The 230,686-nt window shown below is 53.8% G+C and carries 220 protein-coding genes, 5 tRNA genes, 3 rRNA genes and 1 riboswitch (2 of these 229 only partly in view); of the genes, 78 read left to right on the top strand and 150 right to left on the bottom strand.

The window, feature by feature from the left end:
- The 4 genes from AC5TBW_RS01375 to AC5TBW_RS01360 form a co-directional block, all read right to left on the bottom strand.
- On the bottom strand, positions 1 to 219 hold the 5' end (the start) of the coding sequence (locus AC5TBW_RS01375) for a metallophosphoesterase family protein (protein WP_495510376.1). 1,701 nt of this gene lie to the left of the window's left edge; only the first 219 of its 1,920 coding nucleotides appear in the window; it begins with the start codon at positions 217 to 219; the stop codon falls past the left edge of the window.
- Positions 220 to 234: 15 nt separating this feature from the next.
- The gene (locus tag AC5TBW_RS01370; RefSeq protein WP_495510375.1) at positions 235 to 1,611 is read right to left on the bottom strand and encodes a sensor histidine kinase; all 1,377 of its coding nucleotides are present in this window, start codon (positions 1,609 to 1,611) and stop codon (positions 235 to 237) included.
- Entirely contained in the window at positions 1,608 to 2,282 is a 675-nt protein-coding gene (locus tag AC5TBW_RS01365; RefSeq protein ID WP_495510374.1) for a response regulator transcription factor, read from the bottom strand. Before AC5TBW_RS01365 ends, AC5TBW_RS01370 begins: the two co-directional genes overlap by 4 nt.
- Before the next feature lie 75 nt (positions 2,283 to 2,357).
- The gene (locus AC5TBW_RS01360; RefSeq protein ID WP_495510373.1) at positions 2,358 to 2,717 is read right to left on the bottom strand and encodes a PepSY domain-containing protein; all 360 of its coding nucleotides are present in this window, start codon (positions 2,715 to 2,717) and stop codon (positions 2,358 to 2,360) included.
- A gap of 146 nt (positions 2,718 to 2,863) precedes the next feature.
- Here AC5TBW_RS01360 and AC5TBW_RS01355 point away from each other — a divergent pair, with 146 nt between their 5' ends.
- Complete coding sequence (locus AC5TBW_RS01355) at positions 2,864 to 3,343, top strand: PepSY domain-containing protein (protein ID WP_495510372.1); 480 nt, start codon at positions 2,864 to 2,866, stop codon at positions 3,341 to 3,343.
- Between the two features lie 135 nt (positions 3,344 to 3,478).
- Complete coding sequence (locus AC5TBW_RS01350; RefSeq protein ID WP_495510371.1) at positions 3,479 to 4,492, top strand: DUF1853 family protein; 1,014 nt, start codon at positions 3,479 to 3,481, stop codon at positions 4,490 to 4,492.
- 20 nt (positions 4,493 to 4,512) lie between these two features.
- Here the strand turns inward: AC5TBW_RS01350 and proB are convergent, their stop codons facing one another.
- The 4 genes from proB to rplU all read right to left on the bottom strand — a co-directional run bounded on the left by proB (position 4,513) and on the right by rplU (position 7,750).
- Positions 4,513 to 5,652 carry a glutamate 5-kinase gene (proB, locus tag AC5TBW_RS01345; protein WP_495510370.1) on the bottom strand — a complete coding sequence of 380 codons (1,140 nt, stop codon included), beginning with the start codon at positions 5,650 to 5,652 and terminating at the stop codon, positions 4,513 to 4,515.
- A 104-nt stretch (positions 5,653 to 5,756) separates the two neighbouring features.
- A complete protein-coding gene (gene cgtA / locus AC5TBW_RS01340) occupies positions 5,757 to 6,944 on the bottom strand; it encodes an Obg family GTPase CgtA (RefSeq protein WP_495510369.1) in 1,188 nt (395 codons plus the stop codon).
- 207 nt (positions 6,945 to 7,151) lie between these two features.
- Positions 7,152 to 7,409 (bottom strand): 50S ribosomal protein L27, encoded by a 258-nt coding sequence (gene rpmA, locus AC5TBW_RS01335; RefSeq protein ID WP_008957069.1) that lies wholly within the window; start codon positions 7,407 to 7,409, stop codon positions 7,152 to 7,154.
- 29 nt (positions 7,410 to 7,438) lie between these two features.
- Positions 7,439 to 7,750, bottom strand: coding sequence for a 50S ribosomal protein L21 (rplU, locus tag AC5TBW_RS01330; protein ID WP_176304985.1), 312 nt, complete (start codon positions 7,748 to 7,750; stop codon positions 7,439 to 7,441).
- A 337-nt stretch (positions 7,751 to 8,087) separates the two neighbouring features.
- Here rplU and ispB point away from each other — a divergent pair, with 337 nt between their 5' ends.
- The 3 genes from ispB to AC5TBW_RS01315 all read left to right on the top strand — a co-directional run bounded on the left by ispB (position 8,088) and on the right by AC5TBW_RS01315 (position 10,728).
- The gene (ispB, locus tag AC5TBW_RS01325; RefSeq protein ID WP_495510368.1) at positions 8,088 to 9,092 is read left to right on the top strand and encodes an octaprenyl diphosphate synthase; all 1,005 of its coding nucleotides are present in this window, start codon (positions 8,088 to 8,090) and stop codon (positions 9,090 to 9,092) included.
- A gap of 90 nt (positions 9,093 to 9,182) precedes the next feature.
- Positions 9,183 to 9,259 (top strand) — tRNA-Pro (locus AC5TBW_RS01320).
- Between the two features lie 443 nt (positions 9,260 to 9,702).
- The gene (locus AC5TBW_RS01315) at positions 9,703 to 10,728 is read left to right on the top strand and encodes a helix-turn-helix domain-containing protein (protein ID WP_495510367.1); all 1,026 of its coding nucleotides are present in this window, start codon (positions 9,703 to 9,705) and stop codon (positions 10,726 to 10,728) included.
- 70 nt (positions 10,729 to 10,798) lie between these two features.
- Here the strand turns inward: AC5TBW_RS01315 and AC5TBW_RS01310 are convergent, their stop codons facing one another.
- The 12 genes from AC5TBW_RS01310 to AC5TBW_RS01255 all read right to left on the bottom strand — a co-directional run bounded on the left by AC5TBW_RS01310 (position 10,799) and on the right by AC5TBW_RS01255 (position 31,987).
- Positions 10,799 to 11,083, bottom strand: coding sequence for a transposase (locus AC5TBW_RS01310; protein ID WP_495510366.1), 285 nt, complete (start codon positions 11,081 to 11,083; stop codon positions 10,799 to 10,801).
- 211 nt (positions 11,084 to 11,294) lie between these two features.
- On the bottom strand, positions 11,295 to 13,355 hold the full coding sequence (brxL, locus tag AC5TBW_RS01305) for a BREX system Lon protease-like protein BrxL (protein WP_495510365.1): 2,061 nt from the start codon (positions 13,353 to 13,355) through the stop codon (positions 11,295 to 11,297).
- A gap of 11 nt (positions 13,356 to 13,366) precedes the next feature.
- Positions 13,367 to 15,700 (bottom strand): BREX-1 system phosphatase PglZ type B, encoded by a 2,334-nt coding sequence (gene pglZ / locus AC5TBW_RS01300; RefSeq protein ID WP_495510364.1) that lies wholly within the window; start codon positions 15,698 to 15,700, stop codon positions 13,367 to 13,369.
- A 3-nt stretch (positions 15,701 to 15,703) separates the two neighbouring features.
- Positions 15,704 to 17,389 (bottom strand): DUF262 domain-containing protein, encoded by a 1,686-nt coding sequence (locus AC5TBW_RS01295; protein WP_495510363.1) that lies wholly within the window; start codon positions 17,387 to 17,389, stop codon positions 15,704 to 15,706.
- Positions 17,390 to 17,532: 143 nt separating this feature from the next.
- A complete protein-coding gene (locus AC5TBW_RS01290; protein WP_495510362.1) occupies positions 17,533 to 19,365 on the bottom strand; it encodes an Hsp70 family protein in 1,833 nt (610 codons plus the stop codon).
- A 1-nt stretch (position 19,366) separates the two neighbouring features.
- On the bottom strand, positions 19,367 to 20,674 hold the full coding sequence (locus tag AC5TBW_RS01285) for a hypothetical protein (protein WP_495510361.1): 1,308 nt from the start codon (positions 20,672 to 20,674) through the stop codon (positions 19,367 to 19,369).
- Complete coding sequence (locus tag AC5TBW_RS01280; protein WP_495510360.1) at positions 20,667 to 21,773, bottom strand: hypothetical protein; 1,107 nt, start codon at positions 21,771 to 21,773, stop codon at positions 20,667 to 20,669. The genes AC5TBW_RS01285 and AC5TBW_RS01280 overlap by 8 nt, the downstream gene beginning before the upstream one ends.
- A gap of 36 nt (positions 21,774 to 21,809) precedes the next feature.
- Entirely contained in the window at positions 21,810 to 25,250 is a 3,441-nt protein-coding gene (locus tag AC5TBW_RS01275; RefSeq protein ID WP_495510359.1) for an Eco57I restriction-modification methylase domain-containing protein, read from the bottom strand.
- Positions 25,251 to 25,382: 132 nt separating this feature from the next.
- Positions 25,383 to 27,095: an RNA-binding domain-containing protein gene (locus tag AC5TBW_RS01270; RefSeq protein ID WP_495510358.1), complete on the bottom strand. Its 1,713-nt coding sequence runs from the start codon at positions 27,093 to 27,095 to the stop codon at positions 25,383 to 25,385.
- 12 nt (positions 27,096 to 27,107) lie between these two features.
- Positions 27,108 to 30,542, bottom strand: a complete 3,435-nt coding sequence (gene brxC, locus AC5TBW_RS01265; protein ID WP_495510357.1) for a BREX system P-loop protein BrxC — start codon at positions 30,540 to 30,542, stop codon at positions 27,108 to 27,110.
- A 78-nt stretch (positions 30,543 to 30,620) separates the two neighbouring features.
- On the bottom strand, positions 30,621 to 31,172 hold the full coding sequence (locus AC5TBW_RS01260) for a BREX protein BrxB domain-containing protein (RefSeq protein ID WP_495510356.1): 552 nt from the start codon (positions 31,170 to 31,172) through the stop codon (positions 30,621 to 30,623).
- On the bottom strand, positions 31,169 to 31,987 hold the full coding sequence (locus AC5TBW_RS01255) for a hypothetical protein (RefSeq protein WP_495510355.1): 819 nt from the start codon (positions 31,985 to 31,987) through the stop codon (positions 31,169 to 31,171). Before AC5TBW_RS01255 ends, AC5TBW_RS01260 begins: the two co-directional genes overlap by 4 nt.
- 1,966 nt (positions 31,988 to 33,953) lie before the next feature.
- Here AC5TBW_RS01255 and AC5TBW_RS01250 point away from each other — a divergent pair.
- Positions 33,954 to 34,385, top strand: a complete 432-nt coding sequence (locus tag AC5TBW_RS01250; RefSeq protein WP_495510354.1) for a hypothetical protein — start codon at positions 33,954 to 33,956, stop codon at positions 34,383 to 34,385.
- Positions 34,369 to 34,950: a conjugative transfer protein MobI(A/C) gene (gene mobI / locus AC5TBW_RS01245; protein WP_495510353.1), complete on the top strand. Its 582-nt coding sequence runs from the start codon at positions 34,369 to 34,371 to the stop codon at positions 34,948 to 34,950. Before AC5TBW_RS01250 ends, mobI begins: the two co-directional genes overlap by 17 nt.
- Positions 34,951 to 35,182: 232 nt before the next feature.
- Here the strand turns inward: mobI and AC5TBW_RS01240 are convergent, their stop codons facing one another.
- The 4 genes from AC5TBW_RS01240 to AC5TBW_RS01225 form a co-directional block, all read right to left on the bottom strand.
- On the bottom strand, positions 35,183 to 35,761 hold the full coding sequence (locus tag AC5TBW_RS01240) for a hypothetical protein (RefSeq protein ID WP_495510352.1): 579 nt from the start codon (positions 35,759 to 35,761) through the stop codon (positions 35,183 to 35,185).
- Positions 35,762 to 35,977, bottom strand: coding sequence for a hypothetical protein (locus AC5TBW_RS01235; protein ID WP_495510351.1), 216 nt, complete (start codon positions 35,975 to 35,977; stop codon positions 35,762 to 35,764). It lies immediately after the preceding gene.
- A 221-nt stretch (positions 35,978 to 36,198) separates the two neighbouring features.
- Positions 36,199 to 36,510, bottom strand: coding sequence for a hypothetical protein (locus AC5TBW_RS01230; RefSeq protein ID WP_495510350.1), 312 nt, complete (start codon positions 36,508 to 36,510; stop codon positions 36,199 to 36,201).
- Between the two features lie 311 nt (positions 36,511 to 36,821).
- Positions 36,822 to 38,180: a site-specific integrase gene (locus tag AC5TBW_RS01225; RefSeq protein WP_495510349.1), complete on the bottom strand. Its 1,359-nt coding sequence runs from the start codon at positions 38,178 to 38,180 to the stop codon at positions 36,822 to 36,824.
- 396 nt (positions 38,181 to 38,576) lie between these two features.
- Between AC5TBW_RS01225 and AC5TBW_RS01220 the strand changes: the two genes are divergently transcribed.
- Positions 38,577 to 39,767: an MFS transporter gene (locus AC5TBW_RS01220; RefSeq protein WP_495510348.1), complete on the top strand. Its 1,191-nt coding sequence runs from the start codon at positions 38,577 to 38,579 to the stop codon at positions 39,765 to 39,767.
- A gap of 10 nt (positions 39,768 to 39,777) precedes the next feature.
- Here AC5TBW_RS01220 and AC5TBW_RS01215 read toward each other — a convergent pair whose 3' ends face one another.
- The 14 genes from AC5TBW_RS01215 to AC5TBW_RS01150 all read right to left on the bottom strand — a co-directional run bounded on the left by AC5TBW_RS01215 (position 39,778) and on the right by AC5TBW_RS01150 (position 58,858).
- Entirely contained in the window at positions 39,778 to 40,560 is a 783-nt protein-coding gene (locus tag AC5TBW_RS01215) for a TSUP family transporter (protein WP_495510347.1), read from the bottom strand.
- A gap of 21 nt (positions 40,561 to 40,581) precedes the next feature.
- The gene (locus AC5TBW_RS01210) at positions 40,582 to 42,891 is read right to left on the bottom strand and encodes an ATP-dependent DNA helicase (protein WP_495510346.1); all 2,310 of its coding nucleotides are present in this window, start codon (positions 42,889 to 42,891) and stop codon (positions 40,582 to 40,584) included.
- Positions 42,888 to 44,579, bottom strand: coding sequence for a VRR-NUC domain-containing protein (locus AC5TBW_RS01205; RefSeq protein ID WP_495510345.1), 1,692 nt, complete (start codon positions 44,577 to 44,579; stop codon positions 42,888 to 42,890). The genes AC5TBW_RS01210 and AC5TBW_RS01205 overlap by 4 nt, the downstream gene beginning before the upstream one ends.
- Positions 44,580 to 44,622: 43 nt before the next feature.
- Complete coding sequence (locus AC5TBW_RS01200) at positions 44,623 to 46,443, bottom strand: M14 family metallopeptidase (RefSeq protein WP_495510344.1); 1,821 nt, start codon at positions 46,441 to 46,443, stop codon at positions 44,623 to 44,625.
- Positions 46,440 to 47,294, bottom strand: coding sequence for an ABC transporter permease (locus AC5TBW_RS01195; RefSeq protein ID WP_495510343.1), 855 nt, complete (start codon positions 47,292 to 47,294; stop codon positions 46,440 to 46,442). Before AC5TBW_RS01195 ends, AC5TBW_RS01200 begins: the two co-directional genes overlap by 4 nt.
- 2 nt (positions 47,295 to 47,296) lie before the next feature.
- The gene (locus tag AC5TBW_RS01190; RefSeq protein WP_273195084.1) at positions 47,297 to 48,220 is read right to left on the bottom strand and encodes an ABC transporter permease; all 924 of its coding nucleotides are present in this window, start codon (positions 48,218 to 48,220) and stop codon (positions 47,297 to 47,299) included.
- 94 nt (positions 48,221 to 48,314) lie between these two features.
- Positions 48,315 to 49,844: an ABC transporter substrate-binding protein gene (locus AC5TBW_RS01185; RefSeq protein WP_495510342.1), complete on the bottom strand. Its 1,530-nt coding sequence runs from the start codon at positions 49,842 to 49,844 to the stop codon at positions 48,315 to 48,317.
- Between the two features lie 35 nt (positions 49,845 to 49,879).
- The gene (locus AC5TBW_RS01180) at positions 49,880 to 51,796 is read right to left on the bottom strand and encodes an ABC transporter ATP-binding protein (protein WP_495510341.1); all 1,917 of its coding nucleotides are present in this window, start codon (positions 51,794 to 51,796) and stop codon (positions 49,880 to 49,882) included.
- 170 nt (positions 51,797 to 51,966) lie between these two features.
- Positions 51,967 to 52,302, bottom strand: a complete 336-nt coding sequence (locus AC5TBW_RS01175) for a hypothetical protein (RefSeq protein ID WP_495510340.1) — start codon at positions 52,300 to 52,302, stop codon at positions 51,967 to 51,969.
- 81 nt (positions 52,303 to 52,383) lie between these two features.
- Positions 52,384 to 53,442 (bottom strand): histone deacetylase family protein, encoded by a 1,059-nt coding sequence (locus AC5TBW_RS01170; RefSeq protein WP_495510339.1) that lies wholly within the window; start codon positions 53,440 to 53,442, stop codon positions 52,384 to 52,386.
- A gap of 48 nt (positions 53,443 to 53,490) precedes the next feature.
- Positions 53,491 to 53,787, bottom strand: coding sequence for a GIY-YIG nuclease family protein (locus tag AC5TBW_RS01165; RefSeq protein ID WP_495510338.1), 297 nt, complete (start codon positions 53,785 to 53,787; stop codon positions 53,491 to 53,493).
- A complete protein-coding gene (locus AC5TBW_RS01160; protein ID WP_495510337.1) occupies positions 53,787 to 57,287 on the bottom strand; it encodes a sensor domain-containing protein in 3,501 nt (1,166 codons plus the stop codon). Before AC5TBW_RS01160 ends, AC5TBW_RS01165 begins: the two co-directional genes overlap by 1 nt.
- Positions 57,288 to 57,323: 36 nt before the next feature.
- Positions 57,324 to 58,352, bottom strand: a complete 1,029-nt coding sequence (locus tag AC5TBW_RS01155; RefSeq protein WP_495510336.1) for a tripartite tricarboxylate transporter substrate binding protein — start codon at positions 58,350 to 58,352, stop codon at positions 57,324 to 57,326.
- A gap of 32 nt (positions 58,353 to 58,384) precedes the next feature.
- Positions 58,385 to 58,858, bottom strand: a complete 474-nt coding sequence (locus AC5TBW_RS01150; RefSeq protein ID WP_495510335.1) for a YchJ family protein — start codon at positions 58,856 to 58,858, stop codon at positions 58,385 to 58,387.
- Positions 58,859 to 59,043: 185 nt separating this feature from the next.
- Here AC5TBW_RS01150 and AC5TBW_RS01145 point away from each other — a divergent pair, with 185 nt between their 5' ends.
- Positions 59,044 to 59,355, top strand: coding sequence for a hypothetical protein (locus AC5TBW_RS01145; RefSeq protein ID WP_008957053.1), 312 nt, complete (start codon positions 59,044 to 59,046; stop codon positions 59,353 to 59,355).
- 64 nt (positions 59,356 to 59,419) lie between these two features.
- Here AC5TBW_RS01145 and argE read toward each other — a convergent pair whose 3' ends face one another.
- A complete protein-coding gene (gene argE, locus AC5TBW_RS01140; protein ID WP_495510334.1) occupies positions 59,420 to 60,583 on the bottom strand; it encodes an acetylornithine deacetylase in 1,164 nt (387 codons plus the stop codon).
- A gap of 219 nt (positions 60,584 to 60,802) precedes the next feature.
- On the opposite strand from argE, the gene ugpB reads away from it, so the two are divergent.
- The 8 genes from ugpB to AC5TBW_RS01100 all read left to right on the top strand — a co-directional run bounded on the left by ugpB (position 60,803) and on the right by AC5TBW_RS01100 (position 67,669).
- The gene (gene ugpB / locus AC5TBW_RS01135; RefSeq protein WP_495510333.1) at positions 60,803 to 62,128 is read left to right on the top strand and encodes a sn-glycerol-3-phosphate ABC transporter substrate-binding protein UgpB; all 1,326 of its coding nucleotides are present in this window, start codon (positions 60,803 to 60,805) and stop codon (positions 62,126 to 62,128) included.
- 66 nt (positions 62,129 to 62,194) lie between these two features.
- A complete protein-coding gene (ugpA, locus tag AC5TBW_RS01130; RefSeq protein ID WP_495510332.1) occupies positions 62,195 to 63,079 on the top strand; it encodes a sn-glycerol-3-phosphate ABC transporter permease UgpA in 885 nt (294 codons plus the stop codon).
- A gap of 38 nt (positions 63,080 to 63,117) precedes the next feature.
- A complete protein-coding gene (ugpE, locus tag AC5TBW_RS01125; RefSeq protein ID WP_491383789.1) occupies positions 63,118 to 63,960 on the top strand; it encodes a sn-glycerol-3-phosphate ABC transporter permease UgpE in 843 nt (280 codons plus the stop codon).
- A 2-nt stretch (positions 63,961 to 63,962) separates the two neighbouring features.
- On the top strand, positions 63,963 to 65,018 hold the full coding sequence (locus AC5TBW_RS01120) for a sn-glycerol-3-phosphate import ATP-binding protein UgpC (protein ID WP_495510331.1): 1,056 nt from the start codon (positions 63,963 to 63,965) through the stop codon (positions 65,016 to 65,018).
- 119 nt (positions 65,019 to 65,137) lie between these two features.
- Positions 65,138 to 66,367, top strand: a complete 1,230-nt coding sequence (locus AC5TBW_RS01115) for an RNA polymerase sigma factor (RefSeq protein ID WP_495510330.1) — start codon at positions 65,138 to 65,140, stop codon at positions 66,365 to 66,367.
- Between the two features lie 79 nt (positions 66,368 to 66,446).
- Positions 66,447 to 66,920 (top strand): VOC family protein, encoded by a 474-nt coding sequence (locus AC5TBW_RS01110; protein ID WP_495510329.1) that lies wholly within the window; start codon positions 66,447 to 66,449, stop codon positions 66,918 to 66,920.
- The gene (locus AC5TBW_RS01105) at positions 66,917 to 67,279 is read left to right on the top strand and encodes a YciI family protein (protein ID WP_495510328.1); all 363 of its coding nucleotides are present in this window, start codon (positions 66,917 to 66,919) and stop codon (positions 67,277 to 67,279) included. Before AC5TBW_RS01110 ends, AC5TBW_RS01105 begins: the two co-directional genes overlap by 4 nt.
- Positions 67,280 to 67,300: 21 nt before the next feature.
- Positions 67,301 to 67,669: a DUF1428 domain-containing protein gene (locus AC5TBW_RS01100; protein ID WP_495510327.1), complete on the top strand. Its 369-nt coding sequence runs from the start codon at positions 67,301 to 67,303 to the stop codon at positions 67,667 to 67,669.
- A 50-nt stretch (positions 67,670 to 67,719) separates the two neighbouring features.
- Here the strand turns inward: AC5TBW_RS01100 and AC5TBW_RS01095 are convergent, their stop codons facing one another.
- Both AC5TBW_RS01095 and AC5TBW_RS01090 read right to left on the bottom strand, forming a co-directional pair.
- Complete coding sequence (locus AC5TBW_RS01095) at positions 67,720 to 69,357, bottom strand: bifunctional metallophosphatase/5'-nucleotidase (protein WP_495510326.1); 1,638 nt, start codon at positions 69,355 to 69,357, stop codon at positions 67,720 to 67,722.
- Between the two features lie 292 nt (positions 69,358 to 69,649).
- Positions 69,650 to 70,654 (bottom strand): porin, encoded by a 1,005-nt coding sequence (locus tag AC5TBW_RS01090; protein ID WP_495510325.1) that lies wholly within the window; start codon positions 70,652 to 70,654, stop codon positions 69,650 to 69,652.
- 330 nt (positions 70,655 to 70,984) lie between these two features.
- Here AC5TBW_RS01090 and AC5TBW_RS01085 point away from each other — a divergent pair, with 330 nt between their 5' ends.
- From AC5TBW_RS01085 to AC5TBW_RS01060, 6 genes are all read left to right on the top strand, one after another.
- The gene (locus tag AC5TBW_RS01085) at positions 70,985 to 72,148 is read left to right on the top strand and encodes a glycosyltransferase family 4 protein (protein ID WP_495510324.1); all 1,164 of its coding nucleotides are present in this window, start codon (positions 70,985 to 70,987) and stop codon (positions 72,146 to 72,148) included.
- The gene (locus AC5TBW_RS01080) at positions 72,111 to 72,650 is read left to right on the top strand and encodes a phosphatase PAP2 family protein (RefSeq protein ID WP_495510323.1); all 540 of its coding nucleotides are present in this window, start codon (positions 72,111 to 72,113) and stop codon (positions 72,648 to 72,650) included. The genes AC5TBW_RS01085 and AC5TBW_RS01080 overlap by 38 nt, the downstream gene beginning before the upstream one ends.
- A gap of 971 nt (positions 72,651 to 73,621) precedes the next feature.
- Positions 73,622 to 73,753: an entericidin A/B family lipoprotein gene (locus tag AC5TBW_RS01075; RefSeq protein ID WP_495510322.1), complete on the top strand. Its 132-nt coding sequence runs from the start codon at positions 73,622 to 73,624 to the stop codon at positions 73,751 to 73,753.
- Between the two features lie 5 nt (positions 73,754 to 73,758).
- Complete coding sequence (locus AC5TBW_RS01070) at positions 73,759 to 74,289, top strand: YqiA/YcfP family alpha/beta fold hydrolase (RefSeq protein ID WP_495510321.1); 531 nt, start codon at positions 73,759 to 73,761, stop codon at positions 74,287 to 74,289.
- Positions 74,290 to 74,375: 86 nt separating this feature from the next.
- Positions 74,376 to 74,549: a DUF6435 family protein gene (locus AC5TBW_RS01065; RefSeq protein WP_240718681.1), complete on the top strand. Its 174-nt coding sequence runs from the start codon at positions 74,376 to 74,378 to the stop codon at positions 74,547 to 74,549.
- 31 nt (positions 74,550 to 74,580) lie between these two features.
- A complete protein-coding gene (locus AC5TBW_RS01060; RefSeq protein ID WP_495510320.1) occupies positions 74,581 to 75,402 on the top strand; it encodes a ChaN family lipoprotein in 822 nt (273 codons plus the stop codon).
- A gap of 3 nt (positions 75,403 to 75,405) precedes the next feature.
- On the opposite strand, the gene ntrC is transcribed toward AC5TBW_RS01060, so the two are convergent.
- From ntrC to glnA, 4 genes are all read right to left on the bottom strand, one after another.
- Complete coding sequence (gene ntrC, locus AC5TBW_RS01055; RefSeq protein WP_495510319.1) at positions 75,406 to 76,833, bottom strand: nitrogen regulation protein NR(I); 1,428 nt, start codon at positions 76,831 to 76,833, stop codon at positions 75,406 to 75,408.
- Complete coding sequence (gene glnL / locus AC5TBW_RS01050) at positions 76,826 to 77,887, bottom strand: nitrogen regulation protein NR(II) (RefSeq protein WP_495511892.1); 1,062 nt, start codon at positions 77,885 to 77,887, stop codon at positions 76,826 to 76,828. Before glnL ends, ntrC begins: the two co-directional genes overlap by 8 nt.
- Before the next feature lie 243 nt (positions 77,888 to 78,130).
- Entirely contained in the window at positions 78,131 to 78,682 is a 552-nt protein-coding gene (locus tag AC5TBW_RS01045; protein WP_495510318.1) for a DUF4124 domain-containing protein, read from the bottom strand.
- Between the two features lie 139 nt (positions 78,683 to 78,821).
- On the bottom strand, positions 78,822 to 80,228 hold the full coding sequence (gene glnA / locus AC5TBW_RS01040) for a glutamate--ammonia ligase (protein WP_064235054.1): 1,407 nt from the start codon (positions 80,226 to 80,228) through the stop codon (positions 78,822 to 78,824).
- A gap of 532 nt (positions 80,229 to 80,760) precedes the next feature.
- Here glnA and AC5TBW_RS01035 point away from each other — a divergent pair.
- Entirely contained in the window at positions 80,761 to 81,384 is a 624-nt protein-coding gene (locus tag AC5TBW_RS01035; protein WP_495510317.1) for a hypothetical protein, read from the top strand.
- Between the two features lie 80 nt (positions 81,385 to 81,464).
- Here the strand turns inward: AC5TBW_RS01035 and AC5TBW_RS01030 are convergent, their stop codons facing one another.
- Entirely contained in the window at positions 81,465 to 82,493 is a 1,029-nt protein-coding gene (locus AC5TBW_RS01030; RefSeq protein WP_495510316.1) for an acyltransferase family protein, read from the bottom strand.
- Positions 82,494 to 82,607: 114 nt separating this feature from the next.
- Between AC5TBW_RS01030 and AC5TBW_RS01025 the strand changes: the two genes are divergently transcribed.
- The 7 genes from AC5TBW_RS01025 to AC5TBW_RS00995 all read left to right on the top strand — a co-directional run bounded on the left by AC5TBW_RS01025 (position 82,608) and on the right by AC5TBW_RS00995 (position 87,829).
- The gene (locus AC5TBW_RS01025) at positions 82,608 to 83,603 is read left to right on the top strand and encodes an alpha/beta hydrolase (protein ID WP_495510315.1); all 996 of its coding nucleotides are present in this window, start codon (positions 82,608 to 82,610) and stop codon (positions 83,601 to 83,603) included.
- Positions 83,604 to 83,648: 45 nt separating this feature from the next.
- Positions 83,649 to 83,951, top strand: a complete 303-nt coding sequence (locus AC5TBW_RS01020) for a hypothetical protein (RefSeq protein WP_495510314.1) — start codon at positions 83,649 to 83,651, stop codon at positions 83,949 to 83,951.
- A gap of 200 nt (positions 83,952 to 84,151) precedes the next feature.
- On the top strand, positions 84,152 to 84,823 hold the full coding sequence (locus AC5TBW_RS01015) for a hypothetical protein (RefSeq protein ID WP_495510313.1): 672 nt from the start codon (positions 84,152 to 84,154) through the stop codon (positions 84,821 to 84,823).
- A 166-nt stretch (positions 84,824 to 84,989) separates the two neighbouring features.
- On the top strand, positions 84,990 to 85,139 hold the full coding sequence (locus AC5TBW_RS01010; protein ID WP_495510312.1) for a hypothetical protein: 150 nt from the start codon (positions 84,990 to 84,992) through the stop codon (positions 85,137 to 85,139).
- Positions 85,136 to 85,870 carry a metal ABC transporter ATP-binding protein gene (locus tag AC5TBW_RS01005; RefSeq protein WP_495510311.1) on the top strand — a complete coding sequence of 245 codons (735 nt, stop codon included), beginning with the start codon at positions 85,136 to 85,138 and terminating at the stop codon, positions 85,868 to 85,870. The genes AC5TBW_RS01010 and AC5TBW_RS01005 overlap by 4 nt, the downstream gene beginning before the upstream one ends.
- On the top strand, positions 85,854 to 86,744 hold the full coding sequence (locus AC5TBW_RS01000; RefSeq protein ID WP_495510310.1) for a metal ABC transporter permease: 891 nt from the start codon (positions 85,854 to 85,856) through the stop codon (positions 86,742 to 86,744). The genes AC5TBW_RS01005 and AC5TBW_RS01000 overlap by 17 nt, the downstream gene beginning before the upstream one ends.
- 35 nt (positions 86,745 to 86,779) lie before the next feature.
- On the top strand, positions 86,780 to 87,829 hold the full coding sequence (locus AC5TBW_RS00995; RefSeq protein ID WP_495510309.1) for a metal ABC transporter solute-binding protein, Zn/Mn family: 1,050 nt from the start codon (positions 86,780 to 86,782) through the stop codon (positions 87,827 to 87,829).
- Between the two features lie 30 nt (positions 87,830 to 87,859).
- Here AC5TBW_RS00995 and AC5TBW_RS00990 read toward each other — a convergent pair whose 3' ends face one another.
- The gene (locus tag AC5TBW_RS00990; protein WP_495510308.1) at positions 87,860 to 88,741 is read right to left on the bottom strand and encodes a LysR family transcriptional regulator; all 882 of its coding nucleotides are present in this window, start codon (positions 88,739 to 88,741) and stop codon (positions 87,860 to 87,862) included.
- 177 nt (positions 88,742 to 88,918) lie between these two features.
- Here AC5TBW_RS00990 and ampC point away from each other — a divergent pair, with 177 nt between their 5' ends.
- Together ampC and AC5TBW_RS00980 are read left to right on the top strand one after the other, a co-directional pair.
- On the top strand, positions 88,919 to 90,115 hold the full coding sequence (gene ampC, locus AC5TBW_RS00985) for a class C beta-lactamase (RefSeq protein WP_495511891.1): 1,197 nt from the start codon (positions 88,919 to 88,921) through the stop codon (positions 90,113 to 90,115).
- 166 nt (positions 90,116 to 90,281) lie between these two features.
- On the top strand, positions 90,282 to 90,947 hold the full coding sequence (locus AC5TBW_RS00980; protein ID WP_495510307.1) for a cupin domain-containing protein: 666 nt from the start codon (positions 90,282 to 90,284) through the stop codon (positions 90,945 to 90,947).
- 14 nt (positions 90,948 to 90,961) lie between these two features.
- On the opposite strand, the gene AC5TBW_RS00975 is transcribed toward AC5TBW_RS00980, so the two are convergent.
- Both AC5TBW_RS00975 and gloA read right to left on the bottom strand, forming a co-directional pair.
- Positions 90,962 to 91,330 (bottom strand): DUF6164 family protein, encoded by a 369-nt coding sequence (locus AC5TBW_RS00975; protein ID WP_495510306.1) that lies wholly within the window; start codon positions 91,328 to 91,330, stop codon positions 90,962 to 90,964.
- A 9-nt stretch (positions 91,331 to 91,339) separates the two neighbouring features.
- On the bottom strand, positions 91,340 to 91,876 hold the full coding sequence (gene gloA / locus AC5TBW_RS00970; protein WP_495510305.1) for a lactoylglutathione lyase: 537 nt from the start codon (positions 91,874 to 91,876) through the stop codon (positions 91,340 to 91,342).
- A 127-nt stretch (positions 91,877 to 92,003) separates the two neighbouring features.
- Positions 92,004 to 92,102: riboswitch (TPP riboswitch) on the top strand.
- Positions 92,103 to 92,125: 23 nt separating this feature from the next.
- Between gloA and thiM the strand changes: the two genes are divergently transcribed.
- The 5 genes from thiM to AC5TBW_RS00945 all read left to right on the top strand — a co-directional run bounded on the left by thiM (position 92,126) and on the right by AC5TBW_RS00945 (position 95,759).
- Positions 92,126 to 92,935, top strand: a complete 810-nt coding sequence (gene thiM / locus AC5TBW_RS00965; RefSeq protein ID WP_495510304.1) for a hydroxyethylthiazole kinase — start codon at positions 92,126 to 92,128, stop codon at positions 92,933 to 92,935.
- The gene (gene thiE, locus AC5TBW_RS00960; protein ID WP_495510303.1) at positions 92,925 to 93,548 is read left to right on the top strand and encodes a thiamine phosphate synthase; all 624 of its coding nucleotides are present in this window, start codon (positions 92,925 to 92,927) and stop codon (positions 93,546 to 93,548) included. Before thiM ends, thiE begins: the two co-directional genes overlap by 11 nt.
- Positions 93,545 to 94,465: a LysR family transcriptional regulator gene (locus tag AC5TBW_RS00955; RefSeq protein WP_495510302.1), complete on the top strand. Its 921-nt coding sequence runs from the start codon at positions 93,545 to 93,547 to the stop codon at positions 94,463 to 94,465. Before thiE ends, AC5TBW_RS00955 begins: the two co-directional genes overlap by 4 nt.
- 64 nt (positions 94,466 to 94,529) lie before the next feature.
- Positions 94,530 to 94,964: a DoxX family protein gene (locus AC5TBW_RS00950; RefSeq protein WP_495510301.1), complete on the top strand. Its 435-nt coding sequence runs from the start codon at positions 94,530 to 94,532 to the stop codon at positions 94,962 to 94,964.
- A gap of 57 nt (positions 94,965 to 95,021) precedes the next feature.
- Positions 95,022 to 95,759, top strand: coding sequence for a DODA-type extradiol aromatic ring-opening family dioxygenase (locus tag AC5TBW_RS00945; RefSeq protein ID WP_495510300.1), 738 nt, complete (start codon positions 95,022 to 95,024; stop codon positions 95,757 to 95,759).
- An 8-nt stretch (positions 95,760 to 95,767) separates the two neighbouring features.
- On the opposite strand, the gene AC5TBW_RS00940 is transcribed toward AC5TBW_RS00945, so the two are convergent.
- From AC5TBW_RS00940 to AC5TBW_RS00705, 48 genes are all read right to left on the bottom strand, one after another.
- Positions 95,768 to 96,643: a DMT family transporter gene (locus tag AC5TBW_RS00940; RefSeq protein ID WP_495510299.1), complete on the bottom strand. Its 876-nt coding sequence runs from the start codon at positions 96,641 to 96,643 to the stop codon at positions 95,768 to 95,770.
- Positions 96,644 to 96,787: 144 nt separating this feature from the next.
- Positions 96,788 to 98,119, bottom strand: coding sequence for a D-alanyl-D-alanine carboxypeptidase family protein (locus AC5TBW_RS00935; protein WP_495510298.1), 1,332 nt, complete (start codon positions 98,117 to 98,119; stop codon positions 96,788 to 96,790).
- 333 nt (positions 98,120 to 98,452) lie between these two features.
- Positions 98,453 to 98,839 (bottom strand): 50S ribosomal protein L17, encoded by a 387-nt coding sequence (rplQ, locus tag AC5TBW_RS00930; protein ID WP_008959150.1) that lies wholly within the window; start codon positions 98,837 to 98,839, stop codon positions 98,453 to 98,455.
- 39 nt (positions 98,840 to 98,878) lie between these two features.
- A complete protein-coding gene (locus tag AC5TBW_RS00925) occupies positions 98,879 to 99,874 on the bottom strand; it encodes a DNA-directed RNA polymerase subunit alpha (RefSeq protein WP_009288137.1) in 996 nt (331 codons plus the stop codon).
- Between the two features lie 98 nt (positions 99,875 to 99,972).
- Entirely contained in the window at positions 99,973 to 100,593 is a 621-nt protein-coding gene (gene rpsD, locus AC5TBW_RS00920) for a 30S ribosomal protein S4 (protein ID WP_008959152.1), read from the bottom strand.
- A gap of 12 nt (positions 100,594 to 100,605) precedes the next feature.
- Positions 100,606 to 100,992, bottom strand: a complete 387-nt coding sequence (gene rpsK, locus AC5TBW_RS00915) for a 30S ribosomal protein S11 (protein WP_007111985.1) — start codon at positions 100,990 to 100,992, stop codon at positions 100,606 to 100,608.
- Between the two features lie 39 nt (positions 100,993 to 101,031).
- A complete protein-coding gene (rpsM, locus tag AC5TBW_RS00910) occupies positions 101,032 to 101,388 on the bottom strand; it encodes a 30S ribosomal protein S13 (protein ID WP_007111986.1) in 357 nt (118 codons plus the stop codon).
- A gap of 123 nt (positions 101,389 to 101,511) precedes the next feature.
- Positions 101,512 to 101,625 (bottom strand): 50S ribosomal protein L36, encoded by a 114-nt coding sequence (gene rpmJ, locus AC5TBW_RS00905; protein WP_008959154.1) that lies wholly within the window; start codon positions 101,623 to 101,625, stop codon positions 101,512 to 101,514.
- A gap of 66 nt (positions 101,626 to 101,691) precedes the next feature.
- Positions 101,692 to 103,023, bottom strand: a complete 1,332-nt coding sequence (secY, locus tag AC5TBW_RS00900; protein ID WP_495510297.1) for a preprotein translocase subunit SecY — start codon at positions 103,021 to 103,023, stop codon at positions 101,692 to 101,694.
- Entirely contained in the window at positions 103,024 to 103,458 is a 435-nt protein-coding gene (gene rplO / locus AC5TBW_RS00895) for a 50S ribosomal protein L15 (protein ID WP_008959156.1), read from the bottom strand.
- A 3-nt stretch (positions 103,459 to 103,461) separates the two neighbouring features.
- Positions 103,462 to 103,644 carry a 50S ribosomal protein L30 gene (gene rpmD / locus AC5TBW_RS00890; protein ID WP_008959157.1) on the bottom strand — a complete coding sequence of 61 codons (183 nt, stop codon included), beginning with the start codon at positions 103,642 to 103,644 and terminating at the stop codon, positions 103,462 to 103,464.
- 6 nt (positions 103,645 to 103,650) lie between these two features.
- Complete coding sequence (rpsE, locus tag AC5TBW_RS00885; RefSeq protein WP_078089853.1) at positions 103,651 to 104,151, bottom strand: 30S ribosomal protein S5; 501 nt, start codon at positions 104,149 to 104,151, stop codon at positions 103,651 to 103,653.
- 11 nt (positions 104,152 to 104,162) lie between these two features.
- On the bottom strand, positions 104,163 to 104,513 hold the full coding sequence (gene rplR / locus AC5TBW_RS00880; protein WP_008959159.1) for a 50S ribosomal protein L18: 351 nt from the start codon (positions 104,511 to 104,513) through the stop codon (positions 104,163 to 104,165).
- A 9-nt stretch (positions 104,514 to 104,522) separates the two neighbouring features.
- Positions 104,523 to 105,053: a 50S ribosomal protein L6 gene (rplF, locus tag AC5TBW_RS00875; RefSeq protein WP_495510296.1), complete on the bottom strand. Its 531-nt coding sequence runs from the start codon at positions 105,051 to 105,053 to the stop codon at positions 104,523 to 104,525.
- Between the two features lie 9 nt (positions 105,054 to 105,062).
- Positions 105,063 to 105,455, bottom strand: coding sequence for a 30S ribosomal protein S8 (gene rpsH / locus AC5TBW_RS00870; RefSeq protein ID WP_495510295.1), 393 nt, complete (start codon positions 105,453 to 105,455; stop codon positions 105,063 to 105,065).
- Positions 105,456 to 105,487: 32 nt separating this feature from the next.
- Positions 105,488 to 105,793, bottom strand: a complete 306-nt coding sequence (gene rpsN / locus AC5TBW_RS00865) for a 30S ribosomal protein S14 (RefSeq protein WP_008959162.1) — start codon at positions 105,791 to 105,793, stop codon at positions 105,488 to 105,490.
- Positions 105,794 to 105,803: 10 nt separating this feature from the next.
- Positions 105,804 to 106,343 carry a 50S ribosomal protein L5 gene (gene rplE / locus AC5TBW_RS00860; RefSeq protein ID WP_007111995.1) on the bottom strand — a complete coding sequence of 180 codons (540 nt, stop codon included), beginning with the start codon at positions 106,341 to 106,343 and terminating at the stop codon, positions 105,804 to 105,806.
- 18 nt (positions 106,344 to 106,361) lie between these two features.
- Positions 106,362 to 106,676, bottom strand: coding sequence for a 50S ribosomal protein L24 (gene rplX, locus AC5TBW_RS00855; RefSeq protein ID WP_007111996.1), 315 nt, complete (start codon positions 106,674 to 106,676; stop codon positions 106,362 to 106,364).
- Positions 106,677 to 106,690: 14 nt separating this feature from the next.
- Complete coding sequence (gene rplN / locus AC5TBW_RS00850; protein WP_008959163.1) at positions 106,691 to 107,062, bottom strand: 50S ribosomal protein L14; 372 nt, start codon at positions 107,060 to 107,062, stop codon at positions 106,691 to 106,693.
- 49 nt (positions 107,063 to 107,111) lie between these two features.
- Positions 107,112 to 107,372 carry a 30S ribosomal protein S17 gene (rpsQ, locus tag AC5TBW_RS00845; protein WP_495510294.1) on the bottom strand — a complete coding sequence of 87 codons (261 nt, stop codon included), beginning with the start codon at positions 107,370 to 107,372 and terminating at the stop codon, positions 107,112 to 107,114.
- Position 107,373: 1 nt separating this feature from the next.
- On the bottom strand, positions 107,374 to 107,565 hold the full coding sequence (gene rpmC, locus AC5TBW_RS00840; protein WP_007111999.1) for a 50S ribosomal protein L29: 192 nt from the start codon (positions 107,563 to 107,565) through the stop codon (positions 107,374 to 107,376).
- Positions 107,565 to 107,978 (bottom strand): 50S ribosomal protein L16, encoded by a 414-nt coding sequence (rplP, locus tag AC5TBW_RS00835; RefSeq protein WP_007112000.1) that lies wholly within the window; start codon positions 107,976 to 107,978, stop codon positions 107,565 to 107,567. Before rplP ends, rpmC begins: the two co-directional genes overlap by 1 nt.
- Before the next feature lie 15 nt (positions 107,979 to 107,993).
- Positions 107,994 to 108,695, bottom strand: coding sequence for a 30S ribosomal protein S3 (gene rpsC, locus AC5TBW_RS00830; RefSeq protein ID WP_009288141.1), 702 nt, complete (start codon positions 108,693 to 108,695; stop codon positions 107,994 to 107,996).
- Between the two features lie 10 nt (positions 108,696 to 108,705).
- Complete coding sequence (gene rplV, locus AC5TBW_RS00825) at positions 108,706 to 109,038, bottom strand: 50S ribosomal protein L22 (protein WP_007112002.1); 333 nt, start codon at positions 109,036 to 109,038, stop codon at positions 108,706 to 108,708.
- A gap of 18 nt (positions 109,039 to 109,056) precedes the next feature.
- Positions 109,057 to 109,332: a 30S ribosomal protein S19 gene (gene rpsS / locus AC5TBW_RS00820; RefSeq protein ID WP_009098993.1), complete on the bottom strand. Its 276-nt coding sequence runs from the start codon at positions 109,330 to 109,332 to the stop codon at positions 109,057 to 109,059.
- Positions 109,333 to 109,365: 33 nt separating this feature from the next.
- Positions 109,366 to 110,196, bottom strand: a complete 831-nt coding sequence (gene rplB / locus AC5TBW_RS00815; protein WP_008959166.1) for a 50S ribosomal protein L2 — start codon at positions 110,194 to 110,196, stop codon at positions 109,366 to 109,368.
- A gap of 17 nt (positions 110,197 to 110,213) precedes the next feature.
- Positions 110,214 to 110,510 (bottom strand): 50S ribosomal protein L23, encoded by a 297-nt coding sequence (rplW, locus tag AC5TBW_RS00810; RefSeq protein WP_008959167.1) that lies wholly within the window; start codon positions 110,508 to 110,510, stop codon positions 110,214 to 110,216.
- The gene (gene rplD, locus AC5TBW_RS00805) at positions 110,507 to 111,112 is read right to left on the bottom strand and encodes a 50S ribosomal protein L4 (RefSeq protein WP_176303387.1); all 606 of its coding nucleotides are present in this window, start codon (positions 111,110 to 111,112) and stop codon (positions 110,507 to 110,509) included. The genes rplW and rplD overlap by 4 nt, the downstream gene beginning before the upstream one ends.
- Positions 111,113 to 111,127: 15 nt before the next feature.
- Positions 111,128 to 111,766, bottom strand: coding sequence for a 50S ribosomal protein L3 (gene rplC / locus AC5TBW_RS00800; RefSeq protein WP_240718646.1), 639 nt, complete (start codon positions 111,764 to 111,766; stop codon positions 111,128 to 111,130).
- A 161-nt stretch (positions 111,767 to 111,927) separates the two neighbouring features.
- A complete protein-coding gene (rpsJ, locus tag AC5TBW_RS00795; RefSeq protein WP_007112007.1) occupies positions 111,928 to 112,239 on the bottom strand; it encodes a 30S ribosomal protein S10 in 312 nt (103 codons plus the stop codon).
- A gap of 159 nt (positions 112,240 to 112,398) precedes the next feature.
- Complete coding sequence (tuf, locus tag AC5TBW_RS00790; protein WP_101147113.1) at positions 112,399 to 113,592, bottom strand: elongation factor Tu; 1,194 nt, start codon at positions 113,590 to 113,592, stop codon at positions 112,399 to 112,401.
- 29 nt (positions 113,593 to 113,621) lie between these two features.
- Entirely contained in the window at positions 113,622 to 115,745 is a 2,124-nt protein-coding gene (gene fusA, locus AC5TBW_RS00785) for an elongation factor G (RefSeq protein WP_495510293.1), read from the bottom strand.
- A 196-nt stretch (positions 115,746 to 115,941) separates the two neighbouring features.
- Complete coding sequence (gene rpsG, locus AC5TBW_RS00780) at positions 115,942 to 116,412, bottom strand: 30S ribosomal protein S7 (RefSeq protein ID WP_008959172.1); 471 nt, start codon at positions 116,410 to 116,412, stop codon at positions 115,942 to 115,944.
- Positions 116,413 to 116,606: 194 nt separating this feature from the next.
- Positions 116,607 to 116,981, bottom strand: a complete 375-nt coding sequence (gene rpsL / locus AC5TBW_RS00775) for a 30S ribosomal protein S12 (RefSeq protein WP_008959173.1) — start codon at positions 116,979 to 116,981, stop codon at positions 116,607 to 116,609.
- A 210-nt stretch (positions 116,982 to 117,191) separates the two neighbouring features.
- Entirely contained in the window at positions 117,192 to 121,406 is a 4,215-nt protein-coding gene (gene rpoC, locus AC5TBW_RS00770; protein ID WP_495510292.1) for a DNA-directed RNA polymerase subunit beta', read from the bottom strand.
- A gap of 10 nt (positions 121,407 to 121,416) precedes the next feature.
- Positions 121,417 to 125,493, bottom strand: a complete 4,077-nt coding sequence (gene rpoB, locus AC5TBW_RS00765; RefSeq protein ID WP_495510291.1) for a DNA-directed RNA polymerase subunit beta — start codon at positions 125,491 to 125,493, stop codon at positions 121,417 to 121,419.
- Positions 125,494 to 125,763: 270 nt separating this feature from the next.
- Entirely contained in the window at positions 125,764 to 126,132 is a 369-nt protein-coding gene (gene rplL / locus AC5TBW_RS00760; protein ID WP_008959176.1) for a 50S ribosomal protein L7/L12, read from the bottom strand.
- A gap of 112 nt (positions 126,133 to 126,244) precedes the next feature.
- A complete protein-coding gene (rplJ, locus tag AC5TBW_RS00755) occupies positions 126,245 to 126,751 on the bottom strand; it encodes a 50S ribosomal protein L10 (RefSeq protein ID WP_495510290.1) in 507 nt (168 codons plus the stop codon).
- Positions 126,752 to 127,074: 323 nt separating this feature from the next.
- A complete protein-coding gene (gene rplA / locus AC5TBW_RS00750) occupies positions 127,075 to 127,767 on the bottom strand; it encodes a 50S ribosomal protein L1 (protein WP_495510289.1) in 693 nt (230 codons plus the stop codon).
- A gap of 2 nt (positions 127,768 to 127,769) precedes the next feature.
- Positions 127,770 to 128,201: a 50S ribosomal protein L11 gene (rplK, locus tag AC5TBW_RS00745; RefSeq protein ID WP_007112017.1), complete on the bottom strand. Its 432-nt coding sequence runs from the start codon at positions 128,199 to 128,201 to the stop codon at positions 127,770 to 127,772.
- A gap of 86 nt (positions 128,202 to 128,287) precedes the next feature.
- The gene (gene nusG, locus AC5TBW_RS00740) at positions 128,288 to 128,821 is read right to left on the bottom strand and encodes a transcription termination/antitermination protein NusG (protein ID WP_101147119.1); all 534 of its coding nucleotides are present in this window, start codon (positions 128,819 to 128,821) and stop codon (positions 128,288 to 128,290) included.
- An 8-nt stretch (positions 128,822 to 128,829) separates the two neighbouring features.
- Positions 128,830 to 129,213 (bottom strand): preprotein translocase subunit SecE, encoded by a 384-nt coding sequence (secE, locus tag AC5TBW_RS00735; RefSeq protein WP_008959179.1) that lies wholly within the window; start codon positions 129,211 to 129,213, stop codon positions 128,830 to 128,832.
- Between the two features lie 73 nt (positions 129,214 to 129,286).
- Positions 129,287 to 129,362 (bottom strand) — tRNA-Trp (locus AC5TBW_RS00730).
- Between the two features lie 190 nt (positions 129,363 to 129,552).
- A tRNA-Thr gene (locus AC5TBW_RS00725) sits at positions 129,553 to 129,627 on the bottom strand.
- A 13-nt stretch (positions 129,628 to 129,640) separates the two neighbouring features.
- Positions 129,641 to 129,714, bottom strand: a tRNA-Gly gene (locus AC5TBW_RS00720).
- A 126-nt stretch (positions 129,715 to 129,840) separates the two neighbouring features.
- Positions 129,841 to 129,924: transfer RNA gene (locus tag AC5TBW_RS00715), tRNA-Tyr, on the bottom strand.
- Positions 129,925 to 130,075: 151 nt separating this feature from the next.
- Complete coding sequence (locus AC5TBW_RS00710; protein ID WP_495510288.1) at positions 130,076 to 130,915, bottom strand: type III pantothenate kinase; 840 nt, start codon at positions 130,913 to 130,915, stop codon at positions 130,076 to 130,078.
- A complete protein-coding gene (locus tag AC5TBW_RS00705) occupies positions 130,912 to 131,907 on the bottom strand; it encodes a biotin--[acetyl-CoA-carboxylase] ligase (protein ID WP_495510287.1) in 996 nt (331 codons plus the stop codon). The genes AC5TBW_RS00710 and AC5TBW_RS00705 overlap by 4 nt, the downstream gene beginning before the upstream one ends.
- A 235-nt stretch (positions 131,908 to 132,142) precedes the next feature.
- Here AC5TBW_RS00705 and typA point away from each other — a divergent pair, with 235 nt between their 5' ends.
- From typA to AC5TBW_RS00675, 6 genes are all read left to right on the top strand, one after another.
- Complete coding sequence (typA, locus tag AC5TBW_RS00700) at positions 132,143 to 133,993, top strand: translational GTPase TypA (RefSeq protein ID WP_495510286.1); 1,851 nt, start codon at positions 132,143 to 132,145, stop codon at positions 133,991 to 133,993.
- Positions 133,994 to 134,260: 267 nt separating this feature from the next.
- Complete coding sequence (locus tag AC5TBW_RS00695; protein WP_495510285.1) at positions 134,261 to 135,706, top strand: sodium-dependent transporter; 1,446 nt, start codon at positions 134,261 to 134,263, stop codon at positions 135,704 to 135,706.
- 49 nt (positions 135,707 to 135,755) lie between these two features.
- Positions 135,756 to 136,526, top strand: coding sequence for an ABC transporter ATP-binding protein (locus AC5TBW_RS00690; protein ID WP_495510284.1), 771 nt, complete (start codon positions 135,756 to 135,758; stop codon positions 136,524 to 136,526).
- Between the two features lie 77 nt (positions 136,527 to 136,603).
- Complete coding sequence (locus AC5TBW_RS00685) at positions 136,604 to 137,323, top strand: ABC transporter ATP-binding protein (protein WP_495510283.1); 720 nt, start codon at positions 136,604 to 136,606, stop codon at positions 137,321 to 137,323.
- A gap of 16 nt (positions 137,324 to 137,339) precedes the next feature.
- Positions 137,340 to 138,344, top strand: coding sequence for a branched-chain amino acid ABC transporter permease (locus AC5TBW_RS00680; protein WP_495510282.1), 1,005 nt, complete (start codon positions 137,340 to 137,342; stop codon positions 138,342 to 138,344).
- The gene (locus tag AC5TBW_RS00675; RefSeq protein WP_495510281.1) at positions 138,344 to 139,669 is read left to right on the top strand and encodes a branched-chain amino acid ABC transporter permease; all 1,326 of its coding nucleotides are present in this window, start codon (positions 138,344 to 138,346) and stop codon (positions 139,667 to 139,669) included. Before AC5TBW_RS00680 ends, AC5TBW_RS00675 begins: the two co-directional genes overlap by 1 nt.
- 77 nt (positions 139,670 to 139,746) lie before the next feature.
- Here the strand turns inward: AC5TBW_RS00675 and AC5TBW_RS00670 are convergent, their stop codons facing one another.
- Positions 139,747 to 140,955, bottom strand: coding sequence for an ABC transporter substrate-binding protein (locus AC5TBW_RS00670; RefSeq protein ID WP_495510280.1), 1,209 nt, complete (start codon positions 140,953 to 140,955; stop codon positions 139,747 to 139,749).
- 299 nt (positions 140,956 to 141,254) lie between these two features.
- On the bottom strand, positions 141,255 to 141,509 hold the full coding sequence (locus AC5TBW_RS00665) for a hypothetical protein (protein WP_495510279.1): 255 nt from the start codon (positions 141,507 to 141,509) through the stop codon (positions 141,255 to 141,257).
- 116 nt (positions 141,510 to 141,625) lie between these two features.
- Here AC5TBW_RS00665 and AC5TBW_RS00660 point away from each other — a divergent pair, with 116 nt between their 5' ends.
- Positions 141,626 to 142,429: a redoxin family protein gene (locus AC5TBW_RS00660; protein ID WP_495510278.1), complete on the top strand. Its 804-nt coding sequence runs from the start codon at positions 141,626 to 141,628 to the stop codon at positions 142,427 to 142,429.
- 113 nt (positions 142,430 to 142,542) lie between these two features.
- Positions 142,543 to 145,488, top strand: coding sequence for an RNA polymerase-associated protein RapA (gene rapA / locus AC5TBW_RS00655; protein WP_495510277.1), 2,946 nt, complete (start codon positions 142,543 to 142,545; stop codon positions 145,486 to 145,488).
- Here the strand turns inward: rapA and AC5TBW_RS00650 are convergent.
- Positions 145,485 to 146,387: a TIGR01777 family oxidoreductase gene (locus AC5TBW_RS00650; protein ID WP_495510276.1), complete on the bottom strand. Its 903-nt coding sequence runs from the start codon at positions 146,385 to 146,387 to the stop codon at positions 145,485 to 145,487. The genes rapA and AC5TBW_RS00650 overlap by 4 nt on opposite strands.
- Before the next feature lie 147 nt (positions 146,388 to 146,534).
- On the opposite strand from AC5TBW_RS00650, the gene AC5TBW_RS00645 reads away from it, so the two are divergent.
- From AC5TBW_RS00645 to AC5TBW_RS00605, 9 genes are all read left to right on the top strand, one after another.
- Entirely contained in the window at positions 146,535 to 147,593 is a 1,059-nt protein-coding gene (locus AC5TBW_RS00645) for an NAD(P)/FAD-dependent oxidoreductase (protein ID WP_495510275.1), read from the top strand.
- A gap of 206 nt (positions 147,594 to 147,799) precedes the next feature.
- On the top strand, positions 147,800 to 148,720 hold the full coding sequence (locus AC5TBW_RS00640; RefSeq protein ID WP_495510274.1) for a MerR family transcriptional regulator: 921 nt from the start codon (positions 147,800 to 147,802) through the stop codon (positions 148,718 to 148,720).
- A gap of 85 nt (positions 148,721 to 148,805) precedes the next feature.
- Positions 148,806 to 150,218 (top strand): deoxyribodipyrimidine photo-lyase, encoded by a 1,413-nt coding sequence (gene phrB, locus AC5TBW_RS00635; protein ID WP_495511890.1) that lies wholly within the window; start codon positions 148,806 to 148,808, stop codon positions 150,216 to 150,218.
- A 45-nt stretch (positions 150,219 to 150,263) separates the two neighbouring features.
- The gene (locus tag AC5TBW_RS00630) at positions 150,264 to 150,695 is read left to right on the top strand and encodes a nuclear transport factor 2 family protein (RefSeq protein WP_495510273.1); all 432 of its coding nucleotides are present in this window, start codon (positions 150,264 to 150,266) and stop codon (positions 150,693 to 150,695) included.
- Between the two features lie 36 nt (positions 150,696 to 150,731).
- Positions 150,732 to 151,517, top strand: coding sequence for an SDR family NAD(P)-dependent oxidoreductase (locus AC5TBW_RS00625; protein WP_495510272.1), 786 nt, complete (start codon positions 150,732 to 150,734; stop codon positions 151,515 to 151,517).
- Positions 151,514 to 152,878 (top strand): NAD(P)/FAD-dependent oxidoreductase, encoded by a 1,365-nt coding sequence (locus AC5TBW_RS00620; protein WP_495510271.1) that lies wholly within the window; start codon positions 151,514 to 151,516, stop codon positions 152,876 to 152,878. Before AC5TBW_RS00625 ends, AC5TBW_RS00620 begins: the two co-directional genes overlap by 4 nt.
- Positions 152,875 to 153,639 (top strand): DUF1365 domain-containing protein, encoded by a 765-nt coding sequence (locus AC5TBW_RS00615; protein ID WP_495510270.1) that lies wholly within the window; start codon positions 152,875 to 152,877, stop codon positions 153,637 to 153,639. Before AC5TBW_RS00620 ends, AC5TBW_RS00615 begins: the two co-directional genes overlap by 4 nt.
- The gene (locus tag AC5TBW_RS00610; RefSeq protein WP_495510269.1) at positions 153,636 to 154,904 is read left to right on the top strand and encodes a class I SAM-dependent methyltransferase; all 1,269 of its coding nucleotides are present in this window, start codon (positions 153,636 to 153,638) and stop codon (positions 154,902 to 154,904) included. The genes AC5TBW_RS00615 and AC5TBW_RS00610 overlap by 4 nt, the downstream gene beginning before the upstream one ends.
- Positions 154,905 to 155,411 (top strand): DUF2878 family protein, encoded by a 507-nt coding sequence (locus AC5TBW_RS00605; RefSeq protein ID WP_495510268.1) that lies wholly within the window; start codon positions 154,905 to 154,907, stop codon positions 155,409 to 155,411.
- Here the strand turns inward: AC5TBW_RS00605 and AC5TBW_RS00600 are convergent.
- Positions 155,408 to 157,240, bottom strand: a complete 1,833-nt coding sequence (locus AC5TBW_RS00600; protein ID WP_495510267.1) for a putative bifunctional diguanylate cyclase/phosphodiesterase — start codon at positions 157,238 to 157,240, stop codon at positions 155,408 to 155,410. The genes AC5TBW_RS00605 and AC5TBW_RS00600 overlap by 4 nt on opposite strands.
- A gap of 347 nt (positions 157,241 to 157,587) precedes the next feature.
- On the opposite strand from AC5TBW_RS00600, the gene fabA reads away from it, so the two are divergent.
- A complete protein-coding gene (gene fabA / locus AC5TBW_RS00595) occupies positions 157,588 to 158,103 on the top strand; it encodes a 3-hydroxyacyl-[acyl-carrier-protein] dehydratase FabA (protein WP_495510266.1) in 516 nt (171 codons plus the stop codon).
- Between the two features lie 13 nt (positions 158,104 to 158,116).
- Positions 158,117 to 159,334 (top strand): beta-ketoacyl-ACP synthase I, encoded by a 1,218-nt coding sequence (fabB, locus tag AC5TBW_RS00590; protein WP_495510265.1) that lies wholly within the window; start codon positions 158,117 to 158,119, stop codon positions 159,332 to 159,334.
- Positions 159,335 to 159,443: 109 nt separating this feature from the next.
- Here the strand turns inward: fabB and AC5TBW_RS00585 are convergent, their stop codons facing one another.
- The 4 genes from AC5TBW_RS00585 to AC5TBW_RS00570 all read right to left on the bottom strand — a co-directional run bounded on the left by AC5TBW_RS00585 (position 159,444) and on the right by AC5TBW_RS00570 (position 163,251).
- The gene (locus AC5TBW_RS00585; RefSeq protein WP_495510264.1) at positions 159,444 to 160,190 is read right to left on the bottom strand and encodes a lysophospholipid acyltransferase family protein; all 747 of its coding nucleotides are present in this window, start codon (positions 160,188 to 160,190) and stop codon (positions 159,444 to 159,446) included.
- Positions 160,187 to 161,077, bottom strand: coding sequence for a sugar nucleotide-binding protein (locus AC5TBW_RS00580; protein ID WP_495510263.1), 891 nt, complete (start codon positions 161,075 to 161,077; stop codon positions 160,187 to 160,189). Before AC5TBW_RS00580 ends, AC5TBW_RS00585 begins: the two co-directional genes overlap by 4 nt.
- Positions 161,078 to 161,129: 52 nt before the next feature.
- Positions 161,130 to 161,771: a single-stranded DNA-binding protein gene (locus tag AC5TBW_RS00575; RefSeq protein ID WP_495510262.1), complete on the bottom strand. Its 642-nt coding sequence runs from the start codon at positions 161,769 to 161,771 to the stop codon at positions 161,130 to 161,132.
- 100 nt (positions 161,772 to 161,871) lie between these two features.
- Positions 161,872 to 163,251, bottom strand: coding sequence for an MFS transporter (locus AC5TBW_RS00570; protein ID WP_495510261.1), 1,380 nt, complete (start codon positions 163,249 to 163,251; stop codon positions 161,872 to 161,874).
- Between the two features lie 183 nt (positions 163,252 to 163,434).
- On the opposite strand from AC5TBW_RS00570, the gene uvrA reads away from it, so the two are divergent.
- Together uvrA and AC5TBW_RS00560 are read left to right on the top strand one after the other, a co-directional pair.
- Positions 163,435 to 166,281 carry an excinuclease ABC subunit UvrA gene (uvrA, locus tag AC5TBW_RS00565; protein ID WP_495511889.1) on the top strand — a complete coding sequence of 949 codons (2,847 nt, stop codon included), beginning with the start codon at positions 163,435 to 163,437 and terminating at the stop codon, positions 166,279 to 166,281.
- 165 nt (positions 166,282 to 166,446) lie between these two features.
- Complete coding sequence (locus AC5TBW_RS00560) at positions 166,447 to 167,190, top strand: Crp/Fnr family transcriptional regulator (RefSeq protein WP_495510260.1); 744 nt, start codon at positions 166,447 to 166,449, stop codon at positions 167,188 to 167,190.
- A gap of 54 nt (positions 167,191 to 167,244) precedes the next feature.
- Here AC5TBW_RS00560 and AC5TBW_RS00555 read toward each other — a convergent pair whose 3' ends face one another.
- Together AC5TBW_RS00555 and AC5TBW_RS00550 are read right to left on the bottom strand one after the other, a co-directional pair.
- A complete protein-coding gene (locus tag AC5TBW_RS00555) occupies positions 167,245 to 168,039 on the bottom strand; it encodes a ribonucleoside-diphosphate reductase (RefSeq protein WP_495510259.1) in 795 nt (264 codons plus the stop codon).
- A gap of 57 nt (positions 168,040 to 168,096) precedes the next feature.
- Positions 168,097 to 170,208 carry an adenosylcobalamin-dependent ribonucleoside-diphosphate reductase gene (locus AC5TBW_RS00550; RefSeq protein WP_495510258.1) on the bottom strand — a complete coding sequence of 704 codons (2,112 nt, stop codon included), beginning with the start codon at positions 170,206 to 170,208 and terminating at the stop codon, positions 168,097 to 168,099.
- 209 nt (positions 170,209 to 170,417) lie between these two features.
- Between AC5TBW_RS00550 and AC5TBW_RS00545 the strand changes: the two genes are divergently transcribed.
- Positions 170,418 to 171,020, top strand: coding sequence for a hypothetical protein (locus tag AC5TBW_RS00545; protein ID WP_495510257.1), 603 nt, complete (start codon positions 170,418 to 170,420; stop codon positions 171,018 to 171,020).
- 11 nt (positions 171,021 to 171,031) lie between these two features.
- Here the strand turns inward: AC5TBW_RS00545 and AC5TBW_RS00540 are convergent, their stop codons facing one another.
- From AC5TBW_RS00540 to AC5TBW_RS00405, 28 genes are all read right to left on the bottom strand, one after another.
- Complete coding sequence (locus AC5TBW_RS00540; protein WP_495511888.1) at positions 171,032 to 173,038, bottom strand: sensor domain-containing diguanylate cyclase; 2,007 nt, start codon at positions 173,036 to 173,038, stop codon at positions 171,032 to 171,034.
- A gap of 28 nt (positions 173,039 to 173,066) precedes the next feature.
- Positions 173,067 to 173,738 (bottom strand): OmpA/MotB family protein, encoded by a 672-nt coding sequence (locus AC5TBW_RS00535; RefSeq protein ID WP_495510256.1) that lies wholly within the window; start codon positions 173,736 to 173,738, stop codon positions 173,067 to 173,069.
- 5 nt (positions 173,739 to 173,743) lie between these two features.
- Positions 173,744 to 174,565 (bottom strand): motility protein A, encoded by an 822-nt coding sequence (locus AC5TBW_RS00530; RefSeq protein WP_215090133.1) that lies wholly within the window; start codon positions 174,563 to 174,565, stop codon positions 173,744 to 173,746.
- Positions 174,566 to 174,606: 41 nt separating this feature from the next.
- A complete protein-coding gene (locus AC5TBW_RS00525; RefSeq protein ID WP_495510255.1) occupies positions 174,607 to 175,308 on the bottom strand; it encodes an RNA polymerase sigma factor FliA in 702 nt (233 codons plus the stop codon).
- 26 nt (positions 175,309 to 175,334) lie between these two features.
- Positions 175,335 to 175,763: a flagellar protein FlhE gene (locus AC5TBW_RS00520; RefSeq protein WP_495510254.1), complete on the bottom strand. Its 429-nt coding sequence runs from the start codon at positions 175,761 to 175,763 to the stop codon at positions 175,335 to 175,337.
- A 25-nt stretch (positions 175,764 to 175,788) separates the two neighbouring features.
- A complete protein-coding gene (locus AC5TBW_RS00515; protein ID WP_495510253.1) occupies positions 175,789 to 176,361 on the bottom strand; it encodes a hypothetical protein in 573 nt (190 codons plus the stop codon).
- Positions 176,358 to 178,541 carry a flagellar biosynthesis GTPase FlhF gene (flhF, locus tag AC5TBW_RS00510; RefSeq protein WP_495510252.1) on the bottom strand — a complete coding sequence of 728 codons (2,184 nt, stop codon included), beginning with the start codon at positions 178,539 to 178,541 and terminating at the stop codon, positions 176,358 to 176,360. Before flhF ends, AC5TBW_RS00515 begins: the two co-directional genes overlap by 4 nt.
- 59 nt (positions 178,542 to 178,600) lie before the next feature.
- The gene (flhA, locus tag AC5TBW_RS00505; RefSeq protein WP_495510251.1) at positions 178,601 to 180,688 is read right to left on the bottom strand and encodes a flagellar biosynthesis protein FlhA; all 2,088 of its coding nucleotides are present in this window, start codon (positions 180,686 to 180,688) and stop codon (positions 178,601 to 178,603) included.
- Positions 180,685 to 181,851 carry a flagellar biosynthesis protein FlhB gene (gene flhB / locus AC5TBW_RS00500; RefSeq protein ID WP_495510250.1) on the bottom strand — a complete coding sequence of 389 codons (1,167 nt, stop codon included), beginning with the start codon at positions 181,849 to 181,851 and terminating at the stop codon, positions 180,685 to 180,687. The genes flhA and flhB overlap by 4 nt, the downstream gene beginning before the upstream one ends.
- A 103-nt stretch (positions 181,852 to 181,954) precedes the next feature.
- Positions 181,955 to 182,650, bottom strand: a complete 696-nt coding sequence (cheZ, locus tag AC5TBW_RS00495) for a protein phosphatase CheZ (RefSeq protein WP_495510249.1) — start codon at positions 182,648 to 182,650, stop codon at positions 181,955 to 181,957.
- A 42-nt stretch (positions 182,651 to 182,692) separates the two neighbouring features.
- Positions 182,693 to 183,082 (bottom strand): chemotaxis response regulator CheY, encoded by a 390-nt coding sequence (cheY, locus tag AC5TBW_RS00490; protein WP_009097747.1) that lies wholly within the window; start codon positions 183,080 to 183,082, stop codon positions 182,693 to 182,695.
- 70 nt (positions 183,083 to 183,152) lie between these two features.
- Positions 183,153 to 184,844, bottom strand: coding sequence for a methyl-accepting chemotaxis protein (locus tag AC5TBW_RS00485; protein ID WP_495510248.1), 1,692 nt, complete (start codon positions 184,842 to 184,844; stop codon positions 183,153 to 183,155).
- Between the two features lie 128 nt (positions 184,845 to 184,972).
- Positions 184,973 to 186,034, bottom strand: coding sequence for a protein-glutamate methylesterase/protein-glutamine glutaminase (locus tag AC5TBW_RS00480; RefSeq protein WP_495510247.1), 1,062 nt, complete (start codon positions 186,032 to 186,034; stop codon positions 184,973 to 184,975).
- Between the two features lie 91 nt (positions 186,035 to 186,125).
- Positions 186,126 to 186,998, bottom strand: a complete 873-nt coding sequence (locus AC5TBW_RS00475; RefSeq protein ID WP_495510246.1) for a CheR family methyltransferase — start codon at positions 186,996 to 186,998, stop codon at positions 186,126 to 186,128.
- Positions 186,995 to 189,142 carry a methyl-accepting chemotaxis protein gene (locus AC5TBW_RS00470; RefSeq protein ID WP_495510245.1) on the bottom strand — a complete coding sequence of 716 codons (2,148 nt, stop codon included), beginning with the start codon at positions 189,140 to 189,142 and terminating at the stop codon, positions 186,995 to 186,997. Before AC5TBW_RS00470 ends, AC5TBW_RS00475 begins: the two co-directional genes overlap by 4 nt.
- Positions 189,143 to 189,202: 60 nt before the next feature.
- Complete coding sequence (locus AC5TBW_RS00465; protein WP_495510244.1) at positions 189,203 to 190,468, bottom strand: methyl-accepting chemotaxis protein; 1,266 nt, start codon at positions 190,466 to 190,468, stop codon at positions 189,203 to 189,205.
- Between the two features lie 132 nt (positions 190,469 to 190,600).
- A complete protein-coding gene (cheW, locus tag AC5TBW_RS00460) occupies positions 190,601 to 191,098 on the bottom strand; it encodes a chemotaxis protein CheW (RefSeq protein WP_495510243.1) in 498 nt (165 codons plus the stop codon).
- The gene (gene cheA, locus AC5TBW_RS00455) at positions 191,095 to 193,164 is read right to left on the bottom strand and encodes a chemotaxis protein CheA (RefSeq protein WP_495510242.1); all 2,070 of its coding nucleotides are present in this window, start codon (positions 193,162 to 193,164) and stop codon (positions 191,095 to 191,097) included. The genes cheW and cheA overlap by 4 nt, the downstream gene beginning before the upstream one ends.
- A gap of 51 nt (positions 193,165 to 193,215) precedes the next feature.
- Entirely contained in the window at positions 193,216 to 194,142 is a 927-nt protein-coding gene (motB, locus tag AC5TBW_RS00450; protein ID WP_495510241.1) for a flagellar motor protein MotB, read from the bottom strand.
- Positions 194,139 to 195,008, bottom strand: a complete 870-nt coding sequence (gene motA, locus AC5TBW_RS00445) for a flagellar motor stator protein MotA (protein ID WP_495510240.1) — start codon at positions 195,006 to 195,008, stop codon at positions 194,139 to 194,141. The genes motB and motA overlap by 4 nt, the downstream gene beginning before the upstream one ends.
- A gap of 252 nt (positions 195,009 to 195,260) precedes the next feature.
- On the bottom strand, positions 195,261 to 195,803 hold the full coding sequence (flhC, locus tag AC5TBW_RS00440; RefSeq protein WP_495510239.1) for a flagellar transcriptional regulator FlhC: 543 nt from the start codon (positions 195,801 to 195,803) through the stop codon (positions 195,261 to 195,263).
- Positions 195,800 to 196,132, bottom strand: a complete 333-nt coding sequence (gene flhD / locus AC5TBW_RS00435; RefSeq protein ID WP_495510238.1) for a flagellar transcriptional regulator FlhD — start codon at positions 196,130 to 196,132, stop codon at positions 195,800 to 195,802. The genes flhC and flhD overlap by 4 nt, the downstream gene beginning before the upstream one ends.
- Before the next feature lie 106 nt (positions 196,133 to 196,238).
- On the bottom strand, positions 196,239 to 196,532 hold the full coding sequence (locus AC5TBW_RS00430; protein ID WP_339884437.1) for an EscU/YscU/HrcU family type III secretion system export apparatus switch protein: 294 nt from the start codon (positions 196,530 to 196,532) through the stop codon (positions 196,239 to 196,241).
- The gene (gene fliK, locus AC5TBW_RS00425) at positions 196,516 to 197,769 is read right to left on the bottom strand and encodes a flagellar hook-length control protein FliK (RefSeq protein ID WP_495510237.1); all 1,254 of its coding nucleotides are present in this window, start codon (positions 197,767 to 197,769) and stop codon (positions 196,516 to 196,518) included. Before fliK ends, AC5TBW_RS00430 begins: the two co-directional genes overlap by 17 nt.
- Positions 197,766 to 198,176 (bottom strand): flagellar protein FliT, encoded by a 411-nt coding sequence (gene fliT, locus AC5TBW_RS00420; RefSeq protein ID WP_495510236.1) that lies wholly within the window; start codon positions 198,174 to 198,176, stop codon positions 197,766 to 197,768. The genes fliK and fliT overlap by 4 nt, the downstream gene beginning before the upstream one ends.
- A 7-nt stretch (positions 198,177 to 198,183) precedes the next feature.
- Entirely contained in the window at positions 198,184 to 198,600 is a 417-nt protein-coding gene (gene fliS / locus AC5TBW_RS00415) for a flagellar export chaperone FliS (protein WP_495510235.1), read from the bottom strand.
- 205 nt (positions 198,601 to 198,805) lie between these two features.
- Positions 198,806 to 200,500, bottom strand: coding sequence for an HD domain-containing phosphohydrolase (locus AC5TBW_RS00410; RefSeq protein ID WP_495510234.1), 1,695 nt, complete (start codon positions 200,498 to 200,500; stop codon positions 198,806 to 198,808).
- 7 nt (positions 200,501 to 200,507) lie between these two features.
- Positions 200,508 to 200,831 (bottom strand): hypothetical protein, encoded by a 324-nt coding sequence (locus AC5TBW_RS00405; protein WP_495510233.1) that lies wholly within the window; start codon positions 200,829 to 200,831, stop codon positions 200,508 to 200,510.
- Here AC5TBW_RS00405 and AC5TBW_RS00400 point away from each other — a divergent pair.
- Positions 200,830 to 201,192, top strand: coding sequence for a flagellar protein FlaG (locus AC5TBW_RS00400; protein WP_495510232.1), 363 nt, complete (start codon positions 200,830 to 200,832; stop codon positions 201,190 to 201,192). The genes AC5TBW_RS00405 and AC5TBW_RS00400 overlap by 2 nt on opposite strands.
- A 38-nt stretch (positions 201,193 to 201,230) precedes the next feature.
- On the opposite strand, the gene fliE is transcribed toward AC5TBW_RS00400, so the two are convergent.
- Positions 201,231 to 201,563 carry a flagellar hook-basal body complex protein FliE gene (fliE, locus tag AC5TBW_RS00395; protein WP_495510231.1) on the bottom strand — a complete coding sequence of 111 codons (333 nt, stop codon included), beginning with the start codon at positions 201,561 to 201,563 and terminating at the stop codon, positions 201,231 to 201,233.
- Between the two features lie 254 nt (positions 201,564 to 201,817).
- On the opposite strand from fliE, the gene fliF reads away from it, so the two are divergent.
- The 13 genes from fliF (at position 201,818) to fliR (ending at position 213,184) form a co-directional block, all read left to right on the top strand.
- Positions 201,818 to 203,593 carry a flagellar basal-body MS-ring/collar protein FliF gene (gene fliF / locus AC5TBW_RS00390; protein ID WP_495510230.1) on the top strand — a complete coding sequence of 592 codons (1,776 nt, stop codon included), beginning with the start codon at positions 201,818 to 201,820 and terminating at the stop codon, positions 203,591 to 203,593.
- Positions 203,586 to 204,593: a flagellar motor switch protein FliG gene (fliG, locus tag AC5TBW_RS00385; protein ID WP_495510229.1), complete on the top strand. Its 1,008-nt coding sequence runs from the start codon at positions 203,586 to 203,588 to the stop codon at positions 204,591 to 204,593. The genes fliF and fliG overlap by 8 nt, the downstream gene beginning before the upstream one ends.
- Positions 204,586 to 205,359 carry a flagellar assembly protein FliH gene (locus tag AC5TBW_RS00380; RefSeq protein WP_495510228.1) on the top strand — a complete coding sequence of 258 codons (774 nt, stop codon included), beginning with the start codon at positions 204,586 to 204,588 and terminating at the stop codon, positions 205,357 to 205,359. The genes fliG and AC5TBW_RS00380 overlap by 8 nt, the downstream gene beginning before the upstream one ends.
- 11 nt (positions 205,360 to 205,370) lie before the next feature.
- Positions 205,371 to 206,765 (top strand): flagellar protein export ATPase FliI, encoded by a 1,395-nt coding sequence (fliI, locus tag AC5TBW_RS00375; protein ID WP_495510227.1) that lies wholly within the window; start codon positions 205,371 to 205,373, stop codon positions 206,763 to 206,765.
- Positions 206,762 to 207,214 (top strand): flagellar export protein FliJ, encoded by a 453-nt coding sequence (fliJ, locus tag AC5TBW_RS00370; protein ID WP_495510226.1) that lies wholly within the window; start codon positions 206,762 to 206,764, stop codon positions 207,212 to 207,214. The genes fliI and fliJ overlap by 4 nt, the downstream gene beginning before the upstream one ends.
- 19 nt (positions 207,215 to 207,233) lie before the next feature.
- Positions 207,234 to 208,547 carry a flagellar hook-length control protein FliK gene (locus AC5TBW_RS00365; RefSeq protein ID WP_495510225.1) on the top strand — a complete coding sequence of 438 codons (1,314 nt, stop codon included), beginning with the start codon at positions 207,234 to 207,236 and terminating at the stop codon, positions 208,545 to 208,547.
- Between the two features lie 161 nt (positions 208,548 to 208,708).
- A complete protein-coding gene (fliL, locus tag AC5TBW_RS00360; RefSeq protein WP_495510224.1) occupies positions 208,709 to 209,185 on the top strand; it encodes a flagellar basal body-associated protein FliL in 477 nt (158 codons plus the stop codon).
- A 21-nt stretch (positions 209,186 to 209,206) separates the two neighbouring features.
- Complete coding sequence (gene fliM / locus AC5TBW_RS00355; RefSeq protein ID WP_495510223.1) at positions 209,207 to 210,262, top strand: flagellar motor switch protein FliM; 1,056 nt, start codon at positions 209,207 to 209,209, stop codon at positions 210,260 to 210,262.
- The gene (gene fliN / locus AC5TBW_RS00350; RefSeq protein WP_495510222.1) at positions 210,259 to 210,789 is read left to right on the top strand and encodes a flagellar motor switch protein FliN; all 531 of its coding nucleotides are present in this window, start codon (positions 210,259 to 210,261) and stop codon (positions 210,787 to 210,789) included. The genes fliM and fliN overlap by 4 nt, the downstream gene beginning before the upstream one ends.
- On the top strand, positions 210,786 to 211,229 hold the full coding sequence (gene fliO, locus AC5TBW_RS00345; protein WP_495510221.1) for a flagellar biosynthetic protein FliO: 444 nt from the start codon (positions 210,786 to 210,788) through the stop codon (positions 211,227 to 211,229). Before fliN ends, fliO begins: the two co-directional genes overlap by 4 nt.
- 8 nt (positions 211,230 to 211,237) lie before the next feature.
- Positions 211,238 to 212,050, top strand: coding sequence for a flagellar type III secretion system pore protein FliP (fliP, locus tag AC5TBW_RS00340; protein WP_495510220.1), 813 nt, complete (start codon positions 211,238 to 211,240; stop codon positions 212,048 to 212,050).
- A 68-nt stretch (positions 212,051 to 212,118) separates the two neighbouring features.
- Entirely contained in the window at positions 212,119 to 212,388 is a 270-nt protein-coding gene (gene fliQ / locus AC5TBW_RS00335; RefSeq protein ID WP_101145845.1) for a flagellar biosynthesis protein FliQ, read from the top strand.
- Positions 212,389 to 212,392: 4 nt separating this feature from the next.
- Positions 212,393 to 213,184: a flagellar biosynthetic protein FliR gene (gene fliR / locus AC5TBW_RS00330; protein WP_495510219.1), complete on the top strand. Its 792-nt coding sequence runs from the start codon at positions 212,393 to 212,395 to the stop codon at positions 213,182 to 213,184.
- Between the two features lie 63 nt (positions 213,185 to 213,247).
- Here the strand turns inward: fliR and flgL are convergent, their stop codons facing one another.
- The 11 genes from flgL to flgB all read right to left on the bottom strand — a co-directional run bounded on the left by flgL (position 213,248) and on the right by flgB (position 223,950).
- A complete protein-coding gene (gene flgL, locus AC5TBW_RS00325; protein ID WP_495510218.1) occupies positions 213,248 to 214,507 on the bottom strand; it encodes a flagellar hook-associated protein FlgL in 1,260 nt (419 codons plus the stop codon).
- Positions 214,508 to 214,523: 16 nt separating this feature from the next.
- Positions 214,524 to 216,425 (bottom strand): flagellar hook-associated protein FlgK, encoded by a 1,902-nt coding sequence (gene flgK, locus AC5TBW_RS00320; protein ID WP_495510217.1) that lies wholly within the window; start codon positions 216,423 to 216,425, stop codon positions 214,524 to 214,526.
- Positions 216,426 to 216,498: 73 nt separating this feature from the next.
- Positions 216,499 to 217,533 carry a flagellar assembly peptidoglycan hydrolase FlgJ gene (gene flgJ / locus AC5TBW_RS00315; protein ID WP_495510216.1) on the bottom strand — a complete coding sequence of 345 codons (1,035 nt, stop codon included), beginning with the start codon at positions 217,531 to 217,533 and terminating at the stop codon, positions 216,499 to 216,501.
- On the bottom strand, positions 217,533 to 218,603 hold the full coding sequence (locus tag AC5TBW_RS00310; RefSeq protein ID WP_495511887.1) for a flagellar basal body P-ring protein FlgI: 1,071 nt from the start codon (positions 218,601 to 218,603) through the stop codon (positions 217,533 to 217,535). The genes flgJ and AC5TBW_RS00310 overlap by 1 nt, the downstream gene beginning before the upstream one ends.
- A gap of 120 nt (positions 218,604 to 218,723) precedes the next feature.
- Positions 218,724 to 219,413: a flagellar basal body L-ring protein FlgH gene (locus AC5TBW_RS00305; RefSeq protein ID WP_495510215.1), complete on the bottom strand. Its 690-nt coding sequence runs from the start codon at positions 219,411 to 219,413 to the stop codon at positions 218,724 to 218,726.
- 50 nt (positions 219,414 to 219,463) lie between these two features.
- Positions 219,464 to 220,246: a flagellar basal-body rod protein FlgG gene (gene flgG, locus AC5TBW_RS00300; protein ID WP_495510214.1), complete on the bottom strand. Its 783-nt coding sequence runs from the start codon at positions 220,244 to 220,246 to the stop codon at positions 219,464 to 219,466.
- A gap of 50 nt (positions 220,247 to 220,296) precedes the next feature.
- Positions 220,297 to 221,055, bottom strand: a complete 759-nt coding sequence (locus tag AC5TBW_RS00295; protein ID WP_495510213.1) for a flagellar basal body rod protein FlgF — start codon at positions 221,053 to 221,055, stop codon at positions 220,297 to 220,299.
- A 31-nt stretch (positions 221,056 to 221,086) separates the two neighbouring features.
- Positions 221,087 to 222,325 carry a flagellar hook protein FlgE gene (gene flgE, locus AC5TBW_RS00290; RefSeq protein WP_495510212.1) on the bottom strand — a complete coding sequence of 413 codons (1,239 nt, stop codon included), beginning with the start codon at positions 222,323 to 222,325 and terminating at the stop codon, positions 221,087 to 221,089.
- 54 nt (positions 222,326 to 222,379) lie between these two features.
- Positions 222,380 to 223,069 carry a flagellar hook assembly protein FlgD gene (locus AC5TBW_RS00285; protein WP_495510211.1) on the bottom strand — a complete coding sequence of 230 codons (690 nt, stop codon included), beginning with the start codon at positions 223,067 to 223,069 and terminating at the stop codon, positions 222,380 to 222,382.
- A gap of 3 nt (positions 223,070 to 223,072) precedes the next feature.
- A complete protein-coding gene (gene flgC, locus AC5TBW_RS00280; RefSeq protein ID WP_495510210.1) occupies positions 223,073 to 223,483 on the bottom strand; it encodes a flagellar basal body rod protein FlgC in 411 nt (136 codons plus the stop codon).
- A gap of 32 nt (positions 223,484 to 223,515) precedes the next feature.
- The gene (gene flgB / locus AC5TBW_RS00275; protein ID WP_495510209.1) at positions 223,516 to 223,950 is read right to left on the bottom strand and encodes a flagellar basal body rod protein FlgB; all 435 of its coding nucleotides are present in this window, start codon (positions 223,948 to 223,950) and stop codon (positions 223,516 to 223,518) included.
- A gap of 266 nt (positions 223,951 to 224,216) precedes the next feature.
- On the opposite strand from flgB, the gene flgA reads away from it, so the two are divergent.
- The 4 genes from flgA (at position 224,217) to AC5TBW_RS00255 (ending at position 226,499) form a co-directional block, all read left to right on the top strand.
- Positions 224,217 to 224,867: a flagellar basal body P-ring formation chaperone FlgA gene (gene flgA, locus AC5TBW_RS00270; RefSeq protein WP_495511886.1), complete on the top strand. Its 651-nt coding sequence runs from the start codon at positions 224,217 to 224,219 to the stop codon at positions 224,865 to 224,867.
- A gap of 86 nt (positions 224,868 to 224,953) precedes the next feature.
- Positions 224,954 to 225,220 carry a flagellar biosynthesis anti-sigma factor FlgM gene (gene flgM / locus AC5TBW_RS00265; RefSeq protein WP_495510208.1) on the top strand — a complete coding sequence of 89 codons (267 nt, stop codon included), beginning with the start codon at positions 224,954 to 224,956 and terminating at the stop codon, positions 225,218 to 225,220.
- Between the two features lie 12 nt (positions 225,221 to 225,232).
- Entirely contained in the window at positions 225,233 to 225,682 is a 450-nt protein-coding gene (locus AC5TBW_RS00260) for a flagella synthesis protein FlgN (protein ID WP_495510207.1), read from the top strand.
- 76 nt (positions 225,683 to 225,758) lie between these two features.
- The gene (locus AC5TBW_RS00255; protein WP_495510206.1) at positions 225,759 to 226,499 is read left to right on the top strand and encodes an SDR family NAD(P)-dependent oxidoreductase; all 741 of its coding nucleotides are present in this window, start codon (positions 225,759 to 225,761) and stop codon (positions 226,497 to 226,499) included.
- 196 nt (positions 226,500 to 226,695) lie between these two features.
- On the opposite strand, the gene rrf is transcribed toward AC5TBW_RS00255, so the two are convergent.
- From rrf to AC5TBW_RS00240, 3 genes are all read right to left on the bottom strand, one after another.
- Positions 226,696 to 226,811 (bottom strand): 5S ribosomal RNA (rrf, locus tag AC5TBW_RS00250).
- 139 nt (positions 226,812 to 226,950) lie between these two features.
- Positions 226,951 to 229,842: ribosomal RNA gene (locus AC5TBW_RS00245) — 23S ribosomal RNA — on the bottom strand.
- Between the two features lie 309 nt (positions 229,843 to 230,151).
- Positions 230,152 to 230,686: ribosomal RNA gene (locus tag AC5TBW_RS00240) — 16S ribosomal RNA — on the bottom strand (it continues 998 nt past the right edge of the window).
- Together the 16S, 23S and 5S rRNA genes form the textbook arrangement of a ribosomal RNA operon.

The following is a 230,686-nucleotide window of genomic DNA, read 5'->3' as shown; positions in this document are numbered from 1 at the left end:
TTCAACATCAATTAGATAGATAAAAGCGTGCTGGCCGATGGGAATGCACTGGTAATGATGCGCCAAGCCTATCGATTCGGCATCACTCTGCCCAGGTCGCAGGATCAGCGTCATATTCAATGCCCGGGAAGCCACTACCCAGAGCACTAGTCGTGTGGTGCTGATGCGTCTTAGTAAGGGACCAACTAAAATATCGGGCAGCGTATGAGTGTCATTCATCCAATCAGTTATCCGTTATCCAGGTGCCACAACAGGCAGTTTCACAACCACCTCCAACCCGCCTGCCTTGGCGCGATCCAGATGCATTTGGCCGTTATACAAGGCGACAAGATCCGTCACAATGGCCAGCCCGAGGCCACTGCCAGAGCGCTGTTCATCTAGTCGTTTGCCCCGTTGAACCGCCTGCTGACACTCCGCTTCAGACATGCCAGGGCCATTATCACTAACGGTTAAGATCAACTGCTGACGGTCAACCTGCGCATGTAGCTGGACCTCGCTATGCGCCCAGCGCAATGCATTATCCATCAAGTTACCCACCAGCTCTTGGATATCTTGCTCATCCATGTGCACCCTGATTTCCTGTTCCAGGATTTGACGCAGCACAATACCACGCCGCTGGGCGAGCCTAGAGAGTCCGTTAAGCAGTGGTGCCAGGGTAGTGGGTAAATCAATAGGTGCAAAACGCACGCCTTCGCCCGCCGCTGAGGCCCGCGCCAGATGGTGGCGTACCGCGCTATCAACCCGCGCTAGTTCAACCTCCCAGGCACCACGTTTTGCTTCAGGTAACTGGCGCAACTGTAGGCGCATAACACTCAGGGGTGTTTTCAGCGCATGGGCGAGGTTACCCGCCGTATGGCGTCCGCGCTCGATTAAGCGTTGGTCGCGGGCTAACACCGCGTTCATTGAGGCGGCTAGCGTCGCTAACTCTTCCGGCAAATGGGTATCTAACTGTTCGCTGCGGCCCTGCTCTACGTCGTGGAGGTTAGCACGCATGCGGCGAAGTGGTGCCAACCCCCAACGGACTTGGAGTGCTAACACGCCGAGTAGCACTACGCCTAAGCCTATCAAACCACCCCACAGTAGATGCTGAAATTCACGGATATCTTCGGTGAGCACAACGTCCCGGGCGGCCACGCTGATATGCAGCGGCGCCTCTAGCGGGGCCAGATAGATATCCCGCTCCACCACGCGCAGCGATTGCTCACGAGGGCCGCTAATTGAGCGGGCGCTAAGGCTTTCATTTTCAACCACCGGCAGGCGCTGGTCCCATAACGAGCGTGAGGCCAGCGTGTGCTGCCCCTGATCAGTAATTTGCCAGTACCAGCCAGAGTAGACATTCTCGAAACGCGGGTCGCCCAGCGCTCGATCGTGGACCAACTGCTCGGCTAAACGGTCATACGTCACGCCTGCTATGATGACGTTAAGCGTGGCGGCCAAACGCTCATCAAAGGCCTGGGTGGCGGATGTACGGTAGTGGTGAGAGAGGAACGTGCCAGCAATGGGCAGCGCTAGCCCCACCATCACCAGCACGGCCAGCAATAGTCGCAGGCTGATGGAGCGCTTTGCCCACCGTCTTTGCCATTGATGACGCCACGCTGCCTTGGCGCTCATTCGGTCGCGGGCTCTTCTTCTAATAGCCGATAACCCTGGCCCCGTTGGGTGGCAATTCGCCAGCTGCCCAATTTACGACGCAGGCGGCTGACCTGGACATCAATCACGTTGGAGTCCGGTTCATGGTCGCGGTCGTAGACGTGCTCTGAAAGCTCGGTACGACTCACCACCCGCGGTGCCGCGTGCATTAAGTAACCAAGTAGCCGGGTTTCTTGCGCGGTTAAGCCGACCGGCCGCCCTGCCAACGTCACGTGCTGGGTGTGGGTGTCTAAACTGAGTTCGCCCACTTTCAACACGGGGTGGGCGTGACCATGACTGCGGCGCACAAGGGCACGCAGGCGAAATAACACTTCGGCTGGTTCAAACGGCTTAGTGACATAATCATCCGCGCCTGCGGTAAAACCCGCGGCTTTATCCGCCCACCGCTCACGAGCCGTTAGGATCAGTACAGGCAGATCTATGCCGTCTTCCCGCCACGCCGCCAACCAGCGTGTGCCGTCGCCATCGGGTAGCCCTACATCTAAAATCAGTGTGTCGTAAGCTTCAGTACGCACTAGAAAATCAGCGTCCTGACCGGTCGCCGCATGCTCCACCAGCCAGTCACCGTCGCGCAACGCTTGGCTCAGCTCACGCGCTAGCGCCTGGTCATCCTCTACCAGCAAACACTTCATTGGTTAACTACCCTTTTCGACAACGTCTTGGCAATCCAAAGCGTGATATCGCAGCGATACGGGGTGTGATGACACCTAACGGCGCATATCATTAATACGCACACCCTCAATAGACATCAGTTGGCCATTATGGCCATCAAATTCAAACTCAACGACTTGGCCCTGAGGGCCAAGCAGCTTGATTTCGTACTCTACATATCCCCCTTCACGCTCTACTTCAACCTCCAGCACCTCACCTATATAGTGAGCTTCCAGCCAGTCCAAAATAGTATCGAGCGGAACGACCTCGCCCCGGCTAACCTCGCCGTGCAATGACCCCCAATGCTGGTCACCCACTGCGCTACCCGCTAGCAACAGCACCAAGGCTAACCCAGTGACGTTGCGGCAAGGGACGCTGCGCAGTAGCGCTTTAAAGTGGCGTAGGATTTTACTCATAGCGTCAGCATGCCAAAGGCAACATGAACGTTAGATGAACAGCTTTGTCAGCTTAAGGAAAGTTTCGTGGTGGTATAAATTCCCTGTCGCATTCGCTGAATGCCGTTTATTCGTTTTCGTACAGATACGTAAAGAAGGAATTTGCTATGAACACCATGAAAAAAATGCTGCTGATCCCGACCTCTGCTCTGCTGCTTGCCGCGGCGGCAGGAAGTGTGCAGGCCGACGATTCGCTGCCGATGGATCGCATTGATGACGTATTGACCCACGCCAATGACTACGGTTTCAGCCACTACGAAGAAGTTAGCATTAAAAGCCGTGGCCGCGTAGAGGTAGAAGGTTGGCTGGACGATGAGTGGTACGCCGATGTGGAATTCTCTCTCGATAACGGTGAAACGCTGCAAGAGCAACGTGAGCGCCTGATTACCGGTGCCTGGGGTATGAGCGAAGACGATATCCGTCAAGCACTGGACGTCGCTAGCCAGGAGGGTATGGTTGAGTTTGAAGATCTCGATATCGATAAAAGCGGCATCATCGATATCGAAGGCCGCGGTGACGATGGCCGTGAGCTAGAAATCAGCGTGCGTCAGGGCTCTTCCGAAGTGACTCAAATTGACCGCGATTAATTTTTCCAGCTAATCGCTTTGCGGGCTCCCTAAGGGGAGCCCGCTGCGTTTATGGTAGGCTGCCAAACTATGCAGCTAAAAATCATGTCGCTAAATTGATCGTGCCGACGTTATCAGGTTGCTGAGGAGATATCTTTGCTGAACGAAGGCGTTGACGGCGCGCTGGAGAAAGTAGCACTCGGCAACACGGCGTCGGTGCTAAGAGACTTGGCCTGGCTGGTCGCCACACCTGATCTTGTGGCGCTTCCTCCGCCGATTCCCTGTGGAGGACGGCCCACCATTAAAGAGTTAGGGCTGGAGAACGCGCTACTGCCCTGGCTACTTAAGCTTGGCCGACCACCACTCACCGCGTTGAACGGCAGTCGCGCAACGCGCATGGGCCATTACCACGAACGCCTGTGGCATACGCTATTAGATCACGCACCGAATACGCGGCTGCTCGCACGGAATGTGCGCATCACCCGCCAGCGCAACACCCTGGGTGAGCTGGACATGCTGTACAGAACCCGTGACAACCCGGCGCCGATACATTTAGAAGTCGCTATTAAGTTCTACCTGGGGCTGCCTGAAGGGCCTGGGGCCGCCAATAGTCAAAGCCGCTGGATTGGCCCCGGTGGGTTAGACAGCCTAGCGCTTAAGTGCTCTCACCTACGACGGCACCAGCTTCTCCTTTCCACTACAGCGCCAGCGCTGGAAACCCTAGCGCATTGGCTTATGCCACGGGACCTGGGGGTTTCTGCGCTGCGTTTAGGCGAACAGCTAACCCAGCGGCTGGCGATGCCCGGCGTACTTTACTACCCCTGGCATGCTGCAATGCCAGCGCCCGAAGGCGCGACGCCAGACCATCGTCGAGGAACCTGGTGCTACTTACGCGATTGGCCTGAGATGGCAGCCCGGTTAACCACCATGCCTCGCATCGCGTGGTTGGAAAAACCTCACTGGATGGCACCCCCGCCCCTCAGCGCTTTTCGACCTGCAGCGGAGCTGTTGCCCGCCATTATCGAAAAGGTTCACGCTTGGCGATCCCCCCAGCAAGTCATGCTGTTTCACTCAGATAGAGAGCACCATGAACAATGCTACGAGCGGCTATTTTTGGTACCTGATGACTGGCCCCGGCAAGTGCCTTTACCGCCCCGCATTCGGGACTGAAAAACGACCAGAAACAGCCTCTATATAACGACAAGATTATCGCGATGAATCAGCTCATGGGCTTCTACGTAACCAAGGATCGCTTCGATCTGGTGGCTGGGTTGGCCCGCCAACTGGCGCGCTTCATCAGCGCCATAATTCACTAAGCCTTTGGCCACTGACGCGCCCTGTTCATCCACGCACACCACCATATCACCGCGTTTAAAGCTGCCCTGCACATTACGCACACCCACCGCTAATAGACTAGAGCCTTTATCGCGCAGTACTTTCACCGCACCGGCATCCAGCACCAGTGTGCCACGCACCTGAAGTTGACCCGCCAGCCAACGCTTGCGCGCTGCCATGGGCGCTTGGTCAGGGCGTAACAGAGTGCCTAGCGCTTCGCCTGCCATTATCCGGTTGATAACGTCAGGCTGGCGGCCGCTAGCAATCACCGTGACCGCTCCGGAGCGCGCCGCCAGTTGCGCCGCGCGCACCTTGGTGCTCATGCCGCCACGCCCCAACGCCCCGCCGCTGCCTGCCACGGCGGCTAAGCGTGGGTCGTCGGCGCGCCCTTCGCCAATCATCTGGGCGTTGGGGTTGTGGCGCGGATCGGCATCAAACAAGCCCTCTTGATCAGTCAGTAACAGCAACGCATCCGCTTCCAAAAGATTAGCGACCAGTGCACCTAAGGTATCGTTATCGCCAAAACGAATCTCATCGGTAACGACGGTGTCGTTTTCATTGATCACCGGCACCACGCGCATCTCTACTAACGTGCGTAGCGCAGAGAGCGCATTCAGATAGCGCTTGCGGTTGGAAAGGTCGTCGTGGGTGAGCAGAATCTGCGCGGTGAGCATGCTGTGACGGGCAAAATGCTGCTCGTAGCACTGGGTCAGGCCATTTTGACCTACCGCAGCGGCCGCCTGCAGTTCATGCACGGCGCTGGGACGCACCTGCCAGCCAAGACGCACCATGCCTGCGGCCACGGCGCCGGAAGAGACCAGCACCACCTCAATTCCCTGCTGGTGCAGGGCGGCGATTTGATCCACCCAGCCACCAATGGCGGTTTCGTCCAGGCCACGGCCATCGTTAGTTAACAGCGCACTGCCGATTTTCACGACTACTCGCCGTGCACGGCTAAGCGCGCCGCGCCCTAGGATTTGCTCGTTACTTTCCATGCGACCCCACCTTAATCAGACAATCACAAAAGGGGCCGCGCGAACGCAGCCCCTTTTTAGCTTATTAACTTAAGCTTACTACTGAATGCACCCGCTCAATACCACTAAGGGGCGTATTCGACTTCAACATCGTAATCATCGTCGTCGAAGTCTTCGTCATCTTCATCGTCGCGCTTACGCCGACGACCCAAACGATCTTCGGTACGCGCAACCGACTCTTCTTCCATGCGGCGGCGCATTTCTTCTTCACGGGCCAGCGCCTCTTCATCTTCGTTCTCAAGGCGACGCTGCTCGGTCAACCAGCGGTAAGCCGCCTGAACCAGCTTATCGGTGCCGTCGCTGCTGATCGCCGAAATGCGGAACACCGGGCCTTCCCAATTGAGCGCCTGGATAATCTTCTGGGCGCGCTCTTCACGCTCATCTTCCGGCAGCAGATCAAACTTGTTCAGCACCAGCCAGCGCGGGCGCTCAGAAAGCGCAGGCGAAAACTGCCCCAGCTCGTGGACAATCGCCTTGGCCGCTGCCACCGGATCAGACTCGTCAAACGGTGCCACGTCGACCACATGGAACAGCAGCCGCGTGCGGGTTAGGTGCTTCAAAAAGCGTAGCCCTAAACCTGCCCCTTCAGAGGCCCCTTCGATCAAGCCGGGTACGTCGGCCATGACGAAGTGCTCGTGCATCCCAAGTTTTACCACGCCCAAGTTGGGCACCAAGGTGGTGAACGGGTAGTTAGCAACCTTGGGTTTGGCAGCCGACACCGAGCGGATCAGCGTCGATTTACCCGCGTTGGGCATGCCTAGCAGGCCAACATCGGCCATCACTTTCATTTCCAAACGCAGGTTGCGGCGATCGCCATCGGTACCCGTTGTGGTGCGGCGGGGCGCGCGGTTAGTCGAGGACTTAAAATGAATATTACCCAGCCCACGTCGACCACCTTCGCCCACCAAGACCACTTGACCGATTTCGGTCACATCAGCGATGACTTCCAGGGTGTCTTCATCAATCACCGTGGTGCCCACTGGCACTTTTACGTGCAGGTCTTCACCGGCCTTGCCGCTCATTTGACGACCCATGCCGCCCTGCCCATTCTGGGCTTTATAGAAGCGCTGGAATTTAAAGTCGATCAAGGTATTTAGTGCATCGTCACCAATCAGGTAAACGCTGCCGCCATGACCACCATCGCCCCCATCGGGGCCGCCCCTGGGCACATATTTTTCGCGGCGAAAGCTAAGACAGCCATTGCCGCCTTTGCCCGCCTCAACAATAATCGAGGCTTCATCGACGAACTGCATTGGATTCTCCCGGCCGCTTCCGCCGCCCTAATATGCACTGCTTTTTTCCCAACCTTTTCCCACCAGCATACTGGCCAAGACGTACCGGTAAAGTCATAGTGGAAAAGTGTATTGGAAAAGAGATTTAACCGACAAAAAAGCCCCGCCATAGCGGGGCCTTTTTTTCTCGTAACTTTTTCTTACCGTTACGAGCGCAACGCTGGCCGTTTAGGCAGAAACGATGCTTACAAACTTGCGGTTTTTCGGACCTTTGGTCTCAAACTTCACGAAACCGTCGCTCAGAGCGAACAGCGTGTGATCGCGACCTAGGCCTACGCCGGTGCCCGCGTGGAAACGCGTGCCGCGCTGACGCACGATGATGTTACCTGCAGTCGCCGCTTGGCCACCGAACAGTTTCACACCTAAGCGTTTGGACTCGGAATCGCGACCGTTACGCGTGGAGCCGGCTGCCTTTTTATGTGCCATTGCAAAATCCTCCTAGGGGAATTGACTGCTTACGCAGAAATTCCGGTAATTTTGACTTCAGTGAACCACTGGCGGTGGCCCTGACGCTTCATGTGGTGCTTACGGCGACGGAACTTGATGATAGTGACTTTATCGCCACGGCCGTGAGAAACCACTTCGGCAGAAACTTTAGCACCACCGATCATCGGCGCACCAATGTTGAAGTCATCACCGTCTGCGACCATTAGCACTTCATCAAACTCAATCGTTTCGCCGGTAGCGACTTCGATTTTTTCAAGCTTGAGGGTTTGACCTTCTTGAACACGGTACTGCTTGCCACCGCTTTTAATAATTGCGTACATGTCGCTCTCCGGACTTGTCGTTAATGCCGGTTACGCCCCGCGTAACCAACGCTCATCGCCTTCCGCTCTTATCGACCTGCTGCGAGTGGCGCCCCTTTTGGAGCCATCTGACAGGGAGCATGATGAGTGGGTCGCGGATTATAACGACTATCGCTGCTTACCACAAGACCACAGGCACTTGTCAATTGTTGCGGCCTTCCACTACCACAGCGTAACCGCAGCGCGTGTCTTGACGCCCAACAGGCAGCCCCATAGCATGACCCCAACACATGACCACATCTAATCCACAAATACGGGCGGCACTTACCGCCTCCCTCTGCCGCGATGAACGGATCCCATGACTGCTAACGTCTCCTCAGCCCAGCCCGTCAGCCCAACGCCTTCACCGCTGCACGCCGTGGTGGCCGATGACTTCGCAGCCGTTAACCGGACGATTGTCGAGCAACTCAACTCTAAAGTGCCATTGGTCGAAACGATCGGCCAGTACATTACCGAAAGCGGCGGCAAACGGTTGCGCCCTTTACTGGCACTTCTAGCCGCTCGCTCGCTCGACTACTCCGGCGACAAGCATATTCCGCTGGCCACCTTAATAGAGTTTATGCACACCTCCACGCTGCTACACGATGACGTGGTGGATGAATCACATATGCGGCGCGGCAAAAAAACCGCCAATGACGCTTGGGGCAATGCACCCTCGGTATTAGTAGGTGACTTCCTCTACGCCCGCTCGTTTCAGATGATGGTCGATGTGGGCTCGATGCGTATTATGGCGATCCTTTCCGGCGCTACCTGCATCATCGCGGAAGGCGAAGTGCTGCAGTTGACCAACATCGGCAACCCCAGCATCTCTGAAGAGGATTACTTCGAGACCATTTTGGGTAAAACCGCCATGCTGTTTGAAGCGGCTTCCCACAGCGGTGCGGTGCTGGCAGAGGCAACGCCGGAACAGGAGCAAGCCCTCCAGTATTACGGCCGCTATCTGGGTCTCGCCTTTCAGTTGATTGATGACCTGCTGGATTACCAGGGCGATGCCGATGCCATGGGCAAAAATGTCGGGGACGACTTGGCGGAAGGCAAGCCAACGCTGCCGCTGATCCACGCCATGGAACAAGGCACGCCGGAACAGGCCAAGCTGATTCGCCAAGTGATTCGCGATGGCGGGCTTGAGCAGCTAGACGCCGTGCTGGAAATTATTCACGCCACCGGTGCACTCGCCTATACCCGCCAGCGGGCCGAAGAAATGGCTGATAAAGCCCTGCAGCAGTTGGAAGCCTTGCCGCCCAGCGCCTACCGCGACAGCATGGCCCAACTGGCCCGCTTAGCGGTTGATCGCCAAGCATAAAAATTGCTAGATCACACCGCCGAGGACTTGAAAAAACGCGTCTGGCTAAGTATGATCCACCTCCGTTGTTGAGCACAGCTCGGCAACCTTCGGAATATAGCTCAGCTTGGTAGAGCGCTGCCTTCGGGAGGCAGAGGTCGTAGGTTCGAATCCTGCTATTCCGACCAAAAATTCCATGAAAAACGGCCACTTAGCTTACACAGCAAGTGGCCGTTTTTTGTTGGATTGGTTCTAGGTAGCAAATAGGTAGCAAGTAGCGGAAATCTGCATTGCTGTAGATAAGGCTAATTCCTTGCTTCTTGGTTTCCATGCCCGACGTCCTAGATATAACCCTTTATTTATCGGAATCCTACTGCCGAGATCGGCAAGAGTTTCGCAATAAATTTATTCCTATTGGCTATAAAAGTGACAAAAGTTTTAAAAAAGGTGGGTAATTCGACATTTAGGCTAATTAGCCATCACATGCAAGGTGCATAGTTCTTTAACTTATCCATATCAATCAATGTTTTAGGTGATTCTTAATGGATAGGTATTTTTCGTTTTTCAGGCTTACCAATAACTACGGAGTCACTCGGCTCCCTATCTGGCACTGGGTGTGGGAGGATCAGGAATGAACGTAGATCCCTCACGGGTCCCCCCTTATGGTCGGGTTCCATCTGGTGTTTTTATGGACAAGCGGTTAAATGCTCGGCACCTCCGAGTGCTTGGTATTTTGTATGCTCATGCAAATAAAGCGTTTGTCTGCTGGCTATATCTTAGCACCTTGATTGGCTTGACGGGCATTGATCGTCGAGACTTGCAGCGCACCCTAAGGAGCTTAGAGCAGCTAGGCTGGCTTCACACTCAGCATGGCGTTGGGCGCGCAAAGCGATCAATGTATCGCCTTCCCCCTCCTCGCTATCTTGATAAAGAAGAGCTCGAACATGGCGAAGGGGAGGCGGGCTGGGAAACCGCGGGCAGCTTGCCCCCCCATAACTTTGAAATGGCGGGTGGTTTATCTGCAAAAGGCGGGGCTTTTGGGCACAAAGAAACGGGTGAATCACCCATTCAGAACAGATTAAGAACAAAAAAAGAACAAACTACTTCTTCTGCATCACCGGAGTTGATGAAAGAGAAAAGAGAAGTTTCTGCTCCTGCCAGTACATGTGTTGCGCTCCTGCAAGATCCCGTCCAGCAAAAGCGGTTTAATCGATTCTGGAGCGCATATCCGAAAGGTCGTGGCAAGCGCGAAGCTGTTGAAGCTTGGAAAATCATTGCGCCTGATGAAACGCTCATCGAAAAAATGCTGGAGGTACTTGAGCAGGCGAAGAACTCTCACGACTGGTGCAAAAATGGTGGTCAGTTCATCCCCTTCCCCGCTAAATGGCTGGAGAGCTACGGGTGGGAGGATGAATGGTCAACGCGTGCCGGGCCAATTAAAGAAAGCAAAAACGATATTCACCCTGTCTCCGCTGAGAGCTCTAGACAGGGCAAGAGCTCAACGCAGAAAACTGCCTGTTCAGCACCTGAGGCTCCTCACCGAGTGGATAACTCAGCTGCCCTGGAGGCCCTTAGAACAATGAAGCTGGCGGTCAGTAGGGGTAACAATGGCAGGGCGCAGTTTGGTAGTTATAGTCCAAAGGCAGAAGATATTTGAGGTTCTTTGACACTTCATGTGGACTTGGCTTGATCGAACAGGCGGCCCACCGGGCTGCCAATCAGGTAGATCATGGCGATGAAGTTGGCCTCGTTCCGGTAGCCACGTGCGCTGACCGAGCCACCTGAAACAGGCCGTTCATCCCTTCCAGTCTTGCGTTCGTCAGGCCCGAGTGCCAGCGTCTAACCACCGCATCGGCATGTCGCTCAAGCGTTGCCAGGGCCTTACCTATCGACTTCAATAGTGGCTTTTCAGAAACCGCCGCCTGCATGACCTTGAGGTAGTTCGTGATGCGCCATTGAGCCGCTCTGGGTGCCGGGGCCTTCTGGATCCAGCGTAGCTTTTCCTTGATCACCTAGGTATCGACAGTGGCGCTCTGATCGGCCACTAGCGCAGGGAATGCCGCCAACTGTTAGGGTGTTAGGTTCTCGTTTTTATTGGCTGTGAATCTGAGACAGTCACTCAACGAAAATGGCTGTTCATACTTAGCCAGTAAGTGCTCTTATCAGCGATTAGCATGCCTTGTTACAACACCCGTAGTTAGTTACGGGTGTTGTAACGCTTTCCTACTCGCCTAACGACTTCAAAAGTGCATCCCTGGCATCTAGGTAGAACTGAATATCGACTTTGGTGGCCATCTCATCGGACAAGTCAAACAGCATCTTTCGAGAAGTCACTGGCATGAGAATAGCTGTCGCGCCTTTTTCAACAGCGATCTCTACTAACGTGACAGGGTTATGAATTGGCTCGATTGACCCACCAAGGTTAATCTCCCCTACTACGATAAGACCACCTCTCACGCTTCTTTTTAATAAAGCGGAACTCATGGCTATTAAAGAAGCCACACCTAACTTACTGCCTGATTTAGCAGCATCAAATGCTCGGAGCTGAATAGTAAACTCATGTTGCCTTGGTTCTTTGTCGCCTACTAATTGCCCAGCGCGCGTGTAAAGATTTTGCTCGGCATAACCCACACTTTCGCGAAAAGCCGGTGGCACAGGTTTATTAAGTATCTTAACACCAGTACCAGGCCCCTCATTCACTTCAATACGAAATAATCCAGGGTGTTCTTCTTGTCCGTTTGCTGTTTGTCCCCCAGGCGTAATTGACCATACCTGCCCCGGCTCTAAAGGATCATTTCCAATACTGCTATCACTCTGCAGCTCAGGAGTTGCAACAAACTTCTCTACACCATCTTCCCCCATTGTGTAGCTAAAGTGCGTATTTCTAAACTCGGCGGCACCAATACGTTTTTGCTGCTCCTTGACCCGTCGGCGTGCTTCCATCGCAATATGAATTGCCCACTCTATATCTTCTTCACTCGGTGTTAAGTCATCTCCAGGATATAACAACTTCAAGAGACCACTTGCTGTTTTATTAACCGCGTTAGTGTCACGCCCAGATAACGCTCCGCCAAAAAAGACACGCCCCTGCCATTGCGATACACGGCTTTGATTACGCAACTGACTCCAACATTCAGAAAGAAAATCACTCACTAAACCAAAGTGATCGGTCAAGAGTTCCTTGCTAACCTTGGGTACGTCCCAGCCTGGTAGAAAGGCATGAATGCGGTCCATAAAGGCAGTATCGTTACGCATCTCCTCGGGCAGGGGTCCAAACAGGTGCCCGATGCGCTGCTGATGTTCAACATCGACATCGAAGTTGCCTACCAGCACGATAGAGCCATCAGCGCGGATGCTCTCTTTGCCACGGGAAAACTCGCCACTTTCCATGTAGCCCTTCATGATATTGACGCCGTCCTTGTTATCGAACGAGATACCGGATACCTCATCGAAGCAGACCACATCGTACTGGCACACCAGGCCGCGCTGGCCGTTGGCGTTGTTAACGAACATCTTGGCCACGGTGGCCTTGCCACCGGAAATCAGGTGGGCATAAGGCGATACCTGCTGGAACAAGTGGCTCTTACCGGTACCACGGGGGCCAAGCTCCACCACGTTATAGTTGCGCTCCACAAAGGGCACCATACGCAGCAGCATGGCATCTTTTTGGCGCTCGCTCAGCCCAGCTGCTTCAATACCGGTTGAACGGAGTAAGAGGGCTTTCCACTCCTCAGTGCTAAAATGCCGACGTGCACGGCCTAGTTCATCGAGCACATCACGTTTTGATAACTGGATCTCTCGCAGGGCGCGGATACCGAAAGGGCGGCCTCCTTGCTCCTGAGCGATGCTAGCGTCGTACTCCAGTGTCAGCTCCGCGTAGAAGCCACCAGTCAGCATGCGCTCGTGCTCGCTAACCAACTCGTCAGGAATCCGCACATCGTTAAGGCGTAAGCTAGGCAAGCTCGCCATATAGGTGTCATTTTTCGTATCAAGTCGCGCTTGTATAAGGTCTATAACCTTGATTTCGCCCTTCTCACGAGCGCGGGCTTTGAACAGTTCTTCCTCGCCAGCCTTGATGGTGCGTGACTTGAGCTGCCGCTGCACTACCTCCAGGCCTTCCTCAATTTCTTCTGGATCGGTGCTGGCACAGTAGCGGCCGAGCAGAAACTCAACCACGTACGTTGGTACAGGAAACTGGCGAGCAAACGTACGCACCAGATCTTTGCGAACCAAGAAACCATCCAATAGTTCGGCGGCCTTGCGATCCAGATCATCGAGCTCCATGGCAATTCCCTTCAGTCATCAGTACCAATGGTGGTTAAGCATTGTGCAACCACATGTCCCGCTTCATTCACGATCACTACCTGGGCAGCCTCACCTTCTAGGTCGTCATCATCAACCACAACCGATGCTTTTCCTCCTGCCTTAAACGGCTTAGAAGACAACACCAAGCTAGTACTGGGATCTGCCGCATGACGGCGTAGGTCCAACATTAACCCATCAGTTTCGCCTTCCACGAGCACGGTGCAGCGCATCCCTTTCCAAACTAACTCGTCGATCACTACAAGAGGTGTGATTTCAGCTGATCCGTTAACTATTAGCTCCGGCGTAACGCACTCTTGCAGAGTCAAACCACCATGGGTGTACGACTCACCCGCTTTGAAGCAATAGACGCCCTCAGCTAACGCAAAGTGCATCTGTTCATTCCAGTACCAAGGAAAACGTGCTGTCGCCGTATTAGCCCCTGATTTTACCGAGGCACAGCGCCCCCACTTAGAGTCCACCAGGCTAGCGGAAAGCTCTGTTTTTGGTAGCTCACCAGGCATTAGCAGCCAGCCATGATCAGTCACTACCCTCACTTGCGCCCACCCTTGGGCAAGTAAGGCTTGAATGCGCTCCGCCACCTCGGCCAACATAGCATCCACACGCTGCGCGAGTTTCCAGCCACTTTCGTGGCCAGCATGATCGATGTCTCCAAACTCACACCATGCGGGCAGTGATGTATCTAGGGTTTCTTTATGCAGTTGTTCAACTTGGCGGCGTTCCAATACCTGCCACCCATTATCTCGTAGTAACTTCTTGAAAAGATGTGGCGTAATCGGTGTGAATTGGTAGCTTTCCGGCTCTTCTTTTATGGCACTACTGCCAAAGATGGGAGCCACCGCATATTTGCCGGTTCCTGTCACGCTAGGTAAAGCCGACCAAGTTGAATGTTCCTCTACATTCAAACCACGTTGGCTAAGTCTTTTGGCGAGCCGCTTACCACAATCTAGGCGTAATCCATCGACAAACAGAACACACTCCCCCTGACGCGCATGAGGAGAGGGCTCATCTCGTTTCAAGCCATCAACGCCTGGCCGCCAAACGTGTTGTAAATGCCGGGCAGCGTCATCGGCCCAACTGAGATAGAACGCCCGAATAGCGGTAAACACAGCCTCTTGTTCACGCTGGCCAGTGACTTCAGCCAGTGCTTTCAGAAGCGCATCATCTGCTTTCCAACCTTCTTGAACGTAGGCCTTATGCATATCGTCCGCTTGGCCCCCTGCCATGCTGCGCTGGGTTGCTTTGGCTAATAAGCTAAGCGGCGCTAACGCCATCGCTAATGGGCTTTCCCCTAGCTCCGCCCATACCCAGTCGCGCCGCCCCCCATGATCTTTTTCTAAGGCGTCAAGTCGCGTCCTTGCTTGGGGCGCAGGCAGATTCCCTAGCTCACATAAAGCATGGTAAAGCTTTTCCTCTTCCTGCTGATTTAACTGAGGCCACACCTGCATATCCTCAGCTTCTGGAAACAGCCCAAGGTCAGGTGGCGCCTGCTGTCGAAGCTGCTCTACCAGCTGAGGGTAGCGATGTGGTGCTTCACAGAATCGTGCCCATACCGTGCTCCACGCACCTTGGCGCTGCGTTAAGTATGTAAGGGCTTCCAATGGCGTCTGACGTTCTGGGTGGACGCCATACTGAGAAAGGCATATTTGGCAAAAGGCTTGCCACTCAGGGCTAGACCCACTTGCTTTTATAGCATCTGGCTGGCTCAGCCACTCCAAGACATCACGGACAGGATCACCGCCCATTAAAAGGGTATTGAAGTCATCCCCGTCTAAATGACGTCCTTGTAAGCTACCCAGCGACTCTTTAAGCAATCGTGGCAACGCCGCGTGTAACGCATGGCGAGTTGCCGCATCACGAGCGACATCCAAACCAAGCCCGCCCTGCTCTGTGGTAAGAAAAGCACGCGGCGTCCAATCCTTCGCATTAACCTGAGACCACAACACACCTCGATACTGCAGCTCTGCTAAAGGCTTCAAGGCTTCTGGGCACTCGCTAATGGCCCGCAAATCCTGCCGACCAACACCAGGTAAATACAGAATGGGCGCCCTACCTTCATCAAGGGCAACTCCCTCAACAGTACCGGCGATAGCGCACCGCAACCAAATGGCCGGGCCTCGACGCTCTTTAGGCGCATACTCACCTAACACCAACAATTCAGGTAGTGCAGACTGAATCTGGTTGATGACAGGTTCCCACAGCCGCTCGCGATCTGGCCATAAGATACAGGCCGGCGCGACTTGGACTTCAGGGTTGTGGGCGGCAGCATTACGAAGCTGCTCAACCATCTTCTCTAGTAATACCATGCCTTAAAATTCCCACTTATCGGCTAGCACTTCGATCAAATCTGACTGACGTTTCTCCACCACCTTAAGTGTCCACTGGCCTTCACCGAGTACCTGGCTGGTAAGTGCATAGGATGAAACGTTGCTGCGTCCACGGAAATAGGCTTCTTTCTTTTTCCCAAAATCATAATTTTGGGCCTGAGAGTTTCGGCGCTTGTTTAATGGTACAAGGTTGGCTAAGCGGTGAACCCACTGCTTTCTCACTTCAGGCTCTGGCCACCATTCGGCCCAACCACTATCGCTTGGAACAGTTTGCGGCAGAACATGCTCAATGGTCAGCACCGTTGGGTCATAGGTTGCCGCACCATCCGATACAAAAGAGTCCAGGCGCAGCATCAGATAGTTACGTCGACGGGCAGTCAGGGTGTAGATGTCGCCTTGCAGGGCCCGCCTCATTTCGGTCTTCTCATCTTCCGTCAGCTCGATGACATGGACCGGGTTGTCGTATTTATGCGATTGCTGAAGTGCTGCAACTAGCAGGGCATAGCGCTCGATACGCTGGTTCACATTTTTCGCACAAATGTGCATGTAGGCCGCCAAGCGTTCCAGCTTTCTGAAGAACCAGGCCACATAGGCAGGTTCGTTCTTATGTTCTGCCAGGAAAACCATAGCAGGCGGCACCCAGTCAGAGTTGTCTATTCGGTTCAACCAACGCAATGAAAGATTGACCTTGTCGGCGTCGGTTTCGGCGACGTAATGAGACTCTCGCAAAATCGAAAGGGTCTCAGCATAAGGTTCTAATACTTCCTCAATCAGCGTACATGTATCACTGACCTGTGTAAGAACATGATTACGGAATTCTTCTAACAACGCCCGCTTAGCCTTCTCCTTGGCATAGATCATGCGCACGTAGGCAAATAAATCATTAAAGCCAGAACGGCCCAGATCAACCTCCATATCTTCCCAGCGTTCGTTGTAGATTTCCTGCTCGCTGGTGGTCGGTAGCTTGCCGATGACATCCGCTTTGATGATATCCGTCGGCTGAAGATCCAGACCACGGCTGTTCATAACCGAAAATACTCGAAAAGCGGACTTCTGGCTTGGTGTAGCAACCGCCACAAGGAAACACCGTTGCAGTAAGAAGCTGATAAAACCATCCAGCTTTTCCAGTGAGTCACCGAAGCGTGAGCTAAGCCGTTTGATGATAAGCTGGCTATTGGTTTGGATATTTTTCTGGGAGTCATTTTCAAGCGAGGCAGGCTCTAAAGCTAGAAGCTTATTGAACGCTAGCTCTTGAACATAACGGGTAAAGAACTCTCTATCCTTTTCACGCAGCGTTAAACGTGGTTTTGGCTTCAATCCTGCAAACTTATTTCCTGGCTCAGTGATGTATTGGCTTAGCGTACTTCGATCCTCTCCTTCCAACTGGGCCGCAATAGTAGCGAGTAGAATCGTCAACGTGGTTAAACGTTGCTGACCGTCGATCACTTCAGCTTTAGGGCTGCCCTCTTCCTTGATGAGCACGATGCTGCCAAGAAAGTACCCTTCCTCATCTTCACTACGATAGAAATCGTACAAGTCGTCGAAAAGCTCTGAAGTCTGGTCGGTCGTCCAGGCATAGGGGCGCTGATAGGACGGAATCAAATACTCAAAATCTGAACTGAAAATCTTGGCAAGAGGGAACTCCGCCCCGCTGATCTTTTTACTCATGTCTCTCTGTTGCTCCCTGCCCTTACACCCTGATTTGCGGTTTGCCATCAGCATAAAAGGGTCGTTTTTTTACCCGCGCACCCTTGCCCGCTATCGGCTGCTAGTCATCAGTGCGTGATCTTTTAATGACACGCTAAGCGGTATCAATTGCCTGACAAGCAACGGCATTGCGGATCCCCGGCACGTCTACTGCAGTAACTACAGGGCGCATAGGAGGCCCTCTCTTTCCGCTGAAGATCGCTTAGCTCATCAACATGATGGAAGTGCCCACCAGCTCTGCCCAACTCCTTCTTGACCAGGGCCTCTCCAGGTACCAGAGAGCTGCCATCGCGGGTGGCCACGTTGGGTCGTAGCAGGACACCCCCTACCGGCTGCTCGCTCTGGCTGCTACGACCCTCAGGCTTTTTTGCCAAGCTCTCTACTCTACTACTTTGTTGGGTGGAATCGCTCATTGAGCGTCCGGTGATGCCCTGCATGATATCCAGACCGAACTCTAAAGAATGGATATCTGCACTATCGCTATCTCCCCTAATGGCTGATTTCGCCGAGGCGTGCAGGATCAAGTTATCGTCCACTTCCAGACGGAGCATGATTCGCTCGAAAAGCTTCGCCATTGAAGGCTCGACCTTAACGTTCAGACAGGCCAGAGATTGCCGTGCGTCGTTAGCCTGCACATGGCGGCCATGGCGAGTAGGTGAGAGCAGGCTGACCTTACCAACGCCATCGCGAGGATCGGTGCAGTAGAGCGTTAACATTTCTGCCTCGCTAACCTCACCGGCAGTGGGCATCTCATAGCCCGCTCCAATTACAGGAAAGTGCTGGTTGCGTGCAGCGTGAACCTCGATGTTCTTGGCCAGTCGCAACCGCGCTTTATCATGTGCAATCCAGGCGGCGCCTTCCGAAATAATGGAAAAGCCACGCTCGGAGATCTCGACCCGAGTGGCGCCAAACATCTCATAAAGCCCTGATTTGATCGCTGGCATATTGACGACGCCACCGGTTGCGAGGCAAAGCGAAATGTCCGAGGTGGTCAGGTCAGCTAATTCAATCAGCGCTTTGGCTCGTTTGACCCCTTGACGCACTTTCTGGCCGATGATCCCCTCCAGATCGTTGCGGGTCAGCAGGATGTCGATATCGGGGTCTGAAATGCCGTTCCGGAAGTAACCAGGGATATAGATAGGTTCTTGCTCCCTAGTCGACAGCTTGATTTTTGCCTCTTCGGCTCGGGTTAACAGGCGCAGGCTTGCGCCAGGGTCGATATCGACGTCATCTGGATCAAGGCCTGACGCCTCAACGGCGCGTTTCTCGACTTCTCGACGGATAGCCTCGTCCATCACATCCCCACCGAGTTCGTTGGTACCGTCGTTACGGACCTGTACCAACATGCCGCTCTGAACCTGGCATAGCGTGAGGTCTAGGGTTCCACCGCCCCAGTCGAAGACCAGCAGGTAATGCCCTTCAAGGCGACGAATCTCGTTCGCGGGGTCATCCTTGGTGCGTAAATAGCCATAGAGTGCTGCCATGGGCTCATGCACGAACTGCTCAATAACCAGCCCGGCTTGGTGGAAAGCCTTGCGTAGTTCGCGGCGCTGTTTGCCGTCCATATCGACTGGAATGGTGACGACGGCGCGACTGACACCGCGCTCAAGCTTATAGCGCCGATCTCCCTCGGTAGCCATCACCACGTGCTTGACGATATCCGCTACCATGTTGCGGGGGCGTCTAGGGACACCATCGACATGCACGTGCTCCCGATCCAAGAGCATCTTAGGAGAACGAACCACGTTACCGATAACGCCGATCTCATGGGTTGCCAAGCGCTTCTTAGCCTCGCTTCCGCAGATGACACTATCACCTTCATAACAGACAACAGAAGGATAGGGCTCGCCCCCTTGGTCGAATACTACGGTTTGGCCACCGATCACCTGACTAATCAGGCTGTTGGTAGTGCCAAAGTCGAAGCCAAAGATTTCCATATCACTCACCTTCTGTATCACGAAGAACTTTCTTTAGATGATCAAGCGTCTCTTCCACATAGTGAGAAACGATGTGTAGCTTGGGCGGATCGCGCTGTAGAGCGATTAGCGCCTCCTCAAGACGTGGCAGTTCGCTCTTCAATACCTTGGTAACCTGGGAGCGTAACCGATGCTTGTCATCTTCCTGGTGGATGCTGGCATGCTGGGCGTTCTGCTTCTGCAGGTTTAGCGCTGCTTCAAGCTCTCCGGTCGTACTGATCAAAATATCTCGCTCATGGCGTAATGCCTCTATTTCCTCCTGTGCCCGGTTATGCTTGATGGTGAGGCGCTCTATATCTCGCTGGAGCCTTTCAAGCTCACTAGATTGGCTGGCCTTAGTGTTCTCGATCTGTCTAGACAGCCAGCCCAGCGCTGAAAAGTCGGCAGCGTTCTGGGTGTAGGCTGTCTTCAGTAATACTTCCATCGCCTGGCTGGAGTAATGGGTGCTGATGGTGAAGATGCCATCTGCACGTAAAAAGCGCAGAATCTCATCTTCCTTGACCCATCCTTGGTTTGCCTGCCAGATCAAGCTCAGGAACAGCAGGTTGCGCAGCTTGACCTGACGCTCCTTTTTCTCCTTGGCGAGCATCTCCTTGCTGGACGCTATCTGTTCTGCTCTAGCGGCGTAGCGCCTGAAGAGCTCCTTGGCAGGGGGAAGTTCCTCACCCGTGAGCGGAAGCCAGGCATCGACATTTTCCAGAGCCAAATCGAAACTTTCTCGTCCAGCGTCAACGGTGAACTTCAGCAGCAGATCCTTGACGGTGAGGTTGCTATGGATTTCGAAGGCGGCGAAGGCCAGGTTGACGGTGCGAGTAAGCGAGGCGTCCTCACGTTGGGCGAGATCTAGAAGCTCCGAGCACTGAACAGCCGATAGGGAGCGCTCCTCCAATTTTTTCAAGGCTGGCTCGGTTATCTTCTTCGGTGCGCCCGAGGTCACATAGAAACGCTGGATGATATCGAAAACCCGCGTAATATTTTTGTTTCCATTCGAGGTGGTGAGAGTGCCGGATACCTTACCTGGCTCCTGGCTGGACGCAGCAACTAATGCGCTGTCCTCACTGGTGTCGATTGCAGACATTTGCCCACCTGGCCCTATATCTTGATGCTGCTTCGGCACCTCAGGCGCTGTATCAGATGTCAAAGTCGGAGCACCAGGTCGCTTAATGGTTTTGTGGCCTTTTCCAGCTTGGGCCTCGCCGCGTGAAGCGATACCCGTGGTCTTGTTGAAGATCGGGACGAACTTTTTATCGTCCTTCGGGGAGTCAGTCATTTTCTACTTCCTCGATGATACGGGTGGCCAGGTCCTCGAACAGCGGGCTATGGCGAAGCTTCTTGGCCCAGCTGGCAGCCCGAGCATGCTCTCCAGTTTCCCAGTAGGTATTCATGGCCAGTGCCTGGATTTTTACCCGGTCATGGTCGGTGGTCAGGCGCTTGCTTGCCAAGTGTTCCAACTGAGGCAGCTGCTCCTGCTGTTCCACCAGTGTTAGGCTGCAAAAGCGCATGATCTCGGCGGTCAAGGTATCTACTGGCAGGTTGTGACCGGAGGCGATTCTGGTATCGGGGGCCGGACAATGCTTGCCTGAGCGGAGCCCGTTCAGCATTCGGCAAGCAATGGCGACCTGGCCATCGGGTGCAAGAGCCTCTGCTTCGCTGAAGGCGTTGTCGTTAAAGTTGACCAGCGCCTTGATCAGGTTGGCCAGCGGGCGGTCCATGAATCTTAGTGCTTCACGGGCGGCGTGGAATTTGGCGGTATAGTCATCTCGGCTCAGGCTCGTGCCACCCCTCTGATCTTTTGCCAGCACGCCGTACAGGAAGTCACTGACGCCTTCCAGGTAAAACCTGGCACCATCCTCTTGTTTGACCACCGTGATGAGCTGTGCGATACGATTGCTTTCCAGCGGCTGGTTAACGATAAGCATGTTGAAGACTCGCTCGACCGCGGCCAGCTGTGCCGCGTTGGGTATGTCGAATTCAATGTGGTAAGTCACAGAATGGTCGGCGCTGGCCAGGGTGACCTCGTGGAAGCCTGAGGTGAGCTGGCTAAGTCGCTGGCATGCCTGTCGGCTGGTCACTTCCTGCTGGTCGATGACGATCCGCTCTGTTTGCTGGATCACCCAGTCTGCCGGTGGAAATGGGGTAGCAATCACCTGCCCTCGTTCGTTAACCATACGGCTACCCACCATCAGCAGAGGCCTTTTGAAGGGGTGATGGTCGAAGATGTGCTGCCGCCGAGCTTCACGATCCGCGAAGGCTTCGCCGCATTTGTCGCACTTAAAGGTGACGGGGCGGTTAGGCTCTATCGTTATTTCGGGGATGAGCACGCTGCCCCCAGCGTTGCCCGGATCCACGGCATCCGTGATCTTGACCATCGTTAACCTCTAACCTATATCTTTACTTTTTTATGGTTATTTAGCCGCTTTCTTCGCCGCCAGCGTAAGGTGGTAGTCATTAATGCGGTCGCCTTTGGCGCCGCCGAGCTGGGGGCCGAGTTCGTACCAGGGGGCGGATTTCACGTCTTTGCCGCGGTCTTTTTTCCAATGGGTATTGGGCTTGTGCACCAGCACACCAGCGCCTTTCTTTTTAACGTCAGGCACTGACAGGAAGGGGCGAATATTGAGGCGTACGCCGTCGTTAAGGTCGGGATGCCAGCCGATGGGCTGCTCCTCCAGCGGCTTCCAGCGCACGAAGATATCGTAGGGCTCTTCACCTTCGAGAATCAGCTCCAGGCTCTTCTGCAAGGCTTCAGCGGCGGCGAGGCGTGCTTCTGCACCGTCAATGCCATCAGTAATTTGCTTTTTCTGCTGGGTGATCCAGTCGCCAAGGTAGGTGTAGGTGAGGGTTTCCAGGGCCTTGTAGTCGAGCTTGTGATAGTTCACCAGAGCGGAGAAGCCGTCCTTGAGGCCATCCCATATGTGCCAAATAAAGGGGCGGTTTTGGAATAGCTTGCAGTGTTGGATGAAGAACTTATCGCTCAGCCAGCTTCCCAGGTCTTTACCAGCATGGTCGACACTTTCGAGCAGCTTGCTGCGGGTAGCTGCAGACCACTGATCGCCATAGGCCTCAGCCAGTAAGGCCTCCAGGCGATCCACGGCACGGCGCTCGCCGCGCACGGCGGGCAGGCAGACGATACCGTCACGGTCGGCATGGTCGAGCAGCTTCTTGCAGCGTTCGACCCACTCGCGCTGCTCATCAGCCAGCTCTATCTCCGGATCCCGTTCCGCTGGCCAGCGGTAGCCGAGTAACCGGGCAATGGCCACTTGCAGTACGGTATCGTCGGTGCGCAGCGGGCCATGAGCAGTCCATTTGGCCTCTTCGTCCCAGATTACAGAGCCGCAGGGATGGCCGTGGAAGATCCACTGCGTGGGATCGTTGGAGTAGGGCTCTGGGAGGCCGTGGGGGTATTTTGCCTCGGCAACCGTGGTCCAGTGGTTAAGATCAAAGCCAACTTTACCTAAAGTTGAGTTTGTTACATTAAGTTTTTGGTCAACTTCCCTTATTTTATTTCTGAATATTGGAGATAAGCAGAAGCATAAAATGGCGGCTATATTTTCTTTATCGTTAGGAATTATTGCTGACACATTGCTATCGAATGCTGTTCCAGAGTAAAGGGATGCAGGCAATTCACCCATCTGGCTAATCACTACACCTTTCATTCCCCAGACATCAATGCCTCTTTTCCATGATCCTCCCAGTCTTCCATTTAGTGACTCGATATAATTTAAATACTCTCCCTCTCCTTTTTGCCACTTGAAAATTTGTGAAAAACCCTTGTGGTGACCAGACTCTTTCGTCGTGCTTTGTTGATACTCCCAAGTGCAATTTTTTTCTCTGATTTCCCAAAAGTATTTCCCCCACCTTGGATAGTCGCCAGTATTAATTCCAGCTAAGGCAGATGCGTGCTCATTGAGAAGAGATGATGCTTCAAAATCGCCAAGCACCACTCTCGCATCGGGGTTTTTTAATTGATCATTCTGCTTGTTGCATTTTATTTCGTATTTGAGTAGCCCTGATGCCTTTTCATCAGCTGTTTGAGGTTCAGAAACATCCACGCCTCTCAGCCAGTTGCCCTGACTATTCGAATTTAGTAGATCCGCTGAGTTCCCCGAGCCACTTCCCCTGCTCAATGTGATCAACTGAACATTGAAATCCCACATTGGGGTCTGAAAGCCTTTTGGCCCTAGTCGCGCAATTAGGTGCCAAATGTCGTTCTGAAGCAGCTTTTCCCGGAATTTCTTGTAACTGGCCAGGAATAACCAGTTCTGCGGCAGCACATTGCTGGTAGTACCGCCTTCCACGCAGAGTTCCAGACAGCGATCGAGAAAGACTGTGGCCAAGTCATTCTTGGCCGCCGGGTAGTAGTCCGCGCAGAACTCTTGAAGTCTCGGATGCTGCTTACCGCGGGCCAGGTAGGGCACGTTTGTGATTACCCAGTGGTAGCGATCTCCTAGCAAGGTGGCCGCCTTGGCCAGGCCCTGAGCGGTGACTGCTGTTTCATGCTGTTCTTCACTACCCTCTTGGGCCAGCGCCTGATTTAGCGCCTCGGAGAGCTCTTCCCACTGGGTAATCTTGGCGGCGCTGGTGCGAGTGGGGTCAAGTAGGCTGCCAAGGATGGGGGCGTCCTTGAAGCTGTCGTAGAGCCAGTCCAGGGCGATGGTGAGGTTTTTCTTACCCAGCCCTAATGCCTTCCACTCCTCCTTGGCCACGCCGATGGGTAGGCCGGAGCAGGCCAGGTGAAGCTCGGGCAACGGTCGATAGCCGCCAGCACTGGGGTAGCGCCAGGCTGTTATCGCCAAGGCAAAGGCGGCCAACTCCACGCAGCGCTGGTCGATTTCCAAGCCGTTTAGGTTGTCACGCAACACTGCGTCCACGGCGTCGCGAGCGCTTAAACTTTCCAGCTCCATGCGCATGGGTACCAGCATCAGCAGCGCGGCGACCAGGAAGTGTCCGCTGCCGCAGCAGGGGTCTAGCGTTTTTAGCTCGGCGAGGCTTTCCGGCCAAGCGTCGAAGGGGCCAGAGGCGGGTGTCCAACGACTGGTTTCCTCGTCCTTAACGAAGCGCAAGTACTCCAGCGGTAAGCCCGGCAGGCTGGCCTTGTTGCGCAGCTCTTGCTCACTTTCGGCATTGGCCAAGTCGGCTTCCGACAGGCGGCGGGCGGCCCACCAAGCACCCAAGCTGTTATCTAACAGAAAGCTGACCATGTAAGGTTCGGTAAAGAGCTGAGTCACCGCAGGCAGTTCGTCGGCACCGATCTTCACCTCAGAGCGGTTGATGCGCTCCTTGTTGTCGGTCTGCCAGAACTGGTAGACCCAGCCGAGGCTATCGCTGGCATGAAAGACTTCTACGGCCAGCCCAGCTAAGAGCTCTTCCAGCTCGCGCTGATACTCGGCGGCCAGGGTGATTTCGAACACAGGGCTATCAACGCGGAACACTTGGGGCAGCATGGTACTGGCCAGCTTTGCGGCTAAGGCCCAGCCACTCGGATAGCCTTCCTCTTCCGCCAGCTCTTCGCACTCTTCCAAAGTGACCGCCACTCCGTCGTACATCAGCAGCTCATTTTCGGCCAGGAAGCGCGCAAATAGCATACGGTGCCAGTGTTCATAGGCGATCTCGCCGCTCAGTCGGGTGACCGCCTGAGCGCCCTCCTTGAGGGGGTCGCCAAGGCTTCGGGCGTGGGCGCGCAAGCGGCGACGCAGGGCGCGCTGATTGTCGTTTAAATAGCCAGGTGCGCTCTCTTCGCCTACACCCAGCTGTTCCAAGGCGGCCCCGGCGGCCTGTTCGGCCACTGGGCGTGCTTTACGAACAGTGCGATCGAGCTGATTACGGAGTGCTTTATCGAGTGGCTGCATGCCAATATCCTTGTAGTCCCTACGAAGCGTTCTCTACAAAATTACCTTCGCAAATACGCTTTTATTGCGCGTAAGCATTAATTTGCGCATTGAGCGGTTTTTAATGCTCATTTTAATGCGCAGCGCATTGGCTTACGCATTGAGATATTCGTAGCGAGCGTGCTTGCCTCGGCCAGGCGGCTGAATTTGTGGGTTTTCTTCGCGAAGTTCTCGCATCAAACGGTAAGCATGATTGCGATCGAAACGCGTTATCTGGCGAATTTCTTGATTAGTGAGGCCAGCCTCGCCGCGTTTGGCGCGCTCCATTAGGATGCTTAGCACTCGCATTTTGGCGGCATCCCAGTCGATACGTCGGCGGGTTTCTGCGCTTCCGTCAGCACAAAGGCGGGCATATAGCTCTGGGTGAATGCTCCAGTAGGCACCACGGCCACTGCCGCCGTGCTCTACGTAGCTCTGCTGCTCCATGCGCGCAAGCAATTCACGTGTCTCGGCTTCGCTGCGTTGGCAAAGACCCGCTGCCGTGGCTGTATCCATTTCAGCGTGTTGAAGGAGATATTGCAGCAGCAGCAACTGATCAACCCCTAGGGATCGGCCACTTTGGCTTTCTTCGGCAACGAACTGCCGGAATACAGCATTGAGTTCACGTTGGTGGAAGATCACCGCGACAGAATCACCGATTTCACGAATCACCGGCGGTTCTTTACCTTCCATCAGCATGGCTGAATACATACGGCTTACGCCGAGGTTTGTCCGGTTTACCAAGCGCAGCTTAACCAAGGCATCCACTAGCAAGGGGTTACGTGCCGCTGGCTGGTGGTGAAGGATATTGTTCTCTCTGATACCCGCAATAAACCCACCGTTGTTGCTAATTTCCAGACGCTGCGGGTAAAGCTTGACCATCACAGGGCCAGCAATGCGTAGATCTACGTGACAGAAGGCATTCATCAATGCCTCGCGTACGGCTATTTCTGGCCAAGTGCGGTATTCGAAGTGGAACATGCCCTGTTCCACGGTGGTAATAGGATTAAAGGGTACCAACAGGTCTTCAATACGCTGAACAGAGATAGGAATAGCGCTCACTCGGTCTTCACGCACTCCATAGACGGTATCGGACTGCATTTGCAGAAAAGTCCACAGATGCCCCGGTACATGCTCGCGCAATGCCGCCTCAGTACCCGCCAATAGAATAGCGGCCCTTGTCATCTGACCATTGCGTATCAATCCCAGCGTATCTAGCAGTTCTATATCTGGCCGGCGAAGCAACTCTTCGGGCGCTCTTTCACGTTGCGCTAGGGTGCGCAGTGCCTCCATCGCCACCGGGGAAAGCAGACTTTCATCAACGCGACCAATGGCCTCGGCGGTGTAGTCGGTTTCACCGGTCTCGACGCCAATTTTGCGGCGCATTGTGCCGGTAAGTGGCTGGCAGTCTTTGCCGACCCTCACGGTGCCACCGCCTTTGGTATCTGTATGGGGCGGCATGCCAGGATGCACCTGCATAATCAGCACTCGGCCAGTGCCTTCAGGTACATGTAGTTCTTCAAAAACGGGCATGATATGCGGATCCGTTTGGTCGTAAACGGCTCGCTTTAACATATTTACGTCGATTTCCGGCGGCACGCCCAGTACGGCGCCTTCGCGCCCTTTTACTTTGTCTGCCACGCCATATACGACGGTACCGCCACCGCCATTGGTCATACAAACCGCCATTTGCACAACCTTCTGTACCGCCTTATCACGACTGCTGGTATCCCACTGTTTAAAATCCAGATCCTGGTCTTCTAGCTCGTCAGCAATACAGTGCTCCAGTTCGTCTAGCAGCGCTTCGACGTCGCGTTGTGTTCTCATGCCCTTGCGCTCCTACTGGGTGATGACCGGTCCATTCTGGAGGGCATCGCGCAACTCCCGACGAGCATCCTCAAGCCAAGTCTCGATATCATCTTCACTTTTCAGCGTACGGCGGGGTAATTCAACAAACTGGATTTCTGGCTCCATTGCCTCAGCGGCTTTTACCAAGATGTCGTCAAACCGGCTGGAAAGCGCAGCAATGCGATCCGCTAAGGCATCAGGGCGCACATGGCCTAAGGTGGCCAGCACTTCCGCTGTTGAGCCTAGGCTGATGGCAGGGGCATCAGCTGCTGTCAGGCGTTTAGTAGCAAGCAAGTCGTGTCGCTCATCTGGTGACAGCTGTTGCCAGTTATCGTCTGCTTCTAAACGTTGCATACCAGTGGCGTGCTCACGCTCATAGCGCTGCTGGAGGTCGTTAAACACCTCTCGGAATTGTTGGGCCAGGCTCGCTAACAACGGCTGCACGGGGTCAGGGTCATCTAGCAAGGAGCGGTGTGCTCGAATTTGCTCCACCTGAACGAGTAAGGGTTCAGCCCCTTGGAGCCCTTTCGCGTAATCAGCAAGCTGTTTAAGCGTTCCCCATGCTGGCCGGCGTTGCGTAATTTTCTCAGCCGTGGCCTGCCAGCTTTCAATGGCATTGAGCAGCTCATCCTGGTTGGTGACGATAGCCTTCAGCTGGTCGTTACCACTACTTAAGCGAACGGCATCGAGCGCATCCACATTGGGTTTTTCTGGTAGCGGAGCTTCGCCCCCCGCTTTCTCTGCTAGTGCTTGTAGCTGTGCAACAAACTCAGGAGCTTTGGAAGACTCCTCCCCAGACTTAGGGTTCACGCTGAGCTTCTGCATCACTTTACGAATTTTGATGCGCTCAACGGCGGAAAGGGTGGTGGCTTCAATACGGAAGTCCGTTTTTCCGATTGCCCGCCGATCAAGCTCTTGTGGGGCGGTATTATCTGCCGCTCGAATTTGGCCTGCGACCAACAAAACTTGTAGGGCACCATCAATGGCATCTTGGGGCCAGCCAAAATCACCATGCTCAAAATGCTCGCGTATCTCGCCGCCCTTTTTCCCGTTAGCTAAGTAACTAAGAATCGCTTTACACACAGGGTGAGACTGCGGTTCACCATCGTATCCAATAGCATTCAACGCATCGGGGGCGCCCTGCTTCGCTTTGGCATATACTTTGTCCCAACTGGCATGGTCTGCTAGGTGAAACTTAGGGTGCAGGCGCGCTAACGCGTTCTCAGCACCTTCTAAAATGGCATCTCGCAGCGTGGCACCCATTATTTCATTGCCACCGCCCTGAAAAACCTGGGCTCCGCTAAAGGCATCGTCCAGTAGCTCTTTAATGCGGCGCTGAGCACTATTTTGCGTGGTTTGCATCGCCCCACGCGCCTCTTGCCCTTCAGGTGTGCCTGGTGTGCCGCGGGTTTCTAGTGTTGCCGTCGCCGCTCTAAACTCAATCAACTGATTGCGTAGCTCATCAGCAGAGCGCTTAGGGATAAAGACAAACAACGTGGGAGAGTCTGACCCTGCCTGGCGAGCATCGGCACGCAATTGGCTAACATCATCCGACCAACCATTTCGTACCCACACATAGAGCTTTTCGTTCGCATCGTTAGGCAACGCAATATCAAATATTGGCGACAACGGCCGAGGCACTTTGGCATTACCGTGGGGCAGCGTGAGGTTGCCTACCAGCTGTGCAAAGTGTCGACGAATGAGGTCATCGCGTTCGGTTTCAATTTGATGCGTGGCATTACCCAGCGTGCTCTTATGGCTAAGAAAAGCGTCATTCCAAGCAGCACTCTCCTCGGTTTGAATACGATATTCATCCCCTACCTTGATGATGAACTCACAATCATCTAGTAACCCTGGCAGTTGGCTACGCAGCGAGCTACTTCCTGCTTTTAGGTCATCGACTAACAGGTCAGCAATGTTGTTGAGCGTTGGGTGCAGGCCCAGATCGGTATTTGTACTGGCTACTTTGTTAATCAGAAACACAATCGCGCAAGCGCGTGCCATCAGCTGCTCTGTTTCATTGCCATCTCTCCAGCGCTGCGTTGCATCGTGCAAACGGCGAGGCAGCATACGAAACTGCAGTAGCTTATCTGAGAGATTAAAGTAGAGATAATCGGCCGCAATGATGTTGCCGAGCGGTTCGTCTAAATTAGTTTTTATCGCCGCGTGGATAAGGCTTAGCTGGCCACGAAGCTGGCTGTCGGTGCCTGTTTGGTCTAGTACGCGTAGCGCTGCATCCCAGAAACGCCTGCGTACCGGCAGGATGGGATAATCTTGAGCGAAATGCTGGGTATCATCCTGTTTATGGGCAATAGAAGACTCAGATAGGTGGCGCGAAATCTCGCCAACATTATTGTCCATTACCTGCTGAACGGATGTTTTTGCTTCTGGCTTCTTAGCGAGCAGCACTTGCCGAATAACGGCATCAACATCGGCATCCGACAGTTCAATGCGGCTGGTGAAACGCCCCTGCAATCGCGCTAGGTTGCTAGTACCCGTAATAGCGGTTTGGCCCGTACCAATAAACATCAGTCGGCTGCCTAAGCCTTTACAACAAGCCTCCACTGCTTCTTGCACTTCAATTGAGCGCTGCCCATCAGTGCCAATGTACTGCTGTACTTCGTCTAGCACGACTAACGTAAGGGGCAATTTGCCATCTTCACTTAATGCCTGACGAATCGCCTTGAGCATGTCGTCACTGCTGACATCACTAGTAGGCGGAAAAAGATTGCCAAGTGTTTCTGCACACACTTCCACACTGCTAAACGTTTTAGGCTTCGCCCTTACCAGCGCTTCATGCAGCGACTCTGCGACATAGAAGTTATCCAGCTCTTCTTGCCAATCATCCCCTTGAGCCACTAGGTCTTCACGCACCTGCTCCAAAATGCCTTCATCGCGTAGCCACATGACAAAGCGCGCCACCGGATACTGCTGCGGCAGGCCTGCAGCGCGAAAAATTACCGAAAGTAAGGCTAACCGAACGCTTTGATCGCGAGAGCTCGCTCCTAATGTTCCAGAGGCTGCAAACAGTCCACCATGTCGCTTACCCTGGGTAGATAGCTCTTTGAAGAGGTCTTGTATCTCTTGGGGTAAATGGACGATACCGCGAGCAGTGGCGCCGTCATCAAATGCCACGTCTTCCCACAGGTTACGAAGCATTTTCGCCATGTGGGACTTACCCGAGCCAAAGAAGCCGCTAATCCAGACGCCTGGCTGCTGAGAAGCACCACTGCTCAGGTTTCTCAGGTAGGTATCCAGAATGTCGAGCATGCCTTTCGCATATTGACCATCGCAAACAAACGTCTCTAGCTCGTAGCGCAGGACTGTTTGGGCGCGACTGCTAGTGTCGTCATTGACGTACGCAACGCCCTCGTTGACTAAGCGTTGCTCAGCGGGATCCTTTGCGTATACATCACGATTGCGCATGCAGCCTTTCCTCGACGGTGGGAGTGTACGTTTGAAGCAGGTTTACTTAAGTTAATAGAGAGGTACTGTATATCAGGCTTAGCGCACGCCGTCAGGTGTAATTGGCGTTGCTAGGTAATTCCAACCGTCATAGCCATCTAAAAGACGGTAGTTATTATTTTCAAAACTGCCGGGGAACAAGACAACCAACCTACCCGTGATCTGTGGCGCTAGGCGGTCGACAACCTCCTTTACCTTCAGTAGGCCGAACAGACTTCCCACACCATGCACTGCAACAACATGATTGTCGTCAACGGAGTGTTCATTCAGCTCCCACATGAAGCGCTGTTCTAACCAGTCTAGGTAGCGGTGAATGGCCGTTGTCAGCTTGGAAGGCGATTTAAAATATGACGTGGCGTACTTTTGCTCCGCCATCCATAGGGCAAACGTATTTGTTAGATCAAAGGTTACCCATTCATGACCGTTCTGCCGGGTGACCAGCTCAAACTCATCTAGGTTGGCACGCAGCCGCTGCTCTTCTGTCTCGGGATAAACACAAAAAATTACACGTTGAGCAGCCGCCGTATCGTCACGCCAAGGCAACGAGATAAATTGACCATAGGAGTCAATCAGGCGTTTCACTTTGCTCATAGCATCTCTTCCTGGGCGGTAATGACTTGGATCACTGACATAGCACTATTAACAACAGGAGCAAGTGCGGGAAAGTCGACATCGATAACGTTATCCACCCGACGCATCACCATCAAGCCTCGCGATGATGCGCTGGCAGCTAATGCTAAGAAACGGTCTGTGTCACAGTCCAGCAACTTACAATATGGGCTTTGTAGCAATAGCTCGCCTCTTCCACCTTGAAGCCAAGCAAGATACAGCGCATAAGCGACAGCACCTGCCGTAGGTTCAAGGAGCGTGCGTACTTTCTTTACATGACCGCGTAGATGGCCTGATTTAGTGAGAGTGCCATTAATATTCTGAGCTGTAGATCTTCGCGTAGCAGGGCTAAAACGTTCGGACCAACACGTTTCGATAAGCTTTTCGGTCCAGTCTCGCGTGATCACTGTGCCGGGGGGCTGCTGGAGAATCTCTACGATTGCTCCGCGCAACAGGCTATCCCGCGCGGTTGCGGTTAATAAAGCCAGCTGCGGACGGGCCTCGACATCACGACACCAAAAATACCGAAGCCCAGCAAAAATGGGATTTTCAGGATCGAGTCCGTATAGCTCTGTAAGGTGCCTAGCGGTTAGTTGCCGCGAACGTCCAGAGCGCTTTGCGAGGCAGTTTTGCTCACAAACCGCAGCCTGATACTGATCTGGGGATGCGTCTATTTCCACTGAATCAAGCAGCGTAGTCAGTTCGGCCAGCATCATCGTGCGTGACATGTGTACACCGCCCTCACGTGACATAAACCCTAGCCGACCCAGTGTGTCGTGATCATGCATCGCAATCATTACCTTCGTTAGACTTAACGCTATGGCCGCTCATGTGCTTCCTATCAACTGAGCTTCCACCGCCGAGCACAAAGCAGGGCAGCTAAGAGAGGAACGTAACAATACATGATGTCGCACTTCACGCCGAGATGAACTCAGTAAAGAAACACTCGATGAACACCACTCGTTCTAAATAGAACGCAGTGTGATGACGACCACGGTACGAGGGGGTAGGAGTTCCACTATCTTATCTTTGCGGATTCACCCCCCTTCATTCCACTGCAACAACAGCGGAATGAAGGGGGGCACGTCAACGCATTCTGGATATGAGAGACGCAGTATTCCAACAACCGCTCCCATCGGCGTACTAACGCTGGCAATCTCTTGAGTTGGACGAAAAATGCCGCGCAACAGGTTCTAGGCCTGCAAGGGTTGTAGCCTCTGCGAGCTGTTGATACCCGTCTTACAACCTGGGATATCCTTTGCTTCATGGGCATTGACCAGAAGCACTTCAAAACCGCGTTTTTCCAGCAACTCCTAAACAGGAAATCCAGTACACACCGGTGAATGCCATCGCGATGGTCAATATTCCCTGTTCCGGTAACCAATCAGCTTACCGAGGCAAACCTCCAGTCATGGTATCAAAACGTCGAACTGGTTGTGGATTACTGTCGGGTGGAATCGCCACAACATAGAAACGTGAATCAACTTCTATCGCGGCGGCATCGGGGGGAGGAGTTGAAACTTGTGCAGTAGATGAGAAGACCAAGAAGATCGACGAGCCATGATGGTATCTCCCCAGTACGGAAGAGCCAGAGGAGATGGCGTTGACGAAATCTACCTTACTAACAGGGATCACCTCAGACGGTGTTACCACTTTCAAGTCCAGAACGCCACACGAGCTACATTTTTAATGGAATCGACCACCCAAAAGCCAACGGCTGCCCCCTGATCCCGAAGCTGGGTATAGGCTACCATCGGATTTCGAACCTCCAGCCCATCACGGATGTTTAATATATCTCGCTCTTCTAATGCGGGTTTTAGTTAAGTCTTTAAACGATGGTTTCAGCTTGCAGAGCATCATCTCCTTGCCGATGTTCTACTGGCTTATCGTAGCGCTTTATCCATTGCTACAAGCCGAGGTCTGACACGCCTTAACCGATCAGCGGTTTAGGCAATGCGCTGGACACGGTCTGCCACCTGTTTGGCGGCGGCTATTTGAACCCTTAAATGTAACGGGGGGCGGCTCATGGTTCCTCCTAGATACTTTAATATAAGGCCTGGAGGTATCTAAAAAATCCGGAGCGATTCATTTTTTCTCAATAAAAATAACATAATAAGCTGCAGCTAGTGTTCCAAACATAATCAGCAATATAGGTGAGACACCGATTAAAAACTGTAACAAATCACTCATACAACCCTCGCTTGCTGAAGCATAGGACCAACTCTGAATAATAGTACAACATTTATCTGCTTTATGGCGCATGATTATGAGCTTAGCTTATAGCTTGTATAATGATCCAGGCCGCTTTGATCTATTATACGTAGTCTGCAAGACCTCATGTTTGACGGTGAATAATTTCAACCGTCTTATTGTGAGCACCCCCGCTCCCTGGCTTTGATAGAGCTGTGCAGTATTATTGCCTGCCTATTCTCGCGCTCTTGATTTTACTATACCCCTTGTGTTGTGACATGTGCTTGCCTTCGCTCCCCAATCATGGCTGACCGCTTCCAACCTCCGGTCAGTTGACGTGGTTAAAAGACATTTTGCTATTCGTCCTTTTTTTATCAGGGTGGATGCAGGCTCAGTAAGCACTAAACCCTCCGCCTCGTTATCACTAGTTGCAGTAAAATACTCAGACCATTATCTTTTTTAATTAAAATTAACTTTTTTTGAGTTTTTAAATATTTTAGGCATTTAGAGCTAATGACAACGTTGGCAAGAGACGGAATAATAAACCTCATAAACAACTACGAGGATATTTAGATGTATGAAGTTAACTTTTTAGTGATTCTTTTTAAAATTATTTTCAAGAAGCAAACTATTATTGAGGGTGAGATTGAGAAAGCAGCACTCTTAGTCATTGATGAGTATAAGAAAAATCCTGATGCTAGTGAAAAATGTTATCCGGATATCATAAAAAGAAGGGGAAAAACATTTATTGGATGGAGGAGAAAGACATGGCGTAATGATGGTCGTTTTGAAATCGTGAGGGCAACATACGATAAAAAAGCAATCGGGGCAAACGTACTGATTTACGAAAATGAAAATCAAAAGAGAGCTATTGAAAAAGCTGAAAAAAAGCTTAGAAAGCTTCGTGAATGTTTGAATATGATTGAGCAACACAGAAAAGATCACAAACTCATCATAAACCGAGTAAGAAAGATTTACGACACTACAGATGCCAAAGATGATTAACGATAACGAATTACTTAGGATTCTCAGTGATCTACTTTTCGAATTTTCTGGAATGAGGAGTGATATAGAAAAATACTCTGACCTTCTTTATGATGAAGCAATATTAATTCGAGATGATTTCAGAAAATTAAGAGATGAATTTAAAAAAGGAGACGGAAAGTATAAGTACTGGGTGCATGACGTACGAATAAAAAAAACAAAAAATGGTGTATGTATTGAGTGGTTTTTTTACAAGTCAAGATTCGGAGATTTGAGTATCTCTGAAAATATAACGAGTGAGGGTCTTTTGCAAATGCCTTCCACTAGCTTTAAGAAATGCTCAAGATACGAAAAGAGTTGCATTAAAGAAGCAGAGCAGCGTTTTTCTAAGCTGAGGCAGATCACTCGACATCTTTCATCGATGTCGCTTGCATATTCTAGTCTTAATCAGATGAAGAATGCTGCACATAATAAGATAGTAGATGATACTGACCCAATGATGGGAATCTGCCCCCCTGAATGCAATTGTGAAACTCCATGTGAAAGCCTATTAATGGCACAATCAATGTATGGATGGGGAGCATAATCAACATGTCATATTATAGTTATCCATACCAAATATTGAACAAGCTTTAATTAAATTTTAATCGCATGAAGAACAGCAAGTAAAACTTGGCTTTTCAAAAATGCCTAAACCGGCCATATAAACACCGTCCGCATTCAATATCCTGAAAAAAAACGCGGGCATTATACGTCACCTAAATTAGACTAATAACTTTTTGGGCCTGCCCGACATTTGCTTATTGGATTAAACTCGGCTATTCCCAGCTTTTAGATCCGCCAAACCCATCGCCAGTATGATCAAAGCCACTTTCAACCAAAGCATGCTGATTATGAGAATTTCTAAAACTATCATCAATGCCATAAAGGTTTCCCATAACATCAATCGCACCCATCATCGGCAAACCATTGGCCGGATTGATCTCATTTTGTGCGGAGGGGCTATTACCCTCAAAAATAACATTATGATCGAAACTATCACTAATACACTGATAATTATTATGCCGCGAAGCTGTTTCATAGGATGCGTCTGGGGGGAGAACATGATATTCAGAATCGCAAACTTGCTTAACGCTATCAATCGTCGCGGCATGCATAACAGGATTTGCGTCTATCATGACTCCAGCCTTGTTCGCTACAGACGGGGCCGGGGGCAACATCTCCGGTAAGTCGCGCCAATCATAACTGCATGGCGCAGAATAAAATTTAGGCATCAGCATCACACGTCTTGAAGTTTGCCTCAAAAACCAACGCAGCATCACCATTTCTCCTAGTCTTACTTTTATATCCATAAGCTGGAAGAGGGCAAAATCAGCGCTTCTTCCGCCGAACAGCATTCAAAACCACTTTATTGCTGATGGATCATGCAGTGTTGGTTGCAATGATTGAATCGAGGCTGATGACTGATTTGGCTCTGCAATCAACTTGATAGATCTTATTTCACTACCGCCGTTCAGTTTTATTTCGACAGTTACAGTGGCCTCAATAAACCCATCGAGCGTCTCAGCGAGCGTGACGACATCTTCCAGTTGACTTTGAATAGCGTCCATCATGAAAATCCTCATTTAAGCGAATGATGAGGCGCACCCCTGGCTGGGAGGCGAAGCCATTTATGGGCTCCATTCAGCCATAGTGCGCAGTAGGTGTTTCTGGCCACCTCCCACTGGGCCGCTTGCAATTATTATCCCGGCAAGCCCGGTCATACTTGAAATTAAAGTATCTGAAGTCGGAATAGATGCAACCCCTTCTGTTAGGGGGTCGACCTAATAAAATTTTATTTCTCTTTCATTCGCCTCGTCTCAGCTACTAAAAACTCTGACGTAGAGCGGTACTCTCCTTGAGAAACAGATAGCCACTCAATCACATCAGATAAACGATAGCGAATTGTGCGACCACGGCGGATAAACTTAGGAGCAGGCTCTCCCAACAACAGCCCAGTAGTTCTGCTTTTGCGGGCAGTCGCAGGTGCAGCGGGAATCAGTGCTGGGAAAACCACGGACTCCGGCAGCTCAATCAACAATGGATCATAACCTGCATGGTAAAGTTGGAGTGAGTTAGTCAGAATGGAATTTAGATCTTTGTACATGATGGGTTCTCCTGGTCTCTATACCCCACCCATGCTGCCTTCTTTTTAATGGTAATTGAGTCGTCAAAATAGACATATGCCCTAATTACACGCCATTTTTCCAAAAATACAAAAGCCCTTCTATCAGCCAATTATTTAGTTGGTTATATAGGCTGATTAAAACGCAGAGGGATCGGCAGCTCAAGAGCGCCGAGAAAAGAGAATGCCAATATCAAATAGCGGCCAGACGCCAAGTCTTCGCTGTCATTGACATCGCTATGATGATAAGGACAGTTTTAGGCGCTTGCTGCCAAGAAAAAGAGGACACAGAACTATTGAACCCGAGGCATGCGACCATCAACCTCGAAAGAGTTTTTTTCATTAGCAGCGTGCTTAACCGTTTTCTGTGCGAATACTTCAGTGGCATCGCGAGAATGATCAGGACGCAGGTGCGCATAATATTTAATAGTCGTGTGAATATCTGTATGACCCATTAACTTTGAGACAGTTACTAAGTCGACGCCATCCATTACAAGTTGAGATGCGAAATTATGACGTAAGCTATATAGATCCAAATTCTCTGGTAAGCCAGCCAAGCTTCGCACAGACGCCCAGGGCTTCCGCATCGCAGTATCACTCATACGCTCACCTTTCTTGCGCGATGAGGGGAATACCATACCGGTTTTGGGCTTACCCTGCTGTTCATGCCAATGTTTAAGAATGGATGCAGCAACACTAGATAATGGAAAAGTCATAGGTTCAGGATGCTGGTGTGCCGTCTTCTCTATCACTTTACGAATAGTACAAAAAGCTAGGTTTACATGCTCCCACCGCATACCAAAAAGATCACCAGGCCTTAAACCAGTAAAGAACATTAGTTTTATAAATGGAACGACGTGATCCACATAGATAAGAGCATCAAGATCGGAAAGATGTTTTTTACCATGAGTGCGGCTGCTGCGGCGCTGAGCGCGCTTCTTCTCTTGGTATGCATCCAAACCTTCAAACAGAGCTTCCACTTCTTCTTGATCCAGATACCGACGTCTTGAAGCCTTTTCTGCCATATCCTCTGGACTCGCGGATGGTCGTTGCAAAGTGATACGAGCCAAAGGGTTAGTGGGTATTACATTTCGATCAGCTGCATGTGACAACATCGTTTTGATGGCACCCAGATGACGCAAGCTTGTTGCGTATTCCTCGCCCGTCGACTCACGCTCACCATGCCATCGCTCAAGATCAGACCGGCTAATCTGACTCATAGGTTTATCAAGCCAGCTAACAAACGCATTTTGAATACGCTGCAAAGTGGCCTTGCCATCCTTCTTTCGTCCCTGAACCACAGCGTAGGGGCCATTTAGGTAGGAGGCTACTGTCTGCTGTTGCTGTCGCTCTTCCTCTACCCTAGCCTTCTCCAATGCCGCACGTGGATCGCCACCCTGAGCAACGATAGCCAACGCTTCTGTAGCATCTTTACGTGCCTGTGCAGCAGTAAGAAGACCATAGCGACCAAGCGTCAGGATACGCTGCCGATTGGTTTTAGTACGGTAGAAGAGACGAAACGTCAAACCACGCTTACTAGGCCTTAAATGAAAACCAGGCAGCTCAGTGTCAAATACATCATCGGCTGGAGGCGACTTGCATAGCTGCTCCAAGGTTCTAGTTGTGAGCTTGAGTTTTTTTTGATGGGCCATTTCAGGAAAACATTTCTAGGTAGCAAATAGGTAGCAGATTGAAGATACAACAAGTGCAAACTAGCAACAAGCAATCCAGCAAAAAATACATTAATTACCTGATTTAATGAGAATTTTTATCTATACTTGTTTCTACTTGTTGCTGTGATAATACCTAATACATGCCTTCGGGAGGCAGAGGTCGTAGGTTCGAATCCTGCTATTCCGACCAAAAATTTCATGAAAATCGGCCACTTAGCTAATACAGCAAGTGGCCGTTTTTTGTTGGATGGGAGTCAGGCTCCCTATAGATTCCATTCACGGCTCCATACCCCTTGAAAGCATTACCAAAAACAAACTAGCCTGCTAACAACTATGCTACGATTGGCGCTTGTGCTTTAAATCCTCTCCCTTCTTTTGATATGGAAAAAGACCATTAGCCAGTTAACGCATATTAAGGCCGTACTCCTTTTTGCCAGTACTATGACCGTCATGTCGGGGGCGATTATTGCTCCTGCCCTGCCGGGCATCAGCCGTCATTTCCCTGACCAACCCCAGGTTATCATTCAACTGATCCTGACCATTCCTGCGCTGATGATTACGCTGTTCAGCCCATTAATGGGTTATCTCGCTGACCGCTTTGGACGCAAGAAACTGCTTCTAATGATGCTGTGTATCTATGGCTTTGCTGGGGTATCAGGCTTTTTTATTGATCGTGTGGATTTGCTGTTAAGTTCACGGGCGCTGATGGGCATTGCGGTGGCGGGTATCCTCAGCATTAGCACTACGCTGGTAGGTGATTACTTCGACGGCACTGAGCGCGTACGCTTCCTAGGCTTGCAAAGTAGCTGCATGGCTTTGGGCGGGGTTATTTTTATCAACCTCGGTGGAATCCTTTCCGACTGGAGCTGGCGTGGCCCGTTTTTACTCTACTTAACCGGGGTACTTTTACTGCCTTACGCCTGGGCAATTTTACAAGAGCCCAAGTCCAGCGATGGAGCTGGCAGTGACACAAGCAGTGCACCAGTGAAGATAGATTACATGCGTACTGGCATTGCCTATCTGATCGCCATGATCAGTATGGCGATGTTTTATATGTTTCCTGCACAACTGCCCTTTCTGCTCTCTCAACAGGGTCAAATCAGCGGTGTTGCGATAGGCATCGCACTCTCTATGTCAGCGCTAACGGCTAGCATCGTTGCCTTTGGCTACGGCTACTACAAGCCGTTTCTGTCGGTGATGACGATCTATGTCTTAGGGTTCCTGCTGGCGGCGACCGGCTTTTTAATCGTCGGCTTCACCCAAAGCTATGCCATGGCCATCGTGGGTGCGGCGATCTCCGGTTTTGGCCTTGGCGCCTTCATGCCGAACACCACCACCTGGCTGATGCGAATCACTCCCCAACGGGTGCGCGGCCGGGTATTTGGTGGCTTTACCTCGACCTTCTTTTTCGGCCAGTTTGTTTCCCCGGTGGTGGTCGCCCCGGCCGTGATCTGGCTAGAGTCGCTGCGTAATGTATTTACCGGCATGGCGGTGGTGTGCGGCCTGCTGGCCGTCGTGCTGATTATTCTGGGCAAGACAACGCTAAAGGCTGACAGCCAGCTTTGAGCATCAGCACTTAAGCGGGCGGATGAATCAGCCCCACCACGCTGACCAGAATCAGCACCGCGCCCAGCACACGAAAGAACAGCCCGGTGTCCGCTTTGAGCATATAGCGGTGGGCTTTCTCGCCCGCTAAGTGGCCGATGAACGCACAGGGCAGCAGCCACAGCTGGTGGATTAGCTGAAGGTCCACGCCTGCAATCAGGAACGAGACCATCTTGATGACCACCAGAATAAACCACAGCACAAACATGGTATCCCGCAGCTGCTCCTTAGCCACATGAGCAGCGAATACCGCCACGATTAGCGGTGCGCCAATCAGCGAAGTGCCGCTGACATACCCCCCGAGTGCCAGCAGCACGTAGTCGACATATTTGTTTTTACTCTTGAACGGTCTATTGAGTACATAGCCAATGGCATAAATGAACACAATGCCGAAAATAATGCTGGTCATAATCTGAGCGGGCAGCGTTAGCAGCCCCACCACCCCAATCAGCTTGGGGATGATCATGATTTTTAGGGCTTTGAACAGATAGCTCCAATCAATATTGCTCTCAGGTGTATCGGTTCCCACGCCCTCTTTCTGCAGTTGGCGATGGCCATTCCAGGCAATCCAACTGGAGAAAATCAGCAGATGAATAGCAATGATCGGCAAGAACACCAGGGGCTCGTTGACCACCAAAAGCAGGAATGGCAGCGCCAGCACGGCACCACCAAACCCTAAGCTAGTGCGTACAAAACCGCTCCAGGCAAAAATTAGCCCAATCAGCGCATACTGGTACCAGAGTAAATCGGTCATGGCTTACTTAAGGGTCCTAAATTATGGGTTGGGATTTCCCAGCGACCACCAGCGTGGCAATAGCGCACGCACGCTGGCCTGGGCAAAACGATCATCCATTAATACCACAACCCCTTGATCTTCAGGACTGCGAATCACCCGTCCAGCGGCTTGCACCACTTTGATCATGCCGGGGATACGGTAGGTGTAATCGTCACCCTGGCCAAAGCGCGCGTTTAGCCGTGCTTTCAGCGCTTCATTGAAGTCGTTAAACGGCGGCAGCCCCAGGGTGGCAATAAAAGCGCCAATCAACCGATCACCGGGCAGGTCGATACCTTCCGCAAAGGCGCCGCCCAACACCGCAAAGCCGATGCCTTTGCCGCCGGGTGTAAAGCGCGCTAAAAAGGCTTCCCGAGCGGCCTCGGGCATCCCACGGGTTTGGCTGAAAACGGGCACGCCTGGGTGCGCATCGCGAAAGTGGTTCAGCGCGGCCTCCAGATAGGCAAAGCTGCTGAAGAACGCCAAATAGTGGCCCGGCGTGCGCTGATACTGCTGCGCCATGGTCGCCACCATTGGTTCAATCGACGCCTCCCGATCACGAAATCGGGTCGAAATATCGCTACGTATGAAGACCTCAAGTTGGCGCGCGCAAAAAGGGGAAACGACCTCGCGCCAGGGCGTATTCTCCGGCAAGCCTAAAAGATTCCGGTAGTAGTGAGCGGGATTTAACGTTGCTGAAAACAGCACCACTGAGTGCGCGGCGATAAATCGTGCCGACAGAAAGTCGGCGGGTATTAGGTTGCGCAACCCAAGCACGGCCCGCCCGCGGCCATGGCGAGTAATATCGCATAGCGAGTGCTCACCAAAGCGCTCCGCCAAGCGGCAAAACGCCAGCGCCTCAAACAGCAGTTCTTGAAGTTCAAAACTGGCTTGCTCGGGGTGCTCACCAAGATAATCAGTGATGGCAGACCCTACTTGCTGAGCGGCGGCCACCAGCTTATCGGGTAGCGCCGTTAGCAGTCGGTAGGCTGGTTTACTGGTTTTTCCGAGCTTAGCCCCACCCTCATCTTCCAGCCCCGCGTCTTTAACTACACTTTGCCACTGGCGGGCTAAGCGCCCCAAAGGCCCCGCAAGCGGTTTGGGTGATGTACGTCGTATGTGATTAAAGCGTTGCTGGTCTAGCTCAGCGCTATACATGCCGCGGGCACGCTCCACCAGGTTATGTGCTTCATCGACCAGCACGCCCGTACGCCAATCGTTGGCCTGGGCCAAGCCGTGCAGCAGCGCGTGGCTATCGAACCAGTGGTTAACGTCACCGACGATCACATCCGCCCAGCGTGCCAGCTCCTGGCCAAGGTAATAAGGGCAAACAGTGTGGGCCAACGCCACTTCGCGCAGCGCGTCGCGATCCAGCCAGCCCTGATCTACCGCCGCTTGGCGTGCTGCCGACAGGCGATCATAAAAGCCGGCGGCCAATGGGCAAGACTCACCGTGGCAGGCGCGACCGGGATATTCACAGGCTTTATCACGCGCCACCAGCTCAAGCACACGCAAGGTCTGGGCTTCATCGCTCTGGCTGGCACGCAGCGTGACGAGGGCATCCAGCGCCAAACGGCGGCCGGGGGTTTTCATGGTGAGAAAGGCAATGCGATCCAGCTGCTGACGCGGCATCGCCGAAAGCATGGGGAACAGCGTGCCCAGTGTTTTACCAATGCCGGTGGGTGCCTGGGCGAGCAGACAGCGTCCGGTGCTGGCGGCTTTATAAACGTCTTCGGCAAGTTCACGCTGACCGGGGCGAAATGCGGCGTGGGGAAAGCGCAGGGTTTGTAGGCCAGCGTTTCGGCGCTGGCGATGATCCGCCTCCTGTTCCGCCCAGGCAAGAAATCGGCGGCACTGGGTGGCAAAGAACGCCTGGAGTTCGGCGGCAGTGGCCTCATGGTTCAATAACGTTTCTTTACCGCTGGCAATATCCAGGTAAACCAGCGTCAAGGTGACCTGCTCCAGGCTTCGCTCTTCACAGAGCAGCGCGCCGTATACTTTCACCTGCGCCCAGTGTAAGGCACGCTGATTAGCTGCCATGCGCTCCAAGCTGCCGCGATGGGTTTTGATCTCTTCCAGGCGATTGGCCACGGGGTCAAAACCATCCGCTCGGCCCGAGACTCTCAATCCCTCAAAGGTACCCGACAGCGGCAGTTCGGCGATATAGCCTGCCCCACGTCGGCTAGCGACAAGGGTATGCCCTTCGATGCCTTCGCGCGCGCTGGGCGCAGGGGTAAAACGGTGATCGAGATCCCCTTCACGGGCAGTGAAATCACACAGCGCCCGCACCGCCACGCGATAGGTCGCACTCATACCTCAAACTCGTCGCTTTCCGCCCAGCGCACGTAGCAGACCACGACGGGCATCTTGTGACGGTGAAAAAACGTCAGCCAGCGTCGCTGGTTATCCTGCAGCCGATCACCGGGGCCTTTGACTTCGATCATCCGATAGCGCGGCTCGCCAGCGGGTGCATCCGGCATAAACTGAATCAAGTCCGGCAGCCCTGCCCGATTGGCTTTTAGATCACCCAGCAGCCGCTCAAAACAGTATCGAAGGTGCTCAGGTGGAATACATGCCAGCGCCAGCTCTATGAGCGCCTCATCAACGATTGCCCAGTGAACAAACGGCGATGCAAGGCCCGCCTTATCGTGCCAAGTCGTCTGAATGACTTCGCGGTAGCTGCCGTCTTCCAAGTGCCCTAGGCATGCATCGAACAGGTCACGCCGACGGGCCACAAAATCGTCGCGATATAAATCCGCAGGGCCATTATGAAAAGGGTGGAAGAAAGCGCCCGGCAGTGGAGCGAAAATAGCCGGCCAACAGAGCAAACCAAACAGCCCCGTGATCAGGCTGTTTTCCACATAGCAGACGGGTGCCAGGGGTTCACTGAGGGTTTGAACCACGGCACGTTCAACGCTTTGCGGCCCTGGTAAGACGATATCCCAACGTTCATGGGCGGGCTCCGGGTCGCTCGGCAATGCAGGCAGTTTAAGCCGTCGCTGCAAGCGTGGCAGCAGCCGCGCCAACGCCTGTTGTTCGGTCTCATTGGGGCTGTTATTGAGTGCCTGGGTCGCCAATTCAAAAGCGGCCTGGTGCTTGCCCTGCCGCTCCAGCACGCGCAGTTGTCGTATCCGCGCTTCGCTGCTGCCAGAATCACGATAAAGCGTCAGCGCCAGCGCTGCGTCTCCGCTACGCTCTGCCTCTCGGCCCAACTGCAGCAGTAACCGTGCACGTCGTGTAGCGAGCCAACGGTTATCCGCGCGCGGCGGGACCTCAATATGCAGGTCGGCGGGCAATTCCCCTGCATCAAGACGTTGACGCAGGCGATGGAGCGCTAAGTAGGTATCCACTTCCTGACGCGATTGGAATGCGCGAGAGAGTGGGGTAAAAGGCACCGTCTCAAAGCGTTGCAGTCCCAGCTCGGTCAACACGAACTCCGCCCAGTCCTGACGCAGATTGCCAAAGAACATCAGTCGCAGACGGTCGCAGGTTTCCATGACTGTTAGCCGCAGGACGGGATCGTTTGCCTCGGGCCACCACTGACATAACCGCTTGGGTTCATTGAGCTGGCGCGCCAGGGTGTCGTAGAGCACGGTTTTAGCGCTAGAGGCACTCAGCCCGCTGGCCTGTATCTGCGCTGCCAATGCCTGGCGCAGCTCGGCCAAGCGTAGCTGGTTAAACAGCTCATCGACGTTAAGCGCAGGGTCGCTTTCGACCCAACCTAGCGACATCAAGGGCGCCATGGCGCTGGCACTCTCGCCAACCTCGGCGTAGCTTAATTTGCTGAGCCGAAACAGCTCACCCTTGCGCATCACCATGCGCACCAGCAGGGCTTGAGAGGCCTGTGGCAAGCTTTCAAAACGTTCAAGAAACGCAAGCTCGTTTGCCGCGAGTAGATCAGCATGGCGCTCCCCCACCCAAGCCAAAACGAAGCGAAAGTTCGTCAGGTAATAGAAGGGGTCATCGAGGGAGGCGGTAGGCGTAGCGAAAGCACTGTTCATTTATCCATTATAACAGTGCGACGCCATTGTGACAGCCTCGCCATCATGAAGATTTAGCATTCAATGAGAGTGTTTGAAAGGCGTTATAGGCCGCCACCACCATGGCCATTTGCGCGGTATGCGCCTGTACAAACGGCTCGCCGGTTAGGGTCTCGTCGGGGTATTCGGTAATCAACATTAGCGGCGTTAATTGTTCGGCGTCCTCCGAAATTAAATAAGGAAAGCCATGCAAAACCGGAAAGGTTAACGCGCCTGCATGCGTTTCAAATAGCGCAATTTGGGTAGCGTTGAACTCGACCAATCCAGGCACTTGGGCCAACTGCTGGGTAACGGCTTCCACCAGCTGCTCAGCCGCTGTTTCATAGCCTGGTTGATGACGCAGGATCAAAAAGAAGCCTTTAGGAATCGTCCACATCTCAAAGCCACGGGGTACGTAGCCATTCAACGGGCGTGTCCACTCATGGGCGGGGTAGCCGTGCAGATTAACATGCAGCCCGGCGCCGCTGAGCGCGAATGCCTGTTCACGGATGGCGTGCTCAAACGGTTGGCCTAGCGGCTGGCTCTGCAGGTCATTACCAAAAGCGGTATAGCGCGCCGCGTGGTGCATATGGCGCGGTTGATTGGCGGTTAGCCGGCCTTGCAACGCGTAGCCATCCGGGTTCTCCAAGGGTGAAATAACATAGTGCGCCTGAGGCTGCTCGCTTAACGCTTGCGACGCGCGCAGTGCTCCAACGACGCCAGATATTTCATTGGCGTGCTGCCCCGCACTGATCATCACGGCGCGATCACTACCCTCCACATAACGCGCTTCCAGCACTCTGCCTGCTCGGGTGGTGGCATAAAGCGACTGGCCACCAAGCGCCGCCAATAGCTGCTTAATCTGATCGGTGCCGATTGCCTGCCGGGCAGTGTCCAAATCGACCTCGGCACGCGGCCGTTGGGAGGCATCCAAAGGCCGTAGGCTGACTTTCAAATAGCCTCGCTCCCCTTGAGAGGAGACTTCCGGGACAATCTGCCCCGGCTGAATGGATCGATCTCCCAGCGCCAACCCAGCACGGCGCTGAAAATATTCCAGCGCAGAGAAATAGAGCTCTTCATGGAGTGCCTCGGCAAGGCTGATATGCTCATCGTCAAATGCTAAGCGGCGGTCATTACAGGGCAACTGCACCGTAAAGTTGAGCTCTTCGAAGTAGGGGGGCGACGCTGACTGCCACTGAGTTGAAGAGAGCGTCGCCATCGCCGCTTGAAACAGCGCCTCAAAGTCGGTCTCAACAATCGATTCGCTCACCTCGCCATTGGGAGAGGTAAGCCGCAGCCAGCCACAGGGTGAACACTGCGCCTCGTCTACATGATCTAAGTGCTGACGATTAGGCGCTTCAACCCAATACGTTTCCAGCTCCCCAGTGCGTCGCTCTACACGAACGCGATAATGAAGAGGTGTAGCAATAGTGGTTGAAATAGTAGTAGGCGTGGCATCAACGTCCTCCCAGCGTAGCGATACACCTGACGGCATTAGTGCCGCCAGCGGGTAGGCTTCCAGCAGAAAACGGCGCGGCGCGTGCGCTAACGAGGGGTACTCAATCACCAACGACTGCAGCGACGCCCACGAGAACTCCTCTAAAAAGAAGTGAATCAGGGGCTTATAAGCACTGCGCAGGCGTGCGCTAATACCAACGGCCTTAAAGGCAGCTTCTGTGGTTTGGCGCTCGGCTTCATCGTCGAAGACCCACGCCTCCAACTGATAGCCTTGATAGGCAGGCGTTGCGTACTCATCAAGCAATGCACGTGTGGTACGTGGAAATGAGCGCTCTAACAATATCTCGATAGGGGCTTCGAATATCTCGATAGCGGCTTCGATGGTCATAAGGAAGTGCGTCCTGTGGGATCCAGGGCATCACGTAGCCAGTCACCCAGCAGGTTCAGCCCCAACACGGTTAACAGAATAGCCAAGCCGGGAAACACGCTAATCCACCATGCCGTTTGTAGATAAGTACGCCCTTCCGCCAACATGCCACCCCAACTGGGGATCACCGGATCCACGCCCAAACCTAAAAAGGTCAAGCTACTCTCCAGCAGAATATTATTGGCCACATTGAGGGTCATCAGCACGATGACGGGGCCAATCAGATTCGGCAGCAGATGCTGGAACAGAATGCGGATATCTTTCACCCCAATCGCTTTGGCGGCCAGAATAAATTCGCGGTCGCGCAGCGATAGCACAGAGCCGCGCACCAAGCGCGCGTACTGCACCCACTGGGAGATAATCAGCAGAATAATCATATTGGTTAGCCCGCCACCAATCACGGCGATAAAGGTAATCGCTAGCAGGATAAAAGGCAGCGCGAGTTGCACATCGGCAAAGCGCATCACGATCATATCCAGGAAGCCACCGTAGTAGCCGGATACCAACCCCATAATGATGCCGATCACCACCGCCCCGAGGGCTGAGTAGACCCCGACTTTTAGCGAGATTTCACCACCGATAATCACCCGCGCGAGCACGTCTCGGCCTAATGGGTCCGTGCCTAGGGGAAAGCCTGGCTCCACCAGCGGCGGGGTTAAACGGTAGGCTAAGTTAAGCTCTGAACCTCCACCGGGAAACAGCCAGCCGGAGAAAATCACCGCTAAACCGATACCGCCCACGAGCAGCACGCCAAGGATAAACTCAAGGTTCTTAAAGCGTTTCAATTTGTCGGTTTTAATAGCTGCGGTCATGGTTATTCCTTGCGCACCCTGGGGTCGACCAGGCCATAGGCGATATCAACGAGAAGGTTGATGGAGATGATCATTAACGAGAGCACGGTGATAACGCCTTGTAAGACGGGGTAGTCCCGGGCCGATACGGCTTCGAAAGCCAAGGTGCCTAATCCCGGCCAGTTAAAGACACGCTCGACAACCACAATACCGCCCAACAGCCCACCGAACTGCAAGCCAAAATAGGTGATCAGCGGAATGGAGCAGTTACGCAGCGCGTGTTTGTAGAGCACGACCGTGTTGGAAAGGCCTTTTGCTCTCGCCACCATGATGTATTGAGAGCGGAGGGTATCCAACATAGTGGTTCGTACTAGGCGCACGTTGGTGGCGGTTAGAATGATCCCCATCGTCGCGGCGGGCATAATGAAACTGGAGAAGCCCTCCATGCCGCTGGGCGGCAGCAGATTAAACGTGATGGAGAGCAGCAGCACCAGCATGATGGCCAGCCAGAAGTTAGGAAAAGAGAGCCCGATCAGGGAAAAAATCCTGATCATCTGGTCGGGCCACCTTCCTCGCGATACCGCAGCTTTAATACCCAGCGGTATCGATACCACGATAGACACGAACAGCGAGGCGAAAGCCAGCGCCAAGGTGGCGGGTAGCGCGCGACCGATCAGGTCACTCACCGGGGTGCCACCCATAAAGCTGCGCCCGAAATCGCCCACCACCAGCCCCCGCAGGAAACCGATGTACTGGGCCAAGAAGGATTGATTCAAACCCAAGGCTTCACGAATCCTGTCCAGATCCGCCTCGGTAATACTCCCCGCCCCTTGTGCCAACATGACCGCCGGATCACCGGTTAACCTGATCGCAAAAGAGACGATCAGCGTCACGGCGATCACCACAAAGACGGCCTGCAGTATTCGATAAAGAAGAAATTTTGCCACTATGACCCCAAGCCCGAAACGCTTACATGAAGCTTTTGTGAAGTGTCAGTGTGAAGAACCGGCCGCCCTTGCAAGCGGCCGGATGACGTTACGTTTATTCACTAACGTCCACGTTGGTTAAACGCATACGGTTATCCGGGGCAGGCTCAAAATTCTCCACCCGGTCACTGACACCGTAAAGGGCATTGATACTATAGAGCGGCATTTCCAAGGCGCGATCCTGGGTATATTGGGCAATCGCCTGAAGCAGCGTTTCACGCTCTTCCTGATCCGTAATGCTGCGCTGGGCTTCGAGCATTTCATCTAACTCAGCGTCGCTGTCATAAGGATTCCAGCGTTCGCCAGTGTGGTACATCAGGTAAGCAGTGTTGTCGAAGTCGAACGTCCAACCGCCCCATTTCTGCTGGAACATCTCTCCAGTGCGGCCTGCCGGAATAATGTCGTTGAGTAGCACATTGGTCTCGTAAGGCTGGATCGATGCGGTAATCCCCACCCCTTGCAGGTAAGCCGCCACTACCTGGGCCACCTCGCCAAAGGTGGCGTCGTTACCGCGCACATCAATCTGTACCGTTGCGCCTTGCTCGACGCCCGCTTCATCCAGCAGTTTGCGAGCCTGCTGAGGATCATACGGCAAGGGCTCCATATCTGGGTCGTTGCCAAAGGACTGAGCACCCTGGAAGCTGGCGATCATTTCGCCCTCGCCAGCCAGGATGGAGTCGATAATCGCCTGGCGATCCACGGCCATGATCATGGCTTTACGCACGCGCTCGTCAGCGGTAATGCCTGATTGGGTGTTAAAGCGAATCGCTTCCACCGTTGGCGAAGCCACACTGACGACGCTGGCCCCGTCATGGTTATTGATCGTCTCGATCATGCCAATAGGAATCGTCGGCGGAATAACGATATCAACCCGCCCAGCCTGTAGCTCAGCCACGGCGGTAGAAGGTTCGGAGATAAAGCGGTAAGTCACTTCGTCAAGTTTCGGCGCACCGCCCCAGTGGTCAGCAAAAGCCTCAAGCTGAACGTCTTCACGGGGATTATATTCAACTACTTTGAAAGGCCCGGTGCCTACCGGATGGGTATTGAAGTATTCATCGCCATGCTCGGCCAGGTATTCGGGAGGTACAATCATTGCGCCATAGCCAGCTAGCTTGGTAAGCAGCACTGGGTCGGGTTCATTGAGATGGAAGTCGACGGTGTAGTCATCGATGACTTCCACGCTATCAATCGCCGTATAGTTGGAACGCTGAGGCCCTTTCCCACCCTCCTCGCCTAATAAGCGATCAAAGGTGAACTTTACCGCTTCAGCATTGAAGGGTTCACCATTATGGAAGGTAACGCCTTCACGCAGAGTGAAACGGATACGGGTACCCTCATCCAGTTCCTCCCACTCGGTTGCCAGGCCGGGCACCAGCTCTAAATCAGGGCCTCGATAGGTCAAACCATCGAAAATATTGGTCGCAACCGATGCCCAATTCACCAAAAACGTATCGATGGGGTCCCAGCTACCGGGATCTTGCGGCGAAGCAATCGTTAACGAGCCAGCTTGAGCAGAGGCAGAGAAGGCAACGCTCAGTGCCATACCGGCGATTGCGCCATGGAGAACGCGTTTGTTTTTCTTCATTGGATGACTCCTTTTTTGTATCATCTGAAAACCAACTATGACGCCAAACGCTCGGCGCTGACCTCTTCCTGGGCAACGAAATGGCCAGCAGCCACCTGTACCAGTGGCAGATGTTGAGGCTCATCACCGACCTTGCGGATGGGGCTGAGAATATCTCCCTGCAGCAAAACACGCTCCCGCCGCTGTGCGGGGTCGGACACTGGAACAGCGCTCAAGAGCTTGCGTGTATAAGAGTGCTGAGGCGAATCAAACACCGCCCGGCGCTCGCCTAGCTCGACAACTTGACCAAGGTGCAATACCGCCACGCGATGGCTCATCTTTTCCACTACCGCCATGTCATGACTAATGAACAGATAGGCCAAGCCTTCGTCTTGCTGCAACTCCATGAGCAGGTGAATGATCTGCGCCTGGATGGAAACATCGAGGGCAGATAGCGCCTCATCAGCAATGATCAACTTAGGCTTGGACGCCAGAGCGCGGGCAATACATACCCGCTGGCGCTGGCCGCCTGAAAACTCGTGGGGATAGCGCTCAGCCTGATCAGCGCTCAAACCAACTCGCTCAAGTAACTGGTTAACGCGTTGACGTATTGCTTTAGCACCGTGCAATAAACCGTGCGTACGGATAGGTTCGGCTATCGAAAAGCCCACGGTTTTGCGGGGATCCAAGGAGGCAAACGGGTCCTGAAAAATGTACTGCACTTCTTGGCGCAGGCGCATTTTTTCTGCCCGCGACATATCGGCCACGGCCTTGCCACCAAAGCGTATCGTGCCACTGGTGCTTTCCTGCAACTGCTGAATGGTGCGCCCAATGGTCGACTTGCCGGAACCAGACTCTCCTACCAGCGCCAGCGTCTCGCCAGGAAAAATACTAAAGCTGACATTTTCCACCGCGTGCACACGATGACTGACACCACCAAAGAAGCCTTTACGAATATCGAAACGGGTGACTAAGTTTTCTATCTCCACCACTGGGGCGGCATCGGTTCTAGCCGTATCCTGCTGACGACTTTCCCCCAGGGTGCGCGCAACATTTCCATCCAGCACCACTAGTGGATCCATGCGTGGAAGGGCTTCGCCCCGCATACTGCCAAGTTTAGGAACAGCTGCCAGCAGCGCTTGGGTATAGGGGTGCTGAGGCCGGACGAATATCTCCTCCACCGACGCTTCCTCGACCTTTTCACCATGACGCATGACCACTACCTGGTCGGCCATTTCCGCCACCACCCCCATATCGTGGGTGATGAAGATAACGGCCATCCCTAGCTCCTGCTGTAGGTCGTGCATAATGGTAAGAATCTGCGCCTGGATGGTGACATCCAGCGCGGTGGTGGGCTCATCGGCAACCAGCACTTTTGGTCGGCAGGCCAGCGCCATCGCAATCATCACTCGTTGGCGCATGCCGCCGGAGAGTTGGTGGGGGTAGCGCTTTAACAGCGCCTCAGCATCGGCCAGGCGCACCAGTTCCAACAGTTTTACTGCTTCGACGCGCGCCGCCTCTTGGGTGAGCTTCTCATGCAGTACCAATACTTCGGTAATCTGATCGCCAATGGTGTAAACCGGATTCAGCGACGTCATTGGCTCCTGGAAAATCATGGCAATGTCTTTGCCACGAATCTTGCGCATTGCCTTATCGGAGAGTTGGGTAAGGTCTTGTGGATGGGTGCCATTGGTATCAGAAGAGAAGAGTATCGTGCCGCTGGTAATCTCAGCGTTCATATACTCCACCAAGCGCATAATGGCCAAGGAAGTCACGGATTTACCCGAGCCAGATTCACCAACGATTGCTGTCGTTTTACCGGGATAAACATCAAAGCTCAGATTTTTAACAACCTGATTGGAGCCAAAATTTACGCTCAAGGAACGAACCGATAGCGCTGGTGTAGTGGTCACAAGATATATTGCCCCCTGCCCTTGGATAGCGTTTTTGTAAAACGTTAGTCGAGTAGACATAGCCTTTCAAACTACTCATCTTGTTAAACTTTTGTCAACACATCGTTATTAAGTACCTACTAATTCTCCTACCGTTTGAAAATTCGACTACCGACTAAGACATACACTGCGAGCACAAAAAAAGCCCCTTTGCAGGAGCTTTTAATCGTGTTTAGTGTTGATTGGCGTGGTTACCCCACCCGGTGCTGCTTGAGCACAGTGAGGCTTCTCTCTTCTTCATTTTGCGGTTGGCTGGGTGCTTGACGGGTACCAACCAACACATACCACTCCGCTTCTGAAAGGTAGGTTTGGCACCAACGACCAAGGATAACGGCACTCTCTTCGCGGCTAGAATCGCCGCAACGGTAGTCGTTCGCCAAGTGAAGTAGATCTTGACGGGCAGTACGCGCACGGGCATTGCCACCATGCACTTTTACCAGCGGGCAGCGACGATCATAGGCCGCGTTGGTCAAGGCATTGAGCCAACGTTCCAATTCGTGCGCCTGAATTCCACCATACACTGCCACGCTTGAGCTCCCTGCCCCGTTGAAAGGGGCATAGCCTGCCCCATTTAGGGCACGCTGTCACTGGTTAACCTTTACCCTTGTTTAGATACCCGTTCCAGACTTTTTATCTAACGCCCGTTCAAAACCTTGTAACACATTGACTACATTGACACCGATTGCGTCTACCGCATAGCCCCCTTCCATCAGAAATACACTGGGCAGGCCTGCTTGAGCTAAGCGTTCACCTAGCAGGGTGAAGTCTTCACTGGCAAAGGTGAAGGCGCTTATCGGATCATCCTCAAAGATATCGACCCCCAGCGATACAATCAAACACTCGCACCCGGCAGCTTCAATGTGTGCCAAGGCGTTATCAAGAGTCGCCATCCAAGTGGCGACGCTGGTGCCAGGCGGCAATGGGTAGTTGACGTTAAAGCCCTTACCTTTGCCCTCGCCACACTCATCAGCGTAGCCCAAGTAATACGGAAAGGTTACCTCAGGGTCGCCGTGTAAGGAGATAAATAAAACATCGTCACGGCCGTAGAAAATCTGCTGAGTGCCGTTGCCGTGGTGGAAATCGACGTCAAGAATAGCGACCCGGCGTTTGCCTGAATCCAGAGCGCGCTGGGCGGCCACGGCAGCGTTATTGAAAAAACAGTAGCCGCCAAACTGATCATAAGCAGCATGGTGGCCAGGTGGGCGGCAAAGGGCAAAGCTGGGTTCGCCGGTTAGCAGCGTGTGTTCCACTGCGCCTAATGCTGCATCTTTGCTTGCCATCGCCGCTTCAAAGGTACCTTCTGAAATGGACGTTTCTGCCGCCAGCGCATAATAACCTAGCTGACCGCTAACAGATCGCGGAATGCGATCACCCCGCATGGTTCGGGCGGGCCAAATGTTGGGAATCGCCTCGCCTTCATGACCAGTCGCTTGCCACTCTTTCCAGCAGTTGGCTAAAAAAGTTACGTACTCCTTATCGTGCACCGCCAGCACTGGCGCCAATCCATAGGCGTAGGGCGCACGAATATCGCCAAGCCCGGATTTACGCAGTTGCTTGAGCACTAAATCGAGGCGTTCTGGGCACTCAAATGGAGTCACCAGCGCGCCGTCATGTAGCTCTGTGCGCGCTTGGCGTAAGCGGCTATTCTCTGAGAAAAACGTCAGCATTCCGGTTCCTTCATTGAAGCTCAAAAACGTTAGCGAATAAGGGGGTTGCTAATTATCTTCTAAACGAAAAGGCCACTGTTTGGCCCATAGGCGTTTATGGCTCGGGGTTTGTTGCTTTAACTGGTATTCAGCCCGACTAGCGGCGGCTCGATCTTCAAACGGTTGGGCGCCTAACAGTGCAACGGGTGGATTAGCTCGCGTATAGCGAGCGCCCTTGCCCGTTAGATGAGTTTGGTAACGCTTAGCCACATTGTTGGTAATACCAACGTACGTTCCCCGCTGGCACTCGAGCAGATAAACATACCAGATATTTACAGCTAGCTGGCTAGCGCTCGGCAAGCTCATTACGTGTTCGCCTCGAAATGGGAAATGGAATTGGTTGATAGTGAAGTAATAAATACCTTTAAGGCCTCAATTGACATTGGCTTGGCCAGCCCAAACCCTTGAAATATATCACATTGATAAGTCATTAGACGTAGATGCTGCTCCTCGTTCTCGACGCCTTCCGCCACTACCTTTAGCCCAAGGTGGTGCGCCATGGAAATAATGCCCTGTACAATAGCGGCATCATCACTGCTATGAGTAAGCTCGTGGATAAAGCTACGGTCTATTTTTACCGTGCTGATCGGCAGGAGTTTTAAATAGCTTAAGCTTGAAAAGCCGGTGCCGAAATCATCGATTGATACACTTATCTGCATGCTGCGCAGTGCGTGAAGAGTATCAATCGCCGCTTCGGTGTTATCCATCAAGATTCCTTCGGTTAGCTCTAAGCATAACTGTTCCGGTGCTAACCCAGTGTCTAGCAGCGTTTGTCGCAGCGTGGTTAAAAAACTAGAGCGGTGGAATTGAAGGGGAGACAGGTTAACGGCGACTTGTACGGGACCCAGCCCGTCTAGCGTTAACGCCTGCATATCTGAGCAAGCACGTTGAAGTACCCACTCGCTAATCGGGATAATCTGGCCGGTGGCTTCGGCGAGCGGTATAAAGCGTGCCGGTGAAATCCACCCTTTATCAGGGTGTGGCCAGCGTATCAAAGCCTCAACGCCCGCCAACTGGCCACGCTGGTCGAGCAAGGGCTGATAATGCAGCTCGAAAGCCTCCCGCTCGATGGCTTCTTGCAGGTCATTGCGTAATACCATCCGCTCGCTAACCGAGTCGGTAAAGGCTTGGGTAAACCACTCGTAGGCATTGCGCCCCTGCTGCTTGGCTTTGTACATCGCCATATCTGCCTGCTGAATCAGCGTGTGCGGCTGTAGGGTAGTATCTTGACTGAGCGCAATTCCAATACTTGCAGTGAGGTAAAGCTCTTGTTCGTCGAGGCAGTAAGGCCGCGCCAATGTCGTTAGCATGCACTCCACGCGCTCTACGACCTGTGCTTCTTCTTCGATATCGGCAAGTAACAACACAAACTCATCGCCACCTATCCGCGCGACTATATCGCTTGGCTCAAGGGTCGTTTGCAGGCGTCTGGCTACCTCGATTAATACCCGATCCCCCACGGCATGGCCGAGATTATCGTTTATCGGCTTGAAATCATCTAAGTCAACAAACAGCACCGCTAACCGCTGTTTGCCTTGTTGTAAAAGGGTAAATTGCGCCAACAGCTTTTCTTCAAACAGGGCACGATTGGGTAACCGCGTTAAGTCGTCATGACTTGCGTGATAAGCCAGTCGCGCTTCATACGCTTTATGTTTAGAGATATCGTGCTGAACCCCCACAAAATGGGTAACACGTCCTTCTTGATCACGCACTGGAGAAATATATAAATCGTTCCAAAACGGCGTACCATCTTTACGATAGTTGCACAGGGTCACGTGCACATCACGCTGCTGAGCAAGGTGACGACGAATTTTCGCCACGATTGCAGGGTCGCTATCTCTGCCCTGAAGAAACCGGCAGTTTTGACCGAGAACATCCGCCTGCGTATAGCCCGTCATGGTGGTAAACGCTCTATTTGCATAGAGGATCGGCATATCGGGCAGGTTGGCATCAGCGATCAGTACCCCGTTAACACTGGCTTCAACACTGCGCTCCAAGGTGCGTAATTGCGTTTGCTGCGCACGGCTGACAGTGACATCTTGGGCAATGCAATAGATGCCAGAAACGTTGTTATTGATGCTAATAGGTAAGGCAATCAAGTCTAAAAGATGGGGCTCCCCGTTACGATCAAGAATAGAGAGCTCAAAACGCGTAATTTTTCCCTGAATGGCCGTCTGAAAATGCTGCCTTACACGCTCTTCGTCCTCAGCATTAATAAAATGGGTGAAATGCTGATTTAGAATTTCGCTCTGCGTATAGCCAGTGATGGTAAAGCAACTCGCGTTAGCGGTAACAAAGCGGCCTTCGCCATCAAGTGAAAATACCGCATCAGGATGATAGGTAAAAAGCGAGCGATAACGTTGCTCACTCTCTGCCAGTGAAAGCTGCGCCGCTGTTAACTGTCGGGTACGTGCAATACCCGCTCCCACCAAACCTAAACTAAATGCCAATAACCAGCTGAGCAGCAGCCCTCCCATGGCAACGGTGACAGGCATAAAGCTCATCATATACCAATTATAATGACCTCCTGGGTAGGCATATAAAGTGAAGTTAATACCGCCTGGCAAGCCAGCATGCCGCGATGCCAACGCCATATTCGGCGTTAAAACGGGATCAGCACTAAACCCTGATGGGTGTAGTATGAGCAACGGCTCCGTTCCACGATTAACGCTGACCTGAAAAGGTCCGAGCGCCATTCGCAGTTCATTATTAAGCAACTCTGCTATGTCAAACGACGAGACTAACTGCTGCCCGCTGCTCTGATTAGAAATAGTCAGCAGTACCCGCTGAGGTTGGCTTACATCGGGAATCATCAAGCGCGGTTGGTTAATTGGAGCGTTCAACCAGTTATTTACTCGCGGCTTGGTTATTTGCTGTTGGAGCCACGTTTTCTCATCCGAGGTGCGGGCGGTTGACCACAAGGGCTGCCACTCTTCATTGAGTAGCATTATGGCTTTTAAGCTGGGCATATCGCGCAGATAGTTCTGTGCATCCAGTGCCAACCAGGCCGCATCAACATTACCTCCCGCTGCATTTAATCGCTCGGCCATACGCTGCATCTGATCTAAACGGGCACGTGTTGCCTGCTCAGCATTGAGCTGTACATTATCCAGTAGATACATAGCCTGTTGATGCGTGGCCGCATGCTGTTGCATGCTGAGGAGTAACCACGCCAAGCTGCTGATGGCGACGCCGGCCAACGCAGCAACGGCAGCCCAACGTCCTGGATTAAGGCGTTCTGATTGTCGCCGCCCCCCGATGGCAACTAACGCACTTCCCAGCAGCACGGCGAAAACGACCACTGCCACGGGTGACGATGAAAAAAGCGGACTCTCTGCTTCGACGCCACTCCATAAGCGCGTAATGATGAAGCCTGCAAACAACCATAAAACCAGGCCCGTCACCAGCCACATACAGCGGCGGCGAAAGGTAGCAAATCCGATAAATAAACAGAGCGCTACCGCGAGTAGCATCACAGCGGCTATCGAAGTAATGCGCAGCTGACCGGTTAGCCATGAGCCTTCCTGCCCTCCAGCCCATTGATTGTGCACCAGGGTATATACCAGCATTGCCAACAATAAACATGCGCTGAGACGGCGTAGCCACAACCAATGTTGCAACGCTGCCAACAACCCTATACCTAATAACAAGGTTGCCACGGCAGCATCGGGCACCAGAGTCACCGTGAACAATGAATACTGCGCGCCAATGCCAAATATTAGTCCTGCCAAACCCATAAAAAGTAGCGCGGCAGCAACCAATAAGAGCAGCGTTTCCAACGCCAGATCACGGGTATTAATCGGCATGGGCTACGGAACTCCTACTTAGCACGACACTGATGGCTAACGTTCAAACGCGACACTATCCGACAGCGACTTTAACAGCGTGTACTGGTGGTTAAGATAATCGGCATAGTCGTTAAGCGGACGATAGTCGATTAGGGAGCCATGACTATTCTCAATTTTGTGCGCCAGCTCTGGCTGAGCAAGCGCTTGCTCAAAGGCACTAGCCAGTATCGCTAATCTTTCGGGGGGAGTATTCAACGGTGCAAAAACACCCCTGTCAGTGGTATTCACCAGATCGATACCCTGCTCTTGTAATGTGGGTACTGCTGACAATGCGCTTAACCTAGCGTCACTTGCCACGCCCAACGGCGTGAGTGCATGGGTAGCGAACAACTCACTCGCTGAGGGCAGGTTAAGCATCGCAAAATCGATCTCACGAGCAAGCAATGCGGTCACTTGTGATCCAGTATCTGGGTACTGAATGAGCACTATGTCTTGGGCATCAATACCCGTTTGCTGGAAGAAATGCAGCCAAAAAAAATGGTCAGTGGAGGTGGGAACCACACCAAACGTTAATGGTTCAGACTGCTCTGCGACTAAGACAGGAATATCACTGGCACGTTGAGCAGCGTGGCCAGGATAGGTAGCAGGTATGTTCACTGTTCGTGTGAGTAGTGCGATAGACGCAAAGGCATGATGAGAATAAGCAGACAGCCCCGCCAAGTAAGCAAGGTCGATGGTTTGGTGACTGCCTAGCAGAGTATAGCCATCGGGCATTGCGTCTTTGACAACTTGCGATCCACGCGTCGCACCACTGCCCGCAATATTAACGATATTAATCGAGGTATCTAGATAGGTTTGTGCTTCCGCAGATATGTCACGAAACAGTACATCGGAGGCACCCCCAGGACCAAAGGGTATGACTAGCGTAATGTCGGTGTCGGGAAAGGGACTGTCTGCCAGCGTTGTAAAGCTCCAGAGGCATAGCCATATTCCCATCCACGTTATAAGCGCCATTTTTAAGCGTTTGTTCAAGCCACCCGTTCCCCTGTGATGACCTAACGCTAACCCCTTTTTTGGGCTCATTTTTTTGCCTCATTCTTATTAGTGCTTCGCGCCTACTCTCCACAACATAACTTTAATTTACGCCCGCTGCCACATAAGCACGGGTCATTGCGGCCGGGTTTTAGTCGGGTAAGCGTGGGGGTGCCATTCACATACCACCAGCGCTGCTGCTCGTATACGAAGTGGGATACTTCTTCCAATACATGCCAGCGTTTTCGCCCATGCTCTCGTTCATGGAAAAATGCCCGAAAATGCACACGGCCACTCTCCACCAGCGCTGGCTCGGCGTTCAAAATTACCAATCCCTTCCACTTGGTTTCAGGATCAGGCGCAAGCTCCGCGGGCCGTGTGGTGGGGTGCCAGGTTGCCAGCAGGTAATCGCTGAGGCCCAATGCAAAGGCCGAATAGCGCGAACGCATTAGCGCTTCAGGCGTTGGCGCGATCCCCCCTTGATGATAACGGCCACAGCAGTTATCCAGCATTAATTCGCTACCACAGGGGCAACTTACATTCGTCGTTCGGGTCATAATAGGGCTCACTAGCTACATCCTACCTAGCCTAACCGATACGACCTATGCGCGTCGCCCGATGTGTATCAGTTTTGTTTCGATATTCTCCCTGCGTTAGGTATATAGTGATGGGGCAACATATTCAGACGACGGAGTGCGAATCACGATTGATCATTCTTTCCAAATTTTTTGGAGGTTCTCCTATGAAGGTATTTAAACCGGAATGGCAGTGCACGTTTAGCGTAAACGAAGGCGCGGAAGAATCAGCAACTTGGAAAGAGAAAATCGCGTGGCGGCTCAGGGGAGTTGCGGATCGGTTGGAGGGCGGCGGGCGCACGGTAAAAATCGATTACCGAGTGACGCCAGCCGTTAGCCCACAGGAAGTGGATACTTGCTTAGGCAAGGGCTTCGAAGTAACTCAGCGCCTGTTGACGCAGTTAGCCCAACAGCAGGCGTGCGAAGATGTGATGCGCCATGCCAAAGCTGAGCTGTTTGAACAACATCCTCAGCACTGAAGTGGTATATCAAAAAATCCCACCCTTTACCGGGTGGGATTTTTTTGGGCGGTTAACAATAATATTAAGCGAGCCTTTCGAGCGCGCGCCCCATCTTAGCGAGAAAATCCTCGCACGCGTCTAACTGCTCAATATCGATATACTCATTGGGCTGGTGCGCCTGGGCGATACTGCCGGGGCCAAGAATAATGGTTTGAAGTCCTTGGCCTTGGAACTGCCCCGCTTCTGTAGCGTAAGCCACCGCATGGTTGCAGCATGCAACGGGCAAATGGTCTTTAGCCAAGCGCAGCACTTGGTCGTTATCACGGTCAGCTAGCCCAGGCACCGTTACATTGAGCGGCTCGGTGGTGATGTCAACGTGCTTGCCTTGGGCCTTGAGTTCAACGGTTAGCTGCTCACAAAACGCCTCAAAGCGCGCGTATATCTCATCGAAGGTATCGGTCGGAAGGTGGCGGATTTCCCACTCGAACTGACACTCCCGCGCCATAATATTGATCGCGGTACCGCCTTTGATTTTGCCCACATGCAGGCTGGTATGAGGCACGTTAAAGGCCTCATCGATGCGCCCCTCTTCGACCAACGCCGCCATCGTATCTTCAATGAAGGTGACTAACCTTGCCGCTACGTGGATGGCTGAGGTGCCTTGATTAACCTGGCTGCTATGAGCCTCCTGGCCAATCACCGTGGTGCGCAGGTTGGTAGCGCCTTTCTGCGCCACCACTGGCTGCATGCTTGTGGGTTCGCCGACAATGACATGAGCGGTGGTTGAGTAGTGCTCATAAAAGCGCTTAATCAGGCTTGGCGCACCCACGCAACCGATCTCCTCGTCGTAAGAGAAACCCAGATAAATGGGCTGTTGCAGAGGTGCCTCAACCCACTTGGGTACCATTGCCAATACGCAGGCGATAAAGCCTTTCATATCGCAGGTACCACGCCCGTAAAGGCGTCCATCACCACCATCACGCAGGGTGAACGGATCGCTCGACCAGGGCTGCCCCGCCACCGGCACCACATCGGTATGCCCGGAAAGCATCACCCCACCCGGGGCATCCGGGCCAACCCTTGCGATTAAATTGGCCTTGGTGCCGCAGGGGCTCATCACCCGTTCAGCGCTAATGCCAACCTCAGCCAAATAGCCTTCAATGTACTCAATCAGCGCCAAATTGGATTCGCTGGAGGTAGTGTCAAAGGCGACCAGTTTTTCGAGCAACGTAATGGCATGGGACATGAGGTTCTCTTTCCAAAATAGCTTTTCAAAAACAGCGTGTCGTTAACCCTAACACCCTCCAGACACTTCGCCTACTCCCGGCCATTAGCGGTGAATGTCATCGCGTGTTCACCTCGCCTTCATCAAAACGTCATCGTCACTTTCTACTGTTCAGTGCATCCAAAAATCTTAACAAACGCACTGCACGCCTGGCTGAGCTCAGGCCCATAAGGAGCTGTTATGTCACGTTTTACACTGCACGCGCTTGCCGTTGGGGTGGCGACTGCTAGCCTGAGCCTTTCTGCCCAGGCCGCAACGGAAATTAGCTGGTGGCACGCCATGGGCGGCCAGCTCGGTGAAAACCTTGAGGGCATCACCGAGGATTTTAACCAGTCACAAGACGAGTATAAGGTCACGCCCAGCTATCGCGGCACCTATACCGAAACCATGACTGGTGCGATTGCCGCTTTCCGTGCCAACGAGCAGCCGCATATCCTGCAGGTGTTTGAAGTCGGCACCGGTACCATGATGAACGCCAAAGGCGCCATCTACCCGGTGTATGAACTGATGGAAGAGCACGGTCGCGCTTTCGATAACGACGCTTTCCTGCCCGCCGTTGTCGGTTATTACACCGACACCAACGGCAATATGCTCTCTTTCCCGTTCAACTCCTCTACGCCGATTATGTACTACAACCGCGACGTATTTGAGGAAGCCGGCCTCGACCCTGAACAGCCCCCCGAAACGTGGGAAGAACTGGCCGCTGCCTCCCGCCAAATCGTCGCATCCGGGGCGGCTAGCTGTGGATTTACTTCCTCTTGGCCTAGCTGGGTGATGCTGGAAAACTTCTCTGCCATGCATAACTCGCCGCTCGGCACATTGGAAAACGGCTTTGGCGGCATGGAAACCGAGCTAAATTTCAACAATGAACTGGTCGCCCGCCATTGGGACAACCTACACGACTGGCAGGAAGAGAACGTTTACCGCTGGGCTGGCCCCGGCACCGGGCCGGATTCCGAGCCGATGTTCTACTCCCAGGACTGTGCGATTTTCTTTGGCTCTTCCGCTTCCCGCGCCGATGTAGCGGCCAATGCAGATTTTGAAGTTGGCTTTGGTATGCAGCCCTACTACGCCGATGTAAACGGCGCGCCGCAAAACTCGATTATCGGTGGCGCCACCCTGTGGGCACTACAGGGTCATAGCGACGACGAGTATGCCGCCATCGCAGCCTTCTTTGAGTACCTCTCCCAGCCTGAAGTCCAGGCAGAGTGGCATCAGCAAACGGGCTACCTGCCGATTACCCAAGCCGCCTGGGATTTGAGTAAAGAGCAGGGCTACTACGAAGAGAACCCCGGTGCGGATATCTCTCTGCAGCAGATGACCCTCAACGAGCCGACCGAGAACTCGAAAGGCCTGCGTTTTGGCAACTTCGTACAGATTCGCGACATCATTTCCGAAGAGATGGAAGCCGTGATGACCGGCAATAAGTCCGGCCAAGAGGCAGCAGACGATGCGGTTCAACGTGGCAATGCGCTGCTGCGTGACTTCGAATCCGCTAATCAGTAAATAAGCACTTACTTCGCCGCCTGTCCTCAGGGTCAGGCGGCGCTTTCGTTTAGATGCGAGCTGCCCATGCAAACCAAACGCATGACATTTCCAGGGGGATGGTTGCCTTTCGCGCTGCTGGCGCCCCAGGTGATTGTTACTCTGATCTTTTTTATCTGGCCTGCGGGCCAGGCGCTGTACCAGTCGCTTCTGCGCGAAGACGCTTTTGGTCTACGCTCCACCTTTGTGGGCCTGGATAACTTTGCCCACCTATTTCGCGACGGCAGCTACCTCAATTCGATGTCGGTGACCTTAGTGTTTGCAGTAGGCACCACCCTGCTGTCCATGACGGTCGCTCTTTTATTAGCCAGCACCGTGAATAGGATGATTCGTTCGCGCAGCACTTACACCACGCTGCTGGTATGGCCTTACGCCATTGCACCTGCGATTGCCGGTGTTTTGTGGTGGTTTATCTTCAATCCCTCGATTGGCATCGTGCCTTATATGCTTGAGATGCTGGGCTACCAGTGGAACCACCGCACCTCGGGGAGCAACGCCATGCTGCTGGTGATTTTTGCCGCGGCCTGGAAGCAGATCTCTTACAACTTTCTGTTCTTTTTGGCGGGCCTGCAGTCCATTCCGCAATCGCTTATTGAGGCAGCCTCAATCGATGGCGCCAGCCCTATCAAGCGATTCTGGACGATCATTTTCCCGCTGCTTTCACCCACGACCTTCTTTTTGATGGTGGTTAACGTGGTGTACGCCATGTTCGACACCTTCGGCATTATCCACGCCACTACCCAAGGCGGTCCGGCTCAGTCGACCAATATCTTGGTTTACAAAGTCTATGCAGATGGCTTTGTGGGTCTCAACTTAGGGTCCTCAGCTGCTCAGTCGGTGATTCTAATGGTGATTGTGGTGATGCTCACGGTGATTCAGTTCCGCTTTATTGAGCGGCGCGTTAACTATTAACGGACGTGCTATTAACCCGGCCTTATTGGAGTGTTGTCATGGTTGAAAACCGCCCATGGGCCAATTTTTTTGCCCACACCGTGTTAATCATTGGCGTCGCGCTGGTGGTCTTTCCGGTTTATATCGCCGTAGTAGCCTCGACCCAGGCACCGGGTGAGTTAATGCGCGGCACCATACCGCTGCTACCCGGCAGCCATGGGGTCGAAAATTATACTCAGATGTGGCAATCAGGCATATCGACTGCAAACTCACCTTCTGCGGCGCTAATGCTCTGGAACAGCTTTGTGATGGCCATGGCCATCACTGTGGGAAAGCTCTCTATTTCGCTGCTCTCCGCCTTTGCGATTGTCTACTTCCGCTTCCGTTTTAGGATGTTCTTTTTTTGGCTGATTTTCGTCACCCTGATGCTGCCAGTTGAGGTGCGCATTATCCCCACCTTTCAGGTCGTCGCGGATCTTAATATGCTCAATAGCTTTGCCGGACTGTCAATTCCACTGATCGCTTCGGCTACCGCGACATTTTTATTCCGTCAGTTCTTCATGACCATCCCCGAAGAGATGCTCGAAGCCGCCCGGGTGGACGGCGCCGGGCCCTTCAAGTTCTTTAAAGACATCTTGATGCCACTCTCCGTGACCAACATCGCAGCGCTGTTTGTGATCATGTTTATTTATGGCTGGAACCAGTATCTCTGGCCGTTACTGATCACCACCGACCCCGACTACACCACCATTGTGATGGGCATTCAGCGCATGACCTCGGAAGAGAACCCACAATGGCATTTGGTGATGGCCGCGGTGGTGATGGCAGCGCTGCCGCCAGTATTAGTGATTCTGTTTATGCAACGCCTGTTTGTGAAAGGCCTGACCGAGACGGAGAAATAAGCATGGCCAGCATTACCTTGGAAAGGCTAAAGAAAACCTACCCAGGCAACGTAAACGCGGTGAAAGGCATCGACCTACACATTGAGGACGGCGAATTCGTAGTGTTGGTAGGGCCTTCAGGCTGCGGCAAATCTACTCTGCTACGCATGGTAGCGGGGCTGGAAACCATCACGGAAGGCACGCTCACAATCGGCGACCGGGTGGTGAATAAGCTCGAACCCGCCGAGCGTGATATCGCCATGGTGTTTCAGAACTATGCGCTCTACCCGCATATGACGGTGTACAACAATCTCGCCTATGGCCTTAAAAACCGCGGCTTTAAAAAAGACGAGATTGAAAAACGCGTGCGCGTTGCCGCCAAAATGCTCGAGATCGAAGATTTTCTGGAGCGCAAACCGCGCAAGCTCTCCGGCGGCCAGCGCCAGCGGGTAGCCATGGGCCGCGCCTTGGTGCGCGAACCGGCGGCGTTTCTATTCGACGAGCCGCTCTCGAACCTGGATGCCAAGCTGCGCGTGCAGATGCGCGTGGAGATCAAACAGCTACAGCGGCGCCTGAAAACCACCAGCCTCTACGTGACCCACGACCAGTTGGAAGCCATGACCCTGGGCGACCGCTTAGTGGTACTGAACGCCGGCCAGATTGAGCAAGTAGGCACGCCCATGGAAATCTATTCCCGCCCCGCGACCATGTTTGTGGCAGGGTTTATCGGCTCCCCCGCCATGAACATGCTGCCGGTGGATTACCTAAAAGCCCAAGGTGCCAACGGGCTGCTGGATCACCTGCCCGAAGGCACTGATATCGTCGGCATTCGCCCGGACGATATGCACCTAGCGCCGCCGACTGCGCCTTGCCTAACGGTCGACTCAACGCTGGCGCTGTTTGAAGCTGCCGGTGCCGAAAGCCACCTGTACGTTACCCTCGCCGATAGCGACCAGCCCACGGTGATTCGCGTGTCAGGCCAGCCCCCAGTCGCCGAAGGCGAGACCTTGCGATTCTATTTGACCCGCGAAGCGCTGCATCCTTTCAACAGCGCCACCGGTAAACGCACGGGAGCGTAAAAGCAGCTAACGAAAAAAGTAAGTCAACAGAGACATCATGCGCTACGTTTGAAATAACGAGTATCACTCGTTATTGATCAGCTTACCCTTTATCCGAGTAGCGTTCGGGCGTTCCTTCAATGAGAACTGAAGTTTCATGCCTTGACTCCCTCTACCGTCATCACTCCCGGCGTGTTCAAGCGACCCTGATTCGCCTGCTGGGAGATTTCGAACTGGCCGAAGAGGCCATGCAGGATGCGTTTGTCGCGGCTGTTCACCAGTGGCCTATTCACGGTGAACCCGATAATCCTCCGGCATGGCTTATCCGAACCGGTTATCACTGCGGGATAAATCAAATTCGTCAGCGCAGTACCGCACGCCGCAGAGCCCACCTGCTGTTACCTGATGAATGGGCGCTGGATCTTGAGCCCGCCACTATTGAAGATGACGCGTTGCGGCTACTGTTCACCTGCTGTCATCCAAGCCTCAGCATGGAAGCTAGGATTGCCCTTACCCTACGTGAAATGTGCGGTTTGACCACCGAACAGGCGGCCAGCGCGCTGTTGATGAAACCTACCACGCTGGCTCAGCGTATTGTGCGTGCCAAGCGCAAGATTCGCGATGCGCATATCCCCTATATTGTGCCTACTCAGGAAGAGCTGCACGAGCGCCTACCCGATGTGCTCCAGGTTATCTATTTGGTTTTCAATGAAGGCTACTCACGCAGCGCGGGCACCAGCGTGGTGGACATCAGTTTGACCCGCGAAGCCATGCGACTAGGTAATGCGCTGGCAGGGCTGCTACCACACGGCGAAGTGTTTGGGCTGATGGCCTTGATGCTGCTCAACGATGCCCGTCGCGATGCCCGTCAAAATAGCGCCGGTGAGCTGGTCACCCTTGATGCTCAGGATAGACGGCTCTGGCACCAACGTGACATCCACGCTGGCATTAAGTGGCTTGAACAGGCATTGGCACTCACCCCAGTCGGCTACTATACGCTTCAGGCTTCGATTGCCGCCGAACACGCCCAGGCTAGCATCGCTGAACGCACTGACTGGGGGCGCATCGTGAGGCTCTATGACGCCCTATGCCGACGCTTTCCTTCGCCTATTCTGGCATTGAACCGTGCGGTGGCCATTGCCATGAACGGCGCTCCTGCTACCGGCCTGCAGTTACTCGACGACATCGCTCATCATCCGCAAATATCCCGCTATCATCTGTTTCATGCTGCGAAAGCGGATTTGCTGCGTCGACAGGGCGAGCGTGCCGCAGCGCGTAGTGCCTATCAACAGGCACTGCTATTAGCCAACCTGGAACCGGAAAAACGCTTCCTGCTTAAGCGGCTGAGCGAATTAGAGCAAACCCCATAAAAAGAAACACGGCGATGTCGATTTAAAGCAACGCCAAACGACTAGAGAGCAACCACCCTTAACGTCAAGGAGGCTCTCAATGAACGTTCCAAACAAAGATGCCCGTGTACCGGATGCCATGAACGTGCATGTTGCCTTTCCCGGCACCTGCCGCGAAGCCATGCAATTCTATGCTGATGTTACCGGCGGGCAGCTGGAGTGCCTGTTGACCTACGCTGACACACCAGCCGCCGAACACACATCGCCCGCGCTCCATGACCGCATTATTCACGCCTCGCTTAACCTGCGTGGGCGACGCTTAATGGGGGCCGACATGGAGGCTGACACCTACACCCCACCTCAAGGGGTAGAAATTCAGCTGGAATATCAGGATATCGAGCAAGCTGCGCGAACCTTTGCACGATTAGCGGAGGGTGGAAAGATCGTGATGCCGTTCGAGGCAACCTTCTGGACATCAGGGTTCGGCATGGCGGTAGATCGCTTTGGTGTCAGTTGGATGGTTAACGTCTCGTCAAACAACTGCCCATTAGCCGCTGAAGGAGGCGCCCCATGAAGTACGTTGCCCTGGTGTATTACCAAGAGCAAATTATCAACGCCATGAGCGAGCAGGCCTGGCAAGACCTCAATCAGGAGTGCATTGCTGGCGTCGAACGCTTAAGCGCCAGCGGGAACTACCTGGCAGGACAGGCGTTACAGCCGGTGGAAACCGCCACCACCGTGAGAGTACGCGATGGCGAAACGTTGATATCCGATGGCCCTTTCGCGGAAACCAAAGAGCAGTTGGCCGGCTTCTACCTGCTCGAAGCCCATGATTTAAACGAGGCGCTGCAATTAGCTACCCGCATCCCACCCGCCCGGCTGGGCAGCATTGAAGTTCGCCCCGTTCGAGAACTTCCCCCTAAAGCAGAATAAAATAGTCATAGGAGAACAGCCATGAGCAAGCTTACACACCCTTATGTAGATGGTTTCGTCGCTGCCGTGCCCAGTGCTAATAAAGATGCGTTTATTGAGCATGCCCGTGCCGCGGCTGTTGTTTTCAAAGAGCAAGGTGCACTGCGGGTCGTGGAGTGTTGGGGAGACGATGTGCCTGAAGGGGAAGTGACCTCCTTCACCATGGCGGTCAAGCGCAAGGATGACGAAAGCATCATCTTTTCCTGGATAGAGTGGCCATCCCGCGCCGTGCGCGATGAGGCCATGCCCAAAGTCATGCAAGACCCACGCTTGCAGATGGACGTTAACCCGATGCCCTTTGATGGCAAGCGGCTCATCTTTGGCGGCTTTGAAAGCATCATTGATGAGTAGCTGCACATCAAAACGCTAAACAAACGTTACCGGTGGCCCAGTGCGCTCTCTCAATGCTGCTGGGCCACATCAGTAATCCGCCCTTCCACCTGATAGAACACCTCTTTACGTTCCACCATATAGTCGCGCAGCATCTCCCAGTCCGTATTGCCGACGATGGTGTTGCGACCATCTTTGTAGGCAGCGCCAAGTACCGTATGACCGTCGCCGCCAGCCGCGGTAAAGTTATTGGTGGCGATGGTGTAAGTACGCTCTGGATCAATCGCCTGCATTGCACCTTCCTGGGCAACGCTTAGGCTAACCACCCGCTCGCCCGACGGCTCACTGCTGTCGTATAGCAACTCAACACCGGCTGACACCTGCAGAAAACCGCCGTCTTCACCGGGGGTATTGGCCAGGGCGATCTCGAAGGTTTCCAGCAGCTCGGCACCGGTGACATCAAGCAGCGTCAGGCGATTGCCAAATGGCTGCACGACGATCAACTCCCCCACAGACACATCACCACTCTCAATCGCTTCACGGATACCGCCGCTATTCTGGACCGCCATTACCGTGTCGGGTGCCACCTGCTGGGCAGCATGAAGCTGGGCATCGGCGATTAAATTGCCCAGCGCCGTTTCATTGGCACGCACGCTCCGCTCATCGCCACTTCCGTGGCGCGGGTTGGGTAGCGTGGAGATGACCTTGGCACCGACCTGGGTATCCCGCAGCGTCTCAATCTCAGCGGTATAAGGTTCAAGCCGTTTGGCGGCATCAGCGTCCGCTTCGCGGTCATCGACAGCGAGCAGCTCACCACTTGCATCCACCACCACGCCGTTCTCGTCAAAGGTGACCTGCATAACGCCCAGGTGCTGGCCATACTCGCCGGTCTGGCCAATCACCGTCGGTGATGAAAGCTTCTCACCAGAACGGCTCTCGCTCAGCAGCCTGGGGGGCGACACTTGGGTGTGGCTGTGGCCGCCAATAATAATGTCGATGCCTTCGACATACTCTGCCAACAGCAGGTCATTACCTACGCTGGGGTCACTGTCGTAGCCCAGATGGGTAAGGGCAATAATCTTGTTAACGCCCTGCTCTTCAAAGCTTGTCACCATGGCTTCAGCCGCTTGACGATAATCGCTAATGGTGACGTGGCCAAGGCTGGAAATCGTCTCACTGTCCTGAGTGCTCAACCCAAAGATGCCGATTGGCTCGCCGTTATGCTCAACGATCATGCCATCATAAAGCGTCCCCGCCTGCGGCTCAGCGCTGACTGAATCGCCCAGCATGCCAGCAAACTCGGACCCTGCGGAGAAGTTCAGATTCGCCCCTAAAATAGGAAACTCGGCGCCTGCGAAAAACGCCGCCAGCGCTTGATGCCCCTCTTCCGCATCACCCAAGTCGAACTCATGGTTGCCGGGCACAAAGGCGTTGTAGCCCATCAAATTCATAAACTCCAACGCATCCTGGCCTTGAAATTCCGTGAAGTAGAGCGTGCCCGAGAAGATGTCACCGGCATCCAGCAGCAACCCTTCGCCAAAGCGCTCCTGCGCCTCGTTCAGCGTGGTAATTAGATAGGGGTACTGATCAATACGCCCGTGAAGATCGTTGGTGTGAAATAACGTTAGGGTGTAGTTATCAGCAAAGGCGGTAGGAACGGTGGCAAATAGCGCTGTCCCTAGCGCCAAGCCATAGTGGTGAAAGCGCATTTAAATGACTCCTTTCATAACAGTGTCCAGACACCTTAGCAGTAAAGATAGCCTGCCAGCGACATTTCGTCTCCATGGCAAAATTATGAACTTTACCCCCCAGCGCTCAATTTATATTTAGACAAATAACTCACTAAGAAAGAGCATCTCTTTGAAGACAGGCAAGTAAATCATAAAATATAAAAACGCTAAAAACCGGTGTGGAATTATCCACACCGGTAAAGATCGAAACATGCGAGCTAACTAAAAGCTAAAGAACTTAAGCAACAAACTGCTTACATCACTCTATCAATTAGAAGTGATAGCGGGCGCCTAATGCGTAGTACATATCTTCTTCGAAGTCATTAACGGCATCCAGGTTGCGGTCGTTCAGTTCGAGGAACATATCGAAATTGCTAGACAGCTTGTACATTGACCCTAGCGCCCAAGCGTTACGCTCATCACTAGCGCCATCTACGTCGATGTTGTAGTAATCGGCGAAGAACTTCCAGGAATCGATAGCCAAAGTAGCACCAACGCCGATTTTGTCGAAACCACCACCGTTAACATCGTCATCCCCACGGGTTTCATAACCTACACGAGCAGAAAAAGCATCCGTGATGGCAAATTCGCCCGTAGTGCCATAACGCACTTCACCGTTACCGCCACCACGTACCGTATCTTCCACATAACCAAGCGCTAAACGTGCTGGGCCTGTTTCGTAAACAACACCGCCCTGAGTGGCAATAACGGACCCTTCGTCACTCTGCTGGGCAGGAGTCAAACCACGCTCAGAAAAGTGCTTGGCAGAAATAACCGCCTGAAAACCACTGAGTTCAGGTGTTTTATAGCCAATCGAGTCGCCGCGTGCCTGTAGGCCGCCACCCGCAAACTCGTAGCCGCGCTCCACGTAAACATCGAACGGTGTCATCACGTTTTTGTCGTAGAAGCTATCGTAGTTACCGGCCATGAAGGTACCAAACTGCTGGCTTTCCAGCCCCAGGTAGCTGTTGCGCACTTCATCGAAACCAGAATCCTGGTTGCGCTCATCACCGGTAAAACGCCACTCGACACGCGCAAATGCACGTAGATCATTGGAGATTTGATGACCGGCGGTAATCCGCAGACGGGAGCCGAAATTACGGAACTCTTCACCGTTATCAACACCATCATCAACACCGCCGCCTTCAAACCCCATGGCAATACGGCCGTAGATTTCGAGATCGGTACCGTCTTGGTCATAAACGGTTGCTGCTTGTGCTGCAGAGGCTGCCAATAGACCGCTAACGGCCAGGGCCAGTGTCGTTTTTTTAAACATGATTGTTCCCATTGAAGTAGTTAATGCTTGCGCTTTGCGAAGGCGCAGTGAAGGACGAGTAACGCCTCAACGCAGGGAACCTTAAAGGACTTATATTTCATTAATTTTAAAGTTTTAATTTATAGGGAACTTATTTTTTATTATTACATTAAATAAAAATGCCACTTTATTTTAATATTTAACTGCTATTTAGATGAGTAGCCATTGCTTTTCTTGTGCGGTTACAAATTGATACTTATTGGCATGTCATCACTTATTCACCTATTTGACTCGGCAGTGTCATTCTCCCCGCACACACTGTATGAAACGTGATAAAGGGATGAATCGCTCATGCGGCTCTGCATCGTTAGTGAAACATGGTCACCGGACATCAACGGCGTTGCTCATACGCTGAGCCGGTTGAGCTATGAACTGAACCGGCAAGGAGTGCCGGTTGATGTGATCCGGCCGCGTCCACGGGTCACGGGAAATGCTACCGGCATTAACCGCGAACTACAGGTGCAGCGCCTTGCCTTACCCGGCTATTCTGATGTGCAGGTGGGCTTGGTTAGGCCAGCTACACTGCGACGCTTTTGGCGCCAGCATCGTCCCGATGTTATTTATCTGGCCACTCAAGGCCCACTTGGCTGGGCGGCGCGTCAAGCGGCACGGCAGCTCAATATTCCGCTGGTGGCGGGCTGGCACACTAATTTTGATCACTACTGTGAAGATTACGGTGTCACCTGGCTGGCCTCTTCCACCCGGCGCTACCTGCGCTACTTCCATAACGGCTGTGCGTTAACGTTAGTACCTACCCATCAGCAGGCAAACACACTTCAGCATCAGGGAATTCGTGATGTCCATGTGCTGTCGCGCGGGCTAGACGGTGAACGCTTCTCCCCTGCCCATCGTGATCATCAGCTGCGTCAGCAGTGGGGCGTTGGCGAGCATCAACCCGTCGCTCTTTACGTAGGCCGGTTAGCCGCCGAAAAAAACCTCACTTTGTTACATGAAAGCCTTCAAGCCATGCGCGAAGTGCGCCCCGATATCGCTCAGGTGATCGTCGGCGACGGCCCCGCCCGAGCACAGCTTGAGAAAGCGCTACCCGATGCGCATTTCACCGGTTTTATAGGACAAGAATCACTCGCTCGCCACTATGCCAGCGCTGACCTGTTTATTTTTCCCTCGCTTTCAGAAACCTGGGGGAATGTGGTGGCTGAAGCGATGGCCAGCGGCTTAGCCGTGGTGGCTTATGACCATGCTGCCAGCGCCGAGCTGATTAACAGCGGCCAAAACGGTATTACCGTACCCGCGGGTAATAGTGCTGGTTTTCAACAAGCAGCAGTGGAGTTGTGCCAACATCCGGCTGATTACGCTCGTTTAGGTCGAGTAGCGCGTTTACGTGCACTGGAGCAGAGCTGGACGGGTATTGCTGAGCAGTTTTTGCGTTACTTACACCAAGCCCAGGAGGCTCACCATGCGCCCGCGTCCGCTTGTCGTATTCGACCGTCTTGACCTGCTGGAGTGGCAATTTTGCCAGCGCGTGTCACGGCTTTCACTCTATCGCCCCTGGCGCCTTACGCTGCAAGCCGCCAGCCGCTTAGGCGATTGGCCTGTCTGGGTACTACTGATTCTGGCCCAACCTTGGCTTCAGCCAAATGGCTCATGGCGAGTGATGCAGTACAGCGTGATCGCATTGTTTGCCGTCGCTGTTTATCGACTGGTGAAAACACGCTTGTGTCGCGAACGTCCCTTTATCACTTACGGCGAAGGCATTCAGTGCTGTGAGCCAGCGCGTGACCGTTATAGTTTCCCCAGCGGTCACACCATGCATGCGGTGATGTTTAGTGTTCTAGTCGCCGCACACACCCCTTGGCTGTTACCAGTGGTGTTGCCACTAACGCTGCTAATCGCGATTTCTCGTGTGGGTTTAGGCCTTCACTATGTCAGTGATGTACTAGCCGGTGCGGCACTAGGCTATGCCTTTGCTTTGGTCAGCCTTTACTGGATGGGATAAATCACCCCGCTATGGTTTCGTCATTCATCTACGCAAAAACGCCCGCTGTTGCGGGCGTTTTTGATTTCTGCTTGATGGATCAAAGTTGATAAAAAATAGCTTAGATATCTGGCGGCATATCATCACGTTCATCCATGTTGGCCATGAAGGATGTCTTAAACATCATATACACCCCTACACCCGAAAATCCTAAGAACAAAACAAACATGCACAACATCAATGCCATCGCCATAATCTTGTCCCTGATAGTGTGCGGTCGTTACGTTGACGTTTTCTAACCGCTGCATTTCGATTTCATCGAAGGATAGACCAAAACACCGCTTTAATCTGTGCGATAGCGGCCTGGATAAAGGCCGCACAACAAGGAATGCCCAAAAAGTAAATGAAAATCAATTACTTAAAAAAATGTCACGCATGCAAAAAAACCACCTCATTTTCACGAGATGGTTGTTTCGCATCATTCCATTCCCTAGCTCGATGAACAGCGCCTCCTTGCGCTGCAACCAGTGAGTGGGCGGAGTGTCCTTTAACATCCTGTTCACTTTGCGGCTTCCTGCCTTCCCTGTGCCTGACCGCCCACTCACTCAGTTACTGCTAACAATTATTTAAACGGCTAAACCTAAACAACTGAACATCCAAGCAACTGAACTGTAGTTGCAGGTACTGATCCAAACCATGCCAATAAATTAAAATAAACTTAAAAATCAATAACTTGATTTCAATAAAAATTGCTTTGAATAGCTACTTATTGGCGTTTCGGGATGTATAGAACTGACACATGCGACATAAGCACACGATACTGAGGCATATCGTCTGTTCTGAACCTTATTAAAACGATGGCGAAACATTTCAACAGCGATTATTTTTGCTATCAATCCTCAACGCTTTGCTATGCAAAAGAGAACGTTGCAAGAGAGAACGTTCACGTTTTAAGGCCTTCTCTTCAATCACATCCCTTTAAGGAGCCCACTATGAAACGCGCAATGATGTTTGGCTTACTCATTGTCACTACCCTTCTGTTGGTGAGCGGCTGTAATACCATTCGCGGTGCTGGAGAAGACATCAAACAGGGTGGCGAAGCTATCCAGCGCGCAGCGGACTAAACGCTATGATGATCGTTTACCTCTCCCACGGTTTAGAGAGCGGGCCGGGGGCACTCAAAACCCAGGCGCTTAAAGGCGTTGCAGAGAAACTGGATGACTGTGAGCCCGTTGTTATGGATTACCGAGGCATGGCAGAGCCTAAACAGCGACTTCAGCATCTATTACAGGTGATAGCTGAGCGCGGCGACGACCCAGCTAACTGCGTGTTGGCTGGCTCAAGCTTGGGCGGGTGGCTAAGCGTGGCTGTGAGCGCGCAAAAACCCGTGCGGGGCTGTTTCCTATTAGCCCCCGCGCTAGGGTTAGCGGATTACCCTGAAACCTCACTCGCTATCCAGGCACAGCATACGCACATCATTCACGGCTGGCGTGATGAGGTCGTGGCGCCTGAACCGGTGATAGAGCGTGCCCGCCTGCAACGACTGTCGTTGCGAATGGTCGACGATGATCATCGCCTTCATGCCAGCCTCGATACTATATTGGTCGATTTTGAGCGCTTCCTAGGTCAGTGCGGCGCCTCCTCTCAGTACAGATCGTAAGCACTGACAAAACAAACATTCGACACAAGCGCTCTAAACCTATACAAATGGTGTACACCAATGAGCCAATAGTGAGGAGATTGTTCATGTTAGGCATGTTTAAGCGCGACCCCAAAAAGAAACTGCAGCAAGAGTATGAGCGTAAACTTCAGGCTGCCATGGAGGCTTCACGCAATGGCGACATGCGCGCCAATGCCACGCTTACCGAAGAAGCAGAAGCTTTACTGGCTGAGATCAGACGTATTGAAGCGGCACAATAGTCTAATCGGCAATAGACAACGCTTGGCGGCAATGACTCTGCTGAGCTTGATTCCCGCCGTGACATTGGCGGCATGCCCAATACCGGGTCAGTGGAGGATGCAAGAGCAGCCGCTGACGACGCGCCAGGTGCTATTCACGGCGGCCCAGCAGCAGGTGGTACTTCTCGGTGAACAGCACGATGAAATGGCCCACCACCGCTGGCAACTGTATACCTTGGCAGGACTTCATGCGCTGAATGATGAGATGGTGATTGGCCTAGAAATGCTACCGCGTGGCGCCCAGCCTAGCCTTGATGCATGGGTCGCGGGTGAACTGGATGCGGACACCATGCTGGAGCGCGTGCGTTGGGAAGAGACCTGGGGCTTTGATGCGGCGCTGTATATGCCGATTTTAGAGTTTGCCCGAATGGCACACATCCCATTAATCGCGCTGAACATCGACCCTGAACTGCGCCATCGACTGGTGAATGATGGCTGGAATAGCGTACCCGCTGAAGAGCGCTATCAAATTCCGCCTCCCAAGCCCGCCAGCGCCAGTTACCGCGATCGCCTCACCGAGGTGTTTAGTCAACACGCCATGGGCGATGACCCCGACGGGCGTGAGCATTTTATTCAAGCGCAACTCACCTGGGATGCCGCCATGGCCCAGCGCTTGGCCGAGGCCACGGAGGGTGAAAAACTGGCAGTGGGCTTAATGGGGCTAGGCCACGTCATGCATAATGAGGGAGTGGCCTACCAGCTAGAAGCCTTGGGCATTAACAACACGCTGAGCCTATTGCCCTGGCGCATGGGCGACTGCACGCCTCCCGATGCGACGTACGCTGATGCTGTGTACATCCTAGCGGACGAGTAGCGCTTAATCGTCCGCTAGCGCCGGTAACAGCGTTTTCAGTTTGCGAGTAAGCGTATTGCGCCCCCAACCGAGTAACTCGGCGGCCTCGCCCTTTCGGCCACCGGTGTGCTTTAGCGCGGTCTCAATCAGAATCCGCTCAAAATCCGGTACCGCCTCTTCCAAAAGATGCGTATGCCCTTCGGCAAGCGCGTGGTCTGCCCAGTCACGAAACGCCGTGCGCCAGTCACCGTGGGCACTGCTTTCAGAAGCGCTCGGCGAACGTAGCTCTGGCGGCAAATCCTCAACCAGAATTTCACGTCCTGATGCCATGACCGTCAGCCAGCGGCAAATATTCTCTAACTGCCGCACGTTGCCTGGCCAAGGCAAACGCGTCAGGTGAGCTTCCGCTTCGCTGGTCAGCACTTTTATATCGGTAGTGAGCTCTTTTGCCGCTTCGGCTAAAAAGTGTCGTGTTAAGCGCGGAATGTCTTCACGCCGCTCGGCAAGTTTCGGCAGGTGAATACGAATGACGTTTAACCGGTGGAACAAATCCTCACGGAAGCGACCATCATCGACCAACACTTCTAAATTCTGATGGGTGGCAGCGATAATTCGTACATCGACTCTTACCGGCGTGTGGCCACCAACGCGATAAAACTCCCCATCAGCCAATACACGCAGTAGACGCGTTTGGGTTTCAGCGGGCATATCGCCTATTTCGTCTAAAAACAGCGTGCCGCCATTAGCCTGCTCAAAGCGTCCTTGGCGTTGCTGGGCCGCCCCGGTAAAAGCGCCCTTCTCATGGCCAAACAGCTCTGACTCAATCAAGTCGCGAGGAATCGCCGCCATGTTCAAGGCGATAAACGGCTTACCCGCCCGTGGGCTATGCTGATGAAGCGCCTGGGCAACGCGCTCTTTACCGGTTCCCGACTCCCCGTTGATCAGTACTGTGATATGCGAGTGGGAAAGACGGCCGATAGCGCGAAACACTTCCTGCATCGCGGGCGCTTCACCAATGATCTCGGCATTTAAGCCTTCAGGTACGGTAACCGGCCGCTGGCGTTCACGGGCGTGAGCCACGGCACGTCGAACGAGCGCGAGGGCTTCATCAACGTCAAACGGTTTGGGCAGGTATTCAAATGCCCCCCCCTGATATGAGGCTACGGCGCTGTCTAAATCGGAGTGCGCCGTCATCACGATGACCGGTAGATCAGGATGTGCCTCGCGCACTCTGGCCATCAAATCCAGCCCATCGATGCCTGGCATACGAATATCGGTCACCAGCACGTCAGGAGGGCTTTCCAGCAAACGTGCAAGGGCTGTATCTGCACGCTCTATACACTCCACGTCAAGGTCGGGTTGCGCCAGTGCGCGTTCCAGTACCCAGCGGATAGCGCGGTCGTCATCGACAATCACCACCCGCGCAACATCAGTACGTGTAGCCTCAGTCATGACGCTTCTCCGGTAAAATTAATACCAATGGAATCAGTAAACGAAATTCGGTATGTCCGGCTCGTGAGTCGCATTCGATCAATCCTTGATGTTGGTGCAAAATCGACTGGGCAATAGAGAGCCCTAAGCCGCTGCCTTCAGCGCGCCCCGACACCATGGGATAAAACAGCGTCTCCTGCAGTGCATCGGGAATGCCGGGTCCGTTATCAATGACCGCGACTTCACTGACTAAACGATGGCGTTCAGCACCGAGGGTAAATTGACGCCGGGCTCGGGTTCGCAGTATTAACGTAGGTTCGGGCGTTTGCGCGTCGCTCATGGCCTGCACGGCGTTGCGTGCAACATTGAGGACCGCTTGAATCATTTGTGATTCGTCGCCAGAAAGGTCGGGCAAACTGGGGTCGTAATCGCGGCTAATCACCACGCAGGGGTGTTCAGCAATTAGCAGCGCCCGAACTCGCTCAAGCACTTTGTGAATATTGACCGGCTCGTGTTTAAGAATGCGGTTAGGACCGAGCATGGAGTCGACCAAGTCACGCAGCCGATCCACCTCTTCGACAATGATGTGGGTATATTCACGCAGCGCCGGGTCGTCTAGATCCCGCTCTAGTAACTGCGCGGCACCGCGAATGCCACCTAAGGGATTCTTTACTTCATGGGCTAACCCGCGAGCAAGTACCTTGATGGTCTCCTGACGAGTGGTTAGCGCCTCTTCCCGGGAGATTTGCATTAACCGATCCCGCGGCTCTACCTCTAATAGCAGCTCATCGTCCGATAATGGTGTCACCGTATAGTCGACGGTGAGCGGTTCGCTATTAAGTGGCGTAATCCGTGCTTCGCGCTGGGTATAAGGGTGAAACGCATCCCGTGCTTTAGCCAGGACATCATCAATGCTCTCATCGCCGCCCAGTAGTGTATCCAGGCTAATCCCGTGCACTCGGCTAAGGCTGACCGCCAATAGGGCCTCAGCGGCAGGGTTCATCCAGCGCACACGCAAATCTCCGTCTAGCAGTAAGACCGCCGTGGTGAGATGTTCAAGCAAACGCTGATGCATGGTGTCGTCCTGAAAAATTGCGTCTTCCATCGCCGTTACAGACCTACAGGTGGATGATCAGTGAGGGAACTGCAAAAAGCGCGCCAATTATGCATTTATGCCTATCTGCACGGCTTGTGGGCAACGCAGTCAACGATGGTGAATCGTTTTAGCGCACTTGCAGCACCAAACACATCGGGCACCGCACCATTTTAGTGCATCAAGGTGTTTAACTATGTTTTTAAAACCGCTTTTAAAACGGCTTTAAGGAACCGTAATGGCCACCACAGGCGTGCGATGCTGCAAACGCTGGCTGCTATCCAATAGCTCAGCCTGAAGCTCATACCGGCCTGAGGAGAGCCCTGTTAACCAGAACACATCGCTATGCAACGCGGTCTGGCTAATCTCTCCATTAACGAGCAGCCGCACTTGGTGGTCATCACGTAGCGGTGGTGCAATAGCCACTTCCACCGCCGTGCTTTTCTCCATCAATCGTGCCCCTTGCTGGGGCAGAGCAATCGAAAAATGATCATAGGGCATGAAGGGCTGCCCCGGTTTACCCTGGGGACGTACAGCAGCAGGCGTCTCACTGACAGAGGTATACGCCGCTCTTAGCGCTGGCGGCAGGCTAGGCAGTGGCGCTAATTCCAACGCTTCCCCACCACGGCCTGGGTTATCGGTAAAGGTAACGTTGCCTTGCGCATCGGTAACCCGGTAAACCGTCTGAGCGAAAGCCGTATCCGGTCTGACAGCTTCAACAATGCTCAATGCAGCGGTCATCAAGATACTGACCGCTAATGCGCTCACTTTGCCCATAGCACCCCTCATAACTCTCTTCATCCCCAAAACGAAAAAACCCCGCCGAAGCGGGGTTCTCTTAACAACTGCAGTTATCACAGCATCTACACTTATCACCGCCTAACGGATAGTAACAGCCAGGGGTGAGTAGCGCTGATTAGCAGCTGTAGTACATATCAAACTCGATGGGGTGAGTCGTCATGCGAATACGCTCTACTTCTTCCATCTTGAGCTCGATGTAGGCATCGATCATTTCGTCGGTGAACACGCCACCTTCGGTCAGGAACGCACGGTCAGCGTCGAGGGCTTCCAGTGCCTGATCCAGGCTGTGCGCTACGGTGGGTACTAACTTGCCCTCTTCTGGCGGCAGGTCATACAGGTTTTTATCCATAGCATCGCCAGGATGGATCTTGTTCTTGATACCGTCGATACCAGCCATCAACATGGCAGAGAATGCCAGGTACGGGTTAGCCGTCGGATCAGGGAAGCGAGCCTCAACACGCTTGCCTTTCGGGCTAGCGGTGTAAGGAATACGGATGGAAGCAGAGCGGTTGCGGGCACTGTAGGCCAGCATTACCGGTGCTTCAAAGCCAGGCACCAGACGCTTGTACGAGTTAGTAGAAGCGTTGGTGAACGCGTTCAATGCACGGGCGTGCTTAATGATGCCGCCAATGTAGAAAAGCGCCATTTCAGACAGGCCAGCGTATTCGTCACCCGCAAACTGGTTTTGGCCATCTTTCCAGAACGACTGGTGAACGTGCATACCAGAACCGTTGTCGCCAACCAGCGGCTTCGGCATAAAGGTCGCCGTTTTGCCATACGCGTGTGCCACGTTGTGGATCACGTATTTCATTTCCTGAACTTCGTCAGCTTTCTTCACCAGCGTGTTGAATTTAACGCCGATTTCGTTCTGACCTGCGTTGGCAACTTCGTGGTGGTGAACCTCGACGGTCTGGCCAATCGCTTCCAGGGTGTTACACATCGCACCACGGATATCATGGAAGCTATCAACCGGAGGAACCGGGAAGTAGCCGCCTTTAACGCGCGGACGGTGGCCTAAGTTGCCGCCTTCTACCTGACTATTGGTCGCCCAAGCGCCTTCGTCAGAGGTGATTTTGTACATAGAGCCCTGGATATCAGACTTCCAATGTACTTCGTCAAAGATGAAAAATTCAGGTTCAGGACCGAAAAACGCGGTATCACCCAGACCAGTAGACTCTAAATAAGCTTCAGCACGCTTAGCGATGGAGCGCGGGTCGCGATCATAGCCCTGCATAGTGGCCGGCTCGATGATGTCGCAGCGCAGAACCAGCGTCGCATCTTCGGTGAAGGGGTCGAGATAGCCAGTACCATCTTCCGGGCTCAGAATCATGTCGGATTCGTTAATGCCCTTCCAGCCTTCAATAGAAGAGCCATCAAACATTTGGCCATTCTCGAAGAATTCTTCGTTCACATCGCGAGCAGGCACGGTAACGTGCTGTTCTTTACCGCGGGTATCGGTGAAACGCAGGTCTACCCACTTAACATCATGTTCTTCAATTAACGCGAGAGTCTTGGCTGACATAGAGTCCTCCGGTATGAGCATGGCTTAAAGCTAACGACTGTAAGCTACCGATAAAAGTGTTGTTCGACAAAATACGTGCTAAACCGCACGTTTGTCATTCTTATTCGCTCAACGTTTGCCTGACATTAATAAACAAAGCGCTCAGCGAGCATTACAGACCGGCTATCGTTTTAGCACGCCGCAGGGCTTATGCCTACGGTACGCGAGCCGCTTCCAAATACAATGCAGAGTGCATGCCAACACTGCACCAATATGGCATAAAAAAACAACAACTAATTGTTTTTTAAACGTTTAAAAATTGATTTAAATGCCTCTTGATGACGCATAAGCCTATAAAGAGCCTCGTTAGACAACTAAAAAATATCTCAACGCACCAAAATAGATCAAAAATAATGCCTTATGCGCCATAGCAGTGCATTAACAATACTGAACCCTCTTTTTTGGCTCGCAAACTTTTTACTTGCTACTCAAATAAACCAGCTACTACAATAAATTACAATTTGATAGATTTGCTCACAATTGGAGTCGGCAAATGGGATCGGTCTGCTTTATCGTTGATGCCATGGTGACAGGTGAGATGTTGCCACGCCATTTGAAATCCATACGTGGATCCGGCATCGCCGACCATCTGCTCCCCATTCTGGTGACGAGCACGCAACCCCATGCTCGCCTGGGCTCACTTGAGCAGCGTTATCATACTCACTGCTTGATTACCCCAGCGCTGCCGTTGGGAGCACGTATCAATAAAGCGGCGTTCGCCAGCCAAGCTGAGTGGTTAATTATCGCGTTACAAAAGCAGCCACTACCTGCCAATCTGTGGGGTTCGCTCTACCCCCAACTAAATACCTACAGTCTAGATGCTTTGATTATTGGCCTTGCGCAGCCATCATTATCCGAGCGCATCCTGCGACGCTTATTGGCTAGCGCACAACTGCTACCTCCCTACATTGCCGTTAGCCGGGCCTGGCTTGAACGCTTGGGTGGTTTTGACCCTGAGCTGGATGGCCGCTGCGCGATTGACGACTTTTTACAGCGTTTGCATGCCTGCCCCACCCGTCTGAAAACGTATAGAGGCCATCTGCTTAGTCAGGCAGAGGAACAAGATAACCCCACGCTGACAACGCCCACGGACCCCGCTTACACGCCACGCCCATAGGACCATTGGGCTTTTGTTTACCGCACCTTTACAGCCGTTTTAATACCTCTTTTCACTGCACTGCTATCACGCTTGTACAATTAACGTACCTTCAACCGCTTGCCGAATAGCATCGCTCCCAACGTGGTGGTATTGGCTAACTTGTTCAGCCCCACCGACCCTACAACGCCTACCACCATGAGCACCACCGCATACACACCAATCGATAATGCCAAAGGCGCAACGACCACATCGGTCAGCACGAAAAACATGGGGTGAGCCAAGTAAACACCAAACGAATACGCATTGATGTGGCGAACCCATAACGGCGCCGGTCGTCCTGCCAAATAGCGCATGGCGCAGAGCATAAACAGCACAAAAAAAGGTATCACCCATACCTCTTTGGAGGAAAACGCCAGCCAGCCAGCAAACGTCGCTGCAATAATGAGTATCACCAGCAGTGCCAGCCACACCGGATGCGCCATCTGCTGCATCCAACCGGGCCGCTCAGCCAACAAACTCTCCGTGGCTAGCGGGTAGTAACGTACAAGCACCAACGCCAGAAAAAAAACATAAATCCACCCCAAGGGTGCGATCCACAGCAGATAACCAGGCAGGTCAACGTCAAACCAGTAAGCCAAGCCCCAATACGCCATGCTGATCACGCAGGCGCCCCATAGCCACGGTACCGGGTTCATTCGCCACAGCTGCCAGCGGGTAAACAGCCAATAAGCCACGTAAAACTGCATCGCAATGATCAAAAAATAGCCATGCCAACCCGCATAGACATAGTACTCGACCGCATTGGCCAAAAAGCCCACCGGCTCATCCGCACCCCGCTGCCTTAGCCACTCAGCGGTCGAATAAATAAAGCCATACACGAAGTACGGCACCATGACATATTTCACACGCTGAAGGAGAAAGCCTTCTGGGACGGATTTATTGTAGCGAACGGCGAAAACGAAGACCGCAATAAACAGAAAAATTGGCGTACCCAGCACCAGCGGTATGCGCATCAAATCAGTGGCAACGTTATCGAGGCGCTGATTAACGTGATCTAATAAATGAAACAAAAAAACGGCTATACAGCCGTATGCACGCAACCAATAGATCTCTTCAATTTTTCGCATTGGGCCTCCCGCCGTTACCTAACTCCACTTTCGGCACCCTGAATGGCTATTATGAATAGCTACCGCCGTCGTGCTGTCCGACCTCATTGAACAGTTTTAATTTCCGGAGGTAACATGTTCAAAATCAAGCTGCCGCTTAACTCATACCGATGTCGCGTGCTACTCAGCACCCTAATTGGATGGCTAACGTTCAGCGGTCATAGTTTAGCCAGCGAGGTTACGCACCATCAGTTCTTCTCACCCACGCTCGGCTACGACTACCCGTATAGCGTTTATTTACCTGACAATTATGACACTCAAGCGACGGCTACCTATCCAGTCATTTATATGCTGCACGGCTCTTTTGGAACAGACCGCGACTGGGTTTCACGCGGAAATTTGCAACAGGTCGCCGATAGGTTAATCCGCGCTGGGCACATTCCACCCGCAGTTTACATCATGCCGGGCAGCCGCAGCTGGTGGGTAGACGGGCATAACGAACCCGCGCGCAGCGCGTTTTTTAATGACCTAATGCCCCACGTGGAAGCAACCTACCGTGTTGGCAAAGAGCGCCACCAACGTGGTGTAGCAGGCCTTTCCGCCGGAGGCTATGGTGCGCTTAACTTCGCTCTAGAACGGCCTGACTTATTCGCCGCCGTGGCCGCATTAAGCCCCGCCAGCTACGTCCCTTTACCGCCGCGCAACTCCTCCGCTTGGCGCCATCCCGCATTTCTGGATGAACAAGGACAATTTGATAAGGAGCTTTGGGAAACCCTTAACTACACCGCCTACCTAGAAGAGTACCGCCTACTCGTGACACCCCGCGGTACCGACGAAGAGGGTGATCTTTCCCCAGTACCGCTCTATATCAGCGCCGGACGCCGCGACGTTTACGATGCAGAGTTCCATGCCCGCATACTGCGCCAAGCGATGGAGCGCATTCAGCCCAACGACGTGAGACTCGACCTTTACCCCGGCGGGCATACCTGGCAAGTATGGCGCGCCAGCTTACCGGCAGCACTAAACTTCTTATTTCAGTACGTGGGGCAGTCCAATAACGTCGCGGCAGCGGAAGACACGGCGGAAGAAAAAGCGCCTATCGAAGAAAGCCCTGATGAAGTAAGCAGCTGAACGCACTACACTAAAGATACATCCATTGTGACAAGGAAGACGACGATGCATCAGCACGTAGAATGGGATAACCCAGGTAGCGCCAGCGTAGCGGAGTACTTTAAAAACGACCCCGACCATAACGCCCCCGACCCGGGCGACATTATTTCAGCCCGTTACCAGGGCGCCATGGTACGCGTCAAAGTAGAAGCCTATCGCGAAGATGACGCGGTCAGCATTGGTGAAGTCGTCGCGATCATCGACGCCAAGGGCGGCCGCCACCAAAGCCACAGCAAACTCAATGTAGGCCACATCGTCAGGGTCCCCGACGACAAACGCGCCATGGAAACACCGCCGAAAGAAGATTAATGCGTTAGCGCTTTGCTACTTTCAGCAACAAAAAGCCATCAACTTGATGGCTTTTTTACGTGAATTTGAATAGCTAGGCGACGGAGTTCAACTCATGCATCTGAACCACCGTTCACTTCGCCATACTTCACTCTCACTCTTCTCATTTGATTTGCGTGCTACGCTTAGCGCTACCGCTCCCCTTATATAGGTCCTTCACTATGCATCCTTTTCGTCTTTTCACTGCCTTGGTGACTACGCTGGTGATTGCTCTGCCTGTCTCTCTCCAAGCCCAGGCGCAAACCAACGGGCAGTGGGGGGAATATGACGATGTGTTTGAGAACGGCGCGCGCCATGCCAATGTTTGGCAGTGGGGTTGGACCGGCATTTACGCCACCAGCCTGGCGGTGAACGCTTACCAATCAAGCGAGGCAAGCGACCCTGATGATCGCTTTGATGCGCGGGTGGGTGTGGTGAAATCAGCACTGGCCGTGGGTGGGATGCTGACGGATCGCCAGCCGCACCCGGCGGCCTTGGCCGAATATAAGCGTTTGAAAGCTAGCGGTGATTTAAGCGGCGTGCAGGCGCTAGGCTTGCAGCTCGCCCAAGCGGAACGTGAACGGCGCGGCTGGGGTGCTCGGGTGGGCTCTTTGGTGGTGAATGGCGTGGCAGGCGCGGTGATTGCGGCCGATGGCCGGGAAAGCGATGGTGCGATCAACTTTGCTACCGGCATGCTGGTCAATGAGCTACAAATTTGGACCCAGCCAAATCAGGCATCGTCTGCCATTAATCGCTTCCAACCCGCCAATCTTTCACTGGGGTCGATCACTATACCTGGTGAATATGCACTGAATATGGGGCCACAGCAGCTAGGCGCTACCTGGCGTTACTGATTTAAACCCTCTTCCCATTTAAGTTGTTCCCCTAAAGCGCTGGCGGCGGTTTTCCGCCAGCGCTTTATTATTGCCAGCGGGGCGTGAATGAGTAAAATATCCAGCGATTTTTTGGCTTTGCTAAACGTTATGTTATAACCTATTTAAAATTACACGAGGCTGCTTGATGAGTGAGCATACGCACCGCCATAACAAGGAAGGTCCTTGTCACTTCTCCTTGATGTCGCTGTCGGCTGTTAAACGGCTGCTGTTTGTGGCCGTGCCGCTGTTGGTGCTTTGGGCCTTGGTGGTTTGGGCAGGCGGGTGGTTGGGATGAGTCAGCGCTCGCTATCACGCTTACAGCTTCACAACCTGCATTTGGCCCAGGCGCGCCGGACGGTGCTGGAACATATCGAGGGCGACTTTAAGCCGGGGGCAATTACCGCGCTGATTGGGGCCAACGGTGCCGGCAAAAGCACGCTGATTCAGGCCATTATGGGGGAGCTTCGGCCTATTAGCGGCGAAGTGGTCTGCACCGTCGCGAAAGAGCGCCGGGCATGGCTGCCCCAGCAGTTAGCGCTGGACCTGACCTTCCCCATGAGCGTGGAAGAGCTGGTGATGACGGGCAGCTGGCCCAGCCACGGGGCGTTAACCGGCTACTGCGCGAGTCACTACCGCAAGGGTCGCGAGATCATGGCGCGGCTAGGTATTTCGCACTTGGCCCATCGCCCGCTGGGTGAGCTTTCCGGCGGTCAGCGCCAGCGTGCACTGATTGGCCGTACGTTAATGCAGGAAGCCGAACTGCTTCTGCTCGATGAGCCGTTTGCCAACGTGGATAGTGAAACCGTGGATATTCTGATCCGCATTCTGCGCCAGATGGCGGACGATGGTGCGACCATTATTGTCGTGCTCCACGATATGGATCACCTGCGCCGACTGGCCGACGAAGTGTTGATGCTAAACGGCGGCCATGGTCGCTGGGTTGCGCCCAGTGCGCTGACGCATCAACAGGCGCCCGCTCAGGTGGTGCCGTTTACCCTGGGAGGACGCCATGCTGGATCTGCTTAGTGCGTGGTTTATCAGCCCGTTCGACTATGGCTTTATGCGCCGTGCAGTGGTGGGTGGTTTAGCTCTTTCGCTGGCCGCGCCGCCATTGGGGGTTTTTTTGGTGCTGCGCGGTATGAGCCTGATTGGCGACGCCATGGCCCACGCGATTCTGCCCGGCGTCGCGCTGGGGTTCCTGCTGGCAGGCTTTTCACTGCCGATTATGAGTATTGGCGGGGTGCTGTTTGGGTTAATGGTGGCGCTGCTGGCGGGGGCGGTCTCAAAAATGGGCGGCCAGCGGGAAGATGCCGCCATGGCGAGCTTTTTTATTATCTCGCTGGCCGCAGGCGTGATGCTGATTTCACTGGGCGGTAGCAGCGTTGACCTTACCCATGTGCTGTTCGGCTCGATTCTGGCGATCAACTCCACCGCGCTGCTGCTGATCGCGGGTATCAGTACGCTGATTGTGTTGATCCTGGCGGTGGTGTTTCGCGCTCTGGTAGTGGAGTGCTTAGACCCGCTGTTTTTGCGCGGCCAAAGCCGCCGCAGCGGCTGGGTACACAGCGTGTTTTTGGGGCTGCTGGTACTCAATTTAACCGCTGGCTTTCAAACCCTGGGTACGTTAATGGCGGTGGGACTGATGATGCTACCCGCCACCTCGGCGCGCTTTTGGAGCAAACGCCTTGAGGGCTTGATCGGCATTGCGATTGTGTTGGCGATGGTCTCGAGCACCGGCGGTCTGCTGCTCTCTTTTCATCTGGATATCCCTTCAGGTCCGAGCATTATCCTACTGGCGGGGGCTGGGTATCTGTTTTCGGCCCTGTTTGGTCGCTACCACAGCCTGGCAGCCAAGCTGCGGCGTAAAACCACGCCGCTGGCAGTGGAGCAAGGGTCTTAATTGTCTGTCTTCATGCTTTTTGTAAGGAGTGTTGTATGTCGCTTGCCTATTTATCATCTCGGCCATCGCGCTGGTTGGTCGGTGTTTCCGCTATGCTGGCACTGCCTGCCGCGATCGCTAATGAGCGCATTCAGGTGGTGACCAGTTTCTCTATCCTGGCGGATATGGTGGAAAACGTGGGCGGCGAGCATGTCGAGGTGACCCCGCTGGTCGCGGCCGATGGCGATGCGCATGTCTACTCCCCCAGCCCCGGCGACGCACGCTCCCTGGCCAATGCTGATTTAGTGGTTTTCAACGGCTTGCTGTTTGAGGGCTGGATGGAGCGCCTGATTAGCGCCAGCGACTACACCGGGCCGATGGTCACTGCGACCGATGGCATTGAACCACTCTCTTTCGCTGGACATGAAGAGCATGATGATCATGGTCATGACGAGCACGATAATGAAGAGCACGGACACGGTGACCATGATGACCATACCGATGCGCACGCGGGTCACGACCATGGCAATCAAGATCCTCACGCCTGGCAGGATATGCATCAAGCCGAGGTGTATATCGCCAACATCCGCGATGGGTTAATTGCCGCCGATGCCGTTAACGCCGATGCCTACCGCGCCAATGCGGCGCAGTATTTACAGGAAATGGCCGAGGTAGACGCTGAAACTCGTGCGCTAATTGACGAGATCCCGGCCTCCACCAGCGTGATTACTGGCCACGACTCCTTTGGCTACTTCTCAAGCGCTTATGGGGTGACCTTCCTTTCGCCAGTGGGGCTTTCCACGGAAGCGGACCCAAGCGGTGCCAGCATGGCGGCGCTGGTGGATGTGATCGAGCAAGAGAACGTGAAGGCGCTGTTCCACGAGAACATGACCAATCAGTCGATCATTACTCAGCTCGCCGAAGAAACCGGCCTGCCGATTGCAGGCACGCTCTACGCCGATGCGCTGGCAGCCGAAGGTGAAGCAAGCACCTACCTGGGCATGATGCGCCACAATGCGCAGGTGCTGCACGATGCGCTAGCCCAGCCGGGTCATGACGATCACAGTCATTCTGACGACCACGACGATCATGGTCATAGCCACTAAGCCATGAACATCAACAGCGCTGCTCAGCCATTAACTTTGACGGTTAATAGTCGTGAGCAGCCACTCGCGAAACGATGCCATGGCGTGGGTTTCAGGCCGTGTCTGCAGGCGAGTCAGCCAGTAACCTCCCAAACTGACAGTGGTGTTAAAAGGCTGTACCAGCGCACCACTGCTCAGCTGGCGGGGAAACATCAGCGGGGGCGCCAGCGCTACACCTGCCCCTTGTAGGGCGGCTTCCACCATCGCGATGGAGGAGTCAAATACAATGCTTTTGGTCATCGGCAAGCTGCTTGGCAACCCTGCCGCCAACAGCCACTCTGCCCATTCGTCAGCGCGATAAGAACGCAGCCAGGTCTCGCCTAATACATCAGCGGGCGTTGAGAGCCGGGAAGCAATCGCCGGAATACATAGTACCGAGAGCGACCCAGGCAGCAGCGGTTGCGCCGCGGTGCCGTGCCAGGCACCTGTGCCAAAGCGAATGGCTAAGTCGAGACCCTCGGCAGCTAAATCCGCGCGGTTGTTATGGGTAGAAATACGCACATCAACGAACGGGTACTTGTGCTCAAAATCTTCCAGCCTCGGCAGCAGCCAGCCAACCGCAAAGGTCCCCACCACGCCGACGTTTAACACTTCGCGGCAGCTGCTCTCTCCCACCCGTTCCAGCGTGTGCGACATCTGATCGAAGGAACTCGTCAACACCGGCAGCAGCAGTTCACCCTCTTGGGTCAGCATTAGCCCCCGTGGCAAGCGTGTGAATAGCCGCACCTTCAACTGCATTTCAAGTAACTTAACCTGATGACTAACCGCTGCCTGGGTCACGTGCAGTTCTTCTGCCGCTCGCGTAAAACTCAAATGCCTGGCCGACACCTCAAAGGCACGCAGCGCTTTTAACGGCAGATAGGGACGCACCACCTAAACCCCCAAATTTTTCTAATGGCTCATGCAAAATATCGCTGTTTGTTAATCTTTACCACGCGCCGTATGTTAGCTCTTTAGCACTCTTATCGAGACGAGTTTGCGTTTAACGCGAGTGGCGGCACCCGTTAGCGCTTTGCTCATCAATAGAAACAGGATTCTGGTATGCGTAAGATGTTAGCAGCAAACATTGGCCTTATCATGACAGGTTCGCTCCTGATCGGTAACACCGTCTCGGCGTCTGAAAAGGCGGATAGTGAGAAAATTGACGCATGGGTAAACGATACTATCGCCCCACTGATGGATGAGCATCGCATCCCAGGAATGGCGGTCGCACTGAGCATTAATGGTCAACAGCACTACTTTAATTATGGCCTCGCTAATCAAGAAGCAGGCACACCGGTCACTGATGAGACGTTGTTCGAACTCGGTTCTATCAGCAAAATCTTTACAGGTGCACTCGCTGGCTATGCGCAGTCTAGCGGTGCTCTCTCGCTTTCCGATGCGGCCAGCCAGCATCTGCCAGCCTTGAAAGGCAGTGCCTTCGATGAAATCTCGCTGCTGGAACTGGGCACCTACACAGCCGGCGAGCTTCCGTTGCAGTTTCCTGACGCGGTAAAAAGCGAAGCGCAGATGATCGACTACTATCGCCAGTGGCAGCCTGCATCCGCTCCTGGTAGCCATCGACTCTACTCTAACCCCAGCATAGGTTTGCTGGGTTACCTAACCGCCCAACGCCTTGGCAAAACGTATGAGACGCTAATGGAGGAGGCGCTGTTCGCGCCGCTAGGGCTAGAGCACAGCTATTTTCAGGTGCCTGACGCGCAGCAGGCACACTACGCCTACGGTTACTCTAAAGAGGATGAGCCGATTAGGGTGAACCCGGGCATGCTGGATGCCCAAGCCTACGGTTTAAAATCAACAGCCGCCGACGTACTGACGTTTGTGGAAGCTAATATGGATAGCCCTGGGCTTGATGATAATAGGCTTGATGAAAATGAGCTTGATGAGCCCCTAAGCCAAGCCTTGGCAGCCACGCGCACGGGTTACTTCAATATCGCTAATATGACGCAGGGCCTGGGTTGGGAAAGCTACGCTTACCCAGTGACCCTTGAACAGCTGTTGGAGGGCAACTCGCTTGAAATGATTTTGGAGCCCAATCCCGCCAACCGCTTAGCTCCGCCGCTAGCCCCCAGGCAGCAGGCACTCTACAACAAGACCGGCTCTACCAACGGATTCGGCGGCTATGTGGCTTTTGTGCCTAGTGAGCAAATTGGTATTGTCATGCTGGCAAACCGCAACTATCCCAATCAAGCCCGCATAGAAGCTGCCCACCAGATCATCTCCGCGCTTACCGAAACCTCTGAGTGAGACTGTTTATAAATTTTCTTAAGCAGTATTAAGCATTGCCGCCTTCGGGCGGCATTTTCATGCCTAAATGGCGCGTGAAACGCACCGAAAGTTGCATTTTTTGCTGTCGATAAGGAGACTAGCACCCCTCCCCGTTACTTTACCTTCACTGCGAAGAGCCTTTCCCATGCGTCTAAACGCCGATTTTAGCCACTTTGCCTGTGTTACCCCGGAAGAGTATCAGTGGGTCGATTCCCCCAGTGCCGGGGTCGAGCGCATGATGTTTGACCGAATTGGTGATGAAGTTGCCCGCGCGACCAGCCTTGTTCGCTACGCGCCCAATACGCAGTTCGAGCGCCATACCCACGGCGGCGGCGAAGAAATTTTGGTCCTGGAAGGTGTGTTCGCCGATGAGCATGGGCGCTACGCGGCGGGCAGTTACCTGAGGAACCCCATCGGCACCGGCCATACGCCGCAGATTGGTGAAGAAGGCGCGCTGATTTTTGTCAAACTGCATCAGTTTGACCCTAACGATACGCTACAGCTGGCGGTGCCTGCTCACCGACTGCCCTGGCAGCCAGACCGGCGCCCGCGCATTGCCTACAAGATGCTGCACACCTACAAGCAGGAGCGCACCAGCCTGGAGCGCTGGTCGGCGGGCACCTCGATCGCCTACCCGACCCTGCTGGGTGGGCTGGAGTTTTTGATTCTTGAAGGCAGCCTGAGCGATAGCGAGCAGAGCTACACGGCGGGCACCTGGTGTCGCTACCCCAGCGGCGCAGCGCCTGCACTCACCGCCGGTGAAAATGGCGTGATGATGTACCTCAAACGGGGGCATCTACCGCCCGCTTGAGGTTAGGCTTAAGCTTAGGTTCGGGACAAGCCCAGAAATGGCAATAGTGTCAGGGCCGCAATCAGTCCCACCGCTAACAGTACTAGCACCACCTGCAGCGGGTGAGCGGCCAAGCGATGCCACAATGTTTCCGCGTCGCCCCGTTCAACCGCTGCTTGATGCTCACGCTGGACGCGCTCAAGGCGCTCCGCCTGATAGGCGTCTAGCGCGGCGATAGCCGCATCGTGCTGATGTGGATTACGTAGCCAGATAGCATCGACCCCCAGGCGGAAAAAGCCCGCCTGGGTTTCATAGGTATCAAAGCCATGGGCGGCCAACAGGTCACGCACCTCCATGGCCTCTTCGTCGGTAACGTGGCGCAGCCGGAACAGTAGTTCAGCCATTGGCGTGCCTCATGTGTCGCTTTTACCCGCCATCAAGTCTGCCTGTATCACTTCGATCCAGTAGCCATCCGGGTCTTTAACGAAGATAACATCTTTCATCTTGCCCTGATCCGCGCGTTTTACGAAGGTGACGTCGTGCTCGTCAAACCATGCCTGTGCCGCTGCCAAATCCGGCACGTTAAAGCAGATGTGCCCAAAGCCCTGAGGGTCGGCATTGCCATCGTGGTAGGTGAAGTCTTCCTGGTTTTCGGTGCCCCAGTTGTGGGTCAACTCTAATAGCCCTTTTTGGCTAAAGGTCCAGACAGTACGCGCTTCGCTCTCTTCCGGCACGCTGTCGCTCGACTCCACGTTGGCTAAAAAGTAGAGCGAGAACTGCATCTCTTCGAAATCCAGTCGCCGCAGCACCTGCATGCCAAACACCCTGGAGTAGAACGTCAGCGCCCGCTCGGGGTCTTTGACCCGCAGCATGGTGTGGTTTAAACGGAATCCTTGGGTTTGAGGCGGTGTATCGACGACACCAGGATGCTGCTCACCTTGAAAACTCATCACGCTCTCCTTTCGCTGATATGGGTCATTCACTCCGTATACCGTTTAACATGGGGGCTGGGGCGTCATATTTCCACCTATTCCCCTCGCCCCGGGCTTTACAGGGCCAACGCAGCCAAGGATAGTAATCGTTCGGCAGGGGCGCTCACCATTGTTCGCGAGCTGAGAAGAACCCTTTGAACCTGAACCGGATAACACCGGCGTAGGGAGTCGTGGTACCGCTTACCACCTCCCCGCCGGGAGGATGCTATGACCCTACCTCCGCTTGGCGATTACCTTGCAACGCTGCGCGCAGTGACACCGCTAGTCCATTGCATGACCAATTATGTTGCAATGAACAGCACGGCCAACCTGCTGCTAGCTACTGGCGCATCACCCGCAATGCTGCATGCTCCAGAGGAAGTGGCTGAGTTCACTACTATTTCTGCCGGGCTGTCGATCAACATTGGCACTATCTCTGCCCACTGGGCTGACGCCATGCTGACCGCCGCGGCCACCGCCGACCAGCTCTCGATTCCCTGGGTATTAGATCCTGTCGCCGTTGGTGCAACCCGCTATCGTCAATCGCTATGCGCGCGTTTGCTCGTTTTAAAGCCTAGCGTGATTCGGGGCAATGCCTCTGAAATTCTGGCGCTCAATGGGTTAGCCAGCCAAGGGCGCGGTGTGGACTCGACAGCTGCCGCCGACCAAGCCATAGACGCAGCGATAGCGCTAGCGCAAAAACATGGCTGCATTGTCGCGATGACCGGTGAAAGTGACTGGGTGACGAATGGCACACAGCATTACCGTATTAACGGTGGCCACCCCTTAATGCCCCGGGTCACAACGTTAGGCTGCGGCCTTAGCGCACTGGTCACCGCTTTTGTTGCGGCCAACCGCGAAACCCCGCTGGAAGCCACCGCCGCGGCGCTAGGCTGCTTTGCGGTCGCTGGTGAGCGGGCGGGTAGTACTGCTCAGGGCCCAGGCAGTTTTCAGGTCGCGTTGCTGGATGCGCTTTATCAACTTACCCCTGACGATCTCACTGCTCATACCCAGTTGGAGTCACTCCATGCCGTTTAATCTATCGCTTTATTTGGTCACCGACGCTGCGCTTTGCGACGATTATGGCCTAGAGCAGACAGTTGAAGCAGCGGTAAGAGGTGGTGTGACCATCGTGCAGCTACGCGATAAGCATGCCAGCGATAAACAGATGATTGCTCAAGCCCAGCGGCTAAAAGTACTGTTGGCAGGCACCGGTGTGCCGCTGATCATTAACGATCGTTTACAGGTAGCGCTAGAGAGTCAGGCAGATGGCCTGCATGTCGGTCAGAGCGATGCCGCTGTTCAGGAAGCACGCCGAGTGCTAGGTGAAAAGGCGATTATTGGTCTGTCGATCAATACCCTCGCTCAGCTCCAAGCGGCGCCCATGGCGTTAATTGATTACGTAGGCATTGGGCCCGTGTTTGCAACAGTGAGCAAACAGGACCACGCCCAGCCTATCGGCTTTGGCGGCTTGGCCACGCTGGTCAAGGCGTGCCCACTGCCCAGCGTGGCGATTGGCGGGTTGAAAGCTGAGCATGCCGTTAGCGTGCAGCGGGCAGGAGCGAACGGCTTAGCGGTGATTTCAGCCATTTGCGGCCAACCTGATCCTTTCCAGGCGGCACGCGCTTTTCAGGCATTTGCTGTGTCATGAACCAACTAGAGCATATCGTGGCTTTCGTGCGGGTGGCCGAGCTGGGTAGTTATACCCGAGCGGCTGAAGTACTCGATATCTCACGTACCCGCATCTCTCGTCAGGTCATGGCGCTGGAGGAGGCACTCGGGGCGCGGCTGATACAGCGTACTACGCGTCGCCTCCATCTCACTGAGGCTGGAGAGCGCTATTTAATGCGCGCCCAGGGGGTGCTACAAGCCCTTGATGAAGCCGCCGCCGAGGTTGGCCAAGGAACCAGTGACGTGCGGGGCCGTTTACGCGTGAATGGGCCCATGAGTTTTGGTACCCGCTACTTAGCGCCACTCGTCACCCAGTTTATGCTTGCCCATCCAGCGCTTGATGTGCGCTTGGATCTTAATGACCGTCGCGTTGACCTACTGGAAGAGGGCTATGACGTGGCGATTCGTATCGGCAGCCTGCCCGACTCCAGCCTAGTCGCACGCCGCCTGACTCGCTGCCGTTTACTGTTTTGTGCATCGCCAACATATCTTGACACCCACGGCGAACCCAGTAGCGTTAACGCCCTTACTGATCATCGCTGCCTGCGTTACCGCAGCGGCCAAAATAGCGCAGACTGGCAGCTACCTGCGCAGCCATTAGCCGTGCATGGCCCACTGGAGAGTAATAATGGTGATGTGCTGACCCAAGCCGCGGAAGCGGGCTTAGGCATCGCCCAACAGCCCAGTTTTTTAGTCACGGAGAGTATCGCCAGCGGGCGATTAGTGCCGATTTTAACCAACGTGCCAGCGGTGCGGCTCGACGTTCACGCGCTCTACCCTGCCCGGCGCTATCTGCCCGCTAAGGTGGAGCGCTTTATCGATCTGCTTGCCGAGGCGTGGGGAGATCCACCTATCTGGGAACGGGAGATTGGATTGTCGCCCCTTGCGCAACAGTGATGTGCATAACGCGCTGATTATCTCACCCTGACCCGGCTGTAAAGTAGCTTCATCAACCACACAGATGGAAGCTCCTCATATGACAACTCAATCATCACTTACGGCCACTCCCTCACTACAGCCTTATGCTATTACGCTTTTGCGTATCAGCCTCGGTGTTTTGGCCCTCGCTCATGGTTTGCTCAAAGTGTTTGTATTTACTGTACCGGGTACGGTCGGCTATTTTGAGTCACTGGGCTTGCCGGGGGTTTTAGCCTACTTAACCATCGCTGCTGAAGTGGGTGGCGGGGTAGCCCTTCTGCTCGGCGTGTACACTCGCTGGGTAAGCCTAGCACTGGTGCCAGTACTGCTGGGTGCCGCTTGGGTACATTTGGGTAACGGCTGGATGTTCTCGAATGCGGGTGGCGGTTGGGAATTCCCGGTGTTCTGGACGCTGGCCCTCATTACCCAAGCCGGTCTGGGAAGTGGCCACTGGGTGTTAAACCGTCGCTTCGCCTAACCTCATCTCCGGCGCTTGCTTCACCGCAAGCGCCGGTACTGCCGTGGAGATTACCCCATGTTACCTAGCCTATTTATTTCCCATGGTTCCCCCATGCTGGCACTGAATAAAACATCTGCCCATACGTTTCTGCGTGAACTTGGCAGTCAGCTCTCACCTAAAGCGGTGGTAGTAGTTTCGGCCCACTGGGAGAGCGACGAGCTACTGGTAAGTAGCAGCGCCAAACCAGAAACGATTCACGATTTTGGCGGCTTCCCAAGGGCACTGTATGAGTGCCAGTACCCTGCACCGGGCGAACCAGCGCTGGCCGAACGGTTGGCTGTGCTGTTGGGTGCAAAACGGGTAGCGCGCGGCTTCGACCATGGCGTTTGGGTGCCGCTCTCGTTGATGCTTCCAGACGCTAATGTACCCGTCGTTTCTTTATCGCTGCCGGTGCGCTGGAGCAATGCTGAACTTGTGGCACTGGGTGAGCGGCTGTCGGTATTTCGCAGCGAGGGGGTGTTGGTGATCGGCTCGGGCAGCCTGACCCATAATCTGTATGAACTGATGGCGCAAGATAGCCCAATGCCCGGCTGGGTAGATGAGTTTGCGCGCTGGGCACACGATAACCTGGTCGCCGATGACCGTGAAGCGCTGCTAAATTGGGAGAATGCCCCCAGCGCGCGGAAGAATCACCCCACCCCCGAACATTTTCAACCCTTGCTGGTCGCGATGGGCGCTGGCGGTAACGCTACCCAGTTACACCACAGCGTGGAACACGGCGTACTGGCGATGGACGTTTACCAGTTCGCTTAAGCGCTATGTTAAGCAGTAGGTCGGCGCTTCAGAGTAGTGCGGCGGTCGTGATACGCGACCGCCAACCCGCTGCCCATAATCAGTGCGCTGCCCACCCAGACCCAGAGGTCGGGCATTTCTCCCCAAAACCACCAGCCGAGGAGCACTGCCCAAAGCATCGCCGTGTAATCAAACGGGGCGGCAATGGCGGCAGGCGCATAACGAAAGGCCAGGGTTATGAAGGCGGTCGCCGCAACGCCGAGTACGCCAGAAGCCAAAAAACCTACCCAGTGCCACGGCTGAGGAGTTTGCCACACCCAAGGTAGCGTCAGGCCGGTGATCACTAAGGGGACAAAGGTCATGTAAAACAGCATTGCCCATAGGTGTTCACGGGCGCCGTAGCGGCGTGCCGTAATCATCATCAAAGCGTAAAAGAGCGCTGCCCCCACAAGTACCAAAGCGCCGACTTGAAATGCATCGCCGTTAGGACGAACCACTATTAGCACCCCTGCAAAGCCTACTAATGACGCGATAAGCACCGGTGGGTCGATTCGCTCTCCCAATAGTGGCACCGAGAGTAGCGTCACGAATAGCGGTGCCACAAAGGCGATTGCCGTGGCTTCAGCAAGAGGTAACAGCGTTAGGCCCCATACAAAGCAAACCATGGTGGCGGTATAGATCAAGCCTCGCAGGAGATGAACACCTGGGCGCTTAGTCTGCAGCTTACGCAAACCACCGGCAAAATGAGCAAGCAGCGCAATCATCGGCAGGGAGACTAGCGCACGAAAGAAAATAATCTGCAGCGGCGAATGAATTTCGCCTAACCATTTGGAAACGGCGTCCCCCAGGGCGAGAAAAAGAACGCCCATACACATGCAGAGTATGCCCTTCAGCGAGGTTGTCACCGCAATCTCCTTGTTCAATGGTTATTCAGTCATTGTTATTAGCGTAAAAAACAAAAACCCCGCCAGCTAGCGAGTGGCGGGGTGATATGTACCTGAGCCAGCTTGAGTGCGTGTTTAAGCGCGCCTCAAAAGTACTCAGTCAGCCTACAGGCTGGCGTTGACGACCATACAGTCCATGCCCTGAGAGTGCAGCTCACGACACGCTTGGCGCGCACGTTGCTCATCCAGCGCCATTAAGCGGGCGCGGTAAACCGGACTCTGGCCTTGTATGGTATCGACTGCGACACGACCCCTTAAGTTTTGGGCAATTCGCTGAGCCGCTTGCTGTGCCAGTTGGCGCGCCTGGGCCTCTTGGCTGAATGCGCCGACTTGAACACCCCAACCGCCGCCTGCGTTATTGGCAGAAGCTAGCTGGCGTTCGCGCTCAATAAAGGCTTGTAGCGGGTCTGCTTGTCGTGGTGCTGGCTCTACAGTGGGGCGCTGAATCGTCGCAATGTCAGAAAGCTGCTCTTCAAGGTCAACAGCGGGTGTTGACGGCGCGGCGGTCACAGTCCGCGAAAGGGGTGTTGTATCAACCACCGTTAACATTGGCTGAAGGGGCGCCGGGCCAGGAGGAGCAATCGGCTGAGCAGGAGACGCAAACGCCATAAATTCCTGAGAGAAAGTGGTGTCGGCCATCCAGGTTTGCTGGTCGCGAAGTGCCGCCCGCTGGAAGCCACGGTCTAGCAGGTTGGCCATATGGGTATCCCGGGATTGCGATGAAAAGCCGCCCATTACTACTGCCACTAAACGGCGATTACCACGAATAGCGGTGGTTGCTACGTTAAACCCGGAAGCGCGAATAAATCCCGTTTTTAAACCATCGGCACCTGGGTAATCACGGACTAGGCGATTGTGGCTAGTATGCCGCGTGCCGCGGTAAGTAAATTCTTGCAGGCCGAAGTAGTGGTAATACTGGGGGAAGTCCTGCATCACACGTACTGAAAGCGTTAGCATATCCCGCGCAGTGGTTACCTGGCCATCATCCGGCAAACCTGACGCATTACGAAAGGTAGTGGCATGCATGCCTAACTCACGCGCTTTGGTGGTCATCATTTGCGCAAATCGAACTTCGCTTCCGCCCAGCGCTTCGGCGACCACCGCAGCCACATCATTAGCAGAGCGAACGGCGAGAGCACGGATGGCAGTATCCACAGGGATAGAGCTTCCCGCTGCAAGCCACAGTTTGACCGCAGGCTTGGCAGCCGCATAGCGGGACACGGGCAAGGGTTCATCCAGACGAAGAGTTCCCGCTTCCAGCGCCTCGAAGGTCAAATAAAGTGTCATCATTTTGGTTAGCGATGCAGGATAGCGCTGATCGTCGATGTTTTCAGCGTAAAGTACTTCGCCATTGTCCAAATCAACCACAATGCCCGCATAACGTGGGTTGTCGGCCTGAACGCTGGTTAGCGTCGCCAGCATGAGCAGCAATATCATACTCAGTGACCATAACGCCGACGCTCCACTGACGCTTTTTACCCTCGCATACATACCTGCCCCTTGCTTGTTATCAATGCGCTGTGACTAATTCAGTATCTGACCACCATGCCACACTCCAGACGCAACGCAAGACTTTCGCCTGCCTGCATGGCAACGATGACTCGGCATAATAATAAGCCGAGTATAGGTTAATACTAAGTAAAATATACGCAGTGAAGCTGAGAAATAGAGAAGAAAACAGAGAACACAACATAAAAGAGCACTATAAAAAAAACCGACCCTCTAAGGGGTCGGTTTTCATTCGCTACCAAAGAAGCTTAGCGCAGAGCATTACTCTTCTGCAGCAGCTTCTTCAACAACCGGACGGTCAACTAGCTCAACGAACGCCATAGGCGCGTTGTCGCCGGTGCGGAAACCGCACTTGAGAATACGGACGTAACCGCCCGGACGCTCGGCATAACGCGGACCTAGTTCGTTGAACAGTTTGCCGACGGCTTCTTTAGAGCGCGTACGGGCAAATGCCAAACGACGGTTTGCAACGCTATCCTGCTTAGACAAGGTGATCAGCGGCTCGATAACGCGACGCAGCTCCTTGGCTTTCGGCAGGGTTGTCTTAATGACTTCATGTTCGACCAGCGAGACAGACATGTTCTTGAACATGGCCTGACGATGCGAGCTGGTGCGATTCAGATGACGACCACTCTTACGATGACGCATGGTTGTAATTCCTTACCAAACTGGGACTCAAGTCGACGCTCACGCGGAGGCCTTGTCGTCCTTCAGGCTTGCCGGTGGCCAATTTTCCAACCGCATGCCAAGGGACAAGCCGCGAGCTGCCAATACATCTTTGATTTCATTCAAAGACTTTTTACCGAGATTCGGTGTCTTCAACAGCTCCACTTCTGTGCGCTGGATAAGATCACCGATGTAATAAATATTCTCGGCTTTAAGGCAGTTCGCGCTGCGAACGGTCAACTCAAGATCGTCTACGGGGCGCAATAGAATCGGATCAACATGATCCTCTTCCTCTTCGACTTCCTGTTCTTTATCAGCTTCCAGGTCGACGAAGGCGGCCAGCTGCTCTTGCAGGATGGTCGCACTGCGACGGATAGCCTCTTCCGGATCCAGGGTACCGTCGGTTTCCAGATCGATAATTAGCTTATCGAGGTCGGTACGCTGCTCAACACGAGCGGCTTCAACCGAGTAGGAAACACGGCGGACAGGGCTGAAGGTGGCATCCAGCTGCAGGCGGCCAATGGCACGTGACTCTTCATCAGAGCCGCGCGCGTCAGCCGGTTCGTAGCCACGACCCAGCGCTACCTTAAGCTGAATTTTCAGCTCGGCACCTTCATTGACATGAGCAATGACGTGGTCCGGGTTGACGATTTCGACGCTATGATCAAGCGCAATGTCGCCAGCGGTGACGACGGCTGGGCCCTGCTTGTTCAGCGTGAGCACCGCCTCATCGCGGCTGTGCATCTTGATCGCAACATCTTTCAAGTTCAGGAGGATTTCAATGACATCTTCCTGCACCCCTTCGAGCGCACTGTATTCATGCTCAACGCCGGCGATTTCAGCCTCTACCACGGCACAGCCGGGCATAGACGAAAGCAGAATGCGACGCAGTGCATTCCCCAGGGTGTGACCAAAGCCACGCTCGAACGGTTCGAGCACGATTTTGGCGTGATGTGCGCTGATTTCTTCGACCTTGATGTCGCGAGGGCGAAGAAACTCTGTCACTGAACGCTGCATATGAACACCTTTCAGGCTGCCAAACGGATACTTGGTACTCGGTAAGATCTGGCGCTGGCGTTAAACCAGCACCAGATCGACAAGAAACAGAAAACTGCTTACTTGGAGTACAGCTCGACGATCAGGTTTTCGTTGATGTCGGCAGACAGGTCACCGCGTTCAGGCAGAGCCTTGAAAGTGCCTTCCATCTTCTTGGCGTCGATTTCGATCCAAGCGATATCGCCACGGTTTGCCGCAATGGACAAAGCGCTTTGAATACGTGCTTGGTTTTTCGCCTTTTCGCGAATGGAAACAACGTCACCCGGCTTCACTTGATAGGAAGCAACGTTAACGGTGCGGCCGTTCACGGAAATCGCCTTGTGGCTGACCAGCTGACGCGCTTCAGAGCGAGTCGAGCCGAAGCCCATGCGGTAGACGACATTATCCAGTCGGGATTCGAGCAACTGCAACAATACTTCACCAGTCGCGCCTTTCAGGCGAGCGGCTTCTTTGTAGTAGTTACGGAACTGTTTTTCGAGTACGCCGTACATGCGACGTACTTTTTGCTTCTCGCGAAGCTGCAAGCCGTAGTCTGAAAGACGTTGACGACGCTGGCCGTGTACACCCGGGATCTGCTCGGATTTACACTTTTTCTCGAAGGGAGTCACACCACTCTTTAAAAAGAGGTCTGTGCCTTCACGACGAGACAATTTGCACTTCGGTCCAATATAACGGGCCATGAATCTGTCTCCTTAAACGCGGCGTTTCTTCGGCGGACGGCAGCCATTGTGGGGAATGGGCGTCGCGTCTACGATGCTTTGCACGCGGAAGCCGGCGGCGTTCAGTGCGCGCACGGCGGATTCACGACCGGGACCTGGGCCTTTAACCAGTACGTCTACGTTTTTCACACCATACTCGGCTGCAGCAGTTGCTGCACGTTCACTTGCCACTTGAGCAGCGAACGGGGTGCTCTTGCGAGAACCACGAAAACCCGAACCACCGGCAGTCGCCCATGAAAGAGCGTTGCCCTGGCGGTCTGTGATCGTCACGATCGTGTTGTTAAAAGAGGCATGGATATGCGCAATTGCGTCCACTACCTGCTTTTTAACCTTTTTACGGTTACTACGCGGGTTAGCCATGTTGATGTCTATTCCTGTCTTTACGCCAGAACGTGCGTGTTATTTGCGGATCGGCTTACGCGGGCCCTTACGGGTGCGCGCGTTAGTCTTAGTCCGCTGACCACGCAGCGGAAGACTACGACGATGACGCAGACCACGGTAGCAGCCTAAGTCCATGAGACGCTTAATGTTAAGCGTAACATCACGACGAAGGTCGCCTTCTACGGTGTACTTGCCAACTTCAGAACGCAGGGTGTCGACTTCTTCAGAAGACAGGTCCTGGATCTTGGCATTCATGGCAATACCGGCAGCAGCACAGATGTGCTCAGCACGGGTACGGCCAATCCCGAAGATATAGGTCAGCGAGATCGCCGCATGCTTGTTGTCCGGGATATTGACGCCTGCAATACGGGCCATCAGCTTACTCCGAAATTTGAGCGGCTTGCTCGTTTATTCATCTACAAAAGGCGCAACAGCATACCCCTTTAGTTGCCCTAAGGCAAGGGGTATGCTGGCACCCGCTTAATACAACCCAGGCTATTAACCCTGGCGCTGTTTGTGCCGAGGTTCGCTGCAGATGACGCGGACAGCGCCATTGCGACGAATGATCTTACAGTTACGGCACATTTTCTTTACGGAAGCTCGAACTTTCATCGATCTTTCTCCAAAAACCGGCTCGCGGCACGCCCCCTCACTATGTTAATAGGGGTGGACGGCGCCTTAGCGCATGATACCGCCGCTACCGTAGCCTTTCAGGTTGGACTTCTTCATCACTGAGTCATACTGATGCGACATGAGATGCGATTGCACCTGGGCCATGAAGTCCATGATGACCACGACTACGATTAACAACGAGGTACCGCCGAAAAAGAACGGCACGTTCCACGCCACAATCAAGAACTGGGGCATCAAGGAAACCGCAGTGATATACAAGGCACCGAACAGGGTCAGACGTGTCATGACCTTATCGATATAGCGAGCGGTCTGCTCGCCGGGGCGAATGCCCGGCAGGAAAGCGCCTGACTTTTTAAGATTGTCAGCCACATCCTTGGGGTTGAAGACCAGCGCTGTGTAAAAGAAGCAGAAGAATACCACTGCCGCCGCGAAAAGCAAGATGTAAAGCGGTTGACCTGGACCTAATGCCTGAGATGCACGCTGCAACCACTCCATACCTTCACCGGCACCTACCCACTGACCAATAGAGGCCGGGAAGAGCAGAATACTGGAGGCAAAAATCGCCGGAATAACACCGGCCATGTTGACCTTCAAAGGCAGGTAGCTGCTTTGCCCTGCATACATCTTATTGCCCACTTGACGCCTTGGGTAGTTAACTTTGAGACGGCGTTGGCCGCGCTCGATGAAAACCACAAAGGCGACAGTCGCAATACCTAACGCTGACAGCGCTAACAGCGGCAGAACATTCCAGGCCCCTTCATTACGGGCAAGCTCGAAGGCTTGGCCCACGGCACTGGGTAGTCCAGCGACAATACCAGCGAAGATCAACAGCGAAATACCATTGCCGATGCCCTTCTCGGTAATCTGCTCACCTAGCCACATCATAAACACCGCACCCGATACAAACGTGATCACGGCGGTGAAATAGAAGCTAAGGTCAGCGCTGTACGCGATGCCTTGGCTAGCCAGACCGACGGACATGCCGGTAGCCTGGACAAATGCCAGTATCACCGTGCCGTAGCGGGTGTACTGGCTAATCTTGCGGCGGCCAGCCTCACCCTCTTTCTTGAGTTGTTCAAGATGAGGGGAGACCGCAGTCATGAGCTGCATGATAATCGACGCCGAAATATAGGGCATAATACCCAGGGCGAGGACGCTCATGCGCTCCAGGGCGCCACCCGAGAACATGTTGAACATGCCAAGGATGGTGCCCTGTTGCTCCCTAAACAAGGCAGCAAGCTGGTCAGGATTGATACCGGGAACGGGAATGTGGGCACCAATACGGTACACCACGATGGCGAGGAGCACGAAGCGCAAACGCGCCCACAGTTCACTCAGACCGCTGCCCATCGCCGGCATTTTTCCTGACTTGGCCATTTAGTCCTCTACCTTGCCGCCAGCGGCTTCGATCGCTTCACGGGCACCTTTGGTGACCTTGATTCCGCGAACGGTAACCGCTGTTTTCAGTTCGCCAGAAAGGATGATCTTCGCGTGTAGCGTAGAGTCCTTCAGCACGTTGGCTTCTTTCAAAGATGCCATGGTGACTTCGCCACCGGCAACTTTAGCAAGTTCAGCCAGGCGTACTTCTTCAGAGACCAGAGACTTTGCAGACGTAAAACCGAATTTCGGTAAACGACGCTGCAAAGGCATCTGACCGCCTTCGAAACCGGGCTTAACACTGCCGCCACTACGTGACTTCTGACCTTTGTGACCACGGCCACCGGTCTTACCAAGACCGGAACCGATGCCACGACCAACACGCTTTGCGGCGTGTTTGGAGCCCGGAGCCGGGCTTAGGTTATTGAGTTTCATGGATTACTCTCCCTCAACGCGCACAAGGTAAGTTACCTTGTGGATCATGCCGCGTACGGCAGGGGTGTCTTCCAGTTCAACCGTATGACCGATGCGACGCAGGCCCAAGCCTTTCATAGTAGCCTTGTGCTTGGGCATAATGCCGATGGTGCTGCGGATCTGGGTAACCTTGATCGTTGCTGCCATGGTGCCTTACCCCGTGATCGCTTCGACAGACAAACCGCGCTTAGCGGCAATGTCTTCCGGTGCTTGCATGGCGGAGAGACCTTTAACAGTCGCTCGAACCACGTTAACCGGGTTGGTGGAACCGTAGCACTTGGCCAGTACGTCGTGGACACCGGCAAGCTCTAGTACAGAGCGCATGGCGCCACCGGCGATGATGCCGGTACCTTCGGAAGCCGGCTGCATATACACCTTGGAAGCACCGTGACGGGCTTTTACCGGGTACTGCAGCGTGTGGCCAGCGAGGTTCACCTTGACCATGTTGCGACGAGCTTGATCCATCGCTTTCTGGATAGCGACAGGCACTTCACGCGCCTTGCCACGTCCGAAACCGACACGACCTTTACCATCACCAACGACGGTCAGTGCGGTGAAGCCGAAAATACGACCACCCTTGACCACCTTGGCGACGCGGTTGACCTGCACTAACTTCTCTTGCAGATCACCGCTTTGCTGTTCGTTCTTCGCCATCGTAAAACCCTTTAGAATTCCAGGCCGCCTTCACGTGCGGCGTCGGCCAGCGCCTTGACGCGGCCGTGATACTTAAAGCCAGCACGGTCGAAGGCCACCTGGGTGATGCCTGCTTCTTTAGCGCGTTCGGCAATCAGAGCACCCACTTTAGAGGCGGCATCTGAGTTACCGGTCGCACCCTCGCGCAGCGCTTTGTCCAGCGTAGAAGCACTGGCTAGCACTTTGCCACCATCCGGCGAGATAATCTGCGCATAGATGTGACGCGGGGTACGGTTGACGCACAGGCGATACACGCCCAGCTCGCGGATCTTGGCGCGAGCGCGGCGGGCACGACGGAGACGAGATTCTTTCTTCGCGTTCATAACCCTGCCTTACTTCTTCTTGGCTTCTTTGCGACGCACCTGCTCGTCGGCGTACCGTACACCCTTGCCTTTATACGGCTCGGGCGGACGGAAAGCGCGGATTTCCGCGGCGCACTGACCGAGCTGCTGCTTGTTCGCGCTTTTCAGCACGATCACGGTGTTTTTCGGCGTTTCCGCTGAGACACCTTCAGGCAGTTCGTAGTCGACCGGGTGCGAGAAGCCCAGTGAAAGATTGAGCGTCTGGCCCTTAGCTTGGGCACGATAACCGACGCCAACAATTTCGAGGGTTCGTGTGAAGCCCTCTGATACGCCCGTCACCAGGTTCTGAACTAAGGCGCGGGTAGTACCGGCCATGGCCCAGCTCTTGGCAGATTCGCTCGGGGCGAAGGTCAGCTGTCCATCTTCATGATTCACCACTACATCAGAGTGGATAGTCATAGATAGTGTGCCTTGGCCGCCTTTGGCGGTCAGCTGGTCAGCATTGAGTTTAACATCAACGCCGGCAGGCACTTTAACCGGATATTTCGCTATGCGGGACATTCCAGCCTCCTAGAATACGGTGCAGATGACTTCGCCACCGACACCCGCTTGGCGCGCGGCACGATCGGTCATGACACCATTTGACGTGGTGACAATCGCGATACCAAGACCATCGGCGACCTTAGGCAGGTTGTCCTTGCCCATATAACGGCGCAGGGACGGCTTGGAAACCCGCTGAATGTGCTCAATAACCGGCTTACCCTCAAAGTACTTGAGAGTCACGGTTAGCTCAGGCTTAACGCCCTCCGCTACCGTAAAGTCGGCAATGTAGCCTTCTTCCTTTAGCACTCGGGCCACTTGCACTTTCAGCTTGGAGGACGGCATGGTTGCCGTCTCCTTGGTGGCCATCTGCGCATTGCGGATACGAGTAAACATATCCGCCAGAGTGTCTTGCATGCTCATTTAATGTGCGCTCCTGATGAATCTACGTGGCGTTACCAACTGGACTTTTTGAGTCCAGGAACGTCGCCACGCATGGCGGCTTCACGCAGCTTGTTACGGCCGAGGCCGAACTTGTTGTAAAAACCGTGCGGACGACCGGTGATACGGCAGCGGTTACGCTGACGCACCGGGCTTGAGTCGCGCGGCAATTGCTGCAGCTTCAGCGTCGCCTCGAAGCGGTCTTCCTCAGAAGTATTCACGTCCGAGATGATTTTCTTGAGTTCAGCGCGCTTGGTCGCATACTTCGCGACCAGCTGCGTACGCTTAAGCTCACGCTCTATCATACTTTTCTTAGCCATGATCCCAGCCCTATTTCTTGAACGGGAAGTTCAGCGCGGTTAGCAGCGCACGACCTTCCTCGTCGGTTTTGGCGGTCGTAGTGATAGTGACGTCCAACCCCCGGATGCGATCGATTTTATCATACTCGATCTCCGGGAAGATGATCTGCTCACGCACACCCATTGAGTAATTGCCACGACCGTCGAAAGACTTCGGGTTGAGACCACGGAAGTCACGCACGCGAGGAATCGCAATATAAACCAAACGGTCCAAGAAGTCCCACATACGCTCAGCGCGCAGAGTTACCTTGATGCCGATTGGCCAGCCTTCGCGCACCTTAAAGCCCGCGATGGACTTACGTGCTTTGGTCACCAACGGTTTCTGACCAGAGAGCTTCTCTAGATCGCCGATGGCATTGTCGATCAACTTTTTATCGTTGACCGCTTCGCCGATACCCATATTCAGAGTCACTTTCGTGATCCGTGGTACCTGCATAACGTTGGCATAGCTGAACTCTTCTTTGAGTTGAGCTGCTACCTCGTTTTGATAACGTTCTTTCAAGTTCGCCATTTTGCTACCCGACTCGCGTTAGGCGTCGATCTGCGTCTGCGTCGACTTGTAGATACGTACCTTGGTACCGTCTTCCTTCACTTGGAAGCCGACGCGATCCGCCTTACCGGTCTCCGAATTGAAGATGGCTACGTTGGACGCGTGAATCGGAGCCTCACGCTCGACGATACCGCCCTGATTACCCGCCATGGGATTTGGCTTGGTGTGACGTTTAATCATGTTCACACCGGACACCAAGAAGCGGTTTTCTAATACCCGCTTAACGGTGCCACGTTTGCCTTTATCCTTCCCGGCGATGACGATGACTTCATCGTCACGTTTGATCTTTTGCATATCCGCCTCGCTCCTTACAGCACTTCAGGCGCTAAGGAAATGATCTTCATGAACTTTTCATTACGAAGTTCACGAGTCACCGGCCCAAAAATACGGGTACCGATGGGCTGTTCGTTGGTGTTATTCAACAAAACTGCCGCATTTCCATCGAAACGGATGAGCGAACCGTCGGGACGACGGACGCCACTACGGGTCCGGACCACGACCGCTTTGAGCACCTGGCCTTTTTTGACCTTGCCACGCGGAATCGCTTCCTTAACCGTGACCTTGATGATATCACCAACGCGAGCGTAGCGACGGTGTGAACCGCCCAACACCTTGATGCATTGCACCCGGCGCGCTCCGCTGTTGTCGGCGACATCCAGCATTGTCTGAGTCTGAATCATCGGTTTTCTCCAAACCTAATCTGACTGCACTGATTGGCAAGCCTCGGGATTAACCCTTAGCGTGATCAACCACCTCGACTAGCGTCCAGGCTTTCTTTTTGGAAAGCGGACGGCATTCCTGAATGGAAACCGTATCGCCTGCCTTAGCCTGGTTCGCCTCATCATGGGCGTGCAGCTTGGTGGAGCGCTTAACGTATTTTCCGTAGATCGGGTGACGCTCGCGTCGCTCGATCATAACGACGATGGACTTGTCCATCTTGTCGCTCACCACTTTACCGGTGAGCGTACGCTTTGTGTTTTCTTCGGCCATCTCAATCACCTGCCTTCTCGTTGAGCAAAGTCTTAACGCGAGCAATATCGCGACGGACCTGCTTGAGCAGATGAGTCTGGCTCAGTTGGCCTGTGGCCTTCTGCATGCGCAGGTTAAACTGCTCGCGGAGTAGTTCGAGGAGTTGCTCCTGGAGCTCTCCAGCGGACTTTTCACGAATTTCCTGGGCTTTCATCACATCACCGTCCGTTTCGCAAAGGTGGTGGATAAGGGCATTTTCTGTGCGGCAAGCTCAAACGCTTCACGAGCGAGCTCTTCCGACACGCCTTCAATTTCATACAGGACCCGACCCGGTTGGATCTGGGCAACCCAGTACTCAACAGAACCTTTACCTTTACCCATACGAACTTCGAGCGGCTTCTTGGAGATCGGCTTATCAGGGAAGACGCGGATCCAGATTTTACCGCCACGCTTTACGTGACGTGTGATCGCACGACGGCCTGCTTCGATCTGACGCGCAGTAATGCGGCCGCGACCAGTAGCTTTAAGGCCGTATTCCCCGAAGCTGATCTTGCTTCCGCGATGCGCCAGGCCACGGTTGCGGCCTTTCATCATCTTGCGGAATTTCATACGCTTGGGCTGTAACATCGACTCGCTCTCCCCTTACCTGGAACCTTTCTTCTTGGGCGCGTTGCCGGCAGGCTGTTGTTTAGCCTTGGCACGTACTTCCTCGATACCGCCGAGGATTTCACCCTTGAAGATCCACACTTTGACGCCGATAACGCCGTAGGTGGTGTGAGCTTCGTAAGTGGCGTAGTCGATATCCGCACGCAACGTGTGCAGCGGAACGCGACCTTCGCGGTACCATTCGGTACGTGCGATTTCAGCGCCACCAAGACGACCTGACAGCTGAATCTTGATGCCACCAGCGCCAAGACGCATTGCGTTCTGTACCGCGCGCTTCATAGCACGACGGAACATCACGCGACGCTCAAGCTGACCCGCTACGTTAGCAGCGACTAGCTTGGCATCCAGCTCCGGCTTGCGAACTTCTTCGATGTTCACATGCACGGGGACACCCATCATCTGGGTGAGATCGCGACGCAAACGGTCGACATCTTCACCTTTCTTACCAATCACGATACCCGGACGGGCAGTGTGAATGGTGATGCGGGCGTTATTCGCCGGACGCTCGATGTGGATGCGGCTAACGGAGGCGCTTTTAAGACGCTCTTCCAGGAAGCTACGCACTTCGAGATCGTTATTGAGCTTATCGGCGTAAGCGCCGCGCTCAGCATACCAGACAGAAGCATGGTCTTTGACGATGCCCAGTCGAATGCCTGTTGGATTGACTTTCTGACCCATCGGTCGACTCCTACTTCTCGGCTACCTTGACGGTGATGTGGCACGTGCGCTTCAAGATACGATCCGCACGCCCCTTGGCACGCGGCTTGATACGCTTGAGCGTCATGCCCTCATCGACGCAGATGGTCGAGACACGCAGCTCGTCAATATCCATGCCGTTATTTTCTTCCGCATTCGCAATCGCGGATTGCAGCACCTTCTTAACCAGCTTGGCAGCCTTCTTCGGTGAGAAGGTCAGCAGGTCGAGTGCCTCGGCGACAGGTTTACCGCGCACCTGGTCAGCCACCAAACGGGCCTTCTGGGCGGATAAACGAGCGCCAAGCAGCTTAGCTGTGACTTCCATCTCTCAATCCTCTCTGGCTTACCGTTTGGCTTTTTTATCCGCTGCATGCCCGCGATAAGTGCGAGTAGCAGCGAATTCGCCCAATTTGTGGCCAACCATTTCCTCGGAAACATGCACCGGGACGTGTTGGCGACCATTATGGACCGCGATAGTGAGGCCTACCATATTGGGCAGGATCATAGAACGACGCGACCAAGTCTTGATCGGTTTGCGATCGTTCTTCTCCACTGCAGCCTCTACCTTCTTCAAAAGATGAAGGTCAATGAAGGGACCTTTCTTTAGTGAACGTGGCACAGCCGTTACCTCTTAATGTCTTGGCAATTTAGATCAACGCGTCTTGTTACGACGACGAATGATCAGCTTGTCGGTGCGCTTGTTCTTACGCGTCTTGTGACCCTTAGTCGGCACGCCCCATGGGGATACCGGGTGACGACCACCACTGGTGCGGCCTTCGCCACCACCGTGCGGGTGATCGACTGGGTTCATCGCGACACCGCGAACAGTCGGACGCACGCCTCTCCAGCGCTTCGCACCGGCCTTGCCAAGTTGACGCAGGCTGTGCTCAGAGTTGCTCACTTCACCCAATGTCGCGCGGCACTCGGCCAACACTTTACGCATTTCGCCAGAGCGAAGACGCAGGGTGGCATAGTTACCTTCACGAGCAACCAACTGGGCGCTTGTACCGGCACTGCGAGCAATCTGCGCACCTTTACCCGGCTTGAGTTCGATGCAGTGCACCGTAGAACCCAACGGGACGTTACGCAGCGGCAAGGCATTGCCTTTCTTGATTGACGCGTTAACACCAGATTCCAGCACGTCACCCGCGCTGACACCTTTCGGTGCAATGATGTAACGACGCTCACCATCGGCATACTTCAGCAGTGCAATGTGCGCACTGCGATTGGGATCGTGCTCCAGGCGCTCAACGGTGGCAGGAATGCCATCTTTGGTGCGCTTGAAATCGATCAACCGATAGTGGTGACGATGACCACCGCCCACGTGGCGGGTGGTGATACGACCGTAGTTATTCCGGCCGCCGGACTTGGACTGTTTTTCTAAAAGCGGTGCATAAGCACGACCTTTAAACAGTTCCTCGCCAACGATCTTGACGACGTGGCGACGACCGGCGGAAGTGGGTTTGGTCTTGACGATTGCCATTATCCGTACTCCTGCCCTTATTCGGCGCCAGAGAAGTCTTCGAGCGTTTCACCCGCAGCCAGGGTCACATACGCTTTGCGGTAACCCTTACGCAGGCCAACGCCGTTCGCAGTACGCTTTGTTTTACCCTTCATGTTCAGAACCTGAACACTACCGACCTTTTTTCCGAAGAGTGCTTCAACGGCTTTTTTGATCTCGGGCTTGGTAGCATCAGATGCCACCTTGAAAACGTACTGGTTGCGCTCGGCTGCCATCGCGGCCTTTTCGGTCACGTGAGGCCCAAGCAGAACCTTAAATACGCGTTCCTGGTTCATGCCAGCTTCTCCTCGAATTTACGCAGGGCGGAGACGGTAATCAGGACCTTATCAAAGGCTACCAGGCTTACCGGGTCAGCTGCCGCGACATCCACCACGTCAACGTGGGGAAGGTTGCGTGCGGCCAGATAGAGCTTCTCGTCAATTTCTTCAGTGACGATCAACACTTTTTCAAGGTTGAGCTCTTTCAGCTTGGCAGCTACCTGCTTGGTCTTAGGCGCATCGACGACGAACTCTTCAATGGCGACTAAACGCTCTTGACGTACCAGCTCAGATAAGATGGAGCGCATCGCTGCACGGTACATCTTGCGGTTAACCTTCTGGGTGTAGTCTTGCGGACGCGCCGCGAAGGTTACGCCACCACTACGCCATAGCGGAGAGCGGATGGTACCGGCACGTGCACGACCGGTGCCTTTCTGACGCCACGGTTTTTTACCACCACCACGAACGTCGGAACGACTCTTTTGTGCGCGAGTTCCCTGGCGTCCAGCTGCCAAATAGGCAGTGACAACCTGGTGAACGAGCGCTTCGTTGAATTCTTTGCCAAAAGTGGCGTCGGCTACTTCAACGGTACCCGTGCCTGCAGCAAGATTCAGATTCATTGGTAATTATCCCCTTCAGCCTGCTTTCACGGCGCTGCGAACGATAACGTCACTACCGGGAGCACCCGGCACGGCGCCTTTGATCAGCAGCAGGTTACGCTCGGCGTCGACACGGACGATCTCAAGGCTTTGAACGGTGCAACGGGCGTTACCCATTTGACCGGCCATCTTTTTGCCTTTAAAAACGCGACCCGGAGTCTGACACATGCCGATAGAACCCGGCGCGCGGTGCGACAGAGAGTTACCGTGAGTCATGTCTTGGGTACGGAAATTCCAGCGCTTAACAGCACCCTGGAAGCCTTTACCCTTAGAGGTGCCAGTCACGTCAACCATTTGACCAGCTTCGAAGAGGGATACAGTGATTTCGCCGCCCACTTCTGGAATTGTTTCGCCTTCTGCAAGACGAAATTCCATCAGCGCACGACCAGCTTCAACACCCGCCTTGGCAAACTGACCCGCTTGCGCTTTGGTGAGGTGCTTAGCTTTGCGAGAGCCAGATGTGACCTGAATCGCTGCGTAACCGTCAGAGTCGACGGACTTAACGCGTGTAACACGATTAGGATCAACTTCAATAACGGTTACGGGCACGGATGCGCCGTCTTCGGTAAAGACACGGGTCATCCCGGCCTTTTTACCGACTAAACCGATAGTCATACTCAGTCTCCTATAGTGTACGGGGCTATCACCCGCTATGGCTGCCCTTTCCAGAGCATTCCACTAGCACATTGTATGGCGCCTCACGGCGCGGCGGCTGCTGCTCATACTAGCTTCTTACAAGAAGCGACGAGCGCTGGGCCGCAAAGTGACTAGTGTAATTAGTTGAGCTTGATTTGCACGTCAACGCCTGCGGCGAGATCGAGCTTCATCAATGCATCAACAGTTTTCTCAGTCGGCTCAACAATGTCGAGCACACGCTTGTGCGTACGAATCTCATACTGGTCACGCGCATCTTTATTGACGTGCGGCGAGATCAGAATGGTGTAACGCTCGCGGTTGGTCGGCAGCGGAATCGGTCCACGAACCTGAGCACCAGTACGCTTAGCGGTTTCAACAATCTCCGCTGTAGACTGATCGATCAGGCGATGGTCGAAAGCTTTCAACCGAATGCGAATCTTTTGGTTCTGCATTTGCCCTAAACTCCAATGGATGTCGACGGCGCGAGCCGTCTACCCACGCATTCAAAGGATGCGCATTATAGGCACGCCATTAGCACATGTCAAACATTTGCTGATGGTGCGCAGAAAAGGGGGCTCATCAGAGCCCCCTTCATCATTCAAGCACGTAGCTTACTTGACGATTTTGGCCACAACGCCAGCACCGACAGTACGGCCGCCTTCACGAATAGCGAAGCGCAAGCCTTCGTCCATTGCGATCGGAGCGATCAAGGTAACAACCATCTGAACGTTGTCACCCGGCATGACCATTTCAACACCTTCCGGCAGTTCACAGGTACCTGTTACATCGGTGGTACGGAAGTAGAACTGGGGACGGTAGCCCTTGAAGAAAGGCGTGTGACGACCACCCTCTTCTTTGGACAGTACGTAAACTTCTGCTTCGAAGGTAGTGTGCGGGTTGATGGTGCCCGGCTTGGCCAATACTTGACCACGCTCGACGTCATCACGCTTAGTACCACGCAGCAGGGCGCCAACGTTCTCACCGGCACGACCTTCGTCGAGCAGCTTACGGAACATTTCAACACCGGTAACGATCGTTTTGGTGGTGTCGCGGATACCCACGATTTCCACTTCTTCGCCCGCTTTAACGATGCCGCGCTCTACACGACCGGTAACAACAGTACCGCGGCCAGAGATAGAGAACACGTCTTCGATCGGCATCAGGAACGGCTGGTCGATAGCACGCTCCGGCTCAGGAATGTACTCGTCCAGAGCTTTGATCAGATTAGCAACAGCAGTAGTACCCATGCCGTTCTCATCTTCACCGTTCAACGCCATCAGCGCAGAACCAGTGATGATCGGCGTGTCGTCGCCCGGGAAGTCGTACTGGTCTAGAAGTTCACGAACTTCCATCTCTACCAGTTCGAGCAGCTCTTCGTCATCGACCATGTCCGCTTTGTTCAGGAACACAACGATGAACGGTACGCCAACCTGACGAGACAGCAGGATGTGCTCGCGAGTTTGCGGCATCGGGCCATCTGCGGCAGAACATACCAGGATCGCGCCGTCCATCTGCGCAGCACCGGTGATCATGTTCTTGACGTAGTCAGCGTGTCCTGGGCAGTCAACGTGAGCGTAGTGACGCTCTTCAGACTGATATTCCACGTGAGAAGTAGCGATTGTGATACCGCGCTCGCGCTCTTCAGGAGCGTTATCGATGGTATCAAACTCACGCCAGTCGCCGCCGAAAACCTCAGCAGACACGCGGGTCAGAGCCGCAGTCAGAGTCGTTTTACCGTGGTCGACGTGACCAATGGTGCCGACGTTGACGTGCGGTTTGGAACGTTCAAATTTTTCCTTAGCCACTGCTATAACCTCTTTACGTTAGCTAACGGTTAACCGTTTTGATTGATGACGGCTTCAACGACGCTGGAGGGCGCCTCGTCGTACTTCGAGAACTCCATAGAGTAGCTCGCACGGCCCTGGGTTTGTGAGCGCAGATCGGTTGCATAACCGAACATCTCGCCCAGTGGCACCGTCGCACGAATGACTTTACCAGAAGAGGAGTCATCCATACCCTGCACCAGGCCGCGACGACGGCTCAGGTCACCCATGACGTCACCCATAAATTCTTCGGGGGTCACGATTTCGACCTTCATCACCGGCTCCAGCAGCACGGCCTTGGCCTTCCTGGCACCTTCTTTTACTGCCATAGAAGAAGCAATCTTAAACGCAGTCTCGTTGGAGTCCACGTCGTGGAAGGAGCCGTCGAACAGCGACACTTTAACGTCGATCATCGGGTAACCCGCGATGACGCCGTTTTTGAGCTGCTCGTAAGCACCCTTCTCAACCGCGGGAACGTATTCCTTCGGAACCGCACCACCCACGATTTCAGAGTTGAATTTGAAGAAGATTTCATCTTCGCCTTCACCCTTTTCTTCTTTAGTCAGCGGCTCGATACGCAGCCAAACGTGACCATACTGACCACGACCACCGGACTGACGTACGAACTTGCCTTCTTGCTCGATGCTGCCGCGAATAGTCTCGCGGTAGGCAACCTGAGGCTTACCGATATTGGCTTCAACCTTAAACTCGCGACGCATACGGTCAACAAGGATATCCAGGTGAAGCTCACCCATACCAGAGATAATCGTCTGGCCGGTTTCTTCGTCGGTTTTAACCTGGAAAGAGGGGTCTTCTTGAGCAAGCTTGCCCAGAGCAACGCCCATCTTCTCCTGGTCAGCCTTAGACTTAGGCTCTACGGCTACCGAGATAACCGGGTCCGGGAATTCCATGCGCTCGAGAACAATTTTGTTATCGATGTCGCACAGGGTATCACCCGTGGTGACGTCTTTCAGACCGATACAGGCAGCAATATCGCCCGCCAGAACCTCTTTGATCTCTTCGCGTGAGTTGGCGTGCATCTGAACGATACGACCAACGCGCTCTTTCTTCTGTTTGACGGAGTTATAGACACCGTCACCAGATTTCAGAACACCGGAGTAGACGCGGATAAAGGTCAGCGTGCCAACGAAGGGGTCAGTCGCGATTTTAAACGCCAGGGCTGCAAACGGTGCACTGTCATCAGCCTCACGGGTATCAACGGTGCCGTTTTTATCGTCGAGCTCACCTTCGATCGCCTTAACTTCTGTCGGCGAAGGCATGAATTCGATAACGCCATCCAGCACTGCCTGAACACCCTTGTTCTTAAACGCAGAACCACAGGTAACCAGAACGATATCGTTAGCCAGGGTGCGCGCGCGCAGACCGGCCTTGATCTCTTCAATGGTTAGCTCGCCGCCTTCAAGGTACTTCTCCATCAGCTCGTCAGAACCTTCGGCAGCTGCTTCGACCATCTCTTCGCGGTACTTTTCTGCTGTTTCTTGTAGCTCAGCAGGAACATCCACGAGGTCATAGGTCATACCCAGACTTTCTTCATCCCACAGGATGGCTTTCATCTGAATAAGGTCGATAACGCCCTTAAAGTCCTCTTCCGTGCCCCAGTTAATCTGGATCGGCACAGCTTTGGCACCCAGACGCTCTTTCAACTGGTCAACGACCATGAAGAAATCAGCGCCGGTACGGTCCATCTTGTTGACGAAGACCATACGCGGAACTTCGTACTTGTTAGCTTGGCGCCATACGGTCTCGGTCTGCGGCTGAACGCCGGAAGAGCCGCACAGTACAACGACCGCGCCATCAAGTACGCGCAGCGAACGTTCAACTTCGATTGTGAAGTCAACGTGCCCTGGGGTATCGATAATGTTAATGCGATGCTCAGGGAACTGCTTGTTCATGCCCTGCCAGAAACAGGTCGTAGCAGCGGAGGTAATAGTAATACCACGCTCCTGCTCCTGCTCCATCCAGTCCATGGTCGCAGCACCGTCATGCACTTCGCCCACTTTGTGGGAAAGGCCGGTGTAGAACAGTACACGCTCAGTCGTCGTGGTTTTACCCGCGTCAACGTGAGCGACGATACCGATATTACGATAGCGATTTAGTGGAGTCTTGCGTGCCACGGTGAAACTCCCGTTTGTTGGCGATGCTCGTTAATTTAGCGGCGTATGCAAGCGAGGCTTATGCGACCGCCGCCACCCCTGCAGGGTAGCGGGTATTGCAACAGAGCGACTCAGCAAACACTTCGCCATGCTGAACAACGTGCATATAAAAACCATAAAGCCGTACTTAGAAACGCCGTGCTTAGAAACGCCGATTTTAGAAACGGTAGTGCGAGAAGGCCTTGTTGGCTTCTGCCATGCGATGCACGTCTTCGCGCTTCTTAACGGCAGAACCTTTGCCTTCAGCGGCATCCAGCATTTCACCTGCCAGACGCTGCACCATGGTTTTCTCACCGCGACGACGCGCCGCGTCTACCAGCCAGCGCATTGCCAGCGCTTGACGGCGAGACGGACGTACTTCAACCGGCACCTGATAGGTCGCACCACCAACGCGGCGCGACTTCACTTCGACCATCGGCTGGATAGCTTCCAGCGCCTTGTCGAAGATCTCCAGCGGATCTTCTTTACTACGCTCGGCAACCTTGTCCAACGCACCGTAGACGATACGCTCAGCTATGGACTTCTTGCCGCTGACCATCAGGTGGTTCATGAACTTTGCCAGACGCTCACTTCCAAACTTAGGATCCGGAAGGATGTCGCGTTTCGCTACTACTCTTCTTCTAGGCATGATAAGCCCTCAATTAAGGATCTTTCAGGTAAACCCGGAACTCATGCGCTTGCAACGAGGCAAAGCGCCGCCCGACCTTACTCTTATCAGACCGTCAAATTCGCGATAATCGTTACTCAGCACACCCAGCAAGCTCGGCAGTGCTGTACAGCTATCCTACAACTAAGAACTTAGGCCAGACCTGGCACTTGAACTTAGGACTTAGGACGCTTAGTACCGTATTTAGAACGACCCTGACGACGATTTTGAACGCCAGAGGTGTCAAGGGCGCCACGAACGGTGTGATAACGCACACCTGGCAAATCCTTTACACGACCGCCACGAATCAAAACGACAGAGTGTTCTTGAAGGTTGTGACCTTCACCACCGATGTAAGAAGACACTTCAAAGCCGTTGGTCAGGCGCACACGGCAAACCTTACGCAGGGCCGAGTTAGGCTTCTTCGGGGTGGTGGTGTAAACGCGCGTACATACGCCACGTTTTTGCGGACAAGCCTGCAGCGCTGGCACGTCACTTTTCGTGACGGGGCGCTTGCGCGGCTTACGCACTAGCTGATTAATCGTTGCCATGGTGTTTAGCTGACTCCAATGGTTGCCTTGCCTTTTAACAAATACGTGCAGCGGATGCGGGCGCACCCACCCCACTGTTAAAGGCTGCGCATTCTAAAGGCTGACCCTAGGTTTCGTCAAGCCTTGCCGGCGGTTTTACCGGCAAGGGGACGCTTTTTCAGGTCAGCTATTCGTTTTACTTACTCATGCTTACTGCTTTGAGTGCCAGCCCTACAGCTCGTCATCAGAGTCGAGTGCGGTCAACTGGGCACCGAGCTCCTGTTCGACTTCGGTAGCCGAAGGATTGAACAGTTGCTCAACGTCTTCGCGCTTGCGACGACGCTCTGCGTGGTGAGTCAAACCGGTACCCGCCGGGATTAGACGTCCAACTACCACGTTTTCTTTCAGGCCGCGCAGGTAATCGCGCTTGCCGGTGACCGCCGCTTCCGTCAGTACGCGGGTTGTCTCCTGGAAGGAGGCCGCAGAGATGAACGATTCGGTAGCCAAGCTGGCCTTGGTGATACCCAACAACATACGTTGATACTTGGCTGGGAATTTTTTCTCTTTTTCAAGACGCTCGTTCTGCTCCAGCACGCGCACAAGCTCAGCTTGGTCGCCGGTGATGAAATCAGAGTCGCCTGAATCAGTTAGCTCTACCTTACGCAGCATCTGACGCACAATCACTTCGATGTGCTTGTCATTGATACCAACGCCTTGCAGACGATAAACGTCTTGCACTTCGGCAGTGATGTACTTGGCGAGTTCCTCAACACCCAATAACCGCAGGATATCGTGGGGGTTGCTCGGGCCATCAGAAATCACTTCGCCCTTCTCGACGGTTTCACCTTCGAAGACGGCAATTTGACGCCACTTCGGAATCAGCGCCTCGAATGGATCGCCTGATTCTGGGGTAATCATCAAGCGACGCTTGCCTTTGGTCTCTTTACCAAAGCTAATGACACCGCTGATTTCCGCCAGGATAGACGACTCTTTCGGCTTACGCGCCTCGAACAGATCAGCAACCCGCGGCAGACCACCGGTGATATCTTTGTTCGCAGAAGCTTCTACCGGAATACGGGCGACGACTTCACCCACGCCGATCGTCACGCCATCGTCGACCGAGATAATCGAGTTGCCAGGCAGCAAGTACTGCACTGGGGTATTCGAACCGGACACAGACACGTACTCACCCGCGCTGTCTTGCAGCATGACCATCGGACGCTTGTCGCGGCCTGCCATCGGACGTGCGGCTGACTCGATAACCTCAATGGAAGACAAGCCGGTCATCTCATCGACGCTACGGTGCATGGTGACACCCTCGTCAAGATCGATGAACTGCGCCTTACCTTCTACTTCGGCCACGATCGGATGGGTGTGCGGATCCCATTTGGCGACAATCGAACCGGCATCCACAACATCGCCATCACGTACAGAAAGCTCGGCACCGTAAGGCAGCTTGTAGTACTCACGCTCACGGCCGTGGTCATCTGCCACTGCCAGGGCGCTTGAACGCGATACCACGACCAGTTTGCCGTCTGCGCGTTCAACGTGCTTGATGTTGTGCAGACGAACCTTACCGCCGTGCTTAACCTGTACGCTATCAACCGCAGAAGAACGCGATGCCGCACCACCGATGTGGAACGTACGCATGGTCAGCTGGGTACCCGGCTCACCGATGGACTGTGCAGCGATAACGCCGACGGCTTCACCGATGTTGACCTGATGCCCACGCGCCAAGTCACGACCATAACAGGAGGCACATACGCCATGCGCTGTCTCACAGGTGATCGTAGAGCGCACGATGATCTCGTCGACACCCATGGTATCGAGCTCGGCACACCACTTCTCGTCGAGCAGAGTACCTTTAGCAAGCTGCACTTCACCGCTGCCCGGATGAATGACATCCTGAGCCACCACGCGGCCTAGTACACGCTGGGAAAGCGGTACAATGATGTCACCGCCTTCGATGATTGGGTGCAGCGTCAGGCCATTTTCAGTACCACAGTCAACTTCAGTGATGACCAAGTCTTGCGCTACGTCTACCAAGCGACGCGTCAGGTAACCGGAGTTGGCCGTTTTCAGAGCCGTATCCGCAAGACCTTTACGTGCACCGTGGGTCGAGATGAAGTACTGAAGTACGTTCAGACCTTCACGGAAGTTAGCAACGATCGGCGTTTCGATGATCGAGCCATCCGGCTTGGCCATCAGGCCACGCATACCGGCAAGCTGACGAATCTGAGCAGCAGAACCACGCGCACCAGAGTCGGCCATGATAAAGACGCTGTTGAACGAATCTTGCTCAACCTCGTTGCCATCACGATCAATAACGGTCTCTTTAGAGATACCTACCATCATCGCCTTGGCGACTTTGTCGTTGGCCTTAGACCAGATATCGATAACTTTGTTGTACTTCTCACCAGCAGTTACCAGGCCAGAAGAGAACTGATCTTCGATCTCTTTCACTTCGGCTTCCGCCGCGTCAACGATTTCGGTTTTCGCTTCGGGGATAACGAAGTCGTTAACACCGATTGACGCACCGGACCAAGTAGCCAGACGGAAGCCGGTATACATCAGTTGGTCAGCGAAGATAACGGCCGGTTTCAGACCAGCGCGACGATAGACTTCATTGATAAGACTGGAGATCGCCTTCTTCTTCATCGGCTGATCAATCAGCTCGAACGGCACTCCTTCCGGCAGAATGCGGAACAGCAGTGCACGGCCTACCGTCGTATCGTAAATACGGCGATGGAAGCTGCGTGCGCCAGTCTCTTCTTCAACGTCGATCTCGTCTAAACGCACTTTAACGCGAGCGTGCAGCGCTACTGACTGCGTACCAAACGCGCGCTCCACCTCATTGAGGTCAGAGAACACCATGCCTTCGCCCTTGGCGTTGATCTTTTCGCGGGTCATATAGTACAGCCCCAGAACAACGTCTTGCGACGGTACGATGATCGGCTCGCCGTTGGCAGGCGACAGCACGTTGTTGGTCGCCATCATCAGCGCACGGGCTTCAAGCTGGGCTTCCAGCGTCAGCGGTACGTGTACCGCCATCTGGTCACCGTCAAAGTCGGCGTTGTAGGCGGCACATACCAGCGGGTGCAGCTGGATCGCTTTACCTTCGATCAACAGCGGCTCAAACGCCTGGATGCCCAGACGGTGGAGCGTAGGTGCACGGTTAAGCAGTACCGGGTGTTCGCGGATAACATCGGCGAGGATGTCCCATACTTCCGGCAGCTCGCGCTCGACCATTTTCTTGGCAGCTTTGATCGTTGAGGCGTAGCCCAGCGACTGCAGCTTGGAGTAGATAAACGGCTTGAACAGCTCAAGTGCCATTTTCTTGGGCAGACCACACTGGTGCAGACGCAGCGTCGGACCTACGGTAATCACCGAACGGCCCGAGTAGTCGACGCGCTTACCCAGCAAGTTCTGACGGAAACGACCCTGCTTACCTTTGATCATGTCGGCAAGCGATTTCAGCGGACGCTTGTTAGAGCCCGTGATCGCGCGGCCACGACGACCGTTATCCAGCAACGCATCGACCGCTTCCTGAAGCATACGCTTTTCGTTGCGCACGATAATATCCGGCGCATTGAGATCAAGCAGACGCTTCAGACGGTTATTACGGTTAATCACACGACGGTAAAGGTCGTTCAAATCAGAGGTCGCGAAACGGCCACCGTCAAGCGGTACCAGCGGACGCAGATCCGGCGGCAACACGGGCAGCACTTCCATGACCATCCACGCAGGCGCATTGCCGGAGTGGTAGAACGCCTCAAGCAATTTCAGGCGCTTGGAAAGCTTCTTGATCTTGGTTTCAGAGTTGGTCTGCGGAATCTCTTCACGCAGGTGGTTAATCTCTTCTTCCAGATCGATGTCTTTCAGTAGCTCCTGGACGGCCTCAGCACCCATACGGGCGTCGAAGTCATCGCCGAACTCTTCCAGCGCTTCGAAGTACTGCTCGTCGTTCAACAGCTGACCACGCTCCAGCGTGGTCATGCCTGGGTCGATAACGACAAAGCTTTCGAAATAGAGCACGCGCTCGATATCACGCAGGGTCATATCGAGGAACATGCCGATACGCGACGGCAGCGATTTCAGGAACCAGATATGCGCGACCGGTGAGGCCAGCTCAATGTGCCCCATGCGCTCACGACGCACGGCGGCTTTGGTTACTTCAACGCCACACTTCTCACAGATAATACCGCGGTGCTTCATGCGCTTATACTTGCCGCACAGGCACTCGTAGTCTTTTACCGGGCCAAAAATTTTGGCGCAGAACAGACCGTCCCGCTCCGGCTTAAAGGTACGGTAGTTGATGGTCTCAGGCTTCTTCACCTCGCCAAACGACCAGGAGCGAATCATGTCCGGCGACGCAAGGGTAATCTTGATCGCGTCAAACTCTTCGGACTGAGACTGCGATTTGAGTACTTTCACCAAATCTTTCATGTGACGGCTCCTAGCTCTCTAACTCGATATCGATGCCCAGCGAGCGGATTTCCTTCACGAGTACGTTGAAGGATTCCGGCATGCCTGCCTGCATGGTGTGGTCGCCATCCACGATGTTTTTATACATCTTGGTGCGGCCTTCGACGTCGTCCGACTTGACGGTGAGCATCTCTTGAAGCGTGTATGCGGCGCCGTATGCTTCCAACGCCCACACCTCCATCTCACCGAAGCGCTGACCACCGAATTGCGCCTTACCACCCAAGGGCTGCTGGGTAACCAGCGAGTAAGAACCGGTAGAACGCGCGTGCATCTTGTCGTCTACCAAGTGGTTAAGCTTCAACATATACATGTAGCCGACGGTAACCGGACGATCAAAGGCGTCACCGGTACGGCCATCGAATAGGGCCATCTGACCCGACTCTGGGATGTCAGCAAGCTTCAGCAGGTGCTTGATTTCGTGCTCTTTGGCACCGTCAAACACCGGCGTGGCCATCGGCACACCCCCTTTGAGGTTCTTCGCCAGCGCGATGATCTCATCGTCGGTCAGGGAATCGAGGTCTTCAACACGCGTACCTTGCGTATTGTAGATCTGCCCCAGGAAGTCACGAATCTCGGCCACTTGCTGTCCGCGCGCATCGCGCAGCATGGCTTCGATCTTGACGCCCAAGCCGCGTGCTGCCATACCCAAGTGGGTTTCCAAAATCTGACCGACGTTCATACGCGACGGTACGCCCAGCGGGTTCAGCACCACGTCAACCGGCTCGCCCTTCTCGTCAAACGGCATGTCTTCGATCGGCATGATGGCCGAGATAACACCTTTGTTACCGTGACGACCCGCCATCTTGTCGCCTGGCTGGATACGACGCTTAACGGCCATGTAGACCTTGACGATTTTCAGCACGCCCGGCGCGAGATCATCGCCCTGGGTCAGCTTGCGCTTCTTATCTTCGAAACGCTCGTCCATCTCTTTACGACGGTTTTCAAGCTGCTCGTCGGCCTGAGCCAACAGCTCATTGTAGGACTCATCCTGCATGCGCAGTTTGAACCACTGCTGGCGCGGCAATTCATCCAGGTACGCTTCGTCGAGAACATCACCTTTCTTGAGGTTCGGTCCGCCATTAACGCCCTGACCATCAAGGGTGCGCTTTAGACGCTCAAACGTTGCGTCTTCAGCAATACGATATGTCTCTTGCAGATCCTTACGCACTTCATCGAGCTGCGTACGCTCAATGGATAGCGCCCGGGAATCTTTATCAACGCCGTCACGGGTGAACACCTGAACGTCGATGACGGTGCCTTTCATGCCGGTCGGGGCACGCAGAGAAGTGTCTTTAACGTCAGACGCTTTCTCACCAAAGATGGCACGCAACAGCTTCTCTTCTGGCGTCAGCTGGGTTTCACCCTTCGGTGTCACCTTACCGACCAGAATGTCGCCGGGGCCGACTTCTGCACCGATGTAAACAACGCCCGCCTCATCCAGCTTGGAGAGCGCCGACTCACCCACATTGGGGATATCGGAGGTAATCTCTTCCGAGCCCAACTTGGTGTCGCGAGACACACAGGTCAGTTCCTGAATGTGGATCGTAGTGAAACGGTCTTCTTGGACGACCCGCTCGGAAAGCAGGATCGAGTCCTCGAAGTTGTAACCGTTCCAGGGCATAAACGCGATGCGCATGTTCTGGCCAAGGGCCAGGTCACCCATGTCGACAGACGGGCCATCAGCGAGAATATCGCCACGCGCCACGTTGTCGCCAGGCCGCACGATGGGGCGCTGGTTCATACAGGTGTTCTGGTTCGAGCGGGTGTACTTGGTCAGGTTGTAGATATCAACACCGGCTTCACCGCCGATGATTTCATCTTCATTAACCCGCACCACGACACGACGCGCATCAACGGAGTCAATCACACCGCCACGATTGGCCACCGCACAGACACCGGAGTCACGGGCAACAAAGCGCTCCATGCCCGTACCTACCAACGGCTTATCAGCACGCAGGGTCGGTACCGCCTGACGCTGCATGTTAGAACCCATCAAGGCGCGGTTGGCGTCATCGTGCTCCAGGAACGGAATCAATGCCGCTGCGACGGAGACGACCTGACGTGGCGATACGTCCATTAGCGTCACTTGTTCAGGACGCATAAAGGTCGTTTCACCGCGGTGACGAACCTGAACCAGGTCATCACTTAGCTTGTTGGACTCATCCACCGCTGCTGACGCCTGGGCGATAACAAAGTCGCCCTCTTCGATCGCCGAGAGGTGAACGATGTCGTCGGTCAACTGACGATCCACCACTTTACGGTACGGCGTTTCAAGGAAGCCGTAGCTGTTAGTGTGGCTGTATGTGGCCAGCGAGTTAATCAGACCGATATTCGGGCCTTCTGGCGTTTCGATGGGGCATAGACGCCCGTAGTGCGTGGCGTGAACGTCACGTACTTCGAAGCCAGCACGCTCACGGGTCAAACCACCGGGGCCGAGTGCGGACACACGACGCTTGTGGGTAACTTCCGAGAGCGGGTTGTTCTGATCCATAAACTGCGAAAGCTGGCTGGAACCGAAGAACTCTTTCACCGCCGCCGCAACGGGCTTGGCGTTGATTAAGTCTTGCGGCATCAGGCCTTCGCTTTCCGCCATGGAAAGACGCTCTTTAACAGCACGCTCTACACGCACCAGACCAACGCGGAACTGGTTCTCGGCCATTTCGCCAACACAGCGAATACGGCGGTTACCCAGGTGATCGATATCATCAACGTCACCGAAACCGTTACGGATATTGATCAGCTCGCGCAGTACATCAAGAATGTCTTTGCGATCCAGTACGCCAGAGCCGGTGTCAGTATCACGGCGCAGGCGACGGTTGAACTTCATGCGGCCAACGCCCGACAGGTCGTAGCGGTCTTCGCTGAAGAACAGGTTGTTAAACAGCGTTTCCGCAGACTCTTTGGTCGGCGGCTCGCCGGGACGCATCATGCGGTAAATTTCGACCAACGCTTCCAGAGCTGAATTAGTGGCATCCAGTTTCAGGGTGTCGGAGATGAAAGAACCGCAATCAAGGTCGTTGGTGTACAGGGTTTCGATCAGCGCAATGCCACCCTGAGCCATACGCTCGAGCACTTCCGGTGAGATCTCGGTATTACACGGGCAGATCAACTCGCCTGTTTTGGAGTCGATTTGATCTTTGGCCAGGGTTTTACCGAACAGGTACTCCATCGGCACATCCAGACGCTCAAGGCCGGCTTTTTCAAGCTGACGAATGTGCTTCTGGGTGATCCGGCGACCCTCTTCAACGATCACATTACCTTCGCCATCCTTGATGTCGAAAGTAGCCGTCTCGCCACGCAGCCGCGACGGAACCAGTTCTACAGAGAAACCGGATTTCTCGATATGGAAAACGCTGGTTTCGAAGAACTCGGCAAGGATCTCTTCGGTGCTCATTCCCAACGCACGCATGAGAACAGACGCCGGCAGTTTGCGGCGACGGTCAATACGTACAAAGACATTATCTTTGGGATCAAATTCAAAGTCTAACCAGGAGCCACGGTAAGGAATCACGCGGGCTGAATAGAGCAGTTTACCGGAAGAGTGGCTCTTCCCTTTGTCATGATCAAAGAACACACCGGGTGAGCGGTGGAGCTGGGAAACGATAACCCGCTCAGTACCGTTGATAACAAAGGTACCGTTCTCGGTCATCAGGGGGATTTCCCCCATGTAGACTTCCTGCTCTTTAATATCTTTGATTGCTTTGTTCGAGGAGTCGCGATCATAGATGATCAAGCGAACCTTAACGCGCAGCGGGGCGGAGTAAGTCACGCCGCGCAGCTGGCACTCCTTAACATCGAACGCCGGCGTGCCGAAGCGGTAGCTGACATACTCAAGCGCTGCATTGCCGGAAAAGCTCTCAATCGGAAACACGGACTTGAATGCCGCGTGCAGACCGACTTCGTGACGCTCGTCGGGCGAACGATCTTGCTGGAGGAAGTCGTAATAGGAATCAAGCTGGATCGCCAGCAAGTAAGGCACATCCATCACTTGGGGCAGTTTGCCGAAATCCTTGCGGATGCGTTTTTTCTCAGTATATGAGTAAGCCATCTGTATTCCCCAGCTTGTTCACCATGGGTGACCGATGCGTGGTCATCGCTGCCCGGCGGGCTTCGTCAGACGCAGACAGCAAGCTCCTAAATCGGTAGCTCGCCGTCGAAAATCTAGTTCGATAACACTGTAGTCGATAACACTATTTCTACGTTTCCATTGCGACTGCTTTTAATGAAACACCAGTTGCAACAGAAAAAGGCCGGCAGCGGGATATCCCGCCGCCAGCCGTGGAAGCTTACGCAGCGCGTAAAGCCGTCCGCACAAGAATTACTTGAGCTCGACGGTTGCGCCCGCTTCTTCCAGCTTAGCTTTAGCTGCTTCAGCGTCGTCCTTAGACAGACCTTCTTTGATGGTCGCCGGAGCGCCGTCAACAGCACCTTTAGCTTCTTTCAAGCCAAGGCCGGTGATCTCGCGTACTGCTTTGATCACGTTAACTTTCTTGTCGCCAGCAGCGGTCAGAACGACGTCAAATTCAGTCTGTTCTTCAGCTACTTCGCCGCCAGCAGCCGGACCAGCCATTACGGCAGCCGCTGCAGAAACGCCGAATTTCTCTTCCATTGCTTCGATCAGCTCGACAACTTCCATTACGGACATGTCGGCTACAGCATTGATGATATCGTCTTTAGACAGTGCCATTGTTTCATTCCTAACTTTGCGGGAGTCTCGGTCAGCCGATGACTCAGGATTCATTGCTCGGTTCAGGCAGCGTAGCGATCAGATCGTTCACGCCGCCTGCAAGAAACGCTGCTTAAGCAGCTTCTGCTTCTTGCTTCTGGTCGCGCAGTGCGGCCAGAGTACGAACCAGCTTGCCAGCGGAGGCTTCTTTCATTACCGACATCAACTTGGCAATTGCTTCGTCGTAAGTCGGTAGGGTTGCCAGACGGTCGATGTCAGCAGCCGGAATCAGCTCGCCTTCGTAGGCCAACGCTTTTACTTCGAAGTCCTTGTTCGTTTTGGAAAACTCTTTGAACAAACGAGCGGCAGCGCCCGGATGATCAGTAGAGAAAGCCAATAACGTAGGACCAACAAAGCTATCGTTCAAGCACTCCCACTGAGTGCCCTCGAGAGCGCGGCGAGCCAGCGTATTACGAACAACACGCAGCTCTACACCATTCTCACGCGCTTGCTTGCGCAGATCGGTCATTTTACCAACCGTAACGCCGCGAGAATCAGCAACTACGACGGAGAGTGCGCCCTTGGCCGCTTCACTGACCTCGGCAACAATCGCTTTCTTGCCTTCAAGTGCTAGTGGCACAGTGATCACTCCTTCGTGCCGGAACCCAAGAAGGTCCCGGTGGTTACCATCTCTTTCCGCTCTTAATTGCAAAAAACTGCAATGCGGAAAGCCTTGGGGATGGTGCTCACCAGAAAGCTTTCAAGCTTAACCAACTGGCGGCCACACCATCTGCGCAGGCGCTTATGAGGCAATTAAGCCGCCCCTGTATATACAAAATGCTAAGTGTACATACTAAGCGCGGCACCTGCGGTCTTTGACGATGCCCCGGCCAGTGTTAATAACCAAACGGGGGACCGCAAAGTTCTTGCTCGGTTCCTACAAAAAAACCAACGATGACTCGCTTATGCGAAAGCAGAGTGATCGATTGTTAAACCCGGACCCATGGTAGTGGACAGAGTCATTTTTTTGAAGTAAATGCCTTTAGACGCGCTCGGCTTGAGGCGTTTAAGGTCAGCAACCAGGGCTTCCAGGTTGCCGTTAATAGCTGCCACGTCAAAATCCACTTTACCCAGGGTAGTGTGGATGATGCCGTTTTTGTCGGTACGGAAACGCACCTGACCCGCTTTAGCGTTTTTGACCGCAGTCGCCACATCAGGCGTTACGGTGCCAACTTTCGGGTTAGGCATCAGGCCACGCGGACCTAGAATCTGACCCAACTGACCAACAACGCGCATAGCGTCTGGCGAAGCGATAACGACGTCAAAATCCATCACGCCTTTTTTCACTTGCTCGGCCAAGTCATCCATACCCACGATGTCGGCACCGGCTTCTTTAGCGGCATCGGCATTGGCACCTTGAGTGAAGACCGCAACACGTACGTCTTTACCAGTACCGTTAGGCATGACGGTAGCGCCACGCACAACCTGGTCTGATTTACGCGGGTCAACGCCAAGGTTGATAGCAATATCAACAGACTCTTTGAATTTAACCGTAGACAGCTCAGAGAGCAGCGCTACCGCTTCTTCAATAGAGTAAGATTTAGTAGCGTCTACTTTCTCGCGAATTACCTTCGCACGCTTAGACAGTTTAGCCATGATCAGAGACCCTCCACGTTTAGGCCCATGCTGCGAGCGCTGCCAGCAATGGTGCGCACAGCGGCATCAAGATTCGCAGCCGTTAAATCAGGCTCTTTCGTTTTGGCGATCTCTTCAAGCTGCTCACGCGTCACAGTGCCAACCTTCTTCTTGTTCGGCTCACCAGAACCGGACTTGATACCCGCCGCTTTTTTCAGCAGCACGGCAGCAGGCGGCGTCTTGGTGACGAACGTGAAGCTACGGTCAGAGTAGACAGTGATCACGACTGGCGTCGGCAGACCCGGCTCAATCTCTTGAGTCGCTGCGTTGAACGCCTTACAGAATTCCATGATGTTCACGCCGTGCTGACCCAGTGCTGGGCCTACCGGCGGGCTTGGATTGGCTTTACCTGCAGCAACCTGCAGTTTGATATAAGCCTGTACTTTCTTGGCCATCGTTTATGCTCCAATTGGGTAATAGCGCCCGAAGGCTCCCCGGTACCAGCAAGACGACTATTGAGTCGTCTCACGCGAATCAAAACTTACTCTTTCTCAACCTGAGAGAACTCTAACTCAACAGGCGTAGAGCGCCCGAAAATCAGCACGCTGACCTGCAGACGACTCTTTTCATAATTCACTTCTTCGACAACGCCGTTGAAATCAGCAAACGGCCCGTCAACAACACGCACTGATTGGCCCGGCTCAAACATTGTTTTGGGCCGCGGCTTGTCGGTGCCATCTTTAACACGCAGCAAAATTGCATCTGCTTCGCGTGACGTGATCGGCGCAGGCTTCTCTTTCGTGCCGCCGATAAAGCCCATCACACGTGGCGTTTCGTTGACGAGATGCCATGTTTCGTCGGCCATTTCCATCTCGACCAATACATAGCCGGGATAGAATTTACGCTCGCTCTTGCGTCGCTTGCCGTCACGCATCTCGACGACTTCTTCTGTCGGCACCAGAATTTCGCCGAAGCGATCTTCCATACCGTACATTTTCACACGCTCAATCAAGGAGCGCATGACATGCTTTTCAAAGCCAGAATAAGCGTGAACGACGTACCAACGTTTGGACATGAAAACTCCTAACCAATGACGCCGGACATCGCCCAGCCAAGAAGAGTGTCGATCAACCACAGCATCAGCCCCACCACCAGCACCGCCACCAGCACGATGGCGGTGGTTTGGATGGTTTCGGCACGGGTCGGCCATACAACGCGCTGAATCTCTTTCTTGGCGCTTCTGGCAAGCTCTACTAAATCACGACCCTTGGTAGTGGTCAGCGCGATCAAACCCGCAATCACACACAACACCACCACACCAAGCACGCGGTAGAGCAGGCCAATATCGGCGAAATAGGTATTACCAACGACTGCAACGACAAGCAGCGCCACGACCGCCGCCCACTTGAGCCCGTCATGGCGCGTCTGTTGCACCTCGGCGCCATGTTTTACAGAACCAGGCTTCATAAAAACGAGACTCCTCAGGGTGCGGCGAACGATAAAAGAATTTTGGAAAAAGACATACCAACCTGGGGAAGGTTGGCAGGCCAGGAGGGAATCGAACCCCCAACCTGCGGTTTTGGAGACCGCTGCTCTGCCAATTGAGCTACTGGCCTGTATCGTCGTACTGATTTTAACAACTCTACATCTATCGATAAGCGTCTTTTTCAATCGCCTATACAACAGCGGGCGCCATGGTAGCGAAGAAAGCCACTTCTGACAACCCCTTCTTTACGCTCAGACCCTATTCAAGCCACCTAAGCGCAGAGACAAAAAAAGCGAGCTTCGCTCGCTTTATCTGCAATATGGAGCTCATGGACGGAATTGAACCGTCGACCTCACCCTTACCAAGGGTGTGCTCTACCCCTGAGCTACATGAGCTAAACACATCAACTGGAGCGGGCGGCGGGAATCGAACCCGCACCATCAGCTTGGAAGGCTGAGGTTCTACCTTTGAACTACGCCCGCAGAACCTGTCTTGAATGACAATCCGCTATGCGCCGCCTTATAGCTTTACCAAGCTATAATTCGTAGACAATGCCCGCTACCGGCTTATCATTCAGCCGCACCGATTAAATCGCTGCGGCCTAATTCTGGTGGAGAGAGAAGGATTCGAACCTTCGAAGCTTTCGCGGCAGATTTACAGTCTGCTCCCTTTGGCCACTCGGGAATCTCTCCAACGTGGCGGCATATTATGCCAGCCTTCAAAAATGTGTCAAGCCTGATAATCGTTATGGCTATGAAAAGCTTAGCTTATCAACTCATAAAACATCAGCACTTTCAACATCGCGAGACGCTTATGCCTCGCCTTCGAACGCGCTGCATTCTGTCAAAGCAACATTGAGAATGCAAGTCCCGCACGAATCTTTTCTAGCGACACAGGCTCAGGCACTCGCGGCGCTCCTGACATTTTACCGGCACGTTCAGCAAAGGTCATCGGAAAGCATGCCTCCAAGCCGCCATAGACCATGTCCGGCCATACGGCATGAGGCACCTGCACCCCCCGGGAGACAACCCGGGCATCGCCTCCTGTCAGCAGCATCGGTAACGCCACGCCTTCTTGATCGCACACTTCACTATAAATGCGGTTAATGGCACTGACGGCGGCCATATAAATACCGTGGTTGACGGCATCCACGGTGCGCCGCCCCGGCTCTAAAAGCTCATCGGCCTCGCTTTCAGGGTCGATGGCGACATTACGAGTACCGAGCTTTAAGCTCTCTTTCATCAAGCGAAGACCGGGGATAATAAAGCCGCCTAGGTGCTGGCCGCCTGGGAGCACAAAGTCGATCGTAATGGCACTTCCGCAATCCACCGCGCAGCAACCGCCCGCCAACTGATAGCCCGCCAGCGCCCCCATCCAACGATCGACGCCTAGGCGACCCGGCTCTTCGTAGCCATTCACCACGCCGAGCGCCTCATGGGTAGAGTGCGCTACGTACACATGGCGTACCCGGCGGCGCAGCAAAGCGACCGTCTCTTCCAGCACGGCTGCCCTGGCAACGCTTGATATACGCACCGCCTCAACCACGTCAAGATCGGGAATATCGGCCCCAGGCCGCCACTCTTCACGAGTCCACACCGCCCCTCGCGACCTTATCTCGCTACTCTCGGCATCCTTGAGCCGCCATTTAGACAGCGTGTTGCCGATATCAAGATCCAAAATCATAAACGCCTGCGTACGCTGATCTCACCGCCGGCTAGGCGTCGCGAGTGACCATTTTCGGTAACCCAGAGGTTACCACTCTCATCTACTTCTCCGGCGATAGCATCGCTGGTTTTCTGCCCTTGAATCACTCTAATCGGCTGGCCTGCATAGGCGTGACGCTGATTCCACGCATCCTGCCAGGCGCCAAAGCCATGATGCTCAAAGTCAGCCAGCATCGCCAGCAGGCCCGACACTACGTCTGAGGCCAACTGATTGCGCGAGATGTCCGGCAACCGCTCGAAAAGCGCCGCGACCGGCTGGTCGATCGCTGCCCGCTGAGCAGCGGGCAGCCACAGGTTCATACCCATCCCAATGACGACTTCGCAGGGGCCCGCTGCATCGCCTGTCACTTCGATAAGAATGCCGGCCAGCTTACCTAGCTCGTCGCCCTCTGCATCGCCCTGTTCGGACAGCAATATATCGTTAGGCCACTTAAGCTTAGGCGCCACGCCATGCTGCTCTAGCACCTGCGACACTACAACCCCAACGGCCAGACTCAACCCTTCCAACACCGCGATACCCGATTCAAAGCGCCAGCCCAACGAGAGCATTAAGCTCTGCCCCCAAGGCGTCGACCAGACGCGACCGCGTCGCCCACGCCCCGCCGTTTGCAGTTCAACCAGGCACACTTCTCCATGCCCAGCGCCCTGTTCAAATCGCTGGCGTACGAACTCATTACTGGAGGGCAACTGATCTTCCACAAACAGGCGTGTAAGGTGATGGCGTGCCTGCGCAGGCAAACGCTCGACAATTTTTGCGCCTTCCAAAGGCTCCAGGCGCTGCGCCAATCGATAGCCACGTCCTTTGACGGCCACTAATTCGACGCCCAACGCTTCCAGCTTTTTTAACTGCTTCCACACCGCAGCACGAGAAATACCCAGCGTTTCACCCAGCTGCTCGCCAGAGTGAACCTCGCCATCGCTTAACAAACGCATCAGGTTGCCGATGGTCATGCTCCTGCCCCAATGGGAAAAGCGCTATTCTAGCGGATGGAGGTTCGCTGCGAAAACTTTCCTAGGGGCGACCAAGGTCGATAAGCGCTCCAGTAATATCAGCGAAGCCTTTGACATGGTAGAATAGCGATTGGACGCAAGCCCTGAGCCAAGATGGTCGGCAAACTGCCAGCCCTTGCGACCCGCATTTTCCGACCCGTGGACAAACGGGTGTTCACAAGAGTTCTCTCTCAGCATGCAAAACCAGCAAAACTCCAGCGCGGTTAATAACCTGCGCAACGTCGCGATCATAGCCCACGTTGACCATGGTAAAACCACACTGGTCGACAAACTCCTGAGCCAGTCCGGCACCCTTGACCGTAAAGCAGAAGGTCAAGAGCGCATCATGGACTCAAACGATCAGGAAAAAGAGCGTGGCATTACCATTTTGGCCAAGAACACGGCCATTCAATGGCAAGACAGCCAAGGTAACGGCTACCACATCAATATCGTGGATACGCCTGGGCACGCCGATTTCGGTGGTGAAGTAGAGCGCGTCATGTCGATGGTCGATTCGGTTCTACTATTAGTAGACGCCGTTGATGGCCCAATGCCGCAAACTCGCTTTGTGACGCAAAAAGCTTTCGCCCAAGGCCTGAAGCCTATCGTGGTGGTCAACAAGATTGACCGTCCCGGCGCTCGCCCTGACTGGGTTATCGACCAGATTTTTGATCTGTTCGACAACCTTGGCGCGTCTGACGAACAGCTCGATTTCCCGATCATTTACTGCTCCGCCCTAAACGGCATTGCCGGTATGGATCCTGAAGAGCTGGCGGACAACATGGACCCCATGTTCCAGGCCATCGTCGATATCGTTGAGCCGCCGAAGGTTGAACTTGACGGCCCTTTCCAGATGCAGATCTCGGCACTGGATTACAACAGCTACGTAGGCGTTATCGGCCTGGGTCGCATCAAGCGTGGCGCGGTGAAACCGAACCAGCAGGTGTCGATCATCGGCGTTGATGGCAATGTGCGTAAGGGCAAAATCGGCCAGGTCATGACCCATATGGGCCTTGAGCGCGTGCAGACCAACGAAGCCACCGCGGGCGATATCGTCTGTGTGACCGGCATCGACGATCTGTCAATCTCGGATACGCTATGCGATCCGGCCAAGGTCGAGGCGCTGCCGCCGCTGTCTGTCGACGAACCGACCGTCTCAATGACCTTCCAGGTCAACGATTCACCGTTCGCCGGTAAAGACGGCAAGTTTGTGACCAGCCGTAATATCAAGGATCGCCTTGAACAAGAGCTGATCCACAACGTGGCGCTGCGCGTGGAACAGGGCGAAACCCCTGAGAAGTTCAAGGTTTCCGGGCGTGGCGAGCTGCACCTTTCGGTGTTGATCGAAACCATGCGTCGTGAAGGCTTTGAGCTGGCCGTAGGTCGCCCCGAAGTGATCATCAAAGAGATCGACGGTGAGAAGCAGGAGCCCTACGAAGAGGTCATCATCGACTGTGAAGAGCAGCACCAAGGCTCCATCATGGAAGAGCTGGGCTATCGTAAAGGCGAGATGACCAACATGTTGCCGGATGGAAAGGGACGGGTTCGCCTGGACTTCATCATTCCGGCCCGCGGCTTGATCGGTTTCCGTGGTCAGTTTCTGACCCTGACCTCGGGCACCGGCATCCTGACCAGCCGTTTTGATCACTACGGCCCGCTGAAGCCTGAAGCCTCTATTGAGCGTCGTAACGGCGTATTGGTCTCAATGGTTGACGGTAAAGCACTCGCCTACGCACTGTATGCACTGCAAGAGCGCGGCAAGCTGATTATCGATCACGCCACGGAAGTCTACGAAGGCATGCTGATCGGTATCAACAATCGCGCTAACGATATGGTGGTTAACCCCACCAAAGGCAAGAAGCTCGACAACATGCGCTCCACCGGTAACGATGAGAACATCGTGCTAACCCCGCCGATTAAGTTCTCTCTGGAGCAGGCAATCGAGTTCCTAGATTCCGACGAGCTCGTCGAGGTCACGCCTGTGCATATCCGTTTGCGTAAAAAGCTGCTGAAAGAGACTGAGCGTAAGCGTTACAGCAAGAAGTAACCCGCTCCAAGCAGTGAGTCACCAAAAACCCGCGAAAGCGGGTTTTTTTATGCTTAGTTGCTTCTGCGCTCAGACGGCTCCCAGCGTTAACCCTTTGCCAATAGAGCCCCCTTAACGCAGCCTAAACGCTAATACGCTGGAAAGGCGGCGCGTTCTATCGCACAGTAACGTTAAATTCAGCGCGTCCAAGGCACGCTGGCATCTCTATATTCATACAGGTGTTTGGATACTACCCCATCCTGCACCGAAAAACGGACACTCTTACCCATGAGCGGTCAAAACGTCTGGACGCATAAAGGTACCTTTCTTCTCGCGGCGGTTGGTTCCGCCGTCGGCTTAGGCAATCTGTGGCGATTTCCTTACCTGACTGGTGAAAACGGCGGCGGCGCCTTTATTTTGGTGTACGCGCTAACCATCTTCGCAGTCGGTATTCCTATTCTCATTGCCGAGATCATGTTGGGGCGTAACAGTCGACAAAGCCCGATTATGGGCATGCGACATCTCACCAAAACCCACGGCACCTCGCGAGCTTGGGAAATGATCGGCTGGCTGGGTGCCGCCTCGGCGTTTTTAATTCTAAGCTTTTATTCCGTGATTGCCGGTTGGGCGATCCACTACACCGGGCTAATGCTGACCGGTTCGTTGGTGGGAGCTGATGCGCAAACCATTAGCGACGGCTTCGATGCCCTTCTAGCGTCGCCTGGCCTAATGACGCTCTATCATACTATTTTCATTGCAGCGTCGGCGTTGATCGTCGGCATGGGAATACATAAAGGCATCGAATCGGGGCTACGGATCATGATGCCCGCGCTGTTTGTCATTCTGCTGGTGGTACTGGCCTACAGCGTTATCAATGGAGACCTAGCCGCCGCGGCTAATTTCCTGTTCACCTTCAACATTGCTGACCTTAGCCTTGAGGGCTGGCTACAGGCCATGGGGCAGTCGTTCTTTACGTTGAGCTTAGGCATGGGGGCCATCATGGCCTACGGCGCCTATATGCCTAGCGATGTGTCGCTGACCCGAACCGCCTTTGCCGTCGCTATTGTCGATACCGCCGTGGCGATGGTCGCTGGCCTGGCCATTTTTGCCCTGGTATTTGGCGCGGGGTTAGAAACCGGCCAGGGTCCTGGACTGATGTTTGTCACCCTGCCGCTGGCATTTGCCGAAATGCCATTTGGCGCTTTAGTGGGCGGCGTGTTCTTTATCCTGGTATTGGGCGCCGCCATCAGTTCCTCCATTTCCCTGATTGAGCCCGTCGCAGCGTTCCTGGTAGAGCGTTTTGATATGACCCGCCCTCAGGCAGTCACTATTATGGTGATCGCCGCCTGGGCGATGGGACTGTTGACGGTCGTCAGCTTCAATGTGTGGGCCGAGGGGACGATATTCCATCGCCTGTTTGGGCGCAGTGCTTTCGACCTTATTGAGCTATTGACCAATATCTTTATGCCGGTAGGGGGATTATTAATTGCTCTGTTCGCAGGCTGGGCGTTGACCCAAAGCGAAGTGATGAAAGAGTTGGGCACCAACGTCACCTGGTTTAAGTTCTGGCGGTTCCTGGTGCGCTTTGTGGCGCCCGCTGCTGTCGCCTTTGTATTTTTACGCACGATTCCTCAGGTGGATGGCTATCTTACCCCCACCCTTGGCGCGCTGCTGATCGTCGGCGCGTTTGCTGCCAGCCAGCGGTGGCTCAAAAAACCACGACAAACAACTTAACAACGGCACGCAGGCGGCTTCTTAGCCGCCTGCGCCGCGTGGAGACACCATGAACCCTCTTATTGATGTACAGCGAGTCAACAAAGCGTTCGGCGGCTTACAGGTGATTAACGACTGCTCTATACAAGTAGAAAAGGGCTCCATTACCGGCATGATTGGACCCAATGGCGCTGGCAAATCAACCCTGTTCAACTTGATTGCGGGTGCCTTAGCGCCCGATAGCGGCCGAATTCTGCTCGATGGTGAAGACATTACCGCGCTTAGCGCCGACCAGCGCTTTCATCGCGGATTACTACGCACCTTTCAGATCGCCCACGAGTTCAGCCAGATGAGTGCACTGGAAAACCTGATGATGGTGCCGCCCAGGCAAGCCGGCGAAAGCCTTTTCAGCGCTTGGTTAAAGCCAACCAAGGTGCGTCGGGAAGAGGCCGAGGTGCGCCGCCGCGCGCTGGAAGTCATCGATTTCGTGGGTTTACATCACGTGCGAAATGAGCTCGCGGGCAATTTATCCGGAGGGCAAAAAAAGCTGTTAGAGCTTGGTCGCACCATGATGACGGATGCCAAGGTAGTGCTGCTTGACGAGATCGCCGCCGGGGTGAACCGCACCCTGCTGGGCGATTTGATCGATAATATTGAGCGCCTTAACCGGGAGATGGGATACACCTTTTTAGTGATTGAGCACGATATGGAGATGATTGCCCGCCTCTGCGACCCGGTGATTGTGCTCGCCCAGGGAAGCGTGATGGTGGAGGGGCATATCAACGATATCCAAAACAACCCTGAGGTTATTGAGGCCTACTTTGGCACTGATGCCGCTTAAGGGTGATCTTTTCGCTACCCACCAATGACTACAATGATGTCGCTTTAAGTAAGCGACCTTGCTGAGAAACTTTGCTTATGCCATCAACAACCAGGCCATTAATCGACGCGCGGGATGTGTATGGAGGCTATGGCGGTATGAATATCCTTAACGGGGTAAACATGACGCTGGAAGCCGATGAGGTCGGGGTGATCGTTGGCCCCAACGGGGCTGGCAAATCCACCATGCTGAAAGCGGTCTTTGGCCTGCTGCATGTTAATCAGGGCGAAATACTGCTTAACGGCCAACCAATCCAAAACCTGCCGCCTAACCAACTGGTGCAGCGCGGCATGGGCTTTGTGCCCCAGGAGAAGAACGTTTTCCCGAGCCTTTCGGTGCAGGAAAATCTGGAGATGGGGGCATTTTTAAAGCCGCAAAACGTTAAGCGCATGCTGGCTCAGGTGTATGAGTTTTTCCCACCGCTTTATGAAAAACGACGCCAGCCCGCCGGTGAGCTCTCCGGTGGTCAGCGCCAGATGGTCGCTATGGGGCGAGCCTTAATGGCCGAACCAAGCCTGCTATTGCTCGATGAGCCCACCGCGGGGCTGTCGCCACTCTACATGAATGAAATCTTTGACCGCGTCAAACAGATCAACGCCGCTGGCGTGGGCATTTTGATGGTGGAACAGAACGCCAAACAGGCATTAGCGATAGCCGATAAAGGCTTTGTGCTGGCCGCTGGCCAAAACCGCTTTACTGACACCGGGGCCGCACTACTCGCCGACCCCGATGTCGCCAAAAGCTTTTTGGGCGGCTAGCCCCAGGGAGAGATACGTGAACGAACTGGTTTTTTTCATCAATAATGTGGTGATCTCGGGCAGCGTGAGCGGCTCCATTTATGCCATCGGGGCCATTGGGGTAACGCTGATTTTCAGTATCATGCGCTTTGCCCACTTCGCCCACGCCGACATGATGACCTTTGGCGCCTTTATGGTGCTGCTGCTGACGACGCTGTTTCCGGCTGCAGGCGCCAGCCTCGGCGTGCCAACCGCAGTTTTAATGCTGCCGCTGGCAATGCTGTTGACGGCGGCCTTGGCCGTAGGTATCGACAAGACTTTCTATAAGCCGCTACGCGCCCATGGCGTTAAACCCATAGTGCTGGTGATTGGCTCGCTGGGTGTCACGCTGATCCTGCAGGGCTTGATTCGCCTCTTTTCGGGCACTGGCGGGCAGAGTTTGTATGTTGATGACCGCAAAGAGATCTTCCGCCTTGCGCTGCCCTTCGAGGGTGTCCGGGCACCGATTGTGATTACCGAACCGCAGATTTATCTGTTTGTGATTACCATCGTTGCGGTCGTCGCACTACACCTTTTCCTTAACCGTTCGCGGTTAGGTAAAGCAATGCGTGCCATGTCGGATAACCCTGAGCTGGCCCAGGCATCGGGTATTAATACCAATACCATTGTGGCGGTGACCTGGATGATTGCAGGAGCGCTGGCCGCTATTGCCGGTACGCTGCTCTCCCTGGATGTCACCTTCAAGCCCGATTTGAGCTTTTTCCTACTGCTGCCCATCTTTGCCGCTGCGATTGTCGGCGGCGTTGGCCACCCTTACGGCGCCATTGCGGGTGGCTTTGTGGTCGGCTTTGCCGAAACCCTGGCGGTATTTAACTGGAACGTGCTGCTGCGCCCCTTCCGCGACAGTCTACCGGACTGGCTGGAGCTACCGTCGAACCTCGCCTTTGTGGGCACCGAGTACAAAATCGTGGTGCCGTTTTTCATTCTGGTCGCCATTCTGGTGTGGCGACCCACCGGTCTCTTTAAGGGCAAGGTGATCTAATGAGCAATTCAGCAAAACCGCGCAACCCGGACTACACACCAAAAGACGCTACTCAAGCGCGACGCTTCCCGCTACGCGAGTTACTCCTGTTTAGTGTGCTGCTTGTGGCTATTTTAGCGGTTTACGCCACCATGGGGGCGGCTTACAGCACGCGAATGCTCGTTGAAGCCGCTTGTTACGCCATCCTGGCACTTGGCTTAACCATTCAGTGGGGCTACGCGGGGCAGTTCAACGCAGGCGTAATGGGGTTTGTCGCCTTGGGCGGCTTTTGTGCGATGTTCTTCAGTGTTCCGGTTAACGATGCCTTTTGGGGAACTTCACTGCCCGGGGAACTAGGTCGCGTACTGCTGTATGGCGCTGCCTCTATCATACTGATTGTCGCTGTCAGCAAGCTGGATCGTTTAGGCATGCCCACACCTCTGCGTACGTTTCTCGCGGTGGTGCTAGGTATCGTGCTTTACCTCGTGGTCATTAACCAACTGCGTGATGTCACCAGCGCCATTCAAACCCAGGCAGGCTTTGTTGGGGGGCTGGGCTTACCGCCGTGGATCGGTTGGATTGTCGGTGGCGCGCTGGCGGGGGGCGTGGGCTACTTTATCGGTCATATCTGCCTAGGTTTACGCAGCGATTACCTGGCCATTGCTACCCTGGGCATAGCCGAGATCATCAAGGCGTTTTTGAAGAACTCTGACTGGCTGACCCGCGGCACCGCCACGGTGTCACCGCTGCCATGGCCAACGCCGGGACCAGCCGAGCTGGGGTTTACCCTCTCGCGAGCAATTTACCTTTCGTTTACGGCGGTGATCATTGCGGTGATCTTCTTGCTGCTTAATCGCGCCTATAACGCCCCTTGGGGCCGTATGATCCGGGCGATTCGCGATAACGAAATTTCTGCCGCTGCGATGGGCAAAGATATCAATAAACGCCGCCTTGAGATCTTCGTACTTGGCTGCATTTTGATGGGCATCGGCGGCGGCATACTGGGTACCTTTAACAGCCTCTTTGATCCTCAGGGCTATTTACCGCTCAATCACACGTTCCTGGTGCTGGTGATGGTGATTCTTGGCGGGCCGGGTAATAACCTGGGCACCATTTTTGGTGCAGTAGCAGTGTATATCATCTGGATTATGTCTGAGCCGCTGGCGCTGTTCTTAATGCAGCTAGCCGTGGCCTTTGGCGAAGGCACTTTCGGCTGGGATGCGCCCAGCAATATAGATAGCCGCGCCCTTCAGGCACGGGTGCTGGTGATTGGTTTGTTGATCACCCTGGTGCTGCGCTTTGCACCCAAAGGGCTACTACCCGAGAAGATCAAAAGTCATAGCTGATCCCCTCACCTACTGACCCATAAAAAAATGCCCGGCTGCTAATAGCCGGGCATTTGTTTTAACGCTTAGCGGGAAGCTTAAAGATCAACCTGACCTTTGCTGGTAAAGGTGCCCTCTTCGACAGCCATTTCTACCACCACGCCAGGCACGTCGCCGTTTTCATTAAACTCATGAGAGCCAGACGCGCCTTCGTAGTTAATATCGGTACCTGCGGCAATCAACTCAACCGCTTTTTCCCACTCGCCGGGCAGAATGACTTCGCCGGGGGCGCTTGAGACGCTGCGCAGCGCTTCGGAAAGCCCTTCACGGTCAGCGCTGCCGTTCTGCTCAATTGCCAATGCAATCAGAAAGGCTGCGTCGTAGGCTTGGGCGGCAAATACTGCGCTGGGGTCTAGCTCAGCTGCTTCGGCGGCTTCGATAAAGATATCGGTACCGGGCAGGTCAGGACTGCCGGGGCGAGTAGCGATCATGCCGTCCAGAACATCCGCACCAATGGCTTCAATAAGGCTATCGCCGACCATACCGTCGGCGCCTACGTACTGGGTAAACATGCCGCTTTCATAGGCTTGACGCAGCACCGTTTGACCAGAGGTATCGGCATAGGCCAGTACAACGAGAGTATCAACGCCACTGACAGAAAGTGAACCTAGCTCAGAACGATAATCCGCACGGTTATCCTCGTGAGCAAGACTTTCGGTAATTTCACCACCGCCCTCTTCAAAGGCAGCGCTAAAGGCATCCGAAAGCCCTTGACCGTAATCATTGTTGACGTAAGTAACGGCCACTGCATCAATCCCTTTCTCCAGCAGCAGCTTAGCCAGCATTTCACCCTGGAAGGCGTCAGACGGTACGGTACGGAACACCAAATCGTTGTCATCCAGCTCTGAAACTGCCGGAGCGGTAGAAGCGGGTGAAACCATCAATACACCACCGGGAATAGCGGCGTTATTCGCCGCGGCAATGGTTGCCCCCGTACATAGTGCACCGACAATCGCTGTCACATTCTCAGAGTTCACCATACGGTCGGCGGCGTTAGAAGCAGCCGACGCATCGGAACAGGTGGTATCGCCAGACGACATCACCAACGTTTGGCCATCTAGAATGCCACCCTGCTCATTGACCTGCTCTACGGCCAATTGCGCTCCTGCAAAAATGGGTGGTGTTAAACTTTCGATTCCCCCGGTAAAGCCGCCCAAGAAGCCAACTTTGACCTCTGCCTGTGCGATTCCGGTCATTGCCAGGGTTGAGGCCGCCACAGCGGTGGCTAATGCGCGCTTATTGATCATATTATTTGTCGCTCCCAGTGTCGTAAGAGGTTATTCATTTTTTAGTGTGCCTCAGCGGTCAATCGTTAAGGCTGCTATTAATCTGGAACTGGAAAGCCAAAAACACAAGCATCGGCTTCTAACGCTACTTCGCAAAATGGTCTACAGCCAGCTCTCAAACTTGGGTTTATGGCTTAACCAAGCGTTGAAATGGCGCCAATATCATCGACCAGCAGGCGCACCCGGACACCCTCTTCCTACACCGCGTGGATGCCCCCCACCAACACCCTGCACAGCGCCAGCATGCTCAACCATTGGCGTTAGGCATCGTCATGCTCTTCGTACTCGTCGCTGGCTTCCAGGCGTTCGGCCCAACGCTTGCGCGCTAGATTGCGTCGATAAAGACGCACCAGTGCAATCGATAATGCCGTGGCTAACATGCCCGCGAGCACCACACCCTGCCAAGGGCGGGCCGCATTGCCCATCACCGTTTCCAGCGTCATTATCAGGATCAAGCCAATCGCTTGGGAGCCGATCGCTAACGCGCGCAGCTTATCAAAAGCGGGTGGGGGCATAACGTCTCCGTAATTTTCAGCTCAAATGATATGGTCTCCTAGTGTACCTGCTTCACGACATGCTTAACTGGAAACCCGAATTAAAAACCTACGTTGAAAACCTGAACGGGATACCCATGAATGCCATTGCTCTCGGCCCGCTACTGATTTCGCTACCACGCCTGTACGCCGTTGGCTGCGCGCTATTTCTGCTGCTCTGCGCGCGCTTTTTGTTAGGGCTACCTCGCCCGTCTCAGCAGCGCTGGTTTACCGGGCTTATTATTGTTTGGTTAGTGGGCGCTCGGATGGGCCATATCCTGCTCCATCTGGATAGCTATAGCGACACCCCGCTTGAAGCGCTCAAAGTCTGGCAACCCGGCTACCACGGCCTCTGGGGGATGGCGGCAGGCTTGGTATGGACAGCCTGGACGCTGCGGGCGCGGTTATTGGCTATGGGCGGTGCAATGGCCATGCTAGTCGCCACCTCCAGCCTCTGGCTGGTGCTAGTCACCCTGGCGCCCCTGGGTAAAGACTTTGCGGTTGACGCCCTACCTGAGGTCACCCTTGAGGATGTGGAAGGCAATGACGTGCATCTGCCCTCACTGACCGACAATGCTGACCGGATTATCGTCAACCTGTGGGCGACCTGGTGCCCACCCTGCCTGCGTGAAATGCCGTTGCTTGAGGAGGCCGCTCAGCGCGATGGCGTTAGCGTGGTGGTGGCTAACCAAGGCGAAGACCTACTGCCGATGGTGCGCTACCTGGATGAGCAGCAGCTTGAATTTCGCTATGCTCTGCGCGACCCCAGCCAACAGTTAATGGCCCTTTTCGAAGCACCGGGGCTGCCCACTACCGTTTTATTCGATGGCCAGGGAAATACCTTAGAGGTACATGTGGGCGAACTTACCCGCGCTCATCTAGACCGCTGGTTAAAAGATTGATGCCGATACACCTTAATCCCCCCGCTGCTTTGCGTTAGAATCCCCCGCCCTGTTGCCGCCGATGCTCCCCTCCGGCGGCAGTCGACCCGTTTTGCAGACTCCTCCGAGGCATCATGAGCGATTTTTCTCCCGGCCAACGCTGGATTAGCGACGGTGAAGCTGAGCTTGGGCTCGGCACCGTGCTTAACTGCGACGCCCGTAGCGTTACCATTTTGTTCAGTGCCAGTCAGGAAACCCGTACCTACAATACCCGCCAGGCTCCGCTGACCCGCGTCATGTTCGGCAGCGGTGACCGTGTCCTATCAGCCGACGGTTGGCAGATGGTGGTTGACGATAGCAAAGAGACCCACGGCCTAATCACCTATATCGGTGAAGACAAGGAGGGCAATCTGCGCGAACTGCCCGAGGCCAAACTCGCTGATACCATGCAGTTTGATCAAGCGCGGGACCGCCTGCTGACCGGCCAAGTCGATCGCAACGACTGGTTTGATTTGCGCTTTCGTACCCTGCACCACTATCAGCGTATTGAGCAGCACAGCGCGCTGGGCTTTTCCGGACCGCGTATCGACCTGATTCCTCACCAGCTCTATATTGCCGATGAAGTCGCCAACCGCCATGCGCCCCGCGTATTGCTGGCGGATGAAGTCGGCCTGGGTAAAACCATCGAAGCCGGCCTGATTCTGCACCGCCTGCTGCTCAACGGCCGCGTTGAGCGGGCGCTGATTCTGGTGCCCGACAGCCTTACGCACCAGTGGCTGGTCGAGTTACTGCGACGCTTCTCGCTCAACGTCACGCTGTTGGATGAAACACAAAGTCAGGCCCACGGCAGCTACAACCCTTTTGAGAGCGCGCAGCTGGTACTCGCCAGCCAAGGCTGGCTGTTCGCCAACCCGCAACGCCAGGAGCAGGCGCTGGCCAGTCAGTTCGACCTGCTGATCATCGACGAAGCGCACCACCTCGACTGGAGTGAAGAGGGTAGCGGCCCCGGCTACCAATGTGTCGAGCAGCTGTCGGCGGTAATCCCCGGCCTGCTGCTGCTCACCGCGACCCCCGAGCAGATGGGCATCAAGAGCCACTTTGCCCGTCTGCGGTTGCTGGACAGTGAGCGCTACCACGATCTTGAACGCTTCAAGGCCGAAGAGAGCCATTACACCGAGGTGGCCCGCGCCATTGATGCTCTGGAGGCGCTGCCCGATGACCCTAGCGCCCGTGTTCATGTTTCTGCGGTAGCCGATGACCGCGACAGCCAGGCGCTGCTGGCCATTCTGTGCAACCCGGAAGCCAGCCAAGCGCAGCAGGACACCGCTCGCGCCCAGTTAAGTGAAGCGCTGTTGGATCGTCACGGTACCGGTCGAGTAATGTTCCGCAACAGCCGCCGCCATGTAGGCGGCTTCCCAGAACGGCGCTTAAACCTCGCGCCCTTAGCGTTGCCTTCGGCCTACCGTCGGGTGGTGCGCCGCCTGGAACGTGACGACGACTACCTCGACGAGCTGTTGATTGAGACCGGCATGGATCACCCCGACGTGCTGATCTATCCCGATGCGGCCTACCGTGAGCTCAGCAATGACCCGCTCAACGGCGAAGACTGGTGGCACATCGATCCCCGGGTTAACTGGCTGCTGGAAAAGCTCAGCGACGACAGTGAGAGCGGCTTCGCTAACGAAAAAGTCCTGGTCATTGCCCACCACCGGGAAACCGCCGAAGGGCTTTCAGAAGGGCTACGGGTGCTGGGCGGCTACCGCGCACCAGTGTTCCACGAAGACCTTTCCCTGATAGAGCGTGACCGCGCGGCGGCGGCGTTTGCTGATGAGGATGAGGGTGTACAGGTGTTGGTCTGCTCGGAAATTGGCTCTGAGGGGCGCAACTTCCAGTTCTGCCGCCACCTGGTCATGTTCGATATGCCCCAGCACCCTGATCAGTTGGAGCAGCGAATTGGCCGCCTGGATCGTATCGGTCAACGCCACGCTATTGAACTGCATATTCCGACCTTCGAAGGCAGCCCCGGTGAGCGCCTGCTGCGCTGGTACCACGAAGGTATGGATGCATTCAGCGCCCCTCATGGGGTCGGCAACGAGCTGTTTGATGCTTTTGGCGACGCCCTGGCCGACGCCCTGCTGGATGATGAAGCGCTTGACGAGATCATCGCCGAAACCCGTACGATGTTTAGCGCCAAGCTGGCGGAGCATGATGCGGGCCGTAACCGGCTGCTGGAGCTCAATGCTTGCCGCCCCGCCCACGCTCAGCAGGTCATCGACGCCGTGCGTGAACTTGATGACGACGCCGCGCTCCCTCGCTACCTGGAAAGGGCGCTGGATATTTTCGGCGTGGAGAGCCAGGAGATCGGCAAGGGTTTAATGCACCTAAAGCCCAGCCAACATATGCTGGATGGGCTGCCGGGTCTGGTCAAAGGCGAAGAGGGTTTTACCGCCACCTACAGCCGCGCTCAAGCGTTGGCGCGGGACGATGTTCAGCGGCTCTCCTGGGAGCACCCATTGCTGCGGGAAATGATGGGTCGCGTGCTGGATGGCACCATGGGCAACTCGGCGCTCGCACTGCTGCGCCACGATGCTATTCCCAGCGGTCGATTGATGGCCGAGCTGGTGTTCCGCACCCACTGCCCGGCGCCCAAGAAACTGCACCTTAACCGCTTCCTACCGCCCACCGCGGTGCGCTTACTGCTGGATGAATCAGGCGCCAACCTGACCAGCAAAATCTCCTTCACCGGCTTGGGCAAGAACCTGCAGAAGGTGAATAAGTCGCTGGCACGGGATTTGATCAAGAGCCGTCACGACCAGCTGCGTGAACTGCTAACGCAGGGTGAAGGCGAAGCCGAGCGCCAGCTGCCCAGCATCGTCGAGAACGCCGAGGCGCGTATGCGCACTCAGTTGGACGCCGAGATTGCTCGCTTAACCGCCCTGGCGGAGCACAACCCGGCGGTGCGCAGTGCAGAAATCGACGCGCTTAAAGATGAGCGCAAGGCACTCAGCGAAGCCATTGAGAACACCCGCCTGCGGCTTGATTCAGTGCGGGTGATTATCACCGTTGATGCTGACCGCTAAAGAATCGCCTCAAGCGCCTTGTCCAGAGTAGGGTATTGGAAGCTAAATCCTGCCTTTTCCAGGCGCGCGGGGCGCATATCGGCCCCGGTGAGCAGCAGCCGCGACATTTCCCCAAAACCCGCTTTTAATACAAAGGCGGGCACTGGGAAAATGGCCGGGCGGTTAAGCTGCTTGGCCAGGGTTTTAGTAAAGGTGGCATTGGTCACCGGGTGCGGCGCACTGCCATTGAAGGGGCCGCTCAAACCCTCTTGATCGATGAGGAACAGGATCGCCGCGACTAAATCGTCGCGGTGAATCCACGGCATAAACTGCTCACCGCTACCAAAACGACCACCCAATCCTAACTTGAACGGAGGTAGCATTTTCTGAAGACTACCGCCACCCGCCTCTAGCACCAAGCCAATGCGCACAATCGCCAACCGCACACCCATGGCCTCAATGGGTTTAGCGGCGGCCTCCCATTGCTTGCACAGCCGATGGGCGAACTCATCGTTGGGCATGGTCTCCTCGGTTACCACGCGCTTGCCCTGATCGCCGTAGTAGCCCATCGCTGAACCCGACACCATCACCTTAGGCAGCGGCTGGCCGTTGGCCTTCAGCTGTTCGCAGAGCGCCACCAGTTGCTGGGTTGCCGCCACACGGGAGTTAATCAGCTTGGCTTTCTGCGCCTCGCTCCAGCGCTTGGCGGCGATGGGCTCACCGGCCAGGTTAATTAACGCATCCGGCGGCGATTCGATAAACGCCTGGGCACTATCGCGAATATCGCAACTGCTGGGCAATTGATCTCGCACTTGGTGGGGCGAGCGGGAAACCACCTGCACCTCGTGGCCTTGTTCGGCTAACTGTCGGCATAGACGCTGGCCGACAAAGCCACTGCCTCCGGTCACTAGTACGCGCATGGAATTACTCCTATTTAGTGGCATTGTTAGGTGTCAGTTTAGCGAGATACATTAATCGATAACTAAATTGTACGATATTTATACACAACTGATACCATGCGCTTCCACAACGATTAATTCGACCTCTTTCTACAGTTGCGAGTGCTCATGGCTAAACCGCTACCGCCGCTTACTACCCATCACTCAGTCGCTGTTATTGGCGCTGGCATCGCAGGACTTGCCTGTGGGCAGGTCCTGACCAGCAGCGGCGCCAGCGTCACCTTATTTGATAAAGCCCGCGGCCCCGGTGGGCGCATGTCGAGTAAACGCAGACCCGGCGCGACGCTTGATTTAGGCGCCCAGGCCTTTAGCGTGCGCGACGCAGATTTTCAAGGCGCCGTCGATGAGTGGCTCGCCGCTGGCTGCATAGCCGCTTGGCCGGCCCGTACCTATCAGGCTAGTTCAAGCGGCTGGCAGGCGCACAATGATGGCCAAAAGCGCTACACCGGTGCGCCCAGAATGAGTGCCTTGACGCGCTATATGGCCGATTCGCTAACGGCCCAGCCCAATGCAGAGCTGCATACCGGCACACCCATCGACAAGCTCATCCCCGCGCCCAACGGCTGGCTGCTAGTAGATGCTGACGGAACTCGCCACGGGCCCTACGACCAAGTCGTGATTAACGCGCCGCCTCCCCAGGCCCATGCGCTAATCGAACCATGGGACGACACTCTGGCAGCGGCGTGTTTATCACGAGAACAGCGGGCCTGTTGGGCGGGATGGGCAATTTTTGACGGGCCGCTTCCTGCCGTACCCGGTGTTGACCCGGACTGGCAGATGGCGCGCCTTGCGCATCCAGCCCTTAATATAGTATCCCGTAATCAAACCAAACCAGGTCGCGACACACAGCCGGAAAGCGTTAGCCTTTTGGCACAGCTTGAGTGGAGCGAAGCCCATTTAGAGCAGCCTGCCGAGTGGGTGGCAGAACAACTACTCACCGCCCTGAAACGTGTTTTCCCACCTTCCGCCACGCTCCCCCGGCTGATTGAAACGGGTGCTCATCGCTGGCGCTATGCGCAGCCCTCAATTCCTTGCGAATATGATTACTTATACAGTGCCAACGGTTTGGCGCTATGCGGTGACAGCTTTCGTGACGGTCGCGTTGAGGATGCCTGGCTATCCGGACACCGTTTAGGAGAAGCACTAGTAGGCCGGTCGGTTCAATAAGCACGGGGCTTAAATGATTAAGAAGGATTCCTATAAAGGTTGTACCGAGTAGCGACAAGTTGTACAAATGGGCATACAGTATCGTGCTAATGTTAAGTTTTTAAATCAGGCAACCTTTAAATGGAACATGAATCACCTTCGCCGCGGCGAACCATGACAGGCCCCTGCAGTACCGCGCTGCAGCCAACGAAGAGGTACTGGCGTCCATGAGTCTCAAGGTGACCCACCCACCCGATACGCCACTCTATCCGATACGCGAAGTGTCTCGACTGACAGGCGTTAATTCGGTCACGCTTCGCGCCTGGGAACGACGTTATGGGTTAATTCGCCCCCAGCGCACTCCCAAAGGTCATCGGCTTTACGCTCAGGACGATATCACTCGAATTGAACGTATTTTACAGTGGCTCAATCGTGGTGTGCCGGTCAGTCAGGTCGCCGACTTGCTTGACCAGCCAGAAACAATTGAGACGCCTACGCCCGATGCAGGCGACTGGGCTAGCCAGCGCCAGCAACTACAAACCATCATCGAAGCGTTAGACCTGCCCAAACTAGAGGCTTTTTATCACCAGAGTTTGGCGCTCTACCCGCTCAGTATTACGATTAATGAGCTATGGCAACCGGTTATTCTTAGTCTGGAAGCAAAGTGGGCCATTCAAGCAGATCAGCTAGTTCGACGCACGTTGGAAGCTTTTTTGCGCAGCCAGGTGGGTATCCGCTTACATTATGCCAACCAAGCTACCCGTGGCCCGCTGGTTCTGCTCAACGCCATGCCCGACGACCCCGGCCCGCTGTGGGTGTTGATGTCGGCACTGATGGCCAGCGAGCAGGGCTACCGAGTGCAGATGCTTGACCACTCCCTGCCGCTTGAGGACCTTCCTCAGGCAGTCGCGCGGCTACACTCATCGATGGTGCTGCTGTCTAGCGGTCAGCGAGAAAGTGATAGCTATATTCACCAAGCGTTGCCCAAGGCGGCCGAGACGTTAAACGTCCCAATTGGCGTGTGTGGCGAAGTGGCTCGTCTCCGCGAAGCCGACCTGCGCGATGGCCCGGTACACTTGCTTGGGGATGATCTGCCCCAGGCGATTGCTCGCTTGCGGCCGCTATTACGCGAGTCTGGCGTACTGTAACCAGTCCGCTCTTACCCTGGCCGTTCGCCCTCTGGCGACCGGCCATTTTTTTGTGCCGCAGGAGCCCCTTATGACAGGAAAGCCTATGAATCGGCAGTTAATTTGGCTGCGCAGCGACCTGCGCATTGACGATAACAGCGCACTGGCCGCCGCCGCGGCTAAAGGTCCCGTCATAGCGGTGTTTTTGCGCAGCATACCCCAGTGGCAAGACCACGGGCACGGTGCCAACAAGCTGGATTTTTGGGCTCGCGGCGTGGCTTCCGTAAAAGCTGCACTCAACGGGCTGAATATTCCGCTGCTGCATCGCGATATTGAACGCTATGATCAGGCACCTGAAGCGCTGCTTGAGATTGCACGCGAGCATGACATAGAGCAGTTGCACTTCAATTACGAGTACGCTCTTAATGAGAGGCACCGAGACCAGGCCGTGCAGAGAGCCTTTGGAAAAGCCGGTATTGCCGCCCATGGCTACCACGATGCCGTGGCCTTTGCCCCTGGCAGCCTGCTCACCGGCAAAGGCGACTACTACGGAGTATTTACGCCGTTTTCCAAGGCGTGGCATAAGCAAGTTAGCAACCAGCAGTTGGCACTGCGCGATACGCCAAAGGTGCAAACGGCGCTGGCGATTGAGAGCGACCCGCTGCCCGCAATGCCCGAACTTGCCTGCACGCCGGTTGACGGTCGCCTTTGGCCTGCCGGTGAAAATGCCGCTGCGGATAACTTGGCCCGTTTTCTACGCTTTCGTGGCCGCCACTATAAGGCCCAGCGCGATCTGCCCAAGGTACGCGGTACCAGCGAGCTTTCACCGTACTTGGCACTAGGCATGATTTCTTATCGCCAGTGCTTGCAAGCGGTGATGAGTGAAAACGGTGGCCATTTGGCCGATGGCGATATTGGCCTTACAACCTGGGTCAATGAGCTGGTCTGGCGCGAATTTTATCAGCATGTGGCAGTGGGCTTTCCCAAAGTGTGCCGCTACCAACCCTTTCAGGAGCACACTAAGCAGTTAGCCTGGCGCAACGATGATGAGGGATTTCAAGCATGGTGTGAGGGGCGAACGGGCTACCCGATAGTCGATGCTGCGATGCGCCAACTGGTCACCACCGGCTGGATGCACAACCGTTTACGCATGGTGACAGCGATGTTTTTAAGCAAGCACCTGCTGATTGATTGGCGGCGCGGCGAGGCCTTCTTTATGGAGCATTTAGTGGATGGTGAGTTTTGCGCCAACAACGGTGGCTGGCAGTGGGCAGCTTCAACGGGCACCGATGCCGCACCTTACTTTCGCATTTTTAACCCCACCACCCAATCCACTCGCTTTGACGCTGAGGGTGAGTTTATTGCCCACTGGCTTCCCGAACTTGCTGAGTTACCTGCCAAGGCGCGCCATGCACCGCCACAAGACCTACTCACCGATATCGCCTACCCAGCGCCGATTGTCGACCACAAAGCTGCACGCCAGCGCGCCTTAGAGGCGTTTAAATCGCTGTCTAAATAAACCTCTTTAGCGACTTCATGACGGCATCAAGAAAGGAGACTTGTCATGGCAGAGCCAGCGGCATTGGAAGCGTTTTGCGCCTTCTTCAACAAGCTAGACAATACCTGTACAGAAAAGCTATACGAGGTATATACTGACAATGTTGTTTTTAGCGACCCGTTGCACCACATCGAAGGTCGCGCGGCGCTAGAACGTTACTTTTCAAGCATGTACGAGAATGTCGAACAGTGCCGTTTTACTTACCACACTCAACAGATGCAGGGGCAGCAGGCATTTGTTACCTGGACCATGTCTTTCGTGCATCCAAAACTAGCTTCCGGACGTAGGATAGAAGTAGAGGGATGCAGTGCACTGATATTTGCCGATGATGGGCGCGTCTCGCAGCACCGTGACTACTTCGATACCGGTGCCATGCTCTACGAACACTTACCGTTGATGGGAAGCGTCATTCGCTGGTTAAAAAAACGCCTTGCCTAAACCTTATTGAATCGGCGGGGCGCACTAGGAGGATTGATGAGTACATGGAAAACGCCCCAACGCATTTGGTTAACCGGTGCTACTTCAGGCATTGGCGAGGCACTGGCGCGTAAACTCATCGCCCAAGGCCACCAAGTAGTACTTAGCGCACGCAACGCCGAGGCACTAGAAGCGCTATGCCAGGATCACCCTAATGCGCATCCTCTCCCACTTGATATTAGCGACCGCCAAGCGGTACTGGGCGCTACCGAGATTATCCGTGAGCGCCTAGGGGCGTTAGATCTGGCGCTGTTCAACGCCGGCACCTGCGAATACCTTAACGCTCAGCAGTTTGATATGGATTTAGTCGAGCGGGTTTTTAAACCGAATCTCTTCGGCACCTTGTACGGTGTCGAAGCCGCCCTGCCCCTGTTGCGGGCAGCTCGACGTGAGGGCTTGCCTGCCCGGCTAGCCGCCACTTCCAGCGCGTCGGCCTATTTACCGCTACCCCGCGCGGAAGCTTATGGCGCGTCTAAAGCGGCCATAAGCTACTTTCTGGAATCGCTGCGTTTAGATCTTGATCAGGAAGGCATTGATGTCAGCCTTATCCACCCCGGCTTTGTGAAAACGCCACTTACCGAACGTAACGACTTCCCCATGCCGATGCAGGTGACAGCCGACCAAGCAGCAGATGCGATTATTGCAGGCCTGGTGAAAGGCCGGCTGGATATCCATTTCCCGCGCCGCTTTACCTATATCGTCAAACTACTAGGGATTTTACCACCCGCCCTGCGCCGTCAGATTGGCCTGCGCATGACCCGTCCCCAAAAGGAGTCATCATGAAAGGCTCGTCACAAAGCGCTGGTGGCTCTCAACGAATTGCCATTGTCGGCAGCGGCATTAGCGGCATGGCCGCGGGCTGGTACCTTTCTGCCCAGCATGAGGTCACGCTGTTTGAAGCGGATTCACGCCTAGGGGGACACACCGCCACCATGGATGTGAACGTTGAGGGGCAATCGTACGCTATCGATACTGGCTTTATTGTCTTTAACGACTGGACCTATCCGCATTTTCAGCGCCTGATGGCCACCCTGGGTGTCGCTTCACAAGCCACCGAAATGAGCTTCTCGGTACATGAGACAGCGCGGGACTTTGAGTACAACGGGCATACTTTGGGCTCGCTGTTTGCCCAACGACGCAATTTATTTAACCCCTCTTTTTACCGCCTGCTGGGTGACATTCTGCGCTTTAACAAGCAGGCCACCAAAGCGCTGGAGAGCCAACAGCTCCCCGAGCATATGACGCTGGGTGAGTACCTGGACCGCCACCACTACAACCGTGATTTTCAGCAGCGCTATCTACTGCCCATGGGGGCCGCCATTTGGTCGGCCAGCATCAGTGATTTACGCGCCTTCCCGCTGGCGTTTTTTGTGCGTTTTTTCCGTAATCACGGCCTGCTATCGGTCAACCACCGCCCCCAGTGGCACACCCTAGTAGGCGGTTCGAAAAGCTATATCCCCAGCCTGACGGCGCCCTATGCATCGCGCATTCACCTCAATACACCGGTCACCCGGATTACCCGCGACAGCACGGGGGTGGCTATCACCACGCCTTCCAGTACCCAGCGCTTTGATCAGGTAGTGATCGCTTGCCACGCGGATCAGGCCTTGGCGATGCTGGACGATGCCAGCGACGCGGAAAATGCGGTGCTCGGCGCCATGCCATATCAGGATAACGAGGTGGTGCTGCATACTGATACCGCACTGCTGCCGCGGCGCAAGCGCGCCTGGGCGAGCTGGAATTACCGCCTGGATCAGCGCGAGGCTGAAGCGCGGGTATCGGTCACTTACGATATGAATATCTTGCAGCGCATAGACAGTGACACTACGTTTTGCGTCACGTTAAATGACAGCGACAGCATTGATCCCAGCAAGGTGCTTGGCCGCTATAACTACGCGCACCCGCAGTTTACCTTGGCAGGTCAAGCGGCTCAGGATCGCCATGCGGAGATCTCGTCGATAGTCCATCGCACTCACTTTTGCGGCGCCTACTGGCGTAACGGCTTTCATGAAGACGGCGTGTGGAGTGCCCTACGGGTGGCGCAGGCCTTGGGGTGTGATGAGGCGGCCCCGCCCCCTGCACAACCTTCCGCACTGCCTGCCCATGAGCTGCTAACGCCGCAGGGCGTAGAGGGTCTGGGATGATCGCCATACCACGCTCACGCATTTATCGCGGCACCTTGCGCCACCGTCGATTCACGCCAAAATCACATACCTTTAGTTATCAGATATGGATGGTGTGGTTAGATCTGGATGAACTGCCCGATCTCTTTGATAAAGTGCCTGGTTTTAGCGCTCGCCGGCCTGCGTTGGCCCGGTTTCGGCGTGAAGACTATCTAGGCCCGACTGATCGGCCGCTGAAAACGGCTGTACGCGAAGAACTTGTGCGCCAGTTGGGCAGTGCCCCTAATGGCCGTATTTACGTGCTCACCCAACTGCGCACGCTCGGCTGCATGTTTAACCCTATTTCCGTCTATTACGCCTACGACCACCTGGGCAGGCTAGCGGCAGTATTGAGTGAAGTCACTAACACGCCCTGGCGTGAGCGCACCCAATACGCCAGCGCTGTGGATCCTTCACGTCATAGCCACCAGGCGCATTTCGATAAAGACCTACATGTTTCGCCTTTCAATCCCATGGATATGACCTATCGCTGGAAATTTAATGCTCCCGGCAAAAAGCTCTTTTTACACATGGAGAACTGGCAGGATCAACACTGCCATTTTGATGCCACGTTAACCCTAGATGCGTCACCTGCCACCCGAGGCGCATTGATAAAAACCCTGGCACGCCAGCCTTGGATGAGTTTGAAAACCATTACCGGCATTCATTTTGAAGCGCTACGCCTGTGGCTGAAGCGCGTACCCGTTCATGACCACCCCAAGCGCAAGGAGACTGCAAAGTGACGATCCTGCGTTCCACACCCGCGAACCAGCAACCAGTTGTGCCAAGCCGCTTAACCAAGTGGCTAAAATCACGTCTAATGGATCAACTGACCACCTTCCGCTGTGGTCGTATTACCCTGATAGAGGGTAATGAGTGCCATCACTTAGGCCAACAAGGCCCACTGCAAGTGACCGTAGTGATACGCCACTGCCGGGCCTGGAAGCGCTTGGCATTTGGCGGTACCGTTGGCGCGGCCGAATCATATATGGACGGAGATTGGGACGCTGACGACCTGGTCGCTTTGGTTCGCCTGTTCGCTGCCAACCTTGAACAGGTTAACGGACGAATGGAAAATGGTAGCGCCCGCCTTGGCCGTTGGTTACTAGCGGCCGCCTACCGCTTTCAGCGCAATAGCATTGGTGGCTCTAAACGTAACATTTCGGCCCATTACGATATTGGCAACGACCTGTTTTCAACGTTTTTGGATCGTCAACACTGGATGTATTCAAGCGCTATTTTCCCCTCTCCTGATGCCACGCTGGAAGAAGCTTCCACCTACAAGCTTGACCTGATGCTGGCAAAACTTGATGTGCAGCCGGAGCATCATCTGTTGGAAATTGGCACGGGCTGGGGAGGATTAGCGATTCATGCAGCCAAAACCCGTGGCTGCCGTGTCACCACGACAACGATATCCGATGAACAGTATGCCTATACTCAACGGCGTATTCAGGAAGAGGGCCTAACCGATCGAATCACCCTGCTTAAACAAGATTATCGTGAATTAACCGGCCTCTATGATCGGCTCATTTCAGTCGAGATGATTGAGGCGGTGGGGCACCAGTATCTGGACACTTACCTCAGTAAGCTGGATAGTCTGCTAACCGACGATGGCCAGGCCATGCTGCAAGCCATCACTATCCGTGACCAGCGCTTTGAAGAGGCCAAGCGCGACATGGACTTCATTAAGCGCTATATCTTTCCTGGAGGTTTTCTCCCCTCACACCACGCCATGCTGAGTAGCATGATGCGTAAAACGTCATTAAATGTGATTGCATTGGATGAAATTGGTCCTCATTACGCGCGCACGTTGCGTGAATGGCGTCACCGCTTTGAAGCGAGCCTGGAGCAAGTACATGCACTGGGTTATGACGAGCGCTTCATACGCATGTGGCGTTACTATTTGTGTTACTGCGAGGGTGGTTTTATCGAGCGCTCCATCGGCACCTGCCACTTATTACTGGCCAAACCGGCGGCGAAGCCAATTCTTCTCACAGGCGTGCTCTGAATGGCCACCCGCAGATGGCAAGCGCTCCTGCTAAATGCCCTGCGTTTTGAAGCTGGCTGGCTGCTATGCGTAATAGGCGGCTCATGGGTTGCAGCCCTGGCGGGTAGCAGCTTGTTAGCCTGGCACCTATGGCGCTGCGCCTTACCCGGCGAGTGGCGATTTATTGCCGGCTTTGCTCTGCTCGGGCTCTTTATTGATGGGGGTTTGCACCTACTGGGGGGCTTTTATTTCAATGACCAAGCGCTAGTAGCGGGGCTGTTGCCACTCTGGCTATGGATGCTGTGGCCATTGTTTGCCACCCTGGTATACCACTCGCTCGCTTGGCTGTGGCGCTACCCGCTGCTAGCAGCGCTTTGTGGTGCCGTCAGTGGCCCGCTTTCTTATTATGGTGGCGCGCTTCTGTCAGAGGTGACACTGGCACCTTGGTTACTTCCCGTTCACGCACTGGTATGGGCGATGCTGTGTGTTGGTATCAGCCGCTATCTAAGGTCTGATCTTAACGCTTAAGAGGTGGGTACGGGTGCAGGAGTCAAACGTTTTTCCAGCTCTTCGGCGGACAATGGCCGAGCAAAGTAGAACCCCTGTACAGAGGTGCATCCGGCATTAACCAAAAACTGACACTGCTCTTTGGTCTCTACGCCTTCGGCAATCACCCCGAGCCCCATCCCTTTTGCCATCGCTAAGACTGCCTTGACGATGGAAGCATCTGCCTGCTCATGGGGCAGCTCTTTAATGAACGCACGGTCTAGCTTTATCTTATCTACCGGTAAGCGTTTCAAGTAGCCGAGCGACGAATAACCGGTACCAAAATCGTCAATCGCAATCGCAAAGCCTTGGTCACGGAGCGCTTGCAGGCGCGGTCCCATATCACCCGCTCGCTCATCCAACAGTACCGACTCGGTCAACTCCAAGCCAATCTGAGAAGGCTTGAGCTGGTAGCGCTTAAGACAGCTTGCTAACTGGCTTTCCAGATCACCCTGAAAGAGTTGTAATGCCGAGATGTTGACCCAAATAGTCAGTTTCGGCATGGTGCTATTGTGCCAATGTGCCTGCTGGGCACAGGCTTTTTCGATCACCCAGGCACCCAATTGGGACATTAAGCCGTGCCGCTCCGCCAGCGGAATGAAGTCACCGGGTGAGATCATGCCATCTTGGGGGTGGCGCCAGCGCAGTAGCGCTTCCATACCGACCAACTCTCCGCTACTAGGTTCATGCTGGGTTTGATAATGCAACTCCAACTGATCACCGGAAATAATCGCGGCACGCAGATCGCTGACCAATGCCAGTTGAGGATTGTCCTGCTTATCTAGCGCCGGACGAAAACGCTGGCTATGGTTACGTCCAAGCCGCTTGGCGCTATAGAGCGCCGACTCTAATCTCTGGAAAAGCACACCCGAATCGTTGCCATCTTCGGGCGCTCGACAGCTGCCGATCGTTAGGCCTAAGCGCAACGATTGATCATTAATTTCAAACGGCCGACTCATATGCTCGCGCAATGTTGCGACCCAGGGCTCGTGATCGTCAAAGGTAGTGGTGCGAATCACCATAAACTCATCGCCGCCTAAACGGCCCACAATACTGCCTGCTACAAAACTGGTTAGCCGCTGGGCAAAGCGTGCTAACAAGCGATCACCCTGTTCGACCCCCAGGCTGTCGTTGACCGATTTCAACCCATCAATATCCACTAGCGCCATGTCCAGGCTCTCCCCTGCGCGCAGATGGCGCAGCCGCGAGGCAAGCAAGTCGTGAAGGCGACGGCGATTGGGTAGCCCGGTGAGGGGGTCTTCGTAGCCGATGCGGCGCAAATCGCGCTCACGCGCCTTTTGTGCCGAAATATCGGTGAACAGGTTGACAAAATGCGTTATTTTTCCCCGCTTGTCGGTCACGGCACGTACTTTTAACCACTCGGGGTACTCGTCGCCGTGCTTACGGCGGTTCCACATTTCGCCTTCCCATCGGCCGGTACTTTTCAGCGTACTCCAGAACGTTTGATAAAAGGCTTTATCGTGGCGAGGGGCCGCCAGTGTTTCTAATTTAAGACCCACGACTTCCTGACTGTTGTAGCCCGTAATTTCAGTAAACGCTGGGTTTACCGTGATAACACGGTTATGTAAATCGCAGATCACCATGGCATCGCTGGTCAGACCTAGTGCATCCTGCGTCAATCGCAGGCGTAATCGCTGTTGACGCATTTGATTCCAAGCGTCCCACAGTCCAGCCGCGACCAGCGTGGCGGCCACCATGCGTAGTGTCGTATCGGGGATCCAAACGCAGGCGGGGAGAGCCATGAGGGCGACCCAAACTAACGGACGATTAAGAGAACCAGTGAGCCACATGAAAATTCAACACACCCTTTGCAAAGTAAAGGTTGATTAAAATAACGTTCAAAACGTCAATCATGCCGCTTAATTAAAAATTTGGATACTGGATATTAAGGCAATGGGGCTTTTTTTGTGCATAATTGGTAGTTATTGAACCTAATCCGACACGATAGTGCTTACTACCAAACTATTAAAACGGGTAGATATACCCGATAAACGGTCAGTTACGTGCATTCAGGGGGTTCGGGAAGTAGACTAGGCCAAGCCTTGCGGGCCGTGCCTCGGCGCTAGACTCCGGTGCGATGCCTTGGCTTTCGGTGCCGCATGCGGCCAACAACCATTTTGATATTCGGAACGACTCTGTGACCAAGCAACATTCCTTTAATCGCGAAGAACTGCTGGCCTGCTCGCGCGGCGAGCTATTCGGCCCCGGAAATGCGCAGCTCCCGGCTCCTAACATGTTGATGCTTGACCGCATCAAGCACATTCACGAAGAAGGTGGTGAGCATGGCAAGGGCGAACTGATCGCAGAGCTGGATATCAGCTCTGATCTATGGTTTTTTGATTGCCATTTTCCCGGTGACCCCGTTATGCCTGGCTGTTTAGGCCTAGACGCCATGTGGCAACTAGTGGGATTTTATTTGGGCTGGCTAGGCCACCCAGGGCGTGGACGTGCGCTCGGCTGCGGCGAGGTCAAATTCAGTGGGCAGATCTTACCGGATGCACAAAAAGTGACCTATAGCATTAATATTAAGCGTATTATTACCCGACGCCTCATCTTGGGTATCGCCGACGGCACCGTATCAGTCGACGGACGCGACATTTATCAGGCTAATGATCTGCGCGTTGGCCTATTTACCTCCACTGCGAATTTCTGAACAGGAGGCTCCCATGCGACGAGTGGTAGTCACCGGCCTTGGCATCGTATCGTGCCTTGGCAACGACCAACGACAGGTCCTGGACGCGCTCAAAACTGGGCGTAGCGGTATTCGTTTTAAGGAAGAGTATGCCGAGCGTGGCTTCCGTAGCCATGTCGCGGGCAGCGTCGATATCGATCTTGACGCACTCATCGACCGTAAACTGCGCCGCTTTATGGGCGATGCGGCCGCTTACGCCTATGTCTCTATGGCTCAGGCCATTGAAGACGCGGGGCTTAGCGAAGAGCAGGTCTCCAACGAACGAACTGGTCTTATTGCCGGCTCTGGCGGCGCTTCAAGCGCTAACCAAGTTGAAGCAGCCGACGTACTGCGTGAAAAAGGCCTGCGCCGCGTTGGTCCTTACCGCGTTACCCGCACAATGGGCAGTACCGTCTCTGCGTGTCTGGCAACACCGTTTAAAATCAAAGGCATTAATTACTCTATCTCTTCTGCCTGTGCGACTTCAGCGCACTGCATTGGTAGTGCGATGGAGCAAATTCAGCTCAATAAGCAGGATGTGGTGTTTGCCGGTGGCGGCGAAGAGGAACACTGGACACTCTCTTGCTTGTTTGATGCCATGGGCGCGCTCTCTACCCACTATAACGACACCCCTGAACAGGCATCGCGCCCTTATGACAAGGCCCGCGACGGCTTCGTTATTGCAGGTGGTGGCGGCATGCTGGTGTTGGAAGAGCTTGAGCACGCTAAAGCGCGTGGTGCCAAGATTTACGGCGAACTGGTGGGTTACGGCGCAACGTCTGATGGTCACGACATGGTCGCCCCTTCGGGTGAAGGTGCCATGCGCTGCATGCGTCAGGCGATGGCAACAGTCGAAGGCGATATTGACTACATCAATACCCACGGCACCTCGACGCCCGTAGGCGATGTTGCCGAGCTTAAGGCAATTCGCGAAGTGTTCGGTAATACTACGCCCGCAATGAGCTCAACCAAATCGCTCACCGGTCACTCACTAGGGGCCACAGGTGTACAAGAAGCGATTTATTCGCTGCTGATGATGCAACACAACTTTGTAGCAGCTTCAGCGAATATTACCGATCTCGATGATCAAGCCGAAGGCTTTGACATTGTGACCGAATGCCGCGATGGCGTTACGATAGAGCGCGCCTTGTCGAATAGCTTCGGTTTTGGTGGCACCAATGCATGTTTAGTCTTCCAGCGTTTTAACGACTGACGCTGATAAGAGTGCAGGCATGATGAAAACGACAATGGCGCCCAGTGGGCGCCATTGTCGTTTAATATCACAGTGGCTGACGAAGCATGTAACCAAAAAGCAGAGCGCTTTAACGTGAACTAGGACGGGAGGTAGGCCGCGGCACTTCCGAAATTTCCTGTAACTGCGCTTCGATCCACACTTCTACTTCCGCAAGCACCTCATCCGGCATGCGTCCCGCTGTCTCAATAGGTTTACCAATGCGCACACGCAGAACGCCTGGCCGCTTAACCCAGTGGCGCCCTGGCCAGCGCTCTCCAGCGTTATGCGCCACCGGTAAGACCGGCACCCCTGCACGACACGCCACTACGCTGCCACTTTTGTTATAGCGTTTGCGGATCCCCGGATCCACCCGCGTACCTTCCGGAAAAATCAACACCGACATGCCGGTACCGAGACGTTCGACGCCTTGAGTCAGCACCTGCTTCATCGCTCGCGCCGGTTTGGAGCGATCCAAACTGATCGGACGCAGCAAGCGCAACCCCCAGCCAAAGATCGGTAGACGTAGTAACTCGCGTTTCAGTACGGTACATACGGGAGGCTTCATGACCTGCAGAAACACCGTTTCCCATTCACACTGGTGATTGGCCTGAATCACACAGGGCCCGCTAGGCAAGTTTTCCCGACCCTGAATGTCATAGCGCACGCCACAGGCAATACGGAACCACACCATCAAAAAGTAGTTATACAAATTGAGTAAGCGGTAGCGGCCAGACAGCGGAAGAAACGGGGCAATGGGTAGAAACAGGATGCCAATCATCAGCATGGCAAAAAAGTAGCCGGCATAAAACACCAGACTGCGAACCACATTTATCAAGCCGACGCTCCTGTATCGCTGTCACGTTTACGTTCACGGGTTAAACACCAGGCATCCAACATGCGTCCAGCCTCTAATCGCCACGGCTTCTGATGGACACCAAAGACATCTAACACGCGACGACAATTTAAGACGCGTCGCAGCTTGGCATCATGATGATGTTTAAGCGGCTGTACTTCACCGAGAGAGACTTGCTCTCCGCGGCCTTCAAGATGCGTTAACAGCTGAGTACGTACCATAGAGGTAAACGTAAAGGCGCTGACCGGTTCGGTACCCGCCAAATGATAAGCGCCCCACGCATCAGCACCACTGGCCTGCTGCTGCAGCATGCCGATCAGCGCCATGGCAACAGCATCGGCTGAGGTCGGGCAAAAAATCACATCTTCTGCTGCGCGCACTGCTTTTCCTAACACTAGATTATCGATGATGTCGTTCAGCCATGCATGGCTGCCTTCCAGCGCAAACAGCGGACCTAGCCGGACAATCAAGTGGCGCTGACATTCCGCGCGTATGCGATTACCGGTCTGCACCAAACGGCGCAAACTCTCGTCTCGCGGAGCAGGCACCACATGTTCATCAATGGGGACTTCCAAGCCGTCTTCGTAAAGCTGATCAGAGACACACCATACCAAGGCTACATCTTGGGTTAGGCAGGCATCCAAACAGATGTCTACCGCGTCAGCATGTGCGGTAACATCCGCTGGCGTCATGTTTAAGGGGCGTGCCAACGGCGGAATAATCACCGCGTCAGGCGCAAGCGCTTCAAGGCGCGATGGCGTTATGGTCGTCCCTTGTTCAATGACTAACTCTGTATCGGCGCGACGGCTTGCTTCCCGGGCTAGTGCCAAGCTTAAGCAGTGCCCGGCATCCAGTATAAGCAGCTTCAAAACAGCCTCTCCTCATCACGCCCTGCCCTTTGGGGCTCAGCTATTAGCGTCCTCAGAACGGAATCTCATCGTCGAAGTCGTCGAAGTTACCCGGGTCTGGCGCACCGTAGCTGCTGTTTTGCTGGTTGGGCGGTGGGGCTTGATTGCCCTGCTGAGGCGCTGGTTGCGCGGGGCGTGGCGGCTGCTGAGGAGGCTGTCCGCCTGCATAATTACCACCCTCTTGTCGTGCCCCACCCTGCTGAGGATAACCGCCGCCCTGATTATTCTGCGCGGGGCTGTTCTGAGCAGGACCGTTCTGGGGCGCAGAATTTTGGTCATAGTTATTTTGCGGAGCGCCGCCGCCTTGGAAGTCACCACTACGACCGTCAAGCATCTGCATATCGTTCGCGACGATTTCTGTCGAGTAACGATCCTGGCCGTTCTGATCCTGCCACTTACGGGTTTGCAGGCGCCCTTCAATGTAAACTTTGGAACCTTTTTTCAGGTACTGCTGGGCAATTTCGGCGGTTTTATTGAACATCACCACGCGGTGCCATTCGGTCCGCTCTTGACGCTGCCCACTCTGGCGATCCATCCAGGTATCGGTCGTCGCCAAATTCAAGTTCGCTACGGCCGTACCGCTTGGGGTGAAACGCACCTCTGGATCCTGTCCGAGGTTGCCAATCAAGATGACCTTGTTAATGCCGCGAGCCATAAGGCGCTCCTTTAATAGATGTCACGTAGGATTAGTTGCAAGCTGAGCCATATCACGGCCCGGCTGAGTTAACATTCGACTGAGTGAAACCCCATCTCAGTTAAGATTTGGGTGGTGCCATTAGCTTAGTCAACGCTGCCTGATCAAGCTGCTTTCGGTTCACCTTTAAATAGACCAAGCGCTCTTCCGGCACCACCATGACATCTTCCACGCCGACGACATCGGCTAAATGTTCCATCAACAGGTCGAGCGCATCGACCTGGGTCTCGTGGAGCGCCACCACTTCGCTGGAGAGCGGGGGCGGTGCGGGCATCCGCCACATGGCGATCCACCAGCATAGCGCCAGCCCGGCACAGCCAATAAAGACCGCATTGAGACCACCATAGTGAGCCAGCAAGCCGCCTAGCGTACCGCCTAAAAAAGCGCCTAAAAATTGGCTGGTGGAGTACACCCCCATCGCAGTTCCTTTGGCGCCCGCCGGGGCCAGCTTACTGAGCATGGAAGGTAGCGTCGCTTCCAGCAAATTAAATCCGGTGAAGAACACAAACAGCCATACAAACAGCCAATAACCTGGCGATAATGGTAGTCCCAGCCCCGCTAAACTAATCACAATAGCGCCAATCGCTACCAAGCACATCAAGCGCATGCGCTGCTGTTTCTCGGCCACAATAATCAGTGGCACCATGGCAACAAACGATAGCGCCATAATGCCAAGATATGCCAGCCCATGGTACTCAATCGCCACACCGGCGTTTAACAGACGAAAAGGTACCGCAACAAATATCGCCATGAGCACTAAGTGCAGAGCAAAAATCGACAGATCCAGCCGCCATAAATCGGGACGGGTGATCACGCTTTTAAACTGCTGCCGATCCATGCCGACATCGCGATGGCGCCGTCGTCTTGGGGCGGCAGGCACCCAGCGCCACAATACCAGCAATCCCACCAGTGTCAGTAACGCGGTAAACCAGAACACGCCCGCCAGCCCCGCCCAGGCGGCAAGCCAAGGTCCCAACACCATGGCAATGGCAAACGAAACACCTATTGAGAGCCCAATGGTGGCCATAGCGGCGGTGCGAATTTCTTCACGGGTTTGGTCCGCCAGTAGCGCCATGATCGCTGCGGCCACGGCTCCCCCTCCCTGCAACGCTCGCCCGGCTATCACGCCAGCAATGCTGTCGGAGAGCGCGGCGACCACGCTGCCGAGTGCAAAAATCACCAGCCCCATGGCAATCACCCGCTTACGCCCGATCCGATCCGAGAGTAAGCCAAACGGAATTTGTAGCGTTGCCTGGGTTAAACCATAGATACCCAACGCCACACCCACCAACAGTGGAGTGGCCCCTGAAAGTGTGTCGGCATATAGCGCCAACACGGGTAGCACCATAAACAGACCCAGCATGCGCGATGCATAAAGCCCGGCCAAACCACTGATCGCACGACGTTCAGAGGCCAGCAATAGTGCGGAAACCTTGCGCATAATGCCCTTTTATATGGTGGTTAAGCATGTGGTGAGTCATTGTGAATTGTGACCATCTCCTATTCTAGCGGTTTGGGCTGGCGCTGGAAACGTCGCGAGTTGCCGCAGGTTATGAAAGCTGTTTTGCCGGGAGGGTGCCGACAAACGTATAATCGCGCTTTTGCCGCGCGATTCGAGGTGTTGATGGACAGCATTCTGGTCAGGGGTGCCCGCACCCACAACCTCAAGCAGATCGATGTGGAGCTGCCCCGTAACAAGCTAATTGTGATTACCGGCCTATCCGGCTCGGGTAAATCATCATTAGCGTTTGACACGCTTTACGCCGAAGGGCAGCGCCGCTACGTGGAATCGCTTTCCACTTATGCGCGCCAATTCCTGTCGATGATGGAAAAGCCCGATGTGGATCACATCGAAGGGCTGTCACCTGCGATCTCCATTGAGCAGAAGTCCACCTCTCACAACCCACGCTCGACCGTGGGCACCATCACCGAAATTTACGACTACCTGCGCCTGCTGTTTGCCCGTGCCGGGACACCACGCTGCCCGGAGCACGGCGAAGACCTTGAAGCCCAAACGATCTCACAAATGGTCGATCAGGTGATGAATCTCGCCGAAGGCACCAAGCTGATGCTGCTGGCGCCGGTGGTCAAAGGCCGCAAGGGCGAACATTTACAGCTATTAGCCGAGCTGCGTGCCCAGGGTTTTGTGCGCGCACTGATCGACGGCCAGGTGCTCGAACTGGATGACGTTGCACCGCTGGATAAGCGTAAAAAACACGATATTAGCGTGGTGGTTGACCGCTTTAAGGTACGCGATGATCTTGCCCAGCGTTTGGCTGAGTCCTTTGAAACGGCGCTGAACCTCGCAGACGGCACCGCCATGATTCACTTTATGGACGGCGAGCGCGACGATATTGCCTTCTCATCGCGCTTTGCCTGTCCGGTGTGCGGCTACTCGCTGGCGGAACTTGAGCCGCGGATGTTTTCGTTCAATAACCCGGCGGGCGCCTGCCCTACCTGTGATGGGCTGGGCGTACAACAGTATTTTGACCCCGACAAGCTGATTAGTCATCCGGAGCTATCGCTGGCCGAAGGCGTGATCAAAGGCTGGGATCGACGTAATATTTACTACTTTACCCAGCTCCAGGCACTGGCCAAGCACTACCGCTTTGAACTGGAAACCCCCTGGCAAGAGCTCGCCCGCCATGAGCGGGAGGTTATCTTAAACGGCAGTGGCGACGAGCAGATCCCGTTTGTATACGTGGGTGATCGCGGCCGTAAAGTGACCCGTGAACATGCTTTCGAAGGCGTGCTGCCCAATATGCAGCGCCGCTATCGGGAAACCGAATCCAATATGGTTCGCGATGACTTGGTGAAATACATCGCCGTGCAGCCCTGCGCCACCTGTAACGGCTCACGGCTGCGTAAAGAGTCACGCCATGTTTACGTGGATGATCACAATATCGCCGAGATTGTACGTTTTCCGATTGGCGAAGCGTGGCGCTATTTTGCCGACCTGACGCTGCCGGGTCGTAAAGGCGAGATCGCCGACAAGATCGTGCACGAAATTCATGCCCGACTGGAGTTTCTGGTCAATGTGGGGCTCGATTATCTCAACCTGGAGCGCAGCGCCGACACCCTATCCGGCGGTGAAGCCCAGCGTATCCGCTTAGCCAGTCAGATTGGCGCGGGGCTTGTTGGGGTCATGTATATTCTCGATGAGCCGTCGATTGGCTTGCACCAGCGCGACAACGACCGACTACTAAAAACCCTTGAGCGGCTGCGCGATTTGGGCAATACCGTGATTGTGGTCGAGCACGACGAAGACGCCATTCGCGCCGCTGATCACGTGCTGGATATCGGCCCAGGCGCCGGCGTGCATGGCGGTGAAATCGTCGCCCAGGGCACGCCGCAAGACGTCATGGATAACCCCAACTCGCTGACCGGCCAATACTTATCGGGCACCCGGGAGATCGCCGTACCGCCCTACCGCATTCCCGGCAATCCAGAAAAGCAATTAATGGTGCGCGGCGCGACTGGCAATAACCTGCAGAATGTCACGCTTAGCCTGCCGCTGGGGTTGTTTATCGCCATCACCGGTGTTTCCGGCTCGGGCAAATCGACATTGATCAACGGCACCTTGATGCCGATTGCGGCTCGCGAATTAAATCGCGCGACGACATTGACCGCCGCGCCCTATGAAAAGATCGAAGGGCTCGATCAGCTCGATAAAGTGATCGATATCGATCAGAGTCCCATTGGGCGTACACCGCGCTCCAACCCGGCCACCTATACCGGTATTTTCACGCCGATTCGCGAGCTGTTTGCGGGCACCCAGGAAGCGCGTTCGCGGGGCTATAAGCCCGGCCGTTTCAGCTTTAATGTTAAGGGCGGGCGCTGTGAGGCGTGCCAGGGCGAAGGTATGATTAAGGTAGAGATGCACTTTCTGCCGGATATCTACGTGCCCTGCGACGTCTGTAAAGGCAAGCGCTACAACCGCGAAACGCTGGATATCCACTATAAAGGCAAAACGATCCACGAAGTGCTGGCCATGACGGTGGAAGACGCGCTGGCATTCTTTAGCCCCGTGCCCGCTATTGCGCGCCGCTTGCAAACCTTGCTCGATGTGGGGCTTTCCTATATTCGCCTAGGTCAAAGCGCTACCACGCTTTCAGGCGGGGAAGCCCAGCGGGTTAAACTCGCCCGCGAGCTGGCCAAACGTGACACCGGCAAAACACTGTATATTTTGGATGAGCCGACCACCGGACTGCACTTTGAGGATATTCGCCAGCTGCTGACGGTACTCCACCGGCTGCGGGACCACGGCAACACCATTGTGGTCATTGAGCACAACCTGGATGTGATCAAGACCGCCGACTGGATTGTCGACCTTGGCCCTGAAGGGGGTTCAGGTGGCGGGCAGATCATCGCTGAGGGGACGCCTGAACAGATCGCCAAACAGGACGTCTCACATACCGGCCGCTTCTTAGCGCCACTATTAGCGCGAGGCAATCGCGCGACCCAACGCTGACGACACTGGGTGTTTATCGAAGGGTGAGCGCAGTTGCTCACCCTCAAACGAAATAAGCACACTCGTTAGTACTTTCCGGCTAAGCAGCACGCGGCCAGATTGTTTATAGTATCGAGCAGTTAATAGTTAGCAGTATTATGCAAGCCTCTGTTAGAGGGATACATCATGAATGAAGAAAAAAGCTGCATTATCAAGCATTTTAGCCACTACTGTTCGTTGACGGAGGAGGAGAAAAAATTACTCCTCACCCTCGAAGAGAGCCCTACCGATATAAAATCGGGCACGATCCTATGGGAAATGGGCGATGCAGCCAATGAGTTTTGCACGTTGAAAAGCGGCTGGGCCTACTCCTACCGCCATTTAGAAAACGGCGATCGGCAAATTCTGGAAGTGTTTTTACCAGGTGACATTATTGGACTACGAGAATTTGCCTTCTCCGACCGTCTTGAGAATGTACGCATGATTGATGACGGCGTGATTTGTCATTTCCCGCACAAGCGAATGCTGGAAATATTTCGGCAGTCACTGCCGCTCACGGCGGTGATGTTTGCCATCGGTAGTCGCCAACAGGCGCTAATGACCGAGCGGCTGGTCACCCTGGCTAGACGCAGCGCTCGCCAAAAAATGGCGCATTTTCTGTATGAAATGTATTTAAGATTGCGTCAAACGAATCCGGATATTAGCAACCAGTTCCGCCTGCCGCTCTCTCAGGAACAGCTCGCCGATGTGCTCGGACTAAGCCCGGTACACGTAAGCCGCACCTTTACAGCGCTTAGCGAAAATGGCTTGGTATTTCGCGACCGCCACCACCTGACAATACCGAACTTGAAAGCGCTCAGTATCGAAGGGCAGTTTGACGATTGCTATCTCACCGACAACGTCCGCCCCCTATTAGGCGAATCTGCATAAAAAAACCGCGTGCCGTTAGCACGCGGTTTTTTTTTAACAAAGCCTACGCTCAACCTAACCACACTTTGACCAGCCACAGCCCGCATAGCAGGTGGGGCAGCCATCCATCATAATCAGTTCACCGCGGCACTCTGGGCAGTTACCCACTATGGCTGGGCCGCTGCCTTCAGGCTTTTTCCCCGCTGTTGCCTTATCTCCGCCGATAGGCTCTACCGCGCCTGTTTCAACGGGAGCATCATTCGCTTCTTCTTCAGCGCCGGGCTGCCAGGCGTGGCCATGAGTCATGCGGTGGGCGTAGCGCTCGACCAACTGCTCAACCGGTACTTGGTTGCCATCCCGATCCAGAAAACCGCGGCGATAAAGAATCTGCTGAATCGACCAGGCTATCGCTGCCACTTCCGAATCGTGGAACATCGGCTTGTTCCAGCGGTTCATGCCGCAGCGCACCAAGCCTTTGTCCCAGGCCACTTTACGCAGATCCGCCACCGCCTGGGTAACGTAACCGCCCCGGGCCGCCAGCGAAAGACTACGCATGGTCGCAGTGATCCACTGGTGCTCACTGGAGAGTTGACCTGAGGGGAAGAAGAACTCCACCGGACGCTCAATCACCACGCGCTTACTGCCAATCACGCCTTCCACCGGCATAAACGACACCAGCAGATAGACTTTTTTACGCCCTTCCGCACCTACGTATGAAATCTTTTCAGACACGGCTTCTAAAGTGCCTTCCGGGCGGGAAGGTATACGCACCGTTAGCGGATCTTCATCTTGTAACGCAGGAACAGGCACGGCCTGCTCATGCTGCTTGATACGGTAACCCACAATTTTTGAGGTAATTTCTACAGCCATGGTGTTCTCCACTTAGCAAAGGTGTGCGTTTTTAAACAGATAGCGCGTAGCGCGGCATCACCATTTGCCGTAGGTGCCTTCTTTTAAGCCATCAAAGAGATTAGCAGCATTATGCTCTTCACCGTCATAAATCACCGTTTCGCTCCCATTGAGCTCAAGGGTTTCGCCATTTTCCAGCTCAAATACGTAGGTGGTGTTTTTCAGATCATCTTCACGCACCAGCACGCCTTGGAAGGCTTCAGGGTTAAAGCGGAAGGTAGTGCAGCCTTTTAAGCGGCTTTCATAAGCCTGCAAATAGAGATCCTGAAACTGCTCAAAGGGGAAGTCGGTCGGCACATTGACCGTTTTTGAGATCGCCGAATCGACCCAGTGTTGCGCCGCGGCCTGAACGGCGACGTGCTGCTCGGGGGAGATAGCATCGGCGGTAACAAAGTAATCAGGAAGATCGCTGTCCAGGGCGTCGGCGGCGATAAAGTGGCGGTAGGCGGCCAGCTCAAAGGAGACGACTTCGACCTGCTCTTTGGTCTTCTTACCCGACTGGATAATATTGCGGAAATAGCGGTGCGAGAATGAGGGCTCGATACCATTGGAGGCGTTGTTGCCCATCGACAGACTGATCGTACCTGTGGGCGCGATCGAGCTGTGGTGGGTAAAGCGCGCGCCATGCTCGGCTAGCTGTGCCACAAGCTCAGGCTCGAGCTCCGCCACCTGGGCCATATACTGGCTGTAACGGGCGTGAAGAATGCGTCCCGGCACTTGATCCCCTACTTCGTAGCCATCTTTGGCCAATTGTGGACGCTCGCGCAGCATTTTTGGGGTAATGGTGTGCTCCTGCTCTAGCACCGGGGCCATGCCCTTCTCTTGAGAGAGCTCCAACGCCTGCTTCCAACCCTCTATCGCCAAATGGCGGCTCACCTCATCGGTGAACACCAGCGACTGCTTAGAGCCGTAGGGAATTTTGAGCATGGTAAGCGTTGAGCCCAAGCCCAAAAAGCCCATCCCGTGGCGGCGCTTGGCTTCAATTTCGCGCTGCTGCTGGGGCAGTGGCAGACCGGCAATCTCGACCACGTTATCGAGCATACGCGTGAAGATCGCGACCACTTTGCGATAGCGTTCCCAGTCAAAGCGCGGCTCGGCGCCGAAGGGGTCGATAACGAACTTGGTCAGGTTGACAGAACCCAGCAGGCAGGCGCCTTCTGGCGGCAAAGGCTGCTCGCCACACGGGTTGGTGGCGCGGATATCCTCGCAGAACCAGTTATTGTTCATGCGGTTAACTTGGTCGATCAGGATAAAGCCCGGCTCGGCGTAGTCGTAGGTGGAGGACATGATGGTGTCCCACAGTTCCCGCGCTTTGATCACTTCAATAATGCGGCAGGCAACGCGGCCTTCGGCATCCACCGTGTAGCCCTCTTCGACGACCGGCCAGTCTCGATAGAGGAGGTCTTCCGCTTTGACATCGTCTTTCTCACCGGGGTGGAGCGGAAAGGCCAGTGGCCAATCGGTGTTATTTTTGACCGCCTCCATAAACTCATCGGTGATCAACAGCGATAGGTTGAACTGACGCAAGCGACCTGCTTCGCGCTTGGCCTGGATAAACTCGCGTACATCCGGGTGGCCCACATCGAAGGTGCCCATTTGGGCGCCACGGCGGCCACCGGCAGATGCCACGGTGAAACACATCTTGTCGTAGATATCCATAAACGCCAGCGGGCCGTTAGTGCCCGCGCCAGCGCCGAATACAAACGCGCCTTTATGACGCAGCGTCGAAAAGTCGTAACCAATACCTGCGCCGGATTTCAGCGTCATGCCCGCATCGACCACCGAGTCGAGAATATCGCGCATGGAGTCGCGAATCGTGCGCGAGACGGTGCAGTTAATCAGGCTCACCGCTGGCTTATACGCCTCAGCGCCCGCGTTGGAAAGAATACGACCAGCCGGGATGGCGCCATTTTCCAGCGCCCAGCGAAATTTCGGCAGCCACTCTTCCGCTTTGTCACCTTCTACCGCTGCTAGGGCACGAGCAACCCGTTCAAACGTGGCACCAACGTCCTGATCGACGGGCTGGCTATGACGATCCTTGAGACGATATTTGGCATCCCAGATCTCCCGCGAAGGGGCCTGCATCGGGACATCGTTAGAGGTCTTCATAGCCTTAGCAGCGGTGCTCATATCGCAAAACTCCTTCACAACGGGGTGAATATAGCGCTTAAATGGGGCGATTATACGTGGCATCGGAATGAAGTATAGACTTGACTTTCCACTATATGGGGCGCTTTTTTTGCTCTTTTCTACCATATATAGAAAAATCAGCGCGTTACTCTTTTGACACTTCCAAACACGCTATAGACTGACCCTTTTAGTTAAATGGCCCACCGATCATGACTGCTACTGATACCCCGCGTTTCCGCTTACCCACGTTAGTCGCTATGTTAGCTCCTCGGTTAGCTGCGGTGGCAATGGCCGTTTCACTAATGATAGTGACGCCCGACACTCGTGCCGCCACATTTAATACCAAGGACGTGACCAGCCACGACCATTGGCAGTCAATGACGCTCTCGCTGGGGAGCGAACGCCACTATCGGGCGGTAGAAACCTACAGCTATTCGGATGCTACGCTGAGCTTGAACGCCACCGCGGGCGTTTGCGACTTACCCTGGCTGGAGATGCGGGTGACCCTTGAGCAGCAGCAAAGTGAGAGCCGTGCGGTCAACCTAGTGCCCGCCCGGCTGAGGATTGATGAGCAGCCCGTTATCGACACCATGGCAGAATTTATTACCGAGCGCGGCGATGACGGGTTTTATGCTCACTTTTACTTAAGTGACTTGGAATCGCTGATGGCCGACATGCGCCAGGGCGAGCAGCTGTTTCTCGGCTTTGACCAGGAGGAGCGTGAGCCTTGGTATATGACCTTTAGCCTGCAAGGCGCCGACGCAGCGATTAACCGGATGCTCACCCAGTGTGAAGGTGATGGACCTCACTAAGGCGCGATTGATTAGATCGGCACCACGGTTTCAGGCGCCATTTCAACGCGATTGCGCCCGCCATGCTTAGCGCGGTACATAGCGTCATCAGCCCGGGAGATAATGGTTTTACAGCTGTCGCCTGGCTGCCAAACGGCAACACCGATACTTACCGTGATCATTTGCTCAAGACCCGCAATATGCAGCTCTGCTACCAGCGAGCGCAGCCGCTCGGCTAAACCAATGGCGGCATCAACGTCTGAATGAGTGGCCAGTACAATAAACTCCTCGCCCCCCCAGCGACCTAAGTGGTCACAGCCACGCAACGAGCTCTCCACCAAGTGCGCCAGGGCCACCAACACATCATCACCAACGCTATGGCCGTGGGCATCGTTGATCTGCTTGAAGTTATCTACATCGAATAGCAACAGGGCAAAGGCAGCCGCGTAGCGCTTGGCAGCCACTAGCTCGGCATTGATCGCTTCTTCGATGCGGTAACGATTCCACACTTTGGTTAATGGATCGAAATGCGCTAGCTGCTCAAGACGCTGATTCACCTCGGCAAGGGCTTTGCGCTCCCGTTCCAAGTGCATGTTCAGTGAGCTAATTTCATAGGCTGAAATCGCCAACGTCAGGTCTTCACCCAAATCGACCGCCGCTAGGCGCTCTACCCGCTGCCACGCTTCGCTTTTGCCCACCACTTCTTCATACCAAGCAACCGACGGGATCGCTATCGACGCTTGCTGGGGATTCGTTGAAGGTTGCATCGCCCAATACAACGTTTCTACCTGCTCAGGGCGAAAGAAGATCAACCATGCGCGCTGGGTAGAATTCATTGGCAGCGGGACGGCCAAGGCGCCGCACTGGTCGGGCATGGCTAACGAGCAGGTTAATGGCTCTTTGCCTAGCTGACGTGTGCACCAAGGTCCGCTATGTACATGGGCTCTCTCGATACGTAATACAAACTGACTAATGGCTTCCGGGGAGGGCGTCACGCCTGCTTGATAAGCGCCTCCATTCACCCAGAGCACAATGCCATGGGCGCGAAACAGCTTCATCCAAGTGGCCGCCTGCTCATGGAGTAGCTGCTGGGGGCTATGCGGTTCACTGCGCGCTCGGGCACTCAGTACAAGGCTATCCTGTACGCGCTGTAAGTAGCGCGCCTCTTGACGCGCCCGCAGTAGCAGCATGCGCTGCGTGGCCATTTGCACTAAGGTGCGAACAGCATCGCGCACCGAGGGATCAACCGAATGCGGAATTGCCGAGTGGCAAAACACTAAGCCCCACAGGCCAGTGTCCCCTTGCATGGCTAAACTGAGCGAGCCACGTACTCCCATGCGCTGTAAATAGCGCTGCCTTTCTGGGGCAGGGGCACGTAAAAAACTGCCGCGCAAGCGTGTGGCAGCGCAAGCGGGCTTTAGCGTTTCAGGGGAGGCATTTGCATCTTCAATCAACCGCACGGGGTGATTTTCATAGCTTTGCCGCAAAACGCTAGGGAAGTCACTGGCGGGAAAACGCTGACCCAGTAGCGAAGGCAACTGCTCTCCCAGCGCTTCAGCGACCATCAAGCCATGCCAATCGCTATCGAAATGGCACACGCTGACACGGTCATGACCGGTGAGCTGTTGAATGGCATTGACTAGGGAGTCGAGCAGTTCCTCTTGATGAGTCGATTCAGCCAAATGCATCAACCGCTCGTTCACCGTCCCCAGTAGACGGCGTTTTCCAAGAGGGTTAAGTGGCTCAATCTCAACAATGACTTGCTTATCTTCTCGGTAAGCATGCAGTTGAAAACGTACGCTGCTGTGTTTAGGTCGAATAAACGCCAACGGCCCGGGCAGGCGCTGCTGCCCCTGAAGCTCACGACGCACTCGCTGGCTAAGACGTTTTCCCAACACGCAGGCAAGACTTAACTTCCCGTTTTCAGGGCATTCTATACCGGTCAAGCGGGTGAAGTTTGTGCTGGTAGCTTGAATACGTCGGCAATCAACATCTAATACCAACAAAGCACCAAACGACTGCAATAGCGGGCGGTACATGGACACAGGCGTGGCCTCAAGAATCTATTCACCCTTCGACCTGCTGCCTGAGCAACAGCTCTACGCGCCGGTTGGCCGCTCGGCCATCTGCGGTTGCGTTCGGTTCCATGGGTTGGGTATCAGCATAGCCGACAGCCCGCATACGAGAAATATTGAACCCTTGGCGCTCTAAATGCCGTACAACGGCGATCGCCCGCGCTGATGAAAGCTCCCAGTTAGAGGGGAAGCGGGCTGTCGAAATGGGTACGCTATCGGTATGGCCTTCTACCGAAATTTGCCCGTCAAAACCGTTGAGCACATCCATAAGACGTTCGATAACGCTACGCCCCTGAGTGGTCAACACTGCTTGGCCGCTGGGAAATAACAAGCTGGTATCAATTCTCAGCGTAACGCCTTCGCGGCCTTGCGATACGCTTACACCAGGAATATTGAGCCCAGCAAACTGCGGCTGCAATCCTTCGTGGCGGGGCTTAATACCGGTGGCCAGAGACGCTAGCGGCAACGATGATACAGCGCTAGCTGAACGCATGAAAGCAGTATCAGCGGCTTCACCGCCACCCGGGGGCGTCATCGAAAGCAGTAGCACGAAAAGCGTGATGAGCAGCGTCAGCACATCAAGATAGCTGGTTAGCCAACCCTCATCACCATCGCCTGGCGATGGTGTCATTTCCAGTGCATGGCGTGTATCACGGTCTAACATGGTGGCTATCCTTTAGCCGCCGAGCTCACCGACGAGTCAGGTCTTGGCTTGACACTATTATCACGAATTTCATCGTGGTAATTAGCCACAAAAGAGTTAAGGGTTTCTTCAATAAACGAGGGCAAACGACGTTTGGTAATCAGTGAAATACCTTCCAGCACCATGTTCATGGTAATCAACCGCTCTTCGGTACGCCGCTCTAGTTTCACTGCAATCGGCTTAAACACTAAGTTAGCGAGTAAAATGCCATAAAAGGTGGTCAGCAGTGCCACCGCCATGCGGGGGCCGATCACCTGCAGATCGCCAGCATCCATCACCTCCAGCATATTCACCAGTCCCACCAAGGTACCGATCATGCCAAACGCGGGGGCATAGGTGGCCATGGTACGAAATATTTGTGCTTCGGCATGCTCACGTGCTTTTAGGCGGGCAATGCGCCAGCGCAGCATGTCAAAAATCTCATCCTCTTTAGTGTTGGCAATCACCAACTGGATGCCGGTGCGTAAAAAAGGATTGCGCGTATGCTCCAGCTCACGCTCGACCGCGCGCACATCCCCTTTAAACCAGAGTCGCGACATATCCACCAGTTCGCGGATATCGTCACGCATATAGGTATTTTCACGCCGGAACACCAAGCCCACCAAACGTACGACACGGAGCACTTCTTTTAGCGGATAACTGATAAAGGTCGCCGCCAATGTACCGGTCACCACAATGGCCAGCCCCGGTAAATTGATGAAGCTTTCGGGGGACTCTGCGGTAAAAAACAGCACGCTCACCAGCAGCAGTATGCTGGCAAATATGCCTATTAACGTCGAAGGATTCATCCACGGCTCCTTGCCGGTCACAAGTGAGTAAACAAGAGGTGTTATGCGGAGTCGTGTAAACGCGCGCGTAAACGACTCACGGCTTGGCTATGCAGTTGAGAAACGCGTGATTCCGTTACACCCAACACAGCCCCTACTTCCTTGAGGTTGAGCTCTTCCTGGTAATAGAGCGCCATTAACAACTTTTCACGCTCGGGCAGCGCTTCTATTGCGTCAATCAAGGTTTGCCGCTGCTGGCCATCTAGCAACTGTTCAAACGGTGAATGACTCAGCTCGTTACTCACCGGCTCACCGCCATCGGCCACCAGCTCTTCAAAGGGCAGCAGTTGACCGCTATTAGTGTCATTGAGAAGCTGCTGATATTCACTCAACGGCATCTCAAGATGGTGGGCAATTTCGCTCTCTTCCGGTGCTCGACCCAGCTGTTGTTCTAATTGACGAACGGCGCTATCTACCGCTCGTGCTGAGCGGCGAACGCTGCGGGGCAGCCAGTCTCGAGTGCGCAACTCGTCCATCATCGCACCACGAATACGCTGGCTGGCAAAGGTCGCAAACGTCGCGCCTTGAGTAGCATCAAAGCGACCGAGCGCTTCTAATAGCCCTACCATCCCGGCTTGAACAAGGTCATCGAGCTCAATGCTGGCTGGCAAACGGACCTGAAGCGTCAAGGCCTGACGTCGCACCAGTGGCATGTATTGCGTCAACAGCTCACTCTGTTTGATTCTGCCTTGTGCTGTGTACATCCTCTCGCCTCGCGGCTATACAGCCTTCACTGATAGTTCACAATCATTTGCAGCCCCTGCACACGAACCGGCCGCTGGCCGGGGCGTAAGGCAAAGCGAAAATGCAATGGCGCATCTGCCGCTCGCCCCGCCAGTGCGGTGGTTGAGCCACGCATACCCGTTAACGCAACGCACTGCTCAGGATGGCATAACCAGGCGTTTAACAGCGCATCGGGGGGATATTGAAACTGCCACTGAATACGCTCAAGCTGTCCTGATCTAAGAGTAGCAACGGCGGGAGGGGCAGCGGTTTGACTAGCACTTGTCCGATCACTCATCGCCACCATCAGCCCGGGGATCTGGGTACTCCAACTACCGCTTGCCGCCTGAGCACTCGCCGCTAACCCTGTCAGTAGCAGTCCGATTAGTAGTAACGCAATCTGCACCTTCACTCCTCTTGATAACCAGCTTAGCATGCTTGGTCTCCTCGGCGGAGGTCACTCATCGTGCAAGTACCAGTAGTTCCATATTTAAGTAGTACTCGGCGGCTCCACGCAAGTTATCAAGCAACCCCTGGCGCGGCAAATGTGGCTCGTGAAGCGCCAGTAAACGGCGCGGCCCACCCCGTTCATTTAGCTGACGTAATGTCCGGTACATAGCGGCAAAGGCATCGGCATCGCTGCTGATCCAAAGTGCCCAACGGCTGTATTGATCACACAACTGAGCCAGGTCAGACGTTTCTGCCATGGCGATATGTATGTCCCAGTCATCAGGATCACCGGCCCAGCTTCGACCTAGCGTAGACCATTGCCCCAAGCGGGCTTTAACCTTATTCACCTGGGCTGCACCACTACCCGGCAATCCGACCACAATCAGCGGAATTTTAGGCTGGGGCGGCGCCATCGCTGCTGGTTCTTCGGCCATTGCTGCGGTCGGCGTTAAAAGAGAAGCAATCTGTTCAGGTTCAGACACATGCTCTGCCGCCGCAACATCAACAGCTCCCTCAGCCTGCTGCTGTTGTCGCTGCAGGTTGGCCCACTTGCGCAGTCCCGAGGCTTGATCTTGTTCGCTCACGCCACGCCCTCGCGACTAATACTGCTCATTTGGCGAATCGCATCCCGCGCCATAAATGCATAGACCAGCGCATCAAGCATACCGGTATCGCGACGGCGTCGGCTCGTGCCCGTCAGGTTGAGCAAGTCGCCGCGCAGTGTCTGCGCTCCCTCATCATCAGCGACATCGAGATGCCCCGCGACCGATGCCATACCGCTGGCCATTAACAGGCGTACTTCGGCGTTTACATCACCGCTATCGGCCTCTTTTAACTGCTGCCACGCGCGGCGCGTCAACGCTGCTAAACCGTCGCTCTGCAGTTGCGTTATCAGTAGCGAGAGCACCTCTGCTCCCAGCCGTGCCGGGGTAAGCCAATAACGCCGCGCCACGACTTTGGCACTTTCAGGGTCGCGAATTTCCCCACACCAGGCGAGCAGAGAAAGGCCGGAGGCGTCCTCTACTTCGGCGTAAGCGGTCCAAAGCTGCACGGGCTGTCCTCGAAAACGTAAGCCCACATGGTGCGTCAGCACACTGTCATTAAATAATTGGCGAATGGTCTGGCGCTCGTGGTGAAAGCGTACGCGATGACTAGGGGACACTTGGCTGATCCAGGTCAAATGCTCGGCTTCTAGCCACGCCAGCGCATCAGGCTCGGGTAAGCGTGGCAATAAATGTACCGCGACACCGCTTGCTTCCGTCAGCGCGGCTAGGCGCGGCTGCCACCCAGCCGCGTGGCGATGCTGCAGCCAGGGTAGCGCCAGCCAAGCGCCCTCTGTGTCTAACCCAATATCGGGCATCGCCCAGTCGCAGCCGCGCTCATTGCGCCGAGCTGACCATGCCATTCCCAACGTTGTATTGGCGGCTGGGTAATGGGCCAATAGGGCATCTAAACGCTCTTCTTGGAGACGACCCGGTAGTGACGCTAAATCCCAGGTTGCTTCTAATTCCGCAAATCCCGTAACGCGTTGGCGCAGCCGCGCCAGCAACGACGACAAGCGACGCCCTTGCCCGAGAACATCCCGAGACCAGCGTGGCATTCCCATTGGGGTGTCAGCACTGTGCGCTCGTTCGCGCTGCGGCGTTGCCGTGTTGAGCGCTTGATCAACGAGGACGTCGGGAGCAGCAATCGCCATATCTTCAGGCACCTGCTGACCGTTGGAACCAAACAGCACGCGCATTCCATGACGCATGACAATGTCGAGTACCGGTGCTAGGCGGCCTGCCTCATCCTGCTTGGTAATAATGCAGTCATCTAACTCTGCGCCTACCGCTCGGGCGGCCTGGCGATAACGCAATACGACCTCTTCGAGGGTTTCCGGCTGACTGGCAGCATTGAGCAGTAGCACTAGGCGCACCCGTGAGCGTCCGCCCTGAAGGTGGGCAATCTGCTCGATGACGCGCTGGTCACGCTGGCTCATGCCCACGGTGTCGATAATCACCCACTGCTTGCCCTGCAGGCGACCTAGCAGGTCGTCAATGGGCTGTTCGGCATCCAGTGCATACATGGGCGTGTCCAGCAAACGCGCATAGATGCGTAGCTGCTCATGGGCACCAATCCGGAAACTGTCAGTCGTCACCAGCGCCACTGGGCGGGTGCCATGTCGCATGACAAAACGCGCGGCCAGCTTAGCGGTGGTGGTGGTTTTCCCTACCCCCGTTGGTCCTACCAGGGCAACAATCCCGGTTTGGTCGAAAAAGCTTGGCTCATCACTTAGCACACAGAGGCGATCCATTAACTGCTGGCGCAGCCACTGCAGCGGCGCGCCGTTATCACCACCTACTGCGATTAATGGCTCAGGTAATCCCGCCAGCAGCTCATCAGCGAGCTCGCTGCTAAAGCCGACATTCCATAGCAGTTGGCGCAGCCGCGCAGCGGTTCCCGCAGGCGGCTCCTGGGGAGTGGGAGCAGCCTTAGCTGACTGGCTACTGGCCAGCAGAGCGCGCATATCCTGCATCTCTTGCAGTAAGCGCTCACTCATCGTCTGCATCGCATCTTGCGCTGGCGGGGCTGCCAGCGTTTCGGGAGGACTAGGCTCTGGTGAAGGCTCAAAATGGTCAATGGCTTCGTCCGCCATGGCCAGAATCTCAACGCCCCCTTCAGTGCGCCGATTAGCGACAATCAGGGCATCTTCACCGAGCGTCTCGCGCACTTGGCGCATTACATCACGACTATTGGCTCCCACGAAACGTCTAACGCTCATGACTTACCCTTTGCCTATGCTGGAAATGGATGACGCTAGCCTATCACGGCATACGATGATCAACGTCCGCCTACCAGCGTAGTTACCCTTAATGTGCGGTCATCGGGAATTTCCGCCTGAGACAGCACCGACATATGGCGTAAACGACGGCGTAAGAAACGCGACAATACTGCTCGCAGCGAGTGCTGCACGATCAGCACCGGTGGTTCGCCAGAACTTTCATGTCGCTCTAAGGCCTGCTGGGCCTGGGTCATCAGTGTCTCTGCCAACCCGGGCTCCATCGCACCGTTGCCATTCATGGCCTGCACCAACACTTGTTCTAACTGGGCATCCAGGCCCATTACATTGAGTGTCTCCTGCCCGGCAAACCACTGCTGGACAATCGCCCTGCCCAGGGAAACACGCACTAACGCCGTTAGCTCGTTAGGATCTTTTTGCTGGCTGGCGTACTCCGCTAATGTATCCAAAATGGTGCGCATATCGCGAATAGAGACATCTTCATCCAGCAGGTTTTGCAAAATACGCTGCAACACCGTCAGCGAAATGGCTTTCGGAATCACTTCTTCGACCAGCGCTTTCTGGTCATCACCCATTTTATCCAGCAGCTTCTGCACTTCCTGACGCCCCAGCATTTCCGGCGAATGGCGATGCAGCAGATGATTCAAGTGGGTCGCGATCACCGTACTGGCGTCCACCACGGTGTAGCCGTAAACCTGAGCATGCTCACGCTGATTGCTGTCAATCCAAACAGCGGGCAAGCCAAAGGCGGGATCTTGGGTATGGGTGCCCTGCAACTCGCCTGATACCTGGCCTGGATTGATCGCCAGCCATTTGCCCGGCTGCGCCTCCGCGCGGCCAATTTCAGCGCCTTTCATGGAGAGCACATAGGCATTGGGCGGCAGTTCCAGATTATCGCGGATATGCACGACTGGCGGCAGGAAGCCGACTTCCTGAGCAAACTTCTTCCGCACGCTCTTAATGCGGCCAAGCAGCTCACCTTTTTGACGCGAGTCGACCAGCGGTATTAAACGATGGCCCACTTCCAAGCCGAGGGTGTCGACAAGCTGCACATCTTCCCAACTAGCTTCGGGGGTCTCTTGTAAAGGTACAGGTGCAGTGGCAATTTCCTCCTTGACCAAGGCTTGCTCTTTTTGGCGCATAAGAAACCATGCCAAACCGGCCAATAACAAGGTAAAGAGCAGGAATACAAAATTGGGCATGCCGGGCACCATGCCTAGCAGGCCCATAACAACGGCCGCCAAAATCAGCACCTGAGGATTAACGAACAGTTGGCTAAGCATTTGCTGGCCAATATCCTCGTTGGTGTCGGTACTCACCCGTGAGACCGTGACACCCGCTGCGGTCGAGATCACCAACGCTGGAATTTGTGCCACCAGACCGTCGCCGATCGCCAGCAACATATAGGTCTTACCAGCAGCAGCAAAGCCCATATCGTGCTGTAGCATGCCAATCATCAACCCGCCGATAATGTTGACCACCATAATCACCAGGCCGGCGATGGCATCACCACGTACAAATTTACTCGCGCCATCCATGGAGCCAAAGAAATCAGCCTCTTGAGCGACTTCGGCGCGGCGCTTTTTGGCGTCTTCTTCGCCGATTAAGCCAGCGTTAAGGTCGGCATCGATAGCCATCTGCTTGCCGGGCATCGCATCCAGCGTAAAGCGCGCCCCGACTTCGGCAATACGACCAGCACCTTTGGTGATGACCATAAAATTGATAATAACGAGAATCAGAAAGACCACTAGACCAACAGCGAAATTACCCCCCACCAGAAACGCGCCGAACGCTTCGATAACCTTACCCGCAGACGCACCGCCTTGGTGGCCCTCCATTAATACTACCCGGGTAGAGGCGACGTTAAGCGATAAGCGCAGCAGTGTGGTAAATAGCAACACAGCAGGAAACGCCGCAAAATCCAGCGGTTTCTGCGTAAACATGCTGACCATCAACACCATAATGGCCAGCGCAATATTGAAGGTGAAGAGGAGATCGAGCGCGAAAGGAGGCAAGGGCACGATCATCATGCCCAAAATCATCAGGATGAGTAGCGGCCCGACCAGCAGCTTCATGCGCACATTACCCATCCAATCGCGCCGACCTATTAGCTGGTTCAAGCCTTTCATGATTGCGCCTCATTACCACCGGCGCTACGCCCGGGGTTTTCCATCTCCGGTGGAACCGGCAGGTTATCAGGGGTTGGGGGCACCTCGCCTCCTTGTTGCGTGACTTGCTTAAGGCGATAGGCCCAGGCCATTACTTCTGCTACTGCGGTATACAATTCGGCAGGCACCTCTGCCTCTAGATCTACATGATGATACAGGGCTCGGGCCAATGGCGCTGCCTGCAATCGTGGTACGCCAGCCTCTTCAGCAATTTCGCGAATTCTCGCGGCTACCGCATCGGCGCCTTTTGCCACCAGCCGCGGTGCCCCCATGCTGCCTTCTTGGTAGACCAGTGCTATCGCGTAGTGAGTCGGGTTGGTAATGATAACGTCGGCCTGGGGCACCTTGCTCATCATCCTGCCCCGCGCCATGGCCTGCTGCTGCTGGCGGATGCGCGCTTTCACGTGAGGATCCCCTTCCGACTCCTTATGCTCGCGCTTCACCTCTTCCTGGCTCATACGCAGCTTCTTGGCATTATCCCAAAGCTGGAAAGGGACATCGATCAAAATGACCACGATCAATACCAGCACCATTAAACCAGCCGCTTGGGCCGCCATACGTAACGCATTCGTCAGTGCTTGCTGAATAGGCTGATCCATCAGCGCCATAAATTTGCCGATGTTGTAATACAAAAACAAAGCAGCAGTGCCCCCTACCAGCACCGACTTTGCAATCGCTTTGGCCAATTCCACCAGCGCCTGGGCGGAGAGAATACGTTTTACGCCCTTGATAGGATCTAACTTGGAAAACTTGGGCTGCATCGATTTCGCCGATATCATCCAGCCCCCCAGCAGCCCTGGTGCCACTAACGCAATGACGGCTAACAGTAAAAATAGCGGCGTCATGGCTAATAGCGTGCGCTGACCAAGATCCAGTGCATTGACCAGCATTGGCGTGCTTTCCATCGCTTGGCGACGCTCAAACAGGAACGCCTGCTCCATCACCATGCCTAGCTGGTCATAGAGCATTTTGCCCATGCTCCATAAGCCGATCACGCCGCCAAGCAGAAGTAAAAACGTATTTAACTCGCGGGAGCGGGGAACCTGGCCCTCTTCGCGGGCTTTTTCCTTTCGCCGAGGCGTGGCCTCTTCGGTCTTTTCCTGGTCGCTATCGTTATCTGCCATACGGTTATCCGGCCAGGTGAAGCGGAGCTTAATACGTATTCAGCCGTCCAAAAGGACGGCTGAATGGCGTACTTGCATGCCCGCAGGCGTTTAATAACGCGCTTTAAAAGCCTAACTCATCCAATAAGTCGTCAACCTGATCCTGCCCAGTGACGATATCAGGTGCATTGTCCCTTACTTGCGGCCCATTCAAAAGCTCTTCGTTGCGTCGTGCATTGTCGTTTTTCCACTGATCCTCGACCTTGCGCTGCATTGTTTCTCGTGCATGTGCGCCTGGAGCGTTTTCGATGAGCACTTGCACCAACTGGTGTTCGATCTCTTGGATCACGTCCATCATCTTCTTAATCACTTGGCCGGTCAGGTCTTGGAAGTCCTGGGCCATCATGATTTCCATCAGCTCTTTGTTGGTCGCTGAGGTCATATCGGGCACGTCACTAAGATAAGTACGTGTCTCGACGACCAATGCCTTGGCTTCATCCAGCTCTTTGGGCGCCTCAAACCACTCGGCCCAGCGCTTATCCAAGGCGCTGGCACGGTCCGCCAACTGATCCTGTAGCGGCTGGGCACGATCAATCGCATTAAGCGCTCGGTCTGCCGCCTGTTCCGTCATGGTCGCGACATAGTGCAAGCGGTCGCGGGCATCAGGAATGGCTTCTGCCGCTTTCTCGATCTCTTTGTCCAGACCCAACTCACGCATGTTTTCACGCAGCATGCGCGTTAGCTTACCAATGCGATGAATGAGGTCTTCAGCGGCGTCTTCGGACAGCTGGCCTGAACCGGACTGCTCATTCTGACTCATTATGTTGTCTCCTCGTTAACCAGGCACACAGGCCTAGCCACTTCATTTACCCATTTTATCGAAGATCTTATTGAGCTTCTCTTCAAGGGTAGCGGCAGTGAACGGCTTGACGACATAGCCGTTAGCGCCCGCCTGAGCAGCCGCAATGATGTTTTCTTTTTTTGCTTCGGCGGTCACCATCAGCACGGGAAGACCCTTCAACGCTTCATCCTGGCGGATCTCCTTGAGCATCTCAAGACCATCCAAGTTGGGCATATTCCAATCGGATACCACAAACTCGAAATTACCAGCCCGCAGCTTATTGAGCGCATCTTGGCCATCTTCAGCTTCATCCACGTTGGTGAAGCCCAGCTCCTTAAGCAGGCTACGCACAATCCGACGCATGGTGGGAAAGTCGTCTACGACCAGGAAACTCATATTCTTATCTGCCATCGGTCATCCTCTCGTCAATACATGGCACAGGGGTGACTGGAAAGTACAGTCAGGGGTTTAAAACGCTTCCTTAAAACTCTTCCCACTCTTCGTGGTCGCTATGCTGCTTAGCAGGTCGACGCGCTTGCTGGTCGATTCTGGCGGCAGGCATCGCATGAGGGGCTGAAGACGCAGACGGTAGCGACTGATGAGACGCTGCCTGCATTCCCAACAGCTTGAAGACAGCGACGGCCTCTTCCAGGCGGTTGGCTTGTTCTTCCAACGACGCCGCTGCGGCCGACGCTTCTTGCACCAGCGCGGCGTTTTGTTGAGTGACTTGATCCATCTGGCCGACTGCTTGGCTAACCTGTTCAATGCCGTCGCTCTGCTCCTGGGAGGCAGCAGAAATCTCATCCATGATATCGGTGACACGGCGCACCGCAGTGACCACATCCGACATCGTGGTGCCCGCTTGCTCGACCAGGGTGGAGCCTTGCTGAATCTGTGTTACCGAGGCATCAATCAGGGTTTTAATCTCTTTGGCCGCATCGGCACTGCGGCTGGCCAAGTTACGCACTTCTCCCGCCACCACCGCAAAGCCGCGACCTTGCTCACCGGCACGCGCCGCTTCTACCGAAGCGTTGAGAGCTAAAATATTGGTTTGAAAGGCAATCGAATCTATAACACTGGTGATGTCGGCAACTTTTTTCGAGCTCGTCGAAATACCGTGCATGGTCTGCACCACTTGCGCAACGACTTGGCCTCCACGCTCAGCGGTTGTGGAGGCGTCAGCGGCCAAGGTACTGGCTTGGCGGGCGTTGTCGGCATTCTGTTTTACCGTCGCGGTCATCTCTTCCATGCTGGCGGCGGTTTGTTGAATCGACGCTGCCTGCTGTTCGGTGCGCGAGGAGAGGTCTGCGTTACCACTGGCAATCTCACGGGTGCCGTGATGAATCTCGTTGCTGCCTTCCCGCACTCGGCCCACGATATTGGTCAGGTTCTGCTGCATGGAGCCCATCGCACCAAACAGACGGCCAATTTCATTTTTACCCGCCTCCGGCAGCGGATCGGTTAAATCTGCATCTGCGATAGCATCCAAGCGATCCACGGCGTCTCTGAGTGGCGCAATTACCGTTCGGCGTAAACCCAAGTAAATCACCAGCGTCATTAGCAGCGCAAAGATCACCACTCCCGCATTAATCATGGTGAATAGGTTGCCCTGAGCCGCGGCATCGGTGCGAATGGTTTCAACGCGCTGAAACCCGTAAGTGACGAAGGCCGTCATGCTGGCTGCCAAACTACCTAAGGGCTCAACCAGCTCATCACGCAGATTGTTATATCGGGTGAGATCCATATATTCAAAGGTTTCATGCTGCTGCTTTACCAACTCAAGTACCGTTTGGAAGTCTGCAGTCAAAGCGTCTCCCAACGCCTTTCCTTGTGGTGACAGGGGCGCTGCGGCAAAGCGTTCAAAACGCTCCTCAGAACGCTCGATACGATTAGCTGCCACATCGACCTGCGCATTGGACTGCTGGGTCTGGCCGACCATCAAGTAGTTTGAAGCAGTTTCCATCGCCAGCATGGCTTGGTTTAACAGCGAATCGGCGCGATTAATCTCGTTTAACTGCGCATCGCTAATCTGGCTGAGCGTTGCCAAATTATTTTGCGCGTTGCGATCAGCCACCGCACTTAGTCCCGCAATCACTAAAATCAGAGCGACAAAGCAGACGAGCGCTGCAATCACAGCGGCGTGAATACTCATATTGCGCAGTAAACGATTCATGAGGAGTTCCCTTGCGAGCTTATTAATTTTTATGTCACGTTTTTTTAGACACTTTCCAAGCTACGTTCTTATTCCATGCAAAGTTCTTATTCCAGCTAAGTTCTTGGACTGCCTCTTTATAAACGGCCCTATACACGCTGCGCGCGGCCTGAGGCTGCGATCAACGCCATCATGCGCGAAGGGATGTCGTCGAGAGCAACCACTTCCACAGCACCACCAACCGCGATGGCCTCACGGGGCATACCGAAGACCACACACGTTTGTTCATTCTGGGCAATGGTGGGCGCGCCCGCTTGGCGCATCTCAAGTAAGCCTGCCGCGCCGTCCTTACCCATACCGGTCAAAATCACCCCAATGGAATTCTTACCCGCGTGCTGAGCCGCCGAGTGAAACAGCACGTCTACCGATGGCCTGTGGCGGTTTACGGGAGGGCCGCTGTCTAAGCGCGCCACGTAGTTGGCACCACTGCGCGCTAATTTAAGGTGCTGATCACCTGGGGCAATGTAAGCGTGCCCAGGTAAAATTCGCTCGCCATCCGTCGCTTCTTTAACGGTAATTCGGCACAGCCGATCTAGCCGCTCGGCAAACGAGCGTGTAAAACCGCCAGGCATATGCTGGGTAATCAAGATCGCCGGAGCGTTAGCCGGTAAGGGTTCAAGCACCGCCCGAATTGCCTCGGTGCCGCCGGTGGAGGCGCCAATAATAATAAGCTTTTCACTCGAGACGAGCGGGGCTTTCAAAGCTTCCGGTGGCGGGGTGTTTTTATGCCGCGCCTGACGAGGCCGTGAACGCGCCGCAGCGCGCAATTTTTCAGCAATCTCACTGGCATACTCCATCATGCCATTGCGAATTCCGAGGCTCGGCTTAGCGACAAAATCCAGTGCGCCGAGCTCTAGCGCGCGCAGGGTAATTTCCGAGCCGCTTTGCGTCAGCGATGAGACCATTAACACCGGCATCGGGCGCAAACGCATTAAGCGTTCAAGGAAATCCAAGCCGTCCATGCGGGGCATTTCTACATCAAGGGTTAACACATCTGGATTGTGCTGCTTGATCAAATCCCTGGCGGCGATGGGGTCAGGCGCTACCGCAACGACTTCCATATCAGGCTGGGAATTAATAATTTCTGTTAACAAATCACGAATTAGCGCCGAATCGTCGACACACAGTACTTTGATCTTGGCTGCGCTCAAAGCACGCCTCCTCTTGCTGTAGACGCCTGATGTGTGATTGCAACCGCTGGAGCCACAGCGCCTGAAGCGATCATAAAGACACGACAATTATTCATTTTTTTGCCACGGTGTAGACGGTCTGGCCACGTAGTTTGAAAGCGTCGCTAATGTACGAGAAGTTTTCTGAATGGCCGGCAAACAGCAGCCCATCCGGCTTCATCAGTGGCGCAAATCGCTTAAGAATTTTTGATTGTGTATCTTTATCAAAATAAATCATGATATTTCGGCAGAACACCGCATCAAAAGGACCCTTAATTGGCCATTGCGGCGCCAGCAAGTTAAGCGGCAGAAACTCGACGAGGGCCGACACTTCGGGACGCACCCGCGCAAACCCCGCATGGTTACCGGTTCCCTTCTGGAAAAAGCGCTTTACCCGCGCCTCATCCAGCTTGCGCACCTGCTCAAGCGGGTAGACGCCCGCACGGGCCCTGGCCAGCGCATCCGTATCGATATCGGTGGCAATCACTTTGGCTTGCGACGCTTTAGCGCCCAACGTTTCTAACAATGTCATTGCCAGCGAGTAAGGCTCCTCCCCGGTGGAGGCGGCCGAACACCAAATAGTGACCGGGTCTTGTTTGCTCTTTATATGCTCAGCCAACAGCGGAAAATGGTGAGCTTCACGAAAAAAGGCCGTGAGGTTAGTGGTCAGTGCATTGGTAAACGCCTCCCACTCTTTAGCCTCTGGCTGACGCTCCAAGCGTACCAAGTAGTCGGTAAAGCGTGTCATGCCATGGTGGCGTAGACGCTTTGCTAAGCGGCTATAGACCATTTCACGTTTATGCTCAGCCAGTACAATGCCGGCGCGCTGATAAATCAGCTCGCGAATTCGCGTAAAGTCCGCATCCGTCAGTACTAGATCGCGCTCAATCTGGCTGCTTGATGTCCACTGACCTGCGTCTACCACCCGTTCAATTTGTTCGGTCAAAACGCTTCCCACTCCTCTACTGAGGCTGCCTGCCGTTTAACGGGCGAATTCGGCGACGATATGCTAGGCAACTGAGCAGCGTGCTTAGCCGCTTTCACTGCTGGCGGACGTAGCGCCCCCTGACTGTTTAATCGAAACGCTTCCACCGAGAGCGCTAACAGCCCCGCCTGCTGCTCAAGCGAGACCGCCGCACGGGCGGTTTCCTGTACACGCACCGCATTACGCTGAGTGCCTTGATCCATCTCTGCTACCGCTTGGTTAACCTGGGCAATGCCATGGCTCTGCTCCTCGGAGGCAGCTGAAATCTCGTGCATGATCTGCGTCACACTACGCGCGGCTTCCGCTACTTCGCTAATCGCAGCTTCGGCTTTGGTGACCAAACTAGCACCCGCGCTGACTTCCCGGTTAGAGCCATCAATCAGGCCACGAATTTCTTGAGCAGCACCAGCGCTACGGCCAGCTAAGTTACGCACCTCTTCTGCCACCACCGCAAAACCACGCCCATGCTCACCTGCCCGAGCTGCTTCTACCGATGCATTCAGCGCCAGAATATTGGTCTGAAACGCGATCGAATCGATCACATTGATAATATCGGCCATCTGCTGGGAGCTTTGCGTAATTCGCTGCATATTGTCGACTAACTGTGTCATCAACTCGCCGGTATTCGTTACCTGGATAGCATTGTTATCGGCTAGACGGCGGGCTTCTTGAGCATTTTCACTGTTTTGCCGCACAGTGGCCGTCATCTCCTCCATGCTGGAGGCGGTTTGTTGCAAAGAGGCCGCCTGCTGTTCAGTACGCGACGACAGCTCTTCGTTACCGCTGGCAATGTCCTGAGCAGCCGGAGTGACCACATCGATACCGTTTTTTACATCGGTGATGATGCTGCTGAGGCTTTTGCGCATAGTATTCAGTGAGTCCATCAATTGACCCACTTCATCGCGTCTTTGGTCAGGGACTTTAGCGGCCAAATTACCGCCAGCAATTTGCAGCGTAAAACCTGCAGCATTTTTTAGCGGCCTGGTAATCGCCCGCAGGGTAACAATGCCGATCAAAATAAGTAGCAATAAACCAATGCCCAGTACGATGACTTGGGCGCCTAGCATCGTGGTTTGACCTTGCTGAGCGTCAACGGCCATGGCCTCAGCCGCCTGCTGTTTCTGAGCAATCAGTTGATTCACCATGCCTGACAGGATGCGACCATCGCTGGTCATGACGCTAATCACAGCATCGAGACCGGTAAAGGCTTGGTAGGTCTCTTCTGCTTGAAGCACGCTAGCCGCCTGCCCCATGCCGTTCTGCAGGAAAGTCTGTAGCCGCTGGTCAAACTCGGTTGCAAGCTCAGTCGCATTGACCTCACGCGAATAGTACTCCTGCCATACCTCAGCAACCGTTGCGGCGCTCTCCTCAATGCTTTCGCCCATCTCGAAGCGTTGACTGATAAGCTCCATACGTTCTGGCTCAATCATCGCTTGGCGGGTTTGGGCAATGGTTTGATCGATTTGCTGGAGGCGAATAACATCACGCAGACCGTCATTATTCAGTTGCCCCAAGCGCTCGCCGGAGACATTCAAACCATACAGACCCAGCCCACCGCTGATTAATAACAACAGCCCTGCAACAACAATCATGCCTACCAATTTGGCACGAATGGTATCAAGGCGTACCCGGGCCAAACGGTTAATCACACCTTTCTGGCATAACCGGCCTTTATCTAAGTAAAGTCGCTTGTTGCGGCCTCCGCGTATTTCAGCGTAGGATCGCTCCGCCTGTTCAATGGCTGCGCGGCTTGCCTGAACACGCACCGAGGTATAGCCCACTACTTGCCCATCTTCGATAATCGGCGTGACACTGGCATCCACCCAGTAATGGTCGCCATTTTTGCAGCGGTTTTTGACCAACCCTCGCCACGTTTCCCCCGTTTTGACGGTTTGCCAGAGGTTTTCAAAGGCTGCCGGCGGCATATCCGGGTGGCGTATCAGGTTATGCGGCGAACCGATCAGCTCTGCGTGCTCAAAGCCGCTAATCTCGATAAACGCAGGGTTGGCATAGGTGATGCGACCCTTGGTATCGGTACGCGAGACTAAGAAATCGTTCTCTTTTAGTTCGATTTCACGCTGAGAGACTGGTTGGTTGTTACGCATGTTGTGCCTTTTTTTAATGTTTTATTTTTCAAAAAGAGTGCGCCTGCCCTACTAGGCACACTAAAACGATGACCACTCTTCTGTTTCTGCTACTGGCTGTGGGTGCCTGCATGCTACGGGTTTTGACGCTGCCGCTGGCAATATGGCCGGAGCGCGAGAGGCTGACAATTCAGTGACACGAAAACGCTCAACCGCCTCGCGTAAGCGTGCGGCTTCGCTTTCCAACTCATTGGCACTGCGTGCGGCTTGCTGCACCAATTGGGCATTTTGCTGAACGACCTGATCCATTTGCGCCACGGCTTGGTTCACCTGGCCAATACCGCTACTTTGCTGTTCAGACGCGGCAGCAATATCGTCCATAATGTCACTGACCCGCTGAACAGCAGCCACTAGATCTTGCATCGTTTGTCCGGCTTGATTAACTCGCTGGGTGCCGGTATCGACTTTACCAAGCGAGGCTTCAATCAGCGTGCGTATCTCTTTCGAAGCAGCGGCACTTCGACTGGCTAAGCTGCGTACTTCCTGCGCCACTACCGCGAACCCTCTACCATGCTCACCAGCGCGGGCTGCTTCTACAGAAGCATTCAGCGCCAATATATTGGTCTGGAACGCAATATTGTCGATAACCGTTATAATATCCGCCACTTGATGGGAGCTAGCGCTGATGTCTTGCATGGTATTAACGATTTGCCCGACTTCTTCACCACTGCGCCGCGCTGTAAGCGTAGCGTTGCCGGCCAGTTGACTGGCTTGACGTGCATTCTCAGCATTATGGCCCACCGTAGAGGCTAACTGCTCCATGCTGGAAGCCGTTTCTTCAAGCGAGGTTGCCTGCTGCTCAGTACGTGAAGAGAGGTCATTATTGCCGCTGGCAATTTGCTGGGAGCGCTCATAAATCGATGTACCGCTGGTACGTACAGTGCCCACCGTTTGCGAAAGAGAGTCCTGCATATGTGCCATGGCGCTATAAAGCCGCCCTATTTCGTTGTTGCCCGGAGAGGTAATGGCCTGGCTTAGATCCCCCTGAGCCATGCGCTCAAAATAGCCCACCAAACGATCTAACGGGCGCAGCACGTTGGCCGTCACACCCCAAACCACCACGATGACCGTGGCTACGGTCATCGCTACGATGCCAAGCAATGTCCAGCGAATCGTTGAAGCAAACGCACTGAAAGCTGCTTGTTGTGCCTGCACATCGTTAGATGCTTGCACGATGGCCGCGCCATGGTGAAGCGCGTAAAGGCCGATCCCACTGGCAATCAAGACAAGTGCTGAAAGGGTCGCGAGCACCAACCCCCAACTTAAGCGCACCGTCATATTATTCATTAATTGCCGCATTCGCTGTGTCACGCCCTTTTCTCCACGCACAGTCGGCACTCGCTGGCACTTTCCGTAGCGCGAGAATGCATCATTAAGTAGAGTTGCTTCGGCACGCTCCCTGTGCCAGGTTTTTTAGTCTTAGTGGTTGCTGGTGCTTTCTACCAGTGCCATCTCGTCGCTGGTGAGCAACTTATCGATATCCACGAGTACCAGCATGCGGTCATCCAGACTACCCAAACCGCTCAGGAAGTCAGACGAGAGCGTGACACCGAATTCTGGCGCCGGTTTAATCTGATCAGGGGTCAGTGTCATAACGTCGGAAACGCCGTCCACTACGATGCCGACCACCCGGTCTGCAACATTGACCACGATCACCACTGTTTGGCCACCGTATTCGACTTTATCAAAGCGAAACTTAATGCGGAGATCCACGATTGGCACAATGACGCCACGCAGATTGGTGACACCTTTGATAAATTCAGGTGCATTGGCAATCCGCGTTACGTTTTCGTAACCGCGAATCTCCTGCACTTTCAAAATATCAATGGCGTACTCTTCATCGCCCAATGAAAAAACGAGGAATTCACGGTTTTCGGCTTCTGCGGCTAATACCGCCCCACTGTTGGCCTGACTCATGACGGCTCAGCCTCCTTAAAAGATGAAAGGTTTTGATTGTTTACTACTTTTTTGCCTGCCTCTTTTTTATATCGGCTCAGGCGGTGTAAACCAGTAATATCCAGAATCAACGCAACGCTACCATCCCCTAAAATAGTAGCGGCTGAAATACCCGGAACTTTGCGGTAATTGTCTTCCAGATTTTTGACCACGACCTGCTGCTGTCCGATCAACTCATCAACCAACATGGCGTAACGGCGGCCCTCACCCTGCACAATGACAGCGATGCTTTTGGTCGGGTCAGTAATCGCATTCTCGACATTAAGCACTTCGTGAATAGCAATCACGGGCAGATATTCGTCGCGGACTTTGATCACCACGTCGTCACCGGCCATGGCGTACATATCGTCTTTGGCGGGCTGCAGTGATTCAAGTACGGTAGAGAGCGGAAGGATAAACGTCTCGCCGCCGACCTTGATCGACATACCGTCCAGAATGGCCAACGTAAGCGGCAACACGATACGAGTGTTGGTGCCTTCGCCTAGCTTCGACTGGATTTCAACCCGACCACCCATACTCTGAATGTTGCGTTTCACTACATCCATGCCCACGCCACGTCCAGATACGTCGGTCACTTCTTTCGCAGTTGAGAAACCAGGAGCAAAAATGAGCTGGAAGACCTCTTCGTCGGACATGGTATCCGACACATTGAGGCCGTTTTCGCGCGCCTTGGCCAGCAGACGATCACGATCCATGCCAGCACCATCATCGCGCACTTCAATTAATATATTGCCGCCCTGGTGACGTGCGGAGAGGGTTAATTTGCCGATACGCGGCTTGCCAATGGCTTCGCGCACATCCGGCATTTCAACACCGTGGTCCAGACTGTTGCGCACCAAGTGCGTTAGCGGGTCGGTGATTCGCTCTACCAAACTCTTATCTAGCTCGGTCGACTTACCTTCGGTAATCAGCTCGATCTCTTTGCCCAATTTACCGGCGGTGTCGCGCACAACCCGTGGAAAGCGACTGAATACAAACTCCATGGGGATCATACGAATCGACATGACCGCCTCTTGGAGGTCACGCGCATTGCGCTGAAGCAGACTCATACCATTTTGTAATGAGCTATTGCCAACGGACTGATCTTCTAAATCACTCACCGTTTGATCAAGCATCGACTGAGTAATGATCAACTCACCCACCAAGTTGATAATTTGGTCGACTTTGTCCACGGATACGCGGATTGATGACGACTCAGCGACTGCCTTTTTAGGTTTTTCTTTGCTGGCAGCCTTTGCCGGACTTGGCTTAGCGGGCCTGCTTTCGACGGGTTCTGCGGCGGCTGGCTCCGATGTTTCTGACTCCGGGATAGCAGGCTCACCAGTAGCAGTCACCTCGATGGCCGTAATCTCAATTTGGTCTGGCTCGATAATAAAGCACATCACCGCTTCAATATCGTCTGCACTATCGCTGCTTTTGAGTATCACCTCATAGCGCTTGGCATCGCCGGATTGGGACTGCACTTCACCGAGCTGTTCTAACTCTTCAACCAACAAGATGCGATCTTTATCGTCGACATTCAGTAACGCCACTAGCAGATGGCCTGCTGCTAGCTGCTCTTGTTGTTCGGTGGTGGAAGCTGGTGCCGATGAAGCCACAGTGCTCGCAGCTGGTGTGGTCGGTCCGTCTAACTGCTGACCAATTTCATCTAGGGCAATCTGTTGCAGCGTTTGGCAAATGCGCTCAAATGCTTCTTGATTTGGCTCCTCTTCGCTGCGGTAGGCATCGAGTTGCTCATGCATGATGTCTTTAGCCTCTAAAAAGGTATCCACGAGGTCGGCGCGTAGCGTCAGCTCACCCTTACGTGCGTAATCGAGAAGGTTTTCCAAAATATGCGTGGTTTTCTGTAACACGACAAAACCAAAGGTGCCCGCGCCCCCTTTGATTGAGTGGGCGGCACGGAAAATAGCATTGAGCTGCTCACTGTCTGGATCGTCAACATCCAGCTCCAGCAAGTGCTGCTCCATATCCGACAGCAGCTCTTCTGCTTCTTCAAAAAAGGTGTCAAAAAAATCCGCTATATCCATTCACCGCTCCACCTTAACGTCGCTTTTATAAAAGGCTATGACAGGCTCAGGTCACTCTGACTCTTGTGCCTGAGGCTCGTCTTGTTGTGTTGATTCTGTTAGCGCTTCGGTTGAAACATCAGGCAATGAAGCCCCTGGGCCCATGATGGCTGGATTGCGTATCGCTTCGGCTATCTCGGGCAACAGCACCACTAGTTCTATGCGCCGGTTAATGGGGTCGGTTGGCTCAGTTTCCGGTAACAACACGCGGTCTGCAAAGCCTGATACACGTAGCAATTGACCTGGGTCAAACCCACCCGCAATAAGCTCACGACGCGACGCGTTGGCGCGATCATTGGAAAGCTCCCAGTTGCTGTAGCCGCTATAGCCCCCTGCATAGGGAACGCTATCGGTATGACCGCTAATACTTAGCTCATTGGGCAGCTCATTAAGCAGTGGTGCAATAGTGCGTAACAGACTGCGCATATAAGGTGCGACTTGGTCACTACCCAACTCAAACATGGGCCGCTGGTCGGTATCGAGTAGCTGGATGCGCAGTCCTTCGCGAGTCAAGTCAAAACGCATTTGATTGCGCAATTGGCGCAGTTCAGGATCTCGCTCAATGGCCCGCTCAATACGCTCTTGTAAATCCCGAAAAAAGTTTCGTTCCTGCATGCTTGGACGAGTGCGCTGTAGGCTGTCAATGCGGGCCCGCTCGCCATCACTATGAGTGGGATCGGGCCCGCCGCCAGGAATCGCGCTGGTGCTACCCGAACGGTCGCCCCCGGTTATCGCCGTCAACAGGGGGGTGCTAAAGTACTCGGCTACCCCCCTGCGCGTCTCTTCACTGGAAACGCTCAAGAGCCATAGCACCAAAAAAAAGGCCATCAGAGCAGTCATAAAATCCGCTAGGGCAATTTTCCAGGCGCCACCGTGATGGGCGTGGACGACTTTTTTGCGTCGAATGACAATCGGACGCTTGTCACCCCCCTTACTCATGCGTTACCGGCCTTTTTTGCATCTCTTACGTACTCTTCAAGCTCCGTAAAACTAGGACGCTCAGCGGCAAACAGTGCCTTGCGACCAAATTCAACAGCCAACTGCGGTGCATAACCGTGCAAGCTAGCGAGCAACGTAATGCGGATACACTGGAGCATCTTTTCGGCTTCTTTCGCCTGCCGTTCGATATAACTGGAGAGCGGACTAACAAACCCATAGCCCAGCAAAATACCCAAAAAGGTGCCCACTAGCGCTTGGCCGATCATCACACCCATTTGAGCCGGGGTAGCATCGGCATAGGTGAGTGTTTTAACGACCCCCATGACTGCCGCCACAATGCCAAAGGCGGGCATGGCATCACCAACTTTGGCAATAGCATCAATTGGGATATGTGCCTCCTGCTCAAAGACTTCGATCTCATGTAGCATCAGCTCATCAATTTCCATAGGTTCCATGCCGCCGCTTACCATCAAGCGCAGATAGTCTGTTAGAAAATTCATGATATGCGGATCGACCAGTACCGTGGGATGCTCTTGGAATAGAGGACTTTCTTGTGGGTTATCAATATCTCGCTCAATGCCCAACATCCCCTCACGGCGAATTTTTGACAGCAATTTGAACTGTAGTGCCATTAACTCCATGTATAGTGCTTTGTCATATTTTTTTGCACGCTTGAGCCGGGGCAGAATTTTAAAGGTCGCCTTAATCGCCTTACCGTTGTTCGCTGCGATAAACGCACCAACACCTGCGCCGCCAATAATCAGCAGTTCAAGGGGTTGATACAGAGGACCTAATTTGCCACCTGCAAGAACATAGCCACCAAACACAGACAGCAATACGATTACATAGCCAAGAGGTATCAGCACAAGCAGAGTCCTTGCGGTATTCATTATTAAGTAAGGGAACCGCAGCTTAGTCATCTGGTTTGATAATTAAGCGATGTTCCGTCCTAAGCACAACTTAGTTCAATTATACTAGTGCCAGACTACTTTCTAGCAAAAAAGTATCACTGGTCTTTGCGGCTATCTATGTCGCTACACTCATATTTTACTGTTAATCACTCACTATTATGACTTATACCTTAATTGTGATTAACAGGCGCGTGAATACCGACGTTGTTACATTTTTTCACTATTCTCCTGCTGTGCTTTACGGGTTTTACCCGCGCGCGAAGGTGGCTGACATATACCACAAACGTAATGCTGTGATGGGCTATGCGCATGAGCTACAAATTGCCCGTAACAGCGGGTGCATTGATTGAGCTGAAGTAAGTCACTTTCAAAAAACCTAACCAGCGTCCAGGCTCGCGTTAGACCAAGCACCGCCTCCATGTTTTCGAGCGACATTTGTTCGTTATAGAGTCGATATGCTTTTACGAAAGCATCGATGCGTCCGCACCCTGCCAGCGACTTCAAACTTAGATAAGTGTTGTAAAACAGTGACGAATGAACATTAGGCAGCCAGGTAATGAACCAATCCGTAGAGAAAGGCAGCATGCCCTTGGGCGGCGACATACCGCGCACTTCTTTATACAATTTAATCAAACGCGTGCGGCTTAATTCAGTTTCTGTTTCCAGCACCTGCAAGCGTGCCCCTAGCTCAATAAGCTCGATTGCCAGCTGCACTTGGTGCATTTCATCGACCAAGCTTTTCTGGTTCACTTAACGCCTCCTGATGGCATTGGCTCGAAAGGCTCACTCGCCAGCAGCAGCGACGCGTGAAGCCCTGACAAGCCCTGATCTCGAGGATTGTCAGTGAGCTGACGCAGACGCTCGGCACTCGTTTGGCTGAAGCGACACAACAGCTGACTCGTGCGAGCCAGCTTGGTCAACTGACGTGCATTCAATGACACAAGCAGCTCGGCAACATCGCCATCTATTTTCAGGCGAAACATAGCAGCCTCACGATCTTCATCAAGCAAGCGCTGCGCCAGAAGTAAATAAGCTAAATTTATTTCCTGAATTTCATCGAGAAAGTTGGTTTGACTCATGATGTCCCATTAAACGACTCAGGCGCGATATTGTGACCATTATACTGACGCCATTAATGACTTTTTATTACCTATCCTCATGGTTGCATATAACGTCTGTAATTGGCTACTCAGGCATTTCACGATGACTTAGCCCTTCTTCTGATAGTTCGAACACCCACACCAGCAGTTCTGCGACTATTTGATAAAGCCCCGCCGGGATTTCCGCATCGAGATCAAGCTGCATTAACAGTGCCACCAGCTCGGGCGCATCGTGCACATATATTCCCTGGCGTTGAGCTTCTGCCATAATTCGCTCGGCTAGGTCACCATAGCCTTTTGCCACAACACGAGGCGCACGGTCGTTCTCTTGATAAGCCAGTGCAACGGCTTGCCGTCGACGTTCACCCGGCGTAGCCACGGGTTGCCTCCGCTTCAATAAAGCGTGCACGCAGCTGCACTTTCTGCAGATCTAAAGCACTGAGGCGCTTTTCTAGCGCAGGTAAGCCAGCGTCGATTTTTTGATATGCCGCTGTACTTTCAGTGGTGAAATCGATACTCAGCATATTTCTATAGAGCCACAACGAAGCATTAAATGACCCTAGACTGGGAACGTCCAACTGCATATCCGAGCGCCATCCGCCATCCGGCTCTCCCTGCTGCTGTTTATGCTCTTGCCCCTCTTCACGGGCAGGCAAATTAATCACTAAGGCCATGAAAATACCGGCCCAAACATCGCCCTCCCAGCGAATAGTGGGCATCACCAGCATCTCAAGCTGCTGACGGACTAGGCTCTGTAGGCTTTCATGCACAATGTCGCGCGCTGGACGGTTGGCCAGTAGCTCTGTCATTTCTCTTGCATGACTCAGTTCAGCTTTTGCCTGACTACTCTCGGGTGCGGAGCTGGGTGTAGCAGCAGGAGGCGCCTGGCCAGCCACGGCGGGTGAACTCATGAGTGGTGTGGTTGACACTAAACCTTGCCGTAGAGCCAATCCATTTTCATGCGTCATCGGTACCAATGGCACATTTGGCAAGATAGCCATTCCCTGCCCACCTGCCTGAGACCCCGACGGTATCAATGGTGCTAATCCCGTTAATGCCTTTGCCCCCCCCAACCCAGCGGGCAATAAGGGTGCTAATGGCCGTGGCCCAGGCTGCATTTGTGGCTCATTCAATAATTGCTGGCGGGTACCTTCGCCCTGAAACCAACGCTTTAAATGCGATTCGTAAAACAACCCACTGTCGCGGATACTCGCTTCTAAGCGAGTGGCGACTGAACTGGCTCCGGGTGTTTCTTGGCTAGAGATAAGGACCGCTTCGGGTCGCATGACGGTGGGAGGTGCTGGAAAACGCAGTAGCACGTCAGCGATAGTCCGTGCAGCAGGGCTGAAATGGGTTTGAGTGGATCCCGGAGGAGACGGCAGCGACTCGCCACGTGGTAACGCTTTCCCCCCATCAAGCGGGAGGGGTAAGCGCTTTAAATCATTTAACGGTGACGCCCGGCCATCTAAATTAGCATCACCCATTACAGCACGCGGTCCTTCGCCTGGCGGAATCGGCTTCACAGGCTGATCCAATGCCTGCTTTAGTGACACTTCCCCTTGCCGCCCCAATACTTGATGCAAGAGTGTATCAATGAGAGGCGTGATACCGCTCACGATGACCTCGTAGCATCAGCATCGTCTGCTGTATGGGCCATTGTAGCGCCTTGCTGGGGAGCATAGGCTCGATGCAAGTCTCGCTGTCGCTGGGATACCCCAATGAGTTTGCCCAGTTCATCTCGACGTGCTACCAAGCGACGCCGGATATCAACATCATGCTCAAGTATGTTCTCAAGTAATTCTGCTTTACGTTGCTGGGCAGTAGAGTCAAGCTCTACGGTCGCATCCAACTCACGCAGTTGATCCACTAGGATCACATAGCTGGTACGCTGATCGATGAGCTCAGCCCACTGCTCAGCATTGGCAAGTGCATGCATGTGTTCAACGCGACTCAACAGCGCTTCATAATTATTCAATAGCGTCTGTTGAGCACTTTCGCCACGAGCGGATGTAGAAGCTGACATTATTGCCTCACGCACTCTGCCGCTGACCAATATCACGCCAAGCTGAGGCGATATCTTCAAGTAAGCGCTCGGCCTGATTCAAGCTCTCTTCATCGTTGCGCAGATTCGCTGCCAACAGCAGGCGTACGATATAATCGTAGAGCGATGCTAGACGCTCGGCAATTTCTCCGCCTTTCTCCTGATCGAGAGCAGCTGCCAGACCGTTATTAACGATATCCATTGCTTTAGATATCGACCTACCTTTCTCAGGTGTATTACCTGCCTGCATGTGAATTCGGGCAGCACGAATAGCCGCTTGCGCACCGTCAAACAACATCACAATAAGCTGGTGAGGATCTGCCGACATCACTCCGCTTTCTACGCCGACACGCGCATAAGCGTTAGCTCCACGCCCGTAGGCGGCGCTACCGCGAGAGTAAGTCATAAGCGGAACTCCTGTGCGTGGCTTTGTTATCGCCTATTGCGAAGTGCCACGAATATTAAAAGATAAAAAACAGCGAACTGAACGCTACTACTATTATGTATCGGCGCAAGACAAGGGGACTTTAACGTTGCACAGCGCTTTTTTTATCAACCTCACATACCCGCAACGAATGACCAATCATTAACGGCTTATAGATCTCATCTGCTCAGGTTGAAACAGCAACCTCACCGACAATTCGCCCCAGCCGCTCGGCGATGCTACCACTCACCACTGCCCCCACATTATCACGCATGGGTGGTTCAGCTTGCGGACTAAGCAATACCTCTGTGGGGTTGCCCTTACCATCTATACGTAAGATCCAGCCCTGCTGCCGGCTTGAAAAGCGCGCCAGCGAGCCTATGGGCAACCCTTTAAAATGCTCGATATAACGCTTAATCCAACGCATATCAAATTGGTTCGGGTGCTGTAATAAATGTCGATAGATCTGCTGTGATGTTTTAGCGGGTCGATCAGGTCGGTCACGTCGCATTGCCTCAACCACATCAACAATAGCACTAGCTTTGGCAAGCTCATTAATATCAGCCCCGCTCAGACCTCCCGGATAACCACTTCCATCCATGCGCTCGTTAATCTTGCCAACAACCGCCTGAGCAATCCCCTCCGATAACCATTGGCAGTTATGCAGTCGGTTCAGTATTAACTGAACATGCTCACTGATCGCTTCTCGATGTCTCGCCTCAAAGTGCGGCGCCTTGAATAACACCTGAGGAACAAGCGCTTTGCCAAGATCATGGATAAGCCCACTGGCGACAATCGCCTTGCGCAGGTCGTGCGGCATACTGGCACCGACAAAATCAAGCAAATGGATGGCCACCGCAATGCCGTGACGCACCACCAAAGGCTCTGGAGACAAACAGCGAGAGGCGAATAGCAACGCTTCACGATCCTCTTCGTGAAGATCTAATATTCGATCAGCATAACGAGAGAGTTGGCGACCATCGATATCACTGCCCTGCTGCAATGAAAGCAACTGGGCATCCAAATAGGCGGCTACTTTTACAAGCCGACGCGCCATCGGGGTTGCGTAACGCTTAACATCACGGCGGCCAAGTAGCTCGCTCGCACCCGATCGCTTATTTGGCAAGGCAAACAATGGGGAAGGCTGGCGCTCACTTTGCTGGTCTTTTTTATAACGAGCGGCTTCACGTTCAATTTCACACACAAAATACCAAATCTGTCGCTCTTGATCCGCACTGCACTCAGCGAAGCTAAAACCGACGCGCAGCAAATGGCGCTCCGCATCGGTTTTTTGGTGGCGAGCAAGTCCAAGCACTTCAAAATAAGTACCATCAGGGAAGGTAAACGCTAACTTTAGGGGGCCAGAGGTTGCCGCCAAGAGTCCGCTGGCCGCCAACGGTAGCTCAATCTGGCAACCATCCTGGGAAAGGTCTTTCAGCTCACCGGCGGCATCGGTATCCCCACCACACAAACCGGCCGCCACCGCCACCACCATCCCCATACGTAGCTCAGCACGGAAGGATTCACGGCGCTGGAGCACGTCTAGCGTTGCAGGGTAATCACTGCAACATAAAAAACGCCCCCCGGCATGGCGCGTTTCGGTCAGGTGCAAAAGTGGCGTCTGAACCACCTTCCCCTGGGCCTGACCACGCAGATAGAAAGCGGCGCCACCCTGTAAATGATGAAGCAAATAGTCAACCGAGGAGAGATCCATCACCAAGGTTTGCTCCAGATGCTGCTCCATCAAAACAATGGGCTCTGGACGCGCATCCTCCTTGGCGAGGCACAGTGACACTCCACCCGTTTCGATTAACGTGTTCAGCAGAGACTCGATTACTGTTGTACTTACTATTGTTTCAAACTCACCCTGCTGCGCTATCATTCTCGCCTCATTTTCTCTTATGCGTTAACGCGTTCACCGCAAAGCAAAGAAGCATATCAGAAGCCAACACCGTGGCGTATGCACAATAAGCCATCATTCCTATGTTTATTAAACAGGCCATAGCATACAAACACAGAAGGTTATATATCTGAGCCTCTCCGCAATAAAGTGATAAAACTCCATGCTGGCGAAGCATAAAGTTTTTTCGCTCCATGCCGATAAATGGTAAAGCCGTATACTGATAACCAAAAACCCAAGCTAGGGCCGCCATTTCTCGCTGTTGCACCACAACTGGTTGCCAAAGCTGACTTTCAAGAGGAATGTGCCCCATGAGCTCACTACCCACAGAAGCCACTACACCGATAACCTCCCTAACCAACCTAAACCCCAGGCAGCGACTAGATAACACGTTGGCCCAGCTAGCGCCGACGAACCCCCAGCTTAAAAACATCGATAAGAACGAAAGAGAAATATCTAGAGTCGAGCTAATAGAACCTGTTCAGCGCATTAACGAAGCGATGCGCCCACGCGGCTTAGAGTTTGAATTAAGTGAAGAGACGTCACGGGTAATCACCCGGGTGATAGATCGAGAATCTGGCGAAGTGATACGCCAAATACCTGCAGAAGAAGTGCTAAAAATTGCTGAGCGATTAGAAGAGATGCAAGGGCAAATAATCTCCGTCGAGGCCTAAATCTCGCGGCTGAAAGCCGTGCCGAATCGGCTAAATGCCTATACTTGCATGTTCATAACATCACGATATGCAGACACTAAGCGATTGCGAACCTGAAGCCCCATTTGAAAAGCGACGCTGGCCTTCTGCATATCGACCATCACATCGTTCAACTGCAAATTAGGGTCTCCCGCCTGAAACGCCATTGCCTGACTATTGGCCGCCTGCTGGAGCCGATTGATGCGCTGAATCGAGGCCTGCAACTCACCGCCAAACCCACCTTGCCCTACCGCTGCAGATGCCTGAACACCGCTAAGGGGCTGCGTGGATGATGCCTGAGTTGCCAAGCCTTGCATTTGTTGTAGCGCAGCCTGTATCGCGGGAGTGCTCATACGCCTACCTCAATTCGCAAAAAAACTAATACAAAAAGCCTAACATCGAAGTGACCTGCCTCATACGGACAAATACGCATAAAAAGCCAAGCTTATCGTTCCTTTAGGCTCGACTACTCACCGGATAATGGCGTTCATCACAATTCCGCCTCATCTTTTTGGCGGATAACAGCTATTGACGGATATTAGCCTATGCCTTCTTTGGTGATGCGCCTGGGCCGACGCCAGTTTTGCCTGCCCCTTTGGAGGGTCGCATGAGCGAAACCGGTGCAACGGCAGGCCGTCAAAACAGTACGAATCAAACCGCTCCCCGTAGCGGCACCACTGCAAATGGAAATACTGAACGCGATGCTGGCAGCGACTCGGCCGTTGGGCGAACGCTGAAGCAACTACGTGGCAATCCACTGGTCGCGCTGCTTATCGCCGGTGCCGCCTCAATTGCTATCGTGGTGGCACTCTTTATGTGGGCAAGTAGCCCAGAGTACCGTGTGCTTTACAGCAATCTGAGCGAAAGTGATGGTGGCAGCATCATCAATGAACTCGATACCCGTGGCATTCCCTATCAGTTCAGTGAGGGTGGCCAAGCATTAATGGTCCCTAGCGATCAAGTCCACACCCTGCGCCTGCAACTAGCTGAACAGGGACTGCCCCGGGGCGGCAACCTTGGCCTTGAGTTGATGGATAGCCAAGCGTTTGGGATTAGTCAATTTGCCGAGCAGATTAATTACCAGCGTGGCCTTGAAGGCGAGCTCGCACGCTCAATTGAATCGCTAGGTCCGGTGGAAGGCGTGAGAGTGCATCTCTCCATGGCCAAACCATCGGTATTTATTCGTGATCGCGAGTCGGCTAAAGCCTCTGTTGTGCTTACCCTTCTCCCCGGCCGCGTATTAGGCGAAGGACAAGTTAGCGCCATCGTCCATATGGTCTCGGGCAGCGTGCCCGACCTTGCGGCTGAAGATGTCACCGTGGTTAATCAGGATGGCCGTTTATTGTCAGCGGAGACAGGCAGTGGAAACGACCTGGATGGCTCTCAACTTGAGTATATCGCCGAGGTAGAGCGCTCTTATCAACAGCGCATCGAACATATTTTAACGCCCATTTTAGGCCGCGATAACGTACGCGCCCAAGTCGCGGCGCAAATCGACTTCTCACGACGCGAACAAACGTCTGAACGTTATGGCCCCAATCAGCCGCCCAACGAAGCAGCCGTGCGTAGCCGTCAGCTGAGCCTTGCATTTGACGGTGAAGACCCACTGGCCACAGGCATTCCAGGCGCGCTAAGCAATACACCACCAGGCACTATGCCCTCCCCCATCAACCAGCCGGACGATGGGGAAGTCGATAACGGCCTGCAAGAAGATGCCCCTGAGGCATTGCGTAACTTGCGCCAAGACGATGTTATTAACTACGAAGTTGATCGCAGCATTGAGCATGTCCAGCATCGTCTTGGCCAGATAGAACGCCTATCAGCTGCGGTGGTAGTCAACTATCGCACTGAAATGAATGATGAAGGCGAATGGGTTGATGTTGCGCTAACGGACAACGAAGTAGCCCAAATTGAGCGCCTGGTTCGTCAAGCGATGGGCTTCTCACAGCTTCGCGGCGATGAGGTTGAAGTCGTCAATTCGCCCTTCGCGCGCAGCGTGGACGAAACCGCTGACGTTGATTGGTGGCAGCAGCCCAGCACCCTTTCAATGGCCGCCAATGCAGGACGCTACCTACTGGTTGCGCTAGCCATCTTATTGCTCTATCTGCTGATTTTGCGCCCCTTAATTAAGCGCTATACACAAACCCCCGTCATGGCCACAGCAATGCCTGGTGGCACGCTCGCTGCTAGCGTGGGCGGCGAAGATGATGACGAAGCGGGCGAAGAGTCTGGTGGCGATAACGATGAGACTTACGCTAAGCCGAAGCGGCGGCGTAAAACCTCACTCTATGAGCATAACCTCAATGACCTGCGTGAAATGGCTCAGGAAGATCCCCGCATGGTCGCGATGATCATTCGCAGCTGGATGAATGCTAATGAGTAGTTCAATTGCTGAAATGAGTGGCGCCCGCAAGAGCGCCATCTTATTGCTTGCGCTCGATGAAGATAGTGCCGCCGAGATATTTAAGTATCTTGGCGCCTCGGAAGTGCAAGAAATTAGTATGGAAATGGCCAAACTGAACCAAGTCTCCCATGACGACATGAAAGCGGTGCTCGAAGCATTCCACAAAGAGACTGAAGAGTTTGTAGCGCTTAATCTTAACTCTAGCGATCACATCCGCTCGGTATTGACGAAGGCATTAGGCAGCGAACGTGCGACTAGCCTGATTGAAGATATTCTCGAGACGACGGGCAATAATTCGGGTATCGACGCACTCAACCTCATGGAAGCCTCCATGGTGGCCGAACTCATTCGCGACGAACATCCGCAGATCATTGCCACTATTCTGGTTCACCTAGACCGCCACCAAGCGTCCGATATCCTTGAGCTATTTGAAGAAAAACTGCGCAATGATGTGGTACTTCGTATCGCCACGTTCAGTGGCGTTCAGCCCGCTGCGCTACAAGAGCTAACCGAAGTGCTTACCAGCATGCTCGACGGTCAGAATCTCAAGCGCAGCAAAATGGGCGGCGTAAGAACCGCTGCCGAGATACTCAACTTGATGAACTCTTCCCAAGAAGAGACTGCGATCGAGACTGTGCGTGCGCACAGCGAAGATTTGGCGCAGAAAATTATCGACGAGATGTTCTTGTTCGAGAATCTGCTTGATCTTGATAACCGCGCTATTCAAATGGTGCTGCAAGAAGTTGATACCAACTCGCTGGTGGTGGCGCTTAAAGGCGCTCAAGACGCTTTGGTGGACAAATTCCTGCGTAACATGTCCCAGCGTGCCGCCGATTTAGTACGCGAAGACATGGAAGCCCGAGGCCCTATCCGTGTCTCTCAAGTAGAAACCGAACAGAAAGCAATTTTGCAGGTCGTGCGTCGTTTAGCTGATTCAGGTGAGATCGTTCTGGCGGGAGGAGATGACGAGTATGTCTAATACTCACTCGCCCAAGTTTGATCGCCATAGCGATTGGCGCCGCTGGCAAATGGATGAGTTGGCAACGAAGACCAGTGAGCACACCACTGATCGCGATGTTCCCACGGCACATCAGAGCAAAGTTCAAGCGGCACAAAAGGCGGTCGAGCTAGCGCGTCAGCGAGAAGAGAGCAAGCGCCAGGAGCTTTATGACCGTACTCGTCTACAGGCTGAAGAGGAAGGCTATAAAGCAGGCTTTGAGCAGGGCCATAAAGAGGGAATGGAAAAGGGCTTAGCGGAAGCCGCCGAACAGGCACAAAGGGAGTTAGAAGAACAAATTAGGTTAGCCGTTACACCGTTGAGTACGCTCGGCAAGCAGTTCTCTGACGCGTTAGAGCATATTGATGACACCATCGCTCACGATCTGGTTGAGCTAGCGCTGGCAACCGGCAAACAGCTTGCCAGCGACGCCCTTCAGGAAACGCCTGAGCAAATTTTAGTGATTGTGCGCGAGCTTTTGCATACTGAGCCACCGCTGGTAGGCCAACAGCGTCTTTGGCTCAACCCCCATGACCATACCCTGGTTGAAGAGCACTTAGGCAATGAGCTTAGGGCAGCCAACTGGAAGCTGCAGCCTGATGATCAGCTTGCCCGCGGCGGCTGCCGAGTCACCAGTGCCCAGGGTGAAATTGACGCTACTTTTGAAAGCCGCTGGCAGGCTATCCAAGCCCAATTACGCAAGCGCGGCCTCAATACACCGCCACCCTCAAACGTCCCTACATCCTAGGCGGATACGCTATGGCAGATACTACCTGTCCCCATCGACATCGCTGGAATAAGGCATTGCGACGCACCCAACAGCGCGTAAGCCATTTGCCGCGCTACCGCAATAGCGGCCGCGTCATTCGCGCGACTGGCATGGTGATAGAGGTAGTAGGGTTGCGGGTGGCCGTCGGTAGCGCATGCCGAATTGAACTGCCCGGTAGCGATGGACGGCTAGCCGATAGCGATAAGCATGCGGAAGCCGAGGTCGTCGGTTTTTCCGGGGACAAACTGTTTTTGATGCCGCTGGAAGAAGTGGCTGGGCTAATGCCTGGTGCACGCGTTTCCCCACTGGATGAAGGTGGCAGCAACAGCGCACGGCGGTTCCCCATGGGAGAGGGTTTGCTTGGCCGTGTACTTGATGGTAACGGCAATCCGCTTGATGACCGTGAGAACATAGAAGAAATTCCACGGGCAACGCTCAGCACACCTTATCTTAACCCCCTTTCGCGTGCCCCCATTGAGTCACAAATTGATGTGGGTATCCGTGCTATCAACGCGCTACTCAGCGTTGGCCGGGGGCAGCGAATGGGCCTTTTTGCAGGCTCTGGGGTAGGTAAATCGGTACTGCTCGGCATGATGGCACGCTACACCAAGGCCGATGTAATTGTGGTTGGCCTGATTGGTGAACGGGGCCGTGAAGTACAGGACTTTATCGATAATATTTTAGGACCTGAAGGACGTCGGAGAGCTGTTGTGGTTGCAGCGCCCGCTGATACCTCACCACTACAACGCTTGCAGGGCGCTGCTTATGCAACCCGCCTAGCGGAAGGCTTTCGCGATGAAGGTCGCAATGTCTTACTGATTATGGATTCACTGACTCGGTATGCCATGGCCCAGCGCGAAATTGCCCTGGCCATCGGTGAACCACCTGCAACCAAGGGCTATCCACCATCAGTGTTCGCTAAGCTGCCAAGCTTAGTAGAGCGCGCTGGTAATGCAGAGCGTGGAGGTGGTTCGATAACGGCGTTTTATACCGTTCTGACTGAAGGTGATGATCAGCAGGATCCCATTGCAGATGCCGCTCGCGCCATTCTAGACGGACACATAGTGCTATCAAGAACATTAGCGGAAGCGGGTCATTATCCGGCAATCGATATTGAAGCGTCTATCAGCCGGGCGATGACCTCTATCACCTCGCCTGAGCAACTTCAGGAAGCGCGCGTCTTCAAGCAGTTATTTTCGCGCTATCAGCGTAACCGCGACCTTATCAGCGTGGGTGCCTACAGCCCTGGCCACGACCCGCAGTTAGACGAGGCGGTAAATCGCTTTCCGTCTCTTGAACGTTTTCTACAGCAGAATATTAACGAGAGCGCAACGCTTGCAGATTCTCGCCAAGCGCTGCACTCACTGGTTGGAGGGCGCACATGAGTACATCGCAACTCGAAATGCTAACTGACTTAGCCAGAGGCGCACGCGATCAAGCGGGCAAAATTCTGGCGCAAGAGCGACAAACAGAACAGCAAACCACTGCGCAGCTACAATCGCTGCTGAACTACCGAGCCGAGTATGCTGAGCGTTTACAAAAAGCGATGCGCGATGGCATTGACCCTGCCACTATGTATAACTATCAACAATTCCTAGCCTCGCTGGATGCCGCATTAAGCCGTGCCCGCCAAGCATTAGCGGCGCAGCAGGCAAGCGTTCAACAGAGCCAAAAGAACTGGCAACAAGAGCAGCGCAAGCTCTCTTCGTACGATACACTGGCGTCGCGTCGACTGTTAGAAGAGCACCGCCGCAGCGAGCGTCATGAACAAAAAACTAACGATGACTTGGTGACGAGCCGCTTGGCACGTCAGCATAACGACACTCCGCATTAGCGGTGCCAGGGAACTGACTATGAATATCCACCAGTTGCTTTCGGCCAGCCAAAGTTCGTCTCAGACGCAGCCTCATGGCGCTTTAGGCCGACAAGACTCACCCAACGGTTTTTTCCAACAGGCGCTTTCACAAGCTTCTGCGGCACAACGTTTGTCGACATCTGAGATTAGTGGTCTTGGCTCGTTACAGGCACTGTCACACCAAGCCCAGCTCGATGAACTTAGTGGCCTCTTGTCAGCAGCCTTGGGAATGGATGCTGAGGAGTTGAGCACCACCCTTGAGTCACTGGGTCTAGACGTCAGTGAAGGAGATCTATCTCAACTACTTGCTCAACTTCAATTACCAAGCTCAGAGACCCCGCTGGAGCCGCTAACGCTTGATAACCAACAGGCCTCAACGCGCTTAGATGAGATTGCTGCTCGGCTAAATTTAATGGCCTCCTTCTCAGAAGACATGCCTCTGGTTGAGCCTGACTCATCACTCGACCCAGCAGTACTACAAGCCATTACCCAACACTTAAATATAAGTCAGACGGAAGCGGAGCAACTCATCTCTACATTAAGTGTCGTCGTAGGCCAGCAATTACCTGCTCACTCGTTGCCTACTGACAATGCACGCTTGTTCAGCGCTCGCTCGCCCTCTATTGAAATCAAAGCCGCTTCAAGAGCGCAACCAGATACATTCTTTGCGCAGATCAATACCAGTGCTGCCCTCTCACAGATCAGCAGTGACGCCTTGATGGGTGCCCTAATGACGGTGGAAGGTACGCCTAAAGGAGGTCAGCTTGGTGAGCACTTACTTACTGGTTTCTCATTAACTAACGGCAGCAATCCACTTGCTTCGGCGCAAACGGCCCAGGGCTTTACGCCTAGCGTTACGCCGACGCCAGCCGCCTTACCAACTCCTTTAACAAGCCCCGCTTGGCCACAACAGCTAGGCCAACAGCTGGTACAGATTTCTCAGCGCGGGGGTGAGCAGCATGTCCAAATGCAGTTGAACCCAGCAGAGTTAGGACCGCTGTCTATCTCACTGAAATTTGGCGAACATGGAGCTCAGGCACACTTTTTATCTGCTCACGCCCAGGTACGCCAAGTCCTTGAGCAGGCGATGCCTCAACTGAGGGAAGCGTTAGCAGAGCAGGGTATCTCGCTAGGCGAGACATCGGTAGGTGAGCAGCGAGATCCTAATGCTCAGACATTTGCCCAATCCGGTGGAAACCGGGGCAGTGAAATAGGTGACGCTAGTGGCGGTGATGGCTCTGAGGAAAAACCTGCATTAGGTGCTGAAAGCAGCCCACTGGTTTTAGATGGGCGTGTCGACCTTTACGCTTAACCGTTGTCGGCTGACGTTGTATGGATATTCTGGTTCTCGAAAGACCAGATAACTAAACCAAAAGATAGGCTTGCCAATCGAGCCTGTTCATTTCATCACCAGCATGCGCTTTAGGCATAATACTTTGTTAGTGATACGCATGGAGTTCACAGGAATCGCAAATGGCAGAAACTAGCGGTGGGTCAAAAAAACTGCTCTGGATAATGATTATCCTAGTATTGCTTTCGTCAGCAGGCGCAGCAGCAGCTATTTATATGGTAATCAATCAACGCGATGAGGGTCCTGAAGACGCAGTGATGCAGGAAGACATGGAGCGCGAGCCGCCCATTTTTATGCGGATTGACCCTTTTACCGTCAATCTTGCCGATGACAGCTACGGCTCTCGCTTACTTTATACAGGCGTGACTCTTCGTGTGGGTAACGATGAGAGTAAAGTTATTCTTGAAGAGCACATGCCCCAAGTGCGCAGCCGCTTGCTGATGCTACTGTCCGGCAAGCAGGCCGATGAATTGACCTCAACGGAAGGTAAACAGCAACTTGCGCAAGCGATTGTTGATCGATTAAACGTTCCGTTGACGGAAAATCAGCCACCGCTTGATTTGCGTGAAGTTTTATTTACTGAATTTATTGTGCAATAACCCCGGGAACTGGAGCCGTTCATGTCACAGGACGATCTACTGTCCCAGGAAGAAATCGATGCCCTGCTAAAGGGCGTTAGCGGAGACGATGAGCCATCGGTTTCATCTTCCCAAACGCCAGATGAAGCGCGCATTCGCCCTTACGATCCATCGACACAGCATCGCGTAATACGCGAGCGCCTGCATGCGTTGGATTTTATCAATGAGCGTTTTGCGCGTTATTTTCGTAATGGGCTATTTAACCTTTTACGGCGTAGCGCTGACATCACGGTAGAGTCGGTACGCTATCAAAGCTTCAGCGATTTTTCACGCAACGTACCTGTACCTACCAACCTGAATATCGTTTCGATGAAACCGCTGCGTGGCTCTGCGCTTGTAGTATTTCCACCTAACCTCGTTTTTATGGTGGTCGATAACCTCTTTGGTGGTGATGGGCGCTTTGTCACGAAATCAGATGGTCGCGAATTCACTAACACTGAACAGCGTATTATCCAACGATTGCTGAAATTGGCAATGGATGCATATCAAGAAGCCTGGAAGGTGGTTTACCCACTTGATGTGAGTTTTTTGCGTTCAGAAGTACAATCAAAATTTGCCAACATCACTAATTCTCCCAATGAAATCGTGGTCAACACCAAGTTCAATATTGAAGTCGGTAACCTATCGAGCAATTTTCAGATCTGCATGCCTTACGCCATGATTGAGCCATTACGTGATTTATTGGCCAACCCAATCAATGATAGTAATCACGACCAAGATGGCAGTTGGTCTCGGCGTATGGCAAGTGAGTTACGTCAATCAGAAGTAGAGTTAGTTGCTGAATTTGCGCAAATACCTAGTCGTATCTCCCACGTAATGGGACTGAAGAAAGGCGACGTGCTGCCGTTAGACATTCCTAGCTCTATTACAGCGCGTGTTGATGGTGTGCCCGTTATGCAATGTGAGTACGGAAGTCAACGTCAACAGCATGCACTGCGTGTATTACATATGATCGACCATGCCGCTATGAATAACGTATCGTCCAAGGACTTTATTAAAGGGTCTACGCGACAGAAAGCCAAGGAATCCAAAGCATGACTGATCCCAACAAGCCTAATCAGAACGTCTCTGAAGATGATTGGGCGGATGCCATGTCCGAGCAAGAAGATACCACCTCCAGCGCAGATGCTGCCAGTGAAGAGGAAGATCCCTGGGCAGCTGCAATGGCCGAGCAGGAAGCCGCTGAAGAGAGTGAAGAGGAGTCAGTAGCATCAGAACCAGAGTCTACTAAAACACCGGCCGCGAAAGCAGCGAGTGACGACGTCTTCCGCCCGCTAGGCCCGGATAGTGGTTCTTCGCAGGCGCGTGAGCTTGAGATGATCATGGATATTCCGGTGAAACTCACCGTGGAACTAGGTCGCACTAAGCTAACCATCAAGCAGTTGCTTGAGCTAGCACAAGGCTCAGTCATTGAGCTTGAAGGCCTTGCTGGTGAGCCGATGGACATCTTGATTAATGGCTATTTAATTGCTCAAGGGGAAGTCGTTGTTATTGAAGACAAGTATGGCATTCGCATTACTGAAATCATCACACCCTCTGAACGTATTCACAAACTAAACCGATGAGCGTTGTAACCACCACAACGCAAAATGGCTCATTGGATGCGCTCAGTAATGGTGGCGAGTCATTAGTGGGAATGGCTGTTTTAGGCAAAACAGCCGCTGCTCTGGCCCTTGTTATTGCGATTATATTAATCTGTACAGCGCTTTTAAAGCGCTGGAGCAATCATAGCTCTCGCCATGGCGCCCACTTGCGGGTCGTGGGCAGTACGGCTGTGGGCAATCGTGAACGTATTGTGATTGTTGAAGTAGAAGATACTTGGTTAGTCGTGGGCGTTGGGGGAGGTCGTATTACTAAGCTACACGAACGCCCAGCGCCTGAAGAGCGCCCATCTGCTGCTTCATCTTCCACCCCCTCCCGCTTTGCAAGCCGCTTATCCAAAGCGTTAGCCACTAGCCAGAGCAAAGGCTCATCAGCCTCCTCCGATCCACATCAGACGCCATGAGGCACTAGATGCACCTTTCTTGGGCCTGTTTTTTAAAGCAGCGTGTTTCTAACAGCTATATGCCTAAGCGCGACGTCCACCGCTGGATATGGTTGATTAGTGCGGTTGTCGTTTGCTTTATTGCTTTACCAGCCAATGCCCAACAGATACCCGGGCTTATTTCCCAGCCATTAGACGACGGTGGACAGCAGTGGTCTCTCTCCCTGCAAACATTGCTCTTCCTGAGCTCTCTCGCGTTTTTACCTTCGATGTTACTGATGATGACAAGTTTCACACGCATCATCATTGTGCTCAGTCTATTACGCACGGCAATGGGTACACAGGCAACACCGCCGAATCAAGTGCTCTTGGGGATCGCGCTGTTCTTAACTTTTTTTATTATGTCGCCGGTATTGGCACAAGTATATGACAACGCATGGGTGCCACTGACTAATGAAACAATCAATTTTGAAGAATTTTTATTACTTGCGCAGGATCCATTTCGGGAATTTATGCTTGCCCAAACCCGGGAGCCCGACTTGGCTCTATTCGTTCGCCTGGCGGATGTAGGGCCTATGCAAGGTCCAGAAGAACTGCCTATGAGAGTTTTGCTGCCTGCCTTTGTTACCAGTGAATTAAAAACCGCTTTCCAAATTGGTTTTACTATTTTCATTCCTTTCTTAATCATCGACTTAGTCGTCGCGAGCACTCTGATGGCGCTGGGGATGATGATGGTACCGCCCATCACTATCTCGTTACCCTTCAAACTGATGCTGTTCATTTTAGTGGATGGTTGGCAGCTTATTATTGGCTCGATGGCTGAAAGCTTTTACATGATATAGCGCTTTGTTTAGATAGCTTTTATATCAAATAGGTCGCGCCGCTCTATACGGCACAGAGGATTATCGCTATGACTCCAGAAATGGTGATGAGTATTGCTTACCAAGGCATGCGTGTAACGCTTTTGCTTGCTGGACCTATGCTACTGGCTGCGCTATTTACCGGGCTTATCATTAGCCTGTTTCAAGCAGCGACTCAAATTAATGAGATGACGCTGACGTTTATTCCTAAAATCCTAGCCGTGTTTGCGGTATTGGTATTTGCTGGCCCTTGGCTGATTGGATTAATTACTGACTTTACCCATCGCCTGTTTACCAACATCCCTAATATGGTGATGTAAACCGATGATCGAAGTCACTTTCGCACAGCTACAAGGGTGGCTAGTGGCTTTTTTATGGCCGTTTGCGCGCATCACTGCCTTTATGGCCGCCTCCCCGCTTTGGGGACACTCCAGTGTTCCCAATCAAGCCAAAGTCGGCCTTGCTGCCCTCATCGCCTTTATGATTGCGCCAATTCTACCGGCCATGCCGGATATCGCCGTCATGTCCTGGGCAGGCGTCGGCATTATGATTGAACAGATTCTAATCGGCTTGGCGATGGGTCTCGTCATGCATATTATGTTCGCGGTTGTTCAAGCAGCAGGGGACTTCATCGGTCTGCAAATGGGCCTAGCGTTTGCGAGCTTTTTTGATACATCTAGCGGTACCAATATTATGGTGCTCTCGCGCATTCTCTACATGATTACATTGCTCATGTTTCTGGCGATGAATGGTCATTTAATGGTGCTTGAAACGCTAATTATGAGTTTCCAAACGCTGCCCATTGGTATTGGGACGTTCAATCCAGATGCGTTTATTTTGCTGGCTCGCTATGCAGGGACGATTTTTGCGGCGGGCATGTTATTGGCACTGCCTCTAGTAGGTTCGCTGCTAACCATCAATCTGGCCCTGGGTATACTAAACCGCTCCGCCCCCCAGCTCACCGTTTTCAATATCGGCTTCCCGACTTCCCTCATCGTGGGCCTCATATTGATGATGGTACTGATGACCAACATCAACCAGTTTCTAGAGCGTTTATTTACACAAGGGCTGGGCTTTCTGCAAAATTTAATCGAAACAATGGCCCCCTTAACTTAAAACCCCCATGCTTCGCAAAAAGGCATGGGGGTTTCAGTAAACTATGTAAGAACTGTACGCTTGTTACATATAGTTAAACAGCGATAATCCTTTAATATCGACAAAGGCTTTTTGCGCCGCCTGCATGCCAACTTGTCGCAAGCTGTACTCAGAAATTGCTGCAGTGTAATCAAGGTCGACCAAATCTGAGAGCGTCTGCTCATAATTAAGCATACGGTTACTACTTACCGCATCGACGACATCAAGCTCATTGAGCCGTGCTCCTGCGGAGGCGCGAACTGTTAAAACATTATCTAGGCTATTGTCCAGATCGCGCATGGCAGTATTCAACGTATTGCGCAGATCGGCTTTGCCAGCTTCAGTCTCTGTGGGGTTTTCTAATACTCGGATAGCCTCTTCCATAGTCCGAAATAGGTCGGCACCACGAGTAGCGCCACCCGCCAGCGTAACCTGAACCTGATCCCCAGCTACTGGTTCGCCTTTCAATTCAACATTCAAGCCACCAATCGAAATACTTTCGCCCGACGTATAATCCGCTCCAGTAAAAGCGCCATCTCCAAGGGGATCATAGTCCACCCAGCTGTCGCTATCTTCATCGAATGTTTCAACATCGAACTCATTAGCATTAACAAAGCTAATACGGAAGTTTTTACCATAGTCAGCATCATTTACGTCACGGACTTGTGGTCCGCTAAAAGTAACATTGCCTTGATTCAGGTTGCCATCTTCACGTTTAGCTTCCGCTACGTAGCCAGCTCCACTAGCCACACTTTTGAAGATAGTCTCGCCATTATCGGCTATCGGCATTAAACGTGAAGCGTCAATCCGTTGCTCACGCACGTTACTATCACCTTGGTACTGCACGCTGCCATCAGCCGATTTCACAAACGGAGGTGCGTTATCTTTATAGCCTCCAAACAAGTACCGCCCGTTACCATCGGTGGAATTAGCTTGGCCCAGGATCGTTTCATAAACGCCTTTTAGCTCGCTAGCGATTGATTCTCGATTGGAGGCACTTAACGTGTCGCTGGAGGCCTGAATTAATAATCCCTTCGCACTTGTTATCGCATCACTCATGCTATTGATAATGCTTTCAGTCTGCGACAGTGAGTTGCGGGCTGATACACGCGCATCAGAATATTGTTCAGTCACTGCTTTTGCTTGATCAACACCAACTGCCCGTGAGGCCGCCTGTGGATCGTCGGAGGGATTCACTACTCGACGCCCACTAGCAATCTGCTGACTGACTTTCATCAGGTCGCTCTGTTGGCGATTCATAGACGCCGTGCTTTGCTCGAACATGGTAACGGTACTAATACGCATTACTTAAGCTCCTGAATTAACCGCGCAGGTTCAAGATGGTATCCATCAGCGTTCCTGCGGTGTCAATCACACGCGCATTGGCCTGATAGTACTGTTGGTAGCGGATTAAATTAGCGGCTTCCTCGTCTAAGTTAACCCCAGACTCTGACTGTTGCACCGCTGTAAGTTGATCGGTCAGGCCTTGTCGCGCGTCTAAATTAACCTCAGTGATATTGGTACGATTACCAACATCACCGACCATGGAGGCATAAGCGCCAGAAACGGTTGCACTAGCGCCGACTATAGATTCAGATTGCAAGTTTTGCAGTGCTAGGGCGTTGCGGTTATCGCCACTGCTGGAGTCGCTTAGGCCAACGGCTAGCGTTGCCGTTTCGCCCGCTTTGGGCAAGTCGTTAAGAGTAAATTCGACTCCATCGACCACGATGCGAGCCCCTACTGCTAAGGTATCGCCAACGCTTAATGCGTTACCGTCAACGGTCATCGTTCCGTCTAACTCGGTGATTTCACCATTGTCATTCACGCTAATAGAATATGTATCACCTTCCGGCAAAGAGGCTAATGCACCCTCGGCCATGCTGACGTTGCCAATATCCAAGTTACCTTCAAACTCGGCGAAGCTAGCTGCCGCAATTTTGTCTACATCAGTAATATTAGCTTCCATGCCATTGGCAGCACGCCGCACCGGTTGAATTTCAAATTGATCGCCATCAGCCGGCGCTGGCGCATTACTAAACTCAAGAATCACACCGCCGAATTTTAATTGATTATCATCATTCCAGGCATCTTGATCAAAATCGACGACTTGGCCGGTATCGTTACGGGTAACCACAGGAACCGTACCCTCAAAGCTGACGGTATAATCTGTAGCTCGCAGGGCATCAATCTGAGCTGGATCAAATTCGGCGCTGGCGATATTGGCGTTACTATTGCCTTCATGACCATAAGTTTGCGGCGCACGAACGGCAAAGAAATCTTCGCCCTGGTCGCCGTTAAGATCCACACCGAGCTTGTGTTGCTCGTTGAAAGCCGTTGCTAGAGAAACGGCTAGCTGGCCAATCTGGTTTTGTGTCTTATCCAAGGTTTCTGAACGGAAGGTCATCAATCCACCTAATGCCCCACCCGTAATCGTCGATTCGTCTAACTGGATTAAATTGCCACCACCATCGCGATAACCGACCACTGTGCGTTGTGGATCATAGTCGGCCTGCATCGCTTCCAACTGAAAGGAGTTAGTACCGGTTACTAACGGCTGCCCATTAGGCAAGCTGATGTTATAGGTTTTCCCATCCTGCACGTTCAAGCGTAGATTCATGCGCTCGTTGAGCTCAGATACCATATGGTCACGCTGATTGAGCAGGCTGTTAGGTGCTTCGCCAGTACGTGCACGGGCTAGTGCTATCTCTTTATTTAAGCCCGCGATTTGCTCAGCCGTATTATTGATCTGGGTAATTTCATCTTTAATCTGGCTATTAATGTTTCCTTGCATATCCTGCAAGTAGCCATCGAAAGAGCGGAACTGTGAACTTAGCGTGTTGGCAGTGCCGAGCACGCCTTGGCGAGCAGCCGGGTCAGATGGCGAGCTGGCTAGATCTTCTAACGATGAGAAGAATCCCTGCATCAGGGGCGCTAAGCCTGCATCGCGATCTGCTAACAGGTTATCGATTTGCGATACCTGGTTATAATACGTTTCTAAGGCACTCGACTGGGTCTTTGCGTTGTTTAACTGGTCAGCCACGTAAGTATTGAACTGACGTTCGATATCGTTGACCCGAACGCCCCCGCCCACACGGCCCTCACCCAGCTGCGCTAACTCTCGGTTATAGCCTGGCGTGTAGACATTACTAATATTATTGCTGCTTGTATTAAGGGCGTTCTGTGCTGCATTAAGACCGCTTAACCCAATCGAAAACATGCTCATGGTTCAATTCCTTAGGCCGATACCTATATCTTTTATGAATATCGGCACTGCACTGAAAAACTTGAGGAAGGGGCTAGCGGGAATCTGCCAGGAAATCACCGCCAGCTTCAATCGGGCCCAGAGATTTCATGACGGCGACTAGTTTGTCAGCATAGAGAGGATCTGTCGCATAGCCTCCTCGCTGCAACTCGCGAGCAGCCAGCTCAGCACTAGGCGCCTGGATAACACCGGCATAGCGGGGGTTATTGCTAATCAAGCTGGCATAGTCTGTAAACGCATGCTCAAACGAGTCGTAAACGCGGAAAGTGTCAACAACTTGGGTACGTCGCCCATCGATATACTCGTGGGTCACAATATCTGTTGTTTCGCCCTGCCAATGGCTACCGGCTTTAATCCCAAACAGGTTATGGCTATTACTGCCATTGTGCGTGCTGATTTCGTGCCGCCCCCAGCCTGTTTCTAGCGCCGCTTGCGCCAAAATTAACTCAGCTGGAACGCCCGTAGTTGCGCTAGCTGCCTGCGCGGGTTCAGCAAGTGTTTGAATAAATTGATCGACATGGGCTAAAGGATTTTGTTCTCGCCGGGCTAACGTAGAATCATCAGGCTCACTGCTCCTCTGCACCCCTTGGCGGATCGCCTCAAGCTCATCTAAGAACCTGCCACTACCCAGAGGGGTTGCTTCAGCAATAGAAACTTGATCGGCCGAGAAGGATCCATCCAGCATACGAGGCGTACCCCGAGGAATGCCGGCAATTAACGCCTGCAGCTCGCGATCTGCGTTTGCTGACGTTTCTGATTTTGGAATTGCTCCTTGGCGCTCTAGCTGCTCAACGAGCATTTCAGCAAGCCCCATTCCACGCGAGGACATCACTTGTGACCACTGCTGATCAAGCATTGATTGATACATATTCGTTGCACTGCTGTTCATCAGACCTGAGCTTGGTGTCGCATCACGCATGCTCTTCATCATCATTTGAATGAATAGCGCTTCAAACTGCTGGGCGGCACCATTTACACCGGCTTCGGGATCGATTCGAGCCGTGTGTTGAAGCCGCTGAAAACCATTCATGTCGAGGGCAAACTGGCTGGTCATATCACTCGCGCTCATTAAATGACCTCCAACTCAGCACGTAGCGAACCCGACGCTTTTAACGCTTCTAGAATCGACATTAAATCCTGAGGTGTCGCGCCTAACGCATTCAATGCATTGACCACTTCGTTGAGCTGCGCGCCTTCTACGATTTGTAGATAAGCCTCTTGCTGCTCAATTTCAATATCCGCGTCGGGCACCACGACAGTTTCGCCTTCACCAAAGGGGTTAGGCTGGCTAACGCCAAACTGGGTATCAATCATGATCGACAGACTGCCGTGAGCCACCGCCGCCTCTCGCAATGTAACGGCACTATTCAACACGACCGAGCCAGTACGCGAATTCAACACAACGAGTGCCGGTGCCTCAGTAGGTGTCACCTGAACGTTTTCAATACGCGCCATAAAGTTGACCCGCGCATTATCATCGGTAGGACCGTCGAGGGCGATCACGCGACCATTACGTGCATAGGCAACTGATTGGCCAAACTCGTTATTAATCGCCGTCACCATACGTTGTACGGTGCCAAAATCGGAATCGTTGAGCTGTAGCTCTAGCATGCCACCATTGCTACCCAAGTTCAGCGGTACTTCCCGTTCAACTAAGGCACCGTTGGGTATACGCCCCGATGCCTGCTGATTTATCTGAACACTACTGCCGCCCGCTTGGGCGCCCGCCCCACCTACCAGCATATTCCCCTGGGCTAGCGCATAGGTGTCGCCATCGGCACCTTTCAATGGTGTCATTAGTAGCGTACCGCCTCGTAAACTGCGCGCATTAGCGATTGAGGACACGACAATATCTAAACGCTGCCCCGGCCTTGAGAACGGCGGCAGATCAGTGGTTACCATCACCGCAGCCACATTGCGCAGCTGCAGATTGGTGCCAGCCGGAATGGTCACCCCAAGCTGAGACAGCATATTGGTCAGGCTTTGGCTAGTGAATGGTGCCTGGGTTGTTTGATCGCCGGTACTATCAAGGCCAACGACTAGACCATAGCCCACCAGTTGGTTATCACGTACACCAGCAAAACTGGCCAGCTCACGAATACGCTCTGCATGGGCTGGAAAAGCTAACAAGCACATCATTACTAGCGCACCCAACTGAATAAGCCAGGTGTTAACTGTTCGATAACCGTTCAAGCGAAGCGCTATTGCCCGTGGTAGCTGCTTTATTAATAGCTTTGTCATAGTTAGCTCCACTTGCGGCTAAAAGGGTGACACGTTTAAGAAGAAACGTTGAAGCCAACCCATGTGCTGAGCTTCATTGATATACCCGTCACCCACATATTCAATACGCGCATCCGCCACTTGAGTGGAAGGTACAGTATTTTGTGAGGTAATCGTGCGCGGGTTAACGACGCCTGAAAAACGGATAAACTCCGTTCCCTGATTGATGGCAATTTGTTTCTCGCCCCGCACGCGCAAATTACCGTTATTCATGACTTCTAAAACCGATACCGTAATAGTGCCAGTAAAGGAGTTGTTGGCCTGCGATCCACCACTGCCCGTAAAATTATTCTCACCGGCAATGTCGTAGCCATACTCGTCAAGTACATCAAGAATGTCTGGCAGCTCTGTCAACTCAAGACTGGAACTGCCGCTACGACCGGCGTTAGATTGTGAATTTTTGCTCGCACTGACCTCTTCATCCAACACAATAGTCAAGATATCGCCGATCGAACGCGGACGGCGGTCTTCAAAGAGCGGTTGATACCCTTGCCTAGCCTGATAAATAGAGCCATTAGGTATGGGTGGTGGACGATCGACAATGTTGATCTGCTCTTGCTCGCCAACGACAGAGGCTCTTGGAATCTGAGCGCACCCGGCAAGAACAATTATTAAAACCGCTAATCCAGCTAGCGCGATACGACGTAACATGTGGTGCAACTCCAGCATAACGCGACCTGTAAGTAAGCCCTGCAAGTAAGCCCTGCAAGTAAGAAGCGTTACAGTTGGCTCAACCGCGCCAACATTTCATCGCTGGTAGATACCGCTTTACTGTTAATTTCATAGGCACGCTGGGTCTGAATCATATTGACCATTTCTTCAACGACATTGACGTTGGAGGTTTCCACATAGCCTTGGAACAACCGACCAGCCCCATTCATACCAGGCATGTTCTCATTGGGTGCTCCTGAGGCGCCTGTCTCAAGATAGAGGTTGCCACCAATACTTTGTAAACCAGCTGGATTAATAAAGGTACTGACTGTTATTTGACCCACTTCATTATCCAGCGCAATGCCGGGTTGGCGAACGCTTACCGTACCATCTTCCCCCACATTCACTGACAGCGCGTTGGCCGGTAAAAAGATGGCAGGCTCAACGGGGTAGCCATTAGCGGTTACCATTTGGCCGTTTTCATTTAGCTGGAAGCTACCGTCGCGGGTATAGCCAGTGGTGCCATCAGGTAACAACACCTGGAAAAATCCTTCACCATTGATAGCCAAATCACGTGAATTTTCAGTCTGCTCTAACCCACCTTGAGTATGAAGGCGCTCGGTAGCCACAGCTCGCACACCCGTACCCACTTGCATACCAGAAGGTAGCCGGTCCTGAATATTGTTCTGAGCGCCTGGCTGACGCATATTTTGATACAACAAATCTTCAAATACAGGCCGTGAGCGCTTAAAACCATTGGTGCTAACGTTGGCCAGGTTGTTTGAAATCACGTCCAGCTTAGTTTGTTGCGCTTCCAAACCGGTTTTTGCTGTCCACAACGATTTAATCATAATTAGGTTACCTTTACCGACTGAGCAATATCAGCAATGAATGGCCAACATCAGCCTTGAATTGAAAGAATGCCATTGGCTCGCTGGGCATTTTCGTCAGCGGTACTGAGTACTTTCATCTGCATATCGTAACGGCGCGCAACATCAATCATTGAAACCATGGCATCGACTGCGCTTACGTTGCTGCCTTCAAGCGCACCACTCACTAATTTGGCATTTTCATCGGCAGGTAAAACGCCTGCGACACCTTCATCATTTGGCGGAGCACGAAAAAGACCGTCCTCACCACGGGAGAGTGCGCCCTCTTCAGGCGTTACCAACTTAATACGCCCCACTTCAACCAATGCTTCTGGCCCTACGCCCTCAGGGATAGCACTAATGGTGCCATCAGCGCCGATAGAAACTTGCGCACCCTGGGGTATAGCAATAGGTCCACCTTCGCCCATCACCGGGCGCCCTACATTAAGCAGAACACCATCGCTGTCGATCTGAAGATCGCCACGCCGTGTATAGGTTTCGGTACCATCATCCGCCTGCACCGCCATCCATGCATCGTCCTGCATCGCGACATCAAGCGTGCGGCCCGTATACTCCACCGGGCCCTGTGAGAAATCACTTCCAGGCGTTGTCGTTACCACAGAGGTGCGCGTCGCTAGCAATGCCTCTCCCTGCACAGGAACGGAACGAGCGGCCTGTAACTGCGCACGAAAGCCAGTAGTGCTCACATTCGATAGGTTATTACTCACTATCGACTGTTGATCCATACTGTTTTTGGCACCACTCATGGCGGTATAGAGCATTCGATCCACGCTACTTACTCCTTAAGCAAGTGACCGATTATTAAAGGTTAATAATGGTCTGCAGGAGCTCGTCCTGGGTACTGATCGTTTGCGAGTTGGCCTGATAGGCACGTTGGGCAATAATCATATCCACTAGCTCGCGTGCCATATCAACATTGGAGGTTTCGACCGCGCTCGCCTCGATCATCCCACGCAGGCCAGTACCTGCCGCCCCCACCAGCTCTTGGCCAGAATCAGCGGTAGCTGTCCACAGGTTATCGCCTTCGGGCTTTAAACCTTCAGGGTTACGAAAGCTAACCAACGCTATTTGACCCGCTGCACGCGATTGCTCATTTGAGTAGTTACGCATTACAGTGCCATCATTTTCGATGGTTACGCCTACCAGAGAGCCAGAAGTGTAGCCATCCTGCTCTATATCATTGACGGTAGAGTCATTGGCAAACTGCGATGACCCGGTGAAATCCACGTCAACTTCAAGGTTTTCAAGCTGAGTTCCATCAAACTCATCTGCTGCAAACGTAAACGTAGCTTGCCCACCACCCTCAAGCCGTCCGCTCGCATCAAAATCAAGTGTCGTCAGTCCCGCAACAGCGTAAGTCCCCGCTCCTTCAGGCCCTCCTGACATTCTAAGGCTGACATCCCACTGATTCGCTGCTGCATCAGTCTTAGTAAAATAGTAAGTCAAGTTACGCGCATTACCTTGGGAATCATAAATGGTTGCATTTGTTGAATAAGAGTAATCATCCGCCCCTAAGCCTGCCAAAATTTCTGCTTCACTAGGAGCAACCAGCTCATCCTCACCCGAATCTAAGTTCAACGACACGTTTAGCTCAGTAGTAGCACTGGCGGGTAAGTCACCAGCATCTACCGATAAAGCACTTACATCGCCACCCGCCTGAACAACCCCATCAGCGTTGGCTGCATAGCCCATAATCTGAGCTCCCTGGGCATTCACTAAATCGCCATTTGCGGTCATAGTAAGTTGGCCATTACGCGAATAACCCACCTCGCCATTAGGCTGCTGAAAGCGGAAGAAACCTTCGCCAGCAATGGCCAAGTCCATATTACGATTGGTCGATTCAATGTTGCCCTGACTAAAATTTTGGAGTACGCCTGATGTGCGTGTACCCAAACCAATGCGTGATTGGGCATAAACATCGGCGAATTGAACGCTTGAACTTTTAAAGCCTACGGTTTGCGAGTTGGCAATATTATTACCAACGGCGCCTAATTTTTGCTGCTGAGCGTTTAGACCACTAAGTGCTTGTGAAAAACTCATGATGTTCCCCTAAGAAAGCTGTATTTAGTTAAAGGCTGTTTTTTTAATTAACGATTAAAGAATTTGTTTAACGTCATTCAGGCCGATTTGGCCGTAGACAGCGCCCAAATCCAACCGAACGCTGCCACTGCGATCATTAGGCGTTACGCTGTTGACTACTGCATATTGCAAGGCTGTGTGTTCGATTTTTTCACCTTCAGCGTCGGTCACCTCTAATTGCACCGAATAACGACCGCTGGCAGCCGATTCTTTCTGCTCGTTGAGACCGTCCCACTGGAAGGACTGTACCCCGGCATCTAACGCTCCAAGGTCAAGGGTTCTAATAACTTGGCCACCCTCTCCCACGATCGTCGCTTTAACATTTGCCGCTGGCTCGGCCAACTCTATGCCGAAGGGGGTGGTATAAGCGTTTCCTTCGTCATCTTGCCCTACTAAAACATCTTTACCGGAGACCATAACGCCTTTGCCAATAAGACCACTCGCCTGCAGGGCCTGATTGGCATCCATTTGACTGGTAATGCCTTCGAGCGTGCTATTTAACTCTTCAATACCGCTAACCGTATTAATTTGCGCTAATTGCGAGGTCATTTCCGAATTTTCCATCGGATTTAGCGGATCTTGATTTTGCAATTGGGTAATCAGCAGCGTCATGAAGCTTTCACGTAGCTCATCGGATTGACGCCCAGAAAGGCCATTGGCGCCACCGCTATTGACGCTACTTAATACGTTAGTATCGATATTCATGGTTTAGCCCTCACCTAGCGACAGCGTCTGCATCAGCATTTGCTTGCTAGTGTTAAATACTTCGATATTGGCTTGGTAGGAACGGGAGGCTGAAATCATATTGACCATTTCATGTACCGGCTCGACATTGGGCTTTGCCACATACCCCTCTTCATCCGCGGCGGGATGGCTGGGCATGTACTCCATGCGCAGAGGTGAATCGTCTTCCACCACTTCAGTAACACGCACGCCGCCAACCCCATAACGCGAAGCATGTGCTTGGGTCTCAAACATGACCTGCTTCGCTCGATAGGTTTCGCCGTCGGGTCCGGCAACACTGTCAGCATTTGCCAGATTGCTAGCGGTAACGTTCATGCGTTGAGCCTGTGCACTCATGGCTGAGCCTGCAATATCAAACGCGGAAAACATCGACATAACGTATTAACTCCTCACGAATCAGGTCTAGATTATTCAGGCTGCATGGCGTTTTTCAGCCCCTGAATACGACTGTTGAGCATAGTGAGACCGACCTGATAACGGACGGCGTTATCAGCAAATTGCGTCCGCTCACGATCCATATCAACCGTATTGCCATCCAAGCTAGGTTGATCGGGAATGCGGTAAAGTAAATCGGTGTTGCCAGTGCCTCGCCATGCGGGGCCTTCGCCAGCGATATGGTTCCCAGCGGTACGTGCCAGTGCCAGTCCACCGCCGGTATTGCTTGATGCATTCTGAGTGCCATCTACTGCTTTTTTTAACTCACTAGCAAAATCGATATCACGCGCTTTATAGTTGGGCGTATCGGCATTGGCGATATTCGCGGCCAACACTTCGTGACGTGCTTGCCGTAAACTGACGGCTTGCTGATGGAAGTTAAAGGCAGATTCCAGTTGATCAATCATGCCGACCCTCGCGTTGAGGCAAAAAATAAAATGGATTTTGTTGATGATGAAGAATACGTCTGTCGCTGTCAGCCTAAAGCATGGAACAGCTTGCGTTTCTGCCAGTATTTCGCGTGATGCTGCTACTACCTTTTCGCTACACTGATTATGCAGTTACCTTACCCCTTCTTTATTTCAGTTCTTCATCAAGTGGCCCCTCCATGCTACGAAAACATGTGTTCCCGCTAAGTAGGCCTTGCTACTGGAAAATATTTATTTTATTGGCAATGCTGGTCATGCTAGGCACTAACAACGTGCAGGCTGATGACGACGGATTACTCCAGCAAGTGCATCAATTTTTGTATCAGGAAACACAGGCATTAGGTGAGGAAGTCGTGATTGAGCTGAGGCCGCCGTCGCCACATCTCCCTGAATGTATCCAACCAGAACCCTTTTTACCCAATGCGAATCAAGCGCCATTAGGCCGTGTTTCCGTCGGTGTGCGTTGCGGTGAAGGCAGCCGTCAAGTTCGCTACTTACAGGCCCAAGTCGATGTCATCGGTAGTTACTTAGTGGCCGCTCGCGATATTGAGCGAGGTACAATGATCACCTCTGACATGCTCAGCGAACGCGGTGGTAACTTGGGCGATCTCTCGGCACAAGCTTTGAAAGCAGAAGCCGACATTGTGGGAAAAGTAGCACAGCGCCCGATCCGCAACGGCAGCACTTTTTTATCACACTACTTAAAAGCACCTGACTTAGTGGAACGTGGTCAGCGCGTTACGGTCATAGCACAAGGTTCAGCTTTTCGTGTTTCACGCGAAGGCGAGGCCCTTGAAAGCGGCGCTCTCGGTGAGCAAGTACGGGTACGTTTCGAATCACGGGAAATCCTGACCGCAAGGGTTACTGATCGCGGTACTTTGATAGTGGATTTTTAATTCTCCACCTAAAGTTATACTCAGCACTGCCGATAGTTACTACACTAAGCGCCAAGCGCATCGACGTTGACGATGAGGCAGACAACGTGAAAATTGATAACATTAATTCGCTATTACGCTCGAACCAAACTCAGCAGCGGGATGAAACCCAAAAAGCTGAGAGCGTATCGCCAGTCGCACCAAGCACTGCGGCTCGAGAATCAACCCAACTGAGCCAGTCAAACATTGATGAATCTCAGGATATTGACACTGTAAAAGTGGAAGAGATTCGCGATGCTATTCGTGAAGGGCGCCTGGAAATGCGCGCGGACCGAATTGCTGACGGTTTAATTGCCAATCTTAAAGATTTATAGGGGAAGCTTTAAATGAGCCTTGCATCTTTGCTTACAGACCAACGGCAGCGCCTTGATGCGTTAATTTCGTTGTTGTCCAACGAGCAAAACCTTTTGACGCAAGGTGACATTGACGGCGATGCGTTAGCTCAAGTCGCACACGAAAAGCAGTCATTATTATCCGAGCTAGAGCGGATTGAAACTGTGCGCCGCAATGTACAGAAACGCCTCGGCTATGATGAAGGTGCTATTGGCGCTAGATCAGCAGCTGTTGATGCTGGCTGTCAAACAGCATGGGAAAGCTTGCTTGAAAAAAGTGAGCGCGCCTCACGCATGAATGATCTGACGGGACAAATGCTGTCAGTACGAATGAAGCATAACCAGGCAATGCTGGATTACATCCGCCAAATTGCAGAAAAAACACTGTATAAGCCGGATGGTCGTAATAGCGCTCAACCTGGCAGAATCAACGCTTCTGCCTAATATATTCCCTCGACAAGCTCCCTGCATAACGTTTCAATGAAAGCCCTCCTCGCTAGTAGGATTCCATAGGCTTTCCATGTTCTATTTGCTGCCTCATCATTATACAGCGCTGGTTGTTGGCGCATCGGGGGGAATAGGTGCTGCCATCATTCAGCAGCTACTCTCTTCCTCCCAGGTCGGCCACATTATTACGGTAAGCCGTAAACCATCACAAATTGACCACCCTCGCCTTACTCACCTGATACTTGATGTTTCTCAAGAACAGGATAGGCAGGCACTTCAGAATGCATTGGCTGCCCGGCCTATTCACTTCTTCTTTAATGCCATCGGCATACTTCACGATGAAGCCAAACAACTGGTTCCTGAAAAGCGACTAGATCAGCTTAGTGTTGAAAACCTAACGCAGACAATGAATATCAACGCCTTTACGCCTATCTTGCTACTGGCGGCACTGAAAGACTCTTTCAAAGGGACACACCCTACAGTGATCGCCAGTCTTTCTGCGCGGGTTGGTTCAATCGAGGATAATCAACTAGGCGGCTGGTACAGCTATCGTGCCAGCAAAGCAGCGCATAACATGCTGCTTAAGACGGCATCAATAGAGCTCAAGCGGCTTAACAAACAATGCACAGTGTTATGCCTGCACCCTGGCACCACCGATACAGCGCTCTCTAAACCTTTTCAAGCTAGGGTGCCCGACGAGAAGCTCTTCACGCCTGCATTTGTAGCAGAGCAGTTACTGGCAGTCATCGCTCAGCGAACGCCTGATGACAGCGGTACTTTTTGGGATTGGAATGGCCAACCTATTGAGTGGTAAGTGTAATGTGTTTTTCTTCCACGCACACAAAAAACCCAGCCGGGTGGCTGGGTTCTTCGTGGTATAAGTGCCTGACGATGGCTGGGCCGGCCATCCGGCGGCCGGCGCTCCGGGACTCTCCATGGGGAGACCCCTTGTTGTCTTCCGCACAACTAAAATACCCCAGCTTCTCTCGAAGCTGGGGTACGGTATAGGTGCCTGACGATGACCTACTCTCGCATGGGGAGACCCCACACTACCATCGGCGCTAAGCGGTTTCACTACTGAGTTCGGCAAGGGATCAGGTGGTTCACGCGTGCTATGGTCGTCAGGCGTAACTGGCTATATATCATGCTGACTATTGCTACATTGTGATCGTCTCACTGCCTGCCGCCCTGGCGGTTGCCGGGGCCACACGCTGCGTATCCGGTTCCTTCACGTCATCATCACGACCAGACCCCTTGGGTGTTATAGGGTCAAGCCTCACGGGCCATTAGTACACGTTAGCTCAACGCCTTGCAGCGCTTCCACACCGTGCCTATCAACCAGCTGGTCTCGCTGGGCCCTTCAGGAGGCTCTAGGCCTCAGGGATGTCTCATCTTGAAGGGGGCTTCCCGCTTAGATGCTTTCAGCGGTTATCCCGTCCGACCATAGCTACCCGGCAATGCCACTGGCGTGACAACCGGAACACCAGAGGGTCGTCCACTCCGGTCCTCTCGTACTAGGAGCAGCCCTTCTCAAACATCCAACGCCCACGGCAGATAGGGACCGAACTGTCTCACGACGTTCTAAACCCAGCTCGCGTACCACTTTAAATGGCGAACAGCCATACCCTTGGGACCGACTTCAGCCCCAGGATGTGATGAGCCGACATCGAGGTGCCAAACACCGCCGTCGATGTGAACTCTTGGGCGGTATCAGCCTGTTATCCCCGGAGTACCTTTTATCCGTTGAGCGATGGCCCTTCCATACAGAACCACCGGATCACTAGAACCTGCTTTCGCACCTGCTCGACGTGTCTGTCTCGCAGTCAAGCACCCTTATGCTCTTGCACTCAATGCACGATGTCCGACCGTGCTGAGGGTACCTTCGTGCTCCTCCGTTACTCTTTAGGAGGAGACCGCCCCAGTCAAACTACCCACCACACACTGTCCTCGATCCGGATAACGGACCTGAGTGAGAACGCCAATGATGCCAGGCTGGTATTTCAAGGTTGGCTCCCTCCGAACTGGCGTCCAGAGTTCAAAGCCTCCCAGCTATCCTACACAGGCAACATCAGCGTCCAGTGTGAAGCTATAGTAAAGGTTCACGGGGTCTTTCCGTCTAGCCGCGGGTACACCGCATCTTCACGGCGATTTCAATTTCACTGAGTCTCGGGTGGAGACAGCGTGGCCATCATTACGCCATTCGTGCAGGTCGGAACTTACCCGACAAGGAATTTCGCTACCTTAGGACCGTTATAGTTACGGCCGCCGTTTACCGGGGCTTCAATCAAGAGCTTCGCCTTGCGGCTAACACCATCATTTAACCTTCCGGCACCGGGCAGGCGTCACACCCTATACGTCCGCTTGCGCGTTAGCAGAGTGCTGTGTTTTTAATAAACAGTTGCAGCCACCTGGTATCTTCGACCGGTTCGGGCTAGGAGAGCAAGTCTCTTCACCCTACGCCGGCGTGCCTTCTCCCGAAGTTACGGCACCATTTTGCCTAGTTCCTTCACCCGAGTTCTCTCAAGCGCCTTGGGATTCTCACCCTGACCACCTGTGTCGGTTTGGGGTACGGTCGCACATGATCTGAAGCTTAGAGGCTTTTCCTGGAAGCGTGGCATCAGTGACTTCCTGACCGTGGTCAGTTCATCTCGTGTCTCGGCCTTAAAGGATCCCGGATTTACCTAAGATCCAAGCCTACTCACTTTCACCAGGACAACCAACGCCTGGCTCACCTAGCCTTCTTCGTCCCCCCATCGCAACCATGTCCGGTACGGGAATATTGACCCGTTTCCCATCGACTACGCCTTTCGGCCTCGCCTTAGGGGCCGACTCACTCTGCTCCGATTAGCGTCGAACAGAAACCCTTGGTCTTCCGGCGAGGGAGTTTTTCACTCCCTTTATCGTTACTCATGTCAGCATTCGCACTCGTGATACCTCCAGCAGACTTCTCAATCCACCTTCATTGGCGTACACGACGCTCCTCTACCGCTCATCCCTAAGGATGAACCCGTAGCTTCGGTACCTGGTTTAGCCCCGTTACATCTTCCGCGCAGGCCGACTCGACTAGTGAGCTATTACGCTTTCTTTAAAGGATGGCTGCTTCTAAGCCAACCTCCTAGCTGTCTGAGCCTTCCCACATCGTTTCCCACTTAACCAGGATTTCGGGACCTTAGCTGACGGTCTGGGTTGTTTCCCTTTTCACGACGGACGTTAGCACCCGCCGTGTGTCTCCCACGCGTTACTCACCGGTATTCGGAGTTTGCCTCGGGTTGGTAAGTCGGGATGACCCCCTAGCCGAAACAGTGCTCTACCCCCGGCGGTACTACGTGAGGCGCTACCTAAATAGCTTTCGAGGAGAACCAGCTATCTCCGAGCTTGATTAGCCTTTCACTCCGATCCACAAGTCATCCAAATCTTTTTCAACAGATCCTGGTTCGGGCCTCCAATTGATGTTACTCAATCTTCACCCTGCTCATGGATAGATCGCTCGGTTTCGGGTCTATATCCAGCGACTGTGTCGCCCAGTTAAGACTCGGTTTCCCTACGGCTCCCCTATACGGTTAACCTCGCCACTGAATATAAGTCGCTGACCCATTATACAAAAGGTACGCAGTCACAGAACAAGTCTGCTCCTACTGCTTGTACGCACACGGTTTCAGGATCTATTTCACTCCCCTCTCCGGGGTTCTTTTCGCCTTTCCCTCACGGTACTGGTTCACTATCGGTCAGTCAGGAGTATTTAGCCTTGGAGGATGGTCCCCCCGTCTTCAGTCAAGGTTTCTCGTGCCCCGACCTACTCGATTTCACATGATCAGATTTTCGACTACGGGGCTATCACCCGCTACGGCCAGACTTCCCAATCTGTTCGCCTAATCATTCACATGCTTAAGGGCTGGTCCCCGTTCGCTCGCCGCTACTAGGGGAATCTCGGTTGATTTCTTTTCCTCAGGGTACTTAGATGTTTCAGTTCCCCTGGTTCGCCTCTTACACCTATGTATTCAGTGTAAGATACTGACCTTATGGCCAGTGGGTTTCCCCATTCAGAAATGTCCGGGTCACAGGTTGTTGCCACCTCACCGAACCTTATCGCAGGCTACCACGTCTTTCATCGCCTCTGACTGCCTAGGCATCCACCGTGTGCGCTTCATTGCTTGACCCTATAACCCGAAGGAGTCTGGATGTCGCAATGATCACGTTTCATTTTGCCGGATACGCTTGAGACGTATCACAATTTAAGAAGCACTTCTTGCGAAGTGTTCTTGTCAGCATGATATACATTGTTAAAGAGCGACTGCTATAAGCAGTGATAAGCGTTCTTTCATAGTAAAAAAGAAAAAGACCTTTAAGACCTTAAAAGCTATTTTTTTCTTTTAACGTGAAAAAATCAGAGCCACTTATCACTGCGTATCAACAGCATTCTGATCAGGTAATTCATTGTGGACGCTTACTGACTGTGACGCATCGTTTAAGGAGGTGATCCAGCCGCAGGTTCCCCTACGGCTACCTTGTTACGACTTCACCCCAGTCATGAACCACACCGTGGTGATCGCCCTCTTGCGTTAGGCTAACCACTTCTGGTGCAGTCCACTCCCATGGTGTGACGGGCGGTGTGTACAAGGCCCGGGAACGTATTCACCGTGACATTCTGATTCACGATTACTAGCGATTCCGACTTCACGGAGTCGAGTTGCAGACTCCGATCCGGACTGAGACCGGCTTTAAGGGATTCGCTGACTCTCGCGAGCTCGCAGCCCTTTGTACCGGCCATTGTAGCACGTGTGTAGCCCTACCCGTAAGGGCCATGATGACTTGACGTCGTCCCCACCTTCCTCCGGTTTGTCACCGGCAGTCTCCTTAGAGTTCCCACCATTACGTGCTGGCAAATAAGGACAAGGGTTGCGCTCGTTACGGGACTTAACCCAACATTTCACAACACGAGCTGACGACAGCCATGCAGCACCTGTCTTACAGTTCCCGAAGGCACACCAGAATCTCTTCCGG

Source organism: Vreelandella sp. ssv (assembly GCF_059448525.1).
Note: the sequence above shows the minus strand (reverse complement) of the source record. Positions and strands in the feature narration are given on the sequence as shown.

Bases quoted from the DNA above. Each gene is read 5' to 3' on its own strand.
- AC5TBW_RS01170 (WP_495510339.1), bottom strand. From the start codon at position 53,442: ATGCTGACGTTTTTCTCAGAGAATAGCCGCTTACGCCAAGCGCGCACA.
- secE (WP_008959179.1), bottom strand. From the start codon at position 129,213: ATGAAGCCTGGTTCTGTAAAACATGGCGCCGAGGTGCAACAGACGCGC.
- rplL (WP_008959176.1), bottom strand. From the start codon at position 126,132: ATGGCACTGTCTAAAGACGATATCATCAATGCTGTAGCCGACATGTCC.
- cgtA (WP_495510369.1), bottom strand. From the start codon at position 6,944: ATGCAGTTCGTCGATGAAGCCTCGATTATTGTTGAGGCGGGCAAAGGC.
- AC5TBW_RS01145 (WP_008957053.1), top strand. From the start codon at position 59,044: ATGAAGGTATTTAAACCGGAATGGCAGTGCACGTTTAGCGTAAACGAA.
- AC5TBW_RS01295 (WP_495510363.1), bottom strand. From the start codon at position 17,389: ATGAGTAAAAAGATCAGCGGGGCGGAGTTCCCTCTTGCCAAGATTTTC.
- rpsL (WP_008959173.1), bottom strand. From the start codon at position 116,981: ATGGCAACGATTAATCAGCTAGTGCGTAAGCCGCGCAAGCGCCCCGTC.
- rplR (WP_008959159.1), bottom strand. From the start codon at position 104,513: ATGAACGCGAAGAAAGAATCTCGTCTCCGTCGTGCCCGCCGCGCTCGC.
- AC5TBW_RS00620 (WP_495510271.1), top strand. From the start codon at position 151,514: ATGAAAGGCTCGTCACAAAGCGCTGGTGGCTCTCAACGAATTGCCATT.
- rpsK (WP_007111985.1), bottom strand. From the start codon at position 100,992: ATGGCTAACCCGCGTAGTAACCGTAAAAAGGTTAAAAAGCAGGTAGTG.
- flgL (WP_495510218.1), bottom strand. From the start codon at position 214,507: ATGCGTATTAGTACCGTTACCATGTTCGAGCAAAGCACGGCGTCTATG.
- AC5TBW_RS01090 (WP_495510325.1), bottom strand. From the start codon at position 70,654: ATGTTTAAAAAAACGACACTGGCCCTGGCCGTTAGCGGTCTATTGGCA.
- brxL (WP_495510365.1), bottom strand. From the start codon at position 13,355: ATGGAGCTCGATGATCTGGATCGCAAGGCCGCCGAACTATTGGATGGT.
- AC5TBW_RS00520 (WP_495510254.1), bottom strand. From the start codon at position 175,763: ATGCTAAGCTGGTTATCAAGAGGAGTGAAGGTGCAGATTGCGTTACTA.
- AC5TBW_RS00980 (WP_495510307.1), top strand. From the start codon at position 90,282: ATGCGTCTAAACGCCGATTTTAGCCACTTTGCCTGTGTTACCCCGGAA.
- gloA (WP_495510305.1), bottom strand. From the start codon at position 91,876: ATGAGTTTTCAAGGTGAGCAGCATCCTGGTGTCGTCGATACACCGCCT.
- AC5TBW_RS01185 (WP_495510342.1), bottom strand. From the start codon at position 49,844: ATGAAGAAAAACAAACGCGTTCTCCATGGCGCAATCGCCGGTATGGCA.
- argE (WP_495510334.1), bottom strand. From the start codon at position 60,583: ATGTCCCATGCCATTACGTTGCTCGAAAAACTGGTCGCCTTTGACACT.
- AC5TBW_RS01250 (WP_495510354.1), top strand. From the start codon at position 33,954: ATGTATGAAGTTAACTTTTTAGTGATTCTTTTTAAAATTATTTTCAAG.
- AC5TBW_RS00485 (WP_495510248.1), bottom strand. From the start codon at position 184,844: ATGAATCGTTTACTGCGCAATATGAGTATTCACGCCGCTGTGATTGCA.
- thiM (WP_495510304.1), top strand. From the start codon at position 92,126: ATGACCCTACCTCCGCTTGGCGATTACCTTGCAACGCTGCGCGCAGTG.
- AC5TBW_RS01315 (WP_495510367.1), top strand. From the start codon at position 9,703: ATGAACGTAGATCCCTCACGGGTCCCCCCTTATGGTCGGGTTCCATCT.
- glnL (WP_495511892.1), bottom strand. From the start codon at position 77,887: ATGCATCAGCGTTTGCTTGAACATCTCACCACGGCGGTCTTACTGCTA.
- rpsG (WP_008959172.1), bottom strand. From the start codon at position 116,412: ATGCCTAGAAGAAGAGTAGTAGCGAAACGCGACATCCTTCCGGATCCT.
- AC5TBW_RS00555 (WP_495510259.1), bottom strand. From the start codon at position 168,039: ATGGCTGTAGAAATTACCTCAAAAATTGTGGGTTACCGTATCAAGCAG.
- fliE (WP_495510231.1), bottom strand. From the start codon at position 201,563: ATGAGCACTCCCGCGATACAGGCTGCGCTACAACAAATGCAAGGCTTG.
- flhB (WP_495510250.1), bottom strand. From the start codon at position 181,851: ATGGCAGATAACGATAGCGACCAGGAAAAGACCGAAGAGGCCACGCCT.
- AC5TBW_RS00955 (WP_495510302.1), top strand. From the start codon at position 93,545: ATGAACCAACTAGAGCATATCGTGGCTTTCGTGCGGGTGGCCGAGCTG.
- AC5TBW_RS01165 (WP_495510338.1), bottom strand. From the start codon at position 53,787: ATGAGCTTGCCGAGCGCTAGCCAGCTAGCTGTAAATATCTGGTATGTT.
- fliI (WP_495510227.1), top strand. From the start codon at position 205,371: ATGGCAGATACTACCTGTCCCCATCGACATCGCTGGAATAAGGCATTG.
- brxC (WP_495510357.1), bottom strand. From the start codon at position 30,542: ATGCGCAATCGTGATGTATACGCAAAGGATCCCGCTGAGCAACGCTTA.
- rpoB (WP_495510291.1), bottom strand. From the start codon at position 125,493: ATGGCTTACTCATATACTGAGAAAAAACGCATCCGCAAGGATTTCGGC.
- AC5TBW_RS00600 (WP_495510267.1), bottom strand. From the start codon at position 157,240: ATGTGGCTCACTGGTTCTCTTAATCGTCCGTTAGTTTGGGTCGCCCTC.
- AC5TBW_RS00625 (WP_495510272.1), top strand. From the start codon at position 150,732: ATGAGTACATGGAAAACGCCCCAACGCATTTGGTTAACCGGTGCTACT.
- AC5TBW_RS01215 (WP_495510347.1), bottom strand. From the start codon at position 40,560: ATGACCGATTTACTCTGGTACCAGTATGCGCTGATTGGGCTAATTTTT.
- rpmC (WP_007111999.1), bottom strand. From the start codon at position 107,565: ATGAAAGCCCAGGAAATTCGTGAAAAGTCCGCTGGAGAGCTCCAGGAG.
- rpsH (WP_495510295.1), bottom strand. From the start codon at position 105,455: ATGAGCATGCAAGACACTCTGGCGGATATGTTTACTCGTATCCGCAAT.
- AC5TBW_RS01075 (WP_495510322.1), top strand. From the start codon at position 73,622: ATGAAACGCGCAATGATGTTTGGCTTACTCATTGTCACTACCCTTCTG.
- AC5TBW_RS00560 (WP_495510260.1), top strand. From the start codon at position 166,447: ATGAATGAAGAAAAAAGCTGCATTATCAAGCATTTTAGCCACTACTGT.
- AC5TBW_RS00405 (WP_495510233.1), bottom strand. From the start codon at position 200,831: ATGGGGCACATTCCTCTTGAAAGTCAGCTTTGGCAACCAGTTGTGGTG.
- AC5TBW_RS00710 (WP_495510288.1), bottom strand. From the start codon at position 130,915: ATGATTTTGGATCTTGATATCGGCAACACGCTGTCTAAATGGCGGCTC.
- AC5TBW_RS01020 (WP_495510314.1), top strand. From the start codon at position 83,649: ATGCATCAGCACGTAGAATGGGATAACCCAGGTAGCGCCAGCGTAGCG.
- AC5TBW_RS00380 (WP_495510228.1), top strand. From the start codon at position 204,586: ATGTCTAATACTCACTCGCCCAAGTTTGATCGCCATAGCGATTGGCGC.
- uvrA (WP_495511889.1), top strand. From the start codon at position 163,435: ATGGACAGCATTCTGGTCAGGGGTGCCCGCACCCACAACCTCAAGCAG.
- rplF (WP_495510296.1), bottom strand. From the start codon at position 105,053: ATGTCCCGCATAGCGAAATATCCGGTTAAAGTGCCTGCCGGCGTTGAT.
- AC5TBW_RS01060 (WP_495510320.1), top strand. From the start codon at position 74,581: ATGACTCTGCTGAGCTTGATTCCCGCCGTGACATTGGCGGCATGCCCA.
- AC5TBW_RS00545 (WP_495510257.1), top strand. From the start codon at position 170,418: ATGACTGCTACTGATACCCCGCGTTTCCGCTTACCCACGTTAGTCGCT.
- AC5TBW_RS00630 (WP_495510273.1), top strand. From the start codon at position 150,264: ATGGCAGAGCCAGCGGCATTGGAAGCGTTTTGCGCCTTCTTCAACAAG.
- AC5TBW_RS01155 (WP_495510336.1), bottom strand. From the start codon at position 58,352: ATGAGCCCAAAAAAGGGGTTAGCGTTAGGTCATCACAGGGGAACGGGT.
- rplN (WP_008959163.1), bottom strand. From the start codon at position 107,062: ATGATTCAGACTCAGACAATGCTGGATGTCGCCGACAACAGCGGAGCG.
- AC5TBW_RS00950 (WP_495510301.1), top strand. From the start codon at position 94,530: ATGGAAGCTCCTCATATGACAACTCAATCATCACTTACGGCCACTCCC.
- AC5TBW_RS00550 (WP_495510258.1), bottom strand. From the start codon at position 170,208: ATGAGCACCGCTGCTAAGGCTATGAAGACCTCTAACGATGTCCCGATG.
- rplA (WP_495510289.1), bottom strand. From the start codon at position 127,767: ATGGCTAAACTGTCTAAGCGTGCGAAGGTAATTCGCGAGAAAGTAGAC.
- AC5TBW_RS01030 (WP_495510316.1), bottom strand. From the start codon at position 82,493: ATGCGAAAAATTGAAGAGATCTATTGGTTGCGTGCATACGGCTGTATA.
- AC5TBW_RS00255 (WP_495510206.1), top strand. From the start codon at position 225,759: ATGTTCTATTTGCTGCCTCATCATTATACAGCGCTGGTTGTTGGCGCA.
- AC5TBW_RS01260 (WP_495510356.1), bottom strand. From the start codon at position 31,172: ATGAGCAAAGTGAAACGCCTGATTGACTCCTATGGTCAATTTATCTCG.
- phrB (WP_495511890.1), top strand. From the start codon at position 148,806: ATGAATCGGCAGTTAATTTGGCTGCGCAGCGACCTGCGCATTGACGAT.
- AC5TBW_RS01035 (WP_495510317.1), top strand. From the start codon at position 80,761: ATGGGATCGGTCTGCTTTATCGTTGATGCCATGGTGACAGGTGAGATG.
- AC5TBW_RS01285 (WP_495510361.1), bottom strand. From the start codon at position 20,674: ATGACTGACTCCCCGAAGGACGATAAAAAGTTCGTCCCGATCTTCAAC.
- AC5TBW_RS00925 (WP_009288137.1), bottom strand. From the start codon at position 99,874: ATGCAGCGTTCAGTGACAGAGTTTCTTCGCCCTCGCGACATCAAGGTC.
- AC5TBW_RS00945 (WP_495510300.1), top strand. From the start codon at position 95,022: ATGTTACCTAGCCTATTTATTTCCCATGGTTCCCCCATGCTGGCACTG.
- AC5TBW_RS01070 (WP_495510321.1), top strand. From the start codon at position 73,759: ATGATGATCGTTTACCTCTCCCACGGTTTAGAGAGCGGGCCGGGGGCA.
- fabB (WP_495510265.1), top strand. From the start codon at position 158,117: ATGCGACGAGTGGTAGTCACCGGCCTTGGCATCGTATCGTGCCTTGGC.
- AC5TBW_RS01355 (WP_495510372.1), top strand. From the start codon at position 2,864: ATGAACACCATGAAAAAAATGCTGCTGATCCCGACCTCTGCTCTGCTG.
- motB (WP_495510241.1), bottom strand. From the start codon at position 194,142: ATGAGTAAGGGGGGTGACAAGCGTCCGATTGTCATTCGACGCAAAAAA.
- rplQ (WP_008959150.1), bottom strand. From the start codon at position 98,839: ATGCGTCATCGTAAGAGTGGTCGTCATCTGAATCGCACCAGCTCGCAT.
- AC5TBW_RS00660 (WP_495510278.1), top strand. From the start codon at position 141,626: ATGAATGCCATTGCTCTCGGCCCGCTACTGATTTCGCTACCACGCCTG.
- AC5TBW_RS00310 (WP_495511887.1), bottom strand. From the start codon at position 218,603: ATGATGTGCTTGTTAGCTTTTCCAGCCCATGCAGAGCGTATTCGTGAG.
- AC5TBW_RS01120 (WP_495510331.1), top strand. From the start codon at position 63,963: ATGGCCAGCATTACCTTGGAAAGGCTAAAGAAAACCTACCCAGGCAAC.
- AC5TBW_RS01290 (WP_495510362.1), bottom strand. From the start codon at position 19,365: ATGGAAATCTTTGGCTTCGACTTTGGCACTACCAACAGCCTGATTAGT.
- AC5TBW_RS00400 (WP_495510232.1), top strand. From the start codon at position 200,830: ATGAGCTCACTACCCACAGAAGCCACTACACCGATAACCTCCCTAACC.
- mobI (WP_495510353.1), top strand. From the start codon at position 34,369: ATGCCAAAGATGATTAACGATAACGAATTACTTAGGATTCTCAGTGAT.
- AC5TBW_RS01150 (WP_495510335.1), bottom strand. From the start codon at position 58,858: ATGACCCGAACGACGAATGTAAGTTGCCCCTGTGGTAGCGAATTAATG.
- fliN (WP_495510222.1), top strand. From the start codon at position 210,259: ATGACTGATCCCAACAAGCCTAATCAGAACGTCTCTGAAGATGATTGG.
- rpsQ (WP_495510294.1), bottom strand. From the start codon at position 107,372: ATGGCCGAAGAAAACACAAAGCGTACGCTCACCGGTAAAGTGGTGAGC.
- AC5TBW_RS01105 (WP_495510328.1), top strand. From the start codon at position 66,917: ATGAAGTACGTTGCCCTGGTGTATTACCAAGAGCAAATTATCAACGCC.
- AC5TBW_RS01280 (WP_495510360.1), bottom strand. From the start codon at position 21,773: ATGGTCAAGATCACGGATGCCGTGGATCCGGGCAACGCTGGGGGCAGC.
- rapA (WP_495510277.1), top strand. From the start codon at position 142,543: ATGAGCGATTTTTCTCCCGGCCAACGCTGGATTAGCGACGGTGAAGCT.
- AC5TBW_RS01095 (WP_495510326.1), bottom strand. From the start codon at position 69,357: ATGCGCTTTCACCACTATGGCTTGGCGCTAGGGACAGCGCTATTTGCC.
- fliG (WP_495510229.1), top strand. From the start codon at position 203,586: ATGAGTAGTTCAATTGCTGAAATGAGTGGCGCCCGCAAGAGCGCCATC.
- rpsJ (WP_007112007.1), bottom strand. From the start codon at position 112,239: ATGCAGAACCAAAAGATTCGCATTCGGTTGAAAGCTTTCGACCATCGC.
- proB (WP_495510370.1), bottom strand. From the start codon at position 5,652: ATGGAAAGTAACGAGCAAATCCTAGGGCGCGGCGCGCTTAGCCGTGCA.
- AC5TBW_RS00465 (WP_495510244.1), bottom strand. From the start codon at position 190,468: ATGAATAATATGACGGTGCGCTTAAGTTGGGGGTTGGTGCTCGCGACC.
- fliS (WP_495510235.1), bottom strand. From the start codon at position 198,600: ATGACTTACTCTCGCGGTAGCGCCGCCTACGGGCGTGGAGCTAACGCT.
- pglZ (WP_495510364.1), bottom strand. From the start codon at position 15,700: ATGGTATTACTAGAGAAGATGGTTGAGCAGCTTCGTAATGCTGCCGCC.
- rplE (WP_007111995.1), bottom strand. From the start codon at position 106,343: ATGGCGAACTTGAAAGAACGTTATCAAAACGAGGTAGCAGCTCAACTC.
- AC5TBW_RS00575 (WP_495510262.1), bottom strand. From the start codon at position 161,771: ATGGCTCGCGGCATTAACAAGGTCATCTTGATTGGCAACCTCGGACAG.
- AC5TBW_RS01100 (WP_495510327.1), top strand. From the start codon at position 67,301: ATGAGCAAGCTTACACACCCTTATGTAGATGGTTTCGTCGCTGCCGTG.
- AC5TBW_RS00935 (WP_495510298.1), bottom strand. From the start codon at position 98,119: ATGATATTGCTGCTCATGCTGGCGACGCTAACCAGCGTTCAGGCCGAC.
- AC5TBW_RS01235 (WP_495510351.1), bottom strand. From the start codon at position 35,977: ATGATGGACGCTATTCAAAGTCAACTGGAAGATGTCGTCACGCTCGCT.
- AC5TBW_RS00705 (WP_495510287.1), bottom strand. From the start codon at position 131,907: ATGACCATCGGCAACCTGATGCGTTTGTTAAGCGATGGCGAGGTTCAC.
- AC5TBW_RS01115 (WP_495510330.1), top strand. From the start codon at position 65,138: ATGAGAACTGAAGTTTCATGCCTTGACTCCCTCTACCGTCATCACTCC.
- AC5TBW_RS00665 (WP_495510279.1), bottom strand. From the start codon at position 141,509: ATGCCCCCACCCGCTTTTGATAAGCTGCGCGCGTTAGCGATCGGCTCC.
- AC5TBW_RS00570 (WP_495510261.1), bottom strand. From the start codon at position 163,251: ATGCGCAAGGTTTCCGCACTATTGCTGGCCTCTGAACGTCGTGCGATC.
- flhF (WP_495510252.1), bottom strand. From the start codon at position 178,541: ATGAGCGTTAGACGTTTCGTGGGAGCCAATAGTCGTGATGTAATGCGC.
- AC5TBW_RS01275 (WP_495510359.1), bottom strand. From the start codon at position 25,250: ATGCAGCCACTCGATAAAGCACTCCGTAATCAGCTCGATCGCACTGTT.
- AC5TBW_RS01225 (WP_495510349.1), bottom strand. From the start codon at position 38,180: ATGGCCCATCAAAAAAAACTCAAGCTCACAACTAGAACCTTGGAGCAG.
- AC5TBW_RS00535 (WP_495510256.1), bottom strand. From the start codon at position 173,738: ATGTTAGACCGTGATACACGCCATGCACTGGAAATGACACCATCGCCA.
- AC5TBW_RS01240 (WP_495510352.1), bottom strand. From the start codon at position 35,761: ATGCTGTTCGGCGGAAGAAGCGCTGATTTTGCCCTCTTCCAGCTTATG.
- rplX (WP_007111996.1), bottom strand. From the start codon at position 106,676: ATGCAAAAGATCAAACGTGACGATGAAGTCATCGTCATCGCCGGGAAG.
- rplP (WP_007112000.1), bottom strand. From the start codon at position 107,978: ATGTTACAGCCCAAGCGTATGAAATTCCGCAAGATGATGAAAGGCCGC.
- cheY (WP_009097747.1), bottom strand. From the start codon at position 183,082: ATGGCAGATAAGAATATGAGTTTCCTGGTCGTAGACGACTTTCCCACC.
- AC5TBW_RS01010 (WP_495510312.1), top strand. From the start codon at position 84,990: ATGAGTGAGCATACGCACCGCCATAACAAGGAAGGTCCTTGTCACTTC.
- nusG (WP_101147119.1), bottom strand. From the start codon at position 128,821: ATGTCCAAACGTTGGTACGTCGTTCACGCTTATTCTGGCTTTGAAAAG.
- AC5TBW_RS00995 (WP_495510309.1), top strand. From the start codon at position 86,780: ATGTCGCTTGCCTATTTATCATCTCGGCCATCGCGCTGGTTGGTCGGT.
- rpoC (WP_495510292.1), bottom strand. From the start codon at position 121,406: ATGAAAGATTTGGTGAAAGTACTCAAATCGCAGTCTCAGTCCGAAGAG.
- cheZ (WP_495510249.1), bottom strand. From the start codon at position 182,650: ATGAGTCAGAATGAGCAGTCCGGTTCAGGCCAGCTGTCCGAAGACGCC.
- AC5TBW_RS00975 (WP_495510306.1), bottom strand. From the start codon at position 91,330: ATGGCTGAACTACTGTTCCGGCTGCGCCACGTTACCGACGAAGAGGCC.
- AC5TBW_RS00645 (WP_495510275.1), top strand. From the start codon at position 146,535: ATGGCTAAACCGCTACCGCCGCTTACTACCCATCACTCAGTCGCTGTT.
- AC5TBW_RS00540 (WP_495511888.1), bottom strand. From the start codon at position 173,038: ATGTACCGCCCGCTATTGCAGTCGTTTGGTGCTTTGTTGGTATTAGAT.
- thiE (WP_495510303.1), top strand. From the start codon at position 92,925: ATGCCGTTTAATCTATCGCTTTATTTGGTCACCGACGCTGCGCTTTGC.
- AC5TBW_RS01015 (WP_495510313.1), top strand. From the start codon at position 84,152: ATGCATCCTTTTCGTCTTTTCACTGCCTTGGTGACTACGCTGGTGATT.
- fliR (WP_495510219.1), top strand. From the start codon at position 212,393: ATGATCGAAGTCACTTTCGCACAGCTACAAGGGTGGCTAGTGGCTTTT.
- rplU (WP_176304985.1), bottom strand. From the start codon at position 7,750: ATGTACGCAATTATTAAAAGCGGTGGCAAGCAGTACCGTGTTCAAGAA.
- AC5TBW_RS01205 (WP_495510345.1), bottom strand. From the start codon at position 44,579: ATGAACAGTGCTTTCGCTACGCCTACCGCCTCCCTCGATGACCCCTTC.
- fliL (WP_495510224.1), top strand. From the start codon at position 208,709: ATGGCAGAAACTAGCGGTGGGTCAAAAAAACTGCTCTGGATAATGATT.
- AC5TBW_RS01025 (WP_495510315.1), top strand. From the start codon at position 82,608: ATGTTCAAAATCAAGCTGCCGCTTAACTCATACCGATGTCGCGTGCTA.
- AC5TBW_RS00685 (WP_495510283.1), top strand. From the start codon at position 136,604: ATGCCATCAACAACCAGGCCATTAATCGACGCGCGGGATGTGTATGGA.
- rpmJ (WP_008959154.1), bottom strand. From the start codon at position 101,625: ATGAAAGTTCGAGCTTCCGTAAAGAAAATGTGCCGTAACTGTAAGATC.
- rplC (WP_240718646.1), bottom strand. From the start codon at position 111,766: ATGACTATCGGTTTAGTCGGTAAAAAGGCCGGGATGACCCGTGTCTTT.
- AC5TBW_RS01365 (WP_495510374.1), bottom strand. From the start codon at position 2,282: ATGAAGTGTTTGCTGGTAGAGGATGACCAGGCGCTAGCGCGTGAGCTG.
- AC5TBW_RS01065 (WP_240718681.1), top strand. From the start codon at position 74,376: ATGTTAGGCATGTTTAAGCGCGACCCCAAAAAGAAACTGCAGCAAGAG.
- rpsM (WP_007111986.1), bottom strand. From the start codon at position 101,388: ATGGCCCGTATTGCAGGCGTCAATATCCCGGACAACAAGCATGCGGCG.
- ugpE (WP_491383789.1), top strand. From the start codon at position 63,118: ATGGTTGAAAACCGCCCATGGGCCAATTTTTTTGCCCACACCGTGTTA.
- rplD (WP_176303387.1), bottom strand. From the start codon at position 111,112: ATGAATCTGAATCTTGCTGCAGGCACGGGTACCGTTGAAGTAGCCGAC.
- flgC (WP_495510210.1), bottom strand. From the start codon at position 223,483: ATGTCGATGTTTTCCGCGTTTGATATTGCAGGCTCAGCCATGAGTGCA.
- AC5TBW_RS00365 (WP_495510225.1), top strand. From the start codon at position 207,234: ATGAATATCCACCAGTTGCTTTCGGCCAGCCAAAGTTCGTCTCAGACG.
- rplB (WP_008959166.1), bottom strand. From the start codon at position 110,196: ATGGCAATCGTCAAGACCAAACCCACTTCCGCCGGTCGTCGCCACGTC.
- fliQ (WP_101145845.1), top strand. From the start codon at position 212,119: ATGACTCCAGAAATGGTGATGAGTATTGCTTACCAAGGCATGCGTGTA.
- fliO (WP_495510221.1), top strand. From the start codon at position 210,786: ATGAGCGTTGTAACCACCACAACGCAAAATGGCTCATTGGATGCGCTC.
- flgE (WP_495510212.1), bottom strand. From the start codon at position 222,325: ATGAGTTTTTCACAAGCACTTAGTGGTCTAAACGCTCAGCAGCAAAAA.
- rplO (WP_008959156.1), bottom strand. From the start codon at position 103,458: ATGAAACTCAATAACCTAAGCCCGGCTCCGGGCTCCAAACACGCCGCA.
- AC5TBW_RS01110 (WP_495510329.1), top strand. From the start codon at position 66,447: ATGAACGTTCCAAACAAAGATGCCCGTGTACCGGATGCCATGAACGTG.
- AC5TBW_RS01080 (WP_495510323.1), top strand. From the start codon at position 72,111: ATGCGCCCGCGTCCGCTTGTCGTATTCGACCGTCTTGACCTGCTGGAG.
- AC5TBW_RS01045 (WP_495510318.1), bottom strand. From the start codon at position 78,682: ATGGGCAAAGTGAGCGCATTAGCGGTCAGTATCTTGATGACCGCTGCA.
- AC5TBW_RS01370 (WP_495510375.1), bottom strand. From the start codon at position 1,611: ATGAGCGCCAAGGCAGCGTGGCGTCATCAATGGCAAAGACGGTGGGCA.
- ispB (WP_495510368.1), top strand. From the start codon at position 8,088: ATGACTGCTAACGTCTCCTCAGCCCAGCCCGTCAGCCCAACGCCTTCA.
- AC5TBW_RS01270 (WP_495510358.1), bottom strand. From the start codon at position 27,095: ATGAGAACACAACGCGACGTCGAAGCGCTGCTAGACGAACTGGAGCAC.
- AC5TBW_RS00605 (WP_495510268.1), top strand. From the start codon at position 154,905: ATGGCCACCCGCAGATGGCAAGCGCTCCTGCTAAATGCCCTGCGTTTT.
- rpmA (WP_008957069.1), bottom strand. From the start codon at position 7,409: ATGGCACATAAAAAGGCAGCCGGCTCCACGCGTAACGGTCGCGATTCC.
- AC5TBW_RS00695 (WP_495510285.1), top strand. From the start codon at position 134,261: ATGAGCGGTCAAAACGTCTGGACGCATAAAGGTACCTTTCTTCTCGCG.
- ampC (WP_495511891.1), top strand. From the start codon at position 88,919: ATGTTAGCAGCAAACATTGGCCTTATCATGACAGGTTCGCTCCTGATC.
- AC5TBW_RS01255 (WP_495510355.1), bottom strand. From the start codon at position 31,987: ATGATTGCGATGCATGATCACGACACACTGGGTCGGCTAGGGTTTATG.
- AC5TBW_RS01180 (WP_495510341.1), bottom strand. From the start codon at position 51,796: ATGTCTACTCGACTAACGTTTTACAAAAACGCTATCCAAGGGCAGGGG.
- AC5TBW_RS01160 (WP_495510337.1), bottom strand. From the start codon at position 57,287: ATGCCGATTAATACCCGTGATCTGGCGTTGGAAACGCTGCTCTTATTG.
- rpsE (WP_078089853.1), bottom strand. From the start codon at position 104,151: ATGGCGAAGAACGAACAGCAAAGCGGTGATCTGCAAGAGAAGTTAGTG.
- AC5TBW_RS00530 (WP_215090133.1), bottom strand. From the start codon at position 174,565: ATGAATCCTTCGACGTTAATAGGCATATTTGCCAGCATACTGCTGCTG.
- rplW (WP_008959167.1), bottom strand. From the start codon at position 110,510: ATGAACCAGGAACGCGTATTTAAGGTTCTGCTTGGGCCTCACGTGACC.
- ugpA (WP_495510332.1), top strand. From the start codon at position 62,195: ATGCAAACCAAACGCATGACATTTCCAGGGGGATGGTTGCCTTTCGCG.
- secY (WP_495510297.1), bottom strand. From the start codon at position 103,023: ATGGCCAAGTCAGGAAAAATGCCGGCGATGGGCAGCGGTCTGAGTGAA.
- ugpB (WP_495510333.1), top strand. From the start codon at position 60,803: ATGTCACGTTTTACACTGCACGCGCTTGCCGTTGGGGTGGCGACTGCT.
- AC5TBW_RS01200 (WP_495510344.1), bottom strand. From the start codon at position 46,443: ATGACCATCGAAGCCGCTATCGAGATATTCGAAGCCCCTATCGAGATA.
- ntrC (WP_495510319.1), bottom strand. From the start codon at position 76,833: ATGACTGAGGCTACACGTACTGATGTTGCGCGGGTGGTGATTGTCGAT.
- flhA (WP_495510251.1), bottom strand. From the start codon at position 180,688: ATGAAAGGCTTGAACCAGCTAATAGGTCGGCGCGATTGGATGGGTAAT.
- flgB (WP_495510209.1), bottom strand. From the start codon at position 223,950: ATGATTGATCAACTGGAATCTGCCTTTAACTTCCATCAGCAAGCCGTC.
- fliM (WP_495510223.1), top strand. From the start codon at position 209,207: ATGTCACAGGACGATCTACTGTCCCAGGAAGAAATCGATGCCCTGCTA.
- typA (WP_495510286.1), top strand. From the start codon at position 132,143: ATGCAAAACCAGCAAAACTCCAGCGCGGTTAATAACCTGCGCAACGTC.
- AC5TBW_RS00675 (WP_495510281.1), top strand. From the start codon at position 138,344: ATGAGCAATTCAGCAAAACCGCGCAACCCGGACTACACACCAAAAGAC.
- AC5TBW_RS00670 (WP_495510280.1), bottom strand. From the start codon at position 140,955: ATGATCAATAAGCGCGCATTAGCCACCGCTGTGGCGGCCTCAACCCTG.
- AC5TBW_RS00260 (WP_495510207.1), top strand. From the start codon at position 225,233: ATGAGCCTTGCATCTTTGCTTACAGACCAACGGCAGCGCCTTGATGCG.
- rplV (WP_007112002.1), bottom strand. From the start codon at position 109,038: ATGGAAGTCACAGCTAAGCTGCTTGGCGCTCGTTTATCCGCCCAGAAG.
- AC5TBW_RS01210 (WP_495510346.1), bottom strand. From the start codon at position 42,891: ATGAGTGCGACCTATCGCGTGGCGGTGCGGGCGCTGTGTGATTTCACT.
- cheA (WP_495510242.1), bottom strand. From the start codon at position 193,164: ATGGATATAGCGGATTTTTTTGACACCTTTTTTGAAGAAGCAGAAGAG.
- rpsN (WP_008959162.1), bottom strand. From the start codon at position 105,793: ATGGCTAAGAAAAGTATGATAGAGCGTGAGCTTAAGCGTACGCAGCTG.
- fliP (WP_495510220.1), top strand. From the start codon at position 211,238: ATGCACCTTTCTTGGGCCTGTTTTTTAAAGCAGCGTGTTTCTAACAGC.
- fliF (WP_495510230.1), top strand. From the start codon at position 201,818: ATGAGCGAAACCGGTGCAACGGCAGGCCGTCAAAACAGTACGAATCAA.
- AC5TBW_RS00650 (WP_495510276.1), bottom strand. From the start codon at position 146,387: ATGCGCGTACTAGTGACCGGAGGCAGTGGCTTTGTCGGCCAGCGTCTA.
- flgA (WP_495511886.1), top strand. From the start codon at position 224,217: ATGCTGGTCATGCTAGGCACTAACAACGTGCAGGCTGATGACGACGGA.
- cheW (WP_495510243.1), bottom strand. From the start codon at position 191,098: ATGAGTCAGGCCAACAGTGGGGCGGTATTAGCCGCAGAAGCCGAAAAC.
- flgJ (WP_495510216.1), bottom strand. From the start codon at position 217,533: ATGAGCGCGAGTGATATGACCAGCCAGTTTGCCCTCGACATGAATGGT.
- AC5TBW_RS01360 (WP_495510373.1), bottom strand. From the start codon at position 2,717: ATGAGTAAAATCCTACGCCACTTTAAAGCGCTACTGCGCAGCGTCCCT.
- AC5TBW_RS00305 (WP_495510215.1), bottom strand. From the start codon at position 219,413: ATGCTGGAGTTGCACCACATGTTACGTCGTATCGCGCTAGCTGGATTA.
- flgK (WP_495510217.1), bottom strand. From the start codon at position 216,425: ATGAGCATGTTTTCGATTGGGTTAAGCGGTCTTAATGCAGCACAGAAC.
- glnA (WP_064235054.1), bottom strand. From the start codon at position 80,228: ATGTCAGCCAAGACTCTCGCGTTAATTGAAGAACATGATGTTAAGTGG.
- AC5TBW_RS00690 (WP_495510284.1), top strand. From the start codon at position 135,756: ATGAACCCTCTTATTGATGTACAGCGAGTCAACAAAGCGTTCGGCGGC.
- rpmD (WP_008959157.1), bottom strand. From the start codon at position 103,644: ATGGCAGCAACGATCAAGGTTACCCAGATCCGCAGCACCATCGGCATT.
- AC5TBW_RS01230 (WP_495510350.1), bottom strand. From the start codon at position 36,510: ATGTACAAAGATCTAAATTCCATTCTGACTAACTCACTCCAACTTTAC.
- fliT (WP_495510236.1), bottom strand. From the start codon at position 198,176: ATGTCAGCTTCTACATCCGCTCGTGGCGAAAGTGCTCAACAGACGCTA.
- AC5TBW_RS00615 (WP_495510270.1), top strand. From the start codon at position 152,875: ATGATCGCCATACCACGCTCACGCATTTATCGCGGCACCTTGCGCCAC.
- rpsC (WP_009288141.1), bottom strand. From the start codon at position 108,695: ATGGGTCAGAAAGTCAATCCAACAGGCATTCGACTGGGCATCGTCAAA.
- AC5TBW_RS00640 (WP_495510274.1), top strand. From the start codon at position 147,800: ATGAGTCTCAAGGTGACCCACCCACCCGATACGCCACTCTATCCGATA.
- AC5TBW_RS00285 (WP_495510211.1), bottom strand. From the start codon at position 223,069: ATGAATATCGATACTAACGTATTAAGTAGCGTCAATAGCGGTGGCGCC.
- flgG (WP_495510214.1), bottom strand. From the start codon at position 220,246: ATGATTAAATCGTTGTGGACAGCAAAAACCGGTTTGGAAGCGCAACAA.
- AC5TBW_RS00525 (WP_495510255.1), bottom strand. From the start codon at position 175,308: ATGTACACAGCACAAGGCAGAATCAAACAGAGTGAGCTGTTGACGCAA.
- fliJ (WP_495510226.1), top strand. From the start codon at position 206,762: ATGAGTACATCGCAACTCGAAATGCTAACTGACTTAGCCAGAGGCGCA.
- AC5TBW_RS00470 (WP_495510245.1), bottom strand. From the start codon at position 189,142: ATGCGTAACAACCAACCAGTCTCTCAGCGTGAAATCGAACTAAAAGAG.
- AC5TBW_RS01000 (WP_495510310.1), top strand. From the start codon at position 85,854: ATGCTGGATCTGCTTAGTGCGTGGTTTATCAGCCCGTTCGACTATGGC.
- AC5TBW_RS00410 (WP_495510234.1), bottom strand. From the start codon at position 200,500: ATGATAGCGCAGCAGGGTGAGTTTGAAACAATAGTAAGTACAACAGTA.
- AC5TBW_RS01085 (WP_495510324.1), top strand. From the start codon at position 70,985: ATGCGGCTCTGCATCGTTAGTGAAACATGGTCACCGGACATCAACGGC.
- rplK (WP_007112017.1), bottom strand. From the start codon at position 128,201: ATGGCCAAGAAAGTACAGGCTTATATCAAACTGCAGGTTGCTGCAGGT.
- flhD (WP_495510238.1), bottom strand. From the start codon at position 196,132: ATGAGTCAAACCAACTTTCTCGATGAAATTCAGGAAATAAATTTAGCT.
- AC5TBW_RS01195 (WP_495510343.1), bottom strand. From the start codon at position 47,294: ATGACCGCAGCTATTAAAACCGACAAATTGAAACGCTTTAAGAACCTT.
- AC5TBW_RS01005 (WP_495510311.1), top strand. From the start codon at position 85,136: ATGAGTCAGCGCTCGCTATCACGCTTACAGCTTCACAACCTGCATTTG.
- rpsD (WP_008959152.1), bottom strand. From the start codon at position 100,593: ATGGCCCGTTATATTGGACCGAAGTGCAAATTGTCTCGTCGTGAAGGC.